200 protein-coding genes, 11 pseudogenes and 1 riboswitch (2 of these 212 running past the window's edge) are annotated in these 223,310 nt (G+C 73.3%); of the genes and pseudogenes, 101 read left to right on the forward strand and 110 right to left on the reverse strand.

The window, feature by feature from the left end; translation table 11 throughout:
* From ACLGIH_RS03100 to ACLGIH_RS03125, 6 genes are all read right to left on the reverse strand, one after another.
* Positions 1–867, reverse strand: the 5' portion of a protein-coding gene (locus ACLGIH_RS03100) for a GTP-binding protein (protein ID WP_416523658.1). It extends 1,104 nt beyond the left edge of the window; 867 of the gene's 1,971 nt are visible here — the first part of the coding sequence; the start codon lies at positions 865–867; its stop codon lies off the left edge, out of view.
* A gap of 133 nt (positions 868–1,000) precedes the next feature.
* The gene (locus ACLGIH_RS03105; RefSeq protein WP_416523659.1) at positions 1,001–1,525 is read right to left on the reverse strand and encodes a metallophosphoesterase family protein; all 525 of its coding nucleotides are present in this window, start codon (positions 1,523–1,525) and stop codon (positions 1,001–1,003) included.
* Between the two features lie 2 nt (positions 1,526–1,527).
* Complete coding sequence (rfbB, locus tag ACLGIH_RS03110) at positions 1,528–2,511, reverse strand: dTDP-glucose 4,6-dehydratase (protein ID WP_416523660.1); 984 nt, start codon at positions 2,509–2,511, stop codon at positions 1,528–1,530.
* A 43-nt stretch (positions 2,512–2,554) separates the two neighbouring features.
* Complete coding sequence (locus tag ACLGIH_RS03115) at positions 2,555–2,743, reverse strand: hypothetical protein (RefSeq protein WP_416523661.1); 189 nt, start codon at positions 2,741–2,743, stop codon at positions 2,555–2,557.
* Positions 2,744–2,852: 109 nt separating this feature from the next.
* Positions 2,853–3,275, reverse strand: coding sequence for a CBS domain-containing protein (locus ACLGIH_RS03120; protein WP_416523662.1), 423 nt, complete (start codon positions 3,273–3,275; stop codon positions 2,853–2,855).
* A gap of 86 nt (positions 3,276–3,361) precedes the next feature.
* The gene (locus tag ACLGIH_RS03125) at positions 3,362–5,806 is read right to left on the reverse strand and encodes a SpoIIE family protein phosphatase (protein ID WP_416523663.1); all 2,445 of its coding nucleotides are present in this window, start codon (positions 5,804–5,806) and stop codon (positions 3,362–3,364) included.
* 195 nt (positions 5,807–6,001) lie between these two features.
* On the opposite strand from ACLGIH_RS03125, the pseudogene ACLGIH_RS03130 reads away from it, so the two are divergent.
* A pseudogene (locus tag ACLGIH_RS03130) lies at positions 6,002–6,249 on the forward strand (class III lanthionine synthetase LanKC N-terminal domain-containing protein); the annotation flags it as partial.
* Positions 6,231–6,706 (forward strand): annotated as a pseudogene (locus ACLGIH_RS03135) (PP2C family protein-serine/threonine phosphatase); the annotation flags it as partial. The pseudogenes ACLGIH_RS03130 and ACLGIH_RS03135, both read left to right, overlap by 19 nt.
* Before the next feature lie 238 nt (positions 6,707–6,944).
* Here the strand turns inward: ACLGIH_RS03135 and ACLGIH_RS03140 are convergent.
* Positions 6,945–8,168, reverse strand: a complete 1,224-nt coding sequence (locus tag ACLGIH_RS03140) for a S1 family peptidase (protein WP_416523664.1) — start codon at positions 8,166–8,168, stop codon at positions 6,945–6,947.
* A 566-nt stretch (positions 8,169–8,734) separates the two neighbouring features.
* On the opposite strand from ACLGIH_RS03140, the gene ACLGIH_RS03145 reads away from it, so the two are divergent.
* The 9 genes from ACLGIH_RS03145 to ACLGIH_RS03185 all read left to right on the forward strand — a co-directional run bounded on the left by ACLGIH_RS03145 (position 8,735) and on the right by ACLGIH_RS03185 (position 18,214).
* Entirely contained in the window at positions 8,735–8,950 is a 216-nt protein-coding gene (locus ACLGIH_RS03145; protein WP_416523665.1) for a type A2 lantipeptide, read from the forward strand.
* Positions 8,951–9,040: 90 nt separating this feature from the next.
* Entirely contained in the window at positions 9,041–9,844 is an 804-nt protein-coding gene (locus ACLGIH_RS03150; RefSeq protein ID WP_416523666.1) for an HlyD family efflux transporter periplasmic adaptor subunit, read from the forward strand.
* Positions 9,841–12,063, forward strand: coding sequence for an NHLP family bacteriocin export ABC transporter peptidase/permease/ATPase subunit (locus ACLGIH_RS03155; RefSeq protein WP_416523667.1), 2,223 nt, complete (start codon positions 9,841–9,843; stop codon positions 12,061–12,063). The genes ACLGIH_RS03150 and ACLGIH_RS03155 overlap by 4 nt, the downstream gene beginning before the upstream one ends.
* Position 12,064: 1 nt before the next feature.
* Positions 12,065–14,920: an NHLP bacteriocin export ABC transporter permease/ATPase subunit gene (locus ACLGIH_RS03160; protein WP_416523668.1), complete on the forward strand. Its 2,856-nt coding sequence runs from the start codon at positions 12,065–12,067 to the stop codon at positions 14,918–14,920.
* Positions 14,921–15,002: 82 nt separating this feature from the next.
* The gene (locus ACLGIH_RS03165) at positions 15,003–16,010 is read left to right on the forward strand and encodes a Ppx/GppA family phosphatase (protein WP_416523669.1); all 1,008 of its coding nucleotides are present in this window, start codon (positions 15,003–15,005) and stop codon (positions 16,008–16,010) included.
* Positions 16,011–16,062: 52 nt separating this feature from the next.
* Positions 16,063–16,245, forward strand: a complete 183-nt coding sequence (locus ACLGIH_RS03170; protein WP_416523670.1) for a hypothetical protein — start codon at positions 16,063–16,065, stop codon at positions 16,243–16,245.
* Between the two features lie 26 nt (positions 16,246–16,271).
* Positions 16,272–17,303 (forward strand): iron-containing redox enzyme family protein, encoded by a 1,032-nt coding sequence (locus ACLGIH_RS03175; protein ID WP_416523671.1) that lies wholly within the window; start codon positions 16,272–16,274, stop codon positions 17,301–17,303.
* 19 nt (positions 17,304–17,322) lie between these two features.
* Complete coding sequence (locus tag ACLGIH_RS03180) at positions 17,323–17,994, forward strand: HemK2/MTQ2 family protein methyltransferase (RefSeq protein WP_416523672.1); 672 nt, start codon at positions 17,323–17,325, stop codon at positions 17,992–17,994.
* Positions 17,975–18,214, forward strand: a complete 240-nt coding sequence (locus ACLGIH_RS03185; protein WP_416523673.1) for a CDGSH iron-sulfur domain-containing protein — start codon at positions 17,975–17,977, stop codon at positions 18,212–18,214. The genes ACLGIH_RS03180 and ACLGIH_RS03185 overlap by 20 nt, the downstream gene beginning before the upstream one ends.
* Before the next feature lie 133 nt (positions 18,215–18,347).
* On the opposite strand, the gene ACLGIH_RS03190 is transcribed toward ACLGIH_RS03185, so the two are convergent.
* Positions 18,348–18,782: a protease inhibitor gene (locus tag ACLGIH_RS03190; protein WP_416523674.1), complete on the reverse strand. Its 435-nt coding sequence runs from the start codon at positions 18,780–18,782 to the stop codon at positions 18,348–18,350.
* A 323-nt stretch (positions 18,783–19,105) separates the two neighbouring features.
* Here ACLGIH_RS03190 and ACLGIH_RS03195 point away from each other — a divergent pair, with 323 nt between their 5' ends.
* Positions 19,106–20,275 carry a lactate 2-monooxygenase gene (locus ACLGIH_RS03195; protein WP_416523675.1) on the forward strand — a complete coding sequence of 390 codons (1,170 nt, stop codon included), beginning with the start codon at positions 19,106–19,108 and terminating at the stop codon, positions 20,273–20,275.
* A gap of 69 nt (positions 20,276–20,344) precedes the next feature.
* On the opposite strand, the gene ACLGIH_RS03200 is transcribed toward ACLGIH_RS03195, so the two are convergent.
* The 4 genes from ACLGIH_RS03200 to ACLGIH_RS03215 all read right to left on the reverse strand — a co-directional run bounded on the left by ACLGIH_RS03200 (position 20,345) and on the right by ACLGIH_RS03215 (position 25,253).
* Positions 20,345–21,952, reverse strand: coding sequence for an RICIN domain-containing protein (locus ACLGIH_RS03200; protein ID WP_416523676.1), 1,608 nt, complete (start codon positions 21,950–21,952; stop codon positions 20,345–20,347).
* 338 nt (positions 21,953–22,290) lie between these two features.
* A complete protein-coding gene (locus ACLGIH_RS03205; RefSeq protein ID WP_416523677.1) occupies positions 22,291–22,668 on the reverse strand; it encodes a toxin Doc in 378 nt (125 codons plus the stop codon).
* A 2-nt stretch (positions 22,669–22,670) separates the two neighbouring features.
* Entirely contained in the window at positions 22,671–22,916 is a 246-nt protein-coding gene (locus tag ACLGIH_RS03210) for a hypothetical protein (protein WP_416523678.1), read from the reverse strand.
* A gap of 93 nt (positions 22,917–23,009) precedes the next feature.
* Positions 23,010–25,253 carry a glycoside hydrolase family 9 protein gene (locus tag ACLGIH_RS03215; RefSeq protein WP_416523679.1) on the reverse strand — a complete coding sequence of 748 codons (2,244 nt, stop codon included), beginning with the start codon at positions 25,251–25,253 and terminating at the stop codon, positions 23,010–23,012.
* Positions 25,254–25,565: 312 nt separating this feature from the next.
* On the opposite strand from ACLGIH_RS03215, the gene ACLGIH_RS03220 reads away from it, so the two are divergent.
* Together ACLGIH_RS03220 and ACLGIH_RS03225 are read left to right on the forward strand one after the other, a co-directional pair.
* Positions 25,566–27,950 (forward strand): SpoIIE family protein phosphatase, encoded by a 2,385-nt coding sequence (locus tag ACLGIH_RS03220; protein ID WP_416523680.1) that lies wholly within the window; start codon positions 25,566–25,568, stop codon positions 27,948–27,950.
* 233 nt (positions 27,951–28,183) lie between these two features.
* The gene (locus ACLGIH_RS03225; RefSeq protein ID WP_416523681.1) at positions 28,184–28,837 is read left to right on the forward strand and encodes a DUF4232 domain-containing protein; all 654 of its coding nucleotides are present in this window, start codon (positions 28,184–28,186) and stop codon (positions 28,835–28,837) included.
* An 829-nt stretch (positions 28,838–29,666) separates the two neighbouring features.
* On the opposite strand, the gene ACLGIH_RS03230 is transcribed toward ACLGIH_RS03225, so the two are convergent.
* From ACLGIH_RS03230 to ACLGIH_RS03240, 3 genes are all read right to left on the reverse strand, one after another.
* Complete coding sequence (locus tag ACLGIH_RS03230; protein WP_416523682.1) at positions 29,667–30,695, reverse strand: S66 family peptidase; 1,029 nt, start codon at positions 30,693–30,695, stop codon at positions 29,667–29,669.
* 124 nt (positions 30,696–30,819) lie between these two features.
* Entirely contained in the window at positions 30,820–31,464 is a 645-nt protein-coding gene (locus tag ACLGIH_RS03235) for a phosphotransferase (RefSeq protein WP_416523683.1), read from the reverse strand.
* A 272-nt stretch (positions 31,465–31,736) separates the two neighbouring features.
* Positions 31,737–32,705, reverse strand: coding sequence for an aldo/keto reductase (locus ACLGIH_RS03240; RefSeq protein WP_416523684.1), 969 nt, complete (start codon positions 32,703–32,705; stop codon positions 31,737–31,739).
* A gap of 247 nt (positions 32,706–32,952) precedes the next feature.
* Between ACLGIH_RS03240 and ACLGIH_RS03245 the strand changes: the two genes are divergently transcribed.
* Positions 32,953–33,792: a hypothetical protein gene (locus ACLGIH_RS03245; protein WP_416523685.1), complete on the forward strand. Its 840-nt coding sequence runs from the start codon at positions 32,953–32,955 to the stop codon at positions 33,790–33,792.
* Between the two features lie 120 nt (positions 33,793–33,912).
* Here the strand turns inward: ACLGIH_RS03245 and ACLGIH_RS03250 are convergent, their stop codons facing one another.
* The gene (locus ACLGIH_RS03250) at positions 33,913–34,398 is read right to left on the reverse strand and encodes a MarR family winged helix-turn-helix transcriptional regulator (RefSeq protein WP_416523686.1); all 486 of its coding nucleotides are present in this window, start codon (positions 34,396–34,398) and stop codon (positions 33,913–33,915) included.
* 92 nt (positions 34,399–34,490) lie between these two features.
* Between ACLGIH_RS03250 and ACLGIH_RS03255 the strand changes: the two are divergent.
* Positions 34,491–35,162 (forward strand): annotated as a pseudogene (locus ACLGIH_RS03255) (EamA family transporter); the annotation flags it as partial.
* 257 nt (positions 35,163–35,419) lie between these two features.
* Here ACLGIH_RS03255 and ACLGIH_RS03260 read toward each other — a convergent pair.
* From ACLGIH_RS03260 to ACLGIH_RS03270, 3 genes are all read right to left on the reverse strand, one after another.
* On the reverse strand, positions 35,420–35,980 hold the full coding sequence (locus ACLGIH_RS03260) for a flavoprotein (RefSeq protein WP_416523687.1): 561 nt from the start codon (positions 35,978–35,980) through the stop codon (positions 35,420–35,422).
* Between the two features lie 96 nt (positions 35,981–36,076).
* The gene (locus ACLGIH_RS03265) at positions 36,077–36,277 is read right to left on the reverse strand and encodes a ferredoxin (RefSeq protein ID WP_416523688.1); all 201 of its coding nucleotides are present in this window, start codon (positions 36,275–36,277) and stop codon (positions 36,077–36,079) included.
* Between the two features lie 12 nt (positions 36,278–36,289).
* Positions 36,290–37,522, reverse strand: coding sequence for a cytochrome P450 (locus ACLGIH_RS03270; protein WP_416523689.1), 1,233 nt, complete (start codon positions 37,520–37,522; stop codon positions 36,290–36,292).
* Between ACLGIH_RS03270 and ACLGIH_RS03275 the strand changes: the two genes are divergently transcribed.
* Positions 37,521–37,790, forward strand: a complete 270-nt coding sequence (locus ACLGIH_RS03275) for a hypothetical protein (RefSeq protein ID WP_416523690.1) — start codon at positions 37,521–37,523, stop codon at positions 37,788–37,790. The two genes, ACLGIH_RS03270 and ACLGIH_RS03275, sit on opposite strands and share 2 nt — an antisense overlap.
* 329 nt (positions 37,791–38,119) lie before the next feature.
* Here the strand turns inward: ACLGIH_RS03275 and ACLGIH_RS03280 are convergent, their stop codons facing one another.
* The gene (locus ACLGIH_RS03280) at positions 38,120–39,043 is read right to left on the reverse strand and encodes a cation diffusion facilitator family transporter (protein WP_416529268.1); all 924 of its coding nucleotides are present in this window, start codon (positions 39,041–39,043) and stop codon (positions 38,120–38,122) included.
* Between the two features lie 284 nt (positions 39,044–39,327).
* Here ACLGIH_RS03280 and ACLGIH_RS03285 point away from each other — a divergent pair, with 284 nt between their 5' ends.
* Together ACLGIH_RS03285 and ACLGIH_RS03290 are read left to right on the forward strand one after the other, a co-directional pair.
* Positions 39,328–40,368, forward strand: a complete 1,041-nt coding sequence (locus ACLGIH_RS03285) for a glutathione S-transferase family protein (RefSeq protein WP_416523691.1) — start codon at positions 39,328–39,330, stop codon at positions 40,366–40,368.
* A gap of 144 nt (positions 40,369–40,512) precedes the next feature.
* Positions 40,513–40,785, forward strand: coding sequence for a DUF4235 domain-containing protein (locus tag ACLGIH_RS03290; protein WP_416529269.1), 273 nt, complete (start codon positions 40,513–40,515; stop codon positions 40,783–40,785).
* 101 nt (positions 40,786–40,886) lie between these two features.
* Here ACLGIH_RS03290 and ACLGIH_RS03295 read toward each other — a convergent pair whose 3' ends face one another.
* The 3 genes and pseudogenes from ACLGIH_RS03295 to ACLGIH_RS03305 all read right to left on the reverse strand — a co-directional run.
* Positions 40,887–41,279: a VOC family protein gene (locus tag ACLGIH_RS03295; protein WP_416523692.1), complete on the reverse strand. Its 393-nt coding sequence runs from the start codon at positions 41,277–41,279 to the stop codon at positions 40,887–40,889.
* Between the two features lie 80 nt (positions 41,280–41,359).
* On the reverse strand, positions 41,360–41,824 hold the full coding sequence (locus ACLGIH_RS03300; RefSeq protein ID WP_416529270.1) for a pyridoxamine 5'-phosphate oxidase family protein: 465 nt from the start codon (positions 41,822–41,824) through the stop codon (positions 41,360–41,362).
* A 90-nt stretch (positions 41,825–41,914) separates the two neighbouring features.
* A pseudogene (locus tag ACLGIH_RS03305) lies at positions 41,915–42,616 on the reverse strand (TetR/AcrR family transcriptional regulator); the annotation flags it as partial.
* Positions 42,617–42,820: 204 nt separating this feature from the next.
* Between ACLGIH_RS03305 and ACLGIH_RS03310 the strand changes: the two are divergent.
* Positions 42,821–44,455 (forward strand): amidohydrolase, encoded by a 1,635-nt coding sequence (locus tag ACLGIH_RS03310; RefSeq protein WP_416523693.1) that lies wholly within the window; start codon positions 42,821–42,823, stop codon positions 44,453–44,455.
* A 4-nt stretch (positions 44,456–44,459) separates the two neighbouring features.
* Here the strand turns inward: ACLGIH_RS03310 and ACLGIH_RS03315 are convergent, their stop codons facing one another.
* Complete coding sequence (locus tag ACLGIH_RS03315; protein ID WP_416523694.1) at positions 44,460–45,416, reverse strand: GlxA family transcriptional regulator; 957 nt, start codon at positions 45,414–45,416, stop codon at positions 44,460–44,462.
* 71 nt (positions 45,417–45,487) lie between these two features.
* On the opposite strand from ACLGIH_RS03315, the gene ACLGIH_RS03320 reads away from it, so the two are divergent.
* Complete coding sequence (locus ACLGIH_RS03320; RefSeq protein ID WP_416523695.1) at positions 45,488–46,438, forward strand: NADP-dependent oxidoreductase; 951 nt, start codon at positions 45,488–45,490, stop codon at positions 46,436–46,438.
* Positions 46,439–46,602: 164 nt separating this feature from the next.
* Positions 46,603–46,983: an anti-sigma factor antagonist gene (locus ACLGIH_RS03325; RefSeq protein ID WP_416523696.1), complete on the forward strand. Its 381-nt coding sequence runs from the start codon at positions 46,603–46,605 to the stop codon at positions 46,981–46,983.
* Between the two features lie 42 nt (positions 46,984–47,025).
* Here the strand turns inward: ACLGIH_RS03325 and ACLGIH_RS03330 are convergent, their stop codons facing one another.
* Complete coding sequence (locus tag ACLGIH_RS03330; protein WP_416523697.1) at positions 47,026–47,973, reverse strand: ribose-phosphate diphosphokinase; 948 nt, start codon at positions 47,971–47,973, stop codon at positions 47,026–47,028.
* A gap of 201 nt (positions 47,974–48,174) precedes the next feature.
* Here ACLGIH_RS03330 and ACLGIH_RS03335 point away from each other — a divergent pair, with 201 nt between their 5' ends.
* Both ACLGIH_RS03335 and ACLGIH_RS03340 read left to right on the forward strand, forming a co-directional pair.
* Positions 48,175–48,837 carry a DUF4230 domain-containing protein gene (locus ACLGIH_RS03335; protein WP_416523698.1) on the forward strand — a complete coding sequence of 221 codons (663 nt, stop codon included), beginning with the start codon at positions 48,175–48,177 and terminating at the stop codon, positions 48,835–48,837.
* A gap of 93 nt (positions 48,838–48,930) precedes the next feature.
* A complete protein-coding gene (locus ACLGIH_RS03340; protein ID WP_416523699.1) occupies positions 48,931–49,482 on the forward strand; it encodes a VanZ family protein in 552 nt (183 codons plus the stop codon).
* Between the two features lie 57 nt (positions 49,483–49,539).
* Here the strand turns inward: ACLGIH_RS03340 and ACLGIH_RS03345 are convergent, their stop codons facing one another.
* From ACLGIH_RS03345 to ACLGIH_RS03380, 8 genes are all read right to left on the reverse strand, one after another.
* Positions 49,540–50,814, reverse strand: a complete 1,275-nt coding sequence (locus ACLGIH_RS03345) for an ATP-grasp domain-containing protein (RefSeq protein WP_416523700.1) — start codon at positions 50,812–50,814, stop codon at positions 49,540–49,542.
* Positions 50,811–50,978 (reverse strand): hypothetical protein, encoded by a 168-nt coding sequence (locus ACLGIH_RS03350; RefSeq protein WP_416523701.1) that lies wholly within the window; start codon positions 50,976–50,978, stop codon positions 50,811–50,813. Before ACLGIH_RS03350 ends, ACLGIH_RS03345 begins: the two co-directional genes overlap by 4 nt.
* Before the next feature lie 60 nt (positions 50,979–51,038).
* Positions 51,039–52,877: a carbamoyltransferase family protein gene (locus ACLGIH_RS03355; RefSeq protein ID WP_416523702.1), complete on the reverse strand. Its 1,839-nt coding sequence runs from the start codon at positions 52,875–52,877 to the stop codon at positions 51,039–51,041.
* A 17-nt stretch (positions 52,878–52,894) separates the two neighbouring features.
* Positions 52,895–55,111 (reverse strand): iron-containing redox enzyme family protein, encoded by a 2,217-nt coding sequence (locus ACLGIH_RS03360; protein ID WP_416523703.1) that lies wholly within the window; start codon positions 55,109–55,111, stop codon positions 52,895–52,897.
* Between the two features lie 117 nt (positions 55,112–55,228).
* A complete protein-coding gene (locus ACLGIH_RS03365; protein WP_416523704.1) occupies positions 55,229–56,254 on the reverse strand; it encodes an SGNH/GDSL hydrolase family protein in 1,026 nt (341 codons plus the stop codon).
* Positions 56,255–56,329: 75 nt separating this feature from the next.
* On the reverse strand, positions 56,330–57,592 hold the full coding sequence (locus tag ACLGIH_RS03370) for an MFS transporter (protein WP_416523705.1): 1,263 nt from the start codon (positions 57,590–57,592) through the stop codon (positions 56,330–56,332).
* Positions 57,593–57,822: 230 nt separating this feature from the next.
* A complete protein-coding gene (gene ahcY, locus ACLGIH_RS03375; RefSeq protein ID WP_416523706.1) occupies positions 57,823–59,094 on the reverse strand; it encodes an adenosylhomocysteinase in 1,272 nt (423 codons plus the stop codon).
* A 100-nt stretch (positions 59,095–59,194) separates the two neighbouring features.
* Positions 59,195–60,646 carry an MFS transporter gene (locus ACLGIH_RS03380; RefSeq protein ID WP_416523707.1) on the reverse strand — a complete coding sequence of 484 codons (1,452 nt, stop codon included), beginning with the start codon at positions 60,644–60,646 and terminating at the stop codon, positions 59,195–59,197.
* Positions 60,647–61,089: 443 nt separating this feature from the next.
* On the opposite strand from ACLGIH_RS03380, the gene ACLGIH_RS03385 reads away from it, so the two are divergent.
* From ACLGIH_RS03385 to ACLGIH_RS03405, 5 genes are read left to right on the forward strand one after another with little or no spacing between them, the layout of a single operon-like run.
* A complete protein-coding gene (locus ACLGIH_RS03385) occupies positions 61,090–61,854 on the forward strand; it encodes a crotonobetainyl-CoA--carnitine CoA-transferase (protein WP_416523708.1) in 765 nt (254 codons plus the stop codon).
* On the forward strand, positions 61,854–63,104 hold the full coding sequence (locus ACLGIH_RS03390) for an aminotransferase class V-fold PLP-dependent enzyme (RefSeq protein ID WP_416523709.1): 1,251 nt from the start codon (positions 61,854–61,856) through the stop codon (positions 63,102–63,104). The genes ACLGIH_RS03385 and ACLGIH_RS03390 overlap by 1 nt, the downstream gene beginning before the upstream one ends.
* 32 nt (positions 63,105–63,136) lie before the next feature.
* Entirely contained in the window at positions 63,137–64,009 is an 873-nt protein-coding gene (locus ACLGIH_RS03395; protein WP_416523710.1) for a class I SAM-dependent methyltransferase, read from the forward strand.
* Positions 64,010–64,041: 32 nt separating this feature from the next.
* Positions 64,042–65,160 (forward strand): trans-sulfuration enzyme family protein, encoded by a 1,119-nt coding sequence (locus tag ACLGIH_RS03400; protein ID WP_416523711.1) that lies wholly within the window; start codon positions 64,042–64,044, stop codon positions 65,158–65,160.
* A 31-nt stretch (positions 65,161–65,191) separates the two neighbouring features.
* On the forward strand, positions 65,192–66,103 hold the full coding sequence (locus ACLGIH_RS03405; RefSeq protein WP_416523712.1) for a homocysteine S-methyltransferase family protein: 912 nt from the start codon (positions 65,192–65,194) through the stop codon (positions 66,101–66,103).
* Positions 66,104–66,144: 41 nt separating this feature from the next.
* Here ACLGIH_RS03405 and ACLGIH_RS03410 read toward each other — a convergent pair whose 3' ends face one another.
* Genes ACLGIH_RS03410 through ACLGIH_RS03425 form a run of 4 tightly spaced genes read right to left on the reverse strand, consistent with a single transcriptional unit; the run spans position 66,145 to position 68,835 of the window.
* Positions 66,145–66,981, reverse strand: coding sequence for an HAD family hydrolase (locus ACLGIH_RS03410; protein ID WP_416523713.1), 837 nt, complete (start codon positions 66,979–66,981; stop codon positions 66,145–66,147).
* The gene (locus ACLGIH_RS03415; RefSeq protein WP_416523714.1) at positions 66,978–67,418 is read right to left on the reverse strand and encodes a hypothetical protein; all 441 of its coding nucleotides are present in this window, start codon (positions 67,416–67,418) and stop codon (positions 66,978–66,980) included. The genes ACLGIH_RS03410 and ACLGIH_RS03415 overlap by 4 nt, the downstream gene beginning before the upstream one ends.
* Before the next feature lie 14 nt (positions 67,419–67,432).
* The gene (locus ACLGIH_RS03420) at positions 67,433–68,140 is read right to left on the reverse strand and encodes an SDR family oxidoreductase (protein WP_416523715.1); all 708 of its coding nucleotides are present in this window, start codon (positions 68,138–68,140) and stop codon (positions 67,433–67,435) included.
* Positions 68,137–68,835, reverse strand: coding sequence for a phosphoribosylaminoimidazolesuccinocarboxamide synthase (locus ACLGIH_RS03425; protein ID WP_416523716.1), 699 nt, complete (start codon positions 68,833–68,835; stop codon positions 68,137–68,139). The genes ACLGIH_RS03420 and ACLGIH_RS03425 overlap by 4 nt, the downstream gene beginning before the upstream one ends.
* A 688-nt stretch (positions 68,836–69,523) precedes the next feature.
* On the opposite strand from ACLGIH_RS03425, the gene ACLGIH_RS03430 reads away from it, so the two are divergent.
* Complete coding sequence (locus ACLGIH_RS03430) at positions 69,524–70,876, forward strand: APC family permease (RefSeq protein WP_416523717.1); 1,353 nt, start codon at positions 69,524–69,526, stop codon at positions 70,874–70,876.
* On the opposite strand, the gene ACLGIH_RS03435 is transcribed toward ACLGIH_RS03430, so the two are convergent.
* The gene (locus ACLGIH_RS03435; protein WP_416523718.1) at positions 70,789–71,481 is read right to left on the reverse strand and encodes a thioesterase II family protein; all 693 of its coding nucleotides are present in this window, start codon (positions 71,479–71,481) and stop codon (positions 70,789–70,791) included. The two genes, ACLGIH_RS03430 and ACLGIH_RS03435, sit on opposite strands and share 88 nt — an antisense overlap.
* A 623-nt stretch (positions 71,482–72,104) precedes the next feature.
* On the opposite strand from ACLGIH_RS03435, the gene ACLGIH_RS03440 reads away from it, so the two are divergent.
* The 7 genes from ACLGIH_RS03440 (at position 72,105) to ACLGIH_RS03470 (ending at position 81,097) form a co-directional block, all read left to right on the forward strand.
* The gene (locus ACLGIH_RS03440) at positions 72,105–73,292 is read left to right on the forward strand and encodes a LeuA family protein (RefSeq protein ID WP_416523719.1); all 1,188 of its coding nucleotides are present in this window, start codon (positions 72,105–72,107) and stop codon (positions 73,290–73,292) included.
* The gene (gene leuC / locus ACLGIH_RS03445; protein ID WP_416523720.1) at positions 73,292–74,704 is read left to right on the forward strand and encodes a 3-isopropylmalate dehydratase large subunit; all 1,413 of its coding nucleotides are present in this window, start codon (positions 73,292–73,294) and stop codon (positions 74,702–74,704) included. Before ACLGIH_RS03440 ends, leuC begins: the two co-directional genes overlap by 1 nt.
* Before the next feature lie 17 nt (positions 74,705–74,721).
* Positions 74,722–75,357, forward strand: a complete 636-nt coding sequence (gene leuD / locus ACLGIH_RS03450) for a 3-isopropylmalate dehydratase small subunit (protein ID WP_416529271.1) — start codon at positions 74,722–74,724, stop codon at positions 75,355–75,357.
* Positions 75,354–76,526: a pyridoxal phosphate-dependent aminotransferase gene (locus ACLGIH_RS03455; RefSeq protein ID WP_416523721.1), complete on the forward strand. Its 1,173-nt coding sequence runs from the start codon at positions 75,354–75,356 to the stop codon at positions 76,524–76,526. Before leuD ends, ACLGIH_RS03455 begins: the two co-directional genes overlap by 4 nt.
* A gap of 61 nt (positions 76,527–76,587) precedes the next feature.
* Complete coding sequence (locus tag ACLGIH_RS03460; protein WP_416523722.1) at positions 76,588–78,540, forward strand: amino acid adenylation domain-containing protein; 1,953 nt, start codon at positions 76,588–76,590, stop codon at positions 78,538–78,540.
* On the forward strand, positions 78,537–79,751 hold the full coding sequence (locus ACLGIH_RS03465) for a cytochrome P450 (protein ID WP_416523723.1): 1,215 nt from the start codon (positions 78,537–78,539) through the stop codon (positions 79,749–79,751). Before ACLGIH_RS03460 ends, ACLGIH_RS03465 begins: the two co-directional genes overlap by 4 nt.
* Before the next feature lie 176 nt (positions 79,752–79,927).
* Entirely contained in the window at positions 79,928–81,097 is a 1,170-nt protein-coding gene (locus ACLGIH_RS03470; protein ID WP_416523724.1) for an aminotransferase class I/II-fold pyridoxal phosphate-dependent enzyme, read from the forward strand.
* Between the two features lie 7 nt (positions 81,098–81,104).
* Here the strand turns inward: ACLGIH_RS03470 and ACLGIH_RS03475 are convergent, their stop codons facing one another.
* From ACLGIH_RS03475 to ACLGIH_RS03485, 3 genes are all read right to left on the reverse strand, one after another.
* Positions 81,105–81,647 carry an Lrp/AsnC family transcriptional regulator gene (locus ACLGIH_RS03475; protein ID WP_416523725.1) on the reverse strand — a complete coding sequence of 181 codons (543 nt, stop codon included), beginning with the start codon at positions 81,645–81,647 and terminating at the stop codon, positions 81,105–81,107.
* Positions 81,648–81,885: 238 nt separating this feature from the next.
* Positions 81,886–82,122, reverse strand: a complete 237-nt coding sequence (locus tag ACLGIH_RS03480; protein ID WP_416523726.1) for a hypothetical protein — start codon at positions 82,120–82,122, stop codon at positions 81,886–81,888.
* A gap of 111 nt (positions 82,123–82,233) precedes the next feature.
* Entirely contained in the window at positions 82,234–83,043 is an 810-nt protein-coding gene (locus ACLGIH_RS03485) for an SDR family oxidoreductase (RefSeq protein WP_416523727.1), read from the reverse strand.
* A 141-nt stretch (positions 83,044–83,184) separates the two neighbouring features.
* Here ACLGIH_RS03485 and ACLGIH_RS03490 point away from each other — a divergent pair, with 141 nt between their 5' ends.
* The 4 genes from ACLGIH_RS03490 to ACLGIH_RS03505 all read left to right on the forward strand — a co-directional run bounded on the left by ACLGIH_RS03490 (position 83,185) and on the right by ACLGIH_RS03505 (position 87,738).
* Positions 83,185–84,222: a PHP domain-containing protein gene (locus tag ACLGIH_RS03490; RefSeq protein WP_416523728.1), complete on the forward strand. Its 1,038-nt coding sequence runs from the start codon at positions 83,185–83,187 to the stop codon at positions 84,220–84,222.
* Between the two features lie 53 nt (positions 84,223–84,275).
* The gene (locus ACLGIH_RS03495; protein ID WP_416523729.1) at positions 84,276–84,932 is read left to right on the forward strand and encodes an HAD family hydrolase; all 657 of its coding nucleotides are present in this window, start codon (positions 84,276–84,278) and stop codon (positions 84,930–84,932) included.
* A 242-nt stretch (positions 84,933–85,174) separates the two neighbouring features.
* On the forward strand, positions 85,175–86,371 hold the full coding sequence (locus ACLGIH_RS03500) for an FUSC family protein (protein ID WP_416529272.1): 1,197 nt from the start codon (positions 85,175–85,177) through the stop codon (positions 86,369–86,371).
* Between the two features lie 335 nt (positions 86,372–86,706).
* On the forward strand, positions 86,707–87,738 hold the full coding sequence (locus ACLGIH_RS03505) for an SDR family oxidoreductase (protein WP_416523730.1): 1,032 nt from the start codon (positions 86,707–86,709) through the stop codon (positions 87,736–87,738).
* Between the two features lie 151 nt (positions 87,739–87,889).
* On the opposite strand, the gene ACLGIH_RS03510 is transcribed toward ACLGIH_RS03505, so the two are convergent.
* Together ACLGIH_RS03510 and ACLGIH_RS03515 are read right to left on the reverse strand one after the other, a co-directional pair.
* The gene (locus ACLGIH_RS03510; protein WP_416523731.1) at positions 87,890–88,207 is read right to left on the reverse strand and encodes a hypothetical protein; all 318 of its coding nucleotides are present in this window, start codon (positions 88,205–88,207) and stop codon (positions 87,890–87,892) included.
* A gap of 85 nt (positions 88,208–88,292) precedes the next feature.
* Positions 88,293–88,430, reverse strand: a pseudogene (locus ACLGIH_RS03515) (sugar kinase); the annotation flags it as partial.
* 149 nt (positions 88,431–88,579) lie between these two features.
* Here ACLGIH_RS03515 and ACLGIH_RS03520 point away from each other — a divergent pair.
* On the forward strand, positions 88,580–89,077 hold the full coding sequence (locus ACLGIH_RS03520) for an FBP domain-containing protein (RefSeq protein ID WP_416529273.1): 498 nt from the start codon (positions 88,580–88,582) through the stop codon (positions 89,075–89,077).
* Between the two features lie 18 nt (positions 89,078–89,095).
* Here the strand turns inward: ACLGIH_RS03520 and ACLGIH_RS03525 are convergent.
* Positions 89,096–90,479: pseudogene (locus tag ACLGIH_RS03525) on the reverse strand (erythromycin esterase family protein); the annotation flags it as partial.
* 294 nt (positions 90,480–90,773) lie between these two features.
* Between ACLGIH_RS03525 and ACLGIH_RS03530 the strand changes: the two are divergent.
* From ACLGIH_RS03530 to ACLGIH_RS03540, 3 genes are all read left to right on the forward strand, one after another.
* Positions 90,774–92,021: an FUSC family protein gene (locus ACLGIH_RS03530; protein WP_416523732.1), complete on the forward strand. Its 1,248-nt coding sequence runs from the start codon at positions 90,774–90,776 to the stop codon at positions 92,019–92,021.
* 66 nt (positions 92,022–92,087) lie between these two features.
* On the forward strand, positions 92,088–93,140 hold the full coding sequence (locus ACLGIH_RS03535; RefSeq protein WP_416523733.1) for a hypothetical protein: 1,053 nt from the start codon (positions 92,088–92,090) through the stop codon (positions 93,138–93,140).
* A gap of 376 nt (positions 93,141–93,516) precedes the next feature.
* A complete protein-coding gene (locus ACLGIH_RS03540; RefSeq protein WP_416523734.1) occupies positions 93,517–94,728 on the forward strand; it encodes a lactonase family protein in 1,212 nt (403 codons plus the stop codon).
* Here ACLGIH_RS03540 and ACLGIH_RS03545 read toward each other — a convergent pair.
* Together ACLGIH_RS03545 and ACLGIH_RS03550 are read right to left on the reverse strand one after the other, a co-directional pair.
* Positions 94,696–95,421 carry a DUF2470 domain-containing protein gene (locus ACLGIH_RS03545; RefSeq protein WP_416523735.1) on the reverse strand — a complete coding sequence of 242 codons (726 nt, stop codon included), beginning with the start codon at positions 95,419–95,421 and terminating at the stop codon, positions 94,696–94,698. The two genes, ACLGIH_RS03540 and ACLGIH_RS03545, sit on opposite strands and share 33 nt — an antisense overlap.
* 86 nt (positions 95,422–95,507) lie before the next feature.
* Positions 95,508–96,116 (reverse strand): TetR/AcrR family transcriptional regulator, encoded by a 609-nt coding sequence (locus tag ACLGIH_RS03550; protein ID WP_416523736.1) that lies wholly within the window; start codon positions 96,114–96,116, stop codon positions 95,508–95,510.
* A gap of 132 nt (positions 96,117–96,248) precedes the next feature.
* Here ACLGIH_RS03550 and ACLGIH_RS03555 point away from each other — a divergent pair, with 132 nt between their 5' ends.
* Positions 96,249–97,802, forward strand: a complete 1,554-nt coding sequence (locus ACLGIH_RS03555; protein WP_416523737.1) for a cytochrome P450 — start codon at positions 96,249–96,251, stop codon at positions 97,800–97,802.
* Here the strand turns inward: ACLGIH_RS03555 and ACLGIH_RS03560 are convergent.
* The 11 genes and pseudogenes from ACLGIH_RS03560 to ACLGIH_RS03610 form a co-directional block, all read right to left on the reverse strand.
* The gene (locus ACLGIH_RS03560) at positions 97,764–98,603 is read right to left on the reverse strand and encodes a pentapeptide repeat-containing protein (RefSeq protein ID WP_416523738.1); all 840 of its coding nucleotides are present in this window, start codon (positions 98,601–98,603) and stop codon (positions 97,764–97,766) included. The genes ACLGIH_RS03555 and ACLGIH_RS03560 overlap by 39 nt on opposite strands.
* A 66-nt stretch (positions 98,604–98,669) precedes the next feature.
* Complete coding sequence (locus ACLGIH_RS03565) at positions 98,670–99,578, reverse strand: sigma-70 family RNA polymerase sigma factor (RefSeq protein ID WP_416523739.1); 909 nt, start codon at positions 99,576–99,578, stop codon at positions 98,670–98,672.
* A 13-nt stretch (positions 99,579–99,591) separates the two neighbouring features.
* Positions 99,592–100,335 (reverse strand): PIG-L deacetylase family protein, encoded by a 744-nt coding sequence (locus ACLGIH_RS03570; protein ID WP_416523740.1) that lies wholly within the window; start codon positions 100,333–100,335, stop codon positions 99,592–99,594.
* A 42-nt stretch (positions 100,336–100,377) separates the two neighbouring features.
* Positions 100,378–101,679, reverse strand: a complete 1,302-nt coding sequence (locus ACLGIH_RS03575; protein ID WP_416523741.1) for an alpha/beta fold hydrolase — start codon at positions 101,677–101,679, stop codon at positions 100,378–100,380.
* A gap of 102 nt (positions 101,680–101,781) precedes the next feature.
* The gene (locus ACLGIH_RS03580; protein WP_416523742.1) at positions 101,782–102,807 is read right to left on the reverse strand and encodes a LacI family DNA-binding transcriptional regulator; all 1,026 of its coding nucleotides are present in this window, start codon (positions 102,805–102,807) and stop codon (positions 101,782–101,784) included.
* Between the two features lie 101 nt (positions 102,808–102,908).
* A pseudogene (locus ACLGIH_RS03585) lies at positions 102,909–103,112 on the reverse strand (Tat pathway signal sequence domain protein); the annotation flags it as partial.
* Positions 103,113–103,266: 154 nt separating this feature from the next.
* Positions 103,267–103,587, reverse strand: a complete 321-nt coding sequence (locus tag ACLGIH_RS03590; protein ID WP_416523743.1) for an L-rhamnose mutarotase — start codon at positions 103,585–103,587, stop codon at positions 103,267–103,269.
* A 17-nt stretch (positions 103,588–103,604) separates the two neighbouring features.
* Positions 103,605–104,687 carry a rhamnose ABC transporter substrate-binding protein gene (gene rhaS, locus ACLGIH_RS03595; RefSeq protein WP_416523744.1) on the reverse strand — a complete coding sequence of 361 codons (1,083 nt, stop codon included), beginning with the start codon at positions 104,685–104,687 and terminating at the stop codon, positions 103,605–103,607.
* Positions 104,688–104,794: 107 nt separating this feature from the next.
* Complete coding sequence (locus ACLGIH_RS03600; protein WP_416523745.1) at positions 104,795–105,769, reverse strand: ABC transporter permease; 975 nt, start codon at positions 105,767–105,769, stop codon at positions 104,795–104,797.
* A complete protein-coding gene (locus ACLGIH_RS03605; RefSeq protein WP_416523746.1) occupies positions 105,762–106,802 on the reverse strand; it encodes an ABC transporter permease in 1,041 nt (346 codons plus the stop codon). Before ACLGIH_RS03605 ends, ACLGIH_RS03600 begins: the two co-directional genes overlap by 8 nt.
* 280 nt (positions 106,803–107,082) lie before the next feature.
* Positions 107,083–108,600 carry a sugar ABC transporter ATP-binding protein gene (locus tag ACLGIH_RS03610; protein WP_416523747.1) on the reverse strand — a complete coding sequence of 506 codons (1,518 nt, stop codon included), beginning with the start codon at positions 108,598–108,600 and terminating at the stop codon, positions 107,083–107,085.
* Between the two features lie 273 nt (positions 108,601–108,873).
* On the opposite strand from ACLGIH_RS03610, the gene rhaI reads away from it, so the two are divergent.
* The 6 genes from rhaI to ACLGIH_RS03640 all read left to right on the forward strand — a co-directional run bounded on the left by rhaI (position 108,874) and on the right by ACLGIH_RS03640 (position 116,635).
* Positions 108,874–110,034 (forward strand): L-rhamnose isomerase, encoded by a 1,161-nt coding sequence (gene rhaI, locus ACLGIH_RS03615; protein ID WP_416523748.1) that lies wholly within the window; start codon positions 108,874–108,876, stop codon positions 110,032–110,034.
* Between the two features lie 153 nt (positions 110,035–110,187).
* The gene (locus ACLGIH_RS03620; RefSeq protein ID WP_416523749.1) at positions 110,188–112,227 is read left to right on the forward strand and encodes a bifunctional aldolase/short-chain dehydrogenase; all 2,040 of its coding nucleotides are present in this window, start codon (positions 110,188–110,190) and stop codon (positions 112,225–112,227) included.
* 56 nt (positions 112,228–112,283) lie between these two features.
* Positions 112,284–113,672, forward strand: coding sequence for a rhamnulokinase (locus ACLGIH_RS03625; RefSeq protein WP_416529274.1), 1,389 nt, complete (start codon positions 112,284–112,286; stop codon positions 113,670–113,672).
* A 73-nt stretch (positions 113,673–113,745) separates the two neighbouring features.
* The gene (locus tag ACLGIH_RS03630; RefSeq protein WP_416523750.1) at positions 113,746–114,501 is read left to right on the forward strand and encodes a (Fe-S)-binding protein; all 756 of its coding nucleotides are present in this window, start codon (positions 113,746–113,748) and stop codon (positions 114,499–114,501) included.
* Positions 114,498–115,976, forward strand: a complete 1,479-nt coding sequence (locus ACLGIH_RS03635) for a lactate utilization protein B (protein ID WP_416523751.1) — start codon at positions 114,498–114,500, stop codon at positions 115,974–115,976. The genes ACLGIH_RS03630 and ACLGIH_RS03635 overlap by 4 nt, the downstream gene beginning before the upstream one ends.
* The gene (locus ACLGIH_RS03640; protein ID WP_416523752.1) at positions 115,973–116,635 is read left to right on the forward strand and encodes a LutC/YkgG family protein; all 663 of its coding nucleotides are present in this window, start codon (positions 115,973–115,975) and stop codon (positions 116,633–116,635) included. The genes ACLGIH_RS03635 and ACLGIH_RS03640 overlap by 4 nt, the downstream gene beginning before the upstream one ends.
* 182 nt (positions 116,636–116,817) lie before the next feature.
* Here the strand turns inward: ACLGIH_RS03640 and ACLGIH_RS03645 are convergent, their stop codons facing one another.
* From ACLGIH_RS03645 to ACLGIH_RS03655, 3 genes are all read right to left on the reverse strand, one after another.
* Positions 116,818–117,129, reverse strand: coding sequence for a class I SAM-dependent methyltransferase (locus ACLGIH_RS03645; protein ID WP_416523753.1), 312 nt, complete (start codon positions 117,127–117,129; stop codon positions 116,818–116,820).
* 274 nt (positions 117,130–117,403) lie between these two features.
* Entirely contained in the window at positions 117,404–117,763 is a 360-nt protein-coding gene (locus ACLGIH_RS03650) for a cupin domain-containing protein (protein ID WP_416523754.1), read from the reverse strand.
* A 198-nt stretch (positions 117,764–117,961) separates the two neighbouring features.
* Positions 117,962–118,939, reverse strand: coding sequence for a pyridoxal-phosphate dependent enzyme (locus ACLGIH_RS03655; protein ID WP_416523755.1), 978 nt, complete (start codon positions 118,937–118,939; stop codon positions 117,962–117,964).
* 369 nt (positions 118,940–119,308) lie between these two features.
* Here ACLGIH_RS03655 and ACLGIH_RS03660 point away from each other — a divergent pair, with 369 nt between their 5' ends.
* On the forward strand, positions 119,309–120,973 hold the full coding sequence (locus ACLGIH_RS03660) for an alkaline phosphatase D family protein (protein WP_416523756.1): 1,665 nt from the start codon (positions 119,309–119,311) through the stop codon (positions 120,971–120,973).
* 154 nt (positions 120,974–121,127) lie between these two features.
* Positions 121,128–122,507, forward strand: coding sequence for an alpha-lytic protease prodomain-containing protein (locus ACLGIH_RS03665; protein ID WP_416523757.1), 1,380 nt, complete (start codon positions 121,128–121,130; stop codon positions 122,505–122,507).
* A gap of 45 nt (positions 122,508–122,552) precedes the next feature.
* Here ACLGIH_RS03665 and ACLGIH_RS03670 read toward each other — a convergent pair whose 3' ends face one another.
* The 6 genes from ACLGIH_RS03670 to ACLGIH_RS03695 all read right to left on the reverse strand — a co-directional run bounded on the left by ACLGIH_RS03670 (position 122,553) and on the right by ACLGIH_RS03695 (position 128,424).
* Positions 122,553–123,662 (reverse strand): serine hydrolase domain-containing protein, encoded by a 1,110-nt coding sequence (locus tag ACLGIH_RS03670; protein WP_416523758.1) that lies wholly within the window; start codon positions 123,660–123,662, stop codon positions 122,553–122,555.
* A complete protein-coding gene (locus ACLGIH_RS03675; RefSeq protein ID WP_416523759.1) occupies positions 123,659–124,579 on the reverse strand; it encodes a DUF6895 family protein in 921 nt (306 codons plus the stop codon). The genes ACLGIH_RS03670 and ACLGIH_RS03675 overlap by 4 nt, the downstream gene beginning before the upstream one ends.
* Entirely contained in the window at positions 124,576–125,589 is a 1,014-nt protein-coding gene (locus ACLGIH_RS03680) for a DUF6895 family protein (RefSeq protein WP_416523760.1), read from the reverse strand. Before ACLGIH_RS03680 ends, ACLGIH_RS03675 begins: the two co-directional genes overlap by 4 nt.
* Entirely contained in the window at positions 125,586–126,296 is a 711-nt protein-coding gene (locus tag ACLGIH_RS03685) for a hypothetical protein (RefSeq protein ID WP_416523761.1), read from the reverse strand. Before ACLGIH_RS03685 ends, ACLGIH_RS03680 begins: the two co-directional genes overlap by 4 nt.
* A 21-nt stretch (positions 126,297–126,317) precedes the next feature.
* On the reverse strand, positions 126,318–126,506 hold the full coding sequence (locus tag ACLGIH_RS03690; RefSeq protein WP_416523762.1) for a hypothetical protein: 189 nt from the start codon (positions 126,504–126,506) through the stop codon (positions 126,318–126,320).
* 202 nt (positions 126,507–126,708) lie between these two features.
* Positions 126,709–128,424: a RecQ family ATP-dependent DNA helicase gene (locus ACLGIH_RS03695; protein WP_416523763.1), complete on the reverse strand. Its 1,716-nt coding sequence runs from the start codon at positions 128,422–128,424 to the stop codon at positions 126,709–126,711.
* Between the two features lie 462 nt (positions 128,425–128,886).
* Here ACLGIH_RS03695 and ACLGIH_RS03700 point away from each other — a divergent pair, with 462 nt between their 5' ends.
* Positions 128,887–129,624, forward strand: coding sequence for a D-Ala-D-Ala carboxypeptidase family metallohydrolase (locus ACLGIH_RS03700; RefSeq protein WP_416523764.1), 738 nt, complete (start codon positions 128,887–128,889; stop codon positions 129,622–129,624).
* Positions 129,625–129,637: 13 nt separating this feature from the next.
* On the opposite strand, the gene ACLGIH_RS03705 is transcribed toward ACLGIH_RS03700, so the two are convergent.
* The gene (locus ACLGIH_RS03705; protein ID WP_416523765.1) at positions 129,638–130,273 is read right to left on the reverse strand and encodes a class I SAM-dependent methyltransferase; all 636 of its coding nucleotides are present in this window, start codon (positions 130,271–130,273) and stop codon (positions 129,638–129,640) included.
* Between the two features lie 270 nt (positions 130,274–130,543).
* Between ACLGIH_RS03705 and ACLGIH_RS03710 the strand changes: the two genes are divergently transcribed.
* The 7 genes from ACLGIH_RS03710 (at position 130,544) to ACLGIH_RS03740 (ending at position 139,663) form a co-directional block, all read left to right on the forward strand.
* Positions 130,544–132,355, forward strand: coding sequence for a methylmalonyl-CoA mutase family protein (locus ACLGIH_RS03710; RefSeq protein ID WP_416523766.1), 1,812 nt, complete (start codon positions 130,544–130,546; stop codon positions 132,353–132,355).
* Entirely contained in the window at positions 132,355–134,532 is a 2,178-nt protein-coding gene (gene scpA, locus ACLGIH_RS03715) for a methylmalonyl-CoA mutase (protein WP_416523767.1), read from the forward strand. The genes ACLGIH_RS03710 and scpA overlap by 1 nt, the downstream gene beginning before the upstream one ends.
* Positions 134,533–134,545: 13 nt before the next feature.
* A complete protein-coding gene (meaB, locus tag ACLGIH_RS03720; RefSeq protein ID WP_416523768.1) occupies positions 134,546–135,544 on the forward strand; it encodes a methylmalonyl Co-A mutase-associated GTPase MeaB in 999 nt (332 codons plus the stop codon).
* A 22-nt stretch (positions 135,545–135,566) separates the two neighbouring features.
* Positions 135,567–135,748: riboswitch (cobalamin riboswitch) on the forward strand.
* 30 nt (positions 135,749–135,778) lie between these two features.
* Entirely contained in the window at positions 135,779–136,822 is a 1,044-nt protein-coding gene (locus ACLGIH_RS03725) for an ABC transporter substrate-binding protein (protein ID WP_416523769.1), read from the forward strand.
* An 11-nt stretch (positions 136,823–136,833) separates the two neighbouring features.
* Positions 136,834–137,928 carry a FecCD family ABC transporter permease gene (locus tag ACLGIH_RS03730; protein WP_416529275.1) on the forward strand — a complete coding sequence of 365 codons (1,095 nt, stop codon included), beginning with the start codon at positions 136,834–136,836 and terminating at the stop codon, positions 137,926–137,928.
* Entirely contained in the window at positions 137,925–138,743 is an 819-nt protein-coding gene (locus ACLGIH_RS03735; RefSeq protein ID WP_416523770.1) for an ABC transporter ATP-binding protein, read from the forward strand. Before ACLGIH_RS03730 ends, ACLGIH_RS03735 begins: the two co-directional genes overlap by 4 nt.
* Before the next feature lie 233 nt (positions 138,744–138,976).
* Positions 138,977–139,663, forward strand: a complete 687-nt coding sequence (locus tag ACLGIH_RS03740; protein WP_416523771.1) for a dienelactone hydrolase family protein — start codon at positions 138,977–138,979, stop codon at positions 139,661–139,663.
* Between the two features lie 107 nt (positions 139,664–139,770).
* On the opposite strand, the gene ACLGIH_RS03745 is transcribed toward ACLGIH_RS03740, so the two are convergent.
* Together ACLGIH_RS03745 and ACLGIH_RS03750 are read right to left on the reverse strand one after the other, a co-directional pair.
* Complete coding sequence (locus ACLGIH_RS03745) at positions 139,771–140,382, reverse strand: sigma-70 family RNA polymerase sigma factor (RefSeq protein ID WP_416523772.1); 612 nt, start codon at positions 140,380–140,382, stop codon at positions 139,771–139,773.
* A gap of 188 nt (positions 140,383–140,570) precedes the next feature.
* A complete protein-coding gene (locus ACLGIH_RS03750; RefSeq protein ID WP_416523773.1) occupies positions 140,571–141,293 on the reverse strand; it encodes a hypothetical protein in 723 nt (240 codons plus the stop codon).
* 213 nt (positions 141,294–141,506) lie between these two features.
* On the opposite strand from ACLGIH_RS03750, the gene ACLGIH_RS03755 reads away from it, so the two are divergent.
* Positions 141,507–143,000 carry an APC family permease gene (locus ACLGIH_RS03755; protein ID WP_416523774.1) on the forward strand — a complete coding sequence of 498 codons (1,494 nt, stop codon included), beginning with the start codon at positions 141,507–141,509 and terminating at the stop codon, positions 142,998–143,000.
* A gap of 1 nt (position 143,001) precedes the next feature.
* Positions 143,002–143,418: a universal stress protein gene (locus ACLGIH_RS03760; protein ID WP_416523775.1), complete on the forward strand. Its 417-nt coding sequence runs from the start codon at positions 143,002–143,004 to the stop codon at positions 143,416–143,418.
* A 19-nt stretch (positions 143,419–143,437) separates the two neighbouring features.
* Here ACLGIH_RS03760 and ACLGIH_RS03765 read toward each other — a convergent pair whose 3' ends face one another.
* Positions 143,438–144,241: a VOC family protein gene (locus tag ACLGIH_RS03765; RefSeq protein ID WP_416523776.1), complete on the reverse strand. Its 804-nt coding sequence runs from the start codon at positions 144,239–144,241 to the stop codon at positions 143,438–143,440.
* Positions 144,242–144,461: 220 nt separating this feature from the next.
* Between ACLGIH_RS03765 and ACLGIH_RS03770 the strand changes: the two genes are divergently transcribed.
* Complete coding sequence (locus ACLGIH_RS03770; RefSeq protein WP_416523777.1) at positions 144,462–145,367, forward strand: class I SAM-dependent methyltransferase; 906 nt, start codon at positions 144,462–144,464, stop codon at positions 145,365–145,367.
* 28 nt (positions 145,368–145,395) lie between these two features.
* Here the strand turns inward: ACLGIH_RS03770 and crcB are convergent, their stop codons facing one another.
* Both crcB and ACLGIH_RS03780 read right to left on the reverse strand, forming a co-directional pair.
* A complete protein-coding gene (gene crcB, locus ACLGIH_RS03775) occupies positions 145,396–145,770 on the reverse strand; it encodes a fluoride efflux transporter CrcB (protein ID WP_416523778.1) in 375 nt (124 codons plus the stop codon).
* Between the two features lie 155 nt (positions 145,771–145,925).
* A pseudogene (locus tag ACLGIH_RS03780) lies at positions 145,926–146,411 on the reverse strand (fluoride efflux transporter FluC); the annotation flags it as partial.
* A 323-nt stretch (positions 146,412–146,734) separates the two neighbouring features.
* On the opposite strand from ACLGIH_RS03780, the gene ACLGIH_RS03785 reads away from it, so the two are divergent.
* Complete coding sequence (locus ACLGIH_RS03785; RefSeq protein WP_416523779.1) at positions 146,735–148,012, forward strand: APC family permease; 1,278 nt, start codon at positions 146,735–146,737, stop codon at positions 148,010–148,012.
* 31 nt (positions 148,013–148,043) lie between these two features.
* On the opposite strand, the gene ACLGIH_RS03790 is transcribed toward ACLGIH_RS03785, so the two are convergent.
* A complete protein-coding gene (locus tag ACLGIH_RS03790; RefSeq protein WP_416523780.1) occupies positions 148,044–148,346 on the reverse strand; it encodes an Rv3488 family transcriptional regulator in 303 nt (100 codons plus the stop codon).
* A gap of 236 nt (positions 148,347–148,582) precedes the next feature.
* On the opposite strand from ACLGIH_RS03790, the gene ppdK reads away from it, so the two are divergent.
* Both ppdK and ACLGIH_RS03800 read left to right on the forward strand, forming a co-directional pair.
* On the forward strand, positions 148,583–151,303 hold the full coding sequence (gene ppdK, locus ACLGIH_RS03795; RefSeq protein ID WP_416523781.1) for a pyruvate, phosphate dikinase: 2,721 nt from the start codon (positions 148,583–148,585) through the stop codon (positions 151,301–151,303).
* A 75-nt stretch (positions 151,304–151,378) separates the two neighbouring features.
* Positions 151,379–151,759, forward strand: a complete 381-nt coding sequence (locus tag ACLGIH_RS03800; RefSeq protein ID WP_416523782.1) for a hypothetical protein — start codon at positions 151,379–151,381, stop codon at positions 151,757–151,759.
* A gap of 262 nt (positions 151,760–152,021) precedes the next feature.
* Here the strand turns inward: ACLGIH_RS03800 and ACLGIH_RS03805 are convergent, their stop codons facing one another.
* Positions 152,022–153,035, reverse strand: a complete 1,014-nt coding sequence (locus ACLGIH_RS03805) for a TerC family protein (protein ID WP_416523783.1) — start codon at positions 153,033–153,035, stop codon at positions 152,022–152,024.
* Between the two features lie 200 nt (positions 153,036–153,235).
* Here ACLGIH_RS03805 and ACLGIH_RS03810 point away from each other — a divergent pair, with 200 nt between their 5' ends.
* Complete coding sequence (locus ACLGIH_RS03810; protein ID WP_416523784.1) at positions 153,236–153,400, forward strand: hypothetical protein; 165 nt, start codon at positions 153,236–153,238, stop codon at positions 153,398–153,400.
* Between the two features lie 37 nt (positions 153,401–153,437).
* Here ACLGIH_RS03810 and ACLGIH_RS03815 read toward each other — a convergent pair whose 3' ends face one another.
* The 3 genes from ACLGIH_RS03815 to ACLGIH_RS03825 form a co-directional block, all read right to left on the reverse strand.
* Positions 153,438–153,824, reverse strand: coding sequence for a hypothetical protein (locus tag ACLGIH_RS03815; protein ID WP_416523785.1), 387 nt, complete (start codon positions 153,822–153,824; stop codon positions 153,438–153,440).
* Between the two features lie 569 nt (positions 153,825–154,393).
* Positions 154,394–156,220, reverse strand: coding sequence for a thiamine pyrophosphate-requiring protein (locus ACLGIH_RS03820; RefSeq protein WP_416523786.1), 1,827 nt, complete (start codon positions 156,218–156,220; stop codon positions 154,394–154,396).
* A 275-nt stretch (positions 156,221–156,495) separates the two neighbouring features.
* Entirely contained in the window at positions 156,496–157,503 is a 1,008-nt protein-coding gene (locus ACLGIH_RS03825) for a glycoside hydrolase family 15 protein (protein ID WP_416523787.1), read from the reverse strand.
* Between ACLGIH_RS03825 and ACLGIH_RS03830 the strand changes: the two are divergent.
* Positions 157,492–158,067: pseudogene (locus ACLGIH_RS03830) on the forward strand (cation:proton antiporter domain-containing protein); the annotation flags it as partial. The gene ACLGIH_RS03825 and the pseudogene ACLGIH_RS03830 sit on opposite strands and share 12 nt — an antisense overlap.
* A 162-nt stretch (positions 158,068–158,229) precedes the next feature.
* Here ACLGIH_RS03830 and ACLGIH_RS03835 read toward each other — a convergent pair.
* Entirely contained in the window at positions 158,230–159,555 is a 1,326-nt protein-coding gene (locus ACLGIH_RS03835) for an NHL repeat-containing protein (protein WP_416523788.1), read from the reverse strand.
* Between the two features lie 35 nt (positions 159,556–159,590).
* Positions 159,591–160,814, reverse strand: a complete 1,224-nt coding sequence (locus ACLGIH_RS03840; RefSeq protein WP_416523789.1) for a gluconolaconase — start codon at positions 160,812–160,814, stop codon at positions 159,591–159,593.
* Positions 160,815–161,178: 364 nt separating this feature from the next.
* Between ACLGIH_RS03840 and ACLGIH_RS03845 the strand changes: the two genes are divergently transcribed.
* A complete protein-coding gene (locus tag ACLGIH_RS03845; protein WP_416523790.1) occupies positions 161,179–161,418 on the forward strand; it encodes a thioredoxin domain-containing protein in 240 nt (79 codons plus the stop codon).
* Positions 161,419–161,576: 158 nt separating this feature from the next.
* Here ACLGIH_RS03845 and ACLGIH_RS03850 read toward each other — a convergent pair whose 3' ends face one another.
* A complete protein-coding gene (locus ACLGIH_RS03850) occupies positions 161,577–162,542 on the reverse strand; it encodes a pirin family protein (RefSeq protein WP_416523791.1) in 966 nt (321 codons plus the stop codon).
* 80 nt (positions 162,543–162,622) lie between these two features.
* Here ACLGIH_RS03850 and ACLGIH_RS03855 point away from each other — a divergent pair.
* Positions 162,623–162,836 (forward strand): annotated as a pseudogene (locus tag ACLGIH_RS03855) (tetratricopeptide repeat protein); the annotation flags it as partial.
* A 78-nt stretch (positions 162,837–162,914) separates the two neighbouring features.
* Here the strand turns inward: ACLGIH_RS03855 and ACLGIH_RS03860 are convergent.
* Positions 162,915–164,339, reverse strand: a complete 1,425-nt coding sequence (locus ACLGIH_RS03860; RefSeq protein ID WP_416523792.1) for a PepSY-associated TM helix domain-containing protein — start codon at positions 164,337–164,339, stop codon at positions 162,915–162,917.
* Positions 164,340–164,475: 136 nt separating this feature from the next.
* On the opposite strand from ACLGIH_RS03860, the gene ACLGIH_RS03865 reads away from it, so the two are divergent.
* Both ACLGIH_RS03865 and ACLGIH_RS03870 read left to right on the forward strand, forming a co-directional pair.
* On the forward strand, positions 164,476–165,120 hold the full coding sequence (locus ACLGIH_RS03865) for a peptide deformylase (protein WP_416523793.1): 645 nt from the start codon (positions 164,476–164,478) through the stop codon (positions 165,118–165,120).
* A 279-nt stretch (positions 165,121–165,399) separates the two neighbouring features.
* Positions 165,400–166,986, forward strand: a complete 1,587-nt coding sequence (locus ACLGIH_RS03870) for an ABC-F family ATP-binding cassette domain-containing protein (RefSeq protein ID WP_416523794.1) — start codon at positions 165,400–165,402, stop codon at positions 166,984–166,986.
* A gap of 12 nt (positions 166,987–166,998) precedes the next feature.
* On the opposite strand, the gene ACLGIH_RS03875 is transcribed toward ACLGIH_RS03870, so the two are convergent.
* Positions 166,999–168,429, reverse strand: a complete 1,431-nt coding sequence (locus ACLGIH_RS03875) for a dihydrolipoyl dehydrogenase family protein (RefSeq protein ID WP_416523795.1) — start codon at positions 168,427–168,429, stop codon at positions 166,999–167,001.
* A gap of 145 nt (positions 168,430–168,574) precedes the next feature.
* On the opposite strand from ACLGIH_RS03875, the gene trxA reads away from it, so the two are divergent.
* A complete protein-coding gene (gene trxA / locus ACLGIH_RS03880) occupies positions 168,575–168,961 on the forward strand; it encodes a thioredoxin (protein WP_416523796.1) in 387 nt (128 codons plus the stop codon).
* Between the two features lie 33 nt (positions 168,962–168,994).
* Here the strand turns inward: trxA and ACLGIH_RS03885 are convergent, their stop codons facing one another.
* The gene (locus ACLGIH_RS03885; RefSeq protein ID WP_416523797.1) at positions 168,995–170,032 is read right to left on the reverse strand and encodes a LacI family DNA-binding transcriptional regulator; all 1,038 of its coding nucleotides are present in this window, start codon (positions 170,030–170,032) and stop codon (positions 168,995–168,997) included.
* 161 nt (positions 170,033–170,193) lie between these two features.
* Positions 170,194–170,862, reverse strand: a complete 669-nt coding sequence (locus ACLGIH_RS03890) for a TetR/AcrR family transcriptional regulator (RefSeq protein ID WP_416523798.1) — start codon at positions 170,860–170,862, stop codon at positions 170,194–170,196.
* 119 nt (positions 170,863–170,981) lie between these two features.
* Between ACLGIH_RS03890 and ACLGIH_RS03895 the strand changes: the two genes are divergently transcribed.
* Complete coding sequence (locus ACLGIH_RS03895) at positions 170,982–171,545, forward strand: NADPH-dependent FMN reductase (RefSeq protein WP_416523799.1); 564 nt, start codon at positions 170,982–170,984, stop codon at positions 171,543–171,545.
* 68 nt (positions 171,546–171,613) lie between these two features.
* On the opposite strand, the gene ACLGIH_RS03900 is transcribed toward ACLGIH_RS03895, so the two are convergent.
* Complete coding sequence (locus ACLGIH_RS03900) at positions 171,614–172,519, reverse strand: LysR family transcriptional regulator (RefSeq protein WP_416523800.1); 906 nt, start codon at positions 172,517–172,519, stop codon at positions 171,614–171,616.
* 114 nt (positions 172,520–172,633) lie between these two features.
* Between ACLGIH_RS03900 and ACLGIH_RS03905 the strand changes: the two genes are divergently transcribed.
* The 3 genes from ACLGIH_RS03905 (at position 172,634) to ACLGIH_RS03915 (ending at position 175,287) form a co-directional block, all read left to right on the forward strand.
* Positions 172,634–172,843: a hypothetical protein gene (locus tag ACLGIH_RS03905; protein WP_416523801.1), complete on the forward strand. Its 210-nt coding sequence runs from the start codon at positions 172,634–172,636 to the stop codon at positions 172,841–172,843.
* 89 nt (positions 172,844–172,932) lie between these two features.
* The gene (locus tag ACLGIH_RS03910) at positions 172,933–173,919 is read left to right on the forward strand and encodes an alpha/beta hydrolase (RefSeq protein WP_416523802.1); all 987 of its coding nucleotides are present in this window, start codon (positions 172,933–172,935) and stop codon (positions 173,917–173,919) included.
* A gap of 180 nt (positions 173,920–174,099) precedes the next feature.
* Positions 174,100–175,287, forward strand: coding sequence for a CaiB/BaiF CoA transferase family protein (locus ACLGIH_RS03915; RefSeq protein WP_416523803.1), 1,188 nt, complete (start codon positions 174,100–174,102; stop codon positions 175,285–175,287).
* A gap of 265 nt (positions 175,288–175,552) precedes the next feature.
* Here the strand turns inward: ACLGIH_RS03915 and ACLGIH_RS03920 are convergent, their stop codons facing one another.
* Positions 175,553–176,224, reverse strand: a complete 672-nt coding sequence (locus ACLGIH_RS03920) for a phosphoribosyltransferase (RefSeq protein ID WP_416523804.1) — start codon at positions 176,222–176,224, stop codon at positions 175,553–175,555.
* Between the two features lie 218 nt (positions 176,225–176,442).
* Between ACLGIH_RS03920 and ACLGIH_RS03925 the strand changes: the two genes are divergently transcribed.
* Positions 176,443–177,657: a polysaccharide pyruvyl transferase family protein gene (locus ACLGIH_RS03925; RefSeq protein WP_416523805.1), complete on the forward strand. Its 1,215-nt coding sequence runs from the start codon at positions 176,443–176,445 to the stop codon at positions 177,655–177,657.
* 166 nt (positions 177,658–177,823) lie between these two features.
* A complete protein-coding gene (locus tag ACLGIH_RS03930; RefSeq protein WP_416523806.1) occupies positions 177,824–179,269 on the forward strand; it encodes an FAD-dependent oxidoreductase in 1,446 nt (481 codons plus the stop codon).
* Positions 179,270–179,292: 23 nt separating this feature from the next.
* On the opposite strand, the gene ACLGIH_RS03935 is transcribed toward ACLGIH_RS03930, so the two are convergent.
* From ACLGIH_RS03935 to ACLGIH_RS03955, 5 genes are all read right to left on the reverse strand, one after another.
* Entirely contained in the window at positions 179,293–180,306 is a 1,014-nt protein-coding gene (locus ACLGIH_RS03935) for a sigma-70 family RNA polymerase sigma factor (protein WP_416523807.1), read from the reverse strand.
* A 94-nt stretch (positions 180,307–180,400) separates the two neighbouring features.
* Positions 180,401–180,754, reverse strand: a complete 354-nt coding sequence (locus tag ACLGIH_RS03940; protein ID WP_416523808.1) for a DUF6343 family protein — start codon at positions 180,752–180,754, stop codon at positions 180,401–180,403.
* A gap of 12 nt (positions 180,755–180,766) precedes the next feature.
* Complete coding sequence (locus ACLGIH_RS03945) at positions 180,767–181,192, reverse strand: CBS domain-containing protein (protein ID WP_416523809.1); 426 nt, start codon at positions 181,190–181,192, stop codon at positions 180,767–180,769.
* Positions 181,193–181,314: 122 nt separating this feature from the next.
* Positions 181,315–181,749 carry a PPC domain-containing DNA-binding protein gene (locus ACLGIH_RS03950; RefSeq protein ID WP_416523810.1) on the reverse strand — a complete coding sequence of 145 codons (435 nt, stop codon included), beginning with the start codon at positions 181,747–181,749 and terminating at the stop codon, positions 181,315–181,317.
* A 57-nt stretch (positions 181,750–181,806) separates the two neighbouring features.
* Positions 181,807–183,777: an AfsR/SARP family transcriptional regulator gene (locus ACLGIH_RS03955; protein ID WP_416529276.1), complete on the reverse strand. Its 1,971-nt coding sequence runs from the start codon at positions 183,775–183,777 to the stop codon at positions 181,807–181,809.
* Between the two features lie 138 nt (positions 183,778–183,915).
* On the opposite strand from ACLGIH_RS03955, the gene ACLGIH_RS03960 reads away from it, so the two are divergent.
* Positions 183,916–184,794 (forward strand): alpha/beta fold hydrolase, encoded by an 879-nt coding sequence (locus tag ACLGIH_RS03960; RefSeq protein ID WP_416523811.1) that lies wholly within the window; start codon positions 183,916–183,918, stop codon positions 184,792–184,794.
* Positions 184,795–184,873: 79 nt separating this feature from the next.
* On the opposite strand, the gene ACLGIH_RS03965 is transcribed toward ACLGIH_RS03960, so the two are convergent.
* Positions 184,874–185,302 (reverse strand): VOC family protein, encoded by a 429-nt coding sequence (locus tag ACLGIH_RS03965; protein ID WP_416523812.1) that lies wholly within the window; start codon positions 185,300–185,302, stop codon positions 184,874–184,876.
* Between the two features lie 206 nt (positions 185,303–185,508).
* Here ACLGIH_RS03965 and ACLGIH_RS03970 point away from each other — a divergent pair.
* Positions 185,509–186,148: pseudogene (locus ACLGIH_RS03970) on the forward strand (LysE family translocator).
* A gap of 123 nt (positions 186,149–186,271) precedes the next feature.
* Here ACLGIH_RS03970 and ACLGIH_RS03975 read toward each other — a convergent pair.
* Positions 186,272–186,694, reverse strand: a complete 423-nt coding sequence (locus ACLGIH_RS03975) for a PPOX class F420-dependent oxidoreductase (RefSeq protein ID WP_416523813.1) — start codon at positions 186,692–186,694, stop codon at positions 186,272–186,274.
* Between the two features lie 142 nt (positions 186,695–186,836).
* Positions 186,837–187,730 (reverse strand): NAD(P)-dependent oxidoreductase, encoded by an 894-nt coding sequence (locus ACLGIH_RS03980; RefSeq protein ID WP_416523814.1) that lies wholly within the window; start codon positions 187,728–187,730, stop codon positions 186,837–186,839.
* 189 nt (positions 187,731–187,919) lie between these two features.
* Here ACLGIH_RS03980 and ACLGIH_RS03985 point away from each other — a divergent pair, with 189 nt between their 5' ends.
* Positions 187,920–189,356, forward strand: a complete 1,437-nt coding sequence (locus ACLGIH_RS03985; protein ID WP_416523815.1) for an amidase — start codon at positions 187,920–187,922, stop codon at positions 189,354–189,356.
* Positions 189,357–189,572: 216 nt separating this feature from the next.
* On the opposite strand, the gene ACLGIH_RS03990 is transcribed toward ACLGIH_RS03985, so the two are convergent.
* Complete coding sequence (locus ACLGIH_RS03990; RefSeq protein WP_416523816.1) at positions 189,573–190,427, reverse strand: TIGR02452 family protein; 855 nt, start codon at positions 190,425–190,427, stop codon at positions 189,573–189,575.
* A 291-nt stretch (positions 190,428–190,718) separates the two neighbouring features.
* Here ACLGIH_RS03990 and egtA point away from each other — a divergent pair, with 291 nt between their 5' ends.
* Genes egtA through egtD form a run of 4 tightly spaced genes read left to right on the forward strand, consistent with a single transcriptional unit; the run spans position 190,719 to position 195,140 of the window.
* Entirely contained in the window at positions 190,719–192,068 is a 1,350-nt protein-coding gene (egtA, locus tag ACLGIH_RS03995) for an ergothioneine biosynthesis glutamate--cysteine ligase EgtA (RefSeq protein WP_416523817.1), read from the forward strand.
* A complete protein-coding gene (gene egtB, locus ACLGIH_RS04000) occupies positions 192,065–193,384 on the forward strand; it encodes an ergothioneine biosynthesis protein EgtB (RefSeq protein ID WP_416523818.1) in 1,320 nt (439 codons plus the stop codon). The genes egtA and egtB overlap by 4 nt, the downstream gene beginning before the upstream one ends.
* On the forward strand, positions 193,384–194,181 hold the full coding sequence (gene egtC, locus ACLGIH_RS04005) for an ergothioneine biosynthesis protein EgtC (RefSeq protein WP_416523819.1): 798 nt from the start codon (positions 193,384–193,386) through the stop codon (positions 194,179–194,181). The genes egtB and egtC overlap by 1 nt, the downstream gene beginning before the upstream one ends.
* Entirely contained in the window at positions 194,178–195,140 is a 963-nt protein-coding gene (gene egtD / locus ACLGIH_RS04010; protein ID WP_416523820.1) for an L-histidine N(alpha)-methyltransferase, read from the forward strand. The genes egtC and egtD overlap by 4 nt, the downstream gene beginning before the upstream one ends.
* An 81-nt stretch (positions 195,141–195,221) precedes the next feature.
* Here egtD and ACLGIH_RS04015 read toward each other — a convergent pair whose 3' ends face one another.
* Positions 195,222–196,487 carry an extracellular solute-binding protein gene (locus ACLGIH_RS04015; protein ID WP_416523821.1) on the reverse strand — a complete coding sequence of 422 codons (1,266 nt, stop codon included), beginning with the start codon at positions 196,485–196,487 and terminating at the stop codon, positions 195,222–195,224.
* Between the two features lie 275 nt (positions 196,488–196,762).
* On the opposite strand from ACLGIH_RS04015, the gene ACLGIH_RS04020 reads away from it, so the two are divergent.
* Entirely contained in the window at positions 196,763–196,978 is a 216-nt protein-coding gene (locus ACLGIH_RS04020; RefSeq protein ID WP_416523822.1) for a dodecin, read from the forward strand.
* A 36-nt stretch (positions 196,979–197,014) separates the two neighbouring features.
* Here the strand turns inward: ACLGIH_RS04020 and ACLGIH_RS04025 are convergent, their stop codons facing one another.
* Positions 197,015–197,506, reverse strand: a complete 492-nt coding sequence (locus ACLGIH_RS04025) for a phosphatase domain-containing protein (RefSeq protein ID WP_416523823.1) — start codon at positions 197,504–197,506, stop codon at positions 197,015–197,017.
* A 67-nt stretch (positions 197,507–197,573) separates the two neighbouring features.
* Between ACLGIH_RS04025 and ACLGIH_RS04030 the strand changes: the two genes are divergently transcribed.
* On the forward strand, positions 197,574–198,611 hold the full coding sequence (locus ACLGIH_RS04030) for an LLM class flavin-dependent oxidoreductase (RefSeq protein ID WP_416523824.1): 1,038 nt from the start codon (positions 197,574–197,576) through the stop codon (positions 198,609–198,611).
* Positions 198,612–198,646: 35 nt separating this feature from the next.
* Entirely contained in the window at positions 198,647–201,010 is a 2,364-nt protein-coding gene (locus ACLGIH_RS04035) for an ATP-binding cassette domain-containing protein (protein WP_416523825.1), read from the forward strand.
* 292 nt (positions 201,011–201,302) lie between these two features.
* Here ACLGIH_RS04035 and ACLGIH_RS04040 read toward each other — a convergent pair whose 3' ends face one another.
* The 6 genes from ACLGIH_RS04040 to ACLGIH_RS04065 all read right to left on the reverse strand — a co-directional run bounded on the left by ACLGIH_RS04040 (position 201,303) and on the right by ACLGIH_RS04065 (position 207,405).
* Positions 201,303–202,112, reverse strand: coding sequence for a DUF2382 domain-containing protein (locus ACLGIH_RS04040; RefSeq protein ID WP_416523826.1), 810 nt, complete (start codon positions 202,110–202,112; stop codon positions 201,303–201,305).
* A gap of 46 nt (positions 202,113–202,158) precedes the next feature.
* Positions 202,159–203,016: a lysophospholipid acyltransferase family protein gene (locus tag ACLGIH_RS04045; RefSeq protein WP_416523827.1), complete on the reverse strand. Its 858-nt coding sequence runs from the start codon at positions 203,014–203,016 to the stop codon at positions 202,159–202,161.
* The gene (locus ACLGIH_RS04050; RefSeq protein ID WP_416523828.1) at positions 203,016–203,810 is read right to left on the reverse strand and encodes a GNAT family N-acetyltransferase; all 795 of its coding nucleotides are present in this window, start codon (positions 203,808–203,810) and stop codon (positions 203,016–203,018) included. The genes ACLGIH_RS04045 and ACLGIH_RS04050 overlap by 1 nt, the downstream gene beginning before the upstream one ends.
* 228 nt (positions 203,811–204,038) lie before the next feature.
* A complete protein-coding gene (locus tag ACLGIH_RS04055; RefSeq protein WP_416523829.1) occupies positions 204,039–204,785 on the reverse strand; it encodes a succinate dehydrogenase/fumarate reductase iron-sulfur subunit in 747 nt (248 codons plus the stop codon).
* Positions 204,782–206,731 (reverse strand): fumarate reductase/succinate dehydrogenase flavoprotein subunit, encoded by a 1,950-nt coding sequence (locus tag ACLGIH_RS04060; protein ID WP_416523830.1) that lies wholly within the window; start codon positions 206,729–206,731, stop codon positions 204,782–204,784. The genes ACLGIH_RS04055 and ACLGIH_RS04060 overlap by 4 nt, the downstream gene beginning before the upstream one ends.
* Positions 206,732–206,733: 2 nt before the next feature.
* Positions 206,734–207,405: a succinate dehydrogenase gene (locus ACLGIH_RS04065; RefSeq protein ID WP_416523831.1), complete on the reverse strand. Its 672-nt coding sequence runs from the start codon at positions 207,403–207,405 to the stop codon at positions 206,734–206,736.
* A 130-nt stretch (positions 207,406–207,535) separates the two neighbouring features.
* Here ACLGIH_RS04065 and ACLGIH_RS04070 point away from each other — a divergent pair, with 130 nt between their 5' ends.
* Positions 207,536–208,420 carry a LysR family transcriptional regulator gene (locus tag ACLGIH_RS04070; protein ID WP_416523832.1) on the forward strand — a complete coding sequence of 295 codons (885 nt, stop codon included), beginning with the start codon at positions 207,536–207,538 and terminating at the stop codon, positions 208,418–208,420.
* 322 nt (positions 208,421–208,742) lie between these two features.
* Here the strand turns inward: ACLGIH_RS04070 and ACLGIH_RS04075 are convergent, their stop codons facing one another.
* From ACLGIH_RS04075 to ACLGIH_RS04085, 3 genes are all read right to left on the reverse strand, one after another.
* Positions 208,743–210,887, reverse strand: a complete 2,145-nt coding sequence (locus tag ACLGIH_RS04075; RefSeq protein WP_416523833.1) for a putative bifunctional diguanylate cyclase/phosphodiesterase — start codon at positions 210,885–210,887, stop codon at positions 208,743–208,745.
* Positions 210,884–211,696, reverse strand: coding sequence for an SAM-dependent methyltransferase (locus ACLGIH_RS04080; protein WP_416523834.1), 813 nt, complete (start codon positions 211,694–211,696; stop codon positions 210,884–210,886). The genes ACLGIH_RS04075 and ACLGIH_RS04080 overlap by 4 nt, the downstream gene beginning before the upstream one ends.
* Before the next feature lie 213 nt (positions 211,697–211,909).
* Positions 211,910–212,893, reverse strand: coding sequence for an SCO0930 family lipoprotein (locus ACLGIH_RS04085; protein ID WP_416529277.1), 984 nt, complete (start codon positions 212,891–212,893; stop codon positions 211,910–211,912).
* A 944-nt stretch (positions 212,894–213,837) separates the two neighbouring features.
* Between ACLGIH_RS04085 and ACLGIH_RS04090 the strand changes: the two genes are divergently transcribed.
* From ACLGIH_RS04090 to ACLGIH_RS04100, 3 genes are all read left to right on the forward strand, one after another.
* Positions 213,838–213,969 (forward strand): hypothetical protein, encoded by a 132-nt coding sequence (locus tag ACLGIH_RS04090; RefSeq protein WP_416523835.1) that lies wholly within the window; start codon positions 213,838–213,840, stop codon positions 213,967–213,969.
* 16 nt (positions 213,970–213,985) lie between these two features.
* Positions 213,986–214,753 carry a bestrophin-like domain gene (locus tag ACLGIH_RS04095; RefSeq protein ID WP_416523836.1) on the forward strand — a complete coding sequence of 256 codons (768 nt, stop codon included), beginning with the start codon at positions 213,986–213,988 and terminating at the stop codon, positions 214,751–214,753.
* A 221-nt stretch (positions 214,754–214,974) separates the two neighbouring features.
* Positions 214,975–215,550: a hypothetical protein gene (locus ACLGIH_RS04100; protein ID WP_416523837.1), complete on the forward strand. Its 576-nt coding sequence runs from the start codon at positions 214,975–214,977 to the stop codon at positions 215,548–215,550.
* A 191-nt stretch (positions 215,551–215,741) separates the two neighbouring features.
* Here the strand turns inward: ACLGIH_RS04100 and ACLGIH_RS04105 are convergent, their stop codons facing one another.
* Entirely contained in the window at positions 215,742–216,236 is a 495-nt protein-coding gene (locus ACLGIH_RS04105) for a hypothetical protein (RefSeq protein WP_416523838.1), read from the reverse strand.
* A 334-nt stretch (positions 216,237–216,570) separates the two neighbouring features.
* Here ACLGIH_RS04105 and ACLGIH_RS04110 point away from each other — a divergent pair, with 334 nt between their 5' ends.
* A complete protein-coding gene (locus ACLGIH_RS04110; protein ID WP_416523839.1) occupies positions 216,571–217,239 on the forward strand; it encodes a class F sortase in 669 nt (222 codons plus the stop codon).
* 31 nt (positions 217,240–217,270) lie between these two features.
* Here ACLGIH_RS04110 and ACLGIH_RS04115 read toward each other — a convergent pair whose 3' ends face one another.
* A complete protein-coding gene (locus ACLGIH_RS04115) occupies positions 217,271–218,107 on the reverse strand; it encodes a polysaccharide deacetylase family protein (protein WP_416523840.1) in 837 nt (278 codons plus the stop codon).
* A gap of 153 nt (positions 218,108–218,260) precedes the next feature.
* Here ACLGIH_RS04115 and ACLGIH_RS04120 point away from each other — a divergent pair, with 153 nt between their 5' ends.
* Entirely contained in the window at positions 218,261–218,725 is a 465-nt protein-coding gene (locus ACLGIH_RS04120) for a universal stress protein (protein ID WP_416523841.1), read from the forward strand.
* 32 nt (positions 218,726–218,757) lie between these two features.
* Here the strand turns inward: ACLGIH_RS04120 and ACLGIH_RS04125 are convergent, their stop codons facing one another.
* Positions 218,758–219,573 (reverse strand): alpha/beta fold hydrolase, encoded by an 816-nt coding sequence (locus ACLGIH_RS04125; RefSeq protein ID WP_416523842.1) that lies wholly within the window; start codon positions 219,571–219,573, stop codon positions 218,758–218,760.
* A gap of 57 nt (positions 219,574–219,630) precedes the next feature.
* On the opposite strand from ACLGIH_RS04125, the gene ACLGIH_RS04130 reads away from it, so the two are divergent.
* The gene (locus ACLGIH_RS04130) at positions 219,631–220,104 is read left to right on the forward strand and encodes a MarR family winged helix-turn-helix transcriptional regulator (protein ID WP_416523843.1); all 474 of its coding nucleotides are present in this window, start codon (positions 219,631–219,633) and stop codon (positions 220,102–220,104) included.
* A gap of 18 nt (positions 220,105–220,122) precedes the next feature.
* Here the strand turns inward: ACLGIH_RS04130 and ACLGIH_RS04135 are convergent, their stop codons facing one another.
* Positions 220,123–221,274, reverse strand: coding sequence for a CapA family protein (locus ACLGIH_RS04135; protein WP_416523844.1), 1,152 nt, complete (start codon positions 221,272–221,274; stop codon positions 220,123–220,125).
* 232 nt (positions 221,275–221,506) lie between these two features.
* Between ACLGIH_RS04135 and ACLGIH_RS04140 the strand changes: the two genes are divergently transcribed.
* From ACLGIH_RS04140 to ACLGIH_RS04150, 3 genes are all read left to right on the forward strand, one after another.
* On the forward strand, positions 221,507–222,052 hold the full coding sequence (locus tag ACLGIH_RS04140; RefSeq protein ID WP_416523845.1) for a sigma-70 family RNA polymerase sigma factor: 546 nt from the start codon (positions 221,507–221,509) through the stop codon (positions 222,050–222,052).
* Positions 222,053–222,200: 148 nt separating this feature from the next.
* Positions 222,201–222,710: a hypothetical protein gene (locus ACLGIH_RS04145; protein ID WP_416523846.1), complete on the forward strand. Its 510-nt coding sequence runs from the start codon at positions 222,201–222,203 to the stop codon at positions 222,708–222,710.
* A 199-nt stretch (positions 222,711–222,909) separates the two neighbouring features.
* Positions 222,910–223,310: the 5' portion of a zf-HC2 domain-containing protein gene (locus ACLGIH_RS04150; protein WP_416523847.1), read on the forward strand. It continues 262 nt past the right edge of the window; 401 of the gene's 663 nt are visible here — the first part of the coding sequence; it begins with the start codon at positions 222,910–222,912; its stop codon lies beyond the right edge, outside the window.

Consider the following 223,310-nt stretch of genomic DNA (forward strand, 5'->3'; position numbering starts at 1 on the left):
GGCCCCGGCGTCCCCGAACCGGACCCGGTCCCGCACCCGCAGCGTGCCGGAGAACATCCGCACGTACGCGATCTGCTCCCCGGCCGGGCCCCGCTCCACCTTGAACACGGTGCCGGAGACCGGACCTTCGGGGTCGCCGTCGGCGGCCGGCAGCAGTTCCCTGATGCCGGCGAGCAGGGCGTCGGTGCCCGCGCCCGTGACGGCGGAGCCGGCGAAGGCGGGGTGCGCCAGGCCGCGCCGGGTCTGCTCGGCCAGGGCCGCGCGCAGCCGGTCCTCGTCGACGGTGTCCTCCACGTAGGCGGCGAGCAGCGCGTCGTCGTGGTCGGCGAGGGCGTCCACGACGGCGGGGCTGAGGCCCGGGGAGAAGCCGGCGGCGGGCGTGCCGAGGGCGGTGGCCCGGCCCATGGGCAGCACGCCGGGCGACAGCCGCTCGCGGGCGGCGCGCAGGACGGCGTCGTAGCGGGCGCCACGCCGGTCGATCTTGTTGACGAACAGCAGGGTGGGGATGCCGAGCCGGCGCAGGGTGCGCATCAGGACCCGGGTCTGGGCCTGCACCCCCTCGACGGCGGAGACGACGAGGACCACGCCGTCGAGCACACCGAGCACCCGTTCCACCTCGGCGATGAAGTCCGGGTGACCGGGGGTGTCGATGAGGTTGACCGTGACGTCGCCGAGGGCGAAGGAGACCACGGCGGACTTGATGGTGATGCCCCGCTGCCGCTCCAGCGCGAGCGTGTCGGTGCGGGTGTTGCCGGCGTCGACGCTGCCGATCTCGTCGATCACGCCGGCCGTGTGCAGCAGCCGCTCGGTGAGGCTGGTCTTACCGGCGTCGACATGGGCGAGGATGCCGAGGTTGAGCACGTGCACGAAGCGTCATGTCCTTTGTGAAGAGGCATTCCTTTCCGGATGGACATGGACGGTCCGCGCATCGGGGTGCTCCTGGTGGTTCGGTGACGGGTCACCCGCAGTGCAGCAGGCCGGGCCGGGGCACGGCAACGGATTAACGCTCGACCACCTGTGCGCGGGTGCGCGGCGGCAGCCGGTGCAGCTCGACGTCCGTGAGCCGGCCGTCGGCGGCGGTCGCGGTCAGGTACGTGCAGTACGGCTGGCGCCGGCGGTCGGTCGGGGAGCCGGGGTTGAGCAGCCGCAGCCCGGTGCCGGCGGTGGTGTCCCAGGGGATGTGGCTGTGCCCGAAGACCAGCACGTCCAGCTCGGGGAAGCGGGCCGCGCAGCGGGCCTCCCGGCCCTTGGCGGGGCCGGTTTCGTGGACCACGCCGAACCGCAGGCCGCCGAGATCGGCGTACGCCACCTCGGGCAGCCGGGCACGCAGGTCCGGCCCGTCGTTGTTGCCGTACACGGCGACCAGCCGCCGGCTGTGGCACTCCAGCAGGTCCAGGGTGGCCGTGTCGACCCAGTCCCCGGCGTGCACGACGACGTCCGCGTGCGGCACCTCGGCCAGCAGCGGGGCCGGCAACTCCTTGGCGCGCTTCGGCAGATGGGTGTCGGACATGAGCAGCAGACGCACGGTCACCTCCCGGGGCCGCTGTCGACCCGCCGTTTCAGCGGCTCCCACCAGGCGCGGTGGTCGCGGTACCAGGCGACGGTCGCGGCGAGCCCGGCGGCGAAGTCCTGGCGCGGGCGGTAGCCCAGTTCGTCGCGGGCCTTGCTCCAGTCGACCGAGTAGCGCAGGTCGTGGCCCTTGCGGTCCTCGACGTGGTCGACGCGCTCCCAGCCGGCGCCGCAGGCCCGGAGGAGCAGGCCGGTCAGCTCCCGGTTGGTCAGCTCGGTGCCGCCGCCGATGTTGTACACCTCGCCGGCCCGGCCCCGGGTGCGCACCAGCTCGATGCCGCGGCAGTGGTCGTCGACGTGCAGCCAGTCGCGGACGTTGAGTCCCTCGCCGTACAGCGGCACCCGGCGACCGTCGAGCAGGTGGGTGACGAAGAGCGGGACGATTTTCTCGGGGAACTGGTGCGGGCCGTAGTTGTTGGAGCACCGGGTGATCCGCACGTCCAGGCCGTGGGTGCGGTGCTGGGCGAGGGCGAGCAGGTCGGCGGAGGCCTTGGAGGCGGCGTACGGCGAGCTGGGGCGCAGCGGCCACTCCTCGTCGGCCGAGCCGGAGCCGACCGGGCCATATACCTCGTCGGTGGAGATGTGCACGAAGGTGCGCACGCCGTGGCGGACGGCCGCGTCCAGCAGGGTCTGGGTACCCACGACGTTGGTGCGGGCGAAGTCGGCGGCCGTGCGGATCGAGCGGTCGACGTGCGACTCGGCGGCGAAGTGCACCACCTCGTCCGTCCCGGCCATCGCCTTGTCGACCCGCTCGGCGTCGCAGATGTCGCCGTGGATGAACTCCAGCCTCGGATGGCCGGGCCCCAGGTTGTCGAGGGTGCCCGCGTACGTGAGCTTGTCCAGCACCGTGATGCGCGGCGCCGCCGGCGGGCCGGAGGCGAGCAGCATCCTGACGTAGCGGGAGCCTATGAAACCGGCACCGCCGGTGACCAGGAGGTTCATGCTCCGATCCTCCCTGCACCGGCGTGGCGGTGGCCCGCGGGGGTCAGTCCTCGCCGCGGACGATGTTCGGCTCCGGCTCCGGCCGGGCCGTGCGCGGGGCGCTGCCGTCCTCGACGGCCGGGACCCAGGTCCGCAGAACGCTCTTGCCGCGCAGTCGGCGGGCCTCGGACCAGCCCGTCTCCGGGCGGCGTGCGACGGGTTTCTCACTGGCGTCCGTGATCACGGAACTCATCTTCCTTCTGTTTCCAGCTCGGTTGTCGGTCCCCGCACGCGCGGTCCCTCGTGCCGCGCGGACGACCGGGTTCCCGGGCGGCGTCCCCGTCAAACGCCGCCCGGGGATCTCAGGTGTTGGGCCGGGCCACGCTGATGTCGCCCAGCGCCGACTCCGGGTCGCGCTCCATGGCCGTGTCGCCCAGGGAGACGATGCCCACGGGGTGCTGCTCCTCGTCGACGACCGGGATGCGGCGCACGGCGTGCTCGCGCATCAGCCGGATCGCGTGGTCCAGGTCCTCGTCGGGCCGCACGGTCACCACGTCGTCGCTGCAGGCGCCGGCCACCGTGATCTGGTCCACGTCGCCGCCGTCCGCGAGGGAGCGGATGACCAGGTCGCGGTCGGTGACCAGGCCGCGCAGCTCGTCGCCGTCGGTCACCAGGACGGCGCCGAGGTCCTGGTCGCGCATGATGCGGGCGACCGCGTGCACCGACGTCTGCGGTTCGACGGTCACCGGGTCGCCGGTCATGATGTCGCGCACGTACTGGGTCATGGCGTACCTCCCTCACGGGTCCTCGTCAGGTTCACCTGCCGGGTAACCCGGCGGCGCGGCATGTCACCTGCCCGTCGCCGGGCCGTTCAGCCGTCCAGCGGGATCTCGCTCCAGACCTGCTTGCCGCCGCTGACCGGCAGCGTCCCCCACGCCGCGGACACCGCCTCGACGAGGAGGATGCCCCGGCCGCCGGTGGCCTCCCAGCCGATGCTCGTCGGCTTGGCGGGGCTGCGCGGCGAGGCGTCGGCGACGGCGATCCGCATCCGGCCGCCGACCAGGGTCAGGTCCAGGCGGACCTTGCCGTCGGTGTGCACGAGCGCGTTGGTGACCAGTTCGGACACGACCAGCAGGACGGTGTCGACGTCGTCCGCGGGTACGCCCCAGGTGCGCAGGGTGCGGCGGGTGAAGCGGCGGGCGTGGGACACGGCCTCGGGGACCCGCCAGACCGTCCAGCTCTCGCGCAGCGGCCGCAGGGTCATGCCGTCGTAGCGCACCAGCAGCAGGGCGACGTCGTCGCTGCGGCGGGCGTTGCCGAGGAGGGCGTCGGCGACGAGTCCCGGGTGGCCGGGGTCGCAGGCGGCGAGCGTGTGGGCGAACCGGTCCATGCCCTCGTCGATGTCGGCGTCGGCGGACTCGACCAGGCCGTCGGTGGTCAGGGCGAGCAGCGTGCCGGGCTGGAGCCTGAGCGGGCTCATCGGGAAGTCGGCCTGGGCGAGCACGCCGAGCGGCGGGCCGCCCTCCGCCTCCGCGATCTCCGTGCGGCCGTCCGGGTGGCGCAGCACCGGCGGCAGATGTCCGGCCCGCACGCACCAGGCGAAGCCCTCCTCCATGTCGAGTTCGACGTAGGCGCAGGTGGCGAAGAGGTCGGTCTCCATGTCCGCCAGCAGCCGGTTGGCGTGGGAGACCACCACGTCCGGCGGGTGGCCCTCGACGGCGTAGGCGCGCAGGGCGGTGCGCATCTGGCCCATCAGGGTGGCGGCGCCGGCGCTGTGGCCCTGGACGTCGCCGATGATCAGGGCGACGTGGTTGTCGGGCAGCGGGATCACGTCGTACCAGTCGCCGCCCAGCTCCAGCCCGGCCGTGCTGGGCAGGTAGCGGGCGACGGCCACCGCGCCGGGCAGCCTGGGCAGGCGGCGGGGCAGCAGCTGGCGCTGGAGCATGCCGACGAGTTCGTGCTCGGCGTCGAAAGCGTGCGCGCGCAGCAGGGCCTGCCCGGCCAGACCGGCGGAGGCGGTGAGCAGGGCGCGTTCGTCGGGGCCGAAGTCGTGCGGGCCGTCCCAGCCGATCAGACAGACGCCGGTCATGCGTCCGCCGGCGGGCAGCGGGAGGACGGCGAGGCCGCCGGGTCCGACGTCGGCGAGGGCGGGTTCCAGGCCGCCGGTGCCGGCCGGCCAGATCCGGGCGCGGCCCTCGCGCAGCGCGGCGGCGAGCGTCGGCATGGCCCGCACCGGCGCGTCGGGCCACTCGGTGCGCCACTCCAGCCGCCACAGCTCGGGCCAGGCATCGGGCTCGGGCGGGTCCAGGACGGTGACGACGAGCCGGTCGTTCTCCAGCTCGGCCAGCGCGATCCGGTCGGCGCGCAGCGGTGCGCGCAGCGCGGCGACCACGGCGTGGCTGACGTCGCGGACGGTGCTCGCGGTGGCCAGCGCGGCGGCCAGGCGCTGCACCCGGGCCACGTCGGTGACGTCGGGCCGCAGGGTGGAGGCGTCGGCGACGGTGCCGACCAGCCGGGCCGGCCGTCCCTCCCCGCCGGGCAGCAGCCGTCCGCGCAGCCGGAGCCACCTCGGCGGTCCGTCGGGCCGCAGCACCCGGAACTCCAGCACCCGGTCGCCGATGGACATGTGGTCGGGCTCCACCACGGACATCAGCGAGGGCAGGTCCTCCGGCACGGCCAGGCCGAGCAGGGTCTCCACCCTGCCGTCGAAGCCGGCCGGGCCGAGGCCGAACAGGCGCAGGACGTCGTCGCCGACCTCGACCCGGCCGGTGTCCATGGCGAGGCCGAACGCGTCCGGCGGCAGCTCCGCGCCCTCGGCGGCCACGCCCGGGGCGGGCCAGGTGACGGCCTCGGCGATCAGCTCCAGGCAGCCGCGGTCGTCGGGGTCGAAGCCGCCCGGGTGCTCGGTGACGGCGAGCAGGCAGCCGCCGTCCCCGGGCACCGGCAGCGCCGCCAGGAAGAAGCCGCCCGACGGCACGCGTCGCGACTCCGCGCTGCCGGCGAGTTCGTCGGGGCACAGCCACACCGGGCTCTTGGTACGGCGGGCCTCGGCGACCGGGGAACCGCCCGACGCGGTGTAGACGTCCCGCACGCCGTACAGCCTGCGCGGCACGCCGGCGGACTCCACCAGGCACAGCAGCTCGCGGTCCTGGCCCGGCGCGTAGACGGCGGCGAAGGCGGCACCGGCGAAGACGAGGGCCTGTTCGAGGGTGCGGCGCGTCCGCTCGGCGGCGTCCGGACCGGACGTGACCGCCCTGAGGACGGCCTCGGCGCGCAGCGGTCTCGCTCCTCGCTCCGCAGCGCCCTCACCGACCACGCCGCCATTACAGCGCGTATGGGACGACTGCGCAGCCCCTGCGGCGTCCGGCGGGTCCGGCGGCGCCCGGGGATTCGAAGGCAATCGAACATGTCTTGACGCATGAGTTGCGCATGGTCTCCTCGTGACATGCGTGACTGTCGGGGGCCGCCGGTCGGCTGGAAGGCTCGTAGTCGCCCAGGGAGGGGGACACGCATGGACAAGCGGTACGAGGTGTACGCGCTCGCCGACCGGCACTTCTACGAGACGCCGGACCGGCCGGCCGGCGAGGGGCCGGACGCCGGTTCGAGGCGGCCCGCCGCGCGGTGCCGGACGGCTGGGAGGCGGCGCGCACCGGGGACTGGCTGACCATGACACCGCTCGGTCCGGACGGGGACCCGCTGCCGGGCCCGGCTCAGGGCTGGAAGATCCACGCCTCGGCCACACGGCGGTCGGGCAGGCGCCCGAGGAGATCATGCGCAGCACCGACCGGATGCTCATCGACCTCGACAGCGAGCTGTTCGCCAGTTGTCTGTACCTGCGGCTCGATCCGGCGCAGAGGTGCGCCGTGATGGCCCGTGCCGGCCACCCGCCGCCGCTGCTGCGCCGGCCCGACGGGCGGGTACGCGTGCTGGACCTGGCCGGCGGTCCGGCTGCTGGGCATCGACGCCGCCGCCGGGTACCCGACCACGCGGGTCGACCTGCCTCCCGGTTCGCTGCTCGCCCTGTACACCGACGGCCTGGTGGAGTCCCCCGGGGGTGGACTTCGAGGAGGCCCTCGCCGCCCTGGGCCGGCGACTGGGCGAGGCCGGGGACCTGCCGCTGGACGCGCTCGCCGACCGCCTGGTCCAGCACGTGGCGGACGCGGAGGAGCGGCTCGACGACATCGCGCTACTGCTGCTCCGGGCGCGGGCCGTGTGACACGGCCGCCTCCCCCGGCACGGTGGTCCGGCCCTCCCCCGGAGGGCCGGACCTGTCCACGGGGCCGGTGACAGGTGCGGGTGCCGGGGCGGCGCCCAGCCCTCGTGTGGAGAGCGCGAACGTGGTGTGCGCGAACCTGGTGTGCGCGACCGGGCACCGAGCCGAGAGCCGGTCACCGGCGTGAGTACCGCACCGGGGTGGCGTGCGGGTGCGGGCGGCGCCCGGTCCGCCCCCGCCGTCAGTGGGTCTGCGCCAGGCCGGTGTCGTCACCCGCGTCGGCCCCGTCACCGCCGGCCTGCTCGCCGCCCGCCTGCTCGCCCGCGTCACCGGCACCGGCCGCGCCGCCGGTGCCGAGCGTGGCGCCGACCGCCTCCAGCGCGGTGGTGACCGGCTGGAAGAACGTCTCGCCGCCGACGGTGCAGTCGCCGCTGCCACCGGAGGTCAGGCCGATCGCGAGGCCGTCCTGGGTGAACAGCGAGCCGCCGCTGTCCCCGGGCTCGGCGCACACGTCGGTCTGGATGAGACCGGTGACGGTGCCCTCCGGATAGTTCACGGTGGCGTCGAGCCCCAGCACCCGCCCGTCGTCGAGCCCGGTGGTGCTGCCCATCCGGAACACCTGCTGGCCGACCGTGGCCTCGGCGGCCCCGGTGATCGGGACCCTCTGGTCGCCGAGGTCGACCTCACTGGGCGCCTCGGTGGCCGGGTCGTCGTAGGTCACGAGCCCGAAGTCGCCCTCGCCGGGGAAGACCGACTGCTCGACGGTGCCGATCGGCGCACCGCCCTGCGCGTCCGACCACTGCCGGGCCGCGGCCGTGCAGTGCCCGGCGGTCAGGAAGGCCGGGGAGCCGTCGCTCGCGGTGACGTTGAAGCCGAGGGAGCAGCGGGCGCCGCCGCCGAAGACGGCGTCGCCGCCGGAGACGAACGTCTTGAAGGTGCCGGCGGACTTCTTGATGGTGGCCATGCCGGTGCCGAGTTCCCGGACGGTGGACTCCAGCTGGTCCCACCTGGCGCCGGTGACGGTGGAGTCGGCGGTCACCAGGAGCTTGTTGGTGCGCGGGTCGATGGCCCATGAGGTGCCCGGGATGGTCGCCCCGGACTTCAGGGTCTGCGCGCCGGCCTTCAGTTCGGCCATGCTGTTGTCGACCTCGCGGACCTGTGCGCCCGCCTTCTTGGCCTGCACGATCACCTGGTTGTTGTCGCCGGGTACGACGTTGACCACGAGCTGCCGGTCGGCGGCGTCGTAGTAGGAACCGGCGAAGGCGTCGCCGAGCAGGCCGGCGAGCTGCGAGGCGAGATCCGAGGCGTCCACCGCCTTCAGCGTCCGCGGCGCCGTGGCGGTGTCCTCCGTGGCGCCGTGCTGCGAGGCGCCGGCCTGGGGGAGCAGGATCGCGGCCGCGCCGAGCGCCACCACGCCGCCCGCCGCGATCGCGGCCCTGCGCTTCGGAATTCGCTTGTGACTCAACCTTCTCGACCTCCTGGGACGGGGTCCGTGCCGCCGGTCGGCGGCAATTCGGGGCGCCTGGCTGGCTGTTGGTACGCACGGGCCGGGTGGGGCGTTCAATCCGACCCTCGCCGCACCAGTCGTAATCGATCGATCACGGTCTGTTCCGAGCACGGAACGGAATCCTGGCTTCAGCGAATCTGCACATCGAATGCCCAACCCGGTCACCGGCGTCGACGGATCTGCACACGCCCCGGCCGCCGCGCACGCCTTTGGGGCGGGAGTGCCGGATTCGCCGCCGCGCGGGCAAGGGGCCGGACGGGCCGATGCCGCACGGCATGTGAAGAAGTCGCCACGAAGGCGTGCCCAGTCCTGCACGGTTGGTTGCCTGGGCGACGCAAGTGCCCAGGTGGGAGGGGATGGTTGATTGGAAGGGCGATGCCGCCGCGTGCTTTGATCCATCGCACCGCGGGGGCCGCGGACGGCTCCGGAGACGGGCACCCGGCGCCCGCGGCCGCGGCCGTCATCTGTCCCCAGAGGGGGCCGCTCCCCCCTTGTGAAATGGCTATACGAAGGGAAGTTCCATCATGAACTCCACCCCCCAGGTCGAGACCGTCGAGATCTCCGACGCCGAGCTGGACAACGTCTCCGGCGGTCTCTCCGTGAACGCCGTGGGCACCGTCACCGGCGCCCTGGACGACGTTGCCCCGGTCTCCGGTCTGGTGAACACCGCCGTCGGCACCGTGGAGGGCGTCACCGGCCTGAACACCGCTCCGGTCACCAACCTGGTCGCCGGTCTCTGATCGCACCGTCGTGCCGCTGAAGTCCCGGGGTCGCCTGACGGCTCCGGGACTTTCGGCCGTTTCCCTTCGGAACCCTCTGGACCGTCTGCCGTGCAGTTCCGCCAACAGGCCCTCGCCAAGCTCCAGTCGCCGGAGGAGCTGGATCTCCCCGTGCGCTTCGCCCGCCCCCAGGGCTGGCTGGTGCTGTCCATGACCGTGCTCGCGATGGCCGCCGCGTCCGTGTGGGCGGTGACCGGTTCGGTGACCTCCACGATCGGCGCGCCTGCCATCCTCACGCACGGGCAGGGCAGTTACCTCCTGCAGAGCCCCGTCGCCGGGCAGGTCACCGCCGTGCTCGCGAAGCAGGGCCAGCGGCTGCCCGCCGACGCCCCGGTGCTGAAGGTCCGTACCGCCGAGGGCGAGACCGTCGTCCGCACGGTCGACGCGGGCCGGGTCAGCGCGCTCGCCGCGACCGTCGGCCAGATCGTGCGGACCGGCGCGAACGTCGCCGCCGTGGAGAAGGTCGCCGACGCCGACGCCCCGCTGTACGCCACGGTGTACGTGCCCGCCGAGAGCGCCGCGTCGATTCCGCCGCACGCCTCCGTGGACCTGACCGTGCAGTCGGTGCCCAGCCAGGAGTACGGCGTGCTGCACGGCGAGGTGAAGTCGGTGGACCGCACGGCGCAGTCGGCGCAGCAGATCGCCGCGTTCCTCGGCGACCAGCAGCTCGGCGAGCAGTTCACCGAGGGGGGCAGGCCGGTGGCGGTGACCGTCGAGCTGGCGACGTCGGACACCGAGAGCGGGTACGCGTGGTCGACCGCGGACGGGCCGCCGTTCGCGCTGTCCTCGATGACCCTGGCCACCGGCTCGATCCGGCTGGCCGAACAGCGCCCCCTCGACTGGCTGCTGCCGTGAGCACCGCACGGGAGACCCGGGGCAGACGCCGCGCCGCCCCGCCGAAGCGCACCGTCCCGAAGTCCCGGGCCAGGGCGGTCCGCACGCCCACCGTGCTCCAGATGGAGGCGGTCGAGTGCGGCGCCGCCTCCCTCGCCATGGTGCTCGGCCACTACGGCCGGCACGTCCCGCTGGAGGAACTGCGCATCGCCTGCGGTGTCTCCCGCGACGGCTCCCGCGCCAGCAATCTGCTGAAGGCGGCCCGGAGCTACGGCCTGACCGCCAAGGGCATGCAGATGGACCTGGCCGCACTCGCCGGGGTGACGGCGCCGGCCATCCTCTTCTGGGAGTTCAACCACTACGTCGTCTACGACGGCATGGGCCGCCGCTTCGGCCGCCGCGGGGTGTTCGTCAACGACCCCGGCAAGGGCCGCCGGTTCGTGCCGCTGGAGGACTTCGACGGCTCCTTCACCGGCGTCGTCCTCACCATGGAGCCCGGCGAGGACTTCACCCGGGGCGGGCGCAAGCCGGGCGTGCTCGGCGCGATGCCGGCCCGGCTGCGCGGCACGGCGGGCACCATGCCGGCCGCGATGCTGGCGAGCCTGCTGCTGGTGCTGGTCGGCGCGGCGGTGCCCGCGCTCAGCCGCACCTACATCGACATGTTCCTGATCGGGGGGCAGACCTCGCTGCTGGGCGTGCTGTTCGCGTCGATGGCGGCGTGCGTGCTGCTCACGGTCGTGCTGACCTGGCTGCAACAGGCGAACCTGCTGCACGGCAGGCTGATCTCCTCCACCCTGTCCAGTGCCCGCTTCCTGCGCCATCTGCTGCGGCTGCCGGTGACGTTCTTCAGCCAGCGCAGCCCCGCCGACCTGGTGCAGCGGCTGCAGTCCAACGACGCCGTGGCCGAGACGCTGGCCCGTGACCTGGCGGCGGCGGGCGTGGACGCCGTGGTCGTCGTGCTCTACGCGCTGCTGCTGTACACCTACGACCCGCAGCTCACCTTCGTCGGCATCGGCGTGGCGCTGCTGAACATCGTGGCGATGCGGGTCGTCGTCCGGCTGCGGGCGACCCGTACGGCGAAGCTGCGCGCGGACACCGCCCGGCTGACCAACACGGCGTACACCGGCCTGCAGCTGATCGAGACGATGAAGGCGACCGGCGGCGAGGACGGCTACTTCCGCAAGTGGGCGGGCCAGCACGCGACGACGCTGGAGGAGCAGCAGCGGCTCGGGGTGCCGACGGCCTGGCTGGGCGTGGTCGCACCGACACTCGCGACGCTGAACAGCGCGCTGATCCTGTGGATCGGCGGGATGCGGGCGGTGGAGGGCCATATCTCCGTCGGTCTGCTCGTCGCCTTCCAGGCGCTGGTGGCCCGCTTCACCGCCCCGCTGACCCGGCTGAACGGTGTCGCGGGCCGCATCCAGGACTTCGCGGCCGACGTGGCCCGGCTGAAGGACGTGGAGAACTTCCGCGCCGATCCGCTCTACGGCCGCCCCGGCGCCGGTGACTCCACCCGCCGCCTGCACGGCCACGTCGAGCTGCAGAACGTCTCCTTCGGCTACAACCCGCTCGACAAGCCGCTGCTCACCGGCTTCGACCTGACCGTCGGCCCCGGGCAGCAGGTGGCGCTGGTCGGCGGCTCCGGCAGCGGCAAGTCCACCGTGTCCCGGCTGATCTCGGGCCTGTACGCGCCGTGGGAGGGCGTGATCCACATCGACGGGCAGCGCCTGGAGGACATTCCGCGCGGGGCACTGGCGGCCTCGGTGTCCTTCGTCGACCAGGAACTGTTCCTGTTCGAGGGCACCGTCCGGGACAACGTGGCGCTGTGGGACCCGTCCGTCCCGGACGACGCCGTGGTCGACGCCCTGCGCGACGCGGCGCTCCACGACGTGGTCATGCGCCGTCCCGGCGGCATCCACAGCCGGGTCGAGCAGGACGGCCGGAACTTCTCCGGCGGGCAGCGCCAGCGGCTGGAGATCGCCCGGGCGCTGGTGCGCCGGCCCAGCATCCTCGTCCTCGACGAGGTGACCAGCGCCCTGGACGCGGAGACCGAGCTGGTGGTGATGGACAACCTGCGCAGGCGAGGCTGCGCCTGTGTGGTGATCGCGCACCGGCTGAGCACCGTGCGGGACAGCGACGAGATCGTCGTGCTCGAACACGGCACGGTCGTGGAGCGCGGGCGGCACGAGGAGCTGGTGGCGCGCGGCGGCGCGTACGCGGCGCTGGTCAGGGAGCGGTGAGATGACCTCCGTACACGAAGGGGGCGCCCTGCCCGGGCAGGGCTCCGTACCCGAGGGCGACCTCGTCCTCGGTGCGCTCGGCGCGCTCGGCACGCCGGTCGACTGCGCCGGGTTCAGCCGCCTGGACCTGGAGGGTCCGCAGGTGCTGTGGCTGGTGGCGTCGGGCGCGGTGGACCTGTTCGCGGTGGACGCCGCGCAGCAGGGCCACTGGCACCACCTCGGCCGGCTGGAGGCGGGCTCGCTGCTGCTCGGCCCGGTCACCGGCCCCCAGCACACGCTGGTCGCCCGGCCGTTGCGGGACTGCGTGGTACACCGCATCGGGCTGCGCGAGCTGTACCAGCCGGCGAGCACGCAGACGTGGTCGTACGACGCGTACGGCAACCCCCAGTACGTGCCGCCGACGACGAGCCCGCTGGAGTACGCCCTCGCGCTGGGCGTCGGACGCAGCCTGTCCATCCTGTTCCAGGCGCCGATGGCGACCGAGGGGGCGGCGGCGCCCGGGGACGACGACGACGTGTTCTGGATGCAGGTGCCGCCGGGCAGCGTGCAGTACGGCTCGCTGTACGGCGCCGAGGCCGCCGCCGACCTGCTGATGGACCCGGCGCTGTGGCAGAGCATGGTCGACCAGCAGTACCGCCTGCTGACCACGCTGGACCGCTGGATCGAGCAGCTGGAGCAGACCCACGAGACCCGCACCGCGGCCGGTATCAGGGCCGGCGAGGCGGTGCGCGCCCAGGCCGACCGGACGCTGCTGGCGTCCATCGGGAAGCGGCCGGACCGGCGGTCGACGGGCGCCGACGCGGACGCCACCTACGCGGCCTGCAAGCTGGTCGCGCAGGCGGCCGGGATCGCGCTCGCGGAGCCCGCGCAGAGCGCCACGGAGAGCGACCGGCTCGACCCGGTGGAGCGGATCGCGCTGGCCTCCCGGCTGCGCACCCGGGCGGTGCGCCTGGACGGCCGCTGGTGGCGGGAGAACGTCGGCCCGCTGGTCGGTCACCGGGCGCTGTCCGGGGCGCCGGTGGCACTGCTGTGGCGGCGCGGCGGCTATGTGGCCGTGCATCCGTCGACCGGCCGGGAGACTCCGGTGGAGAAGGCGAACGCCGGGGAGTTCGAGCCGCGAGCGGTGATGTTCTACCGGCCGCTGCCCGAGCGGCGGCTCGGTCCGCTGCGGCTGTTGCGGTTCTGTCTGCGGGGCACCCGCGGTGATCTGACGAACCTGCTGCTGAGCGGGTTGGTGACGGTGGCGATCGGGGCGCTGGTGCCGATCGCCACCGGCAAGGTGCTCGGCGAGTTCGTGCCGACGGCGCAGACCGGGCTGATCGTTCAGGTCTGCCTGGCGGTGATGCTCAGCAGCGTGGTGGCGGCGGCCTTCATGCTGTTGCAGAACCTGACCATCCTGCGTCTGGAGGGCCGGATCGAGGCCACGCTCCAGCCCGCGGTGTGGGACCGGCTGCTGCGGTTGCCGACGAGGTTCTTCACCGAGCGGTCCACCGGCGAGCTGGCGAGCGCGGCCATGGGCATCAGCCAGATCCGCCGGCTGCTGGCCGGGGTCGGCCCGACGGTGGCCCAGTCGGTGACGGTCGGGGCGATGAACCTGGGTCTGCTGCTGTGGTTCAGCGTGCCGATGGCGCTCGCGGCGATCGGCATGCTGGTCGTCGTCGCCGGTGTGTTCCTCGGGCTCGGGCTGTGGCAGGTGCGCTGGCAGCGACGGCTGGTGGTGCTCACCAACAAGCTGAACAACCAGGCGTTCCAGACGCTGCGCGGCCTGCCCAAGCTGCGGGTGGCGGCGGCGGAGAACTACGCGTACGCGGCCTGGGCGGAGCGGTTCGCGCGCGGCCGTGAGCTCCAGCAGCGGGTGGGGCGGATCAAGAACCTCAACGCGGTGCTCGGCGCGGTCTACCTGCCGCTGTGCACCCTGCTGATGTTCATGCTGCTGGCGGGCCCGGCGCGCGGGTCGATGTCGGCGGCGGCGTTCCTGACCTTCAACACCTCGGTGACCATGCTGCTGACCTCGGTCACCCAGCTGACCGGCGCGTTCGTCTCGGCGGTGGCCGCGCTGCCGCTGTTCGAGCAGATCAAGCCGGTGCTGGAGGCGACCCCCGAGGTGCGCACGGCGAGCACCCGGCCAGGGCCGCTGTCCGGGGCGATCGAGGCGCGGCGGCTGGCGTTCCGGTACACCGACGACGGTCCGCTGGTGCTGGACGACGTGTCGTTCGAGGTGCGGCCGGGCGAGTTCGTGGCCGTGGTCGGGCCCAGCGGCTGCGGCAAGTCGACGCTGCTCAGGCTGCTCATCGGCTTCGACCGCCCGCTGTCCGGCAGCGTCCTGTACGACGGGCAGGACCTGGCGGCGCTGGACCAGTCGGCGGTGCGCCGGCAGTGCGGGGTGGTGCTCCAGCACGCGCAGCCGTTCACCGGCTCGATCCTGGACGTGATCTGCGGCACCGAGCCGTACACGCCGGAGGAGGCGATGGCGGCGGCGGAGCTGGCGGGGCTCGCCGAGGACATCCGGCGGATGCCGATGGGGCTGCACACCATCGTCGCGGGCAACGGGGCGATCTCCGGCGGTCAGCGGCAGCGGCTGATGATCGCCCAGGCGCTGATCCGCAGGCCGCGCATCCTGTTCTTCGACGAGGCGACCAGCGCCCTCGACAACGAGACGCAGCGCACGGTGATCGAGTCGACGAAGGCCCTCAACGCCACCCGGGTCGTCATCGCGCACCGGCTGTCGACGGTGCTGGACGCCGACCGGGTGATCGTGATGGAGGACGGCAGGATCACCGAGCAGGGCCCGCCCGCGCAGCTGCTCGCGGACACCGGGGGCCGACTGCACGGGCTGGTGCGCCGGCAGATGGCCTGAGACCGGCCGTTGCCGGGGCGGATGTCGGCCCCTGAGCCCGCACAGCCGTTGATCCGGCCCGCAATTGGGTACTTGCCGCAGCATGCGGATCAGCGTGGTGGATGTGGGATCGAACACGGTCCGGCTGGTGGTGGCGGACGCGGACGGCGGAGTGCCGCTGCCGGTGCACACCGCGAAGTGGCGGCTGCGGTTGTCGGAGCAGGTCAAGCCGGGGTCGCCCATCCCCGAGGAGGCCGTCGAGCGGCTGGCCGAGGCGGTGGCCGACGCGAGCCGGACGGCGGACCGCTGGGGCGCGGCCCCTCCCCTGGCCTTCGCGACGGCCGTGGTGCGGGCCGCCCCGAACCGCCCCGAGGTGCTGCGCACCGTGCGCGCCCGCACGGGGGTGGACCTGTGCACCCTGCCGGGCGAGGTGGAGGCCGAGCTGACGTTCCTCGGGGCCCGGCGCTGGATGGGCTGGCGGGCGGGGCCGCTCGCCCTGCTGGACATCGGCGGCGGCTCGCTGGAGGTCGCCTTCGGCCGCGGCCGGCTGCCCGACTTCGTGGCCTCGCTGCCGCTGGGGGCGGGCCGGCTCACCCACGAGTTCTTCGGCGACGACGATCCCCCGCCGCCGGAACAGGTGCGGGCGCTGCGCCGCCGGGTCCGCCACCAGCTGCGGGACGTCGCGGCGCGGATCCGCTGGGAGGGCCCGCGGACGGCCGTGGCCACCTCCCGCACCTTCCAGCAGCTGGGCCGGCTGTGCGGGGCCGCGCCCGGCCGTCACGGGCCCTTCGTGCAGCGGGAGTTGCACTGCGCCGATCTGCGCGAGGCGATCGACCGGCTGGCCGCCCTGCCCGCCGCCGAGCGTGCCCGGCTGCCCGGCATCTCCGCGCCGCGGGCCGCCCAGAGCCTCGCCGGAGCGGTGGTCGGGCACACGGCGATGAAGCTGACCGGTCTGCAGACCGTGACGATCTGCCCCTGGGCGATCCGTGAGGGCGTCCTGCTGCGGCACATCGAGGACGGCCCGTCCTGGTGGGCGGAGGTCACCCGCCGCCACGACGACGCCGCTCCCCCGGCCCCGGTGCCCCTGCGCATAGCGACCACCGGGAAGTGAGCAGGCCGACACCGAACGAGACCGACCGACACCGAACGAGAGAGAGGCATCCGTGTCCGACAACGACGACCGCAAGCACCAGGAACCCGAGACGGCCATCGACGAGGTCCTGCGGGAGATCCGGGACTCCGAGCCCCGCGAGGCGGAGTCGGACGAGCAGGACCCGCGCCGCGGCGAGGGCGGAGACGCCACCTCGCCGAACGTCGGAGCCCAGGAGCAGTCCGGCAGGGAGTGACGGGTGGTCCCGGGTACCCGGGACGCATGGAACACCAGGAACACGAGGAACACGACCACGCAGGACCACAGCTGCCGCCCGCCCGGGGCCCGCTCTCCGCGGCCGTCGCGGATTACCTGCGGGGCCCGGGACCACTGCCCGCCCCCGAGTCCGTCGCCGCCGCCCCCGCGTACGGCGACGACCTCCAGCTCGCCCTCTACCTGTGCTACGAGCTGCACTACCGCGGCTTCGCCGGGGTTTCCCCCGGCCGCGAATGGGACCCCGAGCTGCTGCGCACCCGGGCGGCGCTGGAGGACCGCTTCCTGTCCGCGCTCCGCGCCGACGTGCCGGTCCACGACGGCGTCGAGGACGCCCTCGGCGACCTGCTCGTCGAGCCGGTCGACGGCACGGGCGTGTCCTTCTTCCTGCGCGACGAGGGCGAGCTGTGGCAGCTGCGGGAGTACGCCGCCCAGCGATCGCTGTACCACCTCAAGGAGGCCGACCCGCACGCCTGGGTGCTGCCCCGGCTGTGGGGCCGCGCGAAGGCGGGGATGGCGGCGGTGGAGTTCGACGAGTACGGCGGCGGCCGCGCCGACCGGGTGCACGCCCGGCTGTTCGCCGACCTGATGACGGACCTGGGGCTGGACACCACGTACGGGCGGTACCTGGAGGCGACCGGGGCGGAGTGCCTGGCCACGGTGAACCTGATGTCCCTGTTCGGTCTGCACCGCCGGCTGCGAGGCGCTCTGGTGGGCCATTTCGCGGCGGTGGAGATCACCTCGTCGCCGGGTTCCCGCAGGCTCGCCGAGGCGATGCGCCGCACCGGCGCCGGGCCGGCCGCCGAGCACTTCTACGACGAGCACGTGGAGGCGGACGCGGTGCACGAGCAGGTCGTGCGCCACGAGGTGATCGGCGGCCTGCTGGAGGAGGAGCCGCACCTCGCGCCCGACGTGGTGTTCGGGCTGGACGCCACCGGCTTCGTCGAGGACCGCTTCGGCGCCCGGCTGCTGGAGGACTGGCGGGCCGGCCGCTCGTCGCTGCGCACACCGCTGCCGGAGCCCGCCGCCACACCGTCCTGACCAGGGTTGATTTCGCCGGATGGGGTACTTGAGTTCCGTGAATCCCGTGGTGCTGCCGGGCGTCTACGCCCCTCAGGAGGACACCGAGCTGCTGGCCGGTGCCCTGTCCGACGAGTCCCTTCCAACCGGCGCGGCCGTCCTCGACGTGGGCACCGGTACCGGTGCGCTGGCCCTTGCGGCGGCGCGGCGCGGCGCCCGGGCGACCGCGGTGGACGTGTCCTGGCGGGCGGTGTGGACCGCCCGGCTCAATGCCGTGCGGGCCGGGCTGCCGCTGCGCGTCCGGCGCGGCAACCTGTTCGGCCCCGTACGGGGCGAGACCTTCGATCTGGTCCTGGCCAATCCGCCGTACGTGCCGGCGCCGGGGGACGGCGGCCGGCCCCGTGGTGCCGCCCGGGCGTGGGACGCGGGCCGGGACGGGCGGCTGCTGCTGGACCGGATCTGCGACGAGGTGCCCGCCCTGCTGCGTCCGGGCGGCGTGCTGCTGCTCGTGCAGTCCGCGCTCAGCGACCCGGAGCGGACCGTCGCGCAGCTGCGGGCCAACGGCCTGAAGGCCGCGGTCGTCCGGCGGCGGCGGATCGCGTTCGGTCCCGTGCTGCGCGGCCGGGAGAACTGGCTGCGCCGCCGGGGTCTGCTGTCCGCGTCCGAGAACAACGAGGAGCTGGTGGTCGTCCGTGCCGAACAACCGATCTGACGCCGCACGCCGGATCACCGTCCGGCGCCGGGGGCCGCTGCTGGTGGAGGGCCCGGTGGAGGTCGAGCTGGAGGACGGCACGACGGTGTCCTCCGACCGCTTCCGGGTCGCCCTGTGCACCTGCCGGCGCAGCCGCCGCTTCCCCTGGTGCGACACCAGCCACCGGGCCAGGACCGGCGGGACCCGTGGTGCCGACGACGGTCGGGCACCACGGGGTTGATCCCGGGGAACGGCGGGCGGCCCCACTCCGCCCGCCGCCCCCGGTACGGGACCGCAGACCTCCGCGGCAGCGCTCGCACTCCCCAGCAACGAGCCGCCGGTCACGCCGCGGGCACACGGTGCGGTCCCGGTCCTCAGAACGTGAAGACGGTCGCGCTGTGCGCGTTCTTCACGCAGGGATTGGCAAAGGTGCGCTCGTCCGAGACGCGCCGGCCCTGCCAGACGCCCTCGACGGTGACGACGACGGGGTTGTACTCCTTGGTGCACATCACGTCGTCCCGGGCCGTCAGGGCGTGCAGGTCGGCCCCGGCACCGCGCAGTTCGGCGCAGGCCTGCTCGGGGTCCGGATGGGTGCCGGAAGCCGTCGGAGCGCAGCTGAGGGTGACGGCGCGCATCGGGGTGGCCTCCGCCGCGCTCTCGCCGTGGCCCACGGTGAGCACCAGGGCCGAGGGAGCGTAGAGCGACGCGGGTGCGCTGCCCGGGCCGGCGAGGGCGGCACCCGCGAGGGGGCCGCAGGTGGTCGTGATCGCGAGGCCGAGGGTGGTTGCCCAGCGCGCGGTGTTCCGCATTGTGTGCATCCTTCCGCTTTCCATTTCGAGGGTGCGCCGACCCGGCTCGGTCAGTGCCGGGGTCGGCGAGCGCGAGTCTGCCGAGTCCGCCGCCGAAAAACACCTCGACCCCATGGGTTTCGGTAACATTGCGTATTGAATCAGTGGCGTGAAGTTACAGAATACGAACGTTTCAACGCCGCAACCGGGCGCTTCTTGATCGCTTCGACCGGCCGGATGGCGCGATTGACGCGTTCCGCAATAGGCCTGAAACATTCCCGATCGCCTACCCGCGAGTATCGTCGGGGCGACGCGAACTCGACGACGAGAGGCGGGGCGTGCGGATGGCCGGGCACTGGGCCGACTTCCAGTACGAGATCTACCTGAACGGGATGACGGGCGCCGTGCCCCGGCTGCCCACCGATCTGACCCGCCTGGAGGAACTCGCCGAGCAGCGGCTCGGCCCCGGCCCCGTCGGATACGTCGCGGGCAGCGCGGGCGACGGCAGCACCGCCCGCGCCAACCGGGCGGCGCTCGCGCGACGCCGGATCGTGCCCCGGATGCTGCGCGACGTGCACGAGCGGGACCTGTCGGTCGAGGTGCTGGGCCGCCCCTTGCCCGCCCCGCTGGCACTGGCACCGGTCGGCGTGCTGTCGATCATGCATCCGGACGCCGAGCCGGCCGCCGCCCGGGCCGCCGCCGCGCAGGGCGTGCCGTACATCCTGTCCTCGGCCTCCAGCACACCCATGGAGCAGGTCGCCGAGGCGATGGGCGAGGGCGAGCGCTGGTTCCAGCTGTACTGGCCGAAGGACCGGGAGGTGACCCGCAGCTTCCTGGACCGGGCCAAGGGCGCCGGGTACACCGCGCTCTTCGTCACGCTGGACACCCCGCTGCTGTCCTGGCGCCCCCGCGATCTCGACCAGGCGTACCTGCCGTTCCTGCACGGGGTCGGCACCGCCAACTACTTCTCCGACCCGGCGTTCCGGGCGGGCCTGGCCAAGCCGGTGCACGAGGACCCGAACGCGGCGGTGATGCACTTCGTCGGCATGTTCTCCGACCCCGGCAAGACCTGGCCGGATCTGGCGTTCCTGCGCGAGAACTGGGACGGCCCGATCGTGCTGAAGGGCGTCCTGCACCCGGACGACGCCCGGCGCGCGGCCGACGCCGGGATGGACGGCGTGGTGGTCTCCAACCACGGCGGCCGGCAGGTGGCCGGTTCGGTCGCGGCGGCCGACGCGCTGCCCCGCGTGGTGGACGCGGTCGGCGACCGGCTCACCGTCCTGTTCGACAGCGGCATACGCACCGGCGACGACGTGTTCAAGGCGCTCGCGCTCGGGGCGAAGGCGGTCCTGCTCGGCCGGCCGTACGTCTACGGCCTCGGGCTGGACGGGCAGCCGGGCGTGGAGCACGTCATCCGGTGCCTGCTCGCCGAACTCGACCTCACCCTCGCCCTGTCCGGGCACGCCACACCGGCCACGCCCGGCCCCGCCGACCTCGTGGAGGGGCCCGCCTGACCGACCGGGGGCACGTCCTCGCCGCCGCCGTGACACGGTCCGCCGGGCGGCGCCGCCCTCGCGCCCGGATCAGGCGCCCGAGACCGGCACCGGCGGTGCGGGCCGGGATCCGGTTCCGGCGATCGTCGGGGAACCGTCCGCCACCGGGTCCGTCCGCCAGCGCTGTGCCCCGGAGCCGTCACGGACCTTGACGACGATGTCGGCGTCCGGCGCGTCGGTGGTGGCGGCGAGGGCCAGCTGCTCCTGCCAGCGGGGCAGCAGCTCGCCCTGGACCGTCTGGTCGTAGCGCACGTCGTCGCCGCGCTCGGTGCCCTCGTCGGCGCAGGTACCGAGGATGACGACGCCCGCGTCCGCGTGCGAGTCCAGGCACAGCCCCGGGTCGGCGACGCTGCGCAGCCGCCCGTCGTCCTCGTGCGTCCACTGCTGGGTCCAGGACTCGGAGCACACCGCCAGCCGGGCTCCCGCGCCCGCCCTGGGCTCGCCCCGGACGTCGAGGCACAGACCGGCGTCGATGTTGCGCAGCCGGGTCCGGCCCGGGGCCGTGGGCGACACGGCCGCGGGCGGCGTCGGGGTGGCAGTGTCGGGCGTACCGCCCCGGTCGGCGGCGCTGGTGGAGGCGGCCGGGTCGGCGCCGCCGCCGTCGTAGGACCAGACGCTCACCACGAGCATGGTCACCAGCACCCCGGCCGAGGCCGCGCCGACCCCCCTGAGCACCGACCGGACGGACCTCGGCGGAACCGGCCCGCCGCCCGGGTCCCGGCGGGCGGGCACGGGGAACCGCGCCAGCAGCCCGGGCCGCCCGCCGCGGTGCCGGGCGGTGCCCTGGGAACGCGTGCGGGACGCCGCCCGTCCGGGACGGGAGTCGAGGTAGCGGCGGGCGCCCCAGCCGAGCACCGCCTCCGCGAGCAGGGTCCCGAGCCCGCCGTCGAAATGGCTGAGCTGTTCGGCGGCGTGGCGGCAGTGCCGGCACTGGGTCAGATGGTCCTTGACATCGGGCAGCAGTTTGCCGCCCCGGCGAATGGGAACGTCGAGGAGGCGGTTGTAGAAGCGGCAGTCCTTCGTCGGCGCGAGTTGCCGATGGCCGTGGACACAGCCGTCCCGGAATGTGTCGCGGGCCTGTCCGAGTGCGGCCGACGCCGTGTCGATGTCCATGCCCAGCAGACCGGCCGGCACGGATATCGGTTCGGCCTCGACCTCGGTGTGCCACAGCAGGCAACGGGACGGCGCAGGAAGGGACGCGAATGCCCGCGCGGCCAGCGTGCGGCTCTCCGGTATCAGGGACTTCGCGGCCCGCATGCCCCGGCCGCCGGCGGGTTTGAGCAGTTCGGGCAGGGCGGTGGTCATCCGGTCGTCGGCGGCCCACTGGCGGACCGTGTCCCGCACGGCCACCAGCAGCCGGGGGCGCAGGGCCGTGGCCGACTCGCCCTCGGCGAGCCGGTCCAGGACCCGGTGGCAGGCGGCGGCGGTGACCATGGCGGCGACGTCGGCCGACGAGGCGAGGCAGACGGTCGCGTAGTCGTGCGCCGGCTGCCAGTGCCGGGCGGTCAGCAGCGCGACGGCTTCGGCTGCCTCGTTCTCCGGACGGGCCCGGAGCCGGGCGGCGAGGAACTCGTCGGACTCCCCGGGATCACCGCCGGACGGGGGATGGAGCGGTCGAGGGGGGTTGGGGGTGGGCACTGAGATGGTTCCTTCCCACGCGCGCGTTGCACACAGGTTCTCCGTCCGAAAAGGACCGCGAATTGGTGCGTACCTTCGGGGACGCTGCGCGGGGAGATCGAATTCGCCGCGGCGATTCTGACCCGGTTCTCCAAGGCGCGTGCGACACCCGGCCGTTACCCCCCGCGCGGGTGCCTCACTCTGGCACAAAGGCTCATGGTCAACAAGGCGCACGGGCAACTTGCGCGGCCCGCCGGGTTTCTTGAAAGAAAGTCAGATCCGGTATTTCGACGCGCCCGTGCGAAAGGCCCTGCGCGGGACAGTGGCTCTTCTGCGCGACGGCCGGGGGGCCGGCGGTCTCAGATCTGCCAGGAGCGCAGCCGGTCGGCCGCGCCGTAGACGTCGGCCTTCCCGGAGATCAGATCGCGGGCGAGGTCGACGAGCGCGCCGTAGGGCGGGTCGATGCCGACGCCGCTGACGAACATGTACGCCACCGCCGTCGCACAGGCGAACCGGGCGTTGGCCGACGGCAGGGGCTTGAGCACGGCGAGCGTGTGCAGCAGGGCGGCGGCCCGCCAGGCGGGGTCGGAGTCGACTCCGAGGCGAGGCGGGTCGACGCGGTGCCGGGCGACGGCGGCGACCAGGGCGGAGAAGTCGTTGACCGTCGGCTGGTCCGGCAGCACCTCCTCGTGGCGCTGGAGCAGCCAGGGCACGTCGATGTGGATGGCCGGTGCCATGTTCAGGCGGCCCGCCCCTCGCCCCGGCTGGGCGGTTCGTCGTCCGGGAAGGCGGCCGCGAACTCGTCGGCGTGGCTCTGGAAAAAGCGGCGGAACGCGTCCGCGCCCTCCTGAAGCGCCCGGTGCCGGGCTATGTCGGCGGCGGCGGCCTCACGGACGAGAGCCTTCATCGACGTACCGCGTTCCTTGGCGATCTGCCGCAGGTCCTCGAGCTCGCGGTCGCTGAACTCCACGTTCAGGGCTGGCATGCCTCCCACGGTACCGCTCGGGTACTGACCCGTAAATACTCCCAGGTCAAATGCATATTCGAACGGTACCGCGGAAGGGCGTCCGGTGCCGGTTCAGCCCTGGTCCGCCACGAAGGCGGCCATCCGGGCCAGGGCCGCGTTCCAGTTGACGGTGATCTCGTTGGTCGACCAGGACTCGATGTCGTCGAGGTAGCAGAACTGGGCGACGCAGCCCTGGAGCTTGGCCTGGGCCACCGGGTCCTGGATGCTGGAGTTCGGGCCGCCGGAGAGCGATCCGTCCGGCGGCTGGGGCAGCGCCGGGTCGAGCGCCCGGGCGTACCAGCGGCTGTGCTGGTTGCGGGCGTGGACCTCGCCGTAGCCGGTGACGTACGAGATGTTCAGCGCATTGCGGCCCAGGACGTAGTCCATGCTCTGCACGGCGCCGTCGCGGTACTTCGAGGCACCGGTGATGTCGTACGCGGTGGCGATGACGACGGCGTTGTTGAGCACCTGGTGGGTGGAGCCCCAGTCGTAGACGTTGTCCTCCGGGGCGTACGGCATGCCGTACGGGTGTGCCCGCAGCGTGGCCAGGTAGCGGTCGGCTCCCTCGACCACCGAGCGGCGCACCTTGTCCCGGCCGGGGAGCCGGTTCGGGACCGTCGCCAGGTCGAGGCGGGCCGCCGCGGCGGTGCGGGCCCAGTCGAAGCCGAGCGGGCCGAAGATGTCGGCGGTGTGCACCGGGGAGCCGAGCACGTGGTCGCGGAATTCCCGCTCGCCGGTGGTGAGGTACAGCTCGGCCGCCGCCCAGTAGAACTCGTCCTCGACGTTCCGGTCGGGGTAGGCGCCGCCGCCGATGCCGTCGTTCTCGTCGGCGTACACGTCGGGGTGGGCGAGCGCCGCCGCCCAGGCCCGCTTCGCGGCCAGCAGCGCCTGTGCCGCGAACTGAGGGTCGTGGGGCTTGTAGAGGCGGGCCGCCTGGGCCGCGGCGGCCGCGAGGTTGAGGGTGGCCGCGGTGGTCGGCGGGTGCAGCTCGCGCTTCTGCGGGTCGTCGTCGGGCAGCAGCGGCAGGCCGGTCCACTGCTCGTCGTGGATCTTGTGGTGGGCCATGCCGGCCAGCGGCTCTCCCTGGGGCACCTGCATCTTCAGCAGGAACTCCAGCTCCCAGCGGACCTCGTCGAGGAGGTCGGGCACCTTGTTGCCGCTCTCCGGGATGTCGAGGGTGCCGTCGCGGAAGGCCGACGGCTCGCCGGTGCGGGCGTGCAGGGCGCGTTCATAGGTGCTCAGCAGCTCCCACACGGAGATGCCGCCGTTGACGACGTACTTGCCGTGGTCGCCGGCGTCGTACCAGCCGCCGGAGACGTCGAGCCGGTAGTCGCACACGCCCGGCTGGCAGGGGACGTCGGTGTCGCCCTGGTTGGGCGCGACGCCCACGTGCCCGGCGGGGCGGGCGTAGCCCGGCCGCAGGTCGCCCCGTATCTCGATGCCGCTGCGCTGGGTGTAGTAGAACTTCGCGGCGTCGGTGCGCAGCCGCTGGTACGCGCGCGTGCCGATGTCGAAGGGGCGGCTGGTCTCACCGTCGGCGACCAGGGTGTAACCCTCACCGCGCCTGGTGTGGCGGCCGAAGTCGATCGAGTGGACGTTCTGCCCGGAGGAGACGTCCACGCCGCGCGGCTGGCTCCAGCCGCGTGCGACGACGTGACCGTCACCGTTCTTCAGCCGCCAGGGCAGCCGCTCGGTGGCGTCGGTGACCAGGGTGGCGTTCTTGGGGCCGGAAGGCAGGTAGGCGACCTGGTTGACGCGGACCCGGGGGCCGGTGTCCGGCTCGTACGGCTCGGGCGCCACGCCGCCCAGCAGGGACACGTCGTCCACGCAGAAGCGCCAGGCGCCGGCGCTGCCGCCGAGCTGGAAGGCGACCTGGCCCTGGGCGGTGTCGGCGGGTGCGGTGAAGGTGTACGTGTAGGTGTTGCCGGAGACGCTGAGCTGCGGGCTGACCTCGTAGTAGGTGTCGTAGGGCGCCGCCGCCAGGCCCACGACCGCCCGGACCACGTGGTCGGCGGGCGTGCCGTTCGCGGTGAAGGAGAAGCGGTACGACTCCCCCGCCACGAGGGCGATGTCGTTCTGGCCGACGATCACGTCCCAGCGGTCGGCGGTGCCGCCGGGCACGTCGGCGCAGAGCCGGCCGTCGGACGGGGCCGCGGTGATGTTGCCCGTCGTCCACCAGGAGTCGGTGCCGTTGTCGAAGGTGCCGTTCCTGACCTGCTCCGTCTCGTCGGCGCCGGCCGGGGCGGCGGGCATCGCGGTGAGCGCGGCCGCGAGCAGGGCGGTCAGCGAGAGAAGGGCGGTTCTGCGTCTGTGCACGTCTGGGCTCCTCGGGGGAGGTGCGGGGGGGGGCGCGCTCGGCGTGGGAGCGCTCCCAAAAACTGGACGGGGCCATGCTTGTGGCAGGGATGACACTCCGTCAACGGTCGGGACGGTACTGGTTCCGTGTGTCTCCGGACTGGTTCCGTGCGTCTCCAGGTCCCTGGCGCCCCGTCCTGCGCCCCGGGGCCGCTCGCGCGGTCGGGCCCGTCACCACCGGGATCCGGCCACGCGGCGTTGGCGGGACGCACTAGGCTTGGTACCCAAGTGACACACCTGTTGACGGTGAGTGTGCGCGATGGAGTGGCGACGATGAGCCCGGTCAACCCGTTCGACGATGCCGCCACGGCCCGGGCCGTCATCGACGCCACCGGCACACTGCTGGAGTGGAACGAGGGGGCCCGGCGGCTGCTGGGGCACACGGCGGCCGACGTGGTGGGCCGGCCCGCCGCCGGGCTGCTCGCCGACGGCGGCGCCGCGGCACCCGTCGGTCCCCGCGACGAACGCTGGAACGGCACGCTCGCCCTGCGGCACCGCGACGGCCGCACCGTGTCCGTGTGGGTGCTCGCCCACCACCGGCCGGCGCCGGACGGCGGGCCGGGCACCTGGCTCGCCGTCAGCCCGCCCGCCCGGGACGGCGGCGAGCGGCCGGAGGACCAGCTGGTCCGGTCGGCCCTGGTCCAGTCCCCCTGCGCCACGATGATCTTCGACGACCAGCTCCGTCTGCACGGCGTCAACGACGCCATGGCACGGCTGCTGGAACTGCCGGCCGAGCGGCTGCGCGGTCTGCGCCCCACCGACATCGGCAGCCGGCCGCAGCACGCGGAGCTCGAGGAGCACCTGCGGCGGGTCCTCGCCACCGGGCGCGGCCACGACATGCAGACGTACATGAAGGCCACCGGCGAGAGCCGCGGCGCCCACGCCTGGCTGGCCCGGATCGCCCCGCTCACCACCCCCGACGGGCGGGTGCGGGGCGTCTGCGTGACCGCCCACGACTTCACCGAGCAGCATCTCGCCCGGGAACGGCTGCAACTGGTCAACGAGGCCAGTGTGCGCATCGGCTCCACCCTCGACGTGACCCGCACCGCCGAGGAACTGGCCGCGGTGTGCGTGCCCGCGCTCGCCGACTTCGTCAGCGTGGACCTGCTCGACGCCCGCGAGTACGGGGGTGAGGCGACCGGTGCGCCGGCCCCGCCAGTGACTCTGCGCCGGGCGGCGCACCGGTCGATCACCCCGGGCTGCCCGGAGGCGGTCGCCCGGCCGGGGCAGGTGGACCTCTACCCGGCCGGCTCCCCGCAGGCCGAGTCGCTGAGGACGGGCGGCGCGATCGTGGCCGCGGTGCCCTCCGGCGACGTCGAGCGGTGGCGGACCTGGGACGAGGTGCGCTTCCGGCGGGTCGAGGAGTACGGCATCCACTCCACGATGTCCGTCCCGCTCCAGGCCCGTGGCACCACGCTCGGGGTGGCGGTGTTCACCCGCTTCCGGCGTCCGGAGCCGTTCACCCACGACGACGTCCTGCTGGCCGAGGAGGTCACCGCCCGCGCCGCCGTCTGCATCGACAACGCCCGCCGCTACTCGCGCGAGCGCGAGACGACCCTGACCCTGCAGCGCAGCCTGCTGCCCCGGACGCTGCCGCCCACCGTCGCGGTCGAGGCGGCCTCCCGTTATCTGCCGGCCGCGCGGTCCGGGGTCGGCGGCGACTGGTTCGACGTGATCCCGCTGTCCGGGATGCGTGTCGCCATGGTCGTCGGGGACGTCGTCGGCCACGGCATCACGGCCTCGGCCACGATGGGGCGGCTGCGCACGGCGGTCCGCACCCTCGCCGACATCGACCTCGCCCCCGACGAACTGCTCACCCACCTGGACGACCTGGTGGTCCGGCTCTCGGAGGAGTCCGGCGGCGACGGCACCGGCGAGGTCGGCGCCACGTGTCTGTACGCCGTGTACGACCCGGTGTCCCGGCGCTGCGCGCTGGCCCGGGCCGGGCATCCGCCGCCGGTGCTGGTCCCGCCGGACGGGCCCGCCCGGCACGTCGAGCTGCCCACGGGCCCGCCGCTGGGCGTGGGCGGGCTGCCGTTCGAGTCCGCCGAGATCTCCCTGCCGGAGGGCAGCGTCCTGGCGTTCTACACCGACGGGCTGGTGGAGGGCCGGGACCGGGACGCCGGCACCGGGCACTCCGTGCTGGTCGAGGCCCTGGCGTCGGCCGCCGGTTCGCTCGACCAGGCCTGCGACCGGGTGCTGCACGCCCTGCTCCCGGCGGGCGGCACCGCGGACGACGTGGCGCTGCTGCTGGCCCGCACCCGGGGGCTGCCCGCCGCCCAGGTCGCCACCTGGGACATCCCCGCCGACCCGGCGCTGGTCGCGCCCATCCGCAAGCAGGTGCTCGACCGGCTAGCCGACTGGGCCATGCTGGAGGCGTCCTTCACCGCCGAGCTGGTGGTGAGCGAACTGGTCACCAACGCCATCCGGTACGGCGCGGCACCCATCCGGCTGCGGCTGATCCACAGCGCGACCACGCTGATCTGCGAGGTCTCCGACACCAGCCACACGGCGCCGCATCTGCGCCGGGCCAAGACCTGGGACGAGGGCGGGCGCGGGCTGCTGCTGGTCGCGCAGCTCACCCAGCGCTGGGGCAGCCGGCACACGGCCGACGGCAAGACCATCTGGGCCGAGCTGGCCCTCCTCGACGAGGAGTGACGCCGGTTTCCCGGACCGTGCGGCGGGACACCCGCATCCACAGGGCGCGCGGCGCGGACGCAGGCGCCGGGCCGGGCGCGACCAGCCCCGTCGGGAGTGGAGAAGCGATGGCGAAGACATCCCAGCCCGTGCAACCCCGATCCGTGCGTTCCCGGTCCGCTCCGTCCCGGTCGGTGCCGTCCCGGTCGGTGCCGTCCCGGTCGGTGCGCTCCCGCTCCGTGCGATCCGCGTCGGTGCGTTCCCGGCCCGCTCCCTCCCGGCCCCTGCGCCGGGCCGTCGTGCTCGCGAGCGCCGTCGTGGTGCTCGGTGCGCTCACCTCCTGCGGGGGCGGGCAGGCCACGTCCGGCACTCCGCAGCCCACCCGCGCCGATCGCGCGACCAGCACGCTCGGCGCGGCGTCCGGCACCCCGACGGCCAGTCCCGCCGCCGGCGACACGGCGGCGTCCGCCTCCGCGTCCGCACGGACCGACGGCCGGTGCCAGACCTCCGAACTGCGCGCGACCGTCGGCCGGGTCGACCCCGGTGCCGGGCAGCGGAACTTCCCGATGGTGCTGACCAACACCTCGGACCGCACCTGCACGCTGTACGGCTATCCGGGCGCCGCCTTCGTCGACGCCTCCGGAAAGCAACTGGGCCCCGACCCCGAGCGCGCCCCGGCGTCGCCGGAGACGGTCCGGCTGACCCCGGGCGCGAGCGCCTGGGCGGGGCTGTCGTTCGCCAGTCCGGAGATCAGCGGGGCGCGCACCGCCGAGCCGGCGGCGCTGCTGGTCACCCCGCCGGACGAACACGACTCCCTCAAGGTGAAGTGGACGGCCGGTGAGGTGCCCGTGGGCGGCAACGAGTCGTCCGTCTCCGTCACCGCCCTGGCCCCCGGCACGGGCCCCTGAGTCGGGGCCTGCTTTGCGCAGCTCAGCGCAGATTCGAGCGGCAGTGTGTGTGCGTCACCTGTAAGGCCGCTGTTGGTCGCCGAGCGGGATTGCCGAGTCGGCAGCAGAGGTTCGGTGTCGGTGTTCGGAATCCTCTGCGCGGGTGTCTGAGGCTGGCGGCACGGGCGTGGCAACCAGCAGCAGTGCGGCAAACACGAGGGGAGCGGCTGTCTGAGGGCACTGTTCGTCGGTCTCACGCAGGGCGTCCTCCTCGGCCTCGCCCCGGGTGCCGGCGAGCAGTACTTCGCCGACACCGCTTGCGCCCTGGCGTCCAACGCGACCCTCCTCGATCAGGATGCCGACGCCCCTGTGTGATTGCTGCCAGCTCGACGTTCTGTTGCTCCGATCTCAGGCTGGGACTCGTCGACGATCGGCCGAAAGCGGACTCCGGACGGCAACTCGGCCCCTGGCCTCCGTCGGCATCACCGTAGCCTCGCCTGTCACCACCGCCTTGCCATATGCCGCCGTTCAGAGCGCCTCACCCACGGTGATGAGGTGTGCCCGGACGGCGCGGAGCCTGTCGAGCAGCGCACGCTGTTCGACGATCCAACCGAGGTCCACGTCGAGGGAGACGGACAGCCTGGTGGCCTGCTGGCCGGCGATGGTGACCGTGATCGTCCTCCCGCCAGTCCAGGCGGATGCCGGCCCTCGGCGACCCGCGCAGCCTCGCGCCAGGCGGCGTTGCGCCCTGCGGCAACCTCTTCCAGTACATGCGCCCAGCCGGCTGGTCTCTCGGCTCCACACAGGTGTCGTGGACGCCGGACACGAAGTCGTCGTGGACCAGGAAACTTCAGTTCAACGTCTGGGTCAGCTCACTCCGGCCGGGTGCGTGAACGATACGGCCGTAAGCGCCGTTGAGGATCGGCATGTAGGGCGGAACGTGGCCGCACTCGATGTCAGCGATGATCGGCACATTCAAGGGGCCGAGGGCATCGAGAACGGCTTCATGCTGGGTGAGGGAACTGTTGTCCGGTGCCCTGGTCCGGCCGACGAGGATCGCATTCGCATGGTCGAAGACCCCGGCGAGCCGCATGCCGTGCAGGTTTCGGCAGATCGTGAAGGCGTCGTGTTCGGCTGCCTCGACGTACACGAGGAGACCCTCGGGAGACTCGTTGCGGGCGAACGTCGTCACATCGAGGTAGGGCGTCCCCGCGAGATTGCACAACGTCTCGATGCAGCCGCCGATCAACCTGCCCTCAGCCACCACGTCACCACTGTCGTCGAGCCGGGTCCAGACGCCCTGCGAGTCGAGCGTGTACTCGCGTACGTCGGGGAAGGTCGCGTAGTCGTCGAAGCCCTGGGACCGGTGGAATCCGGGCGGGGTCTGTGTGAACCGGTGGCCCGAAGGCGCGGCGACGATGTCGAGCCACGACAGCAATCCCTCGGGAACGCGGTAGGGCGTGTCCATCAGGTTGTTGCCGTGGAGCGTTGCCGTACCGGTGAGCAGCGTCAGCGGTGTGATGAGGGTCGAAATGTCGGAGAATCCGACGAGCCAGGTCGGCTCCGCCTCTCGCAGCCCGTCCCAGTCGAGCAGTGGGATCAGGTCGATCGCGGTCTCTCCGCCCCATGGCGGCACGACAGCCCTGATGGTGGGATCGGTCAGCATCGACGTCAGTTCGGCTGCGCGATCGGCGGCTGAGGCGCTGACGTGTCCGGAGCCGTCCACGCACTGTCCGACGACAACCTCGTACCCGCGTGCCTGAATGTCCTTGACGGCGACGTTCAGTCGCTCACGCAGTTCCTTCGCGACTCCGCTCGACGGTGCGGTCACCCCGACACGGTCGCCGGGACGCAGGGCGCGGGGGTAGCGAACTGACATGCATTGGATCTTGGCACAGCGTCCTGCGCAGACGACAGCACGTTTTCAGCTTCAGAACCGTAGAAGGCCGTCCGACCGCCGCTGCGAAGGAACCAGCGAACCGACCGCGACCGTACTCCCGCGCTCACCGCATTGAGCGTTCCAGTGCACCCCGATGATCGGAAACCCACTGATAGGCCGTCCGGACTTGCCTCGCCGCCCCTGCGTCACGGAGTCGAGCCATGGCGACGTCACCCGCATCGGCCTGGGACTCGATGCCCCGCCGGCAGCGGTCCTGCCACCACAGGATCGTGGACACGAGACATTGCCGGTCCGACAACTCGTAGCTGTCGACGATCAGCCTCATGCGCCGGGCCACCTCCTCGACGTCGGTGACCGAAGGGCCGAGACCGAGGTACTGCCAGCAGACATGCGCGATGTCGTGGATCCGCGCACCCGGCGCGGCAAGGTCCCAGTCGATGAATGCCACTGGCCGCAGCTCGCCCCCGCACGGCCGATAGACCGTGTTCTTGGGCGACAGGTCGTTGTGACACACGACCTCTTGGCCACCGGCCAGTGGGGTGCCGGCCGTCAGGTCGTGGAACTCACGCACGAGCCGGGCGACCGTCACCAGACTCTCGTCGGATGAGACAGCAGCAGGTTGCCGCGGCTCCCACGCCACATGACCCTCAAGGTAACCGAGGACTTCGCGGCCCTCGTCGTCCACACCGAGATACCGCGGAGCACCGCTCCAGCCGCCGGCTTCGAGCAACCTCAGCAGATCACCCACGAACCTCGTGCGAGCCGAGGCCGGACGGCGCACCGTGGCCCCGACACGAACGACCGCAGTGACGAAACCTCCGGGCAAGGGCGACTCAGGCATCCGTCCACCCTGCCCGGTCGTTACCTCGCACTGCCATCACCTTGTCCTGACGCTTGATCCGCCGCCGAGGGAACTCCGCCAGGCAATCTACTCCGCAGACTGCCGCCCAAGGCTGGCGCGAGCACCCCGTCAGGCGAGCACACCAGCCCTTTGGCCTGCGGTGTCAGGTTGGCTGAGGCTCAGTGACCGGCGATCGGGTGCGGCGTGTAGGGCCGCTCCAGTTCCTCGATCTCCTTGTCCGTCAGCTCCAGCTCCACGGCCGCCACCGCGTCGTCGAGGTGTCCCGGCCTGGCGGCGCCGATGATCGGCGCGGTCACCGTGTCCTGGTGGAGCAGCCAGGCGAGGGCGACCTGGGCGCGCGGGACGCCGCGGTCGCCGGCGATGCGGGTGACGGCCTCGACGATGGCACGGTCGCCCTCCTGGTAGAGGGTGCTGCCGAAGTTGTCGGTGGCGCTGCGCTCGGTGGTGGTCCCCCAGTCGCGGGTGAGCCGGCCGCGGGCGAGCGGGCTCCACGGCAGCACGCCGACGCCCTGGTCCGCGCAGAGCGGCAGCATCTCGCGCTCCTCCTCGCGGTAGAGCAGGTTGTAGTGGTTCTGCATGGAGACGAACCGCGTCCAGCCGTGCCGCTCGGCGGTGTACTGGGCCTTGGCGAACTGCCAGGCGTACATCGAACTGGCCCCGAGGTAGCGGACCTTGCCGGCCTTGACCAGGTCGTGCAGGGCCTCCATCGTCTCCTCGATGGGCGTGTGCGGGTCCCAGCGGTGGATCTGGTAGAGGTCCACGTAGTCGGTGCCCAGGCGCCGCAGGCTGTGGTCGATCTCCGCCATGATCGCCTTGCGGGACAGGCCGCCGCCGTTCGGCCCGGGCCGCATCCGGCCGTGCACCTTCGTCGCCAGCACGATCTCGTCCCGGCGGGCGAACTCGGCGAGCGCCCGGCCGACGATCTCCTCGCTGGTGCCGTCGGAGTAGACGTTGGCCGTGTCGAAGAAGGTGATGCCCGCCTCCAGCGCCTGGCGGATCAGGGGGCGCGAGGCCTCCTCGCCGAGGGTCCACTCGTGCACGCCGCGGTCGGGAAGACCGTAGGTCATGCACCCCAGACAGATCCGCGACACGTCCAGGCCCGTCGAACCGAGCTTCACGTACTGCATCGTTGCTGCTCCTGCCTTCCGGATCACTGTTCAAGGGGAGCGTACGTGTTCGTGCGCGCTCCAATCCCCGGCCACCGGCTCCTCCCCGCCGGACCGGCCGTTGCTGCCCCCAGGTGACCGCGCGGCGTGGGAGCGGCCGGGACCCGGCCGGCTGCCGCATCCTCTGCCCAGACGGCCGGTGCCCGACCGGCCGCGGACGTCGCGGGAGGAACGCGTGCTCACACGTGCGAGGAGAACTCCGAGACGGGTGACGACCCTGGCCGGTACGGCCGTGCTGTGTCTCGCCCTGGTCACACCCGCGTGGGGGCGGCCGGCCCCCGCCGCGGATCCGGCGGCCGAGGGCCGGGCGACGCTGTGCGCCCCGGCCGGCACCCTGCGCGGCGCCGGCGGGCAGCGCGCCACGGTCGACCTGTGCGCCTCGGGCGGCGCCCGCGGCATGGAGGTCTCGGCCCCGGCGACCTGCCGAAGGCCCGGGACCGGTACCCGGTACGCCTGTCTGACCTCCGGCACCTGGACCGCCCGGCAGGACGGCAGGACGGTCGCCTCCGGGTCGCTGCCCGGTTCGCACCCGGTCTACCCGGGCCCGGGGACGTACGAGATCACGGCCACGGTGCACGCCCGTTCCGTGCCGGAGGGCGTGGACCTGCGCGGCACCGTGCGCACCACGCTCACGGTGACCACGCCGAAGCCCGCGCCCACGCACCGCGTCGAGGTCGACCGGCGCACCCTGCGGACCGGCTCCACCACCACGCTCACCTACACGGTCCACCGCGACAGCGACGCGGGCGACGGCAGCGCGCGCTTCGGCCTCATCGGCGAGGAGGACTCCGGGGTGTCACTGGCCACGGACGACGCCCGGTGCGTCAACCCGTTGATCGGCCGCCACCCGTCCGGTACCCGCCTGCGCCACGCGCTGGACTGTGCTCTGACGGACCTTCAGCCGGGCCGCCCGGCAACGGTGAGGGTCCGCGTCACGCTCGGCCCGTCCTGCTCGACGGTCGTCTCGAAGCTGGGCTACTGGATGCCGCGGGGGCAGGAGGTGTACACGGGAGGCATGCTGGTCGGGCCGACGGTCGGCTGCGCCTAGGAACCGCCCGGGCGATCGTGCGGCCACTCCGTGCCCGGGCCGTTGCCGGGGGCGCGAGGCGGGGCGGGGCGGTCCTGCGGATGGGACGAAGGCCCCCGGCGGCTCGTGACGACGGACCCGCTACGCCTGCGGCGGCTCCATCTTCGCCGGCCATGTCGTCAGCAGCCGATCCAAGTGCCGTGCCTCCTGCGGCTCCAAGGCGTCCAGAAGGCTTCGCTCGTTGTCCATGTGCTCCGTGAACGCGCGGTCGATCAGTGCCCGGCCCGCCCCCGTGAGCGCGACCACCCGGCCCCGGCCGTCCGCCGCCGAGCGGCGCCGCGCCACCAGGCCGTCGCGCTCCAGGCGGTCGATCCGCTTGGTCATCGCTCCCGTGGTGACCATCGTGTGCGCGGCCAGCTCGCCCGGCGCCCGTTCGAAGGGCTCGCCGGTCCGGCGCAGCGCGGCCAGGACGTCGAACTCCCTGTCGGACAGGCCGTAGCGGCGGTAGACCAGGTTCAGGCGCGCGGTCAGGAGCAGGCCCAGGCGGTGCAGGCGGCCGATGACCGCCTGCGGGGAGACGTCCACGTCCGGGCGCTCCCGGGCCCACTCGGCCTGGATACGGGCCACATGGTCCGGAGCGGGGCGGTCGGCGGCTTCGCCCGATGGTTACCTTCCATGGAAGGTAACTTGGATGGGCGCTGAGCACCGCCATCGCCCCCGTGGCCCGGGGCACGACCTACTTCGTCACCCGGGAGTTCCTTCCCGCCGGCCACCCCCTGTACGGGGCCGCCATCCGGGCGCTCCCCGCCGGACTGCTCCTGCTGGCCGTGCGCCGGAAGCTGCCTCGCGGGAGCTGGTGGGGCAAGTCCCTGGTGCTCGGAGCCCTCAACATGAGCGGGTTCTTCGCGCTCGCGTACGTGGCGGCGCAGCGCCTTCCCACCAGCGCGGCGTCGATCGTGATGGCCGTCGCGCCGCTGGCCATGATGCTGCTCGCCTGGGGGCTCGTCGGCGAGCGGCCGGGCCCCCGGCACCTCGCCGGGGCCGGCGTCGGCCTCGCGGGCGTCTGTCTGATGGTGTTCACGGCGAGGGGTTCCGTGGACGCCGCCGGCATCCACGCCTCCGTCGCCGCGACGGCCGTCTCCTCGTTCGGATACGTCCTCGCCAAGCGCTGGAGCGGCGAGGCCGACGTACTCGCCTCGACCGGCTGGCAGCTCATCGGCGGCGGGCTGCTGCTCCTGCCGTGCGCGGCCCAGGTGGAGGGCGCGCCGCCCGCGCTCGACGGCCCCGCACTCCTCGGTTTCGGTTACCTCGCCGTGGTGGCCGCGGCCGTCGCCTTCGCCGCCTGGTTCACGGGGCTGGCGCACCTCCCGTCGGGCACGGTCGGTCTCCTCGGGCTCCTCAACCCCGTGACGGGCGTACTGCTGGGCGTCCTGATCTCCGGCGAGACCCCCTGTCCGGCCGTCAGGTGTGCGGCCTGGTGCTCACCCTCTGCGGGGTCCTCCTCGCCCGACGAACCTCCCGGCCGGGACGGGCCGACGGCCGGATCGACGACCTGCGCGGCCATCGGGCGGCCGGCGACGGGCCCGGCGACGACCCGCCGGCAACTCGCCACCGGACCATCAGACGGTCCGATGACCGACCGGACAGGTCAGCCCCGGGCCGTGTCCGGTGTGATCAGGTCCAGGGCCCTCTCCCACCCGAAATCCGGGCCGGCGCCGTCCGGGCCTGGCTCCCCGGTGTACCGCTCGCCGAAGCGGACGCCCATCCCCCGCAGCCGGGCCACGCTCTCCCGGTAGGCGGGGTGGCCCGCCAACGCGTCGGCCACGCACGGCAGGACGGCGATGGGCACGCCGAGGCCGCAGGCCTCGCACAGGGTGCCCAGGGCGACGCTGTCGGCGAAGCCGGCGGCCCACTTGTTGACCGTGTTGAAGGTGGCGGGCGCGACGGCCACGGCGTCCGGCGGCGGGAACGGACGCGGTTCGCCCGGCGGGCGGGACCGGGCACGGACCGGGTGCCCGGTCTGCGCGGCCACGGCGGCCGGGTCGAAGAAGCCGTCCGCCGCCGCGGTCGGGGTGGCGATCACCCCGACCTCCCAGTGGCGTTCGTGCGCCGCCGTGATCAGCTTGCCGACGTCCCCGGCGACCCCGGCGGCGCACACGACGACGTAGAGGAAGGGCCTGCGGTCCGGCCTCGCGTCCGGTGTGGTCATCCCGGAACCCTACGCGACCGCCCGAAGCACCCGCCCGAGGGGCCTTCCCATCAGGTGACTTGCCGTCAGGAAACCTCCCGTCGGCAGATCGATCTGTCAGGAGACCGTCTCGGAGACGGTGATGGCCGCCACCGGGCAGGCGCGGGCCGCCTCTCGCAGCAGCGGACTGCCCCCGCCGTCCTCCCGGCCGGGCAGCAGGGTGCTGTAGCCGTCGTCGTCCTGGGTGAACACCTCCGGTGCGGTCAGGGCGCACTGGCCCGCGCCGATGCAGAGGTCCTTGTCGATGTCGATGCGCATGTCCGGAGCCTCCTACCAGGCCACGGGGAGTTCCAGCATCCCCTGGATCGTGTCGCCGGGTTTCCAGGGGATCTCCTCGGCCGGGACCGCGAGGCGCAGGGTGGGCAGCCGCTCGAAGAGGGTGTGCAGGGCGATCTCCAGTTCGGCGCGGGCCAGGTTCTGGCCGAGGCACTGGTGGATGCCGAAGCCGAAGGCGACGTGGTGACGGGCCGGCCGGTGCCAGTCGAGGGTGTCGGGCTCGGCGTAGACGGCCGTGTCGCGGTTGATGACGGAGGTGGCGAAGACGACGCCTTCGCCCGCCCGGATCGTGTGGCCGTCCACCTCGATGTCCTCGGTGGCTCGCCGCAGCAGCCCGTCGGCGATGGACAGCATCCGCATCAGTTCCTCGACCGCGCCGGGCAGCAGCCGCGGGTCGGCGCGCAGCTCGGCCAGCCGCTCGGGGTGGCGCAGCAGGGTGTAGGTGCCGAGCGAGATCATGTTCGCGGTCGTCTCGTGTCCCGCGACCAGCAGGATGATCGCCAGGGCGACCAGTCCGGCGCGGTCGGCCGTGCCGTCCCGCGACTGCCGCCGGACCAGGTCGTCCAGCAGGCCCGTGCCCGGCTCCCGCCGCTTGCGGTCGACCAGCAGGCCGAGGTAGCCCTCCAACTGGTCGCGGGCGTCCTGGGTGTCGGCCGCGGCCGGGCCGCGCAGCAGCCGGCGGGACTGCTCCTCGAAGAAGTCGTGGTCGGCGTAGGGGACGCCGAGCAGGGCGCAGATCACCATGGAGGGCACCGGCAGCGCGAAGGCGGACACCAGCTCGGCGGGCGGGCCCTGGGCGGTCATCGCGTCGAGGCGGCCGTCCACGATCTCCTGGATGCGGGGGCGCAGGGCGGCGGCCCGCTTGAGGGTGAACTCGGGCAGAACCATCTTCCGCTGGGCGTGGTGCTCGGGGTCGTCCACGCCGAGCAGCGCGGTCCTGCGGTCGCGCCCCCCGGCGAAGCGCGGCGCGGGGACGGGGAAGTCGGGGTGGGTCCGGTCGGACGACAGCCGCTGGTCGGCCAGGAGCCGGCGGGCGGTGGCGTGTCCGGTGACCAGCCAGGCCTGACGGCCGTCATAGAGGGTGATCCGGGCCAGCGGCCGGGTGGCGCGCAGCGGGTCGTAGGCCGTCGGCGGGTGATAGGGGCAGGTGCGGTCCTGGGGGAAGGCGACGGGTGCCGTGCGCGGCGCGGTGTCCTGCGCGGCCGTCGTGTCCGTCGTGTCCGTCATGGAAGACCTCGCAGACGAAGAGTGCGTCTTGCCGATCTTCATTAGATGCCCCGGGCACCTATCCGGCGACGGGAAGTTCGGCCAGATCGGTGACGGCGGCGAACTGGCCGAGGATCGCCGCCCGGACCGGGCCGGCCGCCGTGCCGGGTCCGCGCCCGGCACGGCCGGACCGACCTGGTGGCCGTGGTGGCGTACGAGGTGGTGGCCGGCCGCCGGACCGTCCCGGCGCCTCGCCGCGGTGCGGCGCGGTGCGGACCGGGCGCAGTGACGGAGCGGATCTGGCGCGATGGGGACGCCCGGTGGCCGCGGCGGTGCGCCGGATCCGGCCGGGCTGGTACCGGCCGCAGGCCCGGCGCCGGTACCGCACAGGCCCTCACAACCCACCCTCGGGGACGTCGAGACCCACCCTCGGGGACGTCAGGGCGGCCCTGCCCGGCACGCAGGAGGCCATGCCCCGGGCCCACGCCGGGCCCGCAACCCGCCCGTGCGGCCACGGTCGCTGGGCGCCGGTGGCGGCGCGCTCGCCGGGGAACCCGGCGGCTCGCGGAATTTTCCTTCCGAGGGGGCATGAACCCGCGGCCACCGGGCACGCGTGGGTCAGGCCCCGCCGCGCTCCCCCGTCGCGGCGGGGCTTTCCGCTGCCTCCCGGGCGGGCCGGTCGGTCACGTCGAGGAATATCTCCCCCGCCTCGGGGACGGTCCGCGCGATGGAGTGCTTGATGCGGTCCGCGACCTCCTCGACGCGTTCGCTGTCCAGGCCGGGCACCAGGTCGACGCGGGCGGCGACCAGGGCGCTGTCGAGACCGGTCTTCATCGTGAACAGCGCCTCGACGCTGTCGATCTCCGGCTGTGCCTGCAGCACGGCGCGGATCCGGCCACTGGACTCGGGGTCGGCCGCCTCGCCGATCAGCTGGTCGCGGGCCTCCCGGCCCAGCCGGTAGGCCACGTACACGAGCAGCGCGCCGATCCCGAGCGAGGCGCACGCCTCGTAGACGACCTGGCCGGTGACCATGTGCAGCACCATGCCGATCAGGGCGAGCGTCACGCCGAGCACCGCGGTGCCGTCCTCCGCGACGACCGTGCGCAGCGCCGGGTCGCGCAGCCCGCCGCCGTTCGTGCCGCCCTGCCGGTGCGCCTGGTACAGCGCGCGCAGCAGCGAGGCGCCCTCGGCGAGCAGGGCGACCCCCAGCACGATCAGTCCGGCCACGTATCCGCTCAACTCCTCCTGCCCTCCCCTGCGCAGGGCGTCGAAGCCCTGGTAGAAGGAGAAGCAGCCGCCCATGACGAAGATGCCGACGGCCGCGAGGAGCGACCAGAAGAAACGCTCCTTCCCGTAGCCGAAGGGGTGCCTCCGGTCGGCGGGACGGCGGCTGCGGCGCAGGGCGGCCAGCAGGAAGATCTCGTTCATGCTGTCGGCCACGGAGTGCGCCGCCTCCGACAGCAGCGCCGGGGAGGCGGCGAGCACGCCGCCGACCGCCTTGGCGACGGCGATCACCAGATTGGCCGCCAGTGCGACCAGCACGGTGATCCGGGTCCTGCGATCCGTCTTGCGGCCCGCGTTCCGGCCGGGCTCTCGGCCGGGCTCTCGGCCGGGCTCTCTGCCGGCCTTTCGTTCGGGGTTTCGGTCGGTCTTCTGCTGGGTCTTCTCGTCCGAGGATGTGCCGCTCACGATTCGCCGACTGCCCGCCACCTGCCGGCTCACACCCGCCTTGTGGGTGGCCCACCAGTGCCGACGGCGCGAAACGGGGAACGCGTCCTGTCGGGGAAGGCACCCACCGAGGGCAGGCACGGCAGCGAGGAGAGGCCATGAGCGGCGGCGACGACGGGCAGGGCGGCAACAGCGCGTACGGCAGGAGGGCCTTCAAGCGGTCCAAGAGCCACTTCGCGGACCGGATCACCGCGGACGGCCGGGACGGCTGGCCGGTCGAGCCGGGCCGGTACCGTCTGGTCGTCAGCCGCGCCTGTCCGTGGGCGAGCCGGTCGCTGGTCTCCCGGCGGCTGCTCGGGCTGGAGGACGCGCTGTCCCTGGCGGTCGCCGACCCGATCCAGGACGACCGCAGCTGGCGGTTCACACTCGATCCGGACGGCCGCGACCCGGTGCTCGGCATCCGCTACCTCAGCGAGGCCTACGACAAGCGGGAGACCGGGTACCCGGGCGGGGTGAGCGTGCCGGCGGTCGTGGACGTGCCCAGCGGGCAGCTGGTCACCAACGACTACCAGCAGATCACCCTCGACCTGGCGACCGAGTGGACGTCCCTGCACCGCGCGGGCGCGCCCGACCTGTACCCCGAGGCGCTGCGGGACGAGATCGACGAGGTGATGGCGGGCGTCTACGAGGACGTCAACAACGGCGTGTACCGGGCGGGCTTCGCCACCGGCCAGGCGGAGTACGAGGAGGCCTGCGCCGCGGTCTTCCGGCGGCTGGAACTGCTCACCCCGCGGCTGGAGCGGCAGCGCTATCTGGTCGGCGGCACCATCACCGAGGCGGACATCCGGCTGTTCACCACGCTGGTCCGCTTCGACGCCGTCTACCACGGCCACTTCAAGTGCAACCGCTGGAAGCTGACGGAGAATCCGGTGCTGTGGGCCTACGCCCGCGACCTGTTCCAGACGCCGGGCTTCGGCGACACCGTCGACTTCGACCACATCAAACGCCACTACTACCAGGTGCACACCGGCATCAACCCGACCGGGATCGTGCCCCTGGGCCCGGACCCGTCCGGCTGGCTCACGCCGCACCACCGGCAGGAGCTGGGCGGCCGTCCGTTCGGCGACGGGACGCCTCCGGGGCCGCCCCCGGCCGGCGAGGAGGTCCCGGCACCGGGCGGCAACGTTCCGGCGGGCTGACCGACCGGCGTATGCGAGCGCCCCCAGGGGACCCGATCGGTCACCAGACGAACCGACCACCTGACACACCGACGAACCGACGAACCGACGAAACCTCACAGTCAAGGAGACCTCGTGGGCAAGAAGGCGAAGAAGAAGCTCCCCATGGCCTACCAGCCGATCGGCTTCGTGCTGGGCTGGGCGGGCGGAGCGCTGGCCGGTATGGCCTTCCAGAAGACGTGGAAGATGCTCCGGCACGAGGACGACGCGCCCGACGCGCTGGACCCGGACCGCGGCTGGGGAGAGGTCCTGCTGGCCGCCGCGGTCCAGGGCGCGATCTTCGCCGCGGTGCGCAGCGCCGTGGACCGCGGCGGCGCCAAGGCGATCGAGCGTTCCACCGGAGTCTGGCCGACCAAGGAGAAGGGCGGTCGCGACTGATCCGGCCCGGCGCCGGGCGGGGCGGCGGAATACCGTCGCCCCGCCCGGCGCCGGCGCTCGGCGCTGCCCCGGGTCCGCCGGTTCCGCCCGGCGCCCGGGGCTCAGCCCTGCTTGGGACTCGTCGGTGTGGTGCGGCGCAGGGTGAAGGAGTGGCCCGCCGGGTCGGCGTAGCCGCGCTCCTCGTACGGCCCCAGCGCGTCCTTCGCCTCCAGCGGACGCCCGCCGAGCCCCACCACCCCGCGCTCCGCCTCGTCGAGGTCGTCGACCACGAAGTCCAGGTGCGCCTGGAGGGAGTTCTCGGGGCGGGGCCAGCTCGGCGGGGTCGCGTTCACATCGCGGCGGAACGCCATGCGGAAGCCGTCCGGTCCGCGGATCTCCACGCGGTTGGCGGTCATGGCGGTCTCCTCCGCGTCCAGCAGCCCCTTGTAGAACTCGGCGAGCTTCTGGGGCTCGGCGCAGTCGAGCACCACGATGCCCGCGTTCACCAGTGCCATCTTCCCCTCCGAAGGTCCGGGGCGCGGGACGTCGCATGCCCCGCCGCCCTGTACCTTGCGGATATCCCGGCCCGCCGGATTCAGTCGGCCACCAGCCATCTCCCGTCGCGCATCAGTTCGCGCCCGTCCAGTTCGTCCGCCTCGCGCCATGCCTGGATCCGCTGCGGGACGACGCGGAAGTACCGGTAGGGCGTGGTCAGTTGCCGCGGATCGAAGCCGGTCTTGGCGGCGAACAGGTCGGCGTCCTGCTCGGGCAGGTCGGCGGGTTCCACGGGTTCGACGGTGCCTTCGAGGAGCACGACGTCGCGGGTCGGTCCGATGCCGACCCGGGTCCGGCCGCTGGAGACCAGGTTGCGGCCGGTGGGACTGCTGGCCGGGGTGGAGAACAGCAGGCAGGAGCCGTTCCAGAGGAACGACAGCGGAACGAGGTAGGGCGCACCCGAGGCGCTGTCGGCCGTGGCGACCCAGGCGTCGACGTCGTGCTCCAGGCGGTGCAGGGTGTCCTTCTTGCGCTGCTCGGCGGTGCGTGGGGGCGGCGTGCTCATCGTCCGGCTACCTCCTGATGGTTCGTCATGTCGTGCTTGTGCTTGCGTTCTTGGTGTGATCAGTGTGACCGGTGGTTGTGGCGGCCACGTCCTCGTCTCCGCCAACCGAGTCGCCGCCGCGTCCAGCAGCAGGTCGAGTGCCGCCGGATACGAGCTGTGCCGCATGTCCGCCACCAGGTGCGGGGCGGTGACCGCGATGTGCGGGTGGGTGTCCGGGGACAGCCGCGCGTACGTCGCCCGCCACACTTCCGCCTCCGCCTCGCGGGCCGGTCGCGGCAAGGCCGCGCTCGCCGAGTCCAGGGCGCCGAAGGCCAGGGACTGGTCGACGAAGGCGTGGTAGATCCGCACCGCCTCGGCGTCGGGGAAGCCGGCACCGCGCAGGATGCCGAGGATGGTCTCCACGGCCGTGATCTCGTGGGCGCGTCCGGTGACCCGGTAGGAGCTGAGCACGGCCGCCCGGGGATGGGCGAGGGCTACCGCGTGCATGCGCAGGCCGATGTCCCGCAGGTCCGCCCGCCAGTCGCCGGTGGGGCGCCAGGAGCGGGCGGACCGGCCGATCAGTTCGTCGGCGACGGCGAGCATCAGGTCGTCGGTGTGCCGGAAGTAGCGGTACAGGGAGCTGGGGTCGGCGCCGAGGGCGCGACCGAGGCGGCGCACGGACAGGGCCTCGGAACCGTGCTCCTCGATCAGCCGGAGGGCGGTCTCGACGATCAGCTCCTCGGACAGCACGACGCCCTGCTTGGTGGGGCGCCGGCGCCGGCGGGCGGCGGGCGGCACGACGCGGTCGGTCATGGCGTACCTCCTCGGACGGTCGGACCCGCCCCCTCGGACGGTGGCACGGAGCTTATGACAACACCGTTGACCCATTGGCCCGGCGGGCAGTTACATGAGCCCGGGCGACGGGGATCCCGCGCTCGCTCCCCTGGACGCCGACATGCCCCGCCCGTCTTCCCCCTGAGCCCCCGAGCCCCTGTCCCGACCGGCAAGGAAGTGACCATGCACGCCGATCTCCTGTTCACCGGCGGACCCGTCCTCACCCCGGGGGGCCGGACCGCCACCGCGGTCGCCGTCACCGGGGGCCGGGTCACCGCCGTCGGGCGGGCCGACGAGCTGCGCGAGCTGACCGGGCCGGGGACCGAGGTCGTCGACCTCGCCGGCCGGCTGCTGCTGCCCGGCTTCCAGGACGCGCACGTCCATCCGGTGCCGGCCGGGCTGGAGCTCACCCAGTGCGACCTGACCGGGACCCGGACGGCCGACGAGACGGTCGCCGCGGTCCGCGCCTACGCCGCCGCACACCCCGAGCGGGAGTGGATCACCGGCGGCGGCTGGTCCATGGAGGCCTTCGCGGGCGGCACTCCCTCGAAGGAGCTGCTGGACGCCGCCGTCCCCGACCGTCCGGTGTACCTGCCCAACCGCGACCACCACGGCGCGTGGGTCAACAGCCGCGCCCTCGCGCTGGCCGGCATCGGCCGGGACACCCCCGACCCGGCCGACGGGCGCATCGACCGCACCGCCTCGGGCGAGCCGGGCGGGACGCTCCAGGAGGGCGCGATGCAGCTGGTCGGGCGGCTCACCCCGCCGGTCACGGCGGCCGACCGGCTGGACGCCCTGCTGCACGCCCAGCGGCATCTGCACGCGCTCGGCGTCACGGCGTGGCAGGACGCGCTGGTCGGGGACTTCCTCGGGATGCCGGACCCGGCCGAGGCGTATCTCGCCGCCGCCCGCGACGGCTCGCTGACCGCCCGGGTCGTCGGCGCCCTGTGGTGGGACCGGGAGCGCGGGGCCGAGCAGATCCCGGAACTCGTCGAGCGCCGGGCCGCGCTGACCCATGGCCGGTTCCGCGCGAGCAGTGTCAAGCTGATGCTGGACGGGGTCGCCGAGACCGGCACGGCGGCGCTGCTGGAGCCGTATCTCGACCGCTGCGGCTGCGCCACCGCCAACCGGGGCACCGCCTTCCTGGACGCGGCCAGGCTGCCGGCGTACGTCACCGAACTGGACGCGCTCGGCTTCCAGTGCCACTTCCACGCGCTCGGCGACCGTGCCGTCCGGGACGCCCTGGACGCGATCGAGGCGGCGCGGACGGCGAACGGGCCGAGCGACACCCGGCCGCACCTGGCCCACCTCCAGATCGTGCACCCCGACGACGTGCCCCGCTTCGCCCGGCTCGGCGCCACCGCCAACATCCAGCCGCTGTGGGCCGCGCACGAACCGCAGATGGACGAGTTGGCCATCCCCTTCCTGGGGCCCGAACGGGCCGCGCGGCAGTACCCGTTCGGCGCCCTGCTGCGGTCGGGCGCCGTGCTCGCGGCCGGCAGCGACTGGCCGGTCAGCAGCCCCGACCCGCTGCACGGCGTCCATGTCGCGGTGAACCGCGTGGAACCCGGCGGCCGGGCGCCGGTGTTCCTGCCGGCCGAACGCATCGGTCTGGCCGCGGCGTTGACGACCTACACGGCGGGTTCGGCGTACGTGAACCACCTGGACGACAGCGGCCGGATCCGCGAGGGCATGCTGGCGGACCTCGTGGTGCTGGACCGCGACCCGTTCGACGGGCCCCCGGAGGCGATCGCCGGCACGCGGGTGGCGCTGACGTACGTGGGTGGCGAGCGGGTGTACGCCGCCGACGAGGGCTGAGCGGTCAGCGCGCCGACTGGAACGTCCGCCGGTAGGCCTGCGGTGACACGCCGATCGACGTGTGCAGGTGCCGGCGCAGGGAGGCGCCGGTGGCGAAGCCGACCCGGCCGGCGATCTGGTCCACGGGCAGGTCGCTGGCCTCCAGCAGGTGCCGGGCGCGGGCGACGCGCTGCTGGATCAGCCAGCGGCCGGGGCTGAGGCCCACCTCGTCGTGGAAGCGGCGGGCGAAGGTGCGCAGGCTCATCCCGGCGTGCGCGGCGAGGTCCGCCAGCGACAGGGACTCGCCGAGGTGTTCGAGGGCCCAGGCACGGGTCGCGGCGGTGCTCGCGGCGCCGGGCCGGGGCACCGGCTGCTCGATGTACTGGGCCTGCCCGCCGTCCCGGAACGGCGGGACCACGCACCGGCGGGCGACGGTGTTGGCCAGTGCGCTGCCGTGGTCGGTGCGGATCAGATGGAGGCAGACGTCGACGCCCGAGGCGGCTCCGGCGGAGGTCAGGATCCGGCCGTCGTCGACGAAGAGCACGTCGGGGTCGAGCGCGATGTGCGGGTACATGCGCCGGAACAGGCCGGCGACCCGCCAGTGGGTGGTCGCCCGGCGGCCGTCGAGGAGCCCGGCCGCGGCCAGGACGAACGCGCCCGTGCAGATGGAGACGATCCGGGCGTCCGGACGGATCCGGGCGAGGGCGGCGGTGACCGCCGCGGGCGGTTCCGCCGTGATCAGGGACGGCGGGACGGCGGCGATCACCACCGTGTCGGCCGTGGCCAGGATCTCCGGGCCGTGCTCGGCGGTGACGGTGAAGCCCGCGTCGGTGCGCACCGGGCGTCCGTCGGCCGTGCAGGTCAGCACCTCGTACCGGCCGTCGGCCGCGCCCAGGATGCGGCTGGGGATGCCCAGTTCGAAGGTGTAGACGCCGTCGAGGGCGAGAACCACGACCCGATGGGCGCGCTGCGCGTGCTGCATGGCAGGATCCTATCGGTTGATGACCATCGTGCCATTTCGCGAACGGGCGGGGACCGGCAGGCTGGACGACCATGAGCGATGTGAACACGATGCGAGCGATCAGCCAGGACACCCTCGGCGGCCCCGAGGTACTGACGGAAGTACGGCTGGAGCGCCCCTCCCCGCGCCCCAACGAGGTGCTGGTGCGGGTGCGCGCCGCCGGAGTGAACCCGACCGACTGGAAGCACCGCGCGAACGGCGGCTTCCTGGGCGAGCCGCCGTTCGTGCTCGGCTGGGACGTCTCGGGCGTGGTCGAGGCGGTCGGGATCGGCGTGGCCGAGTTCGGGCCGGGCGACGAGGTCTTCGGGATGCTGTCGTACCCGTTCGGCCACGGCTCGCACGCCGAGTACGTGACCGCCCCGGCCCGTGCCTTCACCCACAAGCCGGCCGGGATCGACCATGTCCAGGCGGGTGCGCTGCCGCTGGTCTCGCTGACCGCGTGGCAGGCGCTGGTGGAGCGGGCGGACGTGCGGCCGGGACAGCGGGTGCTGGTGCACGCGGCGGCGGGCGGCGTGGGCCATGTGGCGGTGCAGATCGCCAAGGCCCGGGGCGCGCGGGTGATCGGCACCGCCAGCGCGGGCAAGCACGACTTCCTGCGCTCGATCGGCGTGGACGAGCCGCTGGACTACCGGGAGACGGACTTCGCCGAGGCGGTGAAGGACGTCGACGTCGTGCTCGACACGATCGGCGGTGACACCTCCGTCCGTTCGCTGCGCGTCCTGCGTCCGGGCGGGATCGTGGTCTCGATCCTGCCGGTCGGCTCCCAGGAGTTCTACGAGGAGGCTCAGCGGCTCGGCGTACGGGCGGTGCGGATGCTCGTGGACGCCGACCGCGGCGGTATGCGGGAGATCGCCTCTCTGGTGGAGTCCGGGAAGCTGCGCGCCACGATCGAGCGGACGTTCCCGCTGGGCGAGGCGGCCGAAGCGCATGCGCTCGGCGACCGGGGGCGGACCACGGGCAAGCTGGTCCTGGTGATGGACTGACACCGGCCCCCGTATCGACACCGCCTGGTCGGCCCGGCTGTCCCGTTGGTTCCCGTTGATGTAAGTGAGAATTCGATGACATATGTCAATCGAACATGCTCAAATTTCTTTCGTTGAGGGTAACTTGCAGGGCAGAAACGAACCAGGCTGGAGGCGATGCCGTCGTGCGGCAGGAACCCGCACCGTTCACCCGGCATCTGCGGATCCATCGCGAGCGGGCACACACGGTGCTGGAGTTCCGCGGCGAGATCGACATCGCCGCGGAGGGCGAGATCGCCCCGCATCTGGACCGGGAGACGGGCCGTCCCGGCGCCCGGGTCGTGATCGACCTCAGCCGGGTCGAGTTCTTCGACTGCTCCGGCCTGCGGCTGCTGTACCGGGGACGGGCCCGGGCGCTCGGCCACGGGGGCGAACTGCACCTGGTGTGCGCGCATGCGCTGACCCTGCGCATGCTGCGCATCACCGGACTGGCGCGGCTGCTGCCCCCGCGGCCGACCCTGGAGGCGGTCCTGGGCCGGCCGGAGGCCACGTCCGGCTCACTGTGACGCGGCGAGCCCGCGTGCCGGGCGGGAATGGCCGGACGGGCCCTACGACCTGTCGTCGAACAGGGCGCTGACGGACTCGCCGTTGTGGATGCGGCGCACGGCCTCGGCGAGGGCGGGGGCGATGGACAGCACCCGGAGCTTGTCGGTCTGGTCGGCGGCCGGAATGGGCACCGTGTTGGTGCACACGATCTCCAGGACGTCCGGCTGCTCGTCCAGCCGTTTGAGGGCACCGGCCGCGAACAGCCCGTGGGTGCAGGCGACGCGGACCGAGCGCGGACCGGACTCCCGCAGCCGGTCGAGCAGTTCCAGGACCGTGCTGCCCTTGGCGATCTCGTCGTCCAGCACGATCACGTCCCGTCCGGCGACGTCGCCGATGACGGAGCTGATGCTGACCCGGTCGTCGGCGTACCGCTGCTTGGCCCCCGCGGCCACCTGAGCCCCGATCCGCCGGGCGAAGGCGGCGGCCTCCTTGGCGTTGCCGAGGTCCGGCGAGACGACCGTCGTACGGGAGAGGTCGTACTGCCGGAAGTGCGCGGCGAGTTCGCGCAGCGCGTGCAGGTGGTCGACCGGGACCGAGAAGAAGCCGTGCACCTGCGGCGAGTGCAGTGTCATGGCCAGCACCCGGCTCGCGCCCGCCGCCACCAGCAGGTCCGCGACCAGCCGTCCGCCCAGGGAGATGCGGGGCTCGTCCTTCTTGTCGGAGCGGGCGTAGGAGTAGTGCGGCATCACGACGGTGATCCGCCCGGCCGACGCGCCGCGCGCGGCGTCGCACATCAGCAGCAGCTCCACGAGGTGCTCCTGCACCGGCCGGACCAGCGGCTGGACCAGGAAGACGTCCCGCTCCCGGCAGTTGGCCGCCAGCTGCACCTCCAGGCAGTCGTTGGCGAACCGGCTGACCCGGGTGGGGCTGAGGGGCACGCCGAGCTGTGCGCACAGCTCCTCGGCCAGCTCGGGGTGGGCACTACCGCTGAACACGGCGATGTCTCGCACGGACGCTCCTTGGGTGATCATGTCCGGCCGGAAGGCTCATGCTACTGACCTCGCTTTTCCGGGCCGCGGCGGCGCCGGGCCGGCACCGGGCCGGACACCGGTGCGCCCCGCGCGCTCCTCGTGCTGTCGTCCGTTCCCCAACCGGCCGGTCTGGCCGGGGAGATGAGGGGCAAGCGATGACTAGGAAGGAGGGCCGTGGTCATGACGACTCCCATCAGCCGCCTGTCCGGACGCATGCCCGGCTGGGCCAAAGCGGTGGCCGCGACCGTGCTGGTGCTCGCCGTGGTGTTCGCGGGGCTCCGGCTGACCGTGCTCCCGGGTCTGAAGGACCTGTTCGGCAGCGAGACCCATGACCGCTCGGGCCCGGCGCTGCTGCAGTCCATCCAGGACATCAGCCGCTACGAGGCCGCCTCCGGCAACTTCCAGGTGGTCGTGGACCTGGAGAAGGACGCCAGGTTCCTGCCCGACGCGGTCCGCGGCACCCGCACCCTGTACGTCGGCGCGGGCACCGTCGACGCCTACGTCGATCTGGGGAAGGTCGGCGAGGACGACGTGACGGTCGACGACGACCGTACGTCGGCCACGCTCCGGCTGCCGCACGCCGCCCTCGGCGAGCCCTCCCTCGATCCGGAGCGCTCCTACGCCGTGTCCAAGCAGCGCGGTCTGCTGGACCGGCTCGGGGACCTGTTCTCGGACAACCCCAACAGCGAGCAGGCCGTGCAGAAGCTCGCGGTCCGGCACATCCGCGAAGCGGCGACGGAGAGCGAACTGACCGCGCGCGCGGAGAGCAACACCACCGGCATGCTCAAGGGTCTGCTGCACTCCCTGGGCTTCACCGAGGTGCGGGTGACGTACGCCGGCTGAGCCGGCGCCCCCGGACCCCGGGCGGCCAACCGCCCCACCGTTCACCGAATCGACACCGACACCGACACCGACACCGACGACTGGAGGACCGGCATGGCTCGGACCGCCGCACGGCCGCGTTCGCTGCTGCGACCCCGTGGCGCCAGGGCGCAGGACCCCGCCGAGGGCGGACGGCGCCCAATGCCCTGGCCCCTGCGGCTGCTGGCGACGGTGTGCGCGTTCGTCTTCATGGTGGCCTTCGCCGTGGTGCTGGCCCGGCTGACGCTGCACCCCTCCCCCGCCTCGGAGGCGCTGACGCACACCAATCTGCGCCCCGGCCGTTCCCTGGAGGCGTATCTGAACCAGCCGGCGCTGCGGGACGCGGTCAAGCAGATCGGCGGCAACATCCTGCTCGGGGTGCCGTTCGGCGTACTGGTGCCCGTGGTCGCGCCGCGCACGCGGGGGCCGCTGCGGGTGCTGGTGCTGACGGCCGTCGTCATGCTGCTGGTGGAGTTCGCGCAGGGCGCCATGGTGACCGGGCGCGCCTTCGACATCGACGACGTCCTGCTCAACACCGCCGGAGCGCTGATCGGTTACCTGCTCCTGGGGCGGCGGGTCAGCCGCGCGGTGCACGCGCACCGGGGGCCGCGGCGAGGCGCGGCCTAGGGGCCGCTGCCGTGGGGCGTGGGGGGGGCGGATCCCGTGCGGTCCGCCCCACCGTGGTCACTCCTGGTAGGTGGGTGCGAGATGGGCCAGTGCCGCGTTGGCGTCCGCGGCGGCCTCTTCGGCGGTGGCCGCGCAGGTCATCACGTGTCCCAGCCGCTCGTGGCTGTTGGACGGCCAGGTCGTCCGCTGCCCGGGCGCGGCCTTGGTGCGGAAGGCGACGACCGAGGGGAAGTTCTCCAGGACGTCGGTGCCGGGCACGGAGCCCACCGTTCCCGACCGGCCGGCGATGAAGCGGATGGCCGCCCCCTTGGCGCGTGTGGGCGTGAGCTCGGGACGTCCTCCGCTGTGCGCGAGGACCGACTGCCGGAGCAGCGGCACGCCGGTCGCGTGTTCGACCAGGTCGGGGATGAAGTCCCCGCCCGTCCGCGCGTTGATCTCGATGAGCACGGGGCCGCGCGGGGTCAGCTTGGCCTCCACGTGCGCCGGGCCGAAGTCGAGGCCGATGGCGTCCAGGGCCGCCACCGCCACGTCCGCGGCCCTCGACGCCCCTTCGCCCACCGACGACGGGAAGGTGTGGCCCAGTTCGACGAAGTGGGGCGTGGGGCCGAGGAGTTTGTCGGTGACGCCCAGCACCGTCGTACGTCCGTCGAAGGTGAAGGTCTCCACGCTGACCTCGTGGCCGAACAGGCACTCCTCGACCAGTGCGCCGGGGACGCGAAGCTGGCCCTTGGAGTTGGTCGGCCGGCCGGCGATGTCGGCGACCCGGTCGACGGCCTCCTCACGGGTGCGGCACAGGGCGACGCCGATGCTCGCCGACTCGTCGACGGGCTTCACCACGCAGGGCAGGCCGGTCTCGGCGAGGGCGGCGTCGACCCCCGCGGCGTCCTGGACGAAGCGGAACGCCGGGACCGGGACCCCGCGCTCGGCACACCGGACGCGGGTCTTCAGCTTGTCCCTGGCCATGTCCGCCGCGGCCGGGTCCAGGCCGGGCAGCCCCATGCGGCGCGCGGTCGCCGCCGCGATGGGGACGTAGTACTCCATGACCGTCATCACGCCGGCCACCGGTGTCGGGCCGGCGCGCAGCGCCTTCTCGATCGCCTCGGGACTCTGCGTGTCGCAGTGCAGGATCTCGTCCGCGCACGCACGGATCGTCGCCGCCGTGTCCGGGTCCACGGCGTAGCGGTCGAGATCCGAGGTCACGAAGAGGGTCCGCAGCCCCAGGGCGCGGGCCAGGCGCAGTGCCTGCATGCCGGTGCCCGTGAGGTTGCTCTCGACGAACGCCAGGCCGGGGGCCGGGCCGTCGCCTTCGGGGCGCGTGCCGGACGTCGTCATCGCACGGCCGCCTTTCCGCTCACGACGCCACCGGTGCTGGTGATCCAGTAGGTGGCGGCGCTCCGGTCCACGCGGCGCGCCAGCGGGTCCCTGACCAGGCGGCCGACCAGGCCGGCCGGCACGACCAGGGCGAAGTAGACGATTGACAGCAGCAGCTTTCGCATCGGTGTCCTTCTGTGGGGGTGCTGTGCCGCCGACGGCGTGCCGGGCGGCGGGGGGACGGCTCAGTCCAGGGGGATGGCCTCCCGCCAGTCCCCGGACTCGCGCCAGGCGGGCTGGTCCTTCTTCTCCAGCAGGAAGTCACCGAGCACGAGCACGTCGATGTCGGTGCGCATGAAGCAGGTGTAGGCGTCCCGCGGGGAGTTGACGATCGGCTCGCCACGGACGTTGAACGAGGTGTTCACCAGCACGGAGCAGCCCGTCCGTTCCCTGAACTCGGAGAGCAGCCGGTGATAGGCGGGGTTGTCCGGCTCGTCGACGGTCTGCACACGCGCCGAGTGGTCGACGTGGGTCACCGCGGGGATCGTGGAGCGCTGGACCTTCAGCAGGTCCAGGCCCCTGACACCGTCCTCCGCCTCCGGGACGGCCAGCCGCTGGGAGGGGGCGACCTGTGCGACCACCAGCATGTAGGGGCTGTCCTGGGACAGCTCGAAGTACTCCTTGACGTCCTCGCGCAGGACGGAGGGGGCGAACGGGCGGAAGGACTCACGGAACTTGATCTTCAGGTTCATCGCCGACTGCATCTCCGGGTCCCGGGGATCGCCGAGGATCGACCGGGCGCCCAGGGCCCTGGGGCCGAACTCCATCCGGCCCTGGAACCAGCCGGTGATCGCGCCCTGCGCCAGGCGGTCGGCCACCACGCCGGGGGTGTCCCGCGCGTCCAGCTCCGTGTAGACGGCCCCGGCGCCGTCCAGGAACTCCCGGATCTCCCGCGCGTCGTACGAGGGGCCCAGCAGGGACCCCGACATGGCGTCGCGGCCGCTGCCGAGGTGGGTGCGTTCCGCTCCCCGTTCGTGAGCCACCGCCAGGGCGCTGCCGAGTGCTCCGCCCGCGTCGCCGGCGGCGGGCTGGATCCAGACCTCGTCGAACACCTGCTCCTGGATGACCTTGCCGTTGGCGACGCAGTTGAGGGCGACTCCCCCGGCGAGGCAGAGCCTGTCCTCGCCGGTCACCCGCCGTGCGGTACGCGCCAGGCGGAGCACGGCCTCCTCGGTCACCGCCTGGACGGAGGCGGCGAGGTCGAACTCCCGCTCGGTCAGCGCCGCCTCCGGCCGGCGGCGCGGCCCGCCGAACAGCCGCTCGAAGGCCCGGCCGGTCATGACCTGCCCCGCCAGGTACTCGAAGTACCGCATGTCGAGCCGGAACGAACCGTCCGGCTTGATGTCGATGAGCTTCTCGCGGATCAGGTCGGCGTACCGCGGTGTGCCGTACGGGGCCAGGCCCATCAGCTTGTACTCGCCGGAGTCGACCTTGAACCCGCAGAAGTAGGTGAAGGCGGAGTAGAGCAGGCCCAGGGAGTGCGGGAACCTGATCTCGGACAGGGGCCGCAGAGCGGTGCCCCGCCCGTGCCACAGCGTCGTGGTGGCCCACTCCCCCACGCCGTCGACGCACAGGACCGCGGCGGACTCGTAGGGGCTCGGGAAGAAGGCCGAGGCCGCGTGGGACTCGTGGTGCCGCCGCGCGACGACCTCCGGAACGCGGCCCGCCCCCAGCTTCGCGAGGTTGCCGCGCACCGTGCGCACCGTGTCGCGCTTCCACGACAGCCACTCGGGCAGCGTGTCGCGGAAGGAGGCGGCCCCGCGGGGCGCGGCACCCAAGTAGGTGGCGAGGACCCGCCGGAACTTCAGCGCCGGGTCCTCGTAGTACGCGACGGCCGCCACGTCGTCCAGCCGGACCCCCGCCTCCGCCAGGCAGTACCGGACCGCCTGCCCGGGGAAGCCGGGGTCGTGCCGCTTGCGGCTGAAGCGCTCCTCCTGAGCCGCGGCGACGGGCACGCCGTCGGCGACGAGTGCCGCCGCACTGTCGTGGTAGTACGCCGAGATGCCCAGAACCAGATCGGCCATGTCCGTTCCCTCTCTCCTCAACGCTTCCTGCTCTGACGCCGGGCCCACCGGTCGGCCAGCCAGGCGTGGATGCCGGTGGGCGGGTTGAGGGAGCGGTACCCCTCGCGCACCCGGCGCCAGGCCGTCTCGCGGGCCTGGGGGCCGCTGCCCACCGCGGCCGAGGACATGAAGGCGTCGATGGCGTCCGCCGCCCACGCGGAGTGCCCCGTGGCGACGTTGTCGATGGTGTTGTGGATGTCGACGAACCGTGTGCTGAAGCCGTGCTCCAGCAGCGCCAGCCGGGCCCGCCGGTAACTGCCGCCCACGCCCGAGAGCTCCATGGCGAGGTTCAGCCCCAGCACCTCCGGCTGGAAGGTCCGCGGGAAGCGGCCGATGCTCAGCCAGAACACGGGCAGGTCGAACGAGCTGTCCCGGAACCCCGGCCAGCGGGCGAACTCCGCCGAGCCGGTCGGCGGCAGTTCCACCCCCATGTCCGCGAGCAGTTCCCGGTAGATGAGGGGGTGGTTGAGCCGCCGGTGGCCGTTGCCCAGCTCGTCCCAGTACGTCTCGAACAGCGAGTGCCCGATGTGCGAGGACGCCAGGTCGTAGTCGGAGAACCCCTGGAGCCAGGCACCGTCGATCATCGTCAGGGGGGCCAGTTGGAGGGTGGACTCGATCAGCTGCTCCCTCGACGGGAGCGCGGCGTCGGAGGTGCGCTCGAACTCCGCCGCGTGCCGGTCGTGCTGGCCGGTCAGCCACGGCCGCAACCCGTCGGCGGGCCAGCTCTCGGGCAGCGGCATCTCCTGCCCGCCCATCCGGTGCCGGGCCCTGCCGAGCCATCCCTGGACGTACTCCAGCGCGTAGCGGCGTACCGCCGGCGTCTGGCCGCGCCGTTGCAGCAGGACGTACGCCTCCCGCAGGTCCGCGGGCCCGCGGTCGTCCGGCGGCTCCTGTTCCAAAACCGGCTCGGCGGAGGACAACGGGTGGGCGGAGGACAAGGGGTGGGCGAACCGCCCGCCCGGCCGTACGACGGTCTCGCCCGCCCGCCCGGACGGCGCGTCCTGCCCGTCCCCGTCCGCCAGGGAGGCGATCCAGCGGCGCAGGACCGCCAGGTCGTCCTCGGAGAAGACGCGGAACATCGCGCCGCGCTCGCCGACCAGCCCGTTCACCAGAGGGCTCCGGTCCGGACGGCCGGGGCGCACCAGCGAGCTGGTGGCGAGCGCCGCGAGCAGGGGGTAGGGATCTTCCCCGGCCTCGGCGAGCCACTCGGCGAGCGGCCGGCCCGCCAGGGCGAAGGACTGGTGGTAGACCGCTCCCTCGCGGGCGCGCAGCCGGATGAGTTCGGCGGCCTGCCGCCGGGGGTCGAGGACCCCCGAGAGCCGGGCGCACAGCGTCCGGTGCCACTCCCGCAGCAGCGCGAACGCCCAGCGGGCACCCGTCAGGACGCGGTCCCGCGTCTCGTGCGGCTCCTGTGCCGCCAGGGCCTCCACCGCCGCCAGACAGCCGTCCAGCCCGCCCCGCGGTTCCCGTCCCCGGGGCCTGCCGGGATCCAGTGCGTCCCAGTCGGCGCCGTCGCCCACCAGGAGCCTGAGCCCGGTCAGCGCGGGAAGCGGGCCGGCCTGCCGGAGGCAGAGATCGGCCCCGAGGATCTCGGGGCGGAAGTCCTCCGGCCGCCGGCTCATCATCAGCAGCAGCGCCGGGAGGACGAACGCCTCCTCGTGCACTCTCGCGTCGAGTGCGATCCGGGCGGCCGGTACCGCGTTCTCCGCCACCCGCAGACCCTGCAGGAGGGCCAGGTAGGCATGGCCTCGCGAGGTGCACGGGTGACCGACACCGACGTCCGAGGCATACAGGGCAAGTGCGCTCAGGGCCGCGGGATCGTCCGCCTCGGCCATGCTGCTGAGCCACTGCAACCACGCCCCCGACAGCAGGGACAGCGGCGCGCAGTCGAGCGCCAGTTGCTGTGCCAGGCGCTCGCGGACGGCTTCCGCCCGAGCCCGGTCGGCCAGGTCCCGGAAGGCAGGCGCCTCGTCGGCCGACCAGGCGGCGACCTCCCGGCGCAGTGCCGCGAGGTCCCGGGGGCCTTCGCCGGAGGGCACCGACCGGGCGATGGCGGCCCGGATGCCGGCCACCGGCACCCGGTCGGCACGAGGGCTCTCCGGATCACAGAACGCGGGGTACCACGATCTGGCCCAGGCGACGGGCGCCGAGACCCGATCGGCCCGCGCCGTCGCCGGCAGGGTCGTCGAAGACATCGCTCCGTCCTCCTAGAACATCGGGTAGATGGAGGCGTCGTTCTCCTGCTTTTTGCGGCGGCGAAGAAGAACATTGATGATCTTGCGTATGAAAGACATGAGGTCCCTTTCGACAGGTCACCGGAGAACGAGCTGCTCGGCGAGCAGCCCGGCCACGGTGTCGTGCCCCTGGTCGGTGAAATGGATACGGTCCACGAATATCCAGTCCTCGGCGCCGATCGCCGCACCGAGAACGGGGTTCATGTCGAGGAAGGAAACGCCGAGCTTTTCACAGCCGCCGCGCAGTCGGTCGGCATACCGCCGCCCCGCCTCGATCGTGCAGATGTCGCCGTACGCCTGGCTGAAATTGGCCATGCCGTCCAGCTCGTCGAAAAGGAGCTGTTCCTGGCGGGCCGGCTGCTCGCGCACCCACGGCGCAAGGGGCTGCAGAACGAAGGTGAGCCGCGCCCCCAGGCCCTGGGCGAGCAGTTTCCAGTTGTCGAGGTGGCGGAGGGTCAGCTCGACCGCCAGGTCCAGCTGCCCGGAGAGGTCCGGAACGCTCAGCTCCGCGCTCGTGCGCTGCGGTGCCCGGCGGGCGGACCAGCGGGACTGCCCGGCCGCCCGGCGCCGGCGCGCCTGCGTCTCCTGGATCTGCTCGAAGTAGTCGTGGCCGTTGAAGAAGGCGCCGCTGTCGCCCTGCATCCAGCGGGGCAGCCGGGCGAGCCCGAGGTTGTTGAAGCCGGTGAACAGAACGATCTCCTCGATCTGCGGCACCAGGTGGCGGTACAGCACGAAGAGCAGCAGTTCCTGGGCGGAGTTGAAGCTCCGGCCGCCGAAGTTCAGCCACGGCCGGCCGGGCGCGTGCCGGTCCCACAGCCGGGAGGCCAGTGTGTCGGCGTCGGAGGAGGCCCCGATCCCGAACACCGTGGAACTGCCGGCGATCAGCCGGACGGGCCCTTCGGGCACCTGCCCGCCCGCGGACGCCTGCCGGCCCTGCCCCTCGGACAGGCGGAAGCCGAGCCGGTCGGTGTTGACCACCGCCGAGCGGTGCCCGGCCGCGTGGAAGTACATCAGGTAGGGCAACCAGCGGATCTCGCCGCGGTCGTCGAACTTCTCGGCGTACTGGAGCATCTGCGGCGTCAGTTCCGCACGATGAGAGGGCATGGAGAGATCGCCTCCTTCCGGTCGATCCGTTCCGGGGCGGACGCATCGAGCGGCGAGCTTGTCGGAAACGGGGGGTCAGACGGCTTCGGTGCGCAGGGCGGGCTTGGCGAGCGGCCGGACGGCGTCGGGGGCGTAGCGCGTTCTGGTCGCCTCGGCCCAGCGCACGGTCGCGGGGACGGCCAGACCCGCCACGAGGAACAGCGCCCCCATGACGTGCCAGCCCGGTTTCCCCCAGCCGATGCACAGCCAGGTCAGCAGGGCCGGTCCGAAGGACTCGGCCAGCCCCATCCCGACGCCGAAGACGCCCAGGTACTGGCCGATGGCGTGCCGGGGTGCGAGGACGTTCGACACCTCGAAGCCCCCGGCGGCCTGCCACAGTTCGCCCACGCTGTGGACGACGACCGCGGCTCCCAGCAGGACCACGGCGGCCCACGTCGGGGCTCCCGCCGCCCACCCGATGGCGGCGCACGCCGCGCAGAAGGCCCACCCCGACCGGCGCAGCGCGAGACCCGCACGCCGGGGCGAGTCGATCCGGCGGCCGAATCTCACCTGCAAGAGGATGATCATCGCCGTGTTCGCCACCACGGCCGCCGAGATCATCCACCTCGGGGCGGACGTGGCCCCCACCACCCACAGCGGAAGCGCGACGGTGAGGATGCGGTACTGGATGGACAGGATGCCGTCCAGCAGCGACAGCGCGAGATAGGGGCGGTCCCGCAGCGCGGCCCACCGGCCCGTCCGGACCGGCGCCGTGATGGGTTCCGTGCGCGGGACGCGGAAGGCCAGGAGCAGTGCCACGAGGAAGCAGGCGCAGTTGACCAGCACCAGGCGGTGGTAGGCCTGCACCGTGTCCGCCTGCGCGGCCCAGCCGGCCGCCGCCGCGCCGACGGCGATGCCCACGTTGGTGACGGACCTGATGTAGGCGCGCAGTTCCTGGGGGCGCCCGTCCGCGATGCGATTGATGATCGGTCCCCGGGACACCAGCAGCGTGGCCTGGCCGGTCGTCGCGAGGACGACGACGAGCAGGACGGACCAGTAGGCGTGGGCGAGCAGGAAGGCGGCGGTGGCGGCGGCGCTCACCAGGAGACTGGCCATGAAGACGGCCCGCGGGCCGCGGCGGTCGGCGACATGGCCGACCGGGACACCGAGAAACAGGGCCACGAATCCCGCGATACTGAACGCGATTCCGATTTCGATGGCCGGTAATTGGACCACGCGAATGAAGTAGAGGACACCGGAAGTGAGGAAGATTCCCTTTCCGGTGGAACTGGCCAACGTGGCGAGTGCTAACGCGCGCTGAGCCTTCGAGTCAGGCAGCACTGCGGCAGGAATGCGCACGAAAAACCCCCGTTGACCGGGGTTTCGGATTTTACGCCCACCCCGTGAATAAGCCATCGACGTACGATCCAGCATGGCTTGAACTCGCGAAACCGAGATTACTGATCACTCATTGCCTACGCAATGGGGGTCTCGCCACCTGAGACGTCGCACGCCGCGAGCCCGGCCACAACTGACCGGCCGGCAGGCGGAGTTCGCCTGCCGGCCGCGGTGTTCCGCCGGGAGTCGGCTCAGGAGCCGTACTCCCAGGAATTGAGGTACTCGTTCTGGTCGTCGGTGATCGAGTCGATCGTCACGCCCATGCTGTCCAGCTTCAGCCGGGCGACGTTCTTGTCGATCTCCGTCGGCACCTCGTGGACCTGCGGATCCAGCGAGGAGTGGTGGGCCGTCAGCCACTCCGCCGTGAGGGCCTGGTCCGCGAAGGACATGTCCATCACGGAAGCCGGGTGGCCCTCGGCGGCGCCGAGGTTGACCAGCCGGCCCTCGGCGACCAGCAGCAGCCTGCGGCCGTCCGCCAGTACGTACTCGTCCGTCTGGTGGCGGATGCGGGAGCGCTTCTCCACCGCCATCGCCTCCAGCCCCGTGACGTCCACCTCGACGTCGAAGTGGCCGGCGTTGGACAGGATGGCCCCGTCCTTCATCACCTCGAAGTGCTCCTTGCGCAGCACTCCCCGGTTGCTGGTCACCGTCACGAAGACGTCGCCGATACGGGCCGCCTCCGCCATCGGCATCACCTGGTAGCCCTGCATCAGGGCGTCGAGCGCCTTGGTCGGGTCGACCTCGGTCACGACCACCTGTGCGCCCAGGCCCGCCGCACGCTGGGCGACGCCCTGGCCGCAGTAGCCGAACCCGGCGACGACGACCGTCTGCCCGGCGAAGAGCAGGTTGGTCGCGCGCATGATCGCGTCGAGGGACGACTGCCCGGTGCCGTACCGGTTGTCGAACATGTGCTTGGTGTCGGTGTCGTTGACCGCGACCATCGGGAACTTCAGGGCGCCGGAGTCGGCCATCTGCCGCAGCCGGACGACACCGGTCGTGGTCTCCTCGCAGCCGCCCTTGATGGTCCCGAGCAGCTCGGTGCGATCGGTGTGGACCGTGTTCACCAGGTCGCACCCGTCGTCGAAGACGAAGTCGGGGTTGATGTCCAGCGCGGAATTGATGTGGCGGTAGTACCCGTCGCGGTCGATGCCGTTGACGGCGAAGACGGAGATGCCGTACTCGGCCACGAGCGCGGCGACCGTGTCGTCCTGCGTGGACAGGGGGTTGCTGGCGCAGGCCGCGATCTCGGCGCCACCGGCCCGCAGCGTGCGCAGCAGGACGGCGGTCTCCGTGGTCATGTGCATACAGGCCGCGAAGCGGACGCCCTCGAAGGGCCGCTCCTTGGCGAACCGTTCCCGGACCTGGCGCAACACGGGCATGTTGCGCTCGGCCCACTCGATCCGGCGCACGCCCTGTGCGGTCAGACCCACGTCCTTGACATCGTGCTTCGGAAGATCGGTCATTGCGGTGGCTAGCCTCGCTCTCCGGTTGGCATCTTTGATCGTCGGCCGCGTCCGCTGAGCGCGGTTGCGCCGCGGGTGCGGGCGGGCCGAAGAAAAGGGGTCAGCTGATGGTGGCCGTGGGGGCGGCGGGCCGCCGCCCGGGCAGGCCGACGGCGACCAGCACCGTCGTGGCGACGGCGACCATCGCGCCGACGGTGAACGCCGTCTGGAATCCCTCGGCCTGGTGCTCGGGGGTGGCGGCTCCGAGCGAGTCGGTGCGGGCGGTCGCCAGGCTCACCATGATGGCCACGAAGGCGGCGGTGCCGACCTGCTGGAAGGTGTTGAGCAGTCCGCCGGCGACGCCTTGTTGCCGCTCGGGCACCCCGGCGGTCGCCGCCATCATGGCCGTGGAGAAGAACGCGGCGAACCCCAGGCCCATCAGGAGCGTGCCCGGCAGTACGCCGCCGGCGTACCCGCTGTCCGCTTCGATCCGCGACAGCAGGAGCACTCCGGCGCTCACCAGGGCACCGCCGGTCACGCACACGATCTTCGGCCCGAACCGCCCGGCGGCCGCGGCCGAAAGGGGGCCCGCCACGGCGACGGACAGGCCGAGCGGCAGGAAGGCGAATCCGGTGCTGAGGGCGGACCGGCCCTGAACCTGCTGGAGGAAGAGGGACAGTTGCAGAGCCGTGGTGCCCATGACGCCGGGAATCAGGAAGCTGGCGCCGTTGGCGACGCTCAGGGCGCGGCTGCGGAAGATGCCGAGGGGGACCAGCGGGGCGGAGCTGCGGGACTCGACCACGACGAAGACGACGAGCAGGGCGACGCCCGCGGTGATGCTGACGGCCGCGTGCCTGCCGTCGGCGGGCACCTGGCTCAGACCGTTGATCAGGGCCACGAAGCCGGCGGCGGACAGCAGGACACCCGGCAGGTCGTAGGCGCGGCCGGCCCGCGCACCGGGGGCGACGGACGGCAGCACCCGGAACGCCGCCAGGACCGCGGCGGCCGTCAGCGGCACGTTGACGAAGAACACCGCCCGCCATCCCGCGAGTTCGGTGAGGATCCCGCCGAGCAGGACCCCGATGGCGAAGCCGCTGGCCGTCGCGGCGCTGAACCAGCCCAGGGCCCGGTTGCGCTCGGCCTCGTCGGGGTAGCCGGTGGTGATCAGGGACAGCGCGGCCGGCGCGATCAGCGCGGCGCCGACGCCCTGCAGGGCGCGCATGGCGATGAGGAGTGCGGGGGTCGTGGCGAGGCCGCCGACCAGGGAGGCCACCCCGAACGCGGACACGCCCACGACGAGCATCAGCCGTCTGCCGAGCAGGTCCGAAAGGCGCCCGCCGAGCAGCAGCAGACTGCCGAAGCCGAGGGCGTAGGCGCCGACCACCCACTGCGTCCCGACCGCGCCCAGCCCCACGGAGGTCTCCATGCTGGGCAGGGCCACATTCACGATGGAGAAGTCCAGGAGCAGCATCAACTGCACGCCGCAGAGAAGCACCAGCGCGCCCGGCCCATTCCTCGTCGGTGCGGCCTGGCTGCCTGTGCTCTCCCGATCGAGCGCTCCGGCTTCGGACATCGCGGGACACAGCCTTTCGTACGGGGGGAGGAACTTCCTGGCCCGGTGAGCGTAGCCGAACGATTGACACGGCCAGCGGGGAACGAAGCATGAAGCAACTGGTTTCAGTCATTCCCCGGCCGGTCTTTCGAGTGTGACAGAGGCCGGTCTGCGCAGGCGAAGGAATGCGTTTCGGCCATCCTGGCCGAGAGATCTCAAAGGGTGGACATCGTTGCGGCTTGTCCGAAGCGCGGATCGGGATATACGTTCGAGACGCCGAAAGGGGGAACTGCTGTGTCGTCCTTAAAATCGACTCGATGTCGTTGGAACGTACACGCATCAACCAGGTCTGATTCCTTACCGTGTCGTCCCGTTCGTCTTGCAGCCAACCGCACGCCAACTCGTGTGCAGCGGCGGGCCCTACGGTCCGGGCGGCACGGACGGGGACGCGCGGGAGGGCTCGCGTGAAGCTTGACCTGAGCCGACTTGCTCATTCGTACGTCGTTTCCCGGTCCCTCGAGCAGACCCCGAACTGGAACGCAACCCTCCATCTCGACGGAGTGGTGTGCCGTTCGATAGCCGACTGGTACGAGCAGGCGCCGCTCACATCGGGCACCAAAGAAGAAGCCCTTCAGTACCAAATCCTGAAGGAAGACACCCTCGACCAGTTCGAGCTGTTACGGGAAAACGGCGTCGAAATCGAGCCGTGGCCTCACGAGGGGCAGCCGTACACGTCGTCGACCGCCCTGTCGCAGCAATTGCACGCCGACCGGAAGCTCTACGTTTTCCTCACCTCGAACGGCCACGGGCAGACAGACACCGCACAGGGTGCCCAGCGTCCCGCCGACCACCCCATGCTGGAGCCGTCGCCAGTTACCTCCCACGGGGTCACATTTATCTTCAACGATCTTTTCCGCGCCGTTCACGACGCCTTCGGGCACGCCGCGCGCGGAAATCGTTTCACCGCACGCGGTGAGTTCATGGCGACCTGGGACCACATGAAAATGTACAGCCCGGGCTGCCACCCCGTTCTGCTGTCGGAGACCGTCGGACAGATCTGCTGGTTCTACTTCGGCCCGCATCTGCGCCGCCCCAACGGGGTGCTGCCCCGGCCCTCCGACACCGACTACGTACCGCCGGCCCAACGGCCGTACTCCCCGCAGAAGACCGTCCCGATGCCGGACGAACTGCTGTCAGCCTTCCGCTCACTCTTCAAGCAGGTGACTTGATGTCCTCCGACATACGGGACGACTTCCCCATCCTGGCCCAGCAGGTGGACGACCATGCCCTGGCCTATCTCGACAACGCCGCCACCACCCAGAAGCCGACGCAGGTCCTCGACGCGGTCGTCCGCTACTACTCGGAGTCGAACGCCAACGTCGGGCGCAGTGTGCACGCCATGAGCACCCGGGCGACGGACGCCTACGAGGCCGCGCGCGAGACCGTGCGCGCCTTCGTCAACGCGGGCGACGCCGCGGAGATAGCGTTCACCAAGGGAACCACGGAGTCCGTGAACCTGGTGGCCGAGGGCTTCGCCGCCGGGGTGGTGGCGTCCGGTGACGAGGTCGTGATCAGCGGCCTGGAGCACCACTCCAACCTGCTGCCGTGGCGCCGCCTGTGCGAGCGCAGGGGCGCCGTGCTGCGCGTGGTCCCCGCCGACGCCGACGGCGAGCTGTCCGCGGAGGCGTTCGCCGAACACCTCACCCCGCGCACCCGGTTCGCGGCGGTGGCGCACGTCTCCAACGTGCAGGGAACGGTGAACCCGGTCGAGGAGATCGCCGCGGCGACCCGTGCCCGCGGCATCCCGCTGCTGGTCGACGGGGCCCAGGCGGTCGCGCACCGAGCGGTGGACGTTCAGGCGCTGGGCGCGGACTTCTACTGCTTCTCCGGCCACAAGATGTACGCCCCGATGGGCATCGGCGTGCTCTACGGGCGGGCCGAGCTGCTGGCGCGCATGGACCCGCTGCTGGTCGGCGGAGGCATGGTCAAGCAGGTCACCGTCGAGGGGCCGCTGGCCGTCGCCAAGTCACCCACCCTGTTCGAGGGGGGCACACCGAACATCGCCGGGGCGGTGGGACTGGCCGCGGCCGTCGAGTACCTCACCGCCCGGGGCATGGACCGGGTGCGCGACCACGACACGGAGCTGACGGCACGTGCCGCCGCCGGGCTGCGCGCCCTGGACGGCGTCCGGGTCTTCGGTGCCCAGCAGCCCTCCGGCGGCCTGATCTCGTTCGCCGTCGACGGCCTGCACCCCTATGACGTGGGCAACCACCTCAGCACCCACGGCATCATGGTGCGCACCGGGGTCCACTGCGCCATGCCGTTCGTCGACGGCCTGGGTGTGGTCGGCACGGTACGGGCCTCGTTCGCGCTCTACAACACGCCCGAAGAGGTGGACCGGCTCGTCGAGACGGTGGCCACCGCCGAGAAGGGCTTCTGGTCGAACGAGCACCCCGACGAGCGCTTCCTCAGCCTCTGAACAGCGGGCCCTGGGAAAGGACGGTACATCCCTTGCCGGACAACGGAACCAACGCGGCCTCTGACTTCAAGGCACAGCAGGAGCGCACCTGGCACCAGCTGAGCGCGGGCTGGGACAAGTGGTACGAACTGTTCGAGCATGGCGCCCAGCCGGTCACGCACGCCCTGCTCGACGGGGCCGGGCTGCGCCCGGACAGCGCGGTCCTGGACATCGGCAGCGGCACCGGCCAGCCGGCCCTCGCCGCCGCCGCCCGGGTCCCCGAGGGCCGGGTGGTCGGAGTGGACCAGGCCGAGGGCATGCTGGCGGTGGCCCGGCGCCGGGCCGAGGAACTGAAGCTCACCCAGGTGGAGTTCCTCCGCCGGGACGCCGAGGAACTGGACGTCGAGGAAGGCACCTTCGACGCGGTGGTCAGCCGCTGGAGCCTGATGTTCCTGCCGGACGCCGACCGGGTGCTGCACACCGCCTTCCGCGCGCTGAAGCCGGGTGGTGCCCTCACGGCCGCCGTGTGGGGCACCCCGCCGCAGGTCCCCATGCTGAGCCTCGCCTTCGGCGTCGCCGCGGCCCGTCTCGGCCTGCCCGCCCCGCCGCCCGGCACCCCCGGCCCGTTCAGCATGGCGGACGCCGAGGCGCTGTGCGCGCGGCTGGTCAAGGCCGGCTTCCAGGACGTCGGCCACCAGGAGTGCCGCGTCGTCTTCACCCCGAGCAGTGCCGAGGAGTTCGTGGACTTCTCCTGGGACCTGCTGCCCGGCTGGCTGAAGGCCAAGCTGGCGGAGACCTTCGGTGCCGAGCGCGACGAGCGGACGGTGCAGGCCGTCGCCACGGCGGCCGGGGACTTCGAGACGGAGGGCGGCGGGCTCGCGGTTCCCTGCGTCGCCCACTGCATCCGGGCCGTCAAGCCCCGTTGAGCCGGACCGTCCGACCTCCGAGGAGACCTCTCATGGAATTCGACACCAAGCTGGTCCAGGTCGGCCAGGAGCCCCATCCCGGCACCGGCGACATCGTTCCGCCCATCCACCTGGCCTCCACCTTCGAGCAACGGGCGCAGCAGGACCTGCGCTACTTCTACGGCCGCGGGGAGAACCCCACGCGGGAGGCCCTGGAGCGCTGCCTGGCCTCGCTGGAGGACGCCGCGTACGCCCTGGCGTTCTCCTCCGGCCAGGCCGCCGGCACCACCGCCCTCAGCCTGCTTTCCCCCGGCCAGAAACTGATCTCCTCCGATGACGTGTACGGCGGCACGTTCTCGCTGTTCGACCTGCTGCCGCGCTACGGGATCACGGTGGAGTACGTCGATCTGTGCGACCTCGACGCGCTCGACGCGGCACTGACCGACGACACCGGGCTGATCTGGATAGAGACCCCGACCAACCCGCTGCTGAAGGTCGCCGACGTGGCGGCCGTCAGCGAACGGGCCCACGCGGCCGGGGTGCCCGTGCTGGTCGACAACACCTTCGCCAGCCCGGTCCTGCAACGCCCCCTCGCGCTGGGGGCCGACATCTCGCTCTACAGCACCACCAAGTTCATCTCGGGCCACTCGGACGTCATCGGCGGGGCCCTGGTCTACAACGGCGAGGAGTTCCACACGCGGTTCTCCCGGTACCGGACCGCGGCCGGAAACGTGCCCGGCGCCCTGGACTGCTACCTGCTGCACCGCGGCCTGAAGACGATGTCGCTCCGGGTCCGGCGGCAGAACGAGTCGGCCGGGCACCTGGTGGAACTGCTGAGCCGGTCGCCGCGGACGGGTGCCGTGCACTATCCGGGACTGGCCTCGCATCCGCAGCACGACATCGCCGCCCGGCAGATGGACGGGTTCGGCTCGATCATCACCTTCGAGTACCTCGGTGACGTACAGGAACTGCTGGAGAAGGTGGAGCTGTTCTCCGTGGCGGTCAGTCTGGGCGGTGTGCGGTCCCTGATCGAGTGCCCGGCGCTGATGACCCACCGGCCCATCCCGGCCGAGACCCGCAGGCGCCTGGGCATCGGCGACAACCTGATCAGGCTCGCGGTCGGCATCGAGGACGTACGGGACCTCGCCGCGGATCTGGAACGGTCGCTGTGACCCGGCGGGTGGGCAAGGGGCGGTGGACGCGGTGACCGGGCCGCTCTCGCCGTCCCCCGGGGCGCCCGTGCTCGTCGACGGGGCGAAGGGGACCGAACTGCAGCGGCTCGGGGTCAGTGTGACCGAGCCGTGGTGGACCACCGCCGCTCTGCTGGACATGGAAGGGCAGCGGCAACTGGCCGGCATCCATCGCGAGTACACCGCCGCCGGTGCCGACCTGGTCACGGCGATCACCTTCCGGACCAACCGGCGCACCCTGCTGCGCGCCGGTGCCGACGAGCACGCGGCCGGGGTGCTGGTCCGCAGGGCGGTCGCGCTGGCGCGCGGCTCGGCCGGGCCGGACGGCGACGGCCGGCGGCCGGTGCTCGCCGCCTCGGTGATCCCGGTGGAGGACTGCTACCAGCCGTCCCTGGTCCCCGCGGACGAGGAACTGCGCGAGGAGCACGGCTGGTTGGTGCGCGAGCTCGCCGCGGAGGGCGTCGAGCTGGTGGTGGCGGAGACCATGAACAGCGTCCGCGAGGCCGTGGCCGTCGTCGACAGCTGTACCCGCAACGGGCTGCCCGTGTGGGTGAGTTTCGTCTGCGGCCCGGACGGAGCCCTGCTGTCCGGCGAGTCCGTGGCGGTCGCGGCACGTGCGGTCGCCGCGGCCGGTGCGAGCCTGGTCTGCGTCAACTGCACCACGTTCGAGGGCACCGACCAGGTGCTGCGCAGGTGGTCCGACGCGTGCCCGGTGCCCTTCGGGGCCTATCCCAACCTGGAGGACCGGTCGGACATCGCGGACTGGACTCCGGTGGACCGGTACGTGCCCGTGCGGTTCGGCCCCGAGGAGTTCGCGGACCTCATGGCCGAGCGCGCCGACCGGTACGGTCTCTCCCTGGTCGGCGGCTGCTGCGGCAGTACGCCCGCCCACATCGCGGCGTTGCGCAAACGGCTGACCGGCTGACCGGCGGACCGGACGGGGCACCGGCCGGTCCGCCGGACCGTTCAACGGGCCGGCCGGAGGAGGGGGCCGGGCAGGCCGGCGCAGACCGTCCGGATGAACTGCCCGACCCCCTCCTCCTCGTTTCCGGGCAGCACGAGGCGAGCGGCCGCCAGGACCTCGGCGTGGGCGTTCGCCACGGCCGCGGCGAGTCCCGCGGCCCGGAGCATGGGCAGGTCGTTGGGCATGTCGCCCACGGCGGCGGTGGCCGCGGCCGGTATCCGGTGGTGGGCCGCCAGCCGGCGCAGCGCCGCGCCCTTGTCGACGCCGCGCGGCGAGATCTCCAGGAAGTGCGGGGTCGAGCGGGTGGCCTCCACCGCGTCGTCCGGCCGCACCAGCACCTCGCCCAGCGCCGCGGCGGGCAGCGAGGCGTGCACGGCCAGGATCTTGACCGGCGGATCGTCGGCCGAGAGCGCCGCCGCGGCGTCCGGCACCGCCGCGTGGACCCAGCAGTCCGGCACCAGCTCGGCGAAGCCCCGCTCCAGACGGAGCCCGCATACGGTGTCCACCCCGAGCACCACGCCGGGGACCCTGGCTCTGAGCCGGCCCAGCAGCCGCGCGGCCCCGTCGGCGGTGAACCCCCGCCGGTCCACCACGTGCCCGGCGGGGCCCTGAGCGGTCACCGCGCCGTTGCTGCACACCAGCAGGCCCCCGAGGCCGTGGTCGCGGACCGCGGACAGCGCGTCCCGCAAGGGCCTGCCCGTCACGTAGGCGACGGGCAGGCCCTTGCGTTCCGCCTCCGCCAGGGCGGCGCGGGTCACCGGGCCGATGGTGCCCGCCCCGTTCAGCAGCGTTCCGTCGAGATCGGTGCAGACGAGCCGCACCCCCCGGACGCCGTTCACCGCGGTCGTCCGCCGTGCCGGTCGACCGCTCCGCTCACGGGCACCCACAGCCGGACCCGGAGCGGCAGGCCACCGGCGAGCCAGAGCTCCACTCGGCCCTCGCGGACCAGACGGCTGCGCCCGGGCCCGTCGCCCAGCGGGATCCAGACCCAGTCGCTGTCCGGGTCGAGCAGCCACGGGATGCCCCCTCTGGCGGCCGGCTCCGCGTCGTGGCCGCGCCGGGCCCGGGGCACGACCGCCGCCACGACCTCGGGAACGTCCAGGATGTCGGCGTTGACCGGCTGCGCCTGGCCGTCGAGCTGGATCCAGACGCGCGAGTGGAAGGTGACCGTCGCCCGCTGAGAGCCCGGCGCGGGAGCGTCCGCCCGGATGCTCAGCGTGCCGATGCCGGCGTCCCAGTCGACGGACGGCCGGGTGGTGGTGCCGGGTTCACTCATGGTCTCCTCCGCCGTCATACGGCCTGCAGCCGGTCCAGCCCGGTCACCGGAACGTCGTCCGGCAGCCTGGCGGGGCGCAGCTCGACCTCGCCGACCACCGTGTCGCCGGGCGCCTCCAGCACCCATCGGACCGCCTGGGCCACCGAGGAGGCGGCCATCTTCAGCGGTGAGGTGTCACCGGGCAGGTTGGCGATGGCGCCCGGGCTGATCAGGGTGGTGCCCACTGCGTTGCGGCGCTCCTCCAGCAGCAGCACCTCGGTGATCGCCTTGAGCGCGGCCTTGGTCGCGCAGTAGGCGGCGCCGCCCTCGAAGAACCGCGTGCCGGCGTGCGAGCCCATCAGGACGATCCGGCCGCCGCGGGCGCGCAGATACGGCAGGGCGGCCTGGACCAGGGCGACCACGGAGGTGAGGTTGACGTCCACGGCCTCCTGCCAGTGGTCGAGCGGCAGGGTGGCCAGATCGCCGAGGGCGCGTTCCACGCCGTTGGCGACGACGGCGTCGAGGCCGCCGGCCGCTTCGGCCGCCTGCCGGACGGCCGGGCCGACGTCCCGCGGCTTGCTGAGGTCGCAGGCGACGTGCTGCATCCAGGGCAGGTCCGCCGGGGTCCGGCCCAGGCCGCACACCCGCCAGCCGGCCGAGTGCAGTTCCTCGGCGACCGCCCTGCCGGTTCCCCGGTTGGCCCCGGTCACCAGCACGGTGCGGCCGGCGTCGGCCGCCGTCATCCGGACACCCGGCGGACCAGGTCGGTCCAGATCGAGACGATCGTCGCCGGGTCGGCGCCCTGCCGGAACAGGTCCTTGTCCAGGGGGTTGCCTGCGTCGTCGCGCAGCCGCATGCAGTCCGGGGAGATCTCGGAGTTGATGACCGGCCGGCCCTCGCCGTCGACGCCGATCACCAGGCAGAAGTCCCACAGGTCGAGCGGGGCCAGCCAGGACCGCAGCGAGGCGTTGCACTCCAGGGCCACCTGGCGGAAGGCCTCGACGTCGGTTCCCGTCGCCCTCAGGTAGTCCTCTCCGATCGGCTGGTCCTCGGGGTCGATGCGGTAGTCGAACTTCACCACGGGCGGGTCGAAGCGGTGGCCCTCCGGAAAGAGCCCGGGGTACTTCCGGATCGTCGAGCCCGTGGCCAGGTTCTTGACGATCACCTCGAACGGCGGCGCCGGAATGTACGCGGCGCGGTAGGAAGTGTCACCCAGCCGTTCCAGGAAGACCGTGCGCAGACCCTTGTCGGCGAGTTTCGTGGCGGCCAGTTCGTAGAAGTCGAGCCGCAGCCGGGCGGTCTCCGGAATCATCTCGTCCCGGTCGTACGTGTAACTGCGCAGACTCGGTATGAGTTCGACATCGCAGGTGCCGTCATCGTTGAGCCAGAGCCGCTTGCTGCGACCCTCGATATCGGGATTCCGATCGAGTCGTGCCATTGACTTGTCCTCCCTGCTTTGCGGCCCTGTCGCAGGGCCCGGACAGTGGAATGGAGCGGAGCATGGCATTCGCGTATGGATGAGCGCTGCTCCGGGGGGCCCTGAAAACGGCCCGGTAATCCGACAGAAACGCGCTGGACGGCGTACGGATCCGGCAGGCTGGTAAAATGTTACATCACGCCGGATCGGCGGAAACATCACCGATCTCGCCATCTCATATTCCGGGACGAGCCGGCACCCGCCGTGCCGTACCGGACCACGGCCAGCGTCCAGCCATTTCCGAGCGGCCCGGCCCGTTCCCGCCCTGGCCTGATTTCTCCGTACCGAGTCGCCTCCGGAAGGGCGGCCCGCCGGCCCGGCCGAAAAGAGCCGTCGGGGAATGGCCGATTCGGTGCCCGCGGCACCGGTGCGGGCCGGTGCGGGCCGGTGCGGGCCGGCGGCGGACGCGGGCGTGAATGTGAATGCGGACATCGGCGTCCGAATGACCGGCGGTGGGCGGTGACCGCCGAATGTCGTTCGAACAAGGCCGCCGATCCTCGGACCGCGCCAAACGTTTGTACGGCGTCCGGGCTACCTGTCGAAGTCGCTGCCTAGACTCTCGGCGGACGCTCAGCGAGGGGTCATGCCTCGCCGCATCACGCATTTCTGCGGGGAGTGCCGCGATCGTCCTGCGCGGAAGGGGAGACACATGCACGGGGGCCGCCTCGGACTGGGGCAGGGCACAGCCCTGTACATCGGCGCCGTCCTGGGACCCGGGGTGCTGGCGCTGCCGGCCCTGGCGGCCGCTGCGGCGGGTCCGGCCTCGATGGTCTCGTGGGCGGTCCTGCTGCTGCTGAGCGTTCCCGTCGCGGTGACGTTCGCCGCGCTCGGCGCCCGCTACCCCGACGGCGGCGGGGTGGCCAACTTCGTCGCCCGGGCGTTCGGACCCCGGCCCGCGGCCTGCGTGGGTTGGCTGTTCTACGCGGCCGTGCCGCCCGGAGTACTGGCCGGTGCCATGGCGGGCGGGAACTACGTGGCCGAGGTCCTCGGCCTGCCGCAGCGGGCCGGATACGCGGCGGCCGCGGTCATCCTCGCGGTGGCCGTCGCCGCCAACTACGCCGGGCTGCAGATGTCCGGGCGGATGCAGCTGGTGCTCGTCGGCGTGCTGGTGCTGCTGCTGGCGTGCGCCACGCTCTTCGCCGCACCGCACGTCAGTGCGGACCACTTCACGCCCTTCATGCCCGAGGGCTGGCTGTCGATCGGCTCGGCGGCGGTGGTGCTCTTCTACGCCTTCAGCGGGTGGGAGGCGGCGAGTCATCTGTCCGCGGAGTTCGCCGATCCCCGGCGCCACCTGCCCAGGGCCACCACGATCACCCTGACCATCGTCGGCGTGCTCTACCTCGGACTGTCGTTCGTCACCATCGGCGCCCTCGGGGCACTGGCGCGGGAGTCCGACGTTCCGCTGATGCTGCTGCTGGAGCGCGGCCTCGGCTCCGCCGCGCGGCCGCTGACGGCGGCGGCGGCCGTCTGCCTGAGCCTGGGGGCGGTCAACACCTTCATAGCCGGCGCCGCCCGGCTCGGGGCGGCGCTGGGACGGGACGGCGCACTGCCAGGCTGGCTGGCCAAGGGCGGGGGCGCCGGCCAGGTGCCGCGCCGCAGCCTGACCGTGCAGGCGGTGCTCACCGGCGGCCTGACGCTCGCTGCCGCCCTGCTCACCGTCCCGCTGGATCCGCTGATGCGTGTCACGTCGGCGTTCCTGGCCGCGGTCACCGCCGCCGGGATGGCCGCCTCGCTGCGGCTGCTGCCGCGCCGCTCGCCCCTGTGGTTCGCGGCCTGCGGAGCCGTGGTCTTCACTCTGGTGGTGATGGCGTTCAGCGGATGGCTGCTGTTGCTGCCGCTCGCCGTCGGCGCCTGTGCGGCGCTGTACTGGCGGCGTCGGCACGGGCCCTGGACCGGTGCCGGCCGCCCGGCCGCTCAGGCGGGGGACCCGGAGGTGGCCGACGCGGCTGCCGCCACCAGCTCGCCCAGTGCGGCCGCCGGCTCGGGGCGCTCGAAGAGATAGAAGTGGCCGCCCGGAAAGCCCCGGTGGGAGGGGGGCGTGCGGCAGTCGGCGTCCCACCGCAGCCGCTCCGGCTCCGGCAGCGTGGCGTCCTCCGTGCCGTACCAGACCTGGTGCGGCACGTCGGCCGGACCGAACCGCGGCGGCGTGTAGGTGTCGGCCAGATGCAGGTCGTGTCCCAGCAGGGTGACGGCCGCGTCCACGAAGTCGGCGTCCTCCAGCAGCTCCGGATCGACTCCGCCGAACGTCCGCAGCTCTCCGAGCAGTGACTCGCGGCTGCGCACCACGAACGGCTTGTCGGGCATCGGCGCGGTCTCGGCGGTGGCCCCCGGCGACCGCGAGGCGGACACGATCACCGTGTGGACGAGTCGCCGCTGCGCATCGGGCAGCAGGCAGGCGACGTTGTGGGCGAACAGCGCTCCCAGGCTGTGGCCGATGACGACGACCGGGCGGTCCACGACGTCCGCCGCGTCGGCGGCGAAACGGTCGTACGCCTCCGCGTAATCGGCCGCCGGCGCCTGCTCCGCGTCACCGGCCCGGCCGGCCAGCTCGAAGACGAACGCCTCGCACAGATCCGGCAGTCCGCGGGCGAGCGGCAGGAACGACAAAGCGGAACCGCCCCCGTGATGAAAGGCGAGCAGGCGCACCGGAGCATTTCGCTCCCCTACCCGGAGATAACTCTTCTCGGCTTTCGACATACGTGCGCTCCTTCCTCAGACCGAGGACGACTCTGTCATCTTTTCCCAAGGCCATGTCAAGCGATTCCGGAAAGTCACCGCGGCACCGCCACACCCCTGCCCACTCGATGGCCGAATACATACGCCACCCGACGCGGAATGTTTGCTTTCCGGCTCTCCTCGGCGAGACCCCGGCCCCCGGTGTGAGAGATATTGCTGCGCATCACCCGGACGACAGGAGATCGCCTGCGACAGACGTCACATCCAGGGATCATCTTCGGTCGATGTCCGGACGGCAAACCTACTTGAAAAACTGACGAAGACGGTGTGAACATGACCGGGCCAGCAGAGAATCCGATGGACCTCGATTAGTGCTTGAGGTAGCGTCGGCGTGACCGATTCCTGAGGGATCAGTCTCTGTTTATGCCGTACATCTCTCCCTGGGCACACCTGCCCTCACCGACCCCGAATCCCGCCTTGTCGGCGCGTTATTCGTGTGCCCTCCGACAGGGGGCGGGTGTCGAGCGCGTCGGCTGTCAGACGGAAGGACGTCCATGCAAAAGGAATCCTCGGTACGTCGTGTTTCGGTCTTCGACACAACGCTCAGAGACGGAGAGCAGGCGCCGGCGAACGCCATGCGCCCGGAAGACAAACTCGATCTGGCCCTGCGTATCGAAGCGCTGGGCGTGGATTCCATCGAGACCGGGTTTCCCGCGTCCTCGCCCAGTGAATTCAAGGCGACCCGGCTGATATCCCAGCACCTGACCCGGGCGAAGTTCGTGACGTTCTGCCGCGCGGTCCGCGCCGATATCGAGACGGCCGTCGAGGCCGGCGGGGTGCGCAACCACGAGGTCCAGGTGATGGCCACGGGCAGCGATCTGCACCTGGAGCACAAGCGGCAGATCACCCGCAAGGAAGCCGTGGACGAGGTCGTCGACGCCGTCGCCTTCGCCCGCAGTCTCGGCGTCGACTCGGTGTCGGTGCCCATCGAGGACGCCAGCCGCGGTGAGCACGACCTGCTGCGCGCGATCACCGTCGGCGCCGTCGAGGCGGGTGCCGACTGCTTCGTCATCGGTGACACCTCCGGCTGCCTGACGCCGCAGGAGTACGGCGACCTCATCGCCGCCTTCCGCGAGTGGGCTCCCTCCCCCGTGCGTATCTCCACCCACTGCCACGACGACTTCGGCCTGGCGCTCGCCAACGCCGTGGCCGGCCTGCAGGCCGGCGCCGACGAGGTCCAGGCGACCCTCGGCGGCATCGGTGAACGCGCGGGCAACACCGCGCTCGAGGAGATCGCCGCGCTGCTCGCCTACAAGAGCGAGGAACTCGGCCTGCGCACCGACGTCCGGACGGAAGGCATGTACGAGGCGTACACGGCGCTGCGGAAGGTGATCCGGCTGGAGGAACCGAGGAACAAGGCGATCTTCGGCACCTATGCCTTCGGCACGGCCGCCGGCGTCCATCAGCAGGGCGTGCTGCGCAACCCGGCCACGTACGAGTACGTCGAGCCCGCGCGCTTCGGACGGCAGCGCTCCATCCTCATCGGCCGCCACTCGGGCCGCTCGGTCCTGCGCCACCTGCTCGACGAACTCGGCGTGGAGGTGAGCGAGGAGAAGCTGACGGAGCTGTACCGCTCCCACGTCGAGGAGCGCGTCGGAGGGGACTGCGAAGAGCTCTCGGTGGTCAGGGAACGGCTCGCGCGCGAACTCGCGGTGCCCTCCCCCGCCCCCACGGGGGTGTGATGGAACGCCCACGCACCCTGGCCGAGAAGATCTGGGACCGGCACCGCGTGGCCGGTCCGGGCGACAGCCCGGCGGGTACGGACGACCTGCTCTACATCGACCTGCACCTGATGCACGAGGTCACCTCGCCACAGGCCTTCGACGGGCTGCGGCTGACCGGGCGGAGCGTCCGGCGCCCCGACCTGACCCTCGCCGTCGAGGACCACAACGTGCCGACGGACACCGAGGAACTGCACGACCCCGTGGGCCGGCAGCAGCTTCACACCCTGCGCGGCAACTGCGCCGAGCACGGCATCCAGCTGTACCGGATGGGCCACGCCCGGCAGGGCATCGTCCACGTCGTCGCCCCGCAACTGGGCCTGGTGCAGCCGGGCATGACCGCCGTCTGCGGCGACAGCCACACCTCCACGCTGGGCGCCTTCGGCGCGCTGGCGTTCGGCATCGGCACCAGCGACGTCGAGCATGTGCTGGCCACCCAGACCCTCGCGCTGCCCCGGCCGCGCACCATGGCGGCGGAGTTCACCGGCACCCTGCCCGACGACGTCACGCCCAAGGACCTGATCCTGGCCCTCATCGCCCGGATCGGCCCCGGAGGCGCCCAGGGGCACCTGCTGGAGTACCGCGGCGAGGCCCTGCGGACGCTGTCCATGGAGGGCCGGATGACGATGTGCAACATGAGCATCGAGGCCGGCGCCCGGGCGGGGATGTTCGCACCCGACGAGGTCACCTTCGCCTATCTGTCGGGCCTGCCGCACGCTCCGGCCGGCCGCGCCCGGGAGGAGGCGCTGGCCCACTGGCGGACCCTGCCGTCGGACCCGGCGGCCCGCTACGACCGCACCGTCACCATCGACGTCTCGTCCCTGTCGCCGCAGGTGTCCTGGGGTACCAACCCGGGCCAGACGGTCTCCGTCGAGGACACCGTGCCCGCACCGGAGGAGTTCGCCGACGCGGAGCAACGCGCGGCGGCGGCCCGGGCCCTGGAGTACATGGGGCTCACCCCCGGCACCGCGCTGCGGGACGTAGCCGTCGACGCCGTCTTCCTCGGCTCGTGCACCAACGGCCGGCTGGAGGACCTGCGGACCGCGGCGGACGTACTGCGCGGACGGCGGCTGGCCGACGGCACCCGGATGCTCGTGGTGCCCGGCTCGGCCGACGTACGCCTGAGGGCCGAGGAGGAAGGACTCGACCAGGTGTTCAAGGCGGCCGGAGCGGAGTGGCGGCTGCCCGGGTGCTCGATGTGCCCCGGGCTCAACCCGGACCGCGCGAGCGGGCAGGAGCGGGTCGCCGCCACCTCCAACCGCAACTTCGAAGGGCGGCTGGGCGGACGTTCCCGCGTCCACCTGGTCTCGCCCGCGGTCGCCGCGGCCACCGCGGTGACCGGACGTCTCGCGACCCCGGGGGACCTGACGTGACATCACCGTCCGGCCTGCTGCGGCCCCTGGTGCGGCACACCGGCCGCACCGTCCCGCTGCGGCGCAGCAACGTCGACACCGACCAGATCATGCCCGCCGAATTCTGCAAGCGGGTGACGAAGTCGGGATTCGAGGACGCGGTGTTCAGCCGCTGGCGCGCCGAGCCCGGCTTCGTCCTCGAACGCCCCGAACGGGCGGGGGCCAGTGTGCTGCTGGCCGGTCCGGACTTCGGCACCGGAAGTTCCCGCGAGCACGCGGTGTGGGGGCTGCGCGACTGGGGTTTCGTCGCCGTCCTGTCGTCCCGGTTCGGCGACATCTTCCGGCGCAACGCCCTCAAGAACCGCCTGCTGGCCGTCGTGCTGCCGGAGACCGCCATGGAGACGCTGATGGCCCTCTCCGAGCGGGATCCCTCGCTCCGGGTCACCGTCGACGTCGCCGCCGGCACGGTCGAAGGGGGCGGCGGCAACTGGGAGTTCGAGCTGGACGAGCACACCCGGTGGCTGCTGCTCAACGGGTACGACGACATCGCCGTCACCCTGCGCAAGGCCGAGTCCATCACCGCGTACGAGAGGTCACGGCCGCACTGGCTGCCCTCGGTCCGTCCGGACCACGAGGCCGCCGGCTCCGGCCGCACCCCGAAGGAGGCGACATGACCACAGCCCTCGCGCCGTCCGGTGCGCTGCCCCGGGGCGCCGCGCGTGTCGGCGCCCTGCCGGCCGGCGCCCTCGCCCAGCTCCTCCACCTGGGCCGGGAACTGGGCGCCCTGGACCTGGCGGGCGGGGTCCCCGGCACGCCCCTGCCGCCGCGGGACGCCCTGGAGGCCGCCGCCGAACAGCTGCTGCACGGCGACAACCAGTACGAGGACACCAGCGGAAACCTTTCGCTCCGCGAGCAGATCGCGGCCACCCTGCCGGGCCGCCCCGACCCGCGGACCGAACTGACCATCACCACCGGCGCCTCGGAGGCGCTGAGCGTGGCCATGCTGGCCACCGTCGATCCCGGCGACGAGGTGGTGTTCCTCGAACCGTTCTACGAGAACTTCCTCGCCGCGCTGGCCCTGGCCGGAGGCGTCCCCCGGTTCGTGGGCCTGCGGGCACCCGACTGGCGCTGGGATCCGCAGGAACTGGCGTCCGCGTTCGGGCCCCGCACCCGTGCCGTGGTGATCAACTCCCCGGCCAATCCCACCGGCCGGACGCTCACCCGGCCCGAGCTGGAGGAGCTGGCCGCGCTCTGCGAGAAGTGGAACGTGACCCTCATCTCCGACGAGGTGTACGCGCCGTTCGTCTACGACGGCGCCCCGCACGTGTCCGCCGCCGAGGTGCCGGGCCTGCGGGACCGCAGCATCGTCATCGGCAGCCTGTCGAAGGCGTACGCGCTCAGCGGCTGGCGGATCGGGCACCTGCGTGCCTGCCCGCAGCTGACCGAGCGGCTGCGCGCGGTGCACCTCGCCACCAGCTTCAGCGCCACCGGACCGCTCCAGCGGGCGGTCGCCGCCTCCGGTGTCCTGCGGGACACCTCCTGGCAGCCGGCCGCGCGCCTGCAGGAGCTGCGCGACCGGACGGTCGCCCTGTTCACCGCGGCCGGGCTGCCCTGCCGGGCCCCGGAGGGCGGCTGCTACATCATGGCCGACATCCGTCAGATCACCGACGAGGACTGCGAGACCTTCGTACGGCGGCTCGCCACCCGGCGCCGCGTCCTCGTCGTGCCCGGACGCTGCTTCTTCCGCGACCACACCACCGACTCCGGCCACGTCCGCATCGCCTTCAACAAGAGCACCGAGGTGCTCCAGGAGGCGGAACACCGATTGGCCGACGGCCTGTAGGGACGCCCGTGAGCCGACCTCCACGGAGCCCCGCCGATCCCGTTCCGGCAAGGAGAAACCTGTGACGGCAGAGACTGCCACCGCCCTGTACCGCCTGGTCCGTGCTGACGACGGCACGCCGAGTGTGTGGCCCTCGGGCCGGCCGCTGCCCCCCGGATGGCAGCCGACCGGCTTCGACGGCACACGCGAGGAGTGCGTCGCCCACGCCGACACCCTCACCGCCGACGGGCGCGACCTGCCCGCCGTGCCGCCCGGCAGTCCCGGCACCTTGGTCGAGCTGTTCGGGAACACGGCACGACGCCACCCGGACCGGCCCGCCGTCAGCGACGACACGACCTCCCTCAGCTACGCCGAACTCGACCGGCGCTCCGACCTCGTCGCCGCCCTGCTGCGCGAGCGGGGAGTCGGCCCGGAGCACCGTGTCGCCTACCACCTGCGGCGCGGAGTCCCCGTCTTCGTCACCCTGCTGGGCATCCTCAAGGCGGGCGCCGCCTACGTCCCGGTCGACACCCGCTACCCCGACGCGCGCCGCGACCTGATGCTCACCGAGAGCCGCCCGGCCCTGGTGGTCACCGATCCCGGGGAGAGCGCGGGGGCCGGCGCGGCCGGCACGGACGTGTGGGAGTACGGCCTCGACGGCCTGGCCGAGCCACGGGCACCGCTGCCCGGCGTCCACCAGGAGGACGCCGCCTGCCTGCTGTTCACCTCCGGTTCGTCCGGCACGCCCAAGGGCGTGGTGCTGGAGCACCGCAACATCGTGCACTTCGCGACCAACCCGGCGCTGCCCGCGCTGACGCCGCAGGACCGGGTCGGGCACGTCTCCAGCCTGTCCTTCGACGCGTTCCACTTCGAGACCTGGTGCGCGTTCGCCGGGGGCGCGGAGATCGTCGTGCTGCCGACGATGCCGGACCTGCTCACCGGCGACATCGGCCGGGAACTGCGGCGCCGGCGCATCACGGCGATGCTCGTCCCGACCATGGCGCTCAACCACGTGGTCAAGGAGGACCGCGACGCGTTCGCCACGCTCCGGGTGCTGCACACCGGCGGCGACGTCATCCTGCCCGAAGCCTGCCGCCAGCTGCTCTCCGGCTCCTTCTCCGGCGAGTTCTACAACCTCTACGGCCCCACCGAGGGCACCACCGCCTGCTCGGCCCACCGCATCACCGGTGTCGCCGAAGGCGAGGACAGCGTGCCCATCGGCCGCGACCTGGTCGGTACCGAGCTGCTCGTCCTGGACTCCGGGCTGGAACCGGTGCCCGACGGGACGGTGGGCGAACTGCACATCACCGGACCGGGTGTGGCCCGCGGCTACCTCGGCCGGCCCGGTCTGACCGCCGATCGCTTCCTGCCCGCCCCCGGTGCCTCGGGCGGCCGCATGTACGCCACCGGTGACCTGGTCTTCCGCGGCCCCGACGGCGCACTGCGGTACGTGGGACGCGCCGACGACCAGGTCAAGATCCGTGGCTACCGGGTCGAGCCGCGGGAGGCCGAGCGGATCCTCGGCCGCCACCCGCAGCTGCGCGAGGTCGCCGTGCTCGCGGCGGGCACGGGCACCGACCGCCATCTGGTGGCGCTGGTGGTGCCGCACGACGAGGTGTCCCTGAAGGACCTGCGGACGTACGCGCAGGAGGCGATGCCCGACTACATGGTCCCCAGCTCGCTCATCAAGGTGGCGGAGATCCCCGCCAACGACCACGGCAAGCGCGACACCAAGCGCCTCGCCGAGATACTCGACGACCACCTGCGGCACCGGGCGGACCATGTGCCACCGCGGGACGAGACGGAGAAGTACCTGGCGGAGCTGTGGAGCGAGCTGCTGGCGGTCGAGGAGATCGGCGTCCACGACGACTTCTTCGCCCTCGGCGGCAACTCCCTGCTCGCCTTCCGCATGCAGCGACGGCTGGTGCGCGAGCTGACGGTCGACATCAGTGCGCGGGAGATCCTGGCCACCAGCGAGCTGGGCGCCCTGGCCGGAATCATCCGCATCAGGCGTGAGGAGCCGGTGACGGCATGAGCAGCGTACTGACCATCGATCTGACCGATGCGGACGCCTTCGTCGAGCAGCGGCACTACGGCATGCTGGCCTGGCTCCGGGAGAACGACCCCGTCCACTGGCACACCACGGACGACGGCGGCGGCTTCTGGGCCGTCACCCGCTATGACGACGTCGCCCGGCTCTACACCGATCACGAGGGCCTCAGCTCCGAGGGCGGCCCGATGCTCGGCGGTTCCTTCCGCAGCCAGGCGGACCCGTCGGCCGGGCGCATGCTGGTGGCCTCCGACCCGCCGCGACAGCGCCAGATCCGCCAGGTGGTGCACCGCGCCTTCACCCACCGGATCCTGGGCCGGATCGCCCGCCAGGTCACCGAACTGGTGGACGCCGCGGTGGACCGCGCGCTGGCCGACGGAGGCTGCGACTTCGCCACCGACATCGCGCCGGAGCTGCCGGCTGGCGCGGTGATGGCGATGATGGGCCTCTCCCACCGGGAGGCGCGCGAACTGATCGACCTGACCCGCAAGATGATCGGTTTCCGCGATCCGGTCTACGTCGACACCTCCGACGACGAGCGCTTGCGCCTGGCCGTGACCCAGGCCGAGATCTTCGAGTTCTTCGCCGAGATCGTCCGGGAACGGCGGCGGCGTCCCGGGGACGACCTGGTCAGCTTCCTGATCGAGGCCGAGCGCAACGGCCGTCCGTGGCCCGAGGAGGACATCCTCTACAACTGCATGAACGTGGCGGTCGGCGGCAACGAGACGTCCTCGTACACCGCGTGCACCGGACTCCTCGCCCTCCACGACCATCCCGGCCAGCTCGCCGCGCTCCGGCGGCGACCGGACCTGATGGACAGCGCGGTCAACGAGGTTCTGCGCTGGAGTTCCACCAACGCCTACGTGATGCGGGTGGCCACGAGCGATCTGCGCATCGGCGATCGCCAGGTGCGCGAGGGCGACTCGGTCACGCTGTGGAACGTGTCGGCCAACCGGGACCCGGCGCAGTTCGACCGCCCGGACGTCTTCGACATCGCCCGGTCCCCCAACCGCCACCTGACCTACGGCATCGGTATCCACCGCTGCATCGGGGCCATGGTGGCCCAGACGGAACTGGGCATCCTGTTCCGCCGCATGACCGACCCCGGGCTGACCGTGGAGCTGTCCGGCCCGGTCCGGCGGCTGCGGTCGAACTTCATCCAGGGCATCACCCGCATGCCCATCACCGTGCGCTGACACCGGCGGCCACCAGCCACCGGTGCCGGACGGCCGGGCCGGGCCGCGGGTGACCCCCGCGGCCCGCCTCCCGGGCGGATCCGCCACCCGGGCCGCCCGTGTCCTCCGACAACCCACCCCACCCCACCCCACCCCGGGCCGCACACGGCCCGGCACAGCGAGGAGCGTGTCACCCCATGGCCGTGAGCTGGGTACCAGCGGAACGGACCCGCAGCTTCGGGACGTCGATCTTCACCGAGATGACCCGGCTCGCCGAGCGGACCGGCTCGATCAACCTCGGCCAGGGCGTACCGGAGCTGCCGAGTCCGCCGGAGATCCTCGGCCACGCGGTGGCCGCGATCACGGCCGGACGCAACCAGTACCCTCCGGCGACCGGACTACCCGAGCTGAGGGAGGCGGTGGCCGGCCACCGGCTCGCGACCACCGGGGTCTCCTACCGCCCCGACGACGAGGTGCTGGTCACCACCGGTGCCACCGAGGCCGTCGCCTCGGCGCTGCTGGCCTTCTGCGACCCGGGCGACACCGTCCTCACCTTCGACCCCTGCTACGACGCCTACCCGGCGGCGGCCCGGATGGCGGGCGCCCGGGTGACCGCCGCTCCGCTGGCCGTCACCGCGGACGGATTCGTCCTCGATCCCGACGCCCTGCGCCGCGCGGTCGGCCCGCGCACCCGCGTGCTCCTGCTCAACTCGCCGCACAACCCCACCGGAAAGGTCTTCACCCGCGAAGAGCTGACGCAGATCGCCGCGGTCTGCGAGGAACACGACCTGACGGTCGTCACGGACGAGGTGTACGAGCACCTGGTGTACGACGGTGTCCGCCATGTCTCCATCGCCTCGCTGCCGGGCATGCGCGAGCGCACGCTGGTGATCTCCTCGGCCGGCAAGTCGCTCAACGTCACCGGCTGGAAGGTCGGGTGGGCCTGCGGCCCCGCGCCGCTGGTGGCGGCGGTGGCCTCGGCCAAGCAGTTCCTGACGTACGCGTCCGGTACGCCGTTCCAGGTGGCCGTGGCCGCCATGCTCACCTCCGGGATGTCCTGGGTGAGCGGGTTGCGCGACCGGCTGCAGGAGAACCGGGACCGGCTGTGCGAGGGCCTGGGGAAGGCGGGGCTGCCCGCCCTTCCCGGTCAGGGCGGCTACTTCGTGCAGGCCGACGTCCGGCCCTGGGGGTACGACGACGGCACCCGCTTCTGCCGTGAGCTCCCGGCGCGCGCCGGGGTGGTGGCGGTGCCGACGAGCGCCTTCTACCAGAGCGCCGGCAGCCCCGACTGGCTCGTGCGGTTCGGTTTCTGCAAGGGCGGGGACGTGGTGGAGGAGGCGGTGACCCGCCTGGTGGCCGCGCGCTGACGGCTCGTCAGCCGTTCACGGGCGTACGGCCGGCGCCTTTCGTCCGCCCCGCTGCGCGGCCGGGCGCGGAGTCGGACGCGGACGCGGCGTTCGCCTCCGGCAGCGCGGACAGCAGCGAGGTGGGGGCGTGCTGGAAGATGACGATCGTCCGGAAGCCCACGACCTCGCGCCGCTGGCTGAGCCGGTCCATGAGGAACGCGTGCAGGGCCTCGTTGTTCTGGACGGCGACGTGGATGAGGAAGTCGTCACCGCCGGCGACGACGAAGACGCCGACGACTTCCGGGAGTTTGGCGACCGCCTCCTGGAAGGAGGTGATGACCGTGCGGCTGAGCGGTCTGACCTGTGCGGCGACGAACGCCTGGTAGTGCCGGTTCAGCGCGGCGAGGTTCAGTTCCGCGCGGTAGCCGGTGATCACCCCCCGCTCCTCCAGGGAGCGCACGCGTTCGAGCGACGTGGACGGAGCCACTCCGATCTGGCGGGCCAGTTCGCGGTTGGACTGCCGAGCGTTCAGCTGGAGGTGGCGGATGATCGCCGAATCAAGTTCGTCCATGCGATCCATTGTGGCATGCAACTACTTCAACTGTTCGGCGAGCGGGGCACGTTGGCGGCCATCGGATCAGTACGCGCGGGAAGTGGTCGACACCCGGCCGCTGCCGGGGCGAAAGGCCATGCGGACGGAAGCCGCCGCGTTCCGAGGAGGGCCTCGGGCACCTCGGCGTCATCGTGCCCGGCCCGGGGCCCCGTGCGCCGGGCCGACCAGGCGCCTGCGTCGCCGGGGGGGGAAGGGGCTAGCGCGGTTTCCAGGTGAACTTGTCCCCGCCCACCCAGCGGACCACGTCCGGGTCGTCCAGGTCGTGGACGGTGATGCCGAACGCGGCGGCGGCCTCCAGAACGTCGGTGACGGCCCTCGCCTCACCGACGACCTGGCCGTCGATCTCGACGATCCGGAACGGCGGAGTCCCCGGCTGAACCCCGAGCACCAGGATCCGCGGACGGGCGATGTGCGGGCTCGCGATTTCGGTCATGCAATCGAGGGTAGAGCCGGATGGCCGCTCATGGCTTTGTACGCCGCCCGCACCTCGCCGACCTGCGACGACGCGCACTCGCGCCGACGGCCGGGTCAGCCGGCGCCCGGATCAGGGGCGCCGCCAGTCGTCGGCGGTCAGATGAGATCCGGCCATCGGGCCCATGCGCAGCATGCCGCCGTCGACGCTCCAGGACGCGCCGGTGACGTAGGAGGCGTCCGGCCCGGCGAGGAAGGCGATGACGGCGGCGACCTCGCGGGCGTCGCCGGGCCGGCCCAGCGGCACTCCGGGGCGGCGCTCGGTGTGCGGGTCGGTGTCCTCCTGTCCGGTCATGGGCGTGGCGATCTCGCCCGGGGCGACCGCGTTGACGGTGATGCCGTGCTCGGCGAGTTCGATCGCCATCACCTGGGTGAGCAGGCCGAGGCCGCCCTTGGCCGCGCAGTAGGGGGCGGCGCCCACCCGCGGCTGGTGCTCGTGGACGGACGTCACATTGACGATCCGGCCGCCGTCACCCTGCCGGATCATGCGCCGGGCGGCCTTCTGCCCGCACAGGAACGGTCCGGCCAGGTCGACGTCCAGCACGTGCCGCAGGTCCTCCAGCGCCAGGTCGAGGAAGGGCGTGGCGGTGCCGGTGCCGGCGTTGTTCACCAGGACGTCCACGCGGCCCAGGCGCTCGCACAGCGCGTCGACGGTCTCCGCGGCCTCGGGCAGCCGGGTCAGGTCCACCCGGGCGGTCTCGGCGCGCCGCCCGTGGGCGCGGACCTCCTCGGCGGTCCGCTCGGCACCCTCCCGGTCGCTGTGCCAGGTGATGCCGATGTCCATGCCCGCCTCGGCCAGGCGTACGGCGGTGGCACGGCCGATACCGGAGTCGGAACCGGTGATCACGGCCACCTTGGTGTCGGGTGCGCTGGGGCTGGACATGGCGGGGCTCCTCCTCGGCCGGGACGGCGGTGACGCGGCATCGCAGTACCCGGGTGCGGTACGGACAAACGGGGCGCTCCGTCGTGCGGCTCCGGGGACGCTGGGCAACCCTGGAGGGGCGGGGCGGCCGAGGAGGTGGCGATGGATCCCGTCGAGGCGCTGGAGCGGATCGCCTTTCTGCTGGAGCGGTCCCTGGCGCCGGCCTACCGCGTCCGCGCCTTCCGCACCGCGGCTCGTGTGCTGTCCGCGCTGCCCGAGGAGGAGGTGCGGCAGCGGGCGGACGCCGGTTCGCTGGAGTCGCTGAAGGGGGTCGGCCCGAAGACGGCGCAGGTGGTGCACGAGGCGCTGACCGGAGAGGTGCCCGGCTACCTGCGGAAACTGGAGAGCGAGGCGGACGCCCCGCTCGCCGGGGGCGGTGCGGAGCTGCGGGCGCGGCTGCGCGGCGACTGCCATCTGCACTCCGACTGGTCGGACGGCGGGAGCCCGATCGAGGAGATGGGCCGGGCCGCGGCGGCACTGGGGCACGAGTGGGCTGCGCTCACCGACCACTCGCCGCGGCTGACGGTGGCCCGCGGCCTGTCCGCCGACCGGCTGCGCGAGCAGCTGGACGTGGTGGCGGAGCTCAACGCGACGTGGGCGCCGTTCCGGCTGCTCACCGGCATCGAGTGCGACATCCTCGAGGACGGCTCGCTGGACCAGGAGCCGGACCTGCTCGACCAGCTGGACGTCGTGGTGGTGTCGGTCCACTCCAAGCTGCGGATGGACGCCCGCTCGATGACCCGCCGCATGGTGGCCGCCGTACGCGATCCGCACGCCGACATCCTGGGCCACTGCACGGGCCGGCTGCTGACCGGGCGGGGGCGGCCGGAGTCGGAGTTCGACGCGGACGCGGTGTTCGCGGCCTGCGCCGAGTCGGGCACCGCCCTGGAGATCAACAGCCGGCCCGAGCGGCTCGACCCGCCGCGGCGGCTGCTGCGCCGGGCGGTGGAGGCCGGTGTGCTGTTCTCGATCGACACCGACGCGCACGCGCCCGGCCAGCTCGACTGGCAGGTCCACGGGTGCGCCCGGGCGGAGGAGTGCGGGGTGCCCGCCGAGCGGATCGTGACCACGTGGCCGCTGGACGACCTGCTGGCCTGGACGCGGCACGGCCGTACGCCGTCCGGAGTGGCGGACGGTTGACGTGGTACCCGGGCGCCGAACGTGATCCGAGGACACAAGGAAGGGACCGGTGCATGGAACGGGCGGCCGTGTTCGACGTCGACGGGACTCTCGTCGACACCAATCATCTGCACGTGGTGACCTGGTGGGAGGCGCTCCGGCAGGCCGGCCACACCGTGCCGATGCACGCCGTCCACCGGGCCGTGGGCCTGTCCTCCACCGATCTGATCGCCCACCTGCTGGGCGACGACCGGGACACGGAGCAGGACGCCGCGCTGAGCGCCGCGCACAAGGCGCTGTACGGCCAGTACTTCGACCGGCTGCCCGCGCTGCGGGACGCCGGCTGGCTGCTGCGGCGCCTGGCCGGGGACGGCTGGCAGGTGGTGCTGGCCACCTCGGCGGGCGGCGCGGAACTGAGCGCGCTGCGCCGGGCGATCGACGCGGACGACGCGATCACCGCCACGGCGAGCGCCGACGACGTCGAGGCGGGCAAGCCCGCGCCCGAGCCGGTGGCGCACGCGCTGGAACTGGTCGGAGCGCCCGCCGAGCGGGCGGTGTTCGTGGGCGACACCGTCTGGGACATGCGGGCGGGCAGCCGGGCCGGGGTGCGCTGCGTGGCCGTCCTGAGCGGCGGCATCCCGCGCGCCGACCTGGAGCGGGCCGGTGCCGAGGCGGTCTACGCCGATCCGGCCGACCTGCTGGCGTCGCTGTCCGGCAGCCCGCTCGCGTGAGGCATCCGGTCGACGACGCAACGGGCGTGACGGAGGAGAACGACTTGGCGGGGCACGACGAACGCCGGGCCGGACGGCGAGAGCGGCAGGGCGGCGAGAGCGGCCAAGGCGGTCAGGTCGGCCAGGACGGCCGGAGCGGCCAAGGCGGTCAGGACGGCCGGAGCGGGGACGCGCCGGGCCGGGTGCTGCGCTGGGCGCGGGCGGCCGGGCAGGCGGTGCAGGGCCTGAGCCCGCTGGACGCGGTGCGGCAGGACGCCCGCGGGATCGGCCAGGCCGCCTGTTCGGCCTGGCGGGGGCCGGGACGGGAGCGCGACCTGGTCAAACAGTCGCTGAAGGCCGCGGCGGCGGGACTGCTCGCCTGGTTGGTGGGCGGCGCCTGGATGGACGATCCGATGGCGCTGATGGCGCCCTGGGTGGCGGTGGTCCTGGTGCAGGCCACCGTCTACAGCTCGCTGCGGCAGGGGACGCAGCTGTTCGCGGCCATCTGCGCGGGAACACTCCTGGCCTCGGGAGCCCAGGCGGTCACCGACGACAACACCGGGGCGCTGGTCGTCTCCCTGCCGCTGCTGATGCTGATCGCGAACTGGCCGCGCTTCGGCAACCAGGGCATCTACGCGGCCACCACGGCGCTGTTCACCCTCACCGCGGGCACCGTCTCGGCCGCCGCGGTCGGGCACCGGCTGGGGCAGGCGGCGCTCGGCGCGGTGATCGGCGTGGCCGTCAACGCGCTGGTGCTGCCGCCGATCCATCTGCGGGACGTCCGGGAGAACCTCACGGCACTCGCCCGGGAGACGGGCGACGTCCTGGCGGTCATCGCCGACGACCTGCGGGAGGGCGGATGGGACGAACAGACCGCCGCCGAGTGGTCGCGCGCCTCCGGGCGGCTGCAGCGGCGGCTGAAGGCACTGGAGTCGGCCCGCTCCTGGAGCCGGGAGAGCCTGCGCCTGACCTACGCCCCGCTGCGCGCCCTGCACCGGATTCCCTCCGCCCTGCCGCCCGAGCAGGAGGACCAGCGGTGGAGCAGGATCACCGGACAGGTCTCGTCGCTCACCCGGGCCCTCGCGGTGGCGGCCGACGAGCGGCGGACGCCCACCCCGCCGGAGGGGCCGGTGCTGGAGCAGTACGCGAGGCTGCTGGAGCTGATCGGCGACTCCTGCCGGGTGGAGGCCGACCGGCTGGTGGGCGAGGTGGTGGACGCCCAGCCGGACGGGACGACGCGGGAGACGATGGACGACCTGCACCAGCGGCTCCAGGAGGGGCTGCGGGAGCAAGCCGGCCGGGGCGCCGCGCAGGCCACGGTCCTTGGCACGCTGCTGCTGGAGGCCGAGAACATCTGGGCCGAGACCCTCCCGGCGGACGGCGCCGAGGAGGCCGGGACCGCAGGGCGCGCCGGGGACGGCACGGGCGCGGAGGCCCTTCCCGACGCACGGGAGCGGTGACGCACATCACCGCAAAACGCGACAGACCATGGAACACCCACAGGTCGTGCACCGTTGAACGGGGCGCGGGTACGGATGGGACAGTGTCCCCGGGCCTCACCCATGGCGCACAGGGACGATCGTTCGGCTGAAGCCCCGTGCAGCCTTTCGCCGAGAGGCGACCGCCGTCCGTATCCACCACCAGTCGGCCCCGACCGTGATCCCCCCGTCCGGTCGGGGCACTCTTCTGTCCGCCTTCCCACCCGCTTTCCCGGCCGTCTTCCCGTCCGCGTGCATGCCCGCGGCCGAGGGGTACCCGGTGACCTCCGCCGAGCAACGGCCGAGAGGAGCGGATGGTGAGCAGCACAACGGGCAGCAGGATCGTGGTCACGGGCGCCACCGGAAACGTGGGCAGCAGCGTGGTGCGTCTCCTCTCGGAGGACCCGGAAGTCGGGTCGGTGGTGGGGCTCGCCCGGCGGCTCCCCGAGTGGCAGCCCCCGAAGACGGAGTGGTCGGCGGTCGACGTGACCTCCGATCGGGCCGATCTCGTCGGACACTTCTCGGGCGCCGACGCGGTGATCCATCTGGCCTGGGCGTTCCAGCCGACGCACGATCCGGCGACGACCTGGCGCACCAACGTGCTCGGCTCCATCCGGGTGTTCGAGGCGGTGGCCACGGCCGGCGTACCGGCGCTGGTGCACGCGTCCTCGGTCGGGGCCTACTCGCCGGGGCCGAAGGACCACGCCGTGGACGAGTCGTGGCCGACGCACGGCTGGCCGGACGCCGCCTACTGCCGGGAGAAGGCCTATCTGGAGCGGGCGCTGGACACCTTCGAGCGCGACCACCCCGGTATCCGGGTGGTGCGGATGCGGCCCGCCTTCCTGTTCAAACGGGAGTCGGCGAGCGAGCAGCGGCGCATCTTCGGCGGCAGGTTCCTGCCCGGCCCGCTGGCCCGGCCCGAACTGCTGCCCTTCCTGCCGGACGTTCCGGGGCTGCGGGTGCAGGCGCTGCACACCGACGACGCCGCGAACGCCTACCGGCTGGCGGCGCGCTCCGACGACGCCCGCGGCCCGTTCAACCTGGCGGCCGAGCCGCCCGTCGACGCCGGCCTGCTGAGCGAGCTGACCGGTGCCCGCCCGGTCCGGCTGCCGCGCACCGCGGCCCGCTCGGCGATCGCCGCCGCGTGGGGGCTGCATCTGCTGCCCGCGTCGCCGCATCTGTTCGACGCGGTGCTGCGGCTGCCCCTGATGGACTGCACGCGCGCGCGTGCCGAACTGGGCTGGCGCCCGGAACGCACGGCCACCGAGGTGCTGGAGGAGTTCCTCCAGGGCCTGCAGCAGGGCGCGGGGGCACCGACGGAGCCGCTGCGGGGGCGGAAGCTCGGCTGACCCCGAGCGGCCGTGCCGACCGTCGCCGCGCCGACCGTCGTCGCCGGCCGTCATCCGCGAGCGGCGCCCGGCCGTCATCCGCGAGCGGCGCTCGGCCCGCGAGCCCGGCCGCCCGAGACCGAGAGCAGAGGAGTCGCCCGCTGGACGTCTGTCAGGCGGACGACTCGTCGGGCGCGGGGTGCTCGGGGTGCACGGCACCCGTCTGCCGCTCCCCCTGGCGGCCCGTGCCGGCCTCGTCCGTGTCGGGAACGTCCTCCGCGGGCCCGGCCCGTTCGGCGGAACCGTCGTCGTCGGCGCCTGCGGCGTCGTCCGTGGCCTCGGCGTCCCCGGCGTCCTCGACATCACCGCGGGCCGCCAGGCCGGGGGCCACCTCCCAGGGATCCTCCCCGGCGTGGGCCTGCTGGTCCGGCATGTCCCGGGGGATCGGGTCACCGCTCTCGCCCGGGCCTTCGGCGCGGTGGTCGGTCACGGCGCTCTCCCTCCTGTCGTCCGCTCACCCGGCGGTTCCGGCCGCGCGAGCGACACCGGGTACCTCCGCACCGACCGGCGAAACCTCAGCCCGGGGCCCGCTCCCGCAGTGCCGTGCGCCAGGCCGGCAGCAGATACTCGGGCGCGGGCTCGGGGCGCCGGCCGCCGCGGGCGAAGAAGTCGGCGAGCGGCAGGATCGCCGCACCGACGGTGACACCGCCGGGCGCGACTTCACCCATTGCTTGATTCACCACGTGAATGTACGGCCGGGAAATTCACTGGCCCCCTTCGGCGGAGACTGCTTAACCTGAGAAAACTAGAGGCCCTAGGTTTTTTGGAGGGCCTCTTCCCCCGACCCCGCACCGGAGCCGTCATGCGACCCCTCACCGAGCCGGACATCCGCAACTCGTTCATCAACTGCTCGAAGGGGGAGGCCAAGCGCCTGGCCGTGCCCCGGGACCTCGGTGAGCTGCCGTGGGCGGACCTGGACTTCCTCGGCTGGCGGGACCCCGGGGCGCCGGACCGCAGCTATCTGGTGACCGAACGGGAGAACGGTCTCGCCGGAGTGGCGCTGCGGTTCCAGCCCGTCCGGCCCGGGTTCTTCCGCCGCAGCATGTGCTCGCTGTGCCTGACGTCCCATCCGCGCGGCGGCGTGTCGCTGATGACCGCGCGCAGGGCCGGCCCGGCGGGCCGCGAGGGGAACTCCGTCGGCGTGTACATCTGCACCGACCTCGCCTGCTCCCTCTACCTGCGCGGCAAGAAGGTGCCGGGGTCCGGCCCCCGGTACGAGGAGAGCCTCACCCTGGAGGAGCAGGTCGCCCGGACGACGGGCAACCTGTCCGCGTTCCTGGACAAGGTGGCCGGCTCCTAGCCAGGCCGTGTCCCCAGCGTCCCGCAGCTCGGCGGCCTGCACCCGGTGGAGGTGGATCAGCACGTCGTGGCTGCGCGCGAGCGCGACGTCGTACGGGCCGTCGGGATAGTCCGTGCCTGTGCTGCGCGTCGGCCGCGCCTGCCGCAGCCACTGCCGCGCCGGGGCGCCGACGGTCCGCAGATCGAGCAGGTAGTCCCGGTGGCGCACCCGGTCCAGGGTGCGTTCGTTGCTGCCCGGGCCCGCCGGCCCCAGCGTCCAGCGGCGCACACCGCCGTCCGGCCCGGTGGCGTTGAACGAGCCCCGGTCGAAGGTGAGACCGACGCTGACGTACCCGTCGCCGAGGCCGTCGCGCAGGAACTCGCCCTGCACCTTCGGGTAGTGGACGGGGTCCTCCGGCACGTAGCCGACATGGTTGTTGTGCGCCGACAGCAGCACCTTGCCGCCGGTCCTGCGCTGCCACCACAGCACGTTGGCGGCCATCGCCTCGTCCCGGTAGCGCATCGAGGCGGCGATCTGCGCGGGGTCGTCGAAGTCGAACGCGTACTGCCGGGCCGTCCGGTCGATCGCGGTGGCGTGCTGCACGGCCCAGTCGTACGCCTCCCGGCCCCTGCCGCTTCAGCAGCCGCAGGGCCTCGCCGGTGCGGTCCGCCATGGCCTTGCGGTCGGCGTACGGCTTGTTCAGGTACTCCTCGATGTACTCCCCCGTTCCCGTGGTGGGCCGCAGGCCCCGGTACAGCGCGGCGACGCGGCCGACGAGCCCCGGGTGGGCCTCGGCCACGTACTCGGTGACCTGGTCGTACAGCTCCGGACCGGTCCACGCGGTGTCGTCGCCCATGAACGACACCGGGTCGTCGGGATGGCGCACGTTGTACGCCCGCATCCACTCCGCCAGTCGCAGGTAGTCGGTGTTGTTCCACCACCGGTAGTCGCGCTGGAACTCCTCGCGCATGATCCGGCGGGGGTCTCCCTCGCCGTGCAGCACGTAGGCGTTGAGCCGCAGGCCCGTGCTCCAGCTCGCCTCCAGGGCGAAGGTGCGAAAGCCCTTCTCGCGTACCAGGTGGCGGAAGACACGGTGCTTCAGGGCGAAGAAGTCGTGGCTGCTGTGCGTGGCCTCGCCCAGCCCGACGACGCGGGCGTCGCCGATCATCCGGTCCAGCGGGCGCAGATCACGTGTGTCGCCGCCCGGTTCGACGGTGCGCAGCGGGTGGGCGGCGCGGTCGAGTGCGGCCCCGACCCCCGGGGCGTGCTCGGGCGTCGGGGCGGGGGCGCCGGCGGACGAGCCGGGGACGGCGGCCGGCAGCGCGTTCGGCGGCGCCGTCGCCGCCAGGGCCGGGGTGCCGGCCGCGACGGCGCCGAGGGTGACGAGCAGGGCCAGGGCGGTTCGGCTGCGGTGTCGTTTCATGATCCAAGGCTGTCGCGCCGGACGAGCCGGGCACCATGAGGCGGACCTCCGTCCCGGGGTGGGGCCGGCCCCGGAGCGGACCCGGGGGTTTTCCGCAGGACGCCGGCGCATGCCCACGAACGCCGGCCGGGCGTGCCCGCCCGGGGCGTCGTTTCCCTCGCAGCTTCCATCGGCCGATCCCTCGCCCCACGGCGCGTGGGACCGAAACGTACGCCGCTGCTCCGGCTACCGTCCTGTTCCTAGGGTCCTGTCCGAAAACGTTCGACGCGCCTGGGGAAGGGGAACGGCCCGAGGATGCTGGAAGTACGTGAGAGGGCGGAGTCCGCCGCGCAGGCGGTGAAACGTGCGCATCGTGACCCCTCGGTGGTGCAGGCGCTGCGGTCGACGGCGGCGGCGACGATCGCCTACGTCATCGCGCTGCGGCTGAGCCCCGAGGCGGCGCCGCTGACCGCGCCGCTCACCGCGCTGCTGGTCGTGCAGGTCACCCTGTTCGCCACCCTCAAGATGAGCGTCCGCCGCGTCAACGCCGTGGTGGCCGGTGTCCTGGTCGCCATCGCCTTCAGCCAGTTGGTCGGTCTGACCTGGTGGAGCCTGGCGCTGGTGATCGTGGCGGCGCTGGGGGTCGGCCATCTGGTGCGGGCCCATGAGTTCGTGCCCGAGGTGGCGATCAGCGCGATGCTGGTGCTGGGTGTCACCTCGCACGGGGACACGGCGTGGGCCCGGGTCGTGGAGACGCTCATCGGGGCGATCGTCGGGCTCACCTTCAACCTCGTCCTCGCTCCCCCGGTCTGGGTGGAGCAGGCGGGCGAGTCGATCGAGGACCTGGCCCGGCGGCTGCGGCAGCTGATGCTGCGCATGGGCGAGGAGGCGGCCGGACGCACCCCGCACCATCTCGCGGCGGAGCGGCTGCACGAGGCCCGCCGTCTCGACCACGACATCGTGGAGGTGGACGCGGCGCTGCGGCAGGCCGAGGACAGCCTGCGGCTCAACCCGCGCGTGCGGGAGGGCCTGCTGCACCGGGTGGTGCTGCGCACCGGTCTGGACACCCTGGAGATCTGCACGGTCGTCCTGCGAGTCCTGGCGCGCACGCTGACCGACCTGGCCAAGGAGCGGGAGCCGGACCCGCTGTTCCCCGCGGAGACCGGCGCGGCCCTGGAGCAGCTGCTGTCCGAGATCGCCGACGCCGTGGTCAGCTTCGCGGTGCTGGTCACCACCAGCGCCAGTGAGAACGCCGAGTCCGCGGAGGAACGGCTCGCCGCCGAGCTGCGGCAGGCCGCGGTCACCCGGGACAGGCTCGCCCGGCTGCTCCTGGAGGAGGTGCAGCGCGACGCCCGGCGGTGGGAGCTGCACGGTGCGGTGCTGGCGGAGGTCAACCGCATCATCGACGAGATGGACACCGAGCACCGTTCGCGCCGGCTGCTGGAGGAACTGGACCGGCACACCCGCGAACTGCGCGAGCGCATGCCGCGGCTGACCCGGATGCGGGACCGGATGCGCAGGCTGCGCCGGAACCGCGGGACCGCCGGGCGGCGTTCTCCCTGAAGGAGGCGCGCCCCGCCGCCCGGGTGGCGGGGCGGCCGGGACGTACGGCACCAGTGGGGGGACACCATGACGGACACCACCGTGCGGATCGACGGGAACACGCTGCGGCTGCCGGGCGGTGTGGCGGTGCGGTTCATCCGCACCCTGCGGCTGCCCGAGACGGGCACCCACCCGTTGCCGCCGGGGCTCGGCGAGTTCCCGGTCCGCCGAGTCGCCGACCACGCGGACACGGTGCCCGACGCCTGGCGGGCACGCGGCGGTGTGATGCTGCCGGTGTATCTGCGCGAGGCCATGTGGCTGAGCTTCGCCGGTTCGACGCAGCCCGCGGCCCTCCAGGTCGGGGTGGGCAAGGTGTGCGCGGTGTCGGGCCGGCCCTGGAGCGACCGGCTCTCCCGTGATCCGCAGAACTACGTGGTGCTGCCCCGTCAGCCGTGGCTGGACGGCATCAACTCCGGCACGGGCACGGTCCGGCAGTTCGTGGCGGTCCCGCTCGGCCTGGGCGCGACCGTCGAGGGCCAGATCACCGGCGAGGAGGTCTGGGGCGGGGTCCAGTTGCAGTCCTTCCCGCTGAACGAGGAGGCGCTGGAGCGGTGGCGCGAGGCCCAGCGCCGTCTGGCGCGGCCGGCCCGCGGCCCGGTGGGCGGTGCCTTCGGGGCGCCCGCCATGCCGATGGCGGCGCCGGGCGCCGCACCGAGCCCGCCCGGGGCCGCTCCGGCGGGCCGGCCCCGGGCCGCCGGAGCGGCCATGGGACTGGGCGTGGGCGGGTCCATGCGGCAGGAGGTCTACCGCGACGACCGGTCGCCGGCGGACTGGTCCGAGCGGCCCGCCGGCCGGGTCTTCGTGCACCTGGTGACGCCGCCCGAATGGCGCCGCATCACGGGCGAGGCGCCCCCGCCGTCCCCGGTGGACCGGGCGGCCTACACCCGGGCCGGTCTCCCCTGGTTCGACTACTACGACCAGGACGCCCACGATCTCGCCCCCGCGGACACGCTGGAGGGGGTGCGACCCGTCGGTGACTGGCTCGGCGACGACCACGAGCCCTGGCAGCAGCCCGCCGGGACGCAGGTGCACCCCCTGGGCGACGCGGCGGGGCGGCCGGTCGAGGACGGCGACTGGTAGCCCCGGGCGGCACCGCTGGTAGCCCCGGGCGGCACCGGCGGTACCGGTGGCCCGGCACACCATCGCACCGGCGGTTCCAGTGACCCCGGCGCACCGGCGGTTCCGCGGCCCCGCCGCACCACCGCGCCGACGACCCCCGCGCCACGCCACCGTGCCGACGACCCCGCGCCGCGCCGTACCACCGTGCCGACGACCCCGCGCCCCGCCCCGGACACGCCCCCGCCCCGCCCCGCCCACGATCTCTGCCGCCCGCCCCGGGACACCGGCGGCCGGGGACGGCCCGGCAGGGCTGCTCGCCGGCCGGCCTTGCACACGGGCGACGGTCTCCGTCAAGGTGGCGTGACGAGCGGGACGGGCGACGACCTGAGGTGCGGGCATGGGCAGTGGTGGCTGGAACCGGCGACGGTTCGTCGGTGTGCTCGCCGGAGCGGCCGGCGCGGCGGCCCTCCCGGCGGCGGCCGGCTGCGGCGGCGCACCGACGCCGGGCGGCTCCCGGTCGTCCGGGCCCCCCACGGAGCCCGGGGCGCGCCCGAGCGCCCCGGGCACGGAGCGCCCGTCCGGCCCACGCCCGCTCTACCTCGGCACGTACACGTCCGCCCAGGGCGGCGGACGGGGCATCGGCCTGGCCGAGTACGACCCCCGCACCGGGCGGATCACCGGCCGGTCCACGCTCACCGGCGTCGACGACCCCTCGTATCTCGCCGTGCACCCCGACGGCCGCACCCTGTACGCGGTGAACGAGCGCGAGGAGGGCGCGGTGACCGCCGTTCGGAGGTCCGACGGCACGGTGCTGGGCAGCCGGAGCACCGGCGGCGCGGCCCCCTGCCATCTGTCCGTGCACCCGGGCGGGCACTGGCTGCTGAGCGCCAACTACGGCTCGGGCAGCGTCGCCGTGCACCCGATCGACGGCTCGGGGGCGCTGGGCGAACGCACCGGCCTGGTCACCCACTCCGCTCCCCGGCCCGGGCCGGGGCAGCGGGGCCCGCACGCCCACCAGATCGTCACCAGCCCCGACGGCGGGCACGTGCTCGCCGTGGACCTGGGCACGGACAGCGTGTACACCTACCGCCTCGACGAACGGGCCGGCACCCTCACTGAGGTCGCCCGGGCCCGGGCCCGGCCGGGTGCCGGACCGCGGCACCTCACCTTCCACCCGGGCGGGCTCCACGCCTATCTGGCCAACGAGGTGGACAACACGGTCGCGGTCTGCGTCTACGACCCGGACACCGGCCGCCTGACCATCGGCGAACCGCAGTCCACGGGCACGGGGCCGGGCACCAGCTACCCGGCGCAGCTGCTGGTGACCGCCGACGGCCGGCACGCCTACCTCGCCAACCGGGGCCACGACAGCATCACCCGCTACGCGGTGGAGTCGGACGGCGCCCGGCTCCGGCTGCGGGACACGGTGCCGGTCGGCGGGGACTTCCCGCGGCAGATCGCTTTCTCCCCCGACGGCGCGCTGCTGTTCGCGGCGAACCAGAAGTCGGACGACGTGAGCGTGTTCCGGGTGGACGAGGCGAGCGGTGAACTGCGCCTCGCCGGGAAGCCGTTCGCCTCACCCGTCGCCGTCTGTGCGCTGCCGCTGTAGGGCGCGGGGGCAGGCGGCGGCGCTCGCCTGCACGAGCAGTCCGTGCATCCGTTCGGTGAGCTGCGCGACGTCGTCCGCGGGCGCGTGGAACGGCAGCCGTACGTCGCCGTGCGCGCGGGTGCGCTCGATGCGCAGCGTCAGCCCGTGCCGGTCGACGGCGAGCGGCCGGACGCGGACCGCGCCGTGCAGGCTCTCGGCGTCGACGAGCCGGGTGAGCCGTTCGACCGCGTCGCCGTGGCAGTCGGCGAGGTGGGTCAGCAACCGGGCCTCGGCCGTGGCCAGCGGATCGGGCGCGGCGACCGCGTACTCGTCGAGGTCGACCACCACCGCACCGGACGGTTGCCGCAGCACCACGCGCGTGGGCCGGAAGGCGAGGTGGCCCTCCTCCACGGTCAGCGAGCCCGCGAGCCAGAGCCGGGCCCGGATCCTGTGCCGCACCGGGACGGGCGCGACGTCGGCGAACTCCAGCACGGCGGACGGCTCGCCGCGCGGTGCGCAGATCGCGGCGGCGAGCAGCGCGCTGTCCTCGGGCACGTGCAGGAGCACCCGGCCGTCGTCGGCGACGGTGTGCGCGCCGACGAACTCCTCCCGGCCGCCCTCCGCGACCACCGCGCAGGACCATGCGGCGGCGAGCACCGAGCGGGCGCGCTCCGCCGCAGCGGGCGCGGCCGTCCAGGTCTGGCTGTCACCCATCCCAACCTCCTATTAGGTAAGCCTTGCCTAACCTATCGGAGATCGGGGTGCGCGCCAACCACGGCACGTGATCTTTGCGAGACCTTTCAGGAAGCGATCGACCCCAGGAGGGCGCGCGCACACAGATCCCGCACCTGCTGCCGGGTCAGGTCCGCACCGCGCAGCCACTCCAGGCAGACCCTCGTGGTGAACGCCAGCCAGCCGCGCACGGCCAGCCGCACGTCGGGGCGTTCCGCGACGTCCGGGCCGAACTCGGGGTCGGCGGCCAGCGCCGCGAGGATCTGCCGCTCCTGCACGGCCAGCGACCGCCGGTAGACCCGGCGCACGGCCCGGTCCCCCGCCGCGTCCGCGCGGTGGAAGGCGCGGTAGCCGTGCGCGTGGGCCTCGACGTCCGCCAGGTATGCGTCCAGGCCGGCCGTGAGCTGCTCGCGCACCGGGAGGCCGGGCACCGCCGAGGTCATGCGCAGCATGCGCTCGCTCTCGCGCTCGACGACGGCCGCGAAGAAGTCCCGCTTGGTCGGGAAGTAGTGGTACAGCAGCCCCCGGGAGACCCCGGCGATCTCGGCGACCTGCTCGATCCACACCTCGTCGTAGGGGCTCTCCGAGAACAGCCGCGCCCCGACCGACAGCAACTGCTCGCGGCGCTCGGCGGTGCTGAGCCGGCGGCGCGTGCGCTCGCCCTGGTTCGCGGCCATGGCCGCACTCTACTTGACGCCGATTCAACAACGGGACCAGACTGACCCGCGTTATTGAACCCACGTACAACAGGATCGCCGCCGCCTGGTGCGGCAAACCGAACGTGTCGCCGGATCAAGGGAGAGCGCGTCATGGCGGAGACGACCGGGGCACCGGCCGGGGACGGACTGCCGAAGGGGTTCCGCAGCGCCGAGCACGGCTGGCCCGAGCTGCATCGCATACCCCGCCCGCCCTACCGGCTGCCGCTGCTCGGGGACGTGATCGGGGCCGACCGGCGCACGCCGCTGCAGGACTCCCTGCGCCACGCCCGCCGTCTGGGGCCGATATTCCGGCGGCGGGCCTTCGGCAAGGAGTTCGTGTTCGTGTGGGGTGCCGGCCTCACGGCCGACCTGGCGGACGAGGCGCGGTTCGCCAAGCACGTCGGCCTGGGCGTGGCCAATCTGCGGCCGGTCGCCGGGGACGGGCTGTTCACGGCGTACAACCACGAGCCGAACTGGCAGCTGGCGCACGACGTCCTGGCGCCGGGCTTCAGCCGCGAGGCCATGGCGGGCTACCACCGGACGATGCTGGACGTGGCGGACCGGCTCACCGGCCACTGGGACCGCGCGGCGGCGGCGGGAAGCCCGGTCGACGTGCCCGGGGACATGACCAAACTGACCCTGGAGACGATCGCGCGCACCGGGTTCGGGCGGGACTTCGGCTCCTTCGAACGCTCCCGGCCGCATCCCTTCGTGACGGCGATGGTGGGCACGCTCGGCTACGCGCAGCGGCTCAACACCGTGCCCGCGCCGCTGGCTCCGTGGCTGCTGCGCCGGGCGAGCCGCCGCAACGCGGCCGACATCGCCCACCTCAACAGCACGGTCGACGACCTGGTCCGCGCCCGCCGCACCAACGGCGGGAACGGGGACCTCCTGGACCGGATGCTGGAGACCAGGCATCCGCAGACCGGCGAGCGGCTGTCGCCGGAGAACGTCCGCCGCCAGGTCATCACCTTCCTGGTCGCCGGCCACGAGACGACCTCCGGCGCGCTCTCCTTCGCCCTGCACTACCTCGCACAGCACCCCGACGTCGCGGACCGCGCCCGCGCCGAGGTGGACCGGGTGTGGGGCGATACGGCGGCCCCGGCCTACGACCAGGTGGCCAGGCTGCGCTACGTGCGCCGGGTGCTGGACGAGTCGCTGCGGCTGTGGCCGACCGCGCCCGCCTTCGCCCGGGAGGCCCGCGCGGACACGGTGCTGGCCGGGGTCCACCCGATGCGGCGCGGCGCCTGGGCACTGGTGCTGACGCCGATGCTGCACCGCGACCCCGAGGTGTGGGGGGCGGACGCCGAGCGGTTCGACCCCGACCGGTTCGACGCGAAGGCCGTACGCTCCCGGCCCCCGCACACCTTCAAGCCGTTCGGGACGGGTGCGCGGGCGTGCATCGGGCGGCAGTTCGCCCTGCACGAGGCCACCCTCGTGCTCGGGCTGCTGCTGCGCCGCTACCGGCTGCGGCCCGAGACCGGCTACCGGCTGCGCGTCACCGAGCGGCTGACGCTGATGCCGGAGGGGCTGCGGCTGCACCTGGACCGGCGGCGCCCCGCCGCGCCGCCCCCGGCGCCGGCCGCCGGGCCGGCGGCCCGGCCGGTCGGCGAGGCGGAGGCCGGCTCAGTCCCCGGCTGTCCAGTGCACCGGGCGGGCGAGTGACCCCGGCAGCCGGGTTCCGGCACTGCCGCGCGCCGCGTTGAGCTGCGGCTGCGTCAGGAAGAACGCGTCGGTCAGGTCCGCGTCCGTCAGATCGGCGTCCCGCAGGTCGGCGCCGATCAGGTCCGCGCCCCGCAGATCGGCGCCGGTCAGGTCGGCCGCGATGAGGTAGGCCCCGCGCAGATCGGCGCCGCTGAGGTCGGCCCCCTTGAGGCGGGCGCCGATCAGGTCGGCGTTGCGGCGGTTCTTCCGCCGGCCGCGGGCGCCCGCCCGCACCAGCTCGCCGGCGCGCAGCAGCAGCGCGTTGACCCGCTGCCGGTGTGCGGCCACGTCGAGCGCGGTCAGTTCCTCGGGGGGCAGACCGGTGAGCCGCTCGGTCTCGGCCAGCACCCGGCGCAGATCGGCGTGGACCGGCCCGGCCGCGGGCAGGGCCAGGGCCTCGGTGAGGTACCACAGCAGTTCGTGCAGCTGCCGCACGACCGGGAAGACGTCGAACATGCGGCGGGCGTGCTCCCGGGAGCCGGTCCGCCAGTCCTGTCCGCCGAAGGTGACCTGCGAGACCTGCTGCCCGGCGCCGAAGCAGTCGTAGACCGTGCAGCCGGTGAAACCGCTCTGCCGCAGCCGCGCGTGAATGCCGCACCGGTGGTCGCCCCGGAGGTTCGGGCAGGGCTTCCCGGCGTCCTTGCCGATCGCGAAGTCCGCCGAGGCGGCGAACGGCAGAGCCACGCAGCACAGCCCGAAGCACCGCGTGCAGTCGCCGCGCAGTGCCGTCCCGTGCGCCTGGTCCACCGTGTCGTCCCGCATGGTGCACAGGATACGGACACGCAGGCGGGCGGCGGTCCGCGGGCGGTGCCGGGCAGACGGCACCGGTCAGGCGGGCTCCAGGGCGGACAGGTCCAGGCGGGCCAGGCGGTCCGGGTCGGCGAGGATGTACAGGCCGGTGATCCGGCCGTCCACGACGGTGAGGCCGGTGACCGACCGGGGGTGTCCTCCGGCGGGTGCGTTGAGGATGCCGACCGTGCCGTTGACCAGCACCGGACGGGCGTCGCCCACGAACCGGCGGAAGAGCATCGACTGTTCGGCCACCGCCCGGGCGCCGCGCACCAGCTTCGACGCCGCCGGTCCGCCGACCAGCGCACCGGCGTCGGCCCGCAGCACGACGTCCGGGTGCAGGACGGCGACCAGGGCCTCGAAGTCCCCGCTGCGGCTCGCGGCCAGGAACGCCTCGACGGCCTCGCGCTGCCGGCCCAGGTCGGGATCGGCCGCCGGGGTGGCGCCGCGCACCCGGCGCCGGGCGCGGCTGGCGAGCTGCCGGGTGGCGGCCGTGCTGCGCTCCACCACGGGTGCGATGTCGTCGAACGGGACGGCGAACATGTCGTGCAGCACGAAGGCCAGCCGCTCGGCCGGGTCCAGGGTCTCCAGGACCACCAGCAGCGCCAGGCCCACCGCGTCGGTGTGCAGCGCCGCCTCCTCGGGGTCGGTCCGCGGCAGCGGTCCGAGCCGGGGGTCGGGGACGAACACGTCGGCCCGCTCGGGCAGCGGGTCCTCGCGCCGCGAGGCGCGCGAGCGCAGCATGTCGAGGCAGACCCGCCCTGTCACGGTCGTCAGCCAGGCGCCGAGGTTGCCGATGCCGTCCGCGCCGTGGCGGTCGAGTCTCAGCCACGCCTCCTGGACGGCGTCCTCGGCCTCGGTCACGGAGCCGAGCATGCGGTAGGCGACCGCCCGCAGATGGCCCCGGTGCTCCTCGAAACGGCCGGCCAGGTGCTCTTCGATGTCCATCCCCCTGCCGCCCCTACCGTCCGAACAGCTCGAACGCGACCGCCGGCCTGCCGCCGAACCGCTCCCCCGTGGTGCGGGCGACGCCGGTGAGGAAGTCACGGACGTACCTCTCCGGGTCCTGGTCGGTCAGCGCCTCGATGTACGCGCGGTGTTCGAGGAGGGACGCCACCGCGCGCTCCAGCCCCGCGGTGGCGTCCACCGCGTGGGTGGGCGTGTCGGAACCCGCCACGGCGACCCAGCGGACGCCGTCCCACGGCTGAAGGCCCTCTTCGGTCAGCTCCGGGAAGATCCAGCGGTTGCCGGCGTCGGCCGCCGCGTCGAGGGTGGCGCGGCCGACGGCGCGGTGGTCGGGCGTGTTCCAGGCGACGCCGCCCCAGGTGTCGCGGTGGTTGAGGGTGATCACCAGCTCGGGCCGGTGCCGGCGGATCGCGGCGGCGATGTCGCGGCGCAGCGCCGTGCCGTACTCGACCACGCCGTCCCGGTGGTCGAGGAACTCCACCTCGGTCACCCCGACCACGGCGGCGCTCGCCCGCTGCTCGCGCTCCCGCAGCGGGGCGCACTCGTCGGGCGGCAGTGTGTCGATGCCCGCCTCGCCCCGGGTGGCGAGCACGTAGGCGACCTCACGGCCCTCGTCGGTCCAGGCCGCGATCGCCGCGGAGCAGCCGTACTCCAGGTCGTCGGGGTGGGCCACGACGGCGAGGGCGCGCCGCCAGTCGCCGGGCATGGGCTCCAGTTGCGGGATCATCGGCTCGGTCATGCTCCGCACACTAGCCCGGGGCACCGGCAACGCACCGCGGATTTACGCCTCGTCGCGTGCGAGGGCCAGCAGCCGGTCCAGGACGCGGGGGCCGCCGGCGCGGATCCCGTCGTGCTCGAACTCGTCGGTGACCCAGGTGCGCAGGCCCCGGACGGCGCGCGCGGTGGTCAGGGAGTGGGCGGTGTCGACGTACATGTCGTCGTGGTAGACGGCCGCCGCGGCCGGCACCTCGTTGGCGGCGAGGCGGGCGGGGTCGTACAGGGGCCGCCAGTCGGTGCGGGCGGCGAGCAGTTCGGCGGTCTCGCGCAGCGGGCGCAGGGCGGGGTCGCAGTCGAACATCCAGGGGTGGACCGTCTCCCCGGTGAACAGCAGGGGCTCGTCGCCCGCGAGGGCCTTGGCGGCGTCGAACTGCGGGAACTCGGCGCGGATCCGCTCGGCCGACCAGTCGGTGGGGCGGGCGTCCTGGGCGTAGATCGCCTCGTGGACGAGCGCGTAGAGCGGGTGCCCGGCGTACGACAGCAGGCCCTGGACCTCCTCCTGGAAGGCGTCGGACAGTTCGGGGCCCCGGGGGGTGCGGACGAAGGCGTCCTCCAGCAGGAAGTGCAGGCGGTGGCTGCCGTCGCCGCCGCCGAGGAGGATGCCGAGCGACTGGAAGGCCTCGACGGTGAGCCGGTAGCCGTTCGGCAGGACCACCTCGTGGGTCATCAGGTGGTCGGCGATGCGGCGGGCGCGTTCGACGTCCTGCGGGTAGCGGTCGTAGTGCGCGGCGACCTTGCGGGCGATGCGCGGGTAGGCGGCCCGGTAGACGTCGTCGGCGTGTGCGTCCAGGGAGGGCAGGCCGCCGGTGATCAGGGCGGTGGTGAGGCCCTCGGGGGCCAGGGACAGGTAGGCGACCGTGCAGAAGCCGCCGAAGCTCTGGCCGAGGACGGCCCAGGGGGCGCCGCCGGTGACCTCGGGGCGGATCGCCTCGCAGTCGCGGACGATCGCGTCGGCGCGGAAGCGGGTGAGGTAGTCGGCCTGTTCCGCGGGGCCGCCGCGCAGCGGGAGCGTCTGCCGGGTGGCGGGGGTGGAGGCGCCGGTGCCGCGCTGGTCGAGGAGGAGGACGCGGTGGTCCTTCAGGGCGCGGCCGAGCCAGGACGGCTTGCCGACGAAACGGTTGGCCCCGAAGCCGGGGCCGCCCTGGAGGTAGACCAGCCACGGCAGGTCCTGGCCGGCCTTGTCGCTCGCGACGACCTCGCGGGCGTACAGCTCGATCGTCTCCCCGCCCGGGGTGTCGTGGTCGAGGGGGACGGTGAACCGACGGTCGGTGAGGACAACGCCGGGCTGGCGGTAGCTGACGCTCAAGGGGGCTCCCGGAACGGACGGATCATGCTGGCCGCGTCCCAGTTCAGCACACGGACGTCCGGTCAGGGCCGGGGGGACCGGGAACTCCTGCTGAACCGCCAGTCAGCGGGCGGAGAGGCTGGAGCGCCGGACCACCAGCTCGGGCTGGAGGACGACCCGCCGGTGCTCGTGCGGGACCGGCGAGCCCTCGGCCTCCGTCTCCTCCAGGAGCAGCTCGGCGGCCAGGGCGCCCATGGTCACGGCGGGCTGCCGCACCGAGGTGAGCGGCACGGCCGCCGCGGCGGCGAACTCGATGTCGTCGTAGCCGACGAGCGCGAAGTCGTCGGGGACGGCGGCCCCGGCCGCGTACAGCGCCTGGAGGACGCCGAGCGCGAGCAGGTCGTTGGCGCAGAAGACGGCGGTCGGCCGGTCGGCGAGCCCGAGCAGCCGGGCTCCGGCGTCCCGTCCGGCGGCGACGTCGAGCCGTTCGGTGGGCAGCTCGCGCAGCGCGTCGGGGCCGAGGCCGGCTTCGGCGAGGGCGGCGAGAGCGCCCGTGCGGCGGTCGCGGACCTGGTTGAGGCCGGGCGGCCCGCTGACGTAGGCGATGGAGCGGTGCCCGGCCTCCACCAGGTGGCGCACCGCGAGGGCGCCGCCCGCGACGTCGTCGACGGAGACCGAGCACTCGGTGATGCCCTCGGCGACCCGGTCGACCAGCACGAAAGGGATGTTGTGCCGCCGGAAGGCCGCGATGTTGCGGCCGGTGGCATCCGCGGGGGTCAGCAGCACGCCGCGGACCCGCTGCTCGGCGAAGAGGGAGAGGTACTCGGCCTCTTCGCCCGGGTCCTGGGCGCTGTTGCAGACCATCACGCCGAGCCCGGCCTCGCGCGCGGCCCGCTCGGCGCCGCGCGCGACGTCGACGAAGAAGGGGTTGCCCATGTCGAGGACGAGCAGTCCCATGATGCGGCTGCGGCCCGCGCGGAGCTGGCGCGCGGACTCGCTGCGGACGTAGCCGAGCCGGTCGATCGCGGACAGCACCCGTGCGCGGGTCTCGGTGGCGACGGTGTCCGGGCGGTTGATGACGTTCGAGACCGTGCCCACGGAGACTCCGGCGGCACGGGCGACGTCCTTGATACCCACCGACTGGGCCATCGGGCAGGTTCCTCCAGGTCGGGGCTAGGGGGGTGTCGGACATGCGCGGGGCGGCCGGACGACCGTCACATTACCGTCAGGTCACCCCGCCGCGGTCGCCCTCACCCGGGCAGCCGGAAGTCGGCGACGTGCAGCGGGGACGGCGTGGTGCCGCCGGACTTCTCCTGGCAGAGGAAGGACGGCACGCCGTCCTGGGCGACGCGCGTCTCGTCGACCACGACCTCCCCGAAGGCGTTCAGCCCGGCCCCGTCGTACAGCAGCCGCCAGTCGGTGTGCCCGGAGGCCGCCGAGGCCCCGGCGACCCTGAGGGCCGAGGGTGGTGACGCCGGCCGGGGTGACGGACGCGCCGGGGGCGGCTGCCCCGGCGGCGGCTGCCCCGGCGGGGCCGGCGGTGAGGACCGGCGCGGCGAGGGCGCCGGCCGGCAGGGTGCGTCGTCTCATGCGGGGCTCCCGGTGCGGTCAGGCGAGATGGAAGACCTCGGTGAGCGGTGTCATCGCCTCGTCGGGACGGGCGCCGTCGAGGGACTCGAAGAAGGGGGCCATCTCGGCCTGCCACCGGGCGTTGACCTCGGTGGCCTCCATGCCGGCCTTGGCGGCCTCGAAGTCCTCGGTCTCCAGGTAGCCGACGAGCAGGCCGTCGTCGCGCAGGAAGAGGGAGTAGTTGTGCCAGCCGGTGGCCGAGAGCGCCTCACGCATCTCCGGCCACACGGCGGCGTGGCGCTCGCGGTACTCGGCGATCCTGTCCCGGCGGACCTTGAGCAGGAAGCAGACGCGTTGCATGGCGGGCCGCCCGGTGCCTAGAAGTCGTACTGGTCGATGTTGCCGGCGTTGAACACGGTCGGCTTGCCGAGGTCGATGACCCCGTCCTCGCCGATCGTGTACTCGCCCATGGGCCCGGCCTCGAAGGTCTCGCCCTCCTTGCCGGTGATCTGCCCGGAGGCCAGGGCGACGGCGGTGCGGGCGGCCAGTTCGCCGAGCGCGGCCGGGTCCCACAGCTCGAACGCCTCGACGGTGCCGTCCTTGACGTAACGGCGCATGTCGTTGGGGGTGCCGAGGCCGGTCAGCTTGACCTTGCCCTTGTACTTGGAGCCGGACAGGTACTGGGCTGCGGCCTTGATGCCGACGGTGGTCGGGGAGATGATCCCCTTGAGGTCCGGGTGCTCCGCCAGCAGGCCCTGGGTCTGCTGGAAGGACTGCTGGGCGTCGTCGTTGCCGTAGGCGATCTCGACCAGCTTCATGTCCTTGTACTTGGGGTCCTCCAGCTCGTCCTTCATGAACTCGATCCAGGTGTTCTGGTTGGCCGCGGTCTGGGCGGCGGAGAGGATCGCTATCTCGCCCTTGTAGTCGATCTGCTCGGCGAGCAGCTGCACCTCGGTGCGGCCGAGGTCCTCGGCGGACGCCTGCGAGACGAAGGCGTTGCGGCACTCGGGCTTGGTGTCGGAGTCGTAGGTGACGACCTTGATGCCGTTCCGCATGGCCTGCTTCAGCGCGGTGCACAGGGCGCCCGGGTCCTGCGCGGAGACGGCCATCGCGTCGACCCGCTGCTGGGTGAGCGTGTTGACGTAGGAGACCTGGCCGGAGGTGTCGGTGGCGCTGGAGGGGCCGACCTCCTTGTAGCCGGAGCCGAGTTCCTTCAGGGCCTTCTCGCCGCCCTTGTCGGCGACGGTGAAGTAGGGGTTGTTGACCTGCTTGGGCAGGAAGCCGACGGTCAGGCCCTTCTTCAGCTCGGCGTCGGGGTTCGCCTTGCCGGCCGTGGCGGCCGGGCCGCCCTCGTTCTGCACGTCCTGCTTGGTCGTCCCGCCGCAGGCGGTGACGGCGAGGGCCAGGGAGGTGACGGCGGCCAGGGTGACGCAGGTGCGGCGGAGGGATGTCTTGCGCATGGTGGGGGTCCTTTGAACAGAGGTGAGCGGGAGCCCCTGGAAGGGGCGCGGGGCCGTACTCGGCATGCGGCTCCGCCGCGTGGGCGGGACCGGCCGCACTCGGCCGGTCAGCCGGGCGATTGCGCACGTACGACGGTGATCTGCCGCGCGACCCGCGGCCCGAGCACGGAAAGGACGAGCAGCACACCGGTCACGACGATCTGCGACTGCGCGGAAACATCCTGGAGACTCATGACGTTCTGCAGCGCGCCGAGCAGGAAGACACCGGCGATCGCACCACCGAGCGTCCCCTTGCCCCCGTCGAAGTCGATACCGCCGAGCAGCACGGCAGCCACGACGGACAGCTCCAGACCGGTCGCGTTGTCATACCGCGCACTGGCGTAGTGCAGCGCCCAGAAGACACCGGTGAGCGACGCCATCAGCCCCGTCAGGGTGAACAGGATCAGCTTCTGCCGCCTGACCCGGATGCCTGCGAACCGGGCCGCCTCCGCACTCGCGCCGATCGCGAACAGCGAGCGGCCGAACGGGGTCGCGTGCAGCGTGACCACGGCGATGGCGAGCAGGACCAGGAACGGCAGGAAGGCGTACGGGACGAAGGTGTCGCCGACGCGCCCGGCGGCGAAGTCCAGGTACGGGCCGGGGAAGTCGGTGACCGCGTCGGAGCCGAGCACGATCTGCGCGATGCCCCGGTAGGCGGCCAGGGTACCGATGGTGACGGCGAGGGAGGGCAGCCCGAGCCGGGTCACCAGCAGACCGTTGACCAGCCCGCACACCACCCCGAGCAGCAGACAGACCGGGATGATCGTCTCGATCGCCATGCCCTGGTTCCACAGGGCGCCCAGCACCGCGCCGGACAGTCCGGCCGTCGAGGCCACGGACAGGTCGATCTCGCCGGAGACGACCAGCAGGGTCATCGGCAGGGCGATGAGCGCGATCGGCAGGGTGTTGCCGATCAGGAACGACAGGTTCAGGGCGTTGCCGAAGCCGTCGACGAAGCCGAAGGAGAGCAGGAGGACGACGAGGAGGAGGGCACCGACCACCGTGTCCCAGCGGATGGCGCGCACGAAGGAGCTGTCAGCCATGGCGGGCGTTCCTCTTCTTCAGGGCGGTGGCCACGCGCAGCGCGACGATCCGGTCGGCCGCGATGGCGAGGATGAGCAGGATGCCGTTGATGGCCAGCACCCAGACGGAGCTGACGCCGAGGGCCGGCAGGACGCTGTTGACGGAGGTCAGCAGCAGCGCGCCGAGGGCCGCGCCGTAGACGCTGCCGGAGCCGCCGGTGAAGACGACGCCGCCGACCACGACCGCGCTGACGACGGTGAGTTCGTAGCCGGTGCCGGTCCCGGAGTCGACGTTGCCGAACCGGGTGAGGTACAGCGCACCGGCCAGTCCGGCGAGGGCGCCGCAGAAGGTGTACGCGGCCAGGATCCGCTTGCGGACCGGGATGCCGGCGAGCCGGGCGGCCTCCGGGTTGGAGCCGAGGGCGTACAGCTCCCGGCCGCTGCCGAAGTGTTTGAGGTAGTACGCGGTCGCCACCAGGACGGCGAGGGCGATCAGCGCCAGCCAGGGCACGGCGGAGACGCCGCCGGAGCCGAACTCGACGAATCCGGCGGGCAGGTCGGCGGCGGTGATCTGGCGGGAGCCGACCCAGATGGAGTCGATGCCGCGGATGATGTAGAGGGTGCCGAGGGTGACGACGAGCGCGGGCACCTGGCCGAGGCTCACCAGCAGACCGTTGAGCAGGCCGAAGCCGACGCCCGTCAGCACCGCGAGCGCCACGGCCACGGCGGCGTTGCCGCCGCCCTGGAGGAAGGTGCCGGCGGCGAAGGCGCTGATACCGAGCGTGGAGCCGACCGACAGGTCGACGTTGCGGGTGATGACGACCATCGCCTGCCCGGTGGCGACGAGGACCAGGATCGTCGCGTTGAGCAACAGGTCCTTGATGCCCTGCTGGGACAGGAACTCGCTGTTGCCGGCCTGGGTGACGGCGATCATCACCAGGAGCACGACGGCGATGGCCAGTTCGCGCATCTTGAAGACGCGGTCGGCCAGGCGGGCGGCCCCGGCCTCGGGCACGTCGGCGACGGGAGCCTGGTCGGGTGCGGTGACCGTCATGCGGCGGTCCTCCCGGTGGGGTGCGGGGTCACGGAAGCAGCCCTTCCGGTGGGGTGCGGGGTCACGGAAGCAGCCCTTCCGGTGGGGTGCGGGGACACGGAGGCGGCTGCGGCGCGGCGGGCCCGGACGGTGGTCGCCGGACGGCCCCTCCGGTCGGCCCGCGCGCGGCGCCCCTCCCGCATCGGCACGGAGGCCACGCAGGCGACCCTCCCGACGGCCGTCATACGGCACCCCTCCCGGACCAACCCGCAGGCCACGCAGGCGACCCTCCCGACGGCCGTCATACGGCGGCCCTCCCCGTGGCCGCGGCCATCACCGTCTCCTCCGTGGCGTCGGCGCGGGCGATCTCCGCGGTCAGCCGGCCCTCGTGCATCACCAGCACGCGGTCGGCCATGCCGAGGACCTCGGGCAGGTCGGAGGAGATCATCAGGACGGCCACGCCGTCGGCGGCCAGTTCGCCGAGCAGCCGGTGCACCTCGGCCTTGGTGCCGACGTCGATGCCGCGGGTCGGCTCGTCGACGATGAGCACCTCGGGGCGGGTGGCCAGCCACTTGGCGAGCACGACCTTCTGCTGGTTGCCGCCGGACAGGGTCGACACGGCGTCGGCGATCCGGGCGTACTTGACCTGGAGCCTGACGGCCCAGTCGAGGGACCGGCGGCGTTCGGCGCCGCGGTCCATCAGCCCGGCCTTCACCGTGGTCCGCAGACCGGTCAGCCCGATGTTCCGTTCGATGGACATGTTCATCACCAGCCCCTGGGCGCGCCGGTCCTCGGGAACGAGGGCCAGTCCGGCGGCCATCGCCGTGGACGGGGCGCCGTTGGTGAGCAGGCGACCGCCGACCTCGACCTCGCCGGCGTCCCAGCGGTCGACGCCGAACACGGCGCGGGCGACCTCGGTGCGTCCGGCGCCGACCAGTCCGGCGAGGGCGACGATCTCGCCGCGCCGCACCTCGAAGGAGACGTCGGTGAAGACGCCCTCGCGGGTCAGCCGGCGCACGCTGAGCGCCACCTCGCCGGGGCGGACGTCCTGCTTGGGGTACAACTCGTCGAGGTCGCGGCCGACCATGCGGCGCACGAGGTCGTCCTCGGTCATGCCGTCCAGTGGTTCGCCGGCGATCCAGGCGCCGTCGCGCAGGGTGGTGACCCGGCGGCAGATCTGGAAGATCTCCTCCAGCCGGTGGGAGACGAACAGCACGGCGGCGCCCTGGTCCCGCAGGGCGCGGACGACGCCGAAGAGGCGGGCGACCTCGCTACCGGTGAGGGCGGCGGTGGGCTCGTCCATGATCAGGACGCGGGCGTCGAAGGAGAGCGCCTTGGCGATCTCGACGATCTGCTGGTCGGCGATGGACAGGCCGCGCGCGGGCCGGTCGGGGTCGAGTGCGACGCCGAGCCGCCGCATCAGCGCCAGGGTGGCGGTGCGCGTGGTCCTGTGGTCGATCCGGCCGAGCGCGCGGCGGGGCTGCCGGCCCATGAAGATGTTCTCGGCGATCGACAGGTCGGGGAAGAGCGTCGGCTCCTGGTAGATCACGGCGATTCCGGCGTCGCGGGCGTCACCGGGGCCGTGGAAGACGACGGGCGCACCGTCGAGCAGCACCTGCCCGGCGTCGGGGCGGTGCACCCCGGCCAGCGTCTTGATGAGGGTCGACTTGCCGGCGCCGTTCTCCCCGGCGAGGGCGTGCACCTCGCCGGCGAACAGTTCCAGGGAGACGTCCCGCAGGGCGCGGACCGCGCCGAAGGACTTGGAGACGTCCCTGAGCGCCAGAACCGGGGCCGGACCCGTGTCGGGCGGGTGGGTCATGGGGGCTCCTCGACGACGCCGGCGGGACGGCCCTCACCGCGCCGTGAAAGGTTTCAACCGGATTTCCGGGACGGTAGGCAGGGACGGTGGGCCCCGTCAATGGGTCCGGGTCGAAAAACTTCGGGGAGCTGAAGGTTTCGTGACGTCCCGGCAATCGGGCGCGAGGGGAAGGGTTGACACCTCCTCGGAGGGCTCATAGCTTCACGTCCTGAATCGTTTCATTAGTGGTCGTGAACCCGAAGGCGCACGACCCGACGTCACAGGAGTCCCGAAGTGACCGAGCTCGCCGCGGTGAAGGCCGCGCTCAGGACCCAGGCAGTCGAGACACCGTCGTGGGCGTACGGGAACTCGGGCACCCGCTTCAAGGTGTTCGCGCAAGCGGGCGTGCCGCGCACTCCGTACGAGAAGCTGGACGACGCTGCCAAGGTCCACGAGTTCACCGGCGTGGCGCCGACCGTCGCGCTGCACATCCCCTGGGACCGGGTCGAGGACTACGCCGCGCTGGCCGAGTACGCCGAGAAGCGGGGCGTGAAGGTGGGGGCGATCAACTCCAACACCTTCCAGGACGACGACTACAAGCTCGGCAGCATCTGCCATCCCGACGCGGCGGTGCGCCGCAAGGCGGTGGACCATCTGCTGGAGTGCGTCGACATCATGGACGCCACCGGGTCGCGGGACCTGAAGCTGTGGTTCGCCGACGGCACCAACTACCCGGGGCAGGACGACGTCCGGTCCCGGCAGGACCGGCTGGCCGAGGGGCTGGCCGAGGTGTACGAGCGGCTCGGCGACGGGCAGCGGATGCTGCTGGAGTACAAGTTCTTCGAGCCGGCGTTCTACACGACCGACGTCCCGGACTGGGGCACGGCGTACGGGCACTGCCTCCGGCTGGGGGACAAGGCGCAGGTCGTCGTCGACACGGGGCACCACGCGCCGGGGACGAACATCGAGTTCATCGTGGCGACGCTGCTGCGGGAGGGGAAGCTCGGAGGGTTCGACTTCAACTCGCGGTTCTATGCCGACGACGACCTGATGGTCGGGGCCGCCGATCCGTTCCAGCTCTTCCGGATCATGTACGAGGTGGTGCGGGGCGGGGGGTTCACGTCCGACGTCGCGTTCATGCTCGACCAGTGCCACAACGTCGAGGCGAAGATCCCGGCGATCATCCGGTCGGTGATGAATGTGCAGGAGGCCACGGCGAAGGCACTGCTGGTCGACCGGGGGGCGCTGGCCGAGGCGCAGGCCTCGGGCGATGTGCTGGGGGCGAACGCCGTGTTGATGGACGCCTACGACACCGATGTGCGGCCGCTGCTTCGTGAGGTGCGGGAGGACATGGGACTGGATCCCGACCCGATGGCCGCCTATAGCCGCTGCGGGTGGGCGGAGAAGGTCGTGGCGGAGCGGGTCGGGGGGCAGCAGGCGGGGTGGGGGGCGTGAGGTTCGGACACCTCTGCCGGGTCCCGTGACGCGCGGGCGGCGGACCGGTCGTGGCCGGCCACGCCCACCCGGCGGAAGCCGCACATCGACACCAGTCCCGCGCCCCTCGCGGTGCGATGCCCTCCCCCTCCTCCCGGAAAGGACCGTACGTCCATGACACCCCACCCCGAAGCCGCCGCCCTCCTCGCCCGTTCGCACCGTCTCGGTGCCGATCCCCGGAACACCAACTACGCCGGGGGCAACGCCTCCGCCAAGGGCACCGCCGCCGATCCCGTCACGGGGGGCGATGTCGAGCTGATGTGGGTCAAGGGGTCCGGCGGGGACCTGGGGACGCTGACCGAGGACGGGCTGGCCGTGCTGCGGCTGGACCGGCTGCGGGTGCTCAAGGGCGTCTATCCGGGCGTCGAGCGCGAGGACGAGATGGTCGCCGCGTTCGACTACTGCCTGCACGGAAAGGGCGGCGCGGCGCCCTCCATCGACACGGCGATGCACGGCCTGGTCGAGGCCGCGCACGTCGACCACCTCCACCCGGACTCGGGCATCGCGCTGGCCTGCGCGGCCGACGGCGAGAAGCTGACCGCCGAGTGCTTCGGCGACTCGGTGGTGTGGGTGCCGTGGCGGCGGCCCGGCTTCCAGCTCGGTCTGGACATCGCGGCCGTGAAGGAGGCCAATCCGCAGGCCGCCGGCTGCGTCCTGGGCGGGCACGGCATCACCGCCTGGGGCGACACCTCCGAGGAGTGCGAGCGCAACTCGCTGCACATCATCCGCACCGCCGAGGCGTTCCTCGCCGAACGCGGGAGGCCGGAGCCGTTCGGGCCCGTGCTGGAGGGGTACGGGCCGCTGCCGGAGGCCGAGCGGCGCGAGCGGGCCGCCGCGCTCGCCCCGTACGTGCGGGCCCTCGCCTCCCGGGACCGGCCGCAGGTCGGCCACTTCACCGACTCCGGGGTGGTCCTGGACTTCGTCTCCCGCGCCGCGCATCCGCGGCTCGCCGCGCTCGGCACGTCCTGCCCGGACCACTTCCTGCGCACCAAGGTGCGGCCGCTGGTGCTCGACCTGCCGCCGACGGCACCGCTCCAGGACGCGATCACCCGGCTGAAGGAGCTGCACGCCGCCTACCGCGAGGAGTACGCCGCGTACTACGAACGGCACGCCGAGCCCGATTCCCCCGCGATGCGCGGTGCCGATCCGGCGATCGTGCTGGTCCCGGGCGTGGGCATGTTCAGCTTCGGCAGGGACAAGCAGACGGCCCGGGTGGCGGGCGAGTTCTACGTCAACGCCATCAACGTGATGCGGGGCGCCGAGGCGGTGTCGGCGTACGCGCCGATCGAGGAGTCGGAGAAGTTCCGCATCGAGTACTGGGCGCTGGAGGAGGCCAAACTCCGGCGGATGCCGAAGCCCAAGGCGCTGGCGACGCGCATCGCCCTGGTCACCGGTGCCGGCAGCGGGATCGGCAGGGCCATCGCGCACCGGCTGGCCGCCGAGGGGGCCTGTGTCGTGGTCGCCGACCTCGACGGGGAGAACGCCGCGGCGGTCGCCGAGGAGCTGGGCGGGCCGGACCGGGCCGTCGCCGTGACGGTGGACGTGACGAGCGAGGAGCAGATCGCCGAGGCGTTCCGGACGGCCGTGCTCGCCTTCGGCGGCGTGGACCTGGTGGTCAACAACGCCGGCATCTCCGTCTCCAAGCCGCTGCTGGAGACCTCCGCGGAGGACTGGGACCTCCAGCACGACATCATGGCCCGCGGCTCCTTCCTCGTCTCGCGCGAGGCGGCCCGGGTGATGATCGCTCAGGAGCTGGGCGGCGACCTGGTGTACATCGCTTCCAAGAACGCCGTCTTCGCCGGGCCGAACAACATCGCCTACTCGGCGACCAAGGCCGACCAGGCGCACCAGGTGCGGCTGCTCGCCGCCGAGCTGGGCGAGCACGGCATCCGGGTCAACGGCATCAACCCGGACGGCGTCGTGCGCGGTTCGGGCATCTTCGCGGGCGGCTGGGGCGCGCAGCGCGCGGCCGTCTACGGGGTGCCGGAGGAGAAGCTCGGCGAGTTCTACGCGCAGCGGACGCTGCTCAAGCGGGAGGTGCTGCCCGAGCACGTCGCGAACGCCGTGTTCGCGCTGACCGGCGGCGACCTGACGCACACCACCGGCCTGCACGTCCCGGTCGACGCCGGCGTCGCCGCCGCCTTCCTGCGGTGAGCCGGCCGGTGAAGGCGTACGCCGCGGCCGACCTGGGCGCCTCCAGCGGGCGGGTCATGGTCGGCCGCGTCGGCCCCGGCACGCTGGAGCTGACCGAGGCACACCGGTTCGCCAACCGGCCGGTGCGGGTGCCCGAGGGGCTGCGCTGGGACGTGCTGGCGCTGTACGCGGGGGTGCTGGACGGGCTGCGGGCGGCGGGTCCGGTGGCCTCCGTCGGCATCGACAGCTGGGCCGTGGACCACGGGCTGCTGGACGCCGACGGGGCACTGCTCGGCAACCCGGTGCACTACCGCGACGACCGCACCGAGGGCGTCGCGGAGAAGGTGTGGGCGACGGTACCGGCCGCGGAGCTGTACGCGGCGACCGGGTTGCAGTACGCGCCGTTCAACACCCTCTACCAGCTGACCGCCGCCCGTGAGTCGGCGCAACTGGCCCAGGCCCGGCGGCTGTTGCTGATACCGGACCTGCTGACGTACTGGCTGACGGGTGAGCAGGGCACGGAGCTGACCAACGCCTCCACCACCCAGCTGGTCGACCCGCGCACCCGGGACTGGGCGTACGGCGTCGCCGAGCGGCTCGGCATCGACCTCGGTCTGTTCCCGCCGCTGCGGCGGCCCGGCGACCCGGCGGGGGTGCTGCGTCCGGACGTACTGGCGGAGACGGGGCTGGAGGGGCCGGTGCCGGTGACAACGGTTGGCTCGCACGACACCGCCTCCGCGGTGGCCGCCGTCCCGGCCACCGGTGAGCGGTTCGCGTACATCTGCACCGGCACCTGGTCGCTGGCCGGTCTGGAGCTGACCGCGCCGGTGCTCACGGAGGAGAGCCGCACCGCCAACTTCACCAACGAGCTGGGGCTGGACGGCACGGTCCGCTATCTGCGCAACATCATGGGGCTCTGGCTGCTCCAGGAGTGCCTGCGGGCCTGGGGGCAGCCGGAGCTGGGCGGGCTGCTGCGGGAGGCCGCCGAGGTGCCGGCGCTGCGGTCGGTGGTGGACGCCGGTGACACGGCGTTCCTGGCACCGGGCCGGATGCCGCAGCGGATCGCCGAGGCGTGCCGCGCCTCCGGGCAGCCGGTGCCGGCCACGCCCGCCGAGGTCACCCGCTGCATCCTCGACTCGCTGGCGCTGGCCCACCGCAGGGCGGTCGAGGACGCGCAGCGGCTCGCCGGGCATCCGGTGGACGTCGTGCACATCGTCGGCGGCGGGACGCGCAACGAGCTGCTGTGCCGGCTGACCGCGGACGCCTGCGGGCTGCCGGTGGTGGCGGGCCCCACGGAGGCCGCGGCGCTGGGCAACGTCCTCGTGCAGGCCCGGGCACAGGGGCTGGTCGGGGATCTCGCGGGCATGCGGGCCCTGCTCGCCGCTACGCAGCCGCTGACCCGGTACGAGCCGAGCGGCGGCACGGAGCGCTGGCGGGCGGCCGAGGCCCGACTCGCCGCCCGGTGAACGGGGCTCCTCCACCGGCCCCGCCCGCGCCACTACCCTGCACTCGTCCGATGATCGACCCCGAGGAGCCGCGATGCGTGTCGCCCTGTTCCTGACCTGCGTCAACGACACGCTCTATCCGGACACCGGCCGTGCCGTGGTCCGGCTGCTGACCCGGCTGGGCGTCGACGTCGACTTCCCCGTCGCCCAGACCTGCTGCGGGCAGGCGCACTACAACACCGGGTACCGGCACCAGGCGGAGCCGCTGGCCCGCCACTTCTCCGAGGTCTTCCGGGACTACGACGCGATCGTGACGCCGTCGGGGTCGTGCGGGGCGATGGTGCGGGAGCTGTATCCGCGGCTGGGCGAGCGGGCGCGGGCGGAGGGCCGGGGCGGGGCCCTGGCGGCCACGCTGGCACCGGTGGTGCCCAAGACGTACGAGCTGACGGAGTTCCTGGTGGACGTGCTGGGGGTGACGGACGTCGGCGCGTACTACCCGCACACCGTGACGTACCACCCGACCTGCCACGGGCTGCGCGGCCTGGGCCTGGGCGACCGGCCGCTGCGGCTGCTGCGGGCGGTGCGGGGGCTGGAGCTGGTCGAGCTGCCGGGTGCGGAGGAGTGCTGCGGCTTCGGCGGCACGTTCGCGGTGAAGAACCCCGACGTGTCGTCGGCGATGGGCGCGGACAAGGTGCGCAACGCGGAGTCGACGGGGGCCGAGGTGCTGTGCGCGGCCGACAACTCGTGCCTGATGCACATCGGCGGCACCATGGCCCGGCTGCGGACCGGCATGCGGCCGGTGCACATCGCGGAGATCCTGGCGGGCACGGAGGAGGAACCGGCGGCATGAGCGGGACGTTCGTAGGGATGCCGGCCTTTCCGCGGGCCGCGCGGGAGGCCGTGCACGACCGGACCCTGCGCGGCAATCTGCGGCACGCCACGCACACCATCCGCGCCAAGCGGGCTAAGGCGGTGGCGGAGGTGTCCGACTGGGCGGAACTGCGCGAGGCGGGCAAGCGGATCAAGGACCACACACTGCGGCACCTCGACCGCTACCTGGAGCAGGTGGAGGAGTCGGTGACGGCGGCGGGCGGCGTCGTCCACTGGGCCGCCGACGCGCAGGAGGCGAACCGGATCGTCACGGAGCTGGTCAGGGAGACCGGCGAGTCGGAGGTCGTCAAGGTCAAGTCGATGGCGACGCAGGAGACCGGTCTGAACGAGGCCCTGGAGGCGGCGGGCATCCGGGCCTACGAGACCGATCTGGCCGAGCTGATCGTGCAGTTGGGCAGGGACCGGCCCTCGCACATCCTGGTCCCGGCGATCCACCGCAACCGCGGCGAGATCCGGGACGTCTTCCGCACGGAGATGGGCGAGTGGGGCCGTCCGGCGCCGGACGGCCTGACGGACACGCCCGCCGAGCTGGCGGAGGCGGCGCGGCTGCATCTGCGGGAGAAGTTCCTGCGCGCCAAGGTCGGCGTCTCCGGCGCCAACTTCGTGGTCGCGGAGACCGGCACGCTGGTGGTCGTGGAGTCCGAGGGCAACGGCCGGATGTGCCTGACGCTGCCCGAGACGCTGATCTCGGTCGTCGGCATCGAGAAGGTCGTGCCGGCCTGGCGGGACCTGGAGGTGTTCCTCCAGACGCTCCCCCGCTCCTCCACGGCCGAGCGCATGAACCCGTACACGTCGATGTGGACCGGCACCACGGACGAGGACGGCCCCCGCGTCTTCCACCTGGTCCTGCTGGACAACGGCCGCACCGACGCCCTCGCCGACCAGGTGGGCCGCCAGGCGCTGCGCTGCATCCGCTGCTCGGCGTGCCTGAACGTCTGCCCGGTCTACGAGCGCGCCGGCGGGCACGCGTACGGGTCGGTGTATCCGGGCCCGATCGGCGCGATCCTCAGCCCCCAACTGCGCGGGACCGGCAGCGAGATCGACGCCTCCCTGCCCTACGCCTCCAGTCTCTGCGGCGCCTGCTACGAGGTGTGCCCGGTCGCCATCGACATCCCCGAGGTGCTGGTGCACCTGCGGGAACGGGTGGTCCAGGGCGGCCCGGCGACCCGGCACGGCAACAAGGTCGTGCTGAAGCCCGCCAAGGGGCACGCCGCCGAGCGGGCGGCGATGCGGGCGGCGCAGTGGGCGTTCCGGCATCCGGGGGCGCTGCGGTCGGGCCAGCGGCTGGCGTCGCGCACCCGCCGCTTCCATCCGCGGTCGCTGCCCGGTCCGGGCCGGGCGTGGAGCGGCAGCCGGGAGCTGCCCGAGGTGCCCGCGGAGCCGTTCCGGGACTGGTGGCAGCGTACGCGCGGAGGAAAGGACGGGGCCGAGTGAGCAGCAGGGAACGGATCCTGGGCCGGGTGCGGCGCGCGCTGGCGGACGTGCCGCGCGACGAGCAGCCGTACGAGCGGGCGGTCCCGCGCGGCTACCTGCGGGAACACGGCGGGCGCGGCGCCGAGGAGACGGTGGACCTGCTCGCCGGGAACCTGGCGGACTACCGGGCGGTCGTGCACCGCTGCACGGCCCACGCGCTGCCGTCGGTGCTCGCCGGCCTGCTCGCCGGGCGCGGCGCCGAGACGGTGGTCGTACCCCCGGGCCTCGATCCGGAGTGGCTCGCGGCGGCCGATGTGGAGCGGCTGCCGGACCGGGCGGACGACACCCCGCACGACCTCGACCGGGTCGACAGCGTGGTGACCGGGTGCGCGGTCGCGATCGCCGAGACGGGCACGATCGTCCTGGACGGCGGCCCGGACCAGGGCCGCCGCCGCATCACGCTCGTCCCGGACCACCACGTCTGTGTCGTCCGGGTCCCGGAGCAGGTGGTCTCCTCCGTCCCCCTGGCCCTCGCACGCCTCGACCCGGCGCGTCCGCTGACCTGGATCTCCGGCCCGTCGGCGACCAGCGACATCGAACTCGACCGGGTGGAGGGGGTGCACGGCCCGCGCACCCTGGAGGTGGTGCTGGTGGACGGCCGGACCCCGCCGCCCGGGTGACCCGGCGGCCGTACGGGACAGCGCCGCGCGGACGCGGCCGGTCAGTTCGTTCTGCGCGCGGTCAGTTCGTCCTGCGCGCGGTGAACAGCAGGTACTCCCACTCCACGACCAGGCCCTCCCCCGGCCCCCGGTCGTGCCGGCGGGCGAGGCCGGCCGGCTCGCGGTCCACGGCCGCGACGCGGTCACGTCGGTGACCAGGTCCCCGAGCAGGTCCCGGACATGGTCCGCGGCCCCACAGCAGGGGTGGCCGTGCGCCCGGCAGACCCGCAGCAGTTCGTGCGCCGCCTTCCGGTGGCGCGGGGCGAACACGACCCGACGCGGGGCAGGACGATGTCGAAGGCGGCGTCGTCGAAGGGCATCGCCTCGGCGTCCGCCTCCTGCCGCCGCGGCCGCGCCCCGCGGTCCCGGGCCGGCCGCCGTCCGGTCTCCAGCAGTTCGGGCGTCAGGTCGCAGGCCACCACGTCGGCCCCGGCCACAGCGGCCGGGTTCGCCACATCGCCCGGTGTCGTGCCTTGAGGGCACGGTCGGCCTCGACCGTGCCCGTCGGATTCGTCATCGGTGCGCTCCTCGGTGCCACGCCGGCCGGACGTGCTAGGTCCTGTTGCGAAAGTCCCGCCTGCCCGGCGACGCCCGGCACGTACTCTCGCCGCACCGGGCACAGGACCAAGTACGTCCAGTACGAGGGCCTGCACCCGGCACGCCGAGAGCACGCACCGAACGCCGCCGGGCCCGCCCTTCGGGCGGACGACGGGACTTTCGCAACAGGCCCTAGTCCGCCCTGGCGTAGTCCTGCGCCATGGCGCCCGCGAAGTCGTAGACGACGACCTGTTCGTCGCCCACCACCCAGGCGTCGTGACCGGGCGTGCAGACGAAGACGTCTCCCGGGCCCACCTCGTGCTCTCCGCCGTCGTCCATACGGATGCCCAGGCGTCCCTGGACGACATAGCCGTTGTGGTGGATCTCGCAGCTGTCGGTGCCCGCGATGGGTCCCACGGACTCCGACCAGCGCCAGCCCGGTTCGAAGGTGGCCACGGCGAAGTCGAGCCCCGTGAGATGGACGGCCTCCAGGTGACCGCGTGGGAAATCGCGCCGCTCGTCCGGCTTGTCGAGCGTCTTGGCCTCGAACATGACGCTCCTCCTTTCCGGCCGCACCGGTCGTGCGGCCGGGGCCGGGCTCCGTCCGCGCACCGTTCCACGAGCCGCGCACCGGCCCCACGAGCCGCGCACCGTCCCCACGAGAACCACCGGCGGGACCTGGCCCCACCACTCCATCGTCCGCCCGTCGACCGGACGACGCCATTCGGGTGACCGGCCGGGACCGCCCCCTCAGCCTCCGGTGCCGCAGAGCCGGGCGAAGCGCTCGGCGTCGATGTTGCCGCCGGAGACGATCACGCCGACCCGGCGCGGGAGCGGGCCGGCGCGGCCGGTGAGCATGGCGGCGAGCACGGTGGCGCCGCTCGGTTCCACGACGATCTTCAGTCGTTCGAACGCGAACCGCATCGCATCCCTGATCTCCTCGTCGGACACCAGCACGATCCCGTCCAGCAGCCGCCGGTTGAGGGAGAAGGTCAGCTCCCCCGGCGTGGGCAGGGCCTGCCCGTCGGCGATGGTGTGCGGGACCGGGACGCTGACGCGGTGCCCCGCCTCCAGCGAGCGCTTGGTGTCGTCCCCGGCCTCCGGCTCGACGCCGATCACCCGGGTGTCCGGATGCAGGCCCTTGGCGGCCGTGGCGCTCCCCGCGATCAGTCCGCCGCCGCCGACCGGCGCGAGCAGCAGGTCCGGCTTCCCCGCCTGTTCGAGGAGCTCCAGCGCGGCGGTGCCCTGCCCGGCGATGACGTGCGGATGCTCGTAGGGCGGGACGATCGTCAGGCCCCGCTCGGCGGCCAGGGCCTCGGCGAGGGCGACGCGGTCACCGGTGTAGCGGTCGTAGGTGACGATCTCGGCGCCGTAGCCGGCGGTCGCGGCCCGCTTGGCCGGCGGGGCGTCCTCGGGCATGACGATCACGGCGGTGGTGCCGAGTTCGCGGGCGGCCAGGGCGACCGCCTGGGCATGGTTGCCGGAGGAGTAGGCGGCGATGCCCCGGGCCAGTTGCCCGGGTGTGAGCCGGGAGGCCGCGTGGTAGGCGCCGCGGAACTTGAAGGCGCCCACCCGCTGGAAGTTCTCGCACTTGAGGTGGACCTCGGCGCCGGCCAGCGCGTCGAGGGTGCGGGAGCGCAGTACCGGTGTGCGGTGCGCGACGCCGTTCAGCCGGGCGGCGGCTTCCCGGACGTCGTCGAGGGTGACCGGCGGGGTGGTGGTCGTCACGCGGTGCCTCCGGCAAGAGTCGGGTCGGTGGTCGTCCTGGCCGGCGAGAGGTACGTGCGGGCGGCGCCGGGGGACGACGAGCCGCAACGGGCGTGCCGGTCCCGCTCATCGCGCCGCGCACCCTCCGCCCGGTCGCCGAGCCTACGCGTCACCGGCCGATGGTTTCCCGGCCCGGGACCGGTCGGCCGTTGATGCAGCGTTCCGCCTCCTGTGTGATCACTCCGCAAGTCCTTCCAATTTGCGGCATTTTGTCTGCTTAGCATGCATGGTCCGCGTGCGCGGGTCGCCGTCACCGCGCGACGGCTCACCGTGCCGTTTCGCCCCTGGACGCGCCCGCGCCGCCTCCCGCCCCGCACGAGAGGACACCGAATGGCGCCCACGCGTCGTCCCAGCGCACTGGCAGAACACGCCCACTCCCCGCACGACGCCGTGCTGACCGACGCCGCCCGGCACCTGCGACGGCGGCGCTTCCTCACCGTCACCGCGGCCGCCGCCGCCCTCGCCTTCACCACCAACCTGCCGGCCCGGGGCGCCGCCGCCGCGACCGAACTGGACGCCGCGCGGATCCCCGGCGACCCGTTCACGCTGGGCGTCGCCTCCGGGGACCCGCTGCCGGACTCGGTGCTGTTGTGGACGCGGCTGGCTCCCGAACCCTTCGCGACGGACGGCGGGCTGGGCGAGCAGCGGGTGACGGTCCAGTGGGAGGTCGCGATGGACCCGTACTTCGCGGCCGTCGTCCGGCGGGGCTCCGCCGTGGCCCACCCGGAGTACAACCACACCCTGCACGTCGACGTCAAAGGCCTGACGCCGGGCAGCGAGTACCACTACCGGTTCCGGGCCGGGGCCTGGATCAGCCCGACCGGCCGCACCCGTACGGCCCCCGCCGCGGGCTCCTGGGTCTCCTCCCTCACCCTGGCCGCGGTCGCCTGCCAGGCCTACCAGGACGGCTACTACACCGTGCACCGGCACCTCGCCGAGGAGGACGTCGACGTGGTGTTCCACCTCGGCGACTACCTGTACGAGTACGCGGTGAACTCGGCGGGCGGCGAGCGCCGGTACACCGACGTCACACTGCCCGACGTGTTCAACCGCGAGACCATGACCCTGGCGGACTACCGGCTGCGGTACGCCCTGTACAAGAGCGACGAGGATCTCCAGGCGGCCCATGCCGCGCACCCGTTCGTGGTCACCTGGGACGACCACGAGACGGAGAACAACTACGCCGCCTCCATCCCGGAGAACGGCGTGCCGCCGGAGCAGTTCCTGGTGCGGCGGGCCGCCGCCTACCGCGCGTACTGGGAGAACCAGCCGCTGCGCTCCGCCCAGCTCCCGCAGGGACCGGACGCCCTGCTGTACCGCCGGCTGCACTGGGGCAGCCTCGCGCAGTTCGACATCCTCGACACCCGCCAGTACCGCTCCGACCAGGCCTACGGCGACCGGCCGCACCCTCCGGGACCCGAGTCGGACGACCCGGCCCGCACCCTCACCGGGGACGCGCAGGAGCGCTGGCTGCTGGACGGCTGGCGGACCTCCGGCGCGCTGTGGAACGTGATGCCCCAGCAGGTGTGTTTCTCCCAGCGCAAGTTCTCCACGGACGCCAACGCCTCGATGTCCATGGACGCCTGGGACGGCTACCGCGCCTCCCGCGGCCGGGTCGTGGCCGGGGCGCAGGCGGCCGGCATCGACAACTGGCTCGTCCTCACCGGCGACGTGCACGTCGCCTACGCCTTCGACATCAAGGAGAACTTCGACGACCCGCAGTCGAAGACCGTCGGCACGGAGCTGACCTGCACCTCCGTCGCCAGCGGCAAGGACGGCGTGGAGCGGCCCGACAACTGGGACACCTTCATGCGGGCCAACCCCCACATGAAGTTCTACAACGCCAAGCGCGGCTTCGCCCGGGTCGAGATCGGCCACCAGGAGGCCCAGCTGGACTTCAAGACCGTGTCCGCCGTGACCACGCCCGGCGCGGCACTGACCACGGCCGGGTCGTTCGTCACCGAGGCGGGGTCGCCGGGGCTGAAGCCGGCGTGAGGCACGGCGGCCGGCGCCGCCCGGTACTGCACTTGCCACCACCGGACGTCCCCCATAGCGCTGACACGTCCCGTTTCCGGTATCGCCGCGGGCCGTCGCGGCAAGGTCTAGGAACTCCGCCGCAGTCCCACCTTTTCCGAAGGAGGCACATCGCATGGTCGGCAGACACGCCGCGAGCGGGCGCCGCATCGCCCTGACCGCGCTCGGCGCCCTCGTCCTGACCGCACTGCCCTCGGCCGCGTCCGCCGAGCCGCCGCCCGCGCCGGGTCCGCTGCCCACCGCCGCGCAGACGCTCGGCGCCGACAGACCGTCGGCCGGCCTGCTGCGCGCCCTGGCCCGCGACCTGAAGCTGACGCCGGAACAGGCGGCGGCCCGGCTGGTCAACGAGGCGGAGGCCGGCACCCGCGCGGGCCGCCTGCGCAACACCCTGGGCGCGAACTTCGCCGGTGCCTGGGTCAGCGGCACGACCTCCACCCGGCTCACCGTCGCCACCATCGACGCCGCGGACGTGCCCGCGATCCGCGCCCAGGGCGCCACGGCGACCGTCGTGGACCGGACGCTGAACGATCTGCAAGCCGTGAAGCGGAAGCTGGACGACGCGGCCCGGCGCGTGCGGACCCCCGAGACGCCGGTCTGGTACGTCGACGTACCGGCCAACCGGGTCGTGGTCCAGGCCACCAGCCAGTCGGCCGCGGCGGCTTTCGTCGAGGCCGCGGGCGTCGAGGGACAGGACGTGGGCGTGCACGTCTCCGCCCAGCGGCCGCGGGTCCTGGCGACCGACCTCGTCGGCGGCGACGCCTACTACATCGACGGGGAGGCACGCTGCTCCATCGGCTTCTCGGTCACCAAGGGTGAACAGCAGGGCTTTGTCTCGGCCGGGCACTGCGGCAAGCCGGGCGCCACCACCACGGGCTCCAACCATGCCGCCCAGGGCACCTTCGAGGCCTCGACGTTCCCCGGCAAGGACATGTCGTGGGTGGGCGTCAACGCCGAGTGGACCGCCACCCCCGACGTCCAGGCGCAGGGCGACGAGAAGGTAAAGGTCGCCGGGTCGGTGCAGGCGCTCGTCGGGGCGTCGGTGTGCCGGTCCGGCTCCACCACCGGATGGCACTGCGGCACCATCGAGCAGCACGACACGAGCGTCAGCTACGCCGAGGGCACCGTCGACGGACTGACCCGGACGACCGTGTGCGCCGAGCCCGGCGACTCCGGCGGTCCCTTCGTCGCCGGCGCCCAGGCGCAGGGCGTCACGTCCGGCGGTTCCGGTGACTGCACCAGCGGCGGGATCACGTTCTTCCAGCCCGTCAACCCGGTGCTGAAGGACTTCGGGCTCACGTTGAAGACGGCATCGGCCGAGACCACCCTGCCCGCCCCGCAGGACAACGCCACGGCGGCCGCGTGGTCGGCCGGCCGTGTCTACCAGGGCGGGGCCACGGTGACGCACGCCGGGGTCCGGTACCAGTGCCTGCAGGACCACCAGGCGCAGGAGTCCTGGTCGCCGGAGGCCGCCCCGGCCCTGTGGCAGCGGCTGTGACGGACGGATGACCGACCGGCCGGCGCCACACTCGGGTGGCGCCGGCTACGACGGGCCGCTGTCCTCCGCGAGGAGTGCGTAGGCGGTGGCCACGAACGGGTCGTGGGCGCGGAAGCGGCGGGTGCAGACAGCGGCCAGGGCCGTGCCGGTGTCGGGCCGGAACCCGAGGAAGGCCTGCTGGCCGAGGGTCGCGCCGCTGTGGAAGTACATCGGCCCGCCGTCGGTGGGGTGCCGGAACCACGCGATGGTGTGCACGTGCCGGTGCCCGAGCCCGCGCCGCAGCACGGGCGTGCGCACCGACCGCAGCGCGGCGGCGAGGGGCGAGCCGCCGGGGTCGAGGTGGGCTTCCAGGAAGCCGAGCAGGTCGTACGGGGTGGACCGGACCGCGCCGGCCGCCTGGAACCCCCCGGCGTCGAAGGCGGGGACCTGGGTGCGGCCGTCTTTTCCGTGCCCGGCCGCGTCGGTCCCGGGGTCCTCGGCGCGCAGGGCCGTTCCGCTCATGCCGAGCGGTGCGAGGACGTGTTCGGTGAGCAGGTCCGTCCAGGCGGTGCCGGTCGCCGCGGCGACGGCGTGGCCGAGCACGGCGACACCGAAGTTCGAGTAGCGCCACCGGGTGCCGGGCCGGTGGCGGGTGCGGTGGCGCAGGAAGGCGGCCAGGACCCGGTCGTCCGGGTAGCGCCCGTAGGGGTTGGTGCTCCAGGCGGGCAGTGCCCGCCGCCGGAAGCCCCGGGGCAGGACGGGCAGTCCGGAGGTGTGGGTGATCAGGTGGGCGAGGGTCACCGGGTGGGGTCCGGCGGACCGGCCCGGGTCGAGGCAGGTGACGGCCGGCTCGCCGCCGGTGAGCACGCCCTTGTCGATCAGTCGGGCCAGCAGCAGCCCGGTGAAGGTCTTGGTGGCGGACCCCATCTCGTACCGCAGGTCCTCGCGGGGCACGGCGGGCTCGGGAGCGGTACCGCCCGCGTGCACGGTCCGGCGGCCGTACCGGGAGACGGCGAACACGGCGTCGGGCGCGTCGACGGCCGCCACGGCGGCGGCCAGCCGTGCCCGCCACGCCGGATCGTCCCGTCCGGCGTCGGCCGCACCGCCCGCCGGGGCCGCCGCGGTGGCCGCGTCCTCGGCGGGCGGCCCCGGCCAGGCCGTGCCGCGGGCCCTCATGAGGCCGAGTGCGCCAGCTCGGTGAGGGCGCGAGAGGTGGCCAGTACGGAGGCGAACGCGGCGACCAGCGTCGAGTGGTAGACGATGTCGAACACCGTGTCCGCGTCGCCCTCGGGCATCTCCCGTACGGCGGGCATCGCCCCGTCGGGCTGCTGGGCGGCGGCGAACCCCTCCCACGCGCGCTCGTCGAGAGTGGGCCGGGGCAGGCAGGCGTCGACGACGAGGAGTTCGCCGAGCAGGTCCCAGCGTCGCAGGTCGAGCCAGTCGTCCAGCCAGACCGGCAGCCAGGTGGCGAGGTAGCCGGCGATGTGCGGCGGCAGTCCCTCCGGGCGCTCGCCCCAGTCGGTGAGGTGGAACACGGTGTGGGTGATGTCGTAGGCGGTGTGTCCCTCGACCGTCCACGGCTCGGGCGTGCCGGCCAGCCATGTGGTTCCGGCCACGTCGGACTCCGGCGGCCGGGCCGGCAGGCCGAAACGGCGCTGGAAGGCGGACAGGCCGAGGCGCCGGGTCGGCGACAAGGGGAACCTCTCCCAGCTGTCCAGCCGGTGGTTCAGCGCGGTGGCCCGCTCGATGTCCGGCTGGCTGTAACCCAGTTCCCGGAACGGCAGGTAGACCTCGAACGGGATCGGGGAGAACGGCTCGGTCCGCTGGCCGCGCACCAGCATGCGGCCCCCGTCCAGGGCGTCCCGCCAGACGTGGTCGATCAGCTGCCGGGCGAGCTGTGCCTGGCGCGAGCCGGCCACGCCCTCCCGGAACAGCACCTTGCAGACGAGGGCCAGTTCGCCGATCGGCTTGAAACGCTCCAGGAAGCCGATCTCGGGGTCGACGTCCGGTTCCAGGCCGAAACCGTCACGGTGGGCCCACAACCACTCCAGCGCCCGGACACCGACGTGGTGGATCATGCGGGTGTCGTTCATCCCGGTACTCCCTGTCCGCGCCTTTCCCACCCGGCCGCCTCCGGGCCGCCGGCATGGTCCGGCCGCGCGAGCCGAGCCGACGTCAGGGCCGCGGCGAAGGCCGCCATCAGCGTGGAGTGGTAGCAGTCGGTGAAGGCGTACGGCTCCTGGTCCGAGCCCGCTCCGCCCGATCCGGGCTCCTGCGCGGCGTCCCGGACGGCGCCCTCCTCCGGGAGGGCGCCCGACGTGTGCTGCGCCGCGGCCAGCCGCCGCCAGGCGTCGTCCAGGACGTCCGCCTCCGGCAGCCGCGGCAGACTGACCGCCACGGCCAGCAGTTCGCAGCTCAGGTCCCACATCCGGGCCTCCAGGCAGGTGTCGAGCCAGGGCGGCAGCCAGTGCAGCAGGTAATCGGCGAGGCCGGGCGGCACGCCCCGGACGGTGCGGCCCCAGTCGGTGAGGTGGAAGACGACGTGGGTGAGCGCGTAGCCGGACGCCCGTTCGAAGGTCCAGGGTTCCGGCAGACCGCCCAGCCAGGTGCGGTCGAGCGCCTGCGGCACCTGCCCGTGCGGGGGGATGCCGCTGCGCCGCTCGGCCTCGATGACGCCCAGGCGCCGGGTGGGGTACTGCTCGGTCAGCCGCCAGCCGCGGGTCCGGGCCACCAGGGCGGCCGACTGCTCGTACCGGCTGTGCCGGTACCCGGCCCGCACGAAGGCGGCGTACACCTCCAGCGGGTAGGTGGCGAACGGCTCCAGCGCCTGCATGCCGAGGAACAGCTCACCCTTGCCGGTCTGTTCCCAGCCGAAGTCGGCCAAGTCGCGGGCGCGGGCGTGGACCGGGTCCGACGGTGGCGTGCACGCCATGAGCGTGGCGCAGACCTGGACCAGTTCGCCCAGCGGTTTCCAGGTGCGGTTCACCTGGCCCTCGGCCGCCAGCGCGTCGTCCCGGAGTGCGAAGCGGTCCCGGTGGGCGGACAGCCAGGCCACGGCGGCCTCCTGCACCCGCCGCACCCGGTACGGGTCCGCCGGGCTCACCGCAGTGCTCCGACCGGGCACGACAGCAGACGCGCCGCCTCCAGCTGGAGGGCCACACGGGGATCGTCACCGCCCATCAGGCGTACGAACTCCAGTCCCGTCTCCAGGCCGAGGGTGTCCGGCACCCCGTCCAGCAGGGTGAGCCAGCGCCCGGCCCCGGCGGCCTGCCGCCAGTCGCGCCGGCGTACGGCGCGGACGAAGCCGCGGGCGACGTCCACGGGGCGGCTTTGTGCCGTACGCAGCACCGCGCTGTCCTCGCCGGGCAGCGCCAGCGGGGCGAGCACCGCGAGCTGGTGGGTGAGGTACTGCCAGCCGGCCTCGTCGAGCCAGGTCGCGTCGGGCCGGGCGGGCGGGTCGTCGAGGGGCGGGGGCGTGCCGGGGTCGTCGAGGCGCCGCAGCACCCGGGTCATGGCCCAGTGGCTCCATACGACGGTGGGGGCGGCGTCGGGGCGCGGCCGGTGGGCGGCGACGGCCTCCGTGAAAACGGCGAGCCGTTCCGGGTCGGGCGGGACGCCCAGCAGCACGGTGGGCAGCAGTGTGTCGGCGCCCAGCACGCGCACCGCGGCGCGTGTGACGTCGTCGTCGGGTCCGCCCGGCGCCAGGCCCCCCGCTCGCACGTGGTCTCCGCTCCGGAGAGCGGAGACCACGTCGGAAGCGAGGTCCAGCACCGTGCCCTGCAGAAGGGTTGACGTGCTCGACTGCTCCATCTCATTTCTCCCGTCGGTCCGTCAGCCCTTCTTCGGGCGCGGGGTCGGCGGGGACAGCAGCAGCTTGCCGGCGCCGCCCTGCAGGGCGAGCGCGGCGCACTCACGGCTGTCGCGGAAGACTCCGTCCGGCTCGACGGGGTCGAGTTCCGCTTCGATGTCGATGTTCTCGTTGCGGGTGACTTCCTTGAGCATCTTGTCCGTGGAAGGCATTTCACCATCTCCCTCTGGTAGCCGACGGCCTTCACACTCACAGGTGTCCATCTAGCCACAAAGCATGCCTTTCTTCTCAAATTTCTCAGGAGATAACTTTTTCAACAAATCGGACAGTTGCTGCGTGGGGCGATGGTTGACGGCCGAACGTCGGCCGTCCGAGCAGGAGCGGTGCTCCGCCGGTGTCCGCCGTGGCGGCCGGTCAGCCGTCGGACCCGGCCGCGCCGGCCGCAGCGGCCAGTACCGTCAGCAGGTCGTCCCGTCCGGCCAGCGCCGGAAGCGACAGGGTGCGGTAGCCGGACCGGTCGAACAGCACGGTGATGCGGTCGCCGTCCTCGCTCAGCACCGTGCCGTCGCCCCACTCGCCGTGCCGCACCCGGGCGCCGGCCGGGTAGGCGGCGGCGTCGGGATGGACGGGCGCCCCCCGCCCGCCCGCCGCGTCCCCTGCGTCCGCCGCCCGCGCCTCGCACACGTCGCAGTTGCCGCAGGGCGCCTCGTACTCCTCGCCGAAGTAGCCGAGCAGGAAGCGCCGCCGGCAGCCGGTGGTCTCCGCGTAGGCGCGGGCCATGTCGACCCGGGACCTGTCGGTCCGCCGGTGCACCTCGGCGGCCTCCTCGGCCCGCTCGGCGGCGGCGCGGGGCCCGGTGCCGGGGTCGGGGCGCACCTCGCCCTCGTCCCCCGTGCCGACGGCACCCGCCTCCTCCAGCAGGTTCACCGCCGCCGTGACCCGCTTGCGGGACAGCCCCGTCTCCCGGCGCAGCCGGTCCGGGCCGGCCGGGTCGTCCCGGTGGTCGTGGACGGCCTCCGCCACCTCGGCCAGCGTGTCGTGACCGGGGGCGCGGCCGGCGAAGTAGCTCCGCATGCCGGTGTCCTCGGACCGGTGGTGGAGCACGGCGAGGGCCGGCTGGCCGTCCCTGCCGCAGCGGCCCGTCTCCTGGTAGTAGGCGTCGAGGGAGCCCGGCAGGGAGGCGTGCAGCACGAACCGCACGTCCTCCTTGTCGATGCCCATCCCGAACGCCGTGGTCGCCACCACCACGTCGACGCGCCCGGCGAGGAACGCGTCGTGGACGCGGGCGCGTTCGGCGGCCTTCAGTCCGGCGTGGTACGCCTCGGCGGACAGTCCGAGGGAGGCCAGTTCGGCGGCGTACTCCTCGGTGTCCCTGCGGGTCGCGGCGTAGACGATGCCCGGCTTGGGCTCGGCGGCGGCCCGTTCGACGACGGCGCGGCGCCGCTCGTCCTCGGCGAGGAACCGGCGGGCCTCCAGCCTGATGTTGGGCCGGTCGAAGCCGGCCACCGTCAGCCGTGGATCGCGCATGCCGAGGCGGGTGACGATCTCCCCGCGTACGGGCGGGGCGGCGGTGGCGGTCAGGGCGAGCAGCGGAGGCCGGCCCACCCGTCGTACGGCCTGTTCCAGGCGCAGGTAGTCGGGCCGGAAGTCGTGCCCCCAGGAGGACACGCACTGGGCCTCGTCCACGACGAACAGGGCGGGGCCGGCGTCCGCCAGCCGCGCCACGGCCTCGTCCTTGGCCAGTTGCTCCGGCGCCAGGTACAAGAACCGCACGTCGCCCCGGCGCACCGCCTCCCAGGCGGCCTCGGTGCCGGAGGCCGAGAGGTCGGAGTTGACGGCCACGGCGCCGGGGGCGCGGTCGGGCAGGCCGGCGATCTGGTCCCGCTGGAGGGCGATCAGCGGCGAGACGATCACGACGGGGCCGGACAGCAGGACACCGGGGACCTGGTAGACCGCGGACTTGCCGGAACCGGTCGGCATCACCACGAGGGTGTCCCGGCCGTCCAGCACGGCGTGCATGGCCTGGAGCTGCTCGGACGAGAGAGTGTCCCAGCCGAACACCTCGGCGGCGGTGCGGCGCAGGCGCGCAGTCCGCCGCTCGTGCTCCGACGGCCCGTGCTTCCCGGTCATGACCGCTCCCTCGCTCGCCCGGCACTGCCTCGCGGTCCGGCGGCGCCGTGCCGGCGTGCCCGGGCACCGGCCGTGTACCCGGGGCCGCGCCCGCCAGTCCGCGCCGCCCGCCGGGCCACCCATGAGCACTTCTTCGCTCGAATGTGCGTCCGACGGGTTTCCCGGGCCGTCGGCGGGGCAACTCACAGGACGTGCCGCGGTGCCGGCTTCCGATCGCGAGGGAGTGCGGGGATCGCGCCCCCGTCGGCGGCGTCGGCCAGTCGGTCGGTCAGGTCCGGGACGTCCGCGACGGCGGTGAGACACCGCGGCACACCAGAAGTTCACTCCCCGTCAGCGCACCGGACGGCTCGCGGCGCCGCCGCTCCCGCGGTCTTGCCACGCCAGGCTCACATGCCTCATGGTTGACGCGCGTCACATGACCTTCACGCTCGGCCCCACCCCACTCCCCGGCATGGAGAACACATGTACACACGCGTCATCAGATTCGTCGTCAGCCTTGTCATGATCATGGCTGGCATCGGCGCCGGCACCCTCGCCACCGCGGGCACCGCCCACGCCGACGGCTGCTACACCTGGACCCGCACCCTCTCCCAGGGCGCTTCGGGCGCCGACGTCACCCAACTGCAGATCCGGCTCAGCGGCTATCCCGGCTACGGCTCCGTCCTCGCCGTCGACGGCTCCTTCGGCCCGGCCACCGCGGCGGCCCTGAAGCGGTTCCAGTCGGCGTACGGACTGGCCGCGGACGGCATCGCGGGCCCGGCGACCTACAGCAAGCTCTACGCCCTCCAGGACGACGACTGCACGCCGATCCACTTCTCCTACAGCGAGCTGAACAACTGCAACTCCACCTGGTCGGGCGGGGCCGTCAGTGCCGCGACCGCCAGGGCCAACGCCCTGCGCACCATGTGGAAGCTGGAGGCCCTGCGGCACGCCCTCGGCGACCAGCCGATCCGGGTCACCAGCGGCTTCCGCTCGCACGCCTGCAACGACGCCGTCGGCGGCGCGAGCAACAGCCGCCACCTCTACGGAGACGCGGCCGACCTCGGAGCCGGCCCGCACTCCCTGTGCACGCTGGCCAAGCAGGCCCGCCACCACGGCTTCAACGGCATCCTCGGCCCGGGCTACCCCGGCCACAACGACCACACCCACCTCGACCACCGCGGCAGCCGCTACTGGTCCGCGCCGTCCTGCGGCATCTGAGTCCGCCCACTCCTCAACCGCGCCGCAGCCTCCACACGTGGTCGTCGCGGAAACCGTCGAGGCCCTCGGGGGACACGCTCCGTCTGCGGACCGTCTCCCGGGTCTCGACGGTCCACTCGTCCTCCGGCAGGGCGAGTTCGGCCAGCACCCCGTCCAGGGTGGGGAACACCGCCTCGAAGGGCGGTTCCGTCTGCCAGGACGGCCAGCCCGCGTGCAGGACGACCAGCAGGGTGCCCCGGTCCGCGACCGCCTGCGCGGCACGCCGCAGGATGCCCTGCCGGTCGAGCTCGACCGGTGACTGGAGATAGTGCGCGCTCACCAGTCCGAAGGAGCCCTCCGGGAACGTCCTGCCCAGCTCGTGACGCTCCCAGGAGGTGCGGTCGCCGACCCCGGCCTCGGCGGCGTGCCGGGCCGCGCGCTCCAGCGCGGTGGGCGAGATGTCCACGCCGGTGACCCGCCAGCCGGCCGCGGCCAGCCAGACCGCGTCGCCGCCCTCTCCGCACCCCAGGTCCAGGGCGGTGCCCGGCGCCAGGCCGGCGACCTCCCGGACGAGCAGCTCGTTGGGCCGGCCGCTCCAGACCGGTCCGGCGTCACGGTAGCGGGCCTCCCAGAACGCGTCGGGGCGGCCCGGTACGGGCGTGTCGGTCATGTGTGCCTCCCAGTGGCGGGCGCGGTGGTCTGCTCCGGCGGCGCCCGAACGCACGGCACCGCGTGAGGAAGCCTGCACCACCCGGACACCGGGCCGGAAGACATGTTGCCGATACGGCAACCCGCCTCCGGCCGCCCAGGTCGGGCGGAGGTGAACGGGCCGCGCCACCCCGCGCTTCTGCGCAAGCGGCGCAGGCCACACGCGCAAAGAGAACAAGGTCACAACCGCAGCCTCTGCTGCTCGTCCGTCGATCTGTCCTAGCATCCGGGCATGACGGTCCTGCCTGACGAAGGCCTCTCCCTCGCGGCCGAGTTCCCTGACGCCACCCATGAGCAGTGGCAGCACCTGGTGGCAGGTGTGCTGCGCAAGTCGGACAAGGAGGTCTCGGGCGCCGAGGCGGAGGAGGCCCTGTCCACCGTGCTGGAGGACGGGCTGCGCGCCCGCCCCCTGTACACCGCGCGCGACACCGCCCCCGATCCCGGCCTGCCCGGCTTCGCGCCGTATCTGCGCGGCGGGCGGCCGCAGGGCAACGCGGCCGGCGGCTGGGACGTGCGCCAACGGCACACGGTGGCCGACCCGGGCGCGGTCCTGGCCGACCTGGAGAACGGCGTCACCTCCCTGTGGCTGGCCGTCGGCGAGTCCGCCGGCATCCCGGTCTCCGCGCTCGGCCGGGCACTCGACGGCGTCTACCTCGACCTGGCGCCCGTCGTCCTGGACGCGGGCGAGGAGACCGAGCCGGCCGCCCGGGAACTGCTGCGGCTGTACGCCGAGCGCGGCATCGCCGACGACGCGGTACGCGGCAGCCTGGGCGCCGACCCGCTGGGCCACGAGGCCCGCACCGGAGCGCCGTACGACGTCGCGCCCGTCGCCGGACTGGCCCGGCTCTGCGCCGAACGCCACCCGGAGCTGCGCGCGTTCACCGTCGACGCGCTGCCCTACCACGAGGCCGGCGGCTCGGCCGCCCAGGAGCTGGGCTGCTCCCTGGCCACGGGGGTGGCGTACCTGCGGGAGCTGACCGCCGCCGGTCTGGACGTCGAACAGGCCTGCGCCCAGCTGGAGTTCCGGTACGCCGCCACCGCCGACCAGTTCCTCACCGTGGCCAAGCTGCGGGCGGCGCGGCGGCTGTGGGCCCGGGTGGCCGAGGTGTGCGGGGCCCGGCGGGCGGGCGCCCAGCGCCAGCACGCGGTGACCTCGCCGGTGATGATGACGCGCCGCGACCCGTGGGTGAACATGCTGCGCACCACGGTCGCCACACTGGCCGCCGGGGTCGGCGGGGCCGAGGCCGTCACCGTGCTGCCCTTCGACCACGCGCTCGGCCTGCCGGACGCGTTCGCCCGCCGCATCGCCCGCAACACCTCCACCATCCTCATCGAGGAGTCGCACCTGGCGCGGGTGATCGACCCGGCCGGCGGCTCCTGGTACGTGGAGCGGCTGACGGACGAACTCGCCCACGCGGCGTGGGAGTTCTTCCAGGAGATCGAGCGCGCCGGCGGCCAGGCGGCGGCGCTGCGCTCCGGCATGGTCCGTGAGCGCCTCGCCGAGACCTGGGCCGCGCGCAGCGCGAAGCTCGCCAAGCGGCGCGAGCCCATCACCGGCGTCAGCGAGTTCCCCTTCCTGGCCGAGAAGCCGGTGGTCCGCGAGCCCGCGCCCGAGCCGCCCTCCGGGGGCCTGCCCCGGGTGCGGCGCGACGACGCCTTCGAGACGCTGCGGGCCCGCTCCGACGCCCACCTCGCCGCGACCGGTGCCCGGCCGCGGATCTACCTGGCCGCGCTCGGCCCGGCCGCCGCGCACACCGCGCGCCTGACCTTCGCCTCCAACCTGTTCCAGGCGGGCGGCATCGAGCCCGTCACCGAGGGCACGTTCGAGGAGAGCGGCGCGCGGGAGGCGTGCCTGTGCTCCAGTGACGCGCTGTACGAGGAGCAGGCCGAGTCCGTCGCCGGCCGGCTGCGGGCGGCGGGCGCCGAGCACGTGTTCCTCGCGGGTCGCCCGGGGCAGTACCCCGGGGTCGACGCGTACGTCTTCGCGGGCTGCGACGCCGTCGCGGTGCTCTCCGCCGCCCTCGATCGCATGGGAGTGTCCTGATGTCCATCCCCGACTTCACCGGGATCGAGCTGGGAGCGCCGGCCGCCGACGCCGGCCCCGACGAGTGGCGCACGGCCGTGAAGCGGGCCGCCGACGGCGCGGACCTGCTCTGGGAGACCCCGGAGGGCATCACCGTCAAGCCGCTGTACACCGGGCAGGACCTGGAGGGCCTGGACTTCCTGGGCACGTACCCGGGCATCGCCCCGTATCTGCGCGGCCCGTACCCGACGATGTACGTCAACCAGCCGTGGACCATCCGCCAGTACGCGGGCTTCTCCACGGCCGAGGAGTCCAACGCCTTCTACCGGCGCAATCTGGCGGCCGGTCAGAAGGGCCTGTCGGTCGCCTTCGACCTGCCCACGCACCGCGGCTACGACAGCGACCACCCGCGGGTGACCGGTGACGTCGGCATGGCGGGCGTGGCCATCGACTCCATCTACGACATGCGCCGGCTGTTCGACGGCATCCCGCTGGACCGGATGACCGTGTCGATGACGATGAACGGCGCGGTGCTGCCGGTGCTGGCGCTGTACATCGTGGCGGCGGAGGAGCAGGGCGTGCCGCCGGAGAAGCTGGCGGGGACCATCCAGAACGACATCCTCAAGGAGTTCATGGTCCGCAACACCTACATCTACCCGCCGAAGCCGTCGATGCGGATCATCTCCGACATCTTCGCCTACACCTCGCAGCGGATGCCCCGCTACAACTCCATCTCCATCTCCGGCTACCACATCCAGGAGGCCGGGGCCACGGCCGACCTGGAGCTGGCGTACACGCTCGCGGACGGCGTGGAGTACATCCGGGCGGGCCGGGAAGCGGGCCTGGACGTCGACGCGTTCGCGCCCCGGCTGTCGTTCTTCTGGGCGATCGGCATGAACTTCTTCATGGAGATCGCCAAGCTGCGTGCGGCCCGGCTGCTGTGGGCGAAGCTGGTCAGGCAGTTCGACCCGAAGAACGCCAAGTCGCTGTCGTTGCGCACCCATTCGCAGACCTCCGGCTGGTCGCTGACCGCGCAGGACGTGTTCAACAACGTCACGCGTACGTGCGTGGAGGCGATGGCGGCCACCCAGGGCCACACCCAGTCGCTGCACACCAACGCCCTCGACGAGGCGCTCGCGCTGCCCACCGACTTCTCCGCGCGGATCGCCCGCAACACCCAGCTGCTCATCCAGCAGGAGTCCGGCACCACCCGGGTCATCGACCCGTGGGGCGGCAGCGCCTATGTCGAGAAGCTCACCCACGACCTCGCGCGCCGCGCCTGGCAGCACATCGAGGAGGTCGAGGCCGCGGGCGGCATGGCCAAGGCCATCGACGCGGGCATCCCCAAGCTGCGCATCGAGGAGGCCGCGGCCCGCACCCAGGCCCGCATCGACTCCGGGCGGCAGCCGGTGATCGGCGTGAACAAGTACCGGGTCGAGACCGACGAGCAGATCGACGTGCTCAAGGTCGACAACTCCTCGGTGCGCGCCCAGCAGATCGAGAAGCTGCGGCGGCTGCGCGAGGAGCGGGACGAGACCGCCTGCCGGGAGGCGCTGGACGCGCTGACCCGCGCCGCCGGGGGCGAGGGCAACCTGCTGGAGCTGGCGGTGCACGCGGCCCGGGCGAAGGCGACGGTCGGGGAGATCTCGGACGCCCTGGAGAAGGTGTACGGCCGGCACGCGGGCCAGATCCGTACCATCTCCGGTGTGTACCGCAACGAAGCCGGGGAGTCGCCGTCCGTGGACCGCACCCGGGCCCTGGTGGACGCCTTCGCCGAGGCCGAGGGCCGCCGGCCGCGCATCCTGGTCGCCAAGATGGGCCAGGACGGCCACGACCGCGGCCAGAAGGTGATCGCCACGGCCTTCGCCGACCTCGGCTTCGACGTCGACGTCGGCCCGCTGTTCCAGACCCCGGCCGAGGTGGCCCGCCAGGCCGTCGAGGCGGACGTGCACATCGTCGGGGTCTCCTCGCTGGCCGCCGGGCACCTCACCCTCGTACCGGCGCTGCGCGAGGCGCTCGCCGAGGAGGGCCGCGAGGACATCATGATCGTGGTCGGCGGGGTGATCCCGCCGCAGGACGTGCCGACGCTGCTGGAGATGGGCGCGGCGGCCGTGTTCCCGCCGGGCACGGTGATCCCGGACGCGGCCCACGACCTGCTGACCCGGCTGGCGGCCGGGCTCGGTCACGACGATCTGTGAGGCCGTGACCCGCATGGCGATCGATCTGGACACGTACGTCAAGGGCGTGCTCGACGGCAAGCGGGCGGTGATCGCCCGCGCGATCACCCTCGTGGAGTCCACCCGCCCCCAGCACCGGGCGCTGGCCCAGGAGCTGCTGACCGAGCTGCTGCCCTACAGCGGCAGGGCGCGGCGGGTCGGGGTCAGCGGGGTGCCTGGGGTGGGCAAGTCGACGTTCATCGACGCCTTCGGCACGATGCTGACCGGGCTCGGGCACCGCGTCGCGGTGCTCGCCGTCGACCCCTCCTCCAGCCGGACCGGCGGCTCGATCCTCGGCGACAAGACCCGGATGGAGCGCCTCGCCGTCGACCCGGCGGCCTTCGTCCGCCCCTCCCCCACCGCCGGCACGCTCGGCGGTGTGGCGAAGGCGACGCGCGAGTCGATCGTGGTGATGGAGGCCGCGGGCTACGACGTGGTCCTGGTCGAGACGGTCGGGGTCGGCCAGTCCGAGACGGCGGTCGCCAACATGGTCGACTCCTTCCTGCTGCTCACCCTGGCCCGTACCGGCGACCAGTTGCAGGGCATCAAGAAGGGCGTCCTGGAGCTGGCCGACGTGATCGCCGTCAACAAGGCGGACGGCCCGCACGAGCGCGACGCCCGCGCCGCCGCCCGCGAACTGGCGGGCGCCCTGCGGCTGATGCACGGCAAGGACGCCTTCTGGACGCCCCCGGTGCTCAGTTGCAGCGCCCGGGAGTCGGCCGGCCTGGATGCCGTCTGGGAGCGCCTGGAGCAGCACCGCACGCTGCTGGACTCCACGGGCCGGCTCGCCGCCCGGCGCCGCGACCAGCAGGTCGACTGGACCTGGACGATGGTCCGCGACGAACTGCTGGGCCGGCTGCACGCCGACCCCGAGGTGCGCTCCCTCGCCCCGGACCTGGAGCGGCAGGTCCGCGACGGGGAACTGACGGCCACCCTGGCGGCCGAGCGCATCCTGGACGCCTTCGGGGGCGGCGGAGCCGGCCGGCAGCGGTGAAGGGCGGGGACGGGCCACCGAAGGTGACGTAGTATCACCAGGTCATCGCCGCGACGGGAGATCAGGAAGCCGGTGCGAATCCGGCACGGTCCCGCCACTGTGACCGGGGAGTGCACCCCCTCGACATGCCACTGCGCACCGCGCGGGAAGGCGGGGGAACGTCGATCCGGGAGTCAGGACACTGGCCTGTCGCGGGCCCGTTCCGAGGAGCGCGGACTCCCCAGGAGGCTTCACGTGTACGACGGCATGTCCCGTCCCCCGCTGTTCTCCCCTGCCCGCAGGCGACGCCCGCTGCGTGTCACGGCCGCGGCCCTGGCCCTGACGGCGGCCCTGCTGACCGCCGGCTGCGGCTCGTCCGGCGACGGCGCCGCCGAGCACCCGAAGGCCGCGGCGCCGGCCGAGGGCTTCCCCGTCACCGTCGACAACTGCGGTGTGCGGACGACGTACGACAAGCCCCCCTCGCGGGTCGTCACCATCCACCAGCATCCGGCGGAACTGATGCTCGCGCTCGGCCTGAAGGACCGCATGGTGGGCACCGCCTTCCCGGACTCGGCCGTACTGCCCGAGCTGAAGAAGGACCACGAGTCGGTACCCGAACTGGCGAAGCGGGAGCCGTCCTTCGAGAAGGTCCTGGAGGCCGAGCCGGACCTCGTCTACGGCGGTTACGCCAGCGCGTTCGACGAGAACGAGGGCCGCTCCCGCGAGGCGTTCGCCGACGCGGGCATCCACACGCACCTCAACCGCGAGTACTGCGGGAAGGAGCGGGTGACGATGGAGGACACGTACGCCGAGATCCGCACCATCGGAAAGATCTTCGGCGTCCCCGACCGGGCGGAGAAGCTGGTGTCCGACCTCAGGAGCCGGGTCGACAGGGCCGCCGAGGCGGTCCGGGACGAGCCGGCGGTGCCCGTCTTCGTGTACGACAGCGGCGACAAGGCCGCGTTCACCGCGGGCGGCAAGAGCCTGGGCACCGAGCTGATCCGGCTGGCCGGCGGCAGGAACGTCTTCGCCGACCTCGACGACGTCTTCGGGGACGCCTCCTGGGAGCAGGTCGTGGAGCGCAGGCCCGAGGTCATCGCCGTCTACGACTACGCCGGTGCCGGAAGCGTCGAGCGGAAGAAGCAGTTCCTGCTGTCCCGGCGGTCCCTGGCCGACGTGCCCGCGATCAGGAACAAGCGGTTCGTCGTGCTGCCGCTGACCGCGACCCTGGTCGGCATCCGGTCGGCGTACGCGGTCGAGGACCTGGCCCGCGGGCTGCACCCCGAGAGCTTCCGGTGACGGCCACGGAAGTGCCCGCCGAACCGGCCGTCCGGGAACGGACACCGGGTGGCGGCCGGACCGGCCGGGTGCCGCTGACCGTCACGCTGGCCGTCCTCGCCGCCCTGCTGGTGCTCTCGGCCACGGCGGGTCTGGCCATCGGCTCGGTGCACGTGCCGCCCGGCCAGGTCTGGGGCATCGTGACCCACGCACTGGGCGCCGGCTGGGTGGAGCCGGACTGGTCGGGGGCGCGGGAGACCATCGTGCTGGACGTGCGGGCGCCGCGCGTACTGCTCGGCGCGGTGACCGGCGCCGGACTCGCGGTCGTCGGCACCGCACTGCAGGCCCTGGTCCGCAACCCCCTCGCCGAGCCGTATCTGCTGGGCGTCTCCTCCGGGGCGTCGCTCGGCGCGGTCTCGGTGATCGTCTTCGGGGTGAGCCTGCTGGGTCCGGTGTCGCTGTCGGCCGCCGCCTTCGCCGGTGCCCTCGGCGCGCTGCTGCTCGTCTACGCAACCGCCCGCACCGGCGGCCGGATCACCTCCACGCGGCTGGTGCTGTCCGGGGTGGCGATCGCGGCGATGCTCACCGCGGTCCTGAACCTGCTGCTGCTCACCACCGACCGGGGCAACGAGGCCCGCGCGGTCCTCGCCTGGACCCTCGGGGGTCTCGGCGGCGTCGACTGGAGCACGCTGTGGCTGCCGGGCCTGGCCGTGCTGCTCGGCATCGGCGTGCTGCTGGTGCAGGCCCGCAGTCTCAACCTGCTGCTGGCCGGTGAAGAGGCCGCCACGACGATGGGACTGGACGTGGCCCGCTTCCGGGCCCGGATGTTCGTCCTGCTCTCCCTCGTCACCGGTGTGCTGGTGGCGGCGGCCGGGCCGATCGGCTTCGTGGGCCTGATGCTGCCGCACATCGTCCGGCTGCTCGTCGGCGGCGACCACCGCCGCGTCCTGCCGACGGCCGCGCTGGGCGGGGCGGTCTTCCTGATCTGGGCCGACGTCGCGGCACGTACCGTCGCCGCGCCGCTGGAGATCCCCGTCGGCGTGCTCACGGCCCTGTGCGGCGGGCCGTTCTTCCTGTGGCTGATGCGCCGGGACGCCCGGCGGCACACCGGCCGAGGAACGACATGAGCGCCTCCGGGCTGTCCGTGGACGGCGTCACGCTCACCGCCGGAGCGCGTCGCCTGGTCCACGACGTGTCGCTGACCGCCGGCCCCGGTGAGGTGATCGGGCTGGTCGGCCCCAACGGCAGCGGCAAGTCCAGCCTGCTGCGCGCCGTCTACCGGGTGCTGCGCCCCGCCTCGGGCCGCGTGCGCGTCGACGGCGCCGACGCCTGGTCGCTGCCGGTGCGGCAGCTGGCCCGCACCGTGGCGGCGGTGGTGCAGGATTCGGGCACCGACGTCGACCTCGCCGTCCGTGAGGTCGTGGCGATGGGCCGCACTCCGCACAAGCGGCTGCTCGCCGGTGACACGCCCGAGGACGCCGCGCTGATCGAGTCGGCGCTCACGTCGGTGGACGCCACGGGTCTGGCCGACCGCCCCTTCGACCAGCTCTCGGGCGGGGAACGGCAGCGCGTGCTCATCGCCCGGGCCCTCGCCCAGGCTCCCTCCCTCCTGGTCCTGGACGAGCCGACCAACCACCTCGACATCCGGCACCAGCTGGAGGTCCTCGGGACGCTGCGCCGCCTGCCCGCCACGGTCCTGGTGGCCCTGCACGACCTGAACCTGGCCGCGTACTACTGCGACCGCCTCTACGTCCTGCGCGACGGCGAGGTCGCCGCCTCCGGCCCGCCCGCCGAGGTGCTCACTCCGCGTCTGCTGGCCGAGGTGTACGGCGTGGCGAGCGAGGTCGCCGTGCATCCCGGCACCGGCGCGCCCCAGGTGACGTTCCTGCCGGGGAGACCGGTCCCGGCCGGCCCGGAGGGGGCGGACCGCGCCGTCGGGTGAGTGCGGGAGGGGCGGGGCCCGGGGCCGTCCGTCGGGCTGCCGGGGCAGCCGGGGGGCTCCCGTCGGGTCCGCCGGGGAGGCGGGTGGCGGGACCGGCAGCCGCCGCTCGGGAGCGCGGGGGGCCGGGACCGGCAGCCGCCGTTCGGATCGGCCGGGAGAGGGCGCCGCGGTCCGCCTCGCCGGGGGCGGGTACCCGGTCGGCGGACCCCTCAGTGACGGGGAGATGAGGACGCATGATCTCCGACACGGTGACAGTGGCAGTGCCCTCCGGCCGGGCGCGTCTCCCCGGCGACCTGGCGGTTCCCGCCGGGGCGCGTGGCGTGGTGCTCTTCGCGCACGGCAGCGGCAGCTCCCGGTTCAGTCCCCGCAACCGCGCGGTCGCCGCGGAGCTGCGGCGGGCCGGGTTCGGCACGCTGCTGCTGGACCTGCTGACCGAGCGCGAGGAGGAGCGGGACGCGGTGACGGGCGAGCACCGCTTCGACATCGCCCTGCTGGCCGGGCGCCTGGCGGACGCCGTCGACTGGCTGGCGGAGCGTCCGGACACCGCCGACCTGCCCGTGGGCCTGTTCGGGGCGAGCACGGGCGCCGCCGCGGCCCTGATCGCGTGCGCCGAGCGGCCCCGGCGGGTCGCGGCGGTGGTGTCCCGGGGCGGACGCCCGGACCTGGCCGGCGACGCACTCGCCCAGGTCCTGGCGCCGGTCCTGCTGATCGTCGGCGGGCACGACGAGACGGTGCTCGGCCTCAACCGCCGGGCCGCCGAGCGGCTGCCCGGGCCGCACGAACTGCACGTGGTGCCCGGCGCGACCCACCTGTTCCCCGAACCGGGCGCGCTGGAGCAGGTGGCCGGGGCCGCGGCCGACTGGTTCCGGCGCCACACGGGCGACGGACGCGGCGGACCGCGGGAGGCCGCTGACGGCTGACGGCCGGTGCCGCGCCCCGCCGGTCCACGGGCGGCACCGCTGCCGCGCCGGGACACCGGCACCGCCGCCGCCCGGGGAGGGCGACCGGGCGGCAGCGGTGCCGTGGGTCAGGCGGCGGACGCCGGCGCCGGAGCGCCCCCGGCCTCGGCCTCCGCCAGCCACCGGATCAGCGAAGTGCGGGCGCGGGAGACGCGTGAGCGCACCGTGCCGACGGGGCAGTCGCTGACGACGGCGGCTTCCGCGTAGGGAAGGCCCAGCAACTGGGTGAGGACGAAGGCCTCCCGCCGGTCGGCGGGAAGCGTGTCCAGCAGTTCGGCCAGGGCGATGCCCTCGTCGAAGCCCGGCAGGTCGCGCGGCTGGGCGCGCTCGGCCGCCGCCTCCCAGTCCTCCCGGTCCGACAGGCGGGGGCGGGCGGCGCCGTGGCGGATGCTGTCGATCACCGCGCGCCGGGCGATCGAGAGCAGCCATGTGCGGGCCGAGGAGCGGCCCTCGAACCGGTGCAGGCTGCCGAGGGCCCGCAGGAAGGTGTCCTGGGCCAGGTCGTCGGCGTTCTGCGGGTCCGCGCCGAGGAACGTCACGTAGTGCCGGACGTCCCGGTGCAGGGCGCGTACGAAGTGTTCGACGGCGTCGGTGTCGCCGCCGCGGGCGGCGAGGGCCAGGGCGGTGATCGACTCCTCTCTCGACTCTTTCCGGGCAGGGAGCAGGGCAGCAGTGGTCACCTGGGGGTCCTTCGGGGTGTACCGGACCGGCGCCCTGGTCGCCGCGCGCGGCGCCGGCGGCGCCGGGTCTGCGGCACGGCGGTGCCGGTGCCGGGGTGACGGCCGGGCACGGCTGTGCGCGGCCGGTGCCCGAGGCGGGAGCCGACGGCTCGTGGCTCCGTACCGCCTCGGGGTGGTGCCGGCTGTCGTCAGGCGACAGCGACCCCCGCGGGCGGGCCCCGATAGGTGATCGCACGGGTGAGGAGGAGCCGGTGCGGCACGCGGGCGGGACCGGTCCGGCGCGCCCTGACGCGCGGGCGGTCGGGCGGTGCGGGCAGCCGCAGCAGCGGACGCAGCGGTGCGAGGAACCGGGCGGCCAGGGCGCGCAGGATGCGGAAGGCGGCGCGTTCGCCGTGCGCGAGCCACAGGCCGCACAGCAGCGCGGCCAGCAGGTGGGCGGCGAGCATGCCGGCCGAGGACATGCCGCCCGTGCCGTGGTCCATGTGCGCCGACGTGCCCAGGGCGTCCAGGTGGCCGGCGGGGTGCACCGCGTGTGCGGCGGCCGTGCCGTGGTCCATGGAGTGGGCCGGCGCCGGAGCGGGCCCCGCCGGGGCACAGAGCAGGTGGTCCAGCCACCGCCGGCCCAGCGAGCCGCTGCCCGGCGGTCCCGGACGGGCGACCGCCTGGGCGAGCGAGAACGAGGCGTGCAGCGCGGCCTGGGCGGCCACCGTGGCGGAGCCGACCGGCAGCGGTCCGCGCTCCCGGCCGGCGGCCCACAGGGCCGTGCCGCCCGTGGCCGCGGCACCGGCAACCATGGCCCACCAGGGCACCGGGACACCGGACATCAGGACGTGACCCGTGGCGGCGAGCAGCACGCACACGGCCGCGAACACCGCGGCCCGTACCGTGCGAGAACACCACCCAGCAGTCATGGCGGCCTCATCCTCGCATCCGGGTCCCACGGGTCACGGGAGGGTACGGACATTGTCCCGGCACCCGACTCAATCCGACTCCCGTGACCCGGGTCACACTCGGCGGACGGCGTCGCCCGGGGTGCCGCTCACCGCCGGAGGACTCATCTTGGTAAGGGACGCCACGTCACCGGTTCGCCGTCCGACCGACCCACTCAGCACGGAGCGAGGGCCATGGCCCACACCGAGGAGGCCCCAGGCCGCCCCACCGGGCTGAAGGCCGACGCGATCGGATTCCTCGACGCCCTCGTCATCGGACTCAACTCCACCTCCCCGGCGTACTCGCTGGCGGCGGTCATCGGCCCGGTGGTGGCCCTGGTGGGCATCTACGCCCCGGGGGTGATGCTCGCGTCGTTCGTGCCGATGCTGCTGATCGCCTCGGCGTTCTACCACCTGAACCGGGTCGACCAGGACTGCGGAACGACGTTCTCGTGGGTCACCCGGGCCATGGGGCCGTGGGCCGGGTGGCTCGGCGGCTGGGCCATCGCCATGACCGGCGTCCTGGTCGTCGGCTCGCTGGCCGACGTCGCCGTGACCTTCGGTCTGCTCGCCGTGGGCCTCGACGGCTGGGCCGCCGACGAGGTCGTACGCCAGCTGCTCACCGTGCTGGTCATCCTGGTGATGACGGCCCTGTGCGTCATCGGCACGGAGCTGTCGGCCCATGTGCAGAACGTGCTGATCCTGGCCCAGGTCGCCTGTCTGGTCGCCTTCGCGGCGGTGGCTCTGTACCGCGTCTACGCCGGCACCGGCACGCTCGACTCCCTCAGGCCGTCGGTCGAGTGGCTCGATCCTTTCGGGTCCGGCGGCGCCCCTCTGACGGCGGCCCTGCTGCTGGGCGTGTTCATCTACTGGGGCTGGGAATCCGCGGTCAACCTGACCGAGGAGGTCGAGCACTCCGCCACCGCCCCCGGCAGGGCCGCGGTCTGGTCGACCGTCGTGCTGCTGGTGACCTACGTGTCGGTCGGGTTCGCCGTCGTGGCCTACGCAGGAACCACGTTCCTCACCGCCAACGCCGAGGAGGAGGAGTTCGTCTTCGCCCTGCTCGCGGGCGAGGCGATGGGCGGCTGGGACTGGGTCGTGCTGCTGGCGGTGTCCACCTCGGCGCTGGCCTCGACGCAGACGACGATCATCCCGGCGTCGCGCACGGCCCTGTCCATGGCCCGCCGCCGGGCGCTGCCCCGGCAGTTCGGCCGGATCCACCCGCGGTACCGCACGCCCGACGTGAGCACCTGGTGGGTCGCGGCGATCGCCATCGGCTGGTATCTGGCCGTCCGGCAGATCAGCGAAAGCGCGCTCTTCGACTCGCTCTCCGCGCTGTCGCTGCTCATCGCGTTCTACTACGCGCTCACAGGCGTCGCCTGCGCGGTCTACTACCGCCGCCGGCTGACCGAGAGCGTGCGCAACTTCCTGCTCATCGGCGTGGGCCCGCTGGTCGGCGCCGGGCTGCTGACGTGGTTGCTGGCGGAGTCCGTGATCGACATGTCCCACCCGGCTGGCTCCTACACCGGCGTCGCCTGGCTCGGTCTCGGCCCCCCACTGGTCATCGGCCTCGGCATCGCCCTCGTCGGCGTGGTCGTCATGTTCGTGTGGCGGTTCGTCGCGCCCGCCTTCTGGTCGGAACGCCCCGGCGTCGCGGACCCCGAGCCCGTCCGCCCCGAGGAGTCCTGAGATGGCGGTCGTCCTCGGATACGACGAGTCGGCGGGCTCGGTACGCGCCCTGCGGGTCGCGGTCGAGGTGTCGGCGGCGTTCGGCGAGCCGCTCGTACTGGTCTACGGCGCCGCGGCTCCCGGCTCCGTGGGCGAGGAGTACGCCTCCCACCACCAGGCACTCGTCGAATCCGGCCGCGCCGCTCTCCGGCACGCCGTCGAGGTGGCCGACGCGGCCGGCGTACCGACCGCGGTCGAGATCATCGACGAGAAGCCCGCGCAGGCGCTGCTCAGCGCGGCGGCCCGGCATGACGCGCGGGTCATCGTGGTGGGCGGCCGGGGCGAGAGCCCGATGCGCGGGGCCCTGCTGGGCTCGACCCCGCACAAGCTGCTGCACCTGTCCCGCGTTCCCGTGCTGTGCGTGCCGCCCGAGGAGTGAGAGCGGCCGGCCGGCCGCTTCAGCTCCCGGACGGGGTGAGCACCACGAAGTCCGCGTTCGACGGGTCGAGGCAGACGGCCAGCCGGCCGACGCCCTCCGCGTCCTCCGGTCCCATCTGCACGCTGCCGCCGTTGGCGGTGACCTGGGCGACGGCGGCGTCGCAGTCGGCGACGGCGAAGACCGGGTGCCAGTACGGCCGCCCGTTCGCCAGCGCGAGGTCTTCCCGGCGCAGCCCCATGACGCCGCCGTGCATGCGCTCCTCGGGCAGACCGGCCGGAGTGATGAGGGAGTACGTGCCCCCACCGCCCGGCAGCTCCATGTCACTGAACTGCCAGCCGAATACGCCGCCGTAGAACTCCTTCGCCGCCGCGGCGTCGCTCGTGTACAGCTCGGTCCAGGACAGCGAGCCCGGCTGGTCCACCAGTTCGACGCCCTTGGTCTTCCCCGGCTGCCAGACGGCGAACTGGCCGCCCAGCGGATCGCTGTACTGCGCCATCCGGCCCCAGTCCTCGAGGTCCATCGGCGCCACCCGCACCGTGCCGCCCGCGCGCTCCACGGCCTGGGTCGTGGCGTCCGCGTCGGTGACCGAGTAGTAGATCATCCAGGCCGGGCGCGCGCCCTTCTCGGTGAGCTTGCCGAGGCCCGCGACGATCTTGCCGTCCTTGCGGAACATCCCGCCTTCCGCGTCTCCTCCCTCTCCCTCTCCCATGGACTCGTACTCCCAGCCGAGCACCGCGCCGTAGAACGCGGCGGCCGCCCGGACGTCCGGCGCACCGAGGTCGAGCCAACAGGGTGAGCCGGGGGCGAATTCTGTGGTGATCACGGTGATTCCCTTCCGCGGAACGTGTCTGGCCTCAGCGTCGCACCCGGCACTGACACTCGCCCGCCGGCCTGGTCGTCCGGGTGCCCCTCAGGAATGTGAACGGGCGGCCGTCATCCCGGAGAGGGGGCGGGGCGGGGGCGGGGCGGGGGCGGGGCGGGACTTCGGGAGAAGGCCGGGACGACGGCTGCGAGCGGGCGTCCGACGGCGTCATCATGGCCGTATGACGGATCCGACGCACAACCCGCACGGCCCCACCGCACCCACCGGCCCGCGCGGCGCGGAGCACGTGGTCAACTCGCAGCAGGCCACGGCCTGGAACGGCTACGAAGGGCGGCACTGGGCAGACCACCAGGACCGCTACGACGCCATCAACGACGGGGCCAACACCCCCCTCCTCGACGCGGCGGCCATCGCCCCGGGCGACCGGGTCCTCGACGTCGGCTGCGGCAACGGCCGCGTCACCCGCCTCGCCGCCGGCCGCGCCGCGTACGCCCTGGGCATCGACCTGTCGGCGCCCATGCTGGAACGGGCCCGGGCGAGTGCCGCCGCGGAATCCGTCGGCAACGTGGGCTTCGTCCAGGCCGATGCCCAGGTCCACGACTTCGAGGAGGGCGCGTTCGACGTCGCCGTCAGCCGCTTCGGCGTCATGTTCTTCGCCGACCCGGTGGCGGGCTTCGGCAACATCGGCCGGGCCCTGCGCCCCGGCGGTCGTCTCGCCTTCGTCTGCCCGCAGAGCTTCGACCGCATGGACCAGTCCGCGGTCTTCGCGGCGGTCTCGGAGCACGTACGGCTGCCCGATCTGTCCCGGTCCACCGGCCCGAGCCCGCTGGCCCTCGCCGACCCCGACGACACACGTCGGGTACTGGCCGACGCCGGCTTCGACGACGTGGCCGTCGAGGGCGTCGAGGCGCCCCAGTACTGGGGCGAGGACGCCGAGGACGCGGCCGGCTTCCTCTTCGGGCTCGGGCCGCTGCGCCACTGGCTGCGGGAGGCGGACGCCGATGCCGACGCGCAGGAACGCGCCCGCCGGGCCGCGACGGACGCCTTCCGCGCGTACCAGGCGGACAGCGGCGTACGGCTGACCGGCCGCTACTGGCTCGTCACCGCCGTGCGCCCCCCGAAGTAGACGACCTGCCTCCGGAGGTCATCGGGGGTCAGGTCCACACCGCCTGCGCCACGGCGGCACCGAGGAACACCGCCCCCAGGCCGGCCGCGACACTGGCGACCACATTCGCGGCGGCGAGGAAGCGGGCCCCGGACTCCGCCAGCCGCAACGTCTCGTAGGAGAACGTGGAGTAGGTGGTCAGCGCCCCGCACAGCCCGGTGCCGAGCAGCAACTGCACCGAGTGTGAGGCGGCCCCGTAGGTGACGGCTCCGGTCAGGACGCCCAGCACCAGACAGCCGGTGACGTTGACGGCGAAGGTGCCCCACGGGAAGACCGAGTCGTGCCGGGCCCGGACGGCGCGGTCGGTCAGGTGGCGCAGCGGCGCACCGACCGCGGCGCCGGCGATGACGAACAGCCAGTTCACGCCCTGCTCCCCTTTGCTTCCTCGGCGCCTTTCGCTTCCTCGGCGCCCTTGCCTCCCTTGCCGCCCTTGTCCGCCTTAGCTCTCCTGGCCCCCTTGCCTCCCTTGTCCGCCTTAGCTCTCCTGGCCCCCTTGGCTCCCTTGGCTCCCTTGGCGGCCAGGCGGCGCGTCGCGGTCGCCGCGCACCACACCGCCGCCGACGCGGCCACCACCGTGGCGGCCAGGTAGGCCAGGCCGGTGCGGGCGTGGCCGTCCTGGAGGAGGCGCTGGATGTCGACGGCGTAGGCGGAGAAGGTGGTGAACCCGCCGAGCACACCGGTGCCCAGGAACGGCCGGACGAGCCGGTGGGCGACCCACACATCGGTGATGACGACCATGAACGCGCCGATCACCGCACAGCCGACGGCGTTGACCGCCAGCGTGGTCCAGGGAAAGGCGTCCGGGGCGGTGGGCCACAGCAATGAGGCCGCGTGGCGGGCGGCCGCGCCGAGCGCGCCGCCGGCCGCGATCACCGCGATCTCGGGCGCCTGCCCGCCGGCCGCACCGCCCCGTCGGGCCGGCGGCGAAGGGTCGACGTCCGGGTCGATGTCCGTTTCGACGCCCGGGGCGACGGGCTCGGGGGGCTGCTCGCGGGGCTCGGCCATCGGATATGCGTCTCCTACTCGTGCGGTGCCCGCGCAGGCGTGCGGGCGGCCGGTCGGCACAAGCAGGGACCGTTGGCGGCGACGGTGCCGCGGTTCGGGTACGGCGGGCCCCACCGCCGCGCGGCCGGGCTCCGGACTGGGAGGACGGCCGTCCAGGCCAGGATAACCGGGCGGCCCGCCCGCGCCGGCCGCCGGGCCCGACCGGCCGGCCGTGCCCGCCCACCGCCGGGTCCGGGGTCCGGCCGCGGCAGGGGTGGACGGCTCCCGTATCGTCTTCCGATATCGGAGTCCGTACACCCGTCTGTGCCGCCGAGGAGTGCGCCATGAACAAGCAGCCGACCACCCCCGCGGCGCCGGACGAGTTGCGGCGGCGGCTGGGCGTGTTCGACGCGGTGGTGATCGGGCTGGGGTCGATGATCGGTGCCGGCATCTTCGCCGCGCTCGGCCCGGCCGCGCAGGCCGCCGGCTCGGGGCTGCTGCTCGGGCTGGCCCTGGCGGCGGTGGTGGCGTACTGCAACGCCACCTCCTCCGCCCGGCTCGCGGCGCGCTACCCGGCCTCCGGCGGCACGTACGTCTACGGCCGGGCGCGGCTGGGTCCGTTCTGGGGGTATCTGGCGGGCTGGGGGTTCGTGGTCGGCAAGACGGCTTCCTGCGCGGCGATGGCCCTCACGGTCGGCACCTATGTGTGGCCCGGGCAGGCGCACGCGGTCGCGGTGGCGGCGGTGGTGGCCCTGACCGCGGTGAACTACGCCGGGATCCAGAAGTCCGCCTGGCTCACCCGCGCGATCGTCGCCGTCGTCCTGTCCGTGCTCGCCGCCGTCGCCGTGGCCGCGTTCAGCTCCGGCGACACGGACGCGGCACGGCTGGACATCGGTTCGGACGCCACCGTCGGCGGGGTGCTCCAGGCGGCGGGCCTGCTGTTCTTCGCGTTCGCCGGCTACGCGCGCATCGCCACGCTGGGCGAGGAGGTCCGCGACCCGGAGCGCACCATCCCACGGGCGGTCCCGCTGGCCCTGGGCATCGTCCTGGTGGTGTACGCGGTGGTCGCCGTCGCGGTGCTGACGGTGCTGGGACCGCAACGCCTGGCGGATGCCACCGCGCCGCTGTCGGACGCCGTGCGTGCGGCGGACGCCGGCTGGCTGGTGCCGGTGGTCCGGGCGGGGGCGGCCGCGGCGGCACTCGGCACGCTCCTCGCGCTGATCCTGGGTGTCTCGCGCACCACGCTGGCCATGGCCCGCGACCGGCACCTGCCGCACGCGCTGGCCGCGGTGCACCCGAGGTTCCAGGTGCCCCACCGGGCGGAACTCGTGGTGGGCGCGGTAGTGGCGGCGGTCGCGGCGACGGCGGACGTGCGGGGGGCGATCGGATTCTCCTCGTTCGGGGTGCTGGTCTACTACGCCGTCGCCAACGCCTCGGCCTGGACCCTGACCCCCGCGGAGGGCCGCCCGGTGCGGGCCGTCCCGGTGATCGGGCTGACCGGCTGCGTGGTGCTGGCCTTCGCCCTGCCGCGGACCTCCGTGATCGCCGGGGCGGCGGTGCTGGCCGCGGGGGCCGGGTGGTACGCGGTGCGCCGGGCGATGTCCGGGCGCCGCACCCCGTGACCGGGCGGCGTCGTGTGTCAGGCGTCGTGTGTCAGGCGTCGTCGCCGAGGACCTCGCGGGCCAGTTCCCGCAGGGCCTCGCGGTCCTCGGCGAGGGCCTTCTTCCCGGCCGCGGTCGCCTTGTAGACGCGGCGGGTGCGGCCGTCGACGACCTGCTGCTCGGAGGCCAGCAGCCCGTCCGCCTCCAGGCGGTGCAGCGTGGGATACAGGGTGCCGGGGCTGATGTCGTAGCCGTGCCCGGCCAGTTCCCTGGTCATCCAGGCGCCATGGATCTCGCCCTCGGCGGCGTGGTGCAGGATGTGCAACCGCACCGCGCCCCGCTGGAACTCCCGCACCGCGGCCCACCTCCCGCCCCGCCGGGCAGTCACGAATCCGATATCGGTTTCGCAAGTGTATGACCCACGGGACGGGCCCACCGGCGGCCGGTCACGCGTCCGATCGGCGTCCCCGGTGATCGTCGCCGGCAGCGTCCGCACGGAGTGCCGGTCAGCGCACCCCTGCGCGCGCTCCGACCGGCCACCGGCGGGAGGCTGGAAGGGGAGCTGGTCTTCGCGACTGAGGAGCCGACGTCATGGTCCGCTACGTGTACGACTTCACCGAGGGCGGCCGTGACCAGGCCGGCCTGCTCGGCGGCAAGGGTGCGAACCTGGCCGAGATGGCCCGGCTCGGTCTGCCGGTCCCGCCGGGTTTCACCATCAGCACCGAGGCGTGCCGGGCCTACCTGGCGACCGGCGCCGAGCCCGCGGGCCTGGCGCGGGAGGTGTCCGCACATCTGGCGGCCGTGGAGGAGGCGGTCGGCCGGCGGCTGGGCCGGCCGGACGACCCGCTGCTGGTGTCCGTCCGGTCCGGCGCCCGGTTCTCCATGCCCGGAATGATGGAGACCATCCTCGACATCGGCCTGAACGACGATTCCGTGCTGGGCCTGGCGAAGGTCTCCGGCAGCGAGCGCTTCGCCTGGGACTCCTACCGCCGGCTCGTGCAGATGTTCGGCAGCACGGTCATGGGCGTCGACGCGTCCCGGTTCGAGGACGTCCTGGCGCGGCTGAAGGAGCTGCGCGGTGCTCCGGACGACGTGCACCTCGACGCCGGCGACCTCGTCCACCTGGTGGAGGCGTACCGGGAGCTGATCCGCGACGAGACCGGGGAGGACTTCCCGCAGGTGCCGGCGGAGCAGCTGCGCCGGGCGATTCTGGCCGTCTTCCAGTCCTGGAACGGTGAGCGGGCCCGCGTCTACCGGCGGCGCGAGCACATCCCCGACGACCTCGGCACCGCCGTCAACGTGCAGTGCATGGTCTTCGGCAACCTCGGCACCGACTCCGGCAGCGGGGTGGCCTTCACCCGCGACCCGGCCACCGGGCGGCCCGGCCTGTACGGCGACTACCTGCCCAACGCGCAGGGCGAGGACGTCGTCGCCGGCATCCGCAACACCGTACCCCTCGCCGAGCTGGAGCGTCTCGACCCCCGCTCGTACGGGCGGCTGCTGGAGCACATGCGGACCCTGGAGCGGCACTACCGGGACCTGTGCGACATCGAGTTCACCATCGAGCGCGGTCGGTTGTGGATGCTGCAGACCCGGGTGGGCAAACGCACCGCCGAGGCCGCCTTCGCCATCGCCCGCGCGTTGGCCGACGAGGGGCTCATCAGTGCCGACGAGGCGCTGGCGAGGGTGAGCGGAGCGGGCCTGGCCCGGCTGATGTTCCCCCGCTTCGACGCCGCGGCGGCCGGCGTTCCGCTGGCCCACGGCCTGCCCGCCTCGCCCGGTGCGGCGGTGGGTGCGGCGGTCTTCGACTCGGCCGAGGCGGTGCGGCGGGCCGCGGCCGGCGAGCAGGTGGTCCTGGTGCGTCGGGAGACCACCCCCGACGACCTGCCCGGCATGGTGGCCGCCCGGGCGGTGCTGACCAGCAGAGGCGGGAAGACCTCGCACGCGGCCGTCGTGGCCCGCGGGATGGGCAAGGTCTGCGTCTGCGGTGCCGAGGAACTCGTCGTGGAGACCGCGGCCCGGCGGCTGACCACTCGGGACGGCACCGTGATCGAGGAGGGCACCGTCCTGTCGGTGGACGGCTCCGCGGGTGCGGTGTACACCGGGGCGGTACCGCTCGTCGACTCGGCGGTGATGCGCCACCTGGAGGCCGGTGGGGCTCCCGGGACCGACGGTGCCGCCGAGGCCGACGAGGAGTCGACCGGAGTGGTGGACGCCGTCATCCGCGCCCTGGACCACGCCGACACTGTCCGGCGGCTGGAGGTGCGGGCCAACGCGGACACGCCGGAGGACGCCGCGCGGGCCCGCCGGTTCGGCGCCCAGGGCATCGGGCTGTGCCGCACCGAGCACATGTTCCTCGGCGAGCGCCGCAAGCTGGTGGAGGAGATGATCCTGGCCCGCACGGACGCCGGGCGCGACCGTGCGCTGGACGCCCTGCTGCCGCTGCAGCGCCAGGACTTCACCGGCATCCTTCAGGCGATGGACGGCCTGCCGGTCACCATCCGCCTGCTCGACCCGCCGCTGCACGAGTTCCTGCCCGACCGCCTCGGCCTCGCCACCCGTATCGCCGCCGCAGAGGCCCGCGGCGATCGGCCGGACCCGCACGACGCCGAGCTGTGGGACGCCGTGAACCGCATGCACGAGGAGAACCCGATGCTCGGCCTGCGCGGCGTCCGCCTCGGGCTGGTGGTGCCCGGCCTGGTCGCCATGCAGGTGCGGGCCGTGGCCCAGGCCGTCGTGGAACGCATCCGGGCGGGCGGCCGCCCCCGGGCGGAGATCATGGTCCCGCTCGTCGGGGACGTCACCGAGTTCCGGCTCGTGCGGGAAGAGGTGGACCGTGTGCTGGCCGAGGTGTCCGACACCTCCGGCGTACCGGTGACCTGCCCGGTCGGCACCATGATCGAGCTGCCGCGCGCGGCGCTCACGGCCGGCCGGATCGCCGAGGGCGCGGAGTTCTTCTCCTTCGGCACCAACGACCTCACCCAGACCACCTGGGGCTTCTCCCGCGACGACGTCGAGGCCGCGTTCTTCTCCGCCTACCTCGACAAGGGCGTCTTCGCCACCTCCCCGTTCGAGACGATCGACCGCGAGGGCGTGGGCCGACTGGTGGAGATCGCCGTCGCGGAGGGGCGGGCCGTGCGGCCGGGCCTGAAGATGGGCGTGTGCGGCGAACACGGCGGCGACCCCGGCTCGGTGCACTTCTTCCACGCCGCCGGCCTCGACTACGTCTCCTGCTCGCCGTTCCGGGTCCCCGTGGCGCGGCTGGAGGCCGGGCGGGCCGCCGTGGGCGGGGACGCGAGCGACAGCAGGTGAGCGGGGGCCGGCCGCGCGGCAGTCCCGAGGAGCCGCGGTGGCCGGACCGCGCACCGATGATCGGAGAGGTGAGGCATGACCGACAGGCACACCGGCGCTCACGGCGACGGAACCACTGTACGGGTGCGGGCCGAGGGCGACGTCACCGAGGAGGACCTCGCGTACCTCCGGGAGAAGGCCGACGCCGCCCTGCGGCGTCCCGGTCTCCCGCCGGTCAGCGGCGAGGTGAGGATCACCAGGGCCACGGCTGCCCACACCGATCTGCCGTGGTCGGCCGCGGCCGAGGTACGGGTGGGCGGCGACCGCGTGGTCGTCCACGCCCACGAGGCGAGCGCCCGTGAGCTCGCCGACCGGCTGCACGACCGGCTGCCCGGCCAGGTGGACCGTGCCGCGCACCGCCGCGAGGACACCCGCAGGACGGCCGCACCGCCGCCGTGGCGAGGCGGGCCGCGGTGACCCGCATACCGCCCGGGATCCGGGCCCGGCACACGGCGGCCTCCCGCCTCCCGAGGGCCGACCGGCCCTGCCGGACCCGGCCGCACGGGTCCCGCGGGGAGCTTCATCGCCTGGGGCGGGCCCACGGCCCCTAGGACGGTCAGAGGCCGGGGCAGCGCGGTCGTGGCGGAACCGCACGGTGAGGTCGACCTGGGCACCGCTCTGCGGATGCCGCCGCGGTTCGCCGCGCCGACCTCCGGCCCGCGTCCCCGGCGCGTGCGGTTCAGGGGGCTTCCTGGCCGGGGTCTGCGGTCTTCGGGGGATGCGCGCGCAGTGAGCCGGGGTGGGCCTTGGCGGTCGGGTCGCGCCTGGTCTTGATCAGGCTCGCCACGGTGACGGCCGTGAGCACCACGGCGATCACGGCGAGGCTGACCGGCGTGGAAATCTCCGGAACTCGCTCATGCAGGTCGACGTGCGCCCAGTGCAGGATGAGCTTGACACCGATGAACGCGAGGATCAGCGCGAGTCCGGCGGACAGATACACCAGCCGGTCCAGCAGTCCCTTGACGAGGAAGAACAGGGCGCGCAGGCCGAGCAGGGCGAAGGCGTTGGCGGTGAAGACGATGTAGGGCTCCTGGGTGACCCCGAACACGGCGGGAATGGAGTCGAGCGCGAAGAGCAGGTCGATGCTGCCGATGGCGAGCAGGACGATGAACAGCGGGGTGACCATCCGGCGCCCGTCCACGCGGGTGACGAGTCTGCCGCCGACGTAGTCGCCGGTGACCGGCAGGAGCCGGCGAGCGGCTTTGACCATGACGTTGTCCTCCACGTCGGGGTCCTCGTCACGGTGCCGGAACAACTGCACGGCCGTGTAGATCAGCAGCAGACCGAACAGCAGGAACATGAACGAGAACAGCGCCAGCAGGGTGGCACCGAGCACGATGAAGACCGCGCGCATGGCCAGGGCGAGCACGATGCCGAAGGTGAGCACCTTGTGCTGGTGTTCCGCCGGCACGGCGAAGGTGGTCATGATGATGACGAAGACGAACAGGTTGTCGACCGACAGGCTCTTCTCGACGACGTAGCCGGCGAAGTACTCGGTGCCGAACTCGCCGCCGTATCTCGCGGCGAACCAGGCGCCGAAGCCCACCGCGACGAGGACATAGAACACCGACCACGCTGTCGCCTCGCCGAAGCCGACCCGGTGCGGGCGCGCGGCGGCCAGGACCAGGTCGACGGCGAGCAGGGCGAGGATCAGGGCGATGGTGACAGCCCAGGTGAGTGCGCTGATGTCCATACCGGTCCTCCATCCGGTTTCCGGGTCGGTCCTCGTTCGGCGGGAAGGCGGCGGTGCCGCCGGAGCGGCGGCTGTGAAGGCGGTGCGGACCACCCGGCAGGGCACGAGCAGCACGCCGGATGACATCAACCGGAAGAAATGTGGGAACTATGTACGAAACCTACAAACCAGACAGGGTGTCGTCATGGAAGGCGGTCACGATGGCTTTGTTGCTGTTCCTGATCCTCGTGGCAGTGGTCCTGGGCATCATCGGTACCGTGATCGAGGGGTTGCTGTACCTGCTCGTGATCGGCGTGGCCGTCTTCGTCTGCGCCCTCGCCTACGCCGCGGTGCGGTTTCGCAGGGGAGGCCGACGGCACCGCTGAACGCCGCGTCTCCGCACGGCCGCCGTCTCGGCTTCGGTCAGGAGGAAGGCAGCTCCTCGACGACGTCAAGTACCGCGGGCGGGGCCAGCCCGTTCGGCTGTATCGGCTCCTGTGTGCCGCCGGGTGACGACAGGATCGCTGTGAGGAGCAGTCCGAGAATGGCCACGGCGGCGAGTACCGCCGCGGTCACGGCGCTCCGTGAGCGCTGGTGGCCGCCGTCTGCGTGGTCGCCGGGACCCTCCTCGGCGGTCCGGTCCCCGGCCCGGCCGTCGCAGTGGCCCGTTCGCCGCTCGTCGGCTTGTGCCGTCCCTTCGCCGCACATGTCGGTGAACTGGCTGTTGATGGCGTCGATACGCTGGGCCAGTTCGGGATCCTCGCGGGCGAGACGTCGTTCGATCCGGGCGAACGCGTGCTCTTCATTCATCGCGGAACTCACAACCGATCACCTCGCTGTTCAGGCACTGACGAACCCGTGACCGAGGACCGCCGCCGGCCACGCCCTCCACTTCCTCCCGCCACGCCGTTTCGCGGTACGCGGACGCCGGCGGAACGCGGTACGCGAGTACCCACCTCCGCGGCACACGAGACGTGTGACGTGTTGGCGCGAAGCGGCCCGGCACGGACGTGGTCGCTTGGCGGGCCCTGGGCACGGGAGGGCGCACAGCCGTACAGGAGTGATCCGGGTGGCCCGCATCCGGTGTGTCACCGAGTCGCCGGGATGCACAGGCGGCGTGTTCGTGCCGTATCCGGGAGGGCAGCCTCACGCGGTGACGGGAGGGCAGCCTCACGCGGTGACGGACAGAACCTGCGTCTGGGGCCGGACTACCGCCCCCTGGCAGCCGGAGACCGCCTGTCTCCCACCCGCACGACGACGGGAAGTCCAGCCGGGCCGGGTGCGGATTCGGAGGGACGGGACGCCCGGCTGAGGGCCGGCGCCCCGTCCACGTCACCGGACCGGCGGAACCGGTCGGGTGGCGAGGTGAGTCACGGCTTCTACCCGGCGCTGTCCTCGGGACCCGCGCCGGGGCGGTCCTTCCGGTGCCGGGTGCCGGGCAGCGCCTCCTGCAGCTTGGCCTTGAGACCCTGTTTGATCATGGAGCCGCGGTCGCTGTCGCCGCGCAGAACGGCTGCGGCGGCGGCCTCGATCTGGTCCAGCTCCGCGTGCGGCGGGATGGGCGGCACCGCCGGGTCGGTGCGGAAGTCGATGACGAAGGGCCGGTCGGCCGAGAGCGCCCGGTCCCAGGCCGACTCGACCTGCTCGGGCTTCTCCACACGGACGCCCTCGAGCCCGATGCGCTGCGCGATCTCCGCGTACGGCAGGTCGGGAATGTGCTGCGACTCCTCGAACTGGGGCGCGCCCTCCATGGCCCGCATCTCCCAGGTGACCTGGTTGAGGTCGCCGTTGTTGAAGACGGCCACGATCAGACGCGGGTCGGCCCACTCCCGCCAGTACTTGGCGGCCGTGACCATTTCCATCATGCCGTTCATCTGCATCGCCCCGTCACCGACGAGAGCGATGGCCGGACGGTCCGGGTGGGCGAACTTCGCACCGATGGCATAGGGCACACCCGGCCCCATGGTGGCCAGCGTGCCCGACAGGGAACCGCGCATCCGGCCGCGCAGCCGCAGGTGGCGGGCGTACCAGTTGGCGGCGGAACCGGAGTCCGCGGTCACGATGGCATCGTCGGGAAGCCTGCCGTCGAGCGCGTGCGCCACGTACTCCGGGTTGATGGGGTCGGCATCCACGGCGGCGCGGCGCTGCATGACCTCCCACCAACGGGCGACGTCCTTCTCGATCTTCTCGCGCCAGGCCCGGTTCTCCTTGCGGCGCAGGTGCGGCAGGAGCCGGCGCAGCGTCTCGCGCGCGTCGCCGACGAGGTTCGCCTCGAAGGGGTAGCGCAGGCCGATCATGTGCGGGTCGATGTCGATCTGCACGGCCCGCGCCTGGTCCAGTTCCGGCATGAACTGGGTGTACGGGAAGCTGGAACCGATCATCAGGAGCGTGTCGCAGTCCCGCATCAGCTCGTACGAGGGGCGGGTGCCGAGCAGACCGATGGCGCCGGTGACGTACGGCAGGTCGTCGGGGAGGACGTCTTTGCCGAGCAGCGCCTTCGCGACGCCGGCACCGAGGACGTCTGCCAGCTCCTCCACCTCGGCACGGGCGCCGCGAGCGCCCTGACCGATGAGGACGGCCACTTTCTCGCCCGAGTTGAGGATCTCGGCGGCCTGCTCGATGTCCGCGTCGGCCGGCACCGGGGCGTACTGGCTGAGCCCCATGCTGGACGGCACCATCTTGAAGGCGTGCGTCGGCGGGCTGTAGTCCAGTTCCTGCACGTCGGCGGGAATGATGATCGCGGTGACGGTGCGCTTGGCGTACGCGGTGCGCATCGCCCGGTCGATGAGGTTCGGCAGCTGCTCCGGCACCATCGCCGTCTCGCAGAACTCCGAGGCCACGTCCTTGAACAGGTTCTGCAGGTCGACTTCCTGCTGATACGAGCCGCCCATCGCGCTGCGGTTGGTCTGCCCGACCAGCGCGACGACGGGCACATGGTCGAGCTTGGCGTCGTACAGGCCGTTGAGCACGTGGATCGCCCCCGGGCCCGAGGTCGCCGCGCAGACACCCACCTTGCCGGAGAACTTGGCGTACCCGACGGCCTGGAACGCGGACATCTCCTCGTGCCGGGACTGCACGAACTTCGGCTGGTTGCCGGCGCGTCCCCATGCGGCGAGCAGAGCGTTGATGCCGTCGCCGGCATAGGCGAAGACGTGGTCCACCTGCCATTCACGCAACCGCTGGAGGATGTAGTCGGATACCTTCATATTGGCCTCGGCCTTCCGTTTCCGCCGGTACGCGCCTTCTCGACCCGGCCGTTGCATCGCGTTTGGGGAGCCTGACGGGTTACCGGACGACCGCCATGGCAAACATCACGGCCCGGCCGGAGGCGGGCGGCCGGCCGGACAGCACCGCACCAACTCCTCCAGCCGGTCAGGCGAGCCAGGCTCCCGTGGAGAGTTCCGGGTGCGCCCCGCGGGTGGTACGAGCCAGGGCGACCGCGCTGGAGACAAGGCCGACGTGGCTGATGGCCTGCGGGAAGTTACCGAGAAAGGTGCCGTCCGAGGGATCGATCTGCTCCGGCAGGAGCCCGAGATTGGCGCGGGAGCAGAGGTTCTCGAACAGCTCGCCCGCCCGTTCCGTGTGCCCCTGTCCGGTGAGGTTGTCCACGAGCCAGAAGCTGCACAGCAGGAAGGCGCCTTCCGGCTCGTGGTCCATCCCGTTCCGGTGAGCGCTCCGGCAGGTAGCGGTGGAGCAGTCCGTCGCCGGCGCCCAGCTGCTCGATCACCGCCTGGCAGGTGGCCGCCATCCTGGGGTGGTCGGCCGGCAGCACCCGGCGCAGGGGCAGGGCGAGAACGGAGGCGTCGAGGGCACTGCCCTCACCCAGGTCCCCGGTGAGAGCGCGGATTCGGTCGTCCCAGGCATGGTGGAGGATCCGCTCGGTCAGGTGACCGGCTTGGCGTGCCCACTTGTCGGTGTCGCCCGGCAGGTTCAGCCGGCGGGCGAGCCTGGCGGCTCGGTCGAGGGCCACCTGGCACATGGCGGCGGAGTAGGTGAAGGGCTTGCCGGGCGTACGGACCTCCCAGATGCCGTGGTCGGGAGTGCGCCAGGCGTGCCCCGCTCGGTCGACGAGACCGGCCAGCCAGTGCCACAGCTGGTCGTCGAAGTCCCCTCCGGTGGCGGCCCACTGGAAGGCGCAGTCCAGGATCTCCCCGTAGACGTCGTGCTGCGTCTGCTCGACGGCCGCGTTTCCCCAGCGCACGGGGGCGGAGCCGCGATAGCCTTCGAGTCCCTCGTCCACGGCTTCCGGCGGAGGAAGGTTGCCGTCGACGTCGTACAGCACGTGCGGCCGGTGATCGCCCCGGGCGGCGGTCAGGGCCCAGTCCAGGAAGCCGCCGGCCTCCGACGGCAGGCCGATGCGGCGCAACGCGAAGACGGAGTAGGCGGCGTCGCGGATCCAGGAGTAGCGGTAATCCCAGTTCCGCGTTCCGCCGATGTGTTCGGGGAGCGACGAGGTGGGGGCGGCGATGATCGCCCCGTTTCCGAACACCGGGACGGCTTCGTCGCGCTGGGTGCCACCTTCCTGTCCTACGGGGTGACCGAGCTGATGGGGGGCTACGGCTTTCTCGCCGTGTTCACCACCGCGTGCACGATCCGGGCGGCCGAACGTGCCCACGGCTTCCACAACGTCCTTCACGACTTCGTGGAACAGGTCGAGCGCCTGCTCACCGCGACGTTGCTGCTTCTGCTGGGCGCATTCATCGCACTGGGCGGCCTTGCCCCTCTGACCTGGCAGGGCGCTGTCACCGCGCTGGTGCTCCTGCTGGTGATCCGGCCGCTGTCCGGGTGGGCGGGGCTGCTCGGGAGCCCCATGCCCGCCAAGGAACGCTGGGTTGTCGCGGGCTACGGCATCCGAGGCATCGGCTCGCTGTACTACCTCGCCTACGGCCTGGGAGAGCACGACTTCCCGGAGCCGTCCCGGGAGCTGTGGGCGGTGGTGACGTTCACCGTGCTCGCCTCGGTGGTGCTGCACGGCGTCACGGCAGGCCCGGTCGTCGCACGGCTCGACCGGCTGCGGACTGCCGCCACACCCTCGCGACGCGACACCCTATGACGGGCAGCGCGAAGTGACCGAGCCGGACCCGGTGACTGCGTCCGCGGGTGAGAGCGTTGCTCGAGATGCGACTCGAGCCCGACTCCTCACCCGGGCACTCGCCGAACGCAACGGCGGCCTTCGCCTGACGCACGCATACCTGCCCACCCGTGGGAAGCCGCCCTACACCCCCGTCGTGATCTCGATCAGCTCGGGGCTCTGGAGAACGCGCAGGGAGAACCGCCACAACTGGCCCTCCCAGGTGCTCACGTAGACCACGCCATTGACGCCGTCCAGCGCGACGCCGCGCGGGGAGAAGTGGCCGCTGGCTTTGACCGCCTCGCGCTCCTTGCCGCTGGCCAGATCGACCCGGTACAGGACATCGGTCCAATGGTCACCGACGTAGGCCGCGCCCGCGCCGTCCAGCGCGATGCCGCCGCTTCGCCGCGTGGAAGACTTGGCCACCAAGCGCGGCTTGACGGATGGGGTGGCCGTGAGGTCGATCTCCCGCAGACTCCCCGTCTCGTCCTGGTTGCCGGTGTACGCCTTGCCCTTCCCGTCCAGGGCCACTGCCGAGGTGGTCGTCCCCAGGTCTTCGGCGAGCTTCTTCGGCTCCTCCTCCTTCTTCTGCAGATCGACCTCGAACAGCTTCCCGTCCCAGCCGGTGACATACGCCTTCTTGCCCGTCCGGTCCAGCCTGACGCCGTATGCCTGCTGGACGGTGGCGATCTTCTCGGTGTGGCCGGTGGCCAGGTGCACCCGAAGCAGGCGACTGCCACCCGTGTCGGTGACATAGGCGTGACCGTTCCCGTCCAGCGCCACACCGCCGGTCGTGCCCAGGCTGCCCTCCGCGTCGCCGCTCGTCACGACTCGGCGCTTGGTATGGGCGGTGAGGTCCACCCCGTACAGCTTGCCGCCTGCCGTGATGACGTACGCCTTGTCCAGCGACGGGTCCACCGCGACGTCCGGGGCACTCTCCATCCCGCCGGCGACCAGGACGGCGCCTACAGCCTGGTAGGAATCCCCTTTCCATCCCCTTTGGACTTCTTCGCTGATATTCGGCTGGTCCTCGTCGCCGATCTCCGTCGAACTCCTGAACGCTTCCTCCCCGGCCGAGGATTTCGCAGTCGCCGCTGCCATGCTGGATGCCGATCGGGGATCCTCGCTGACTTTGCGCTGACCATCGGCTACCGCTTGGAAGTTCTTGAAATGAGCACCGAGGAAGCCCTTCATGACATCCAGCGCCCCATGTGCCGTCTGGCGCGGATGCCATGGGTCGCGACCACTCTCCAACCTGTGCACATACGCCGAGACGTCTCCCGAGACACTCTCCTCGGCCTCGTCCCAGTCGCCGTCCCCGGCACCGGGAGTGCCTTGCACGATCTTTTCGGCTGATTTTTCGGCGTCACTTGCCCGGTCTTTCCCACTGCTGAAGGCGTTACCGAAACCAGAGCTTTTCGCGGACTCGCCTTCAGCGTCACTGCCGTTGGGTCCGTTTTCCTCGGACATGAGCTTCCCTCCTCGTTTCCTGGGCGGACGTGCGATCAGCTCTTGTAGAACGGCGCCTCCTTCTCACCGATACCGTCACTGAGTTCAAGCTTCTCCAGTTCGAAGACCTCGGCCTCCCCGGCGAGGACGGAAACAATCTCAGCCTCTCCCTTTTGGGTGAAGTATTTTTTGCCGTCCTCGATCAGTTCGAGAACATCGACCGTCCGCGCAACAACTTGATAGTATTTCTCGGGAACAGTTTTGCCACTCTGATCCCGGGTCTGTGCGCGTTTCCGTGTTTCCGCTTCCTCTCCCTCCATGTTCTGGATACTGTCGTACTCGACCGGCTCTTCGTAATACAGCGCGACAAGCCCGCCGAAGGTGATGGGAAGTTCGTAGTCGAACTTGCTCACCTTGCGGCGTTGCGTGGCCCTGACGACTGCTCGGCTGTCCACCGTTCCGCTGAGCGAGAACGAACCCTTGAACTGGGTCGTGAAGGAACCGCTGACGGAAGCACTGATTCCGAGCATCAGCTGCGCAGACAGTTCCCCGGTGCCCGTGGCGGTACCCGTGGCCGTTGTCGTGCTTGTCGCCTGCGACTGGGACTCCACATCGACACCCTGATTGTCTTTGCTGTTCTTCAGGGTGACCTTGTGCGACTTGTTCATCGCCATGCTCTTCTGCAGTTGCTGCTGCAGTGACGCGGTGGTTTTTGCCCCGAACGTGAGCTGCACCTGACCTTGGAGCGACCAGCTGATGGTGTTCGAGACCGAGAACTCGAAACCGGCGGTCCACGTAACCGGTCGAGGGTCGGTCCGGTTGACGAACGTGTTCTCGTAGATGACGTCAGGAGGCGGCTGCTGAATGTCGCTCCGCTCTTCGATCAGCGGCACACCCATATTCATGTAGGTGTTCCACCCCTGCTTGTGCGCCGAATCCTCTGGGGGAAAGGCGCCATACGTCACCTTGTTGATGGAGAACCCGACAGGGGCGATCCATCGGTCCGGCTCGCCGGGTGAGCCCTTCTTGACCTTCCCCCTTACCTTGTTCCATTTCTCCGCCACCTCACTCCATTCTTGGGGCTTTTCTTTCATCTGACTCATGTCCTCCCATTCTTTCCACTTCCTCAGAATGGAAGGTGGCTCGCCGGTGAGAATATTCAGCTCCCTCTGGTTCTTCCGTGTCAGTGGGTGGCGCATGAACCTCGTGGGCTTGTAGGTCTTGCCCACTACGTGTTCGCTGCCGGTGTCGGTTCCGGAAGGGTTACCCATGGCCTTCATGCCTCCTTGTGTCGCAGACCTGATAGCGCAAACGAAGAGAACGGCTTGCAGCGGCCGGTGGTCTCGATCCACGGAGCAAAGTGCGGAGCTTGGTTCCGGCGCATTGCGCTCGGTCCGCACGCCCGGCCACGGTCCAAGGCGTTCCAAGGGCTCTGCGATTTTCTGCACCAGCTCGTTGGATACGAGCTGCCCGGCCACGCGGAGCGGCATTCGTGCGGACTCCCCATGCCGAGGGGCGCGCCGAAGCAAAAAGGCATACGAGTAGCACTCAGGTAGTCATCTGATTATCGGGATTGCTGTTGCTGTCCGGTCCGGGCGAGCCCGTACCCTCCTTCCGGCCGCCCTCGCCGCGGCCCTCCTCGCTGTGACCGCCTGCGGCTCGGGCGACGAGTCCCCGTCCGCCGGCGGCGCGGTCACCTCTCCCTCAAAGGCGTCTTCCCCTGCCCAGCCGCCCGCCGGCTCCCACGACAGCGGCAGCGGGTCACAGGGCGCGAAGGTCCCCGAGTCGCTGAACTTCACCGCGACCACGGTGGACGGCAAGCCGTTCGACGCGAAGACCCTGGCGGGCAATCCCACCGTGCTGTGGTTCTGGGCGCCCTGGTGACCCACGTGCAAGGGCCAGGCCGCCGCAACCGCCGAGGTCGCCGCCCTCACCGGCTGAACCGCCATGGCCGACCTGCACCTCGCCCTCGCGCTCGGCGCCGTGCGCCGGCGCACGGCGGGAGTCGCCCGCCCGCCGCGGCTGCCGGCCGCTGCCGCAGGTCAGCGGAGCCTTCCTCGCGGCTTCAGTGGTGTCGCCGGCAGCTCGGGAGCCGGTAGCGGCGCCCCGTCGTACCCCTTCACCTCACCGAATACCGACCCTTCCATCCAGTCCCGGCGCGCCTGCTCGATCTCCTCCTGGGACCGGCCGATCCAGTTCCAGAACATGACCAGCTCCTCCTCGAACGGCTCGCCGCCCAGCAGCATCAGGCCCGCCTCCGACTCGGCCCGCAGCGGGAGTTCGGTGCGGCCGCAGCCGAGGTAGAGCATGGAACCCGGCAGTACCGGCACGCCGTCCACGTGGGTCTCGCCGGACATGGCGAGCACCGCGTACTCGAAGTCCGCCTCCAGCGGCACGCGGACGTCCGCGCCGCGGGCGAGGGCCAGGTCGGCGCCGACCAGGGGCGTGTACGTGGTGCCGGGCGAGGTCGTGCCGTCCAGGGTGCCGAGGAGCAACGTGGCCGTCAGACCCGGGGCGGTGACGGCCGGCAGGCCGGTGTGGTACTCGAAGTGCGGTGCGGTGTGCCGGTGGGCGTCCGGAAGGGCGATCCACAGCTGGGCGCCGTGCAGGAAGCGGGCGTGGGAGCGGGGGCTCTCCTCCGAGTGGCTGATCGCCCGGCCGGAGGTCATCAGGCCCAGCTCGCGGGGGCGGATCGTCTGCAGGCTGCCGGTGGAGTCCCGGTGCAGGACCTCGCCCTCGTGCAGCCAACTGACCGTCTGCAGGCCCATGTGCGGGTGCGGGGGCACCTGCATGCCGGGCTCGTCGGCGATGTCGTCCGGACCGTAGTGGTCGACGAAACACCAGGCGCCCACCATGCGGCGGCCCAGGTTGGGCAGCAGCCGGCGGACCTCGGTGGACTCGCCGAGCGGGACCCGGCGAGGGCTGAGGAGTTCGCGCACGGGCTCCGCCACCACGAATCCGCGGCCGCCGCAGACCGCGGGAACCGCCTGGCGATCGAGATTGCTCATGGCGACAACCTAGCCCCGGGCCGGCCCCGCGTCAGTCCGGTTCCCCTCTCCGGCACCCGTCGACACCCGGGGACAGCCGGGTGCCGGAGCAGACCGGGCCGCGACTGCTGCACGCGCGCTCCTACTACCACTCGGCCCAGCCGCGGCGCGGAGGCCGAACTGCGCACCGTCGTCGAGCGTGACCCCGTGGAGCACTACGCGCGCCTGATGCTGGGCCACACCCTCCGACGGCAGGGGCGGCAGGAGGAGGCCGAGCCACGGCTGCGGATCGCCGCCGCGCCGGCCGGCGACTTCGCCGGGAGCGCCCGACGGGCACCGGTGCCCGGTTCCGGACGACGGGACCGGGCGCCGGGGTGGCCGGCCGGCCCCGGTTCAGCTTCGCGGGGCCGTTCCGGCGTCCCCGTAGGTCCTGCGCCCCCGCCGGTACGCGATCTCCCCGAGGAGCACGTCCACCGCGAGGAAGGCCGCCAGCGGAATGCCGAGCAGCGGGACGAAGTAGCCGATGACGGCCACGGCGGCCAGGAGTGGCACCAGGAGCCGGGGCGGCACCTGCTGCCAGGCGCCGCGCGGGACGGGGCGGCCGAAGGCGGAGCCGCGTCCGCGCTGCCACCACATGCGGTAGCCCCAGACGATGAGCAGGACCAGGGCGAGCGCGAGCAGTATCAGGGCGATCTGGTTGGCCAGGCCGAACAGGATGCCGGTGTGCAGGTCGATGCCCCAGCGGGTGAGCTTGGCGAGCACCGGGTAGTCGGCGAACCGCAGGGTGTCGGTGACCTCACCGGTGGCCGGGTCGATCGCGACCGAGTCCTGCTTGGTGGGCCAGCTGCGCTGCACCTGCTTGACGACGTACGCCGATCCGGGTTCCGCGGGCGGGACGATCTCCACGGGGTCGCCCAGGCCCTCGGCGCGCGCGGCGGCCAGCACCTTGTCCAGGCCGACGCCATGACCGGCGGCACCGCCGGAGCCGGCTGCGGCACCGCCGTGGCCGGCGTGCTCGCCGCCCGCCGCGCCCGCCGACACCGACGGGGTGGTCTGGCCGAGGGACGTGCGCAGTTCGTCGATGTGCGCCCCGGCATACGTCGACCAGGTCAGACCCGTCGCCGACAGGAAGACGAACCCGGCCGCCGCCCACGCGCCGACCGTGCCGTGCAGGCCGAGGGTGCGGCGCCGCCCGCCGGTGCCCCGCACCTTGCGCCGGGCGCGGTGGCGGGCGAACCAGAGCACCAGGCCGCCACCGGCGATGACCCACAGCCAGCTCGCGGCGAACTCGCTGTACAGGCGGCCCGGTTCACCGAGGTGCAGGTCGCGGTGGAACTCGTCGATCCAGGTGCGCAGCGGCAGGGCGCCGGTCGAGCCGTACTGTTCGAGGGCGCCCTCGACGGTGCCGGTGTACGGGTCGACGAACACCGCGAGCGTGCGGTCCGCGTCGACTCCCTCGACCCCGGACAGCAGCACCCTGGTGGTGACGTCGGCCTCGGGGGACGGGCGTATCGCCGACACGGTGCCCTCGGGATGGGCCGCACGCGCGGCGGCGACCTGCTCGGACACCGGCAGCTTGCGGTCGCCGACGGGGACGGTCAGCTCATCGGCGTACACGACCTTCTCGGCCTGGAAGGACGCGGCGTAGAGCAGGCCGGTGACGGCGGCGACGAGCAGGAACGGGGCGACGAACAGCCCGGCGTAGAAGTGCAGGCGCAGGACGAGGGGGTACAGCGGGGAACGGCGGCCGGGGGGCGGTCCGGCCGGGCCGGCGGTGGGCGGGGCCTCGTCCGCGGGCGTCGAGGGGGCGGTGGTCATCGGTACTTTCTCCGGGGCGTGGGGGAGCGTGGCGGTCCAGTGGTCGGGGCGCGGGCGGCGCCGGTTCCCGACGGAGTGTGTGGCGTGGGCCACAGGCGGCGCGGATGGGTGCCGGGTGCCGTGGCATGCTGGCGCGATGGGAACTCCGAGTGCGCGCGTGCCTCTTGCCGAGCAGGTCGAGGAACTCCTCGCCGCCGGCGGTCCGTTGCCCGTCGTCCCGGCCGGCGATCCGGTCCTGCGGCAGGGCACCGAACCCTTCGACGGGCAGCTGGAGCCCGCTCTGTTCGGCCGCTTCATCGACGCACTGCGCCTCACCATGCACGCGGCGCCGGGTGTCGGACTGGCCGCCGTGCAGGTCGGGGTGGCGCTCAGGGTCGCGGTGATCGAGGACCCGGCGCCGGTCCCGGAGGAGGTGCGCCTGGCGCGCGGGCGGGTGCCGCAGCCGTTCCGGGTACTGGTCAATCCGTCGTACGAGCCCGTGGGCGACCGGCGGGTCGCGTTCTACGAGGGCTGTCTGAGCGTGCCGGGCTGGCAGGCCGTGGTGGCGCGACCCGAGTCGGTACGGCTGACCGCCCGGGACCAGTACGGCCGCCCGGTGGACGAGGTGTTCACCGGCTGGCCCGCGCGGATCGTGCAGCACGAGACGGACCACCTCGACGGCAGGCTGTACCTGGACCGGGCGGAGCTTCGTTCGCTGGCGTCGGCCGGGGCGATGGCGGAGCGCTGGACGCAGCCGACGCCGGAGGAGGCGGCGCGGGCGCTGGGATTCGAGCTGCCCTGATCCGGCGATCCGGCCTTCAGCCTGATCCGACCTGGTCCTGACCCGGTCCCGACCCTGGCCCTGGCTCTGGCCCTGGCCCTGACTCACAGTGGCCGCCCGGCCCGCTCCGGCCTACCTCCCCCCGCCTGACCTGCTCCGACTTGCGGTGAGGGGAAAATCGCAGGCGCTCGCGACGGCGCCTGCGTTACCTTGGCCGCATGTCGACGCCCCGCATTTCCTAGCTGAGGACCCGGTTCCACGCCACCCGTGTGTCCTTCTGCTTGTTCGGAGCGTCTCCTCATGATCGCCGTCCGTGACGCCGACGTGCGCGTCGGCGCCCGTCTGCTGCTGTCCGGCATCTCCTTCCACGTCTCCCCCGGTGACCGCATCGGCCTGGTGGGCCGCAACGGCGCCGGGAAGACCACCCTGCTCAACATCCTCGGCGGCTCCCTGCGGCCCGCCGCCGGGACCGTGACCCGCACCGGCGGCGTCGGCCACCTGCCACAGGACTCCCGCGCCGCCGACCAGTCGGTGACCGTCGCCGACCGCATCCTGTCCGCGCGGGGCCTGGACCGGGCCGTGCGCGCACTGCGGCGGGCCGAGGCGGCGATGGCCGATGGCTCGGCCCGTTCCCTGAACGCCTACGTCCGCGCCGAGGCCGATTTCCAGGCGCGAGGCGGGTACGCCGCCGAGGCGGAGGCCGCCCGGGTCGCGGCGGGCCTCGGGCTGCCAGCTGAGTACCTGGAGCGTCCCCTCGCCGCCCTGTCGGGCGGACAGCGTCGCCGGGTGGAGCTGGCCCGGATCCTGTTCGCGGACCACGACACCCTGCTGCTGGACGAGCCCACGAACCACCTGGACGCCGACTCGGTCGCCTGGCTGCGTGGCTTCCTGGCGAACCGTCCGGGCGCGCTGGTGCTGATCAGTCACGACACCTCGCTGCTCGCCGAGACCGTGAACCGCGTCTTCCGGCTCGATCCGCGGCGGGCGGCGCTCGACATCCACAACACCGGCTGGAACGCCCACCTGGCCCGGCTGGACGCCGACGAGCGGCGCCGGGCGCGCGAACGGGCGAACGCCGAGCGCAAGGCGGCGTCACTGCACGCGCAGGCCGGCAAGATGCGGGCGCGGGCGTCGACGGCGGTCGCCGCCCGCAACATGGCCCGCCGCGCCGACCGCATGCTGGCCGGGCTGGAACCGGTCCGGCGGTCCGAGAAGACCGCCCGCATCCGGCTGCCCGAGCCGGCGCCCTGCGGACGGATTCCGCTCGGCGCGGTGTCACTGACCCGGTCGTACGGCGGCCGGCGCGTCCTCGACGGCGTCGACCTGGCCGTGGGCCGGGGCAGCCGGCTCGTGGTGCTCGGCCCCAACGGTGCCGGAAAGACCACCCTGTTGCGCCTGCTCGCCGGGCGGGACACGCCCGACGGCGGCCGGGTGGTGCACGGGCACGGCCTGCGGCTCGGCTACTTCGCCCAGGAACACGACACCCTGGACGCCGGGCTGACGGTGCGCCGGCAGCTGGCGGCCGTCGCGCCGCACCTCACCGACGGCGAGGTGCGGCACGTACTGGGCTCGTTCCTGTTCACCGGCGACGACGCCGACAAGCCCGTGGGCGTGCTGTCCGGAGGGGAGAAGACCCGGCTGGCCCTGGCGGGGCTGGTGCACTCCGGCGCCAACGTCCTGCTCCTGGACGAGCCCACGAACAACCTCGACCCGGCCTCGCGCGCCGAGGTGCTGGCCGCGGTGGGCACGTATCCGGGCGCGATCGTGATGGTCACCCACGACCCGGAGGCCATCGAGGCGCTGCGTCCGGACCGGGTGCTGCTGCTGCCGGAGGCGGAGGAGGACCTGTGGAGCGAGGACTACCTGGAACTGGTGCCGTCCGCCTGAGGCGCGGGCGGGTCAGCTGTCCCGGTGGGCCTCCAGCAGCCGCAGCCACACCTCGCTGATCGTCGGGTACGACGGCACCGCGTGCCACAGCCGGCTGACCGGGACCCGGCCGGCGACGGCGATCGTCGCGGAGTGGATCAGCTCGCCGACGCCCGGCCCGACGAGGGTCACGCCGCGCAGGATCTCGTCCTCCAGGTCGACGACCATCCGGGCGCGGCCCTTGTAGCCGTCGGCGTAGAGGCCGGCGCCGGCCACCGTGGACAGGTCCACGTCGACGGCGCGGACCCGGTGGCCGGCCTGTTCGGCCTCGGCCAGCGACAGGCCCACGGACGCGGCCTCCGGGTCGGTGAAGACCACCTGGGGCACGGCGTCGTGGTCGGCGGTCGCGGTGTGCGCGCCCCAGGCCTCGGTGCGGACGGACTCTCCGGTGGCCCGGGTGGCGATGGCGGCGCCGGCGATGCGGGCCTGGTACTTGCCCTGGTGGGTGAGGAGGGCGCGGTGGTTGACGTCGCCGACCGCGTACAGCCAGTCGTGGCCGTCCACCCGGAGGCTGTCGTCGACCTGGAGCCAGGAGCCCGGTTCCAGGCCGACGGTCTCCAGGCCGAGGTCGTCGGTGCGCGGGGCGCGGCCGGTGGCGAAGAGGATCTCGTCGGCCTCGATGCGGTCGCCGCGGTCGGTGACCGCCACGACGGTGCCGTTCTCGCGGGTGACCGACTCGACGGAGGTGCCGGTGCGGACGTCGGCACCGGCCTCGGTGAGCGCGTCGGCGACCAGTTCGCCGGCGAACGGCTCCATGCGGTTGAGCAGGCCCTTGCCGCGGACCAGGAGGGTGACCCGGGCGCCGAGGGCCTGCCAGGCGGTGGCCATCTCGACGGCGACCACTCCCCCGCCGACCACGATCAGCCGGCCCGGCACCTCTTTGGCGGCGGTGGCCTCACGGCTGGTCCACGGGCGTACGCCGGCCAGTCCGGGGAGGTCCGGCAGGACGGCGCGGCTGCCGGTGCAGACGGCGACGGCGTGCCGGGCGGTCAGCACGCGCTGCCCGCCGTCGGGTCCGGTCACCTCGACGGTGCGCGGCCCGGCGAGCCGGCCCAGCCCGCGGTACAGGTCGGCGCCGATGCCCTCCAGCCACCGGACCTGGCCGTCGTCCTTCCAGTGGGAGGTGTACTCGTCCCGGTGGGCGAGGACGGCGGACGCGTCGAGCGGGCCCTGCACGGCCTGCCGCACACCGGGCACCCGGCGGGCGTCCGCACGGGTGATGACGGGCCGCAGCAGAGCCTTGCTCGGCATGCACGCCCAGTAGGAGCACTCGCCGCCGACCAGTTCGCTCTCCACGATGGCCGTGGCCAGGCCGGCGGCGCGGGTACGGTCGGCGAGGTTCTCGCCGACCGGTCCGGCACCGATCACCACGACGTCGTACGCGAGGGTTTCCGTTTCCGTCATGGGGTCAGTCTGGTGGGTGGTGTGCGGCGCCCGCCACATGGGTACGCGCGCCGCACGGCACGGGTACGTCCCTGGAATACCCGCCCGGTCGGCCGTGTTGTGCCGACGCCCTTCGCCCCCGACGTTCAGGAAGAGAGAACACCCGATGAGCAGCACCGTGGAGCTCACCAAGGAGAACTTCGACCAGACGGTCACGGACAACGAGTTCGTCCTGATCGACTTCTGGGCGGAGTGGTGCGGGCCGTGCCGTCAGTTCGCCCCCGTGTACGAGAAGGCGGCCGAGGAGAATCCCGATCTGGTGTTCGGCAAGGTGGACACGGAGGCGCAGCCGGAGCTGGCCGCGGCCTTCGGCATCCAGTCGATTCCGACGCTGATGATCGTCCGTGACCAGGTGGCCGTGTTCGCGCAGCCGGGCGCGCTGCCCGAGGCGGCGCTGGCGGACGTCATCGGGCAGGCGCGGAACCTGGACATGGACGAGGTCCGCAAGGCGGTCGCCGAGCAGCAGGCGCAGCAGGCCCAGGAAGGCCAGTAACAGCGGGCCGACGGGCGGCGCGCGGTGCGCCGGTCAGCTGGATTCCCGGTGCACCGCCGTCGCGCCCAGCACCTTGTGCCGCTCGGGCGGGGCGCCGGGGTCGCGGACCGCGCGGTCGACCAGTTCCGCCAGCTCACGTCCCGAGGGCAGTTCTATGTGGACCGTGCTCAGCCGCGGGCGGAGCAGCCGGCCGAGCACCAGGTCGTCGGCGCCGATCACGGCGGTCTCCTCGGGGATGGCCACGCCCGCGTCCTGGAGGGCGCGGCACAGGAGCATGGCGTACTCGTCGTTGTACGCGAACACCGCGTCGAGGCCGAGGGAGTTCCAGCGGGCGGCCAGCCGCTCGGCCGCCCGCTCGTCGTAGGCGAGGGGCAGTTCGGTCACCGTGGCGTCGGTGTCGCGCAGGGCGCGGCGCAGGCCGCGGAGGCGGGGCGCGGAGAACAGTTCCAGACCGGGTTCCGCCGGGACGACGACGCCGACCCGGCGGCGCCCGCGGTCGTGCAGGTGACGGCCGGCGCAGTCGCCGACGGCCTCGTGGTCCATGAGCAGGGCGTGCGCGCCTTCGACAGGCTCGGTGCCGAGCGTGACGACCGCGCGTGCGCCGGAGCGCTTGAGCACCTGCACGCCCTGCGGGCCGAGGCCCGGTCCGGGCACGAGTACGGCGACCGGCCGCAGCTCGGCCCAGGCGCGGGCGGCCTCGTCGCCGTCCAGACCGGCGGTGCCGTACTGCACGACCGTGTAGTCGAGGCGGCCGAGGGCCCACTGGAGTTCGTTCAGGAACCGGCTGTAGAGCGGGCCGACGGGGAAGGTCGGGGCGGGCATCAGGACCATCCGGCTGTGCCCGGCGCGCAGGCTGCGGGCGGCGGCGTGCGGCACGTAGCCCAGTTCCTCGGCGGCGGCGTGGACACGGCGGCGGGTGGGCTCGCTGATCCGGACGGCGCTGGTGTTGTTGAGGACGTAGGAGACGGTCGCGCGCGAGACGCCGGCCAGGCGGGCCACATCGGCGCTCGTGGGAACGGAGCGCGGTGCGGAGGTGGACGCGGACGCGGGCGTTTTCGGTATCTGCACCATGACGTACGGCATCTTGGCAGAAGCCGGGGATGGGGCATCCGGTGGGGCAAGGTCGTCCGGATCGGACGAAACACCGCCTCCGAGACGGAGACGACGCCGATCCTCGCGGGGCCCGCGGGCGCAGTCGTGCCGACGGCCTCGGGCCCGGCCCGCGCGGCCGGTCACCCCGGCGGGTCGGTGCGGGTCACCCGGGCCACCAGGTCCAGCCAGCCCGCCTCCAGGTGCGCCAGGGACATCCCGCACTGCCGGGTCAGGTGGTGGACCTGCGCCGGGTCGAGGTACGCCATCAGCGGGTAGGAGAGCAGGTCGGCGTCCTCGCCCGGGAGTGCCTGGCGCAGCAGCATGGCGACGTGCCCGCGCTGGAACTGGCGGGGCGGCGAGGCGAAGCGGCGCTCGGGACCGGGCTCGGCGGCCAGTTGCAGCTCCAGTTCGTCGTTGGCGCGGCGCAGCAGGGCGCAGCCGAAGGCGCGCAGCCGTTCCACGGGCGGCGCGCCGGGGCCCAGCGGCGGCGGGCCGCTCAGCAGCGCGGCCTGGAACTTCTTCTCGGAGTGGTCCAGCAGCGCCGTCAGCAGGCCGGTGCGGTCGCCGAAGCGGCGGAAGACCGTGCCCTTGCCCACCGAGGCCGCGGCGGCCACCGCCTCCATCGTGACGCCGGCCGCGCCGTGCTCGGCCACCAGCCGGGCGGCGGCCTCCAGCAGCCGGGCCCGGTTGCGTGCCGCGTCGGCGCGCAGGCAGGGCTCGTCCTGGGTGGGCGAGGTACCGACTTGCAGCAGTTCAGGCGGGCCGGCGATCTCCTGGTGATCCGGTGAGGGCGGCGGGGCGGCGGACATGAAGCCAGCGTAAGGCATCGGGAATGAACTGGACCGCGGTCCGGTTAAGCTGCTAGAAACTTTAAGCGGACCTCGGTCCGGATCGTTACCGCAGTGTTTCAGGCCCCAGGAGTTGCCCCATGTCTGTTCGCATCCTCGCGCTCGTCGGCAGTGTCCGTGCCGGTTCGCACAACCGTCAGCTCGCCGAGGCGACCGTCAAGCTCGCCCCCGCCGGGACGGAGGTGGAACTGTTCGAAGGGCTGGCCGAGATCCCCTTCTACAACGAGGACATCGACGTCGACGGCACCGTTCCGGCCACCGCCGAGCGGCTGCGCGCGGCGGCCGACGCCGCCGACGCCGTGCTGGTCTTCACGCCCGAGTACAACGGCACCATCCCGGCCGTGCTGAAGAACGCCATCGACTGGCTGTCGCGCCCGTACGGCGCCGGCGCCATCAGCGGCAAGCCGGTCGCCGTGGCCGGCACCGCCCTCGGCCAGTACGGCGGCGTGTGGGCGCACGACGAGACCCGCAAGTCCGTGGGCATCGCCGGCGGCAAGGTGATCGAGGACATCAAGCTGTCCATCCCCGGCTCGGCGAACCGGTTCGGTGCGACGCACCCGGCCGACGACACCGAGGTCGCCGCGCAGCTGACCGAGATCGTCGAGCGGCTGCGGGGGCACGTGGGCGAGGCCGCGGCCGCCTGACCGACGCGTACCGACAAGGGCCGGAGTCCAGCGGACTCCGGCCCTTCGGCGTGCCGCCGCGGTCCGGATCAGGCCACCGCCGTCGGTGCCAGCGCGTGCAGTTCCTCCAGGGCGACCGCGACCGCCCGGCGCTGGTGACCGCCGCGGCGGGTGCAGGTGAGCAGCTTGCGGTGCGGCCTGCTCGCGCACCGCACCCGGGTGATCGGCAACTGCGGCGTCAGGTGGGCGAGCCGCGGGATCAGGGCGACGCCGAGCCGGTGGGCGACCAGATGCGCGGTGACGTTCCAGTCCAGCGCGTGGTGGACGACCTCGGGGGTGAACCCGGCGGCGCCGCACGCCGACATCACATGCGTACGGCAGGGGTTCCCGGGCACGGGGGCGATCCACGGATCGTGCGCCGCGTCCACCAGGTCGACACCGTCCCGCCCGGCGAGCGGATGGTCGTCGGGGACCACCAGGTCGTAGGGGTCGTCCAGCAGCGGCCGCTGGTCGAAGCGGGCGTCGCTCAGCGGTGGATTGTGCGGGGTCACCTCCACCACCGCCAGCTCGGTCTCCCCCTCGAAGAGCAGGTCGAAGCTTCCCGGTACGCCCGCCTCCAGGATCCGCACGGACAGCCGCGGGTACCGCTCGCGCAGCCGGGCGGCCATCGGGGCGAGCAGCGCCGAGACGGCCCCCGTGAAACCGGTGACGTGCAACGGCCCGACGGGCGTGCCGGGGTCGGCCCGCAGGTCGAGTTCCGCCTCCTCCCAGCGGGCCTGGATGGCGTCGGCGTGCGCCAGCAGGCTCTCGGCCGCCGGGGTCAGGCGGACGCCGCGGCCCTGCGGCTCCAGCAGGTCGACGCCCAGGTCACGGGCGAGCTGCCGGATCTGCTGCGAGGCGGCGGACGGGGTGAAGTGCAGGGCGCGGGCGGCGGCGGTGACCGTGCCGTAGTGGGCGACCGCCCGCAGGACGTGCAGCCGACGGAGGTCAATCATGAAGCCCACGCTTCACGGTGTCGTCCAGAAAGTCAACCTGGACGCAACGGATGCGGCGTCGCACCCTGGCTGTGTCGCGACGATCAGCCAGCCCCGACGCAACGAGGAGTCGCCATGACCACCACGACCGGTGCCACGTGCCCGCACTGCGGATGGCCGGACAACGCCGAGCCGCCGCAGGTGGTGTCCCGGCACCCCACGGCCACGGGGCACACCATGTGGGCCCGCTGCGCCTGCGGCTCGCTCCAGATGCGGGTCGTCGACGGCTGCGGCTCCCGCGTGGTCTCCCGCAGCCGCCCCGCGCGGGCCCACCCGGTTCGGTGAACCTCGCTTCGGCGGCACCGGGGACGGACCGGCCCGGGCGATCATGGACGGGCCGCGGACACCGTCGCGGCCCGTGTGGAGGAGAAGCGATGCCGGAAGCGCCGCCCCAGGTCCCGCCCCCGTTCGACGCGGAACTCGCCGCCGCGCTGGCATCGCTCGGGGACGCCGCCCGCCCGGGCCTCACCTTCGAGGACATCGCCGAGGCGCGCCGGAATCCGGGTCTGGAGCTGCTCGCCGACCCGGATCCGACGAGCGGCGGGAGGTTCGCGGTGGAGGACCGGCGCGTGCCCGGCCCACCGGGCGGCCCGGACGTGTCCCTGCTGATCTGCCGGCCGGCCGCCCCGACGGCCCCAGGCCCGCTCCCCGTCGTCTACTACGCGCACGGCGGCGGCATGGTGCTCGGGTCCAACCGGGCCGGGATCGAGGTGCCGCTGGAGTGGGCGGCGGAGCTGGACGCGGTCGTGGTGTCGGCCGGGTACCGGCTGGCACCGGAGCACCCGTACCCGGCCGCGGTCGAGGACGTGTACGCCGGTCTGCTGTGGACCGCCGGGCACGCGGCGGAGCTGGGCGCGGACCCCGGGCGGATCGTCGTCGCGGGCACCAGCGCGGGCGGCGGACTGTGCGCCGCGCTGGCCCTGCTGGCGCGGGACCGGCAGGGGCCGCGGCCGCTCGCCCAACTGCTGTTGTCGCCGATGCTCGACGACCGCAACGACACGCCGTCGGCACGCCAGATGGCGGGGTGCGGCCTCTGGGACCGGTCGGCCAACGAGACCGCCTGGACGGCACTGCTGGGTGACCGCCGGGGTGGCCCCGACGTGCCCGCCTACGCCGCTCCCGCGCGGGCCGAGGACCTGTCCGGCCTGCCGCCGGCCTTCCTCGACGTCGGCTCGGCGGAGACCTTCCGCGACGAGGTGGTCACCTACGCCTCCCGGATCTGGCAGGCCGGCGGAGTGGCCGAGCTGCACGTCTGGCCCGGCGGCTTCCACGGCTTCGACGGCCTCGCCCCCGGCGCCGCCCTCACCCGGTCGGCCCGTGCCGCCCGTCTGGACTGGCTGCGCAGGCTCCTGTCCGGCTGAGCCGGGGACGGCCGCCCGGGCGCCGTGGGCGGGCCGGTGCCGGAGCCGGGAGCGCGAAGGTGCAGGTGAGGGTCGAGGTGGCCGTTGACAGGGGTCCGGCAGGGGCCGTAGAAAGCTGATCACCAGACCCGTCGGCCGACGTGCCGGCGGGTGTCCGGCCCGGCGGCAGGAGACTCGAGCGTGCAGCGGCTTCCCCTGTCCGGGGTCACGGTGGTCAGCCTGGAGCAGGCGGTGGCGGCGCCCTACGCCACCCGGCAGCTCGCCGACCTCGGCGCCCGCGTGATCAAGGTGGAGCGCCCGGGCGACGGCGACTTCGCCCGCCGCTACGACACCACCGTGCACGGGCAGTCCAGCTATTTCGTGTGGCTGAACCGGTCCAAGGAGTCCCTCACGCTGGACCTCAAGGACCCGCGGGGCGTCGACATCCTGCACGGGCTCCTGGAACGCGCCGACGTGTTCGTCCAGAACCTCGCGCCCGGTGCCGCGGACCGCCTCGGACTCGGCGCCGCCCGGCTCACCGAGCGCCTACCGCGGCTGATCCCGTGCACGATATCCGGGTACGGCACCAGCGGGCCGTGGGCCGACCGCAAGTCGTACGACCTGCTGGTGCAGTGCCAGACGGGGCTGGTGTCGCTCACCGGGACGCCCGAGGAGACCGCCCGCGTCGGCATCTCCGTCGCCGACATCGCCGCCGGGATGTACGCCTACAGCGGCATCCTCACCGCGCTGTACACCCGCGCCACCACCGGGGAGGCGCACCCGGTGGAGGTGTCCCTGTTCGAGGCGCTCGCGGAGTGGATGGGCCAGCCCGCGTACTACACCCGGTACGGCGGCAGCCAGCCCCCGCGGCTGGGCACCCGGCACGCCACCATCGCGCCCTACGGCGCCTTCCGCGCCGCCGACGGCAAGGAGGTGCTGTTCTCGATCCAGAACGAGCGCGAGTGGGCCGCGCTGTGCGCCGAGTTCCTCGGGCAGCCGGAGCTGACCGACGACCCGCGGTTCGCCACGGGTCCGGACCGGGTCGCCCACCGGGAGGAGCTGGACGCCCTCGTCGCCGCGCGCTGCGCCCGCTCCGTCAGCGCGGAGATCCTCGAGGACCTGCGGCGCATCGGCGTCGCCTGCGCCGGCGTCAACGACATCGCCGCGTTCCTGGACCACCCGGTACTGGCCGGCCGGGACCGCTGGCGGGAGGTGGCCGTGCCCGGCGGCGCCCGGGTGGAGGCGCTGCTGCCGCCGGCCGATCTGGGGGGCGTGCCCGCGCGCATGGACCCCGTGCCGGCCGTCGGCGAGCACACCGAGGCCATCCTCACCGAGCTGGGGCGTTCCCCCGCCGACATCGAGGCGCTGCGCGCGGACGCCGTCGTCTGACTCCGCCGGACCCCTCCAAGACTCGCGTCGAACGCGCCCCTTCCCCGAGAACCACCCGCCCGAACACGCCGGCACTCCGCAGGGGCACCCGGAGCACACGGACCCCAAGGCACCCGACGGAGCACACCGGCCCCCCTCCGAAGCCCCCGTCGGACGCATCCGCTTCCCCGGGAACCTCCCGCCGGGACACGCCGACGAGCGAGTGGGCGGCGGCACGCCCTTCGGGCCGTGTGCGCCGTGCACGGGGCGCGTCGCCGGCTCCGGCTCACCCTCCCGGTCCGTGCGCCGCGCCGCCGCCGGTGTGCAGGGCCCGCAGCACGTCCTCGTCGGTCAGCTGGTCGAACTCCTCGTACCAGAGGCCGACGGCCATGAAGGCCGCGGGCGTGTACGGACAGATCACCTCGTCCGCCTCCGCCCGCATCCCGTCCACCGTTTCCGGCGCGCCCACCGGCACGGCCAGCACCAGGCGCCCCGGTTCCCGGCGCCGCAGGCAGCGCAGCGCCGCGCGCGCGGTGGACCCGGTGGCCAGGCCGTCGTCGACGACGACCACGGTCCGGCCGCGTACCCCGGGGGCCGGGCGGCCCTCGCGGTAGCGCCGTTCGCGGCGGCGCAGCTCCGCGCGCTCCCGGTCCACCACCGGCGCGAGGTCGGACTCGTCCAGACCCAGCCCGGCCACGGCCTGCGCGTCGTAGAGCGGCTCGTCGTCCCCGGCGATGGCGCCGACGCCGTACTCCTCGTGGAGCGGGGCGCCGATCTTCCGTACGACGAGCACGTCGAGCGGGGCGTCGAGTTCCCGGGCGACCTCCCGGGCCACGGCGACGCCGCCCCGGGGCAGGGCCAGGACCAGGACGGGGTCCGGCAGTCCGCCGCCGCTCCGCAGTGCCCGCAGTTCCTCGGCCAGCATCCGTCCGGCCTGCTGACGGTCGTGGTACCGCATGGTGGCCGCGCCTCCTTCGTACCGCGCCTCTCCCCGGCCCCCGCGTACCCTGCTCGCCGCCCGTCGATACCGCGTCCGGGCCGCCGGCCGGCCGTCACCCGAAGGGAGCAAGCGGTGTTTCCGGACCCGCGTCGCAGGCAACCCGGCACCCGGCGCGGGCCGGTCCCGCGCCGTCCCCCGGCGCCCAGCCGACCTGTGAACGTGACGGGAGTTCCCGGATGACCACTGCCCCTTCCCATCCGCGGGCCGCCCGGCCGGGCCCGCGCATCGGCGTGCTCGGCTCGTACGGCGGTTTCAACATCGGCGACGAGGCGATCCTGACCTGCGTCCTGAGCTGTCTGCGCGTCCACCGGCCGGACGCGCACCTGGTGGTGTTCAGCCGCAACGCCGAGCACACCCGCGCGCACCATCCCGAGGCCGACGAGGTGGTGGACTGGGAGGGCGTGAGCCGCAACCGCGTGCTGGACGTGCTGCCCGCCCTGGACCTGCTGGTGCTGGGCGGCGGCGGCATCCTCTACGACGGGGAGGCGCGGCGCTATCTGCGGCTCGTGCGCGCCGCGCAGGACCTGGACGTCCCCACGTTCGCCTACGCCGTCGGCGCCGGCCCGCTGCGCGAGGCGGAGGACCGGGAGGCGGTACGCACCGTGCTGGCCGACATGGACGACGTGGTGGTGCGCGACGAGGAGTCCAAGCTGGTCCTGGAGGAGGTCGGGCTGGAGCGCGAGGTCACGGTCACCGCCGACCCGGCGCTGCTGCTGCGGCCGGAGCCGTTCACCGAGGCGATGATGCGCGACGAGGGCGTGCCCGCCGGGGCCCGGCTGGTGGGGATGTCGGTGCGGGAACCGGGCCGGGCGGCCGAGAAACTGGACGAGGGCGACTACCACGCGCTGCTCGCCGACGTCGCCGACTTCCTGGTGCGGCGCCTGGACGCGCATGTGGTGTTCCTGCCGATGGAGCGGCACGACGTCCGGCACGCACACGCCGTGCTGTCCCACATGACCGCGCCGGACAAGGGACGGATCCTGCACGGCGCCTACAGCCCCGGGCAGGTCCTCGGCCTGATGCGCCACCTGGAGCTGGCCGTCGGCATGCGCCTGCACTTCGTGATCTTCGCGGCGCTGTCCGGGGTGCCGGTGCTTCCGCTGCCGTACTCCGGCAAGGTCTTCGACTTCGCGCGCCGGCTCGGCGCCCCGGCCCTGGTCGGTGTCGCGCGGGAGCAGGCCGGGCTGCTGCTGGCGGAGGTGGACCGGCTGTGGGACGAATACCCGCAGCGACGCGACGACCTGCGGGACCGGATGCGGGAGCTGACGGCTACCGCGCGGGAGACCTGCGTGCGCTGCGGTTCCCTGCTGGACGAGATCGACGGCGCGCGGACGGGAGAGCCGGAGCGGGAACTGCCGTACGCCGCCGAACCGCGCCCGCTGCACGCCTGACCGCGTGCGTGCGGCCGGCCGACCGGCCGCACGCGTGCGGAACGCCGACTGACCGACTGACCGACCGGCCGACCGGCCGAACAACCGCCCGACCGCCCGACCGACCGCGTGAGGAAGACCGGACTGACCGCGTGAGCCGAACCGGATGACCGTCCGAGGGAGACCGATGCCGATCCTGAAAGAGCCCCGCGAATCGCGCACGGTCACCCTGCCGCCGCGCTCCGCCCAGCACGGGGGCAGCTGTGACGTGCTGGTCGTCGGCGGCGGCCCGGCCGGCGTCTCCGCCGCGATCGGCGCGGCCGAGGCGGGCGCGGACGTGGTCCTGGTGGAGCGCTACGGCTTCCTCGGCGGCAACGCCACCGTGGCGCTGGTGATGCCGCTGATGTCGTTCCACAACGAGCACAAACAGGCCACCTTCACCGAGTCCGGGGAGGACTCCCGGCTGCTGCCCACCGACCACGGCGAGGGCGAGCCGGTGGTCGCGGGAGTGCTGTGGCAGCTGCTGGACCGGCTCACGGGGCGGGGCGGCTGCCTGCCGCCGTCCCGGAAGACCGGGTACACGGTCCCCTTCGACCCGGAGCTGTTCAAGCTGGTCCTGCTCGACATGCTGGACGAGTCGGGGGTGCGGATGCTGTTCCACGCCTTCGCCTCCACCGCGCTGCCCCTGGACGACGGTTCCGGCTGGCGGGTGGTGTTCGAGACCAAGTCCGGTCCGGTGGTGCTGGACGCCGGTGTGGTCGTGGACGGCACCGGCGACGGCGACGTGGCGGCGGCCTGCGGGGCGTCGTACGAGATCGGGCGCAAGGAGGACGGGCTGGTGCAGCCGATGACGCTGATGTTCCGCGTCGCGGACTTCGCGCGGCCGGACTTCGCCGACTACGTGCGCGCCAACCCCGACCAGTGGCGCGGCGTGCACGGCCTGTGGGACCTGATCGAGGAGGCCCGCGCGGACGGGGATCTGCGGCTGCCGCGCGAGGACATCCTGTTCTTCGCCACCCCGCACCCGCGCGAGGTCGCCGTCAACAGCACGCGCGTGAACCGCGTGCTCGGCACCAGCGTGTGGGACCTGACCCGGGCCGAGTACACGGCCCGCCGCCAGCTGGCGCAGATCGACCGGTTCCTGCGCACCCGGGTGCCCGGCTTCGAGGAGTCGTACGTGGTGCAGAGCGGCACCCACATCGGGGTGCGGGAGACCCGGCGGGTGCTCGGCGACTACCAGCTGACCGGCCACGACATCCTCGCCGCCCGGATGTTCCCGGACGTGGTCGCGCACGGCGCCTATCCGATCGACATCCACAACCCGCGCGGCAGCGGCACCGTCCTGAAACGGGTGCCGATGGGCAGCTTCTACGACATCCCGATGCGCTGTCTCGTGCCGAAGGGCACCGAACGGCTGCTGGTCGCGGGGCGGTGCATCTCGGGGACCCACGTGGCGCACTCGTCGTACCGCGTCATGCCGATCGCGATGGCGACCGGGCAGGCCGCGGGTGTGGCCGCGGCGATGACCGTGCGGCACGGCCACGGACCGCGGGGCGTCCCCTACCGGCTGGTGCAGCGGGAGCTGCTGCGGCAGGGTGCCCGGCTGCGGATCGGCGGCCCGGCGGGCGCCTGACGCCGGGCGCCGGGCGCCCGGCGTCAGCTCGCCCAGTCCAGCAGGCGGTCGCGGGTCTCGGGGGCGCGGAGGTGGGCAAGCGAGGCCTTCTCCAGCTGGCGCACGCGTTCGCGGGTGAGGCCGACGTGCGCGGCCACCTGCTGGAGGGTCCGGGGGTGCCCGTCGTGCAGGCCGTAGCGCAGGCTGAGGATCATGGCCTCCCGGGGCGCCAGGGTGCCGACGGCCTCGTGCAGTTCCTCGGCGAGCGCCTGGTACTCGGCGACTTCCGGGGCCTGGAGCACCTCCGTGTCGGCGATGAGGTCGCCGACCACGGTCTCCCCCGTCTCGTCCACCGGGGTGTCGAGACTGACCGCGTCCCGTCCGACGCGGCGCAGCCAGGCGACCTTGTCCGCGGCGAGGCCGCTCTCGGCGGCCACCTCCTCGACGGTCGGCTCGCGGTCGAGGCTCCCCCGCAGCTTCCGCTCGACCTTGGCGAGCTTCTGCAGCTGCTCCACGACGTGCATCGGCAGCCGTACCGTCCGGGCGTGCGTGGCCAGGCCCCGTTCGATGGCCTGCCTGATCCACCAGGTGGCGTACGTGGAGAACTTGAAGCCCTTGGTGTGGTCGAACTTCTCCACGGCCCGGATCAGCCCGAGGTTGCCCTCCTGGATGACGTCCAGCAGGGGCAGCCCGCGGTGGGCGTGCCGCTTGGCCATGGAGACCACGAGCCGGAGGTTGGCGCGCACCATGTGGTCCTTGGCGGCCTGCCCGTCGCGCACCGTCTCCGTCAGCCGGCGGCGCTGCCCGGGCGTCGGGGCGGGCTCGCCGGTGTCGGCCTGCTCCAGTTCCTCCTGGGCGGCGAGACCGGCCTCGATGCGCCGGGCGAGCCGTACCTCGTCCTCGGCGGTCAGCAGCGGGGTGGCGCCGATCTGCGCCAGGTACTGGCCGAGCAGGTCGGGTTCCTCGTCGGGCTCCGGGATACGGGTGCGCAGCCGCGCGGTGCGGGCCGGGGCGCGGCGGTCCTCGTGCGCGGCGGGGGTCTGTGCCGGCGGAGACATCTCGCGTTCCTCCGTCCCCTCCTCGTCACCGATGGGCTCGGGTACCCGGCGGGCCCGGACCCGAACGTCCGGCGGGCGCGGGCCCGGTGCCGGGTCACCGCGGGGGCGGACCGCCCTGCCGTTCCCAGCGTTCCCGGCGCAGCCGGGAGGTGATCGTCATCAGGTCCGCCACCGCCAGCAGGGCCAGCGCGGCGCACACCGCGCCGAGCGCGACCAGGACGCCGCGGCCGGGGCTGTCGCCGGGGTCCCAGGCACCGGCCCACACACCGAAGAACGCGGCGCCCGCGACGAACAGCGGCAGGAAGACGGCCGACAGCACCAGGCGCAGCCGCAGCGCGCTCCGGGCCGTGGCCGGTTCGGTGCCGGTGCGCGGGTGGCGGCGGCCGAACGCGCCGGAGCGCGCACGCGGCGCGGGTGGCGCGGCTCCCCGGGGGCGTCGGACGGGCATGTCGTGCCTCCCTCAGTGGTCGGGGGCCGCGGTGCTGATGTCGGCCGGGGCAGAACCGGGCTCCCCGGCGGCGGCGAGGTCGCCGAGGCTGACGATGCCGACCGGGCAGCCACCGCGTTCGACGACCGGGATCCGGTGCACGGCGTGCCGCCGCATCAGCTCGACGGCCCGGTCCGTGGTGTCGTCCGGTCCGAGGGTCACCACGGGCGGCGGCGTGCACACCGAGCCGACCGGGGTGTCGTCGGGGTCGCGGCCGTCGGCGACGGCCCGCAGGACGATGTCGCGGTCGGTGAGCACGCCGAACAGATCACTGTCATAGGCCACCAGGACGTCGCCGACGTCCCGCTCGCGCATCAGCCGTGCCGCCCGCGCCACCGTGGTCATCGGTTCGACGGCCGCCGTGGCGGGTGACATCACGTCCCGTATCCGCCGGGTCATAGGTGGGCACCTCCGAATGGTGCGTCGGTACGGAGTCGGGCGATCGGACGGGCCGGGTGCGTGTACCGGTACCGGCCGGGTAACCCGTGGCCGGGCCGGTGAACCGCCGTGCGGCGGCGGTCTCAGCCGGGGTCGATCAGGGCGAGGCCGAACTCGGGGCGGTAGGTCTTGGCCAGTTCCGCGGGGCTGTCGCGGACGACGACCTCCAGCGTCGGCCACACCCGGCCCGACAGCAGGTGGCCGCCGCGGGTGGAGCCGTCGGACAGCCCGACGACGGCGTGCAGGTGCGGGACCGGGCCGTCGTCCCCGACGGCGATGTCCCCGAGCAGGGAGAGCACCTCGCACTGCTCGTCCACCGGAATGTGCCGGTAGTCCTTGGCGTCCCGGTCGAACCAGCCGACCACCGCTTCGGAGAACGCGCCCACGGCCGTCACCTGCGAGGCGCCGAGGGAGCGGTCGCGGGCGAAGGACGTCAGCTCGGTGACCGGGTCCTCGCCCGGGTCGAGCACGAGTACGTACACCGCCGAGGGACCGTCCTGTACCTGTTGCCACTTCATGCCGGGCCGGGTACCCGGCCCGGATCACGGCAACCGCCGATCTCCGGGCCCGCGGGCCTACCCCGCTTCGGGCACGGCCCGGGCGAGGGCGGCGAGCCAGTCGTCGACGGGACCGAAGGTGAGCAGTCCGCTGCCCGCGCCCGCGAGTTCACCGGCCGCGGGCAGCAGCCGGCGGTACGCGCGCTCCAGCGCCGGCCGGTCGCGGAGTTCCAGGGCGAGGGCCGCCTCGGCGCAGCACAGGGCCTCGTACAGCAGGCCGGGCGGCGGTTCCGGAAGGGACCGCAGAGCCGCCCGGGCCTCGTCGGCGCGGTCCCGGCCGAGCAGGGCGAAGGGCTGCGCCCAGGGCCGGTAGGGGCCCCAGTCGTCGTCCGGGTCCACCTGCGGCGGGCGGCCGGAGGCCAGATCGAGGCCGAGCAGGGCGAGGGGCAGCAGGCCGCGCCGCACCCCGGGCATGCCCGCGCCGTCCAGCCGGGCGGCGGTGGTCCGGTAGGCCGCCACGGCCCGGTCGGCGGGGCCTTCGACGGCTCGGCGCAGTGCCCGGTGGCCCTCCGTGAACACGGACACCAGCGGCAGTTCGTGCCGTTCGGCCAGGCGGTCCGCGGCGGTGGCGTGTTCCTCGGCGGTGGTGAAGTCGGCGAGGGCGCAGCGGGCCTGGACGCGGATCAGATGGCCCAGCACCTCGTAGGTGACCAGGCCGTGCCGGGCGGCGAGGCCGGCCAGTTCGGCGCCGATCGCGTCGCGGCGCGGGGCCAGGCCCGCGGTGGTGCAGGACTGCATGAAGGTGCCGTTCAGCGCCAAGGCCAGCAGCGCCGGGGCGTCCAGGCGGCGGGCGATCCGCTCGGCCTCGGCCGCCGCCTGCGGCCCGCGCGGGGAGCGCACGCCGCGCGACTCCAGGGCGACGGTGGCCAGCAGCCGGCAGCGTGCCGCCTCGGCCGAGGGACCGGCCGGGAGCGCGGCGAGGGTGCGTTCGGCGGCGGCGACGAGGCGCCGCGCTAGGTCGGGGTCGTCGCTGCGGGTCCAGACGGCGGGGACGTCGTAGGCGCCGATCACGCGGGCGGTCAGCTCCGCATCGCCGGTCTCCTCCGCCGCCGTGACGGCCGCCATCCGGTGCTCCCGGGCGGCTTCCAGTCCGCCGCCGCCGGTGACCGCCAGGTCGCGGAGCAGTCCGACGGTCGACTCCAGGCGGGCGCGGGCCCCGGCGGCGACGGTGCGGTCGTACGCCTCGGTGGCCCGGGCCCACAGCCGGGCCGCCGCCTGGGCGGGTTCGGCCGGCGGGTCCAGGGCCTGATCCTGGGCGAGGACGGCGGCCTCCAGCCCGCGCAGCGCGGGCCCCGGGTCGATGCCGAGCCGCTCGGTCAGCAGGGCGCGGGCCCGGCGCAGTACCGCGAGGGCGTCCGCCTGGCGTCCCGTCCGGTACAGGGCCAGGGCGAGCAGCCGCCAGCCCTCCTCCCGCCAGGGGTGGTCGGTCACGTGCGCGTCCAGATCGGGGATCGCCTCGGCCGGGCGGCCGGCGGCCACCAGGCACTCCGCCCGCCGTTCGACGGCCCGCAGCCGCAGTTCGGCCAGCCGGGCGCGCTCGCCGCGGGCCCAGGGCGCGTCGCTGAACTCGGCGTAGGCGGGCCCCCGCCACTCCCCGAGCGTGGCCCCGAGCAGGGCCGGGGCCCGGTCGGCCGGCAGCCGCTCGGCCCGAGCGACGGCGTCCTCGAAACGCCAGGCGTCCACGGCATCCGGTGCCGGGCGCAGCGCGTATCCGGGGCCGTCGGTGACCAGCAACCGGGCCGGGGCGCGCGGCGGGCGTCCGGGCTCCAGGGCGCGGCGCAGGTCCCCGACGAAGGTGCGGACCGCGCCGACGGCCCGCGGGGGCGGTACGTCCCACAGGTCGTCGACCAGGTGGGCGACCGGTACGACGCGTCGCCGGGCCACGATCAGCCGGGCCAGCACGGCACGGTGCCGGGGCCCCTTCAACGCGAGCGCGTCGCCGCCCCGCTCGGCTGTCACCGGCCCGAGCACACCGAAGGCGACCGCCACTTCCCCGTCCCGTTCCGTCCGCGTCCGTCCGCGTTCCGTGGTCACCACCGTACGCGCACTGATCGGTTGCTGATCCGCGCCCGGCAGGCTCGGTGACGTTCCCGTCCCTGTGCGGGAGCGGAAAGGCACCGACCAGTCATGGCACCGATCATCCCCGGCTTCACCCTGGACCGCGTCACCGTCGCCGACGGCGTGGCGCTGAACGTGGCCGTCGGCGGCACCGGCCGTCCCGTCGTCCTGCTGCACGGTTTCCCGCAGACCCACCTGGTGTGGCGGCACGTCGGCGCGGACCTGGCGGCCGACCACACCGTCATCTGCCCCGACCTGCGCGGCTACGGCGCCAGCGACAAGCCCGCCGACCCGGACGGCACCGGGTACGCCAAGCGGACCATGGCCGCCGACGTGGTCGCCCTGGCCCGGGCACTGGGGCACGAGCGGTTCGCGCTCGCCGGGCACGACCGGGGCGCGCTGGTCGCGTTCCGGGCCGGGCTCGACCACCCGGACGCGGTGACGCGGCTGGCCGCGCTGGACGTCCTGCCGACGCTGGACATGTGGGACGTGCTGCGCGGCACCACGGCGGCCGTGGGCTTCCACCTGTACCTGATGGCGCAGCCGCCCGGCCTGCCCGAGCGGCTGATCGGCGCCGCGCCGGACGCGTTCTTCGGCCACTTCCTCAACCTGTGGACCAGGGATCCGGCGGCGCTGCCCGCCGAGGTGCGCGCCGCGTATCTGGAGGCGTCCCGCGAGGCGGTGCCGTCCATCGTCGCCGACTACCGCGCCTCGGCCGGTGTCGACGTCGCCCACGACCGGGCCGACCGGGAGCGCGGCAACCGCCTGCGGATGCCGGTGACCGTCCTCCAGCAGGACTGGGGTGCCGCGCTCGGCTACGACGCCGCCGCCCTGTGGCGGGCCTGGGCGCCGGATCTGCGGCACGTCACGGTCGGGTGCGGTCACTTCATGGCGGAGGAGGCGCCCGGAGAGGTGACGGCGGCGCTGCGGGAGCTGCTGACCCGGTGAGGGCCGGCGCGGAGGATGGCGGCGGGGCACGGCGGGGAGGGGCACGGCGGGGCCCGGCCCGGGCCCCGCCGCGGGGGCCTCAGCAGGCCCCGGGGACGTCCTCGGTGACGCCGTTGAGCGGGGAGGACGGGTCGCTGCCGTACGGGCGGGTGATGATCTCCAGGCCGTGTCCGGCCGGGTCGGTGAAGTACACGCCGCGCCCGCCGTCGTTGCGGTTGATCCGGCGCGGGTGCCTGCCGTGCGGATCGGCCTGGATCGGGACGCCGTCCTCGACGAGCCGGGCGAGGGCGGCGTCGAACTCGTCCTCGGAGACGAGGAACGCGTAGTGCTGCACGGGGATGTCGATGTCGACGGTGGCGAAGTCCAGCGTGACGCCGTTGGCGGTCGTCACGGGCAGGAACATCCCGGCCGGTTCCCCGACCTCCAGCCCCAGCACGTGGGCGAGGAAACGGGCGGACTCCTCCCGGTCACGGGAGAGAACGATGGTGTGGTTGAACTGGACCGACATGGGTGAATGCCTCCACGGGCATCTCCGCGGCGCCTCCATGCCTCACCCGGCCGGTGACCGGCACGCGATGCCGCGCGGTGGATCCTAGACACCGCCGGTCGCCGTGTCGACGCGGTTTTCCGGTCCGCCGGCCGCCGGGTGCCTGCCGTGGTGGGCGCGGAAATACCGGTGGAGGGCGGGACTTGCCGCGTGCTTGCATGGCCCGCATGGTGTCCTCCGACCGGCTGCTCGCCGTTGCGGCCCCGTCCTTCCTGGTCATCGTGGTGCCCGGCCCGAGCGTGCTGTTCGTGATCGGCCGGGCGCTGGCGCAGGGCCGGCGCGCCGCGCTCACCACGGTCGTGGGCAACACCCTCGGCGCCTACGTGCTCGTCGTCGCCGTCGCCCTGGGAGTCGGGGCCGGTCGTGGAGCGCTCGGCCCTCGTCTTCACCGTGCTCAAACTGGCGGGCGCCGCCTGCCTGGTGCACCTCGGTGCCAAGGCCTGGCGCGGACGCCGGTCCCTGCCCGCGGCGTTCACCGGGGACGCGGCACCGCCCCGTGGCCGGCGCACGATCTGGGAGGGCTTCGCGGTCGGCGTCACCAACCCCAAGACGCTGGTCTTCTTCGCCGCCGCGCCGCCCCAGTTCGTCGACCGTGGCCGGGGCGGGGTCGCCGCACAGATACTGCTGCTCGGCCTGGTCTTCATCCTGATCGCGGTCGCCTGCGACAGCCTGTGGGGACTGCTGGCCGCGACCGCGCGCGACTGGTTCGCCACCTCGCCGCGCCGCCTGTCCCTGGTCGACGGGACGGGCGGCCTGGCGATGATCGGCCTCGGCGTGACCGTGGCCGTGACGGGACGCAAGGACTAGGTGACGGGGCGAGGACCGGGGTGACGGGGCCAGGGCCAGGCGACGGAAGGCGAGGACGGCGAGGACCGGATCGGCGGCAGGCCGACGGCCCGCCCCTCAGCTGCCCGCCGACGTGCCTGCCCCTCAGCTGCCCGTCCGGTCGCCGTCCTTCATCTCGCCCCAGCCGTGCCAGCGCTCGACCTCGATCCAGGCGCTGACCCGGGGGCTCTCGCGGTCGGGGTAGGGGCGGCCGGTGTAGTGCCGGGCGAGGCGGTCGATGTCGGCCAGCCCCTCGTCGTCGCGCAGCTCGACGACGCGGCCGATGAGGGTGAGGTGCGTGTACCAGCTGTCCCCGTCCAGGACGGTGAGGGTGACGCGGGGGTCGCGGCGCAGGTGCTTCAGCCGGACACGGCTCTCGTCGAGGTTGACCAGCACCCGGCCGTCGTCCCACAGGTACCAGGTGGCGGCCGACACGGGCGCGCCGTCGGACCGCAGGGTGGCCATGACGCACGGGTTGGGGCGGCCCAGCAGGGTCACGGCCTCGTCGGGGAGCGGCGGCTTGGACATACGGACTCCTTCGTGTGCGGTCGTGCGCGTCGCGCGGTTTCGTACCGCCGTGCGGTTTCGTACCGTCGCGCGTCGCGAGGTTGTGCGGTTGTGCGGTTGTGCGTCGTGCGGCCGTACGGCGTCCTCGGGCCCCGGGGGCTCCTCAGCCCCCGTTCGGTTTCCCGTCGAAGCTGGCGTAATACGCCGCGGCCATGTCCTCGTCACCGTGCCCCTGTGCGGCGGCGCGGGCGAGCCGTTCCGCGCCCGCCGCCGCCATGTCCAGGCGGAGGCCGTGCCGCTCGCCGGCCTCGACGATCAGCCGGGCGTCCTTGGCGGCGGTGCCGACCGCGAACTGGGGCGGGGTCAGCCGGCCGTCCCGGATGAGCCCGGTCTTCGTGTGCAGGTACCCCATGTCGAGCGGTCCGCCGGCGATGGCGTCGAAGAACCCGGCCGGGTCCACGCCGAGGGCCTCGGCCAGCGCCAGGACCTCCCCGGCGGCGTTGGTGGCGGCGATGACCCAGCTGTTGGCGACCAGTTTCAGCCGGGTGGCACTGCCGGCCGCGCCGTCCTCGCCGGTCCACACCGTGCGGGCGCCGACGGCGTCGAAGACGGGCGTGACCGCGTCCCGCGCGTCGGCCGGCCCGGCGGCCAGCACCAGCAACTGCCCGGCCTCGGCGGGCTGCCGGGTACCGAGCACGGGCGCGTCGTAGAAGACGAGGTCGTGCTCGCGGGCGAACGCGGCCAGGTCGCCGAGAGCGTCCAGTCCCGCGGTGGTCGACTGCACCCACGCGGCACCGGGCCGCAGGCCGGGCGCCGCCTGCCGCATCACGTCCAGGGCGGCGGGGCCGTCGTACAGCACGGTGAGGACCACATCGGCGTCCCGCACCGCCTCGGCCGGGGTGTCGGCGACGTGCGCGCCGTCGGCGGTGAGCGGCTCGGCCTTGTCGCGGCTGCGGTTCCAGGCCCGGACGGCGTGTCCGGCGCGAGCCAGATTGCGGGCCATCGCGGCGCCCATGATGCCGGTGCCGAGGACGCTCACGGTGAGCTGGTCGGTCATGCGTCGACTTCCTGTTCTCGCGCGGTGGGTGACCGGGGATCAGCCTGCCACGCGTACCGGCCCGTCGCCCGCACCACCCGCCGGGACGTGTGCGGGCGGCACTCAAGTCCCTTTTCCGCCCGAGGCGTTCCGCCGCCGCGCGGCGGAGGTTACCGTTCGGTAGACAGCATGCTCGACGGAGGTGTCCGCATGACGTACGACCGTGTCGCCGGCCTCGCGGAGTCCGCCCGTGCGCTCGCCGCGGGGGAGGTGACGTCCCGGGCGCTGGTCGAGGAGGCCCTGGCGCGGATCGCGGCGACGCAGGTCGCGGGCTCGCTCAACGCCTTCCGGATCGTCCGCACACGGGCCGCGCTCGCCGAGGCCGAGGCCGCCGACCGGGAGCTGGCCGCCGGGAGCCGCAAGCCGCTGCTCGGTGTGCCCGTGGCGGTGAAGGACGACATGGACGTGGCGGGCGAGCCGACCGCGTTCGGCTGCGCCGGGGAGCATCCGCCGGTGGCCGAGGACGGGGAGGCGGTACGGCGGCTGCGGGCGGCCGGGGCGGTCATCGTCGGCAAGGCCAACACCTGCGAGTTCGGGCAGTGGCCGTTCACCGAGGGGCCCGCGTTCGGGGCGACCCGCAATCCGTGGAGCCTCGCGCACACGCCGGGCGGCTCGTCGGGCGGGTCGGCCGCCGCGGTCGCGGCCGGGCTGGTGCCCGCGGCGCTGGGCTCGGACGGCGCCGGGTCGGTGCGCATACCGGCCGCCTGGACGCATCTGGTCGGCATCAAGCCGCAACGCGGCCGGATCTCCACCTGGCCGCGCGGCGAGTCCTTCCACGGCATCACGGTCAACGGCACCCTGGCCCGCACGGTCGCCGACGCGGCGCTGCTGCTGGACGCGGCGAGCGGCAACCACGCGCGGGACCCGCACCGCCCGCCGGCCATCGACGCCTCGGCCGCGGTGGGGCGCCCCCCGGAGCGACTGCGCATCGCGCTCTCCCTGAGGCCGCCGTTCACCGCGGTGCCCGCCCGGCTGCACCCCGAGGTGCGCGCCCGGGTGGTGGAACTCGCCGACCGCATCGCCGCGCTGGGGCACATCGTCGAGGAGGCCGACCCGCCGTACGGGCAGATCGGGCTGACGTTCGTGCCGCGTGCCACGGCCGGGATCGCGGAACGGGTGGGCGAGGCGCCGTTCCCCGCGCTGCTCGACCGGCGCACCCGGGAGGCCGCCCGGCTGGGCCGGCTGCTCGGCGGGGCGCCGCTGCGGGCGGCCCGGCGAGCGGAGGCGGTGCTGCGGCGCCGTATCGGCGCGTTCTTCGAGACGTACGACGTGGTCCTCGCGCCGACGACCGCCGCGCCGCCGCCACGGGTCGGCGCGCTGGCGCGGTTGAGCGGCCTGGCGACCGACCGGGCCATGATCGCCGCCTGCCCCTACGCCTGGCCGTGGAACGTGCTGGGCTGGCCCGGCGTCAACGTGCCCGCCGGATTCGTCACCGGCGGCCTGCCCGTCGGCGCCCAGTTGCTCGGCCCCGCGAACAGCGAGCCGCTGCTGATCGGGCTCGCCGCGCAGCTGGAGTCCGAGCTGCGCTGGCACCGGGCCCGGCCGCCGCGGGGCCCCGCCCCGGACGCGGACACCCCGGCGGCGTGAGCGGGCGCGTCCCGCCCGGTGCGGCCGCGGGCGTGCCGCCCGCCGACGACGTCCCGGGCGGGTACGGCCCCGCACACGACGGCGCCCCCGACCGGGGCGGGAGGATGCCTCGGGCACGCTGCCGGCGGTCCGGGAGTCCGGCGAGCGGCACGACGGGTGCGGGGCCGGGTGCCCGTCGGCGGCGGGCCCCGCGCGGGGCGGCCCGGCCCCGGCCCCCTACGAAGCCCGCCGTGCGGCGGGTTCCTCCGCCGGGCCCGGGGCGCTTTCCGGGAACGCCCGCGCGAACGCCTGCCGGACCGTGCCGTCCGGGGTGCGGTCCAGGATGCCGAAGACCACGTGCGCGAAGGCCGACGCGAACCGGCCGCCCGGTCCGAGCAGCGTCCGGAAGGCGCTCGCGACCTGGGCGGGGTCGTTCTGGAAGACTCCGCAGCCCCAGGCGCCGAGCACCAGGTGCCGGTGGCCGTGGGCGGCGGCCGTCTCCAGCACCCGCTCGGCGCGCACGGCGAGCGCGTGCGGCAGGTCGGCGGCGCGCTCCGGTGCCGTGCGCCGCGCCACGCCCGCGTTGGGCGCCGCGGCCGTGAGGAAGGAGACCGGGTACGGCTCGTCGAGCAGGCGGCCCCGGTCGTCGCGGAAGACGGGCACGGCGGGTGAGTGGATGACGCGGTCGGTGTAGAACGGGTCGCGGTGGGCTCGGTGGTGGTCGTAGAACTCCCGCGCCCGCAGCAGGCAGGTGTACAGCGCGGAGGCGCGGCACAGTGCCTCCTCCTGTGCCTGGGCGCCGTTGAGGTAGCCGCCGCCGGGGTTGCGTGCGGAGGCGAAGTTCAGCACCGCCGCGTCGCCGACCAGCCGGCGGGCGGCCTGGAGGCTGCTCTCGCCCGTGACCTCGAACGACGTCACCACCGGAGGGACGGGCGGGACCGGTACGGGACCCGGGCCGTGCATCCGCGTGCCGTCCCGCGCCGCCTCGACGGCCGCCGCGACCGGCACCTCCCGGCCGTCGGGCGCGCGGTAGGCGCCCGCGGCGACGATCTGTTCCGTGCGCAGCGCGATGCCGCGCAGGCGCGCGCTCACGGCGCCACCCCCGTGGGCGCCGTGGCCGCGCGCCGCGCGGCCTCCCCCGTCGTGCTCATGTACGCATCCTGGGTGATGCTGGTGATGCGGTGCAACGGAGTTTCCGGAGCGCCGCGAACACCCGGGAAAGGCCTCCGGAAACGACCGGGACGCACAGGATGACCGACCCGGAACGTCCCGGTATGCGCCCTTGTGCCGCGCGTCACGAGGGTCTTGGGTGGGACGAGTGTGCCGACCCGGCCGACCGGGCCGCAGGTCGGCGGCATGGTGGAATCTCAGGAGGATCCCGACATGTCAGATAGCCCCACTGTCCCGGAGGGCGGCTGTGAGCAGCCACGCACCGTCCTCACCGAGGCGGAGGTCGAGGCCCTGGTCCGCGGCATCTGCTTCAAGACCGGCCCGCCCCGCCGCCTCGGTGTGGAGGTGGAGTGGCTCGTCCACGAGCTGCGGGACCCGCGGCTCCCCGTGGCCCCCGGACGACTCGACGCGGCCTACGCCGCACTGCGGCCCGTGCGCCTGAAGTCGGCGCTCACCATCGAGCCCGGCGGCCAGCTGGAGCTGAGCTCGCCACCCGCCGACTCGCTGATGGACTGCGTCGGCACCGTCTCCGCCGACCTCGACGCCGTCCGGGCGGTCCTGCGCCGGGACGGACTGACCCTCGTCGGCCTCGGCCACGACCCCTGGCGGTCCCCCCGGCGCTTCCTGCGCCAGCCGCGCTACGACGCCATGGAGGCGTGCCTGGACCGCACCGGCCCGGCCGGCCGCGCGATGATGTGCACCTCGGCGTCCGTCCAGGTCTGCCTGGACGCCGGCTACGAGGAGCCCGGCCCCCTCGGGCACGTCCGGCGCTGGTGGCTGGCCCACCAGCTGGGCGCCGTGCTGGTGGCGGCGTTCGCGAACTCGCCGCTGGCCGTGCGCCGGCCCACCGGCTGGGTGTCCACCCGGCAGCTGCGCTGGACCCAGATCGGCCCCGCCCGGGCGGGCGGCCCGCCGCTGGACTCCGATCCGCGCGGCGCCTGGGCCCGGCATGTGCTGGACGCACCGGTGATGTGCGTCCGGCGCGACGGCGAACCCTGGGACGTCCCGGAGGGCCTGACCTTCCGGGAGTGGGCCCGCTCGGGTGTACCCAGGCCGCCGGAGCGGGAGGACCTCGACTACCACCTCACCACCCTGTTCCCGCCGGTCAGGCCGCGCGGCCACCTGGAACTGCGGATGATCGACGCGCAGCCCGGCGACGACGGGTGGATCGTGCCGCTCGCCGTGACGGCGGCGTTGTTCGACGACCCGGAGGCCGCCGAGACCGCCTACCGGGCCGTGAAGCCGCTGGCCGAGCGAGCCCACGGACTGCCCGCGCCGCACAACCCGCTGTGGCGGGACGCGGCCCGGACCGGGCTCGCCGACCCGGAGCTGCGCGAGACGGCCGTGACCTGCTTCGAGGCGGCCCTCGGGGCCCTGCCCCGGATCGGCGCCACCACCGAGGTGACCGCCGCCGTCACGGCGTACCTGGAGCGCTACGTGGCCCGGGGCCGCTGCCCCGCCGACGATCTGCTGGACCGGCCGGACGGCGCGGGTCCCGCCCACTCCCGGCTCCGCTCGAGCGGGGGGAACCCCAGCCCGCACGGAAAGGACTTCCGTTCATGACCGAGCCCGCCCACGACGCCGAAGCCCTGCGCGAGCGGGCACTGCACACGCTGGTCACCGCCCGGGAGCGGACCACGCTGCTGACCGGCTGCGTCGAGGACCCCGACCTGACCGCCCAGCACTCGCCGCTGATGTCCCCGCTGGTGTGGGACCTGGCCCACATCGGCAACCAGGAGGAGCAGTGGCTGCTGCGGGCCGTCGCCGGGCAGGAGGCGATACGGCCCGAGATCGACAGTCTGTACGACGCCTTCGAGCATCCGCGCGCCGACCGTCCCAAGCTGCCGCTGCTGCCGCCCGCCGAGGCCCGCCGCTACGCGGCCGACGTGCGCGGCCGGGCCCTGGACGTGCTGGAGAGCGCGGCGTTCCACGGCACGCGGCTGACGGAGGCCGGTTTCGCCTTCGGGATGATCGCCCAGCACGAGCAGCAGCACGACGAGACCATGCTGATCACCCACCAGCTCCGCAGGGGCCCGCAGGCCCTGACCGCCCCGGACCCCGGTCCGGTGCCGCTGTTCACCGGACCGTCCGAAGTCCTGGTGCCCGGCGGCCCGTTCACCATGGGCACCTCCACCGAGCCCTGGGCGCTGGACAACGAGCGGCCCGCGCACCGGCGCGAGGTGCCGCCGTTCTTCATCGACACCACACCGGTGACCAACGGCGCGTACCAGGCGTTCATCGAGGACGGCGGCTACGACGACCCGCGCTGGTGGGCGCCGGAGGGCTTCGACCACGTCCGCCGGCACTCCATCACCGCCCCGCTGTTCTGGCGCCGGGACGGCGGGCAGTGGCTGCGGCGCCGGTTCGGCGTCACCGAGGTGGTGCCCCCGGACGAGCCGGTGGTGCACGTGTGCTGGTACGAGGCCGACGCCTACGCCCGCTGGGCCGGGCGGCGGCTGCCCACCGAGGCCGAGTGGGAGAAGGCCGCGCGGTACGACCCGGCCGGCGACCGCTCGATGCGCTACCCGTGGGGCGACGCCGATCCGGGGCCCGGCCACGCCAACCTGGGCCAGCGGCATCTGCGCCCGGCGCCCGCCGGCAGCTATCCGGCCGGTGAGTCGCCGCTCGGCGTGCGGCAGCTGATCGGCGACGTGTGGGAGTGGACGGCGAGCGACTTCCTGCCGTACCCGGGGTTCCGCGCGTTCCCGTACAAGGAGTACTCGGAGGTGTTCTTCGGGTCCGACCACAAGGTGCTGCGCGGCGGTTCGTTCGCGGTGGACCCGGTCGCCTGCCGGGGCACGTTCCGCAACTGGGACTATCCGGTCCGGCGGCAGATCTTCGCCGGGTTCCGCACCGCCCGCTCCTCGGGGGTCTCCTGATGTGCCGTCACCTCGCCTACGTGGGGCCGGAGGAGCCGCTGGGCCGGCTCCTGGTGGCGCCCTCGCACGGTCTGTACCGCCAGTCCTGGGCGCCGCGGCGGCAGCGGTACGGCACGGTCAACGCCGACGGTTTCGGCGTGGGCTGGTACGCCGCCGGGGACGCCGTGCCGGCCCGGTACCGCAGGGCCGGGCCGATCTGGGCGGACCAGTCCTTCGCCGACCTGGCCCGGGTGGTGCGCACCACGGCGCTGCTCGGGGCGGTGCGCGACGCGACCCTGTCGGGTGCGGACGCGGAGGCCGCGGCGGCGCCGTTCGCCGCGGGGACCTGGCTGTTCAGCCACAACGGCGCGGTGGCCGAGTGGCCCGGCTCCCTGTCGGGGCTGGTCCGGTCGCTGCCCCCGGAGGACCTGCTGACGCTCCAGGCCCGCAACGACTCCGCGTTCGTGTGGGCGCTGGTGCTCAACCGGCTGCGGGCCGGCGACACCGAGGGCGATGCCCTGGCGGACACGGTCCTGGAGGTCGCCGCGGCGGCCCCCGGCTCCCGGCTCAACCTGCTGCTCACCAACGGCGGGACGATCGCCGCCACCGCCTGGGGCGACACGCTCTGTTATCTGACCCGGCCGGACGGCGGCACCGTCGTCGCCTCCGAGCCGTACGACGACGATCCGCACTGGCGGGAGGTTCCCGACCGCACCCTGCTGGTGGCGAGCCGCACGGACGTGCTGCTCACCCCGCTGAAGGACCTGGCACCCGACGAGCCGACCGCCCCCGCAACCGCCGAGGAGTCCCACCCGTGAGCCCGTTCCGTCTCACCCGCACGCTGCCCGAGGACGCCACGGACGCGGCCCTGCGCGACGACGTCGTGGCGGGCCTGACCGGCACGCCCAAGACGCTGCCGCCGAAGTGGTTCTACGACGCGCGCGGCAGCGAGCTGTTCGACGAGATCACCGAGCTGCCCGAGTACTACCCGACCCGTGCCGAGCGGGAGATCCTGCTCGCCCGCGCCGGTGAGATCGCCGCGGCGACCGGCGCCCGCACCCTGGTCGAGCTGGGCTCCGGCTCCTCGGACAAGACCCGGCACCTGCTCGACGCGCTGACGCGGCTGCGCGGCTATGTGCCGGTCGACGTCAGCGAGAGCGCCCTCACCCAGGCCGGGCAGGCCCTGGTCGCGGAGCGGCCCGGCCTGGACGTGCACGCGCTGATCGCCGACTTCACCGCGGGGCTCACCCTTCCGGACACCCCCGGCCCCCGGCTGCTGGCGTTCCTCGGCGGCACGGTCGGCAATCTGCTCCCGGCCGAACGCACCGCGTTCCTGGCCTCCGTGCGGGCCATGCTCGACCCCGGCGACGCGCTGCTGCTGGGCACCGACCTGGTCAAGGACGAGGGGGTGCTGGTCCGGGCGTACGACGACGCGGCCGGGGTGACCGCCGCGTTCAACAAGAACGTCCTGGCCGTGATCAACCGCGAGCTGGACGCCGACTTCGATCCCGCGGCGTTCGAGCATGTGGCGCTGTGGAACGCCGAGCGGGAGTGGATCGAGATGCGGCTGCGCTCACGGACGGACCAGACGGTGAAGGTGCAGGCGCTCGACCTGGCCGTGGAGTTCACGGCGGGCGAGGAGGTGCGCACCGAGGTGTCGGCGAAGTTCCGCCGGGAGGGTGTGCGCGGCGAACTGGCCGCGGCGGGCCTGGAACTGACCCACTGGTGGACCGATGCCGGGGACCGCTTCGCGCTGTCGCTGAGCACGGCGCGCTGAGCGCCGTGGCCGGGGCCCGGCCGTTGTGGCCGGGCTCCGGCAGGCCGGGCCCCGGCAGGGCAGGCCCCGGCCACGGGAGTGTCATTCCGCGTCGGGGTCGAGGAGTGCGGTGATGCGCTCGGAGGCGCGGCGGGCCTCGGTCCCGGGATCGGATCCGGTGAGCACTTTCGTCATGTACTCCTTGATCGGGTTGTCCGCCTCGACCCTGCCCCACAGGGGTGTGCCGGGGGTCGCCCGGCCCTGCGCGGCTCCGGCCGCCATGGCCGCGACCCCTTCCTCGCCGGCCACCGCGCCGGCCAGCGACTTCTTGTTCGGCACGTAGTTCATGGTGCGGGCCAGGTCCGTGTTCCACTTCTTCCCGGTGAGCGCCTCGACCACGGCGATGGCGGCCTCCCGCTCGTCGGTGTTCTTCGGGATGACCAGGTCGGAGCCGCCGGTGAAGACGGCACCGGGCCGGCCGGCGGTCTTGCCGGGCACGGGGAAGAAGCCGAGCCTGCCCTTCAGCTCCGGATTCTGCCGGACGACGGCCTGGGCGAGCCCGGGCACCGCCACGATCTGCGCGACCTTGCCGTCGGCGAACACCCCTGCCTGCGGCGGGCTTTCCTCGTCGGCGTCGACGGGTCCGTCGCCGAGCGCCTGGAGCTCGCGGTAGAAGTCCATGCCGCGCAGGGCGGCCGGGGTGTGCAGCGCGCCCTCCCAGACGGCGCCGCGCTGCACCGCGAGGTCGCCGCCCTCGTCCCAGACGAAGCCGGAGAGCGTGTACCAGTCCTGGCCGGCCAGGTAGATGCCCTGGTTGCCGTCCGTGTCGAGCCGCTCGGTGATCTCCAGCCACTCGTCCCGGGTGCGGGGCGGTGCGGTGATACCGGCCTGTTCGAACAGGTCCGTGCGGTAGATGACGACGCGGTTGGCGGCGTACCAGGGGATGCCGTACTGCTGGGACAGGTACTCGCCGGGCTGGGCGAGGCCGGGCAGCCAGTCCTCGATGCCCCAGTCCCGCATCGACTCCAGGGTCAGGTCGAGCAGCCGGCCGCCCTCGGCGTACTGCGCCACCTGGGTGTTGCCGACCTCGATGACGTCGGGTCCGTCGGTGCCGTCCGCCCTCAGCGCGGCCTGCACCTTCTCGCCGATGCCGGTCCACTGCTGGATGCGGACGTCGAGGTCGAGGCCGGGGTGCGCGCGCTCGAACTCCTCGGTGAACCGGCGCTGGAAGTCCTGTGAGGCGCTGTCCTTCATCAGCCACACGGTGACGGTGCGCCGTTCGGACCCGCCGTCCTGGGAGAGCACTCCGCATCCGCTGAGCACGGCGGCGGACGCACAGGCAAGGGCAAGCAGGCGGCGACGTCTCACGAGGGGTCCTGTTCTGTCTGACGGACAGGGCGGCGCGGCCGGAGTTGTCCGGCGCACGGGCAAGGGGCCCGACGTGGGGGGAGGAGCGCATAGCTCGTACGGGTGTGCTGGATTTTGGTATGGACCAATGCGGAGGTCAAGGGGCGCCGGGCGCCGATGCCCACCGCACCGCCGTACCGCAGTACCGCCGTCTCGCGCTCCGGCACGGCTTGGGGCACGGTGGAGTGGCACGCACCCCACGTGACGCCGTCGTCACCGCGGAGAGGAGCACCCGCATGTCGAACCACACCTACCGGGTCACGGAGATCGTCGGCACCTCGCCCGACGGCGTGGACCAGGCCATCCGCAACGGCGTCTCGCGCGCCTCGCGGACGCTGCGCAACCTGGACTGGTTCGAGGTGACCCAGGTGCGCGGCCAGATCGAGGAGGGCGGGATCGCCCACTGGCAGGTCGGTCTGAAGGTCGGGTTCCGGCTGGATGAGGCGGACTGAGCCCCGCCCGAGGGGGCCCGGGCGGTCACGTGCGGGTCAGGTGCGCCCTTCGCGCTCCTGCGCGACCTTCAGCTCCGCGGACCGCGCCGCCCAGCGGGCCCGTACGACGGTGAATCCCGCCCGTTCGGCGTCCTCGCAGACCAGCTCGTCGTCGTCGACCAGGACGCGGATGTCGCGCGTACGGGCGAGCCGGCCGAGGATCTCCAGCTTGGTGCGCCGGGCGGGCCTGCGGTCGGCGTCGCGCCGCATGTACACGCGCCCTTCCGGGAGACCCTGCGCGGCCAGCCAGTCGAGCGTGTCGCGCCGGCAGCGCTCCGGCCGCCCGGTCAGATAGACGACCTCGCACTCCTCGGCGCTCTCGCGGACCAGCGCGATGCCCTCCGCCAGCGGCGGATCGTGCGGCGCGGCGGCGAAGAACCCGTCCCAGTCGCGCGGCCGGCGCTCCAGGAACCGCTGCCGGTGCGCGGTGTCGGCGAGGGTGTTGTCCAGGTCGAACACGGCCAGCGGGCGCTTGCTGCTCTCGGTCACGCCGCCACGATACGGGCACCCCGCGGGGCGGTGGGAATGCGGCGGGCGGTCAGATGTTGTACCCCGTGTGACCTCGTCGACCTCCACCACCCGGACCGCCACCACCCGGACCGCCCGCACCCGCTTCTCCGTCCTCGACCGTTCGCGCACCCGCGAAGGCCACCCGCCCGGCGAGGCGCTGCGCGACACGGTGACGCTGGCACGGGAGGCGGAGCGGCTCGGCTACCACCGGTTCTGGGTGTCGGAGCACCACGGTGTGCCCGGGGTGGCCGGGTCGGCGCCGACCGTGCTGGCCGCCGCGGTGGCCGGGGCGACGCGGACGATCCGGGTGGGCACCGGCGGGGTGATGCTGCCCAACCATCAGCCGCTCGTCGTCGCCGAGCAGTTCGGGGTGCTGGAGTCGCTGTTCCCGGGACGGATCGACATGGGCCTCGGCCGCTCGGTGGGCTTCACCGACGGGGTGCGCCGGGCACTGGGGCGGGACAAGGGGGCCGCCGACCGCTTCGAGGAGCAGTTGGCCGAGTTGCTCGGCTGGTTCGCCGGCACCTCCCCCACGGGCGTCCACGCGCGCCCGGCGGAGGGGCTGGCCGTTCCGCCGTTCGTGCTGGCCATGGGCGAGGGCGCGGCCGTCGCTGCCCGGGCCGGCCTGCCGATGGTCATCGGCGACCTGCGCGACCGGGACCGGATGCGGCGCGGCATCGACCGCTACCGCGCGGACTTCCGCCCCTCGGCGTGGGCGAGCGAGCCGTACGTGGTCGTCTCCGGCACCGTCGCGGTGGCCGAGACCCCCCAGGCGGCCCGGCGGCTGCTGGTCCCGGAGGCCTGGTCGATGGCGTACTCGCGCACCCACGGCTCCTTCCCGCCGCTGCCGCCCGCGGAAGCGGTCGAGAGCCGCGCCATGACGGACAAGGAACGCGGCTTCTACGAGGCCGGTCTCGGCGGCCACATCGCGGGCACCCAGGAGCAGGTCGCCGACGAGCTGGAGACGCTGCTGAAGGAGACGGAGGCGCAGGAGGTGCTGGTGACCACGAGCACCCACGACCGTGCCGCCCTGCTCGACTCCCACCGGCGGCTCGCGCGGATCTTCGGGGCGGCACAGGCGTAGGATCGCGGGGTTTGTCCCCTCCCCCGGAGCCCGCGATGCACGACCCCCACGCCCACCACAGCACCCACGATCCGTACGTCCGCGTCCGAGGCGCCCGTGAGCACAACCTCAAGGGCGTGGACGTCGACATCCCACGTGACGTGGTGGCCGTGTTCACCGGCGTGTCGGGCTCGGGCAAGTCGTCACTGGCGTTCGGCACGGTCTACGCCGAGGCGCAGCGCCGGTACTTCGAGTCGGTCGCTCCGTACGCGCGCCGCCTGATTCACCAGGCCGGTGCGCCGAAGGTCGGCGAGATCACCGGGCTGCCGCCCGCCGTCTCACTCCAGCAGCGCCGCACGGCGCCGACGTCCCGGTCGTCCGTCGGCACGGTCACCAACCTGTCGAACTCGCTGCGGATGCTGTTCTCCCGGGCCGGCGACCACCCCCCGGGCGCCGAACGGCTCGACTCCGACGCGTTCTCGCCCAACACGGCGGCGGGGGCGTGCCCCGAGTGCCACGGGCTCGGGCGGGTGCACCGGACCACCGAGGAGCTGCTGGTCCCGGACCCGTCGCTGTCGATCCGCGAGGGCGCGATCGCCGCGTGGCCGGGCGCCTGGCAGGGCAAGAACCTGCGCGACGTCCTCGACGCGCTCGGGTACGACGTCGACCGGCCCTGGCGCGAGCTGCCCGCCGAGCAGCGGGAATGGATCCTGTTCACCGACGAGCAGCCGGTGGTCACCGTGCACCCGGTGCGGGAGGCCGGGCGGATCCAGCGGCCGTACCAGGGCACGTACATGAGCGCCCGGCGGTATGTGATGAAGACGTTCGCGGACTCGAAGAGCGCGACCCTGCGCGCCAGGGCGGAACGCTTCCTCACCGGCGCGCCCTGCCCGGCCTGCGGCGGCAGCCGGCTGCGGCCCGAAGCCCTGGCGGTGACCGTCGGGGGCCGGACCATCGCCGAGCTGGCCGCCCTGCCGCTCTCCGAGCTGCCCGCGCTGCTGCCCACGGACGGCGAGGCGGCCCGGGTGCTCACCGCCGACCTCACCTCCCGCATCGGGCCCGTCGTCGAGCTGGGCCTCGGCTATCTGAGCCTCGACCGCGCGGCACCCACCCTGTCGGCGGGCGAGCTGCAGCGGCTGCGCCTCGCGACGCAGCTGCGCTCCGGGCTGTTCGGCGTGGTGTACGTCCTGGACGAGCCGTCGGCAGGGCTGCACCCGGCGGACACGGAGGCGCTGCTGACGGTGCTGGAGCGGCTGAAGGCGGCGGGCAACTCGGTGTTCGTGGTGGAGCACCACCTGGACGTGGTGCGCGGCGCCGACTGGATCGTGGACGTCGGCCCGCGGGCGGGCGAGCACGGCGGGCGGGTGCTGCACAGCGGGCCGCCGGCGGAGCTGGCCGGGGTGGCGGGTTCGCTGACGGCCCGGTACCTCTTCGACCGCTCCCCCGCCCCCGCCCGTGAGCCCAGGAAGCCGCACGGCACACTGACGCTCGGCCCGGTCACCCGGCACAACCTGCGCGGGGTGACCGCCGAGTTCCCGCTCGGCGTCCTGACGGCGGTCACCGGCGTCTCGGGCTCCGGAAAGTCCACGCTGGTCGGTGAGGTCACCGACCGGCTGCCCGGCGTGGGGCGGCTGGTCTTCGTCGACCAGAAGCCGATCGGGCGGACCCCGCGCTCCAACCTCGCCACGTACACCGGACTGTTCGACGTCGTGCGCAAGGTCTTCGCGGGTACCGAGGCGGCCCGGGAGCGGGGGTACGGCGTCGGCCGCTTCTCCTTCAACGTCGCCGGGGGGCGCTGCGAGACCTGCCGGGGCGAGGGCTTCGTCAGCGTGGAACTGCTGTTCCTGCCCAGTACGTACGCGCCGTGCCCGGACTGCGGCGGGGCGCGGTACAACCCCGAGACGCTGCACGTGACGTACCAGGGGCGGAACATCGCGGAGGTGCTGGATCTGACGGTGGAGAGCGCCGCGGAGTTCTTCACGGACACCCCGGCGGTGGCGCGCAGCCTCGGCACCCTGCTCGACGTGGGCCTCGGCTATCTGCGGCTCGGGCAGCCCGCGACCGAGCTGTCCGGCGGGGAGGCGCAGCGCATCAAGCTGGCGAACGAGTTGCAGCGGGGCCGCCGCGGCCACACCCTCTACCTGCTGGACGAGCCGACGACCGGTCTGCACCCGGCCGACGTGGCGGTTCTGATGCGGCAGTTGCACGGCCTGGTGGACGCCGGGCACACGGTGGTCGTGGTCGAGCACGACATGTCCGTGGTGGCCGGCGCGGACTGGGTGATCGACCTGGGCCCGGGCGGCGGTGACGCGGGGGGCCGGATCGTCGCGGCGGGAACCCCGGCGGCGGTCGCCCGCGCGGCGGGCAGTGCGACGGCGCCGTATCTGGCGCGGGCCCTGACGGGTTCGCCGCGGCCGTGACGGGCGGCAGAGGCGGGCGGCAGATGCAGGTGGCAGAGGCGGCCCGGGCTTCGGCGGTGTGCGTCGCCGCGCCGTCCCCGGCGTGCCCGTGTGCCCCCGGCGTGCCCGTGTGCCCCCGGCGTGCCCGTGTGCCCCCGGCGTGCCCGTGTGCCCCCGGCGTGCCCGTGTGCCCCCGGCGTGCCCGTGTGCCCCCGGCGTGCCCGTGTGCCCGGGCGCCGTCGGCGGCCCGGGCAGTGTCAGGGCGCACGCGCCCGCCCCGCGGCGGGCGCCGTCGGACGGGGCGCCGGCCGGGTCACTCGCGGTCCGGCCGCCTCGGCATGTCGTCCTCGGTGCCCTCCGTCTCGATGCGCTCCTTGCGGACCTGGCCGCGGACGGTCTCGTCGTCGGCGTGCTCCTCGGTGGTCATCCGCACGCGCTCCACCGGCACCGCCTCGGTCTCCACGACCGGGCGCTCCTCGTGCAGCGTGACCTCGTGCTCGGCGTCGCTGATGTCCGGCCCGGACAGCGCCTCGTCGCGGTTGGCGTCCGTGATCGGCTCCCGCTCGACGCGCACCTCCTCGTGGCGCACCGGGACGGTCTGCTCGACCTCCTCGGTGACCACGTACTTGCGCAGCCGGGCCCGGCCGGTCTCACGGCGCTCGACGCCGACGTGCATCTGCTCCTCGGAGCGGGTCATGGCGTCGTCGTCGCCCATGCCCGTCCGGTCCGGGGTACGGCCGTACCCGGCGGCGCCCGCCGCGCGGCCACCGTCGCCGGACCGCTCGGCCTCGAACAGCACGCTGTCCCAGTTGATGCCGTAGTAGTCGTACAGACGGTGCTCCTCGCTCTCCGAGAGGTGCCCGCCCGAGTCGACGTCGACGTGGGGCGCGCCCTTGACCTGGTCCTTGCGGTAGGGAACCTCGAGGTGGTCCTGCACCAGGTTCGCGTCGCGGATGGGTACGAAGGACTCGCTGGAGCCGAACCATCCGGTCTTGACGCTGACCCATTCCGGCCGGCCCGTCGCGTCGTCGAAGAAGACGTGCTTGGCCTCACCGATCTTGTTGCCGTCGCCGTCGTAGACGGGGTGGTCCAGCAGCTGGGTGATCTCTTCGCGGGTGATCATCTGGCATCACCCTCCTTCCGGAGTGCCTGCTCTCCGGTTCTCCGCATCAACTGCCAGGAAACGGCACATCAGCCACAAAGGTCACGTACTTTTCGAAGGGTACTTTCCGCCGGTGATCGTGTTCCGGGAGCGTGTCCGCCGGCCGGGCGGCGCGGGCGAGGGACCGGCGGTCGGGGTGTGCACCCGGCGGGATCACGGGGCAGACCCGCGCCTCGGCCACCAGCCCGCGGGCCGAGGCCACCCGCCACAGCGACGCGAGCAGCGTGTCCTCGCCGACGAACGCGGGCGCGGTGCTCAGCGACCGCCCCTCGGCCGAGTAGCGGATGCGGACCGGCTGGACGGGTACGCCGGCGTCGAGGGCGGCCTGGAAGACGGCACGGCGGAACGGGCCCGATGCCCGGCCGCACCAGGTGCTGCCCTCGGGGAAGACCGCGACCGCGGTGCCGCCCCGCAGCACCTCGGCGATGCGGGCCACCGTGCCGGGCAGGGCGCGCAGCCGGTCCCGCTCGATGAACAGGGCGCCTCCGCGCGCGGCGAGCGGCCCCGCGACCGGCCACCGCCGGATCTCGGTCTTGGCGAGCATCCGGGCCGGACGGACCGCGGCGAGCAGCGGTATGTCGAGCCAGGAGACGTGGTTGGCGACGAGGAGCAGCCCGCCGGCGGGCGCGGCGGCGCCGGTGATCCGGACCCGGACGCCCGCGGCCCGGACCAGCCACCGGCACCAGCGCCGCACCAGTCCGGCGGGGATCCGGGGGCCGAGCGGCGACAGGGCGACGCCGGCGAGGAGCAGTACCGCCACCGCCGTGAGCCGCAGCACGGCCCGGGGTACGGCGCGGGCCACGGCTCCCGGCGGCTCCACGCACGCGCCGGGCGTGCAGGGCGCGGCGGGCAGCCAGCCGCTCATCAGGCCGGGACGAGGGAGAGGAAGTGCCGCAGATAGCGCGGGTTGACCCGGCGCATCGACAGCAGCACGTACAGGTCGGCGACCCCGAAGTCCGGGTCGTGCGCGGGCTCGCCGCACACCCAGGCGCCCAGGCGGAGGTAGCCGCGCAGCAGGGCGGGAAGCTCGGCGGGGGCTACGGTCCGGTCGGCGGAGGCCGCGGACGGCTCGGTGCCCGGGGCCCACGGCAGCAGCGGGCGCACCCGGTACTCCGGCGGGGCCAGGTGCTTGTTGTTCCGCACCCGGTCCCAGGTCGCGGCGGCCAGGGCGCCGCCGTCGGCGAGCGGCACGGAGCAGCAGCCCGCCAGCCACTCGTGGCCGCCGTCGGTCATGTAGCGGGCGATGCCGGCCCAGATGAGCCCGATGACGGCACCGTCGCGGTGGTCGGGGTGCACGCAGGAGCGGCCGACCTCGACCAGCCGGGGCCGGATGGCGTCCAGCCCCGTGAGGTCGAACTCGCCCTCCGCGTAGAGGCGGCCGGCGACCGCCGCCCGCTCCGGCGGCAGCATCCGGTAGGTACCGACCACCTCCCCGGTCGTCTCCTCGCGCACCAGCAGGTGGTCGCAGTACGCGTCGAAGGCGTCGACGTCGAGCCCGGGCTGCGGGCCGGACAGCAGGGCACCCATCTCCCCCGCGAACACGTCGTGCCGCAGCCGCTGCGCGGCACGCACGTCCTCCTCGTCTCGAGCGAGGGAGACGGTGTAACGGGCGGGTGCGGTGGGCTGCGGGGGACGGTCGACGGTCAGTACGCCGCTCATGGCTGCTCTCCTGGTCGGGTGCCGGGTCCGCCACAGTTCTTCCGACGCCGGCTGTCCGGCGCGTGTCCAGTGCCGGGAGAGCGGATGTGCGCTTGCTGAATGCCAGGGTCGGGAAGCGAGACGGGACCGGGATGAGCACCACTCCCGGCCCCGCCCGTCCGCACCTTGTCGGCGAACGTTCACTGAGACACCCCGCAGGGACGCGATGTGCCTCGATCCCCTGCGGCGTTACCGCTTCACCTTCCGCGCGGCCCGCAGCCACTCCTTGTTCATGGAGGTGATGGACATCAGCGGGATGCCCTTCGGGCAGGCGGTGGCGCACTCCCCGGCCAGGGTGCAGCCGCCGAAGCCCTCCTCGTCCATCTGCGCCACCATGTCCAGCACCCGGGTCTCCCGCTCGGGCGCCCCCTGCGGCAGCACGTTCAGATGGTTCACCTTCGCGGAGGTGAACAGCATCGCCGCGCCGTTCGGGCAGGCGGCGACACAGGCGCCACATCCGATGCACTCCGCGTGCTCGAAGGCGAGGTCGGCGTCCGGCTTCGGCACCGGTGTGGCGTGGGCCTCGGGCGCGGAGCCGGTGGGCGCGGTGATGTAGCCGCCGGCCTGGATGATCCGGTCGAACGCGGACCGGTCGACGACCAGGTCCTTCACGACCGGGAAGGCCGCCGCCCGCCACGGCTCGATGTCGATCGTGTCGCCGTCCTCGAAGGACCGCATGTGCAGCTGGCAGGTGGTGGTGCGCTCGGGCCCGTGCGCGTCGCCGTTGATGACGAGCGAACAGGCTCCGCAGATGCCCTCGCGGCAGTCGTGGTCGAAGGCGACCGGGTCCTCGCCCTTGAGGATGAGTTCCTCGTTGAGGGTGTCGAGCATCTCCAGGAAGGACATGTCGGGTGAGATGCCGTCCACCTCGTACGTGGACATGGCGCCGTCGGCGCCGGCGTTCTTCTGCCGCCAGACGCGCAGGGTGAGCCTCATGCGTAGCTCCGCTGGGTGGGGTGGACGTACTCGAAGACCAGGTCTTCCTTGTGCAGGGTCGGAGCCTCGCCGGTGCCGGTGAACTCCCAGGCTGCGGCGTAGCCGAACTCGTCGTCCTTGCGGGCCGCCTCGCCGTCCGGGGTCTGGGACTCCTCGCGGAAGTGGCCGCCGCAGGACTCCGACCGGTGCAGCGCGTCGAGGCACATCAGCTCGGCGAGCTCCAGGTAGTCGACGATGCGGTTGGCCTTCTCCAGGGACTGGTTGAACTCCTCGCCGGTGCCCGGGACCTTGATGCGCCGCCAGAACTCCTCGCGGATCTGCGGGATCCGCTCCAGCGCCTTGCGCAGACCGGAGTCGGTGCGGGCCATGCCGCAGAACTCCCACATCAGCTCGCCGAGTTCGCGGTGGAAGCAGTCCGGGGTGCGGTCGCCGTCGACGGCGAGCAGCCTCTCCAGCCGGTCCTTCGTCTCCCGTACGACGGTGACGGCGGCCGGGTGGGTGTCGTCGACCTCGTCCTTGTGCGGGTTGCGGGCCAGGTAGTCGTTGATGGTGGCGGGCAGCACGAAGTAGCCGTCGGCCAGGCCCTGCATCAGCGCCGAGGCGCCGAGCCGGTTGGCGCCGTGGTCGGAGAAGTTGGCCTCGCCGATCGCGAACAGGCCGGGGACGGTGGTCTGGAGGTCGTAGTCCACCCACAGGCCGCCCATGGTGTAGTGCACGGCGGGGTAGATCCGCATCGGCACCTCGTACGGATCCTCGTCGGTGATCCGCTGGTACATGTCGAAGAGGTTGCCGTACTTCGCCTCGACGGCCTTCCGGCCCATCCGCTTGATGGCGTCGGCGAAGTCCAGGTAGACGCCCTGCCCGCCGGGGCCGACGCCGCGGCCCTCGTCGCAGACGTTCTTCGCGGCGCGGGAGGCGATGTCGCGGGGCACGAGGTTGCCGAAGGACGGGTAGATGCGCTCCAGGTAGTAGTCGCGCTCGTCCTCGGGGATCCGGTTCGGCGGGCGGGTGTCGCCCTTGGCCTTGGGCACCCAGATCCGGCCGTCGTTGCGCAGCGACTCGCTCATCAGCGTCAGCTTGGACTGGTGGTCGCCGGTGCGCGGGATGCAGGTGGGGTGGATCTGCGTGAAGCAGGGGTTGGCGAAGTAGGCGCCGCGCCGGTGCGCCCGCCAGATGGCGGTCGCGTTGGAGTTCATCGCGTTGGTCGACAGGTAGAAGACGTTGCCGTAGCCGCCGCTCGCGAGCACCACCGCGTCCGCGAAGTACGTGTCGATCCTGCCGGTGATCAGGTCGCGGGCGACGATGCCGCGGGCCCGCCCGTCGACGACGATCAGGTCGAGCATCTCGGTGCGCGGGTGCATCTCGACGTTGCCGGCGGCGATCTGCCGCGACAGCGCCTGGTAGGCGCCGAGCAGGAGCTGCTGGCCCGTCTGGCCGCGGGCGTAGAAGGTGCGGGAGACCTGGACGCCGCCGAAGGAGCGGGTGTCGAGCAGGCCGCCGTACTCGCGGGCGAAGGGCACGCCCTGCGCCACGCACTGGTCGATGATCTCGACGGAGATCTGCGCGAGGCGGTGCACGTTGGACTCACGGGCCCGGAAGTCGCCGCCCTTGACGGTGTCGTAGAACAGGCGGTGGACGGAGTCGCCGTCGTTGCGGTAGTTCTTCGCCGCGTTGATGCCTCCTTGCGCCGCGATGGAGTGGGCGCGACGCGGGGAGTCCTGGTAGCAGAACTGGACGACCTTGTAGCCCTGTTCGGCGAGGGTGGCGCCGGCGGAGCCGCCGGCCAGGCCGGTACCCACCACGATCACCGTGTGCTTGCGCCGGTTGGCCGGGTTGACCAGCTTGGCCTCGAAGCGGCGCTTGTCCCAGCGCTCGTTGACGGGCCCGGCGGGGGCCTTGGTGTCGAAGACCGGCTCACCGGTCGTGTAGTCGGCGTAGGAAGTCATGGTCAGCTCACCACTCCGGTCATGACGCCCACGGGGACGGCGATGAAGCCGGCCGTGAGCAGCAGCGCGAGGACGTTGGCGACGGTCTTCGGGGCGCGGTCGCGGGTGCGGCTGCCGGCGCCGAGGGTCTGGGCTGCGGACCAGAAGCCGTGCCGGATGTGCAGGCCGAGGGCGAGCATCGCGACGATGTAGACGACGTTGCCGTACCAGGTGGAGAAGGTGTCCACGACGTTCTGGTAGGGCTTGCCCGTCTCGAAGCCGCCGGGGTGCGCGGTGCCCGTGGTCAGGTCCAGGATGTGCCAGACGATGAACAGGCCGAGGATGATCCCGCCCCAGCGCATGGTGCGGGTCGCGTAGCTCGCCCGGGGCCTGGAGTGCACGTACTTGCTGGGCCGGGCCTTGATGTCGCGGCGGCTGAGCTGGTACGCGGAGACGGCGTGGGCGACGACCGCGACGACGAGGACGACGCGGATCAGCCAGAGCGTCCACTCGTAGTGCATGAACGGCTCGCCGACGGTGCGCAGCCAGTGCCCGTAGGCGTTGAACTCGCTCGCCCCGAAGTAGATCTTCAGGTTTCCGATCATGTGGGCGATCAGGTACAGCAGCATGATCAGCCCGCTGACCGCCATCACGGTCTTCTTGCCGACGGTCGAGTCCCACACGGTGCGTGCCATGGACGGCCGTCGGTCCGTCCGCGTTGCCAGAGCCATGGCACCAGACGCTAGGGCCGAGTGGCCTCATCGGTCCAAGACATGGTCCAGCTTGATTCGATAGGGAAAACCTATAGCAGGCTATTCTGGGCGGATGCAGTTCCAGCAGCTCCAGTACTTCGTGGCGGTCGCCGAGACCCGGCACTTCACCCGGGCCGCGGAGGCCGTCCACGTCGCGCAGCCGTCGCTGTCCCAGCAGATCAAGGCGCTGGAGCGGGAGCTGGGCGCGGACCTGTTCCTGCGGGCACGGGGCAACATCACACTGACCGACGCCGGGGAGGCGCTGCTGCCGCTGGCCCGGCGCATCCTGGCCGACGCCGACACCGCCCGGCACGAGGTGCAGGAGCTGGTGCAGCTGCGCGGCGGCCGGGTTCGGCTGGGGGCCACGCCGAGTCTGTGCACGGGCCTGCTGCCGGACGTGCTGCGCGCCTTCCACGACCGCTATCCCGGCATCCGGCTGATGATCGAGGAGGGCGGCTCCCACGACCTGGTACGGAAGCTGGCGCGCGGTGCGCTCGACCTGGCCCTGGTCGTCCTGCCGCTGCCCACCCCGTCGCCGGCGCTGACCACGGTGGAGCTGCTGCGCGAGGACCTCGTGGTGGTGTCGTCCCCGGAGGCGCCCCGCCCCGGCGCCGGACGGCGCGCGGTACGCATCGCCGACCTGGAGGGAGAGCGGCTGGTGATGTTCCGGCACGGGTACGACCTGCGGGAGCTGACGGTGGCGGCGTGCCGCTCCGCGGGGTTCGAGCCGGATTTCGCGGTCGAGGGCGGGGAGATGGACGCGGTGCTGGGGTTCGCGCGGGCGGGGCTGGGGGTCGCCGTGGTGCCGCGGATGGTCGCCGCGCGGGCCGGGCGCGGGCTGCGGGTCACCCCGCTGGCCCGGCCGGGGCTGCACCGGACGATCGCGCTGGCGCACCGCAGCGATGTGGCTCCGCCTCGGGCCGCGCGGGAGTTGCAGCGGATGCTGCTGGAGAGGTGAGCGTGGCCCGGCGGGCGGTCGCGCCGTCGTGGAGAGCGTCGTTTCCGGAGTGCGGGTGGTGGGGGGGAGCGCGCAGTTCCCCGCGCCCCTGGGGAGCCGGGCCGCCCGGCGACAGATGGGGGCCGGGCGTCTCGGGGACGCGCCGTGCACTGCGCCCTGCCGTCGGCCGGGCGGCGGTCGCGCCGTGCTGGAGAGCGTTGTTTCCCGGGTGCGGGTGGTGGGGGCTGAGCGCGCAGTTCCCCGCGCCCCTGGGGCGGCGGTGGATGGGGGCCGGGGTAGTGGCCGGGGCCGCCGTGTGGGGCGGCGGCCGCTGGCCGACCGGTCAGCCTGTGGCGTCCACCAGTGCCAGTTCGTGGAGCCGTTCCGGTGGCCCCGGACGGGCGTAGTACCAGCCCTGGGCCGTGTCGCAGCCCAGTATGCGGAGCTGTTCGGCCTGGGCTCCCGTCTCCACGCCCTCCACGGTGACCGCCAGGTCGAGGCTGTGGGCGAGGGAGACGATCCCCTCGACGATCTTGAGGTCGACGGGGTCCGCCGGGAACTGCTGCATGCTCTGGGTGAAGGAGCGGTCCAGCTTGAGGACGCTCACCGGCAGCCGGCGCAGGTTGGCCAGGTTGGAGTAGCCCGTGCCGAAGTCGTCCAGGGCGATGTCGACACCCATCTCGGCCAGCCGCCGCAGCGGTTTGAGCAGGTCGTCGTCCGCGCCGATCAGCGCCGACTCGGTCACCTCCAGGCACAGCGCGTCCGGTGTGACGCCCGCGCGCTCCAGGATGTCGACGGTGTCCTGGACCAGGCCGGGGTGGTGCAACTGGCAGGGCGAGAGGTTGACGTTGATGCGCAGCGGGCCCGCTGCGGTCTGCGCGCCGTACCTCTCCCGCCACTCGCGGGCCTGCCGCACCGACTGCTCCAGCACCCAGCGGCCCAGCGGCACGATCAGCCCCGTGTGCTCGGCCAGCGGGATGAACCGGTCCGGGCCGAGCACACCGTGCTGCGGATGCAGCCAGCGCACCAGGGCCTCCGCGCCGCGCACGCTGCCGTCGCCGAGGCGGACCAGCGGCTGGTACTCGATGAAGAACTCGCCGCGTTCCAGCGCCATCGGCAGCGCGGTGGTCAGCCCGTGCCGGGTGATGACGCGGGCGTCGGCCTCCGGGTCGGCCAGCTCGTACCGGTTGCCGCCCGCCGACTTGGCCCGGTACATGGTGATGTCGGCGCTGCGCAGCACCTCCGCCGCGCTGCGCTCCCCCGCCGGTCCCTCGACCACGCCGATGCTGCCGCGCACGGTCAGTTCCCGGCCGTCCACGCTGATCGGGGCGAGCAGCGCGTTCATGATCCGGCCGGCCAGTTCGTCGACCTCACGCGGGGTGTCCGGACCGGTGGTCAGCGCCACGAACTCGTCGCCGCCGAGCCGGGCCACCATCTCGCCGGGCGCGGTGGCGCAGGACTGGAGGCGGTCGGCGACCTCGACGAGCAGCCGGTCCCCGGCCGCGTGGCCGAGGCTGTCGTTGACCGCCTTGAAGCCGTCCAGGTCGAGGTAGCACAGGCCGAAGCGCCGTCCCGGGCCGGCGTTCAGGGCCTTCTCCAGGCGTTCGAAGAAGAAGCTGCGGTTGGGCAGGCCGGTGAGCGCGTCGTGGGTGGCCTCGTAGCGCAGCCGCAGGTTGAGCAGCCGCCGCTCGGTGGTGTCCTCCATCAGGGCGAGCTGGTAGCGGGGGGTGCCGTCGGCGTCGCGCAGCAGGGAGACGGTGAGGTTGGTCCACAGGACCGTTCCGTCGGGCCGGTAGAAGGCCTTCTCCAGGTGGTAGTGCTCGCGCTCGCCGCGCACCAGCTCGTCGTAGAGCCGCCAGGTCTGCGGCGCGTCGTCGGGGTGGGTCCAGTCCCGGACGTTGCGGCCGCGCAGCAGCTGGTCGCCGAGGCCGAACATCCGCATGAGCGCCCCGTTGACCTGGAGGACGTTGCCGTCCAGGTCGGCGATGCCGATGCCTATGGCGGCGCCCTCGAAGACCGCGCGGAAGCGGGCCTCGCTGGCGTGCAGCGCCTGTGCGACCACGCCCTGTGCCTGGAGGGCGGCCTGCGCGATGGCCTCCTGCTCGGCCAGGGTCCGCTCGCGCAGCGCCTCGGCGAACCCGGCCGCCATGGCGTGCTGGAGCCGGGCCGAACGGGCCCGCAGGTCCTCGTGGTTGCCGTCCTCGCCGCAGTAGAGCACCAGATAGGCGTCGACGCAGTCCAGGGTGCGGCTGAGCGCCTCCGGATCGGTGCAGTGGGCGTCGACGAGCGCGGCGCCGACCGCCCTGCCCTCGTCGGCGTCGAAGCCACGCGCGCGCAGCGCCTGCTTGAGCCTGCGGGCGAGCGGCAGCAGCTCGTCCTCGAACTCCGGCCGGGTTGACGACGTCGAGGTCACCGGGAACACGGCCCGGCTCCAGATCGTCGCGAACCGGCGCAGTCTGTCCTCCGGCCCGTCCGGCTCCGCGATCACGCCGTACGTCCCACGCCGGCGAAACCGGAGAACGCGTACGGGTCCTCGTCGTCCGGCGCCACCTCGGGCCGCCAGCGCGGCATCGGCACCAGCCCGGGTTCCACCATGTCGTACCCCTCGAAGAATCGCGCGATGTCCTCGCGCGAACGCATGATCAGCGGATTGCGGATGTCCTTGTACACGTCGACCGTGCCCCGCGCCCGCTCGGGCGGGAGCGGGATGCCCTCGTACGAGGCATGCGTGAGGACCAGCATGCTGCCGGGGGCGAGGGCGTCGCTCAGCTCGGCCACCGCCGCGTAGGGGTCGTCCGCGTCTTCCACGAAGTGCAGTATGGCAACGAGAAGGAGTGCGACCGGACGATTCAGGTCGATCAGCCGCTCCACCGGGGAACTGCTCAGGATGTCCTGGGGCTTGAGCAGATCGGCCGCCACCACGTCCGCGTCGTCGTTGCCCGCCAGCACCGCCTGGCTGTGCGCGACCGCGACCGGGTCGTGGTCGACGTACACCACGCGCGCGCCGGGCCGGGCCCGCTGGGCCACCTCGTGCACGTTGCCGAAGGTCGGGATGCCGGAGCCGATGTCCAGGAACTGGGTGATGCCCTCGTCGGCGGCGAAGCGCACGGCACGGCGCATGAACGCCCGGTTCGCCTGCATGATCTTGGGGAGCCCCGGCATGAACTCCATGGCCTTGCGGGCCGCTTCCCGGTCGACCTCGAAATTGTGCGAACCGCCCAGGTAGAAGTCATAGATACGGGCCACGCTCGGCACCGTCATGTCGATGCTCCGTGGGGCCCAGGCGGGACGCTCCATCGATCTCTCCAAGGCGTAGGCGATCCGGTGTTCGAGCAGAGGCTACTGATCGCTCGCCAAAGGGGCGAGCAGAAACGGAAATTGACCATCCGTTCCCGGTCACTGCCCGCGTCACGCACCGTGCGCACGCCGAAGGGCCGTCCCCTCCGCCTGGGGTGCGGAGGAGACGGCCCGGTGGCCGACGCGCCTGTGGGGCCGCCCTGGGGAGGTCGCCTACTTCTCCTTCGGCGCGCCGACCGGCTTTCCGTCGGGCGATACCGCGTACCAGGTGCCGCCGACGCCCTGACCGTTGGTGTCACCGGGTTCCTTGTCCCCGGCGAAGGTGTAGATGGGCCAGCAGTCGACCGTCTGCTGTTCGGTGCCGTCGGGCCGGGTGAAGGTCATCAGGTCCTTCTTGACGACGCCCTCGGTGTCGTCGGGTTCCACGGGCGCCACGACGGGCCACTTCTCCAGGCAGGCTCCGGTGCACGTCGAGACCGGCTCCGGCCAGGCCTCGTCCTTCATGAAGCGGTAGACCGTCATGCCGTTCTTGTCGACGACGATCTCGCCGAGTTCCGGGTCGTTGCGGGTGGACAGCCCGGGCAGGTCCTCCGCCCCCTCCCGGCCCGCCTTCGCCTTCTTGCCGTCGGGGGCGAGCGCGTACCACTCGCCGCCCACGCCCTGGCCCTTGACCTCTCCGGCGGCCGTGTCCTTGGCGTAGCGGTACGCCGGCCAGCCCCCGATGGTCAGCTGCTTGGTGCCGTCGGCGCGGGTGACCTCGCCGAGCAGTTCCGGGTCGATGCCCTCGCCGGCGGCGGCGTCGTCGGCGGCGACGGGCGGCCAGGCGGTGGCGCAGTCGCCGTCGCAGTTCGACTTGGGCGGCTTGGCGGTGTCCTGGTCGAAGCGGTAGAGGGTGCGTCCGGCGCCGTCGGTCACCAGCTCGCCGAGTTCGGCGTTGTCGGCGACGGCCAGCTGCCCGGCGCCGGCGGGCTGCTCGCCGGCCGCGGGCGGGCTCGCGGAGTCCTGCCCGGCGCCCGCCGTGCCGCTGCCGAGTCCGGCACCGGCGCCGATCTCGTTCAGGTCGCCGGGCGCGGCGGTGGCGCCCACGTTCTGACTGCTCCCGGCCGCGCCGCCGTTGTCCTGACCGCACGCCGTCGTCAGCGCCAGCACGGCCGCAGCGCTCGCCACGAGTGAGGCGCTCCGCCAGGAGGTCTTCATCGTCAACTCCCGATCATCCCGAACGTGTTGCGGCCCCCTGCTGGGCCGCCGCACGACACTGGGTACGCGCGGGAGGACGGGTGGTGTTCAACGGCCGCCGAGATTTCTTCCGCGCCGGGCACCGGCACCGGCCGGCAGGCGGGGCCCCGCCGGTGCCTGCCTTCGGAGACGACGGGTTCGACGCCGCAGACGCCGGGTCCGCGGCCTGACCCGACGGGCACCGGCAAAGCGGCCGGACGTCGATGGGGCCCGCGCACGGACGGCGGACACCGGCCGGCCGGCGTGCGGCGAGCCGGTTCCGGTGAGGGAGGATCCGCCGGTGTCCGGGGACGCCGCGCGGGCCTGTGTGCGGGGCCGCGGAGTGCGCGGTGGGCCGGGATCAAACCGGCGAGCGGAGGTTCCCCCCTTCGGGGCAATCCCCCGGTACCTCGGCGTGCCCCGTCGGGGCAGGCCTCATGATCAGCCCCGTGCATGGACCCGAACCGACCCGATCGGCCTTCACCGTGAGGGTGTTGGCCCTGGTGACCCTGACGTTCGCGCTCGTCGGGGCGCCGGCGGGCGCAGCGGCGGCCGACGCCTGCGCGTACGTGTCGAACGGGCCGGGCGACACCGACGCGGCGGTCTCCGTCGCCGGCAGCGGCACCTGGCCGACCTTTCCGCCGTGCCCGCCGACCACGCCGCCGCCCGAGCCGGCCCCCACTCCGGCTCCGACGCCCCCGCCGCCGAAACCCCCACCCCCGCCGCCGCCACCGCCACCGCCGCCCACCCCGCCACCACCGCCCCGGCCCACCGCCAGGCCCGAACCGCCCCCTCCGTCGCCGCCTCCTCCCCCGGTCCCGCGCCCCACCCCGCCGCGCCCCGCGCCGGCGCCCAGCCCCCCGGCCGCGCCGGCACTGACGCTCCCGCCGTCCGTCCGTCCCACACCCCGGCCGTCCCTGACCCCGGTGCACTACCCGGAGTACCGCCCCGCACCGCCGCCCCGGCGGTCCTCGAACGGCGCCCCGTCGCCCCTCGTCTTCGTCCTGCTCATCACGGTGCCCGCGGTGGTCGCCGTCGCCGCGCTGCGCCCGCGCTGATTCCTGGAGGCTTCCCTTGGCGGAATGGCTTGTTCTCACCCTCGCGATGGTCGCGGCGTGTGCCGTGGTGGTCGTCATCACCCTCGTACGGCACCGGACGGCGTCCGAGGACGAGGACATCACCGAGACTCCGGACGTCATCGAGTACATGACGATGTGGATCGGTGTCGTGTACGCCATCGTCCTGGGTCTGGCCATCGCCGGCGTCTGGGAGGCGCGCAGCGCCGCCCAGGACCACGTCCAGACGGAGGCCGTCGCGCTGCACGAGGTCTCGGAGCGGGTACGGGTCTACCCGCCCGAGATCCGCGACCGGATTCGGGATGATGTCAATGCCTATGTCGGACACGTGGTCACCACCGAGTGGAAGGCCATGGCCGCCCACGACGAGGTGACCGAACGCGGCACCGAACTCCTCCACCGCGTCCGCGTGGGCGTCACCGACTACGAGCCGAGGTCGGACTTCGAGGCCCAGGCCTACCAGCCACTGCTCGACCAGGTGGCCGCGGCCGACCAGGCACGCATCGCCCGGGCGGAGTCGACCGGGGCCACGATGCCGGGCGTGGTGTGGTTCGGGCTGATCATCGGGGCCCTGGTCACCATCGGCATGGTGTTCGCCCTGCAGATCCGGCGCACCGCGCGCGAGTTGGTCCTCGCCGGGCTGTTCTCCGCGCTGATCGCCTTCCTGCTCTTCCTGATCTGGGAGTTCGACAATCCCTACGGCCGTGACCTCGGCGCGTCGGCGGATCCGTTCCTGAACCTCTTCCCGGAGGCCGGGGGCGGCTGACGCCCGCCCTGCGGGAAGAGACGGGGGGCGGCACCCGACACGCCGGTTCCGCCCCCCGACCGCACCAGCGCCGTCCCCTGTGCGGCCCACAGCCTTGCCCCATTCGCGCGACTGCGATCGCGCAGATGTGCGCACCTTCCTAGCGTTTCGGGCATCGAGGTGCATGTCCGACGCGAGCGGAAGAGGTCCGCAGCTGCTCCTCGGGACCCGGAGGATCCACCATGCGCGCGATACCCGTGGCTTCGGTCGCACTGCTCGGCGCCTGCGCCCTGACCGCCTGTGTGCCGGCCAACGCGATCGGCGGCGACGTCACGCCGTTCGGCTTCAGCGTCCAGCCCTCCACCGTCGCCCCGGGCGGCGAGGTGACCCTGCGGGTGGAACGCAGCGACGGCGGCTGCAAGGGCCCCGCGACGGTCTCGTCACCGGTGTTCGACAGGGTCACCATCCCACCGAAAGACACGTCGGCGAAGGCCGTGGTCGACTGGGACGCCGCCCGCGGCAAGGTCTACCAGGTCTCGTTCACCTGTGACGGGGCTACCGGCACCACCAGTCTGACCATCGCCGACGGCCGGCCCAGCCCGTCCCCCACGCCCGAGCCGGTCGACCCCACGCATCCCCGTCACCCCGATCGCCCCGATCACCACCAGCACCCGCAGAAGGGCGTGCACGCCGGTGAGGGCGGCACCCTCGCGGGCTTCGACCTCGGCGAGGTCGGGCTCGGCGCCGCGCTCATCGTCGGCTCGATCGGGGCGGCGTACCACTTCTCCCGCCGCCGCAGCGGCGAGGAAGGCGCCTGAGAGGGAGCGAGGGCTCACCCGCACAGGGCTTCGCCCCGGATCTCGAGCGGGTCCGGGGCGAAGCCCTGTGCGTGCGGCGCGTGCGGTTCCGAAAGGGTGCGAAGCCCCGAAGACGGGGTGCGAAGCCCCGAAGACGGTGCGCGGGCCCGCCCCCCGAAGGCGGGGCCCGGCGGATCGGCGAACGGCGCGGATCAGATGCGACGCTCGGCGCGGCGGCGCATCCAGAACAGTCCGCCACCGGCGACGGCCGCGGCGACGAGCCCGCCGCCGATCGCGATGTCGGTCGGGGTCGCGCCACTGGAACTGCTGCCTCCCAGGCCGCCATGGACGCCGCCGATGACGGTGAACGCGGAGGGCTTGGTCAGCCGCTTGCCGGAGCAGTTGACGGTGATGTCGTGGGAGCCCGCGCGGGCGTTCCGGTCGATCGTGGCGATGCCCTTGGAGGTCTCGTTGGCCCCCTTGACCGGAGTCAGGTGGGTCCTCGGGAACGCGTCCGAGGTCATCGTGCCGCCGTTCGGGCAGCCGTCGACCGTGACGGTCATCTGGCCGCCGCGGGCGATGACGCTGGGCATGGCGACGATGTTGCTCGGCGTCTGGTGGTCGCCGCCTGCGGTGGCCGTGGGTGCGGCCAGTCCGAGGACAGCGACGGCGGCGCCTGCGGCCGCCAGGGCACGAGAGTTACGCATGTGATCCTCCGCGGAAGGCGCCCCCGGGACCCGTACCCGGTCGATCGGCGAGAAAGCGCCTCCGAGAAAGACCCTCAGTTGCCGTGGCAGCGCCCGCATTTCGGGAATGGTCCGTCCTGGTGAGCGGATATCCCGCGGTGAAGCCACGGGAGCGGATATCGCCGCAGGTCACGGACCGTCAGAAGTTTCCTGGGCCCCTGACCTCGGATGGCGCACCGAAAGGGGTGCGGACCACCCGTTCGCATCTGCCCCCGTCGCCGGTGGGGCTTCGGGCACTTAGCGTTTTCCCATGCGCGAATGACATGGCGACGGCCGTGTCGAGAGGGGAAGGCGAATGTCTGCGTCCGAGCTGGCCGAAGAGGAGGAGCGGCGGCGGAAGCGTGCTCCGTGGGGCGTGATAGCGCTGGTGCTGCTGACCGGCCTGGCGCTCATTCGCAACGGTTCGGGGGAGTTCGACGTGGGCCCGCCGCAGCCGGCGTCGGCGGCCGCCTCGGACAGCCGTCGCGGCCCCGAGGACGTCACCGCCGCCGCGGGTCTGCAGCCGCTGCCGTACTCCGTGCCCGACCGGGTCAGGATTCCCGCCATCCAGGTCGACGCGCCCATCATGCCGGTCGGCCTGGACCCGGACGGCTGGGTCGACGCGCCGCCGCCGGAGGACCCGAATCTGGCGGGCTGGTTCACCGCCGCGGTGACCCCCGGGGAGAAGGGCACCGCCGTGGTGGTCGGCCACGTCGACAACCAGCAGGGCCCCGCGGTGTTCTACGGACTCGGGGCGCTGAAACAGGGGAACAAGGTCGAGGTCTTCCGCCAGGACGGAAAGACCGCGGTGTTCGAGATCTACGCCATCGAGGTATTCGAGAAGGACAATTTCCCCGGCGACCGGGTGTACGCCTCCAAGGGCCACCCGGAACTCCGGGTCATCACCTGCGGTGGCGGTTTCTCCAGGCAGGAGGGCTACGCGGGGAACGTCGTCGCGTTCGCCCGCCTGGTCGAGGTCCGCTGAGCGCGTTCCCGTCCGGGCGGGCGGCGGTGTCTCACAGGTACTGCCGGCGCGGGACGGTGATCCGGTAACCGTCGTCGATCAGCTGCGGGAGATAGGAGCGCAGGGCGCGCACGCTCTGCGAGCGGTCGCCCCCGGCGTCGTGGGAGAGCACCACGACACCGGGGGCGGCGCCGTCCTCGACCCGGTCGACGATGGTGCCGGTGCCGGGGGCGGTCCAGTCGAGGGTGTCGACGGTCCAGGCGAGCGGCTCCATGCCGAGTTCGGCGCCGAGCTGGAACGCGGCGCGGTTCCACGCCCCGTACGGTGCGCGGAACCAGCGGGGCGGCTCGCCGTAGGCCGTCTCGATGACCTCGCTGGTGCGCTCCATCTCGGTGCGGATGCGGCGCCGGGTGAGCCGGGTCAGCAGGGGGTGGGACCAGGTGTGGTTGCCGACGACGTGCCCGTCGTCGGCCATCCGGGCCAGCAGGTCCCGGTTGTGGGTGGCCATCTCGCCGCACACGAAGAACATCGCGCGCACCTCGTACTTGGCGAGGGTGTCGAGGATGTCCGGGGTGTAGCGGGGGTCGGGACCGTCGTCGAAGGTCAGCACCATGGTGCGGCCACGCCCGGACACGCGCAGCAGCGGCTCGCGCCGGACCGGGGTGCGGCCGGGGGCGGCGCGCGGCGGGCCGTAGCCGGTCATGGGCTGGAGCCGGTAGGCGGAGGGCTTCAGGGCGCTGAGCGCCTGGGGTCCGGGGGCGGGGGCGACCGACCGGGCGGCGTCGTCCCCCAGGACCGTTCCGAGCACTCCGGCGGTACCGGCCGCCCCGACGGCGGCGGCCCCGGCGAGCAACGCGCGGCGGCGCGTGAGCAACTGATCCTTCTTCATGACTCATCAGTCGCCCGGCGGCGGGCCGACGCACCTGAGCAACACCGGAGCGGCGGCACGATTCCACCCGCACGGCCGAGTGCCGGGCGGTCGGCGGCGGCAGGAGGAGGAGGAGGAGGAGGCCGGGTGCGCGGAGTCCGATAGCCTCGCCGTGTGACGGAACAGCAGCACTCGCACCAGTTCGAACGGGGCACGGACGGTCCGAAGGTCGTCGTGGCCGGGGTGGACGGGTCCGGCTCCTCGCTCCGTGCGGCGGCCTATGCGAGCGGTCTCGCCCGCCGGCAAGGGGCCCTGCTCGCCGTCGTGTACGTACAGCCGGTACTGGCGGCGGGCGCGGCGCTCGGGGTGCCGGTGGCGGACACCACCGACGAGATCGCCGAGGACCTGGTGGCGCAGATCCGGGAGGCGGCCGAACGGGTGCGGGGGATCTTCGAGGTGCGCTGGGAGTTCCACACCCTGCGTGGCGACCCCTACAACGGGCTGGTGAAGGCGGCCGACGAACTGGCGGCGGACGCGGTGGTGGTGGGCGCCTCCGAGCAGGCCGGCCACCGGATCGTGGGGTCCGTCGCGGTACGGCTGGTGAAGGCGGGGCGCTGGCCGGTGACGGTGGTGCCGTAGAGCTCCCGACCGCCGGGTCACCGGGCCGCCCCTCACAGGACGCGGAGGAAGTCCAGCAGGATCCTGTTGAACTCCTCGGGCTTCTCCAGGTTCGCGTAGTGGCCGGCGCCGTCGACGGTCAGGGAGCGGCCGTCGCGGACGGTACCGGCGAGCCGTTCGGCGGCGGCGGTCAGGTCGTCCGGTTCCAGCGAGCCGTTGACGGCGAGCAGCGGTGCGTCGATCTTCGGGGCGCGGGACCAGGTGTCGGTCATCGGCACGTGGTGGTCGGGCTCGCCGGGGCTGTGCTTGGACATCGTGTGCAGGGCCATCTCGCGCAGGCGGCGCAGGATGTCCGGGTCGATGTCGTCCGTCGTGCGGTGCGGGCCGGGGACCACGCGCAGGAACGCGGCGACCCAGCCGTCGAGGTCGCCGGCCGCCAGGGTGCGGGCGTACTCCGCCCGGATCTCCTGGTACCAGGGGTCGGTGTACTGGAAGTCGCTGGTCGCGGCGCCGCAGACGACGACCGCGCGGACCAGGTCCGGGTACTCCAGGACGGTGTCGGTGGCGATCGCGCCGCCCATCGAGACACCGACCAGCACGGCGGGCCCGGCGTCGAGGTGGCGCAGCAGGCCGGCGAGGTCGTCCGCCCAGCGGAACGGCTTGGTGGCGTTGGCCGAGAAGCCGTGGCCGCGCACGTCGGGGGCGATCACGCGGTGGTGGGCGGCCAGGGCCGGGATCTGGGCGTCGTACAGGCGATGGTCGGCGAATCCGGAGTGGAGCAGCACCACGAGGTCACCGGTGCCGGTGTCGCGGTAGGCGAGGTCGCCGTCGGGGGACGTGAAGTAGCGCAGTTCCGCGGAAGCAGTCATGACAACCAAGGTGTCATCTTGACGCCGCTTTGGCAACCCAGGTGTCATGATGGGTGGGTGACCGATACCGACGCACCCCTCCCGCCGGACGAGCTGGGCCGGCGCCTCACCGAGGTCTACGACCTGGTCGGCCCGCTCTACCGGCGCGCACAGCGCAGCGTGGAGCAGGGACTGACCGGCGACGGCCTGTCCGTCGGCGTGCGCGCCGTGCTGACCCTGCTGCACCGCAACGGGCCGATGACCGTGCCGCAGATGGGCCGCGCACAGGCGATCAGCCGCCAGTTCGTGCAGCGCATGGTGAACGAGGCCGCGGCCGGCGGCCTGGTCGAGAGCATCCCGAACCCCGCGCACCGGCGCTCGTCGCTGATCCGGCTCACCGCAGAGGGCCGGGGCGCGATCAGTGCCGTCCTGGAGCGGGAGCACCTGCTGCTGCGGCAGGTCGGCGGCGGGCTCACCGAGGCCGACGTCACGGCCTGCCTGCGGGTGCTCGGGGCCATGCTGACGGGCCTCGACCACGTCGCCGACGACTGATCACCCGTCCGGCCCGGCCTACTCCCCCATCACCAGCCCGTCCTTCGCCGCGCCGCGGCTGAACACCACGTCGCGGATGCGGTCGCGCACGGCCGTGACCTCCGCGCCCCGGCTGAGCGCCCGGTTGAGGTTCACCACCCGGCCGGCGTCGACGTCGAACCACTGCGGGACGAACTCGGCCCTGGTCACCTCCCAGCGCCCGCCCGGCCGGGCCGGCGGGGCGAAGGTGAAGCGGGCGATCGTCGACTCGTTGCCGCGCGGGTCCTGGGCGCCCTCGTGGTTGATCATCGCGCCGGCGATCTGGTCACCCATCCCGTAGACCACCCAGGTGCCGTTGACCTTCTCGTAGGCCTGCGGGACATGGGCGTGGGTGCCGAGGATCAGGTCGATGGCGGGACGGCCGTCCGCGCGGGCGGCGGTCAGCGCCCGGCCCAGGGAAAGCTGCTGCTCGTCGGGGGCCTCCTGCCATTCGGCGCCCCAGTGCAGGGACACGACGACCACATCGGCGCCCGCCTTCCGGGCGGCCGCCGCGTCGGCGAGGATCTTGTCCTCGTCGATCAGGTTGACCGCCCAGGGCTGGTCCGCGGGCAGCGGGAAGCCGTTGGTGCCGTAGGTGTAGGCGAGGTGGGCGACCTGGGCGCGGCCCGCGCGCAGGATCGTGACGGCGCGCGCCTCGTCCTCGGTGCGTGCCGACCCGGCGTGCCGTACGCCGGCCCGGTCCAGGGCGTCCAGGGTGCGGCGGATGCCCGCGGCGCCGTCGTCGAGGGTGTGGTTGGATGCGGTGGAGCAGCCGTCGTAGCCGGTGGCTGCCAGGCCCGCGGCCACCTCGGGCGGGGACTTGAAGGTGGGGTAGCCGGAGTACTTCCCGTTCGCGCCGTAGACGGTCTCCATGTGGCAGAGGGCCAGATCGGCCTCGGAGACGACCGGTTCGACGCCGGCGAGCATGGGGCGGAAGTCGTAACCGGTGCCGCCCGCGTCGAAGCGCGCCCGTTCGATGATCGAGTCGTGCGGCAGGACGTCCCCGGAGGCGACGAGCGTGAAGGCGCCGGTGTCCGGGGCCTTCGGGGCCGGGCGGGCGGGTGGCGGCTCGGGTTCGCGGGCCTGACAGGCCGCGCCCGCGGCGAGGACGACGGTCAGCGCCAGGGCCACCTGTCGACTGCGTGTGATCATGCGTTCACCCCGCTGTGGTCGTACACCGACATAAATAGTCGTATTTACGCATAATCAGGAAAGAAGGTGGTTGGCCTCACGCCCGGCTCCGACACGCCCTTTAGCCCGTCCGATGGGCCCGAACGGAGTGCGCCGACCGTTCGTCGAACCGTTCGTCGACGCGATCGACCGCCCGTCGCACATCCGTGCGCGCGCCCTGTCCCCCGGCGGCGCCCTGCGATGCCATACGGCCATGACGGCCGGAATCACCCTCACCCACGCGACGACCGCCGAGCACGAGCTCGCCGCCCTGCAGCGGGAGCACGGCCGACCGCTGTTCGCGCTGCTGCTGCGGCTGTGCGACGGCGACCGGCAGCGCGCCGAGGACCTGGTGCAGGAGACCCTGGTCCGGGCCTGGCAGCATCCCGAGGCGCTGCGCGCCGACGACTTCGACTCCGTACGGCCCTGGCTGCTCACCGTCGGCCGGCGGCTCGCCATCGACGCGCGGCGGGCCCGGCAGGCCAGGCCCCCGGAGGTCGGCGACGCGGTGCTGGAGAACGCCCGGGTGTGCGCCGATCACGCCGAACGGGCGGCCGCCGCCCTCGATGTGCGCGAGGCTGTGAAGACACTCACTCCGGAGCACCGTGAAGTCCTGGTGCTCGTGTACTTCCAGGGGGCGAGTGTGGCGGAAGCGGCGGAGACCCTCGGCATCCCGCCCGGTACCGTGAAGTCCCGCGCGTACTACGCGCTGCGCGCCCTGCGCCGGGTCCTGCCGGGTTACGCACCCGACCTGCGGTGAAACCGACTCCTGAGTCAAACCTCCGTAAAGCGCCTTGCCGAGGACCCCGGTTGAGTAATCGGCTGTCCTCATCCGTGTTCCGGACGGGGCCCCGTCGCAGGGGCCCGGGGATGGGCGCCGCGCACGCACCGGAGGAAGGCAGGAAGGGATGCTGCACCAAGGTCAGGAGAGCACGGACGGCGGCGGGGGCGAACTGACCGTCCCCATGGCGTGGTTGTACGCCGAGTACATCGCCGACGAACTGCTGCGGACCGGCGACCTGATGCCGCCGACGTCCTTCGAGTTCCGCGCCGGCCGGGACGCGCTGGCGCTGACCGTCTTCCTCGCCGACACCGACGGCGAGCTGGGCGGCGTCGGGGTCGTCTCCCAGCTGGAAACCTGGCTGTCTCTCACCGCCTACGACCAGCCGTGGCACGAGTGGGTGCGCGGACGCCTCGCCGAGGTCGCCGCCGAGACCGCCGCCTCCGGCCGGAACGCGCCGGATCTGGAGCTGGCCCGGGCGGCGTGGCACTGGCTGGAGGAGACCGAGCTGCTCGCCCCGGACCTCAACGCGGTGCCGGGCGGGGCCGGGGCCGGTGAGGACGAGGGCCCGAAGGTGTGGACGCCGGCGTGGCAGCTGGGACTGCCGCTCGGCCATCTGGCCATCCACCTGTTCTAGGACGTCGCCACAGCCCCGCCGGCCGTGCTGGGCGCCTCCGGGCGGAAAATATCCCGGCGGACCGACCAATCCGCCCGCCGGTCCGCTCCGAACTCCCTGGTTGCGATTCTCCGCGTGACTTGAGTGATTCGGCTGTCCGTTGCGTACGGGTGGGAGCAAGGAGCAACCCCACCCGCACTCGACGGCACGAGGATTCGGCATGAGGTCCCTGGAGAGGCATCGCGACGTCGGCGCCTATGCGCTCGGCGTGCTGGACGAGGCGGACGCCTTCCGCTTCGAGGACCACCTCATGGAGTGCCCCCGCTGTATGGCGGCGGTGACCGAATTCGGCCCCACCACACGGCAGATGATGCTCTACCGCCGGGCGACGCCCCGCTTCGTGCACCCCATGACCCGGCCCGGCCCGGCGCTGCTGGACCGGCTGACGGCCCGGGTCGCGGCCCGGCGCCGGGCCGGGCGCCTCCGGCTGTGGTGCGCCGCGGCCGCCGCGGTGGTCCTCGCGGTCGCCGGGCCCGGCGTCGTGGTCCTCGCACACCAGGCGCAGCGGGGCGAGCGACCGGTGAGCATGACCGCCACCGACGAGCGGTCCGGGGTGTGGGC

Origin of the sequence: Streptomyces hamibioticus, from assembly GCF_047946815.1 — a bacterium.
Taxonomy (GTDB): Bacteria; Actinomycetota; Actinomycetes; order Streptomycetales; family Streptomycetaceae; genus Streptomyces.

What these genes read in the sequence shown, in the direction of transcription:
- ACLGIH_RS03800 (WP_416523782.1), top strand. Translation starts at nt 151,379, where the DNA reads ATGACCGACAGGCACACCGGCGCTCACGGCGACGGAACCACTGTACGG.
- ACLGIH_RS03905 (WP_416523801.1), top strand. Translation starts at nt 172,634, where the DNA reads ATGACCACCACGACCGGTGCCACGTGCCCGCACTGCGGATGGCCGGAC.
- ACLGIH_RS04080 (WP_416523834.1), bottom strand. Translation starts at nt 211,696, where the DNA reads ATGGAGCGTCCCGCCTGGGCCCCACGGAGCATCGACATGACGGTGCCG.
- ACLGIH_RS03180 (WP_416523672.1), top strand. Translation starts at nt 17,323, where the DNA reads ATGGGGTACTTGAGTTCCGTGAATCCCGTGGTGCTGCCGGGCGTCTAC.
- ACLGIH_RS03630 (WP_416523750.1), top strand. Translation starts at nt 113,746, where the DNA reads ATGCGTGTCGCCCTGTTCCTGACCTGCGTCAACGACACGCTCTATCCG.
- ACLGIH_RS03365 (WP_416523704.1), bottom strand. Translation starts at nt 56,254, where the DNA reads ATGCCCTCTCATCGTGCGGAACTGACGCCGCAGATGCTCCAGTACGCC.
- ACLGIH_RS03920 (WP_416523804.1), bottom strand. Translation starts at nt 176,224, where the DNA reads ATGCGGTACCACGACCGTCAGCAGGCCGGACGGATGCTGGCCGAGGAA.
- ACLGIH_RS03820 (WP_416523786.1), bottom strand. Translation starts at nt 156,220, where the DNA reads ATGAAGGTATCCGACTACATCCTCCAGCGGTTGCGTGAATGGCAGGTG.
- ACLGIH_RS03755 (WP_416523774.1), top strand. Translation starts at nt 141,507, where the DNA reads ATGGCCCACACCGAGGAGGCCCCAGGCCGCCCCACCGGGCTGAAGGCC.
- ACLGIH_RS03770 (WP_416523777.1), top strand. Translation starts at nt 144,462, where the DNA reads ATGACGGATCCGACGCACAACCCGCACGGCCCCACCGCACCCACCGGC.
- ACLGIH_RS03705 (WP_416523765.1), bottom strand. Translation starts at nt 130,273, where the DNA reads ATGACCGACACGCCCGTACCGGGCCGCCCCGACGCGTTCTGGGAGGCC.
- ACLGIH_RS04110 (WP_416523839.1), top strand. Translation starts at nt 216,571, where the DNA reads ATGTCTGCGTCCGAGCTGGCCGAAGAGGAGGAGCGGCGGCGGAAGCGT.
- ahcY (WP_416523706.1), bottom strand. Translation starts at nt 59,094, where the DNA reads ATGACCGATCTTCCGAAGCACGATGTCAAGGACGTGGGTCTGACCGCA.
- ACLGIH_RS04070 (WP_416523832.1), top strand. Translation starts at nt 207,536, where the DNA reads ATGCAGTTCCAGCAGCTCCAGTACTTCGTGGCGGTCGCCGAGACCCGG.
- ACLGIH_RS03760 (WP_416523775.1), top strand. Translation starts at nt 143,002, where the DNA reads ATGGCGGTCGTCCTCGGATACGACGAGTCGGCGGGCTCGGTACGCGCC.
- ACLGIH_RS03145 (WP_416523665.1), top strand. Translation starts at nt 8,735, where the DNA reads ATGAACTCCACCCCCCAGGTCGAGACCGTCGAGATCTCCGACGCCGAG.
- ACLGIH_RS03265 (WP_416523688.1), bottom strand. Translation starts at nt 36,277, where the DNA reads ATGCGCATCGACATCGACAAGGACCTCTGCATCGGCGCGGGCCAGTGC.
- ACLGIH_RS03605 (WP_416523746.1), bottom strand. Translation starts at nt 106,802, where the DNA reads ATGACGGTCACCGCACCCGACCAGGCTCCCGTCGCCGACGTGCCCGAG.
- ACLGIH_RS03340 (WP_416523699.1), top strand. Translation starts at nt 48,931, where the DNA reads ATGGCTCGGACCGCCGCACGGCCGCGTTCGCTGCTGCGACCCCGTGGC.
- ACLGIH_RS03870 (WP_416523794.1), top strand. Translation starts at nt 165,400, where the DNA reads ATGATCGCCGTCCGTGACGCCGACGTGCGCGTCGGCGCCCGTCTGCTG.
- ACLGIH_RS03835 (WP_416523788.1), bottom strand. Translation starts at nt 159,555, where the DNA reads ATGTCCGAGGAAAACGGACCCAACGGCAGTGACGCTGAAGGCGAGTCC.
- ACLGIH_RS03160 (WP_416523668.1), top strand. Translation starts at nt 12,065, where the DNA reads ATGACCTCCGTACACGAAGGGGGCGCCCTGCCCGGGCAGGGCTCCGTA.
- ACLGIH_RS03495 (WP_416523729.1), top strand. Translation starts at nt 84,276, where the DNA reads ATGGAACGGGCGGCCGTGTTCGACGTCGACGGGACTCTCGTCGACACC.
- ACLGIH_RS03925 (WP_416523805.1), top strand. Translation starts at nt 176,443, where the DNA reads ATGACCACTGCCCCTTCCCATCCGCGGGCCGCCCGGCCGGGCCCGCGC.
- ACLGIH_RS03260 (WP_416523687.1), bottom strand. Translation starts at nt 35,980, where the DNA reads ATGACCACACCGGACGCGAGGCCGGACCGCAGGCCCTTCCTCTACGTC.
- ACLGIH_RS04060 (WP_416523830.1), bottom strand. Translation starts at nt 206,731, where the DNA reads ATGACTTCCTACGCCGACTACACGACCGGTGAGCCGGTCTTCGACACC.
- ACLGIH_RS03815 (WP_416523785.1), bottom strand. Translation starts at nt 153,824, where the DNA reads ATGAATGAAGAGCACGCGTTCGCCCGGATCGAACGACGTCTCGCCCGC.
- ACLGIH_RS03300 (WP_416529270.1), bottom strand. Translation starts at nt 41,824, where the DNA reads ATGAGCACGCCGCCCCCACGCACCGCCGAGCAGCGCAAGAAGGACACC.
- ACLGIH_RS03465 (WP_416523723.1), top strand. Translation starts at nt 78,537, where the DNA reads ATGAGCAGCGTACTGACCATCGATCTGACCGATGCGGACGCCTTCGTC.
- ACLGIH_RS03205 (WP_416523677.1), bottom strand. Translation starts at nt 22,668, where the DNA reads ATGGCACCGGCCATCCACATCGACGTGCCCTGGCTGCTCCAGCGCCAC.
- ACLGIH_RS04100 (WP_416523837.1), top strand. Translation starts at nt 214,975, where the DNA reads ATGCGCGCGATACCCGTGGCTTCGGTCGCACTGCTCGGCGCCTGCGCC.
- ACLGIH_RS03940 (WP_416523808.1), bottom strand. Translation starts at nt 180,754, where the DNA reads ATGCCCGTCCGACGCCCCCGGGGAGCCGCGCCACCCGCGCCGCGTGCG.
- ACLGIH_RS03535 (WP_416523733.1), top strand. Translation starts at nt 92,088, where the DNA reads ATGACGGACACCACCGTGCGGATCGACGGGAACACGCTGCGGCTGCCG.
- rfbB (WP_416523660.1), bottom strand. Translation starts at nt 2,511, where the DNA reads ATGAACCTCCTGGTCACCGGCGGTGCCGGTTTCATAGGCTCCCGCTAC.
- ACLGIH_RS03950 (WP_416523810.1), bottom strand. Translation starts at nt 181,749, where the DNA reads ATGAAGTGGCAACAGGTACAGGACGGTCCCTCGGCGGTGTACGTACTC.
- ACLGIH_RS03335 (WP_416523698.1), top strand. Translation starts at nt 48,175, where the DNA reads ATGACGACTCCCATCAGCCGCCTGTCCGGACGCATGCCCGGCTGGGCC.
- ACLGIH_RS03470 (WP_416523724.1), top strand. Translation starts at nt 79,928, where the DNA reads ATGGCCGTGAGCTGGGTACCAGCGGAACGGACCCGCAGCTTCGGGACG.
- ACLGIH_RS03355 (WP_416523702.1), bottom strand. Translation starts at nt 52,877, where the DNA reads ATGGCCGATCTGGTTCTGGGCATCTCGGCGTACTACCACGACAGTGCG.
- ACLGIH_RS03195 (WP_416523675.1), top strand. Translation starts at nt 19,106, where the DNA reads ATGGCCGGGCACTGGGCCGACTTCCAGTACGAGATCTACCTGAACGGG.
- ACLGIH_RS03455 (WP_416523721.1), top strand. Translation starts at nt 75,354, where the DNA reads ATGACCACAGCCCTCGCGCCGTCCGGTGCGCTGCCCCGGGGCGCCGCG.
- ACLGIH_RS03875 (WP_416523795.1), bottom strand. Translation starts at nt 168,429, where the DNA reads ATGACGGAAACGGAAACCCTCGCGTACGACGTCGTGGTGATCGGTGCC.
- ACLGIH_RS03895 (WP_416523799.1), top strand. Translation starts at nt 170,982, where the DNA reads ATGTCTGTTCGCATCCTCGCGCTCGTCGGCAGTGTCCGTGCCGGTTCG.
- ACLGIH_RS03530 (WP_416523732.1), top strand. Translation starts at nt 90,774, where the DNA reads ATGCTGGAAGTACGTGAGAGGGCGGAGTCCGCCGCGCAGGCGGTGAAA.
- ACLGIH_RS03890 (WP_416523798.1), bottom strand. Translation starts at nt 170,862, where the DNA reads ATGTCCGCCGCCCCGCCGCCCTCACCGGATCACCAGGAGATCGCCGGC.
- ACLGIH_RS03350 (WP_416523701.1), bottom strand. Translation starts at nt 50,978, where the DNA reads ATGCGAAAGCTGCTGCTGTCAATCGTCTACTTCGCCCTGGTCGTGCCG.
- ACLGIH_RS03165 (WP_416523669.1), top strand. Translation starts at nt 15,003, where the DNA reads ATGCGGATCAGCGTGGTGGATGTGGGATCGAACACGGTCCGGCTGGTG.
- ACLGIH_RS04125 (WP_416523842.1), bottom strand. Translation starts at nt 219,573, where the DNA reads ATGACTGCTTCCGCGGAACTGCGCTACTTCACGTCCCCCGACGGCGAC.
- ACLGIH_RS03360 (WP_416523703.1), bottom strand. Translation starts at nt 55,111, where the DNA reads ATGTCTTCGACGACCCTGCCGGCGACGGCGCGGGCCGATCGGGTCTCG.
- ACLGIH_RS03900 (WP_416523800.1), bottom strand. Translation starts at nt 172,519, where the DNA reads ATGATTGACCTCCGTCGGCTGCACGTCCTGCGGGCGGTCGCCCACTAC.
- ACLGIH_RS03885 (WP_416523797.1), bottom strand. Translation starts at nt 170,032, where the DNA reads ATGGTGCAGATACCGAAAACGCCCGCGTCCGCGTCCACCTCCGCACCG.
- ACLGIH_RS03390 (WP_416523709.1), top strand. Translation starts at nt 61,854, where the DNA reads ATGTCCTCCGACATACGGGACGACTTCCCCATCCTGGCCCAGCAGGTG.
- ACLGIH_RS03240 (WP_416523684.1), bottom strand. Translation starts at nt 32,705, where the DNA reads ATGCAGTACGTGAAGCTCGGTTCGACGGGCCTGGACGTGTCGCGGATC.
- ACLGIH_RS03555 (WP_416523737.1), top strand. Translation starts at nt 96,249, where the DNA reads ATGGCGGAGACGACCGGGGCACCGGCCGGGGACGGACTGCCGAAGGGG.
- ACLGIH_RS03380 (WP_416523707.1), bottom strand. Translation starts at nt 60,646, where the DNA reads ATGTCCGAAGCCGGAGCGCTCGATCGGGAGAGCACAGGCAGCCAGGCC.
- ACLGIH_RS03750 (WP_416523773.1), bottom strand. Translation starts at nt 141,293, where the DNA reads ATGACTGCTGGGTGGTGTTCTCGCACGGTACGGGCCGCGGTGTTCGCG.
- ACLGIH_RS03710 (WP_416523766.1), top strand. Translation starts at nt 130,544, where the DNA reads ATGACGGTCCTGCCTGACGAAGGCCTCTCCCTCGCGGCCGAGTTCCCT.
- ACLGIH_RS03490 (WP_416523728.1), top strand. Translation starts at nt 83,185, where the DNA reads ATGGATCCCGTCGAGGCGCTGGAGCGGATCGCCTTTCTGCTGGAGCGG.
- ACLGIH_RS04145 (WP_416523846.1), top strand. Translation starts at nt 222,201, where the DNA reads ATGCTGCACCAAGGTCAGGAGAGCACGGACGGCGGCGGGGGCGAACTG.
- ACLGIH_RS04055 (WP_416523829.1), bottom strand. Translation starts at nt 204,785, where the DNA reads ATGAGGCTCACCCTGCGCGTCTGGCGGCAGAAGAACGCCGGCGCCGAC.
- ACLGIH_RS03220 (WP_416523680.1), top strand. Translation starts at nt 25,566, where the DNA reads ATGAGCCCGGTCAACCCGTTCGACGATGCCGCCACGGCCCGGGCCGTC.
- ACLGIH_RS03850 (WP_416523791.1), bottom strand. Translation starts at nt 162,542, where the DNA reads ATGAGCAATCTCGATCGCCAGGCGGTTCCCGCGGTCTGCGGCGGCCGC.
- scpA (WP_416523767.1), top strand. Translation starts at nt 132,355, where the DNA reads ATGTCCATCCCCGACTTCACCGGGATCGAGCTGGGAGCGCCGGCCGCC.
- ACLGIH_RS03665 (WP_416523757.1), top strand. Translation starts at nt 121,128, where the DNA reads ATGGTCGGCAGACACGCCGCGAGCGGGCGCCGCATCGCCCTGACCGCG.
- ACLGIH_RS03230 (WP_416523682.1), bottom strand. Translation starts at nt 30,695, where the DNA reads ATGTCAGTTCGCTACCCCCGCGCCCTGCGTCCCGGCGACCGTGTCGGG.
- ACLGIH_RS03415 (WP_416523714.1), bottom strand. Translation starts at nt 67,418, where the DNA reads ATGAGTGAACCCGGCACCACCACCCGGCCGTCCGTCGACTGGGACGCC.
- ACLGIH_RS04020 (WP_416523822.1), top strand. Translation starts at nt 196,763, where the DNA reads ATGTCGAACCACACCTACCGGGTCACGGAGATCGTCGGCACCTCGCCC.
- ACLGIH_RS03865 (WP_416523793.1), top strand. Translation starts at nt 164,476, where the DNA reads ATGGGAACTCCGAGTGCGCGCGTGCCTCTTGCCGAGCAGGTCGAGGAA.
- ACLGIH_RS03485 (WP_416523727.1), bottom strand. Translation starts at nt 83,043, where the DNA reads ATGTCCAGCCCCAGCGCACCCGACACCAAGGTGGCCGTGATCACCGGT.
- ACLGIH_RS03545 (WP_416523735.1), bottom strand. Translation starts at nt 95,421, where the DNA reads ATGGGTGACAGCCAGACCTGGACGGCCGCGCCCGCTGCGGCGGAGCGC.
- ACLGIH_RS03560 (WP_416523738.1), bottom strand. Translation starts at nt 98,603, where the DNA reads ATGCGGGACGACACGGTGGACCAGGCGCACGGGACGGCACTGCGCGGC.
- ACLGIH_RS03210 (WP_416523678.1), bottom strand. Translation starts at nt 22,916, where the DNA reads ATGCCAGCCCTGAACGTGGAGTTCAGCGACCGCGAGCTCGAGGACCTG.
- ACLGIH_RS03290 (WP_416529269.1), top strand. Translation starts at nt 40,513, where the DNA reads ATGGCCTACCAGCCGATCGGCTTCGTGCTGGGCTGGGCGGGCGGAGCG.
- ACLGIH_RS03310 (WP_416523693.1), top strand. Translation starts at nt 42,821, where the DNA reads ATGCACGCCGATCTCCTGTTCACCGGCGGACCCGTCCTCACCCCGGGG.
- ACLGIH_RS03860 (WP_416523792.1), bottom strand. Translation starts at nt 164,339, where the DNA reads ATGACCACCGCCCCCTCGACGCCCGCGGACGAGGCCCCGCCCACCGCC.
- ACLGIH_RS04140 (WP_416523845.1), top strand. Translation starts at nt 221,507, where the DNA reads ATGACGGCCGGAATCACCCTCACCCACGCGACGACCGCCGAGCACGAG.
- ACLGIH_RS03295 (WP_416523692.1), bottom strand. Translation starts at nt 41,279, where the DNA reads ATGGCACTGGTGAACGCGGGCATCGTGGTGCTCGACTGCGCCGAGCCC.
- ACLGIH_RS03520 (WP_416529273.1), top strand. Translation starts at nt 88,580, where the DNA reads ATGCGACCCCTCACCGAGCCGGACATCCGCAACTCGTTCATCAACTGC.
- ACLGIH_RS03660 (WP_416523756.1), top strand. Translation starts at nt 119,309, where the DNA reads ATGGCGCCCACGCGTCGTCCCAGCGCACTGGCAGAACACGCCCACTCC.
- ACLGIH_RS04050 (WP_416523828.1), bottom strand. Translation starts at nt 203,810, where the DNA reads ATGAGCGGCGTACTGACCGTCGACCGTCCCCCGCAGCCCACCGCACCC.
- ACLGIH_RS04085 (WP_416529277.1), bottom strand. Translation starts at nt 212,893, where the DNA reads ATGAAGACCTCCTGGCGGAGCGCCTCACTCGTGGCGAGCGCTGCGGCC.
- rhaS (WP_416523744.1), bottom strand. Translation starts at nt 104,687, where the DNA reads ATGCGCAAGACATCCCTCCGCCGCACCTGCGTCACCCTGGCCGCCGTC.
- trxA (WP_416523796.1), top strand. Translation starts at nt 168,575, where the DNA reads ATGAGCAGCACCGTGGAGCTCACCAAGGAGAACTTCGACCAGACGGTC.
- ACLGIH_RS03785 (WP_416523779.1), top strand. Translation starts at nt 146,735, where the DNA reads ATGAACAAGCAGCCGACCACCCCCGCGGCGCCGGACGAGTTGCGGCGG.
- leuC (WP_416523720.1), top strand. Translation starts at nt 73,292, where the DNA reads ATGGAACGCCCACGCACCCTGGCCGAGAAGATCTGGGACCGGCACCGC.
- ACLGIH_RS03550 (WP_416523736.1), bottom strand. Translation starts at nt 96,116, where the DNA reads ATGGCCGCGAACCAGGGCGAGCGCACGCGCCGCCGGCTCAGCACCGCC.
- ACLGIH_RS03570 (WP_416523740.1), bottom strand. Translation starts at nt 100,335, where the DNA reads ATGACCGAGCCGATGATCCCGCAACTGGAGCCCATGCCCGGCGACTGG.
- ACLGIH_RS03960 (WP_416523811.1), top strand. Translation starts at nt 183,916, where the DNA reads ATGGCACCGATCATCCCCGGCTTCACCCTGGACCGCGTCACCGTCGCC.
- ACLGIH_RS03115 (WP_416523661.1), bottom strand. Translation starts at nt 2,743, where the DNA reads ATGAGTTCCGTGATCACGGACGCCAGTGAGAAACCCGTCGCACGCCGC.
- ppdK (WP_416523781.1), top strand. Translation starts at nt 148,583, where the DNA reads ATGGTCCGCTACGTGTACGACTTCACCGAGGGCGGCCGTGACCAGGCC.
- ACLGIH_RS03610 (WP_416523747.1), bottom strand. Translation starts at nt 108,600, where the DNA reads ATGACCCACCCGCCCGACACGGGTCCGGCCCCGGTTCTGGCGCTCAGG.
- ACLGIH_RS03650 (WP_416523754.1), bottom strand. Translation starts at nt 117,763, where the DNA reads ATGTTCGAGGCCAAGACGCTCGACAAGCCGGACGAGCGGCGCGATTTC.
- ACLGIH_RS03270 (WP_416523689.1), bottom strand. Translation starts at nt 37,522, where the DNA reads ATGACGGACACGACGGACACGACGGCCGCGCAGGACACCGCGCCGCGC.
- ACLGIH_RS03910 (WP_416523802.1), top strand. Translation starts at nt 172,933, where the DNA reads ATGCCGGAAGCGCCGCCCCAGGTCCCGCCCCCGTTCGACGCGGAACTC.
- ACLGIH_RS03675 (WP_416523759.1), bottom strand. Translation starts at nt 124,579, where the DNA reads ATGAACGACACCCGCATGATCCACCACGTCGGTGTCCGGGCGCTGGAG.
- ACLGIH_RS03735 (WP_416523770.1), top strand. Translation starts at nt 137,925, where the DNA reads ATGAGCGCCTCCGGGCTGTCCGTGGACGGCGTCACGCTCACCGCCGGA.
- ACLGIH_RS03440 (WP_416523719.1), top strand. Translation starts at nt 72,105, where the DNA reads ATGCAAAAGGAATCCTCGGTACGTCGTGTTTCGGTCTTCGACACAACG.
- ACLGIH_RS03420 (WP_416523715.1), bottom strand. Translation starts at nt 68,140, where the DNA reads ATGACGGCGGCCGACGCCGGCCGCACCGTGCTGGTGACCGGGGCCAAC.
- egtB (WP_416523818.1), top strand. Translation starts at nt 192,065, where the DNA reads ATGACCGAGCCCGCCCACGACGCCGAAGCCCTGCGCGAGCGGGCACTG.
- ACLGIH_RS03600 (WP_416523745.1), bottom strand. Translation starts at nt 105,769, where the DNA reads ATGGCTGACAGCTCCTTCGTGCGCGCCATCCGCTGGGACACGGTGGTC.
- ACLGIH_RS03120 (WP_416523662.1), bottom strand. Translation starts at nt 3,275, where the DNA reads ATGACCCAGTACGTGCGCGACATCATGACCGGCGACCCGGTGACCGTC.
- ACLGIH_RS03580 (WP_416523742.1), bottom strand. Translation starts at nt 102,807, where the DNA reads ATGGCCCAGTCGGTGGGTATCAAGGACGTCGCCCGTGCCGCCGGAGTC.
- ACLGIH_RS03635 (WP_416523751.1), top strand. Translation starts at nt 114,498, where the DNA reads ATGAGCGGGACGTTCGTAGGGATGCCGGCCTTTCCGCGGGCCGCGCGG.
- ACLGIH_RS03540 (WP_416523734.1), top strand. Translation starts at nt 93,517, where the DNA reads ATGGGCAGTGGTGGCTGGAACCGGCGACGGTTCGTCGGTGTGCTCGCC.
- ACLGIH_RS03810 (WP_416523784.1), top strand. Translation starts at nt 153,236, where the DNA reads ATGGCTTTGTTGCTGTTCCTGATCCTCGTGGCAGTGGTCCTGGGCATC.
- ACLGIH_RS03400 (WP_416523711.1), top strand. Translation starts at nt 64,042, where the DNA reads ATGGAATTCGACACCAAGCTGGTCCAGGTCGGCCAGGAGCCCCATCCC.
- ACLGIH_RS04035 (WP_416523825.1), top strand. Translation starts at nt 198,647, where the DNA reads ATGCACGACCCCCACGCCCACCACAGCACCCACGATCCGTACGTCCGC.
- ACLGIH_RS03980 (WP_416523814.1), bottom strand. Translation starts at nt 187,730, where the DNA reads ATGACCGACCAGCTCACCGTGAGCGTCCTCGGCACCGGCATCATGGGC.
- ACLGIH_RS03430 (WP_416523717.1), top strand. Translation starts at nt 69,524, where the DNA reads ATGCACGGGGGCCGCCTCGGACTGGGGCAGGGCACAGCCCTGTACATC.
- ACLGIH_RS03805 (WP_416523783.1), bottom strand. Translation starts at nt 153,035, where the DNA reads ATGGACATCAGCGCACTCACCTGGGCTGTCACCATCGCCCTGATCCTC.
- ACLGIH_RS03700 (WP_416523764.1), top strand. Translation starts at nt 128,887, where the DNA reads ATGTACACACGCGTCATCAGATTCGTCGTCAGCCTTGTCATGATCATG.
- ACLGIH_RS03175 (WP_416523671.1), top strand. Translation starts at nt 16,272, where the DNA reads ATGGAACACCAGGAACACGAGGAACACGACCACGCAGGACCACAGCTG.
- ACLGIH_RS03275 (WP_416523690.1), top strand. Translation starts at nt 37,521, where the DNA reads ATGGAAGACCTCGCAGACGAAGAGTGCGTCTTGCCGATCTTCATTAGA.
- egtC (WP_416523819.1), top strand. Translation starts at nt 193,384, where the DNA reads ATGTGCCGTCACCTCGCCTACGTGGGGCCGGAGGAGCCGCTGGGCCGG.
- ACLGIH_RS03935 (WP_416523807.1), bottom strand. Translation starts at nt 180,306, where the DNA reads ATGTCTCCGCCGGCACAGACCCCCGCCGCGCACGAGGACCGCCGCGCC.
- ACLGIH_RS03425 (WP_416523716.1), bottom strand. Translation starts at nt 68,835, where the DNA reads ATGGCACGACTCGATCGGAATCCCGATATCGAGGGTCGCAGCAAGCGG.
- ACLGIH_RS04135 (WP_416523844.1), bottom strand. Translation starts at nt 221,274, where the DNA reads ATGATCACACGCAGTCGACAGGTGGCCCTGGCGCTGACCGTCGTCCTC.
- ACLGIH_RS03315 (WP_416523694.1), bottom strand. Translation starts at nt 45,416, where the DNA reads ATGCAGCACGCGCAGCGCGCCCATCGGGTCGTGGTTCTCGCCCTCGAC.
- ACLGIH_RS03670 (WP_416523758.1), bottom strand. Translation starts at nt 123,662, where the DNA reads ATGAGGGCCCGCGGCACGGCCTGGCCGGGGCCGCCCGCCGAGGACGCG.
- ACLGIH_RS03590 (WP_416523743.1), bottom strand. Translation starts at nt 103,587, where the DNA reads ATGCAACGCGTCTGCTTCCTGCTCAAGGTCCGCCGGGACAGGATCGCC.
- ACLGIH_RS04115 (WP_416523840.1), bottom strand. Translation starts at nt 218,107, where the DNA reads ATGAAGAAGGATCAGTTGCTCACGCGCCGCCGCGCGTTGCTCGCCGGG.
- ACLGIH_RS03945 (WP_416523809.1), bottom strand. Translation starts at nt 181,192, where the DNA reads ATGACCCGGCGGATACGGGACGTGATGTCACCCGCCACGGCGGCCGTC.
- ACLGIH_RS03840 (WP_416523789.1), bottom strand. Translation starts at nt 160,814, where the DNA reads ATGAAGGCCATGGGTAACCCTTCCGGAACCGACACCGGCAGCGAACAC.
- ACLGIH_RS03690 (WP_416523762.1), bottom strand. Translation starts at nt 126,506, where the DNA reads ATGCCTTCCACGGACAAGATGCTCAAGGAAGTCACCCGCAACGAGAAC.
- ACLGIH_RS03930 (WP_416523806.1), top strand. Translation starts at nt 177,824, where the DNA reads ATGCCGATCCTGAAAGAGCCCCGCGAATCGCGCACGGTCACCCTGCCG.
- ACLGIH_RS03620 (WP_416523749.1), top strand. Translation starts at nt 110,188, where the DNA reads ATGACACCCCACCCCGAAGCCGCCGCCCTCCTCGCCCGTTCGCACCGT.
- egtA (WP_416523817.1), top strand. Translation starts at nt 190,719, where the DNA reads ATGTCAGATAGCCCCACTGTCCCGGAGGGCGGCTGTGAGCAGCCACGC.
- ACLGIH_RS03320 (WP_416523695.1), top strand. Translation starts at nt 45,488, where the DNA reads ATGAGCGATGTGAACACGATGCGAGCGATCAGCCAGGACACCCTCGGC.
- ACLGIH_RS03685 (WP_416523761.1), bottom strand. Translation starts at nt 126,296, where the DNA reads ATGGAGCAGTCGAGCACGTCAACCCTTCTGCAGGGCACGGTGCTGGAC.
- ACLGIH_RS03190 (WP_416523674.1), bottom strand. Translation starts at nt 18,782, where the DNA reads ATGCGGAACACCGCGCGCTGGGCAACCACCCTCGGCCTCGCGATCACG.
- ACLGIH_RS03965 (WP_416523812.1), bottom strand. Translation starts at nt 185,302, where the DNA reads ATGTCGGTCCAGTTCAACCACACCATCGTTCTCTCCCGTGACCGGGAG.
- ACLGIH_RS03345 (WP_416523700.1), bottom strand. Translation starts at nt 50,814, where the DNA reads ATGACGACGTCCGGCACGCGCCCCGAAGGCGACGGCCCGGCCCCCGGC.
- ACLGIH_RS04065 (WP_416523831.1), bottom strand. Translation starts at nt 207,405, where the DNA reads ATGGCACGCACCGTGTGGGACTCGACCGTCGGCAAGAAGACCGTGATG.
- ACLGIH_RS03695 (WP_416523763.1), bottom strand. Translation starts at nt 128,424, where the DNA reads ATGACCGGGAAGCACGGGCCGTCGGAGCACGAGCGGCGGACTGCGCGC.
- ACLGIH_RS03985 (WP_416523815.1), top strand. Translation starts at nt 187,920, where the DNA reads ATGACGTACGACCGTGTCGCCGGCCTCGCGGAGTCCGCCCGTGCGCTC.
- ACLGIH_RS04045 (WP_416523827.1), bottom strand. Translation starts at nt 203,016, where the DNA reads ATGAGCGGCTGGCTGCCCGCCGCGCCCTGCACGCCCGGCGCGTGCGTG.
- ACLGIH_RS04040 (WP_416523826.1), bottom strand. Translation starts at nt 202,112, where the DNA reads ATGATCACCCGCGAAGAGATCACCCAGCTGCTGGACCACCCCGTCTAC.
- ACLGIH_RS03740 (WP_416523771.1), top strand. Translation starts at nt 138,977, where the DNA reads ATGATCTCCGACACGGTGACAGTGGCAGTGCCCTCCGGCCGGGCGCGT.
- ACLGIH_RS03475 (WP_416523725.1), bottom strand. Translation starts at nt 81,647, where the DNA reads ATGGACGAACTTGATTCGGCGATCATCCGCCACCTCCAGCTGAACGCT.
- ACLGIH_RS03625 (WP_416529274.1), top strand. Translation starts at nt 112,284, where the DNA reads ATGGTCGGCCGCGTCGGCCCCGGCACGCTGGAGCTGACCGAGGCACAC.
- ACLGIH_RS03480 (WP_416523726.1), bottom strand. Translation starts at nt 82,122, where the DNA reads ATGACCGAAATCGCGAGCCCGCACATCGCCCGTCCGCGGATCCTGGTG.
- ACLGIH_RS04105 (WP_416523838.1), bottom strand. Translation starts at nt 216,236, where the DNA reads ATGCGTAACTCTCGTGCCCTGGCGGCCGCAGGCGCCGCCGTCGCTGTC.
- ACLGIH_RS03565 (WP_416523739.1), bottom strand. Translation starts at nt 99,578, where the DNA reads ATGGACATCGAAGAGCACCTGGCCGGCCGTTTCGAGGAGCACCGGGGC.
- ACLGIH_RS03285 (WP_416523691.1), top strand. Translation starts at nt 39,328, where the DNA reads ATGAGCGGCGGCGACGACGGGCAGGGCGGCAACAGCGCGTACGGCAGG.
- ACLGIH_RS03975 (WP_416523813.1), bottom strand. Translation starts at nt 186,694, where the DNA reads ATGTCCAAGCCGCCGCTCCCCGACGAGGCCGTGACCCTGCTGGGCCGC.
- meaB (WP_416523768.1), top strand. Translation starts at nt 134,546, where the DNA reads ATGGCGATCGATCTGGACACGTACGTCAAGGGCGTGCTCGACGGCAAG.